This is a genomic window from Bacillus sp. FSL R7-0166 (assembly GCF_038008935.1).
In the GTDB taxonomy this organism is placed as follows: Bacteria; Bacillota; Bacilli; order Bacillales; family Bacillaceae; genus Bacillus; species Bacillus altitudinis.
In genome coordinates this window covers 1,265,727-1,496,412 of the sequence record NZ_JBBPAC010000001.1, presented here as the reverse complement: position 1 = coordinate 1,496,412, position 230,686 = coordinate 1,265,727, and the positions used below count along the sequence as shown (strand labels likewise).

Below are 230,686 nucleotides of genomic sequence, written 5' to 3'. Positions count from 1 at the left end.
CTCAATGAGATTTGCCATTTCATCACAAATGTCAGGGCTCACAATGGTTATGCTGCATGGCTCCATGCATAGCGCACTCGTCCTTCTAGCCGCAATCCTTCCACCGCCGGCAATCAGCACATGTTTATTGGTTAGATCAAGATGAACTGGAAGCATGGCTTTCTCCTTGAAAACGAAACGCATCCTCTTTGTTTAAGATGGTTTCCTGCACACGTTCAATATAAGCTGCTTTTACATGGGGATGAAACCCAATATATCGGCAGACACGGACATCTCGCAACCGCTCTCTCGCCTGATTCGCTTCACTCTCAATCTCTTTCATTAAAATGCCGGTAAATAAAAGATAAGGCACGAGATAGACAGGCGTATCGTCATCTACTGTTAACTGTGCTAAGACGTCACGATAATTCGGTTCACACGCTGTAATAAAACACGGAAAAACCTCTGCACAAGGCAACATGCTACGGACATCATCTGCAATGCCAAACACATCCCGCTTTACATCTGGATCAGAGCTTCCACGGCCAATTAAGAGAATTTTTGCACGCTCTCCCTTGTATCCAGCTTCTTCAATCCTTGCGATAACCGCTTTCGTGACTTCTTGGTTCACGCCTATAGGTCTTCCATATGTCACCTTCACTTGTGGGAAACGTTTTTGTACTTTCACAATCTCATCTGGAATATCTGATTTGGCATGCATGGCAGTTAAAAGGAGGAGCGGGACGATCGCAATGTGGGTTGCTCCTTTTTGCACACAAGTCTCAAACCCTTCTTCAATTGAAGGGTCCGTCAACTCTAAAAAACAAATTTCTTGGATATCTGCTTCCACTAACGGCATACAGCTTATCATAAAAGAAATGGCTTTATCCTGTGCTTCTTTTACCCTGCTTCCATGCCCGACATAAAGGACTGCTTGTTTCATTTTACTTTTGACTCCTCCTTGCAACCTTAGTTTTATTCAGACGAAAAGACACGATGTCTACACGTGTCTTTTCACCTTTGTTCTCATTTCTCAATCAGTGCTGGTTCAAACCAGTTCAACTTTTGATGAAAGTGAACGACATCTCCTACCACGATTAAACTTGGGTGCTCGATCCCTTCTTTTTCAACCGTTTCAGATAGTGTCGCCACCGTGCAGCAAGTCGTCTTTTGCCTCGTGGTCGTTCCCCAGTGAATAAACGCAGCTGGGGTTTCAGGATTCCGCCCATTTTTCAAAAGCAGCCGCTGAACTCTTTCCACGTTTTTGACGCCCATGTAAATGACAAGGGTATCAATCCCCGTCGCCAGCGCTTCCCACTTTTCTTCAAAATGTTCATCCTTTTGATAATGCCCTGTCACAAACGCAACATTCGAGCTGAATTCTCGGTGCGTGACTGGAATGCCTGCATAAGCAGCGGCTGCAATGCCAGAAGTAATCCCCGGGACAACTTCATATGGAATACCATGCTCAGCTAAGCATTCGATTTCTTCACCGCCACGGCCAAATACAAAGGGATCACCGCCTTTTAGACGAACGACTATGTTCCCTTCCTTCGCATGAGCAACAAGCGCTTCGTTAATCGCTTCCTGTCTCATCGTATGATGATTCGGCAGTTTGCCGCAATAGATCAACTCCGCCTCCGGTTTGGCATGGGCAAGAATCTCTTGATTGACAAGACGATCATATAAAATGACATCTGCCTGCTGTATTGCCTTATGGGCCTTTAGCGTAATTAAGTCTGGGTCACCCGGTCCGGCACCAACAATGTATACTTTCCCCATCTTGCTTTCTCCCCCTGCCATCAGGCGATTATTTCGTTTTATCCTTTACATAATCAACAAGGCGCTGTTTTGACTCCTCGCGTGATAATTCACCTGTATCTAGGACGAGCTCAGGCGCAGCTGGCTCTTCGTATGGTGAATCGATTCCCGTGAAAAATGGAATTTCGCCGTTTCTTGCTTTTTTATATAACCCCTTTGGATCACGCTCTTCACACACGTTCAGATCACATTTCACAAACACTTCGTGAAATTCTCCGTCTTCGACTAACTGTCTTACGATTTGGCGGTCTTCTTGAAATGGTGAAATAAAAGCAGTAATGACAATCGTTCCTTGCTCAACAAATAATTTCGCCACTTCACCGATGCGCCGAATGTTCTCTTTTCTGTCGTCATCTGAAAAGCCTAAATCTTTATTGAGTCCATGGCGTACGTTATCGCCGTCAAGGACTGTCACTTGGTACCCCTGTTCAAACAGCTCTCGAGCCGCTGCGTTGGCGATCGTCGATTTACCTGAACCGCTTAGACCTGTCAGCCAAATGATCCCGCTTGTATGGTTGTTTTTCTGTTGATATTCTTTTTTAGTAATAGATGAATCATGCCACACGATATGTTCGTTGCTCATGTCATATCCTCCTTTAAGATACCGTCGTTTTTAATCCTTCGATTAATGTTTCAATGACTTCTTTTCGGCTGAACGTGCTCGGTGGTAATTCACCATTTCTCAGCATCGTTCTGACCTTTGTACCTGAGAGAATGACATGTTCGCTTTTATCATGTGGGCATGTTTTTGGTGTTGCCATGGCTTCACATGTATTGCAGTAAAAGCTGTGCTCAAATTTTAATGGTGTGATTCCAATTTCTTCGCTTGTAAATTGTTCAAATAGCTCCTGCGCTTCGTATGTGCCGTAATAATCACCAACACCCGCATGATCTCTGCCGACAATAAAATGTGTACAGCCATAATTTTTACGCACAAGCGCATGAAAAATCGCTTCCTTTGGTCCAGCATAACGCATGGCAGCAGGAAAAACACCTAAAAAGACGCGGTCTTTTGGGTAATAACCGTTCAGTAACACTTGATAGCTTTTCATTCTTACATCTGCTGGAATATCATCAGATTTTGTTTCACCAACAAGTGGATTTAAAAATAGACCATCCACTGTTTCCAGTGCTGTCTTTTGAATGTATTCATGCGCACGATGGACTGGGTTTCTCGTTTGGAAACCGACAATTGTTTTCCAGCCGTTTTCTTTAAAATGTTTTCTTGTTTCTTCTGGCTCATACGTAAATTGCGGGAAAGGTTTTTCACTGCGTTTTGTCAGTGTAATTTTACCACCAATATACGTGTCACCGCGTTCAAATAATTTTTTCACGCCTGGGTGATTGCGGTCATCTGTTTTATACACATTCACTGCTTCTTTTTCCTTATCAGGTGTGTATTGATCTTCCACCTCAATGACCCCGTATACTGTTCCATTATACGATAAACGAACAATGTCACCTTGATTGATCTCCGCTGCTTGTTCCTTTGTGACAGGCAGAGTAATCGGAAGAGACCAAACGACACCACTTGCTAGTCGCATACTGCTGACAACTGCTTCATAATCAGCTTTCGTTAAAAACCCTTCAATTGGACTATACCCGCCAATTGCGATGAGTTCAAGGTCTGCAAAAGAGATGGCATCCAGCTCAATTTCTTTCGCAGCTGTGCTTAGATCAAATTCTTCATTTACTCGATTAATTAATACGCCACCATGTGGTGTTAAACTCATTTGTTCATCTTCCTCTCAATGTTCATATTTATTAGATGTTAATAGTCGGATTTATATTTAAATCCCGCCGCCCTGTTCATGAATCGAGCTGCTCTCATTTTTAACTGCCTTCATAAGACTCAGTGCACCTAGTGAAGCAAGCAGTACACTCATCATGATAAAGATAGAGTAATAGTCTCCTTTTAAGAAAAGGCTTACCAACAAATAAGATAGACTAAGTGATAAGAAAGGTGACACAACCCATACCTTCAGCATTTTTTTCACAACATGTTTATGAAAAATGTTCGGTCCACCCTTTGCCATACCAAGCCCAATAATGGACGAGGAGGTAATTTGAGTAAGGGGAACAGGGAGTCCGAATATAGAGCTGACGATGACAAGTCCTGCACCGGTGCTCGATAATAGAATGCCTTCACCCGTTTGATAGCGTGTAATTTTCTTTCCGTTTGTTTCTAGTACCCTTCTTCCTAGAAGCAGCGCCCCAATGGCCACAAAGATTCCGCCGTAAAGGGTTCCTTGCCCGACTGATAAAACACCTGACGCGACAAGCGGGCCGACCGCATTGGCGACATTGTTCATGCCGGCTGAAAATGCTTCTAAAAACCCACTGATAATCAAAACAACAGATAAGATCAATGTACCTTTTTTGGATAATGTCCGTTTAGGGAACAATCTGATGATTTTGACAACAGCAAAGGTAAAAACAAAGGCAACAATCGGAATAATCACCCAAAAAGAGACAATGACTAAGATCGATTTCACATATAGCACTTTATATGCGGCTGCCACACCGACCACAGCACCTACTGTGACCTCACTTGTGGATAAAGGAATGGCCAAGAGGTTCGCTATGAAAAGTGATAATGCGGCCGAGCCAATGATGATACACACAATTTCAAGTGTGATGACAGATTCCGGCATAATCCCGGAGCTGATCGTTTTGACGACCTCACCGCCGCCAATCACTGAACCTGCTAATATTCCAACCGCACAAACGCTGAGCGCGTATATTGGCTTTTTGATCGCACCTGAACCATATGCGATGCCCATCGAAGCGGCTGCTCCGCTTGCGCCAATATTTAAAGCAAAGAATAAGCTAAATAAAATTGCGGCGATTTCCATACATTATACTCCCTTACTCATGTAATCCGCACTCAGTCTTTGCTGTCCCTGACCATCTTCCAGAACGCAAATCATCAGCAGTAAATGCCGGCTGTGTACATGGTGCACACCCGATGCTTGGATATCCTTGGTCGTGCAGCGGATTATAAGTAAGATCCTCTCTAGACGCATATCTCCATATGTCCTTCCACGTCCAGTGAATGAGCGGACATACTTTGACTGATTGGAATTTTTCATCCTTATTTAAGAAGTTCGTACCTGCTCGTTTAGGCGACTGCTCTCTTCTTAAACCAGACAGCCATGCCGGATAGCCAGATAGTGCCTCTTGCAATGGAATGACCTTTCTCATATGGCAGCAGCTTTGAGGATTCGTTTCCCATAATTTATCACCATGCTGCTCATTCTGCTCTTCCACCGTCAGCTCAGGTGTTTTCAGCACGATGTCTAAACCAGGATATCTTTCCTTCACTGCATCAATGGTGTCGTATGTTTCCTTGAAATGCAGACCTGTATCTAAAAAGACAATTCTTGCATCTTTTTTTACTTTCGCAATTAGATCGATCAGGACAATGCCCTCAATGCCAAAACTGCATGCATAAACGAGCTGATCACCATAGTGGCCGTACGCCCATTTCAGCACAGATAGGGCCCCTTTATACAAATCGTCCTCTTGAAATGTAATGGACGGCTCTTGCCAATTTTCATAAGTTAACATTGTTTCTCCCCTTCCGGAGTACTGCTTCTATTGCTATTCTCCGCACTACTTTAATCTGATTTTTTCATTTTTTTCCACTTGAATCACTTGACCGTCCTGAACGATCAACGTAATTGAACCGAATTTCATATCCCCAATCAGCTCTTGCATATGCTTCACTAAGTCCTCATCCTGGTTTTGTTTCAGTTCCATCTCCTCTTCCTCCTCACCGTTAAAATAAAAAAACTTTCTTTCAGTCCGAAAGAAAGATGAGGAAGCTCACGATTTCCTTATCTTTCAAAATAGAATCATTTTGCAGGAAGTAGCACCTTGCAAATCGCAGGTTGCCGGGCTTCATCGGGCCAGTCCCTCCACCTCTCTGGATAAGAGTTTTAATTTGTATTAAATATTAACACAATTCAAACAAAAGTCAACCCGACTTTATTGATAGGATTAGTTTTTATTTAAATTTGAGTCTATTTTACTATTTTTAACCAAATAAAAAACTGTGCAGCGCAGCACAGCTTTTTTAAAAAAGGACAAGCTTTTTAGACCGTTTCTTCCATCCAAGATTCAGACGAAGGATCCTGTCTCCAGCGTTTTAGTTTATTCATAGCAGAGGGCTCAATTGCTTTTAGCTCAAGTGCCACTTCTGTCAGTGTGTCATAGTCTGTCAGCGTGACATAGGGAATGTTTTTCTCTTGAAAAGCCGCAGTTGCTTTTGGCAGTCCATAAGTGAAGATCGCAACAACTCCGAGTACGTCACAGCCTTCTTCTTCTAGAGCAGCCACAACTTCAAGAACGCTGCCTCCAGTTGAGATGAGGTCTTCTACGACAACCACCTTTTGTCCAGGTGATACGGCTCCTTCAATTTGATTTCCTTTTCCGTGTGCTTTTGGTTTACTTCTTACATAACACATCGGTACGTTCAGACGATCAGCTGCTAATGCCGCATGAGGAATGCCAGCTGTAGCTGTACCTGCGACAACTTCCGCTCCTTCAAAATGAGTGAGAATCAAGTCTTTTAAACCTTCCGCAATGTCTCCTCTGACCTCAGGATAAGACAAGGTGAGGCGATTGTCACAGTAAATCGGTGATTTGATACCGCTCGCCCATGTAAATGGTTCGTCTGGTTTTAAAGAGACAGCTTTGATTTGTAATAAATGCTTCGCGATTTTCGTTTTCATCCGGCAGTCACTCCCACTCTTTCAAAATTTGTTGATAAGCTTCCACTGGGTTTGTGGCTTTTGTGATCGATCTTCCCACAACAATCTGTGAAACACCCTGCTCTTTGGCAAAGGCAGGTGTCGCCACACGCTTTTGGTCATCCGTTTGATCATTTGGTAAGCGAATTCCTGGCGTCACAGTGAGAAAGGAAGGAGAGATTTGTTCATGAAGCTGTTTTGATTCATGAACAGAGCACACCACACCATCAAGTCCACTTTCATATGCCAATTGTCCATAATGAAGCACAGCCTCTTGCAACGGGCGGTTAATTAGTAATTCTTTTTTCATCATATCTTCTGACGTGCTTGTCAGCTGGGTCACTGCAATAATACCCGGGCGATTTTGGCCGGCAGGGGTTCCGCTTTCAAGCCCCTCTAAAGCCGCCTGCATCATCCTTTTCCCGCCGGCTGCATGCACATTCACCAAATCAACACCAAGTGCAGCAAGCCTGTTCATCGCTTTTTGCACAGTTGTTGGAATGTCATGAAGCTTCAGATCAAGGAAAATACGGCAATTTTTTTCTTTCAGTGCGTCAATAATGGCAGGACCTTCTTGGTAAAACAGCTCCATGCCGACCTTTACGAATAATGGAGTGCCTTCAAAACGATCTATAAAGGCGTGCGCCTCCTGTCCTGATGGAAAATCAAGCGCGATGATGGGCAAGTGCTTCATGTTTCCAGCTCCTTCCGATGCATTCCTCTACAGATGAATACCCATAAGCCGCTAACACATTCGGTAGTTCATCAATGATTTCCGGGCAAATAAATGGGTTCACAAAATTGGCTGTCCCAACAGCTACCGCACTTGCGCCAGCTAGTAAAAATTCAAGTACATCTTCAGCGCTTTGCACCCCGCCCATCCCAATAATCGGAATAGAAACGGCCTGACTGACCTCATGCACCATTCGGATGGCAACAGGTTTTACAGCAGGACCTGATAATCCGCCTGTTTTATTGGCAAGAATGGGTTTGCCTGTCTTTAAATCTAAACGCATCCCAATTAAGGTATTGATCATGGTGAGTCCATCCGCTCCAGCCGATTCAATCGCTTTAGCAATCTCAACGATATTGGCTACATTAGGTGACAGTTTCACATAAACAGGAACGGAGGAAACTTCCTTAACGGCTTTTGTCAATGTAGCCGCCATTTCTGGATCGGTCCCAAAGGCAATTCCACCTGTTTTCACATTCGGACACGAGATATTCAGTTCAAGGGCGTGAACATTACTTGCTTGACTAATTTGCTTCGCTACTTCAACATAATCATCAACTTGTGATCCAGCAACATTGGCAATAATAGGGGTATCGAACTGCTCAAGCCAAGGTAATTCATGTTCAAGCACGCCTTTTAGACCTGGATTTTGGAGACCAATCGCATTCAGCATACCGGCTCCTGTCTCAGCTACCCTCGGTGTCGGGTTGCCAAATCTCGGTTCAAGGGTCGTGGCTTTAATCATGATGCCGCCCAGCAAGGAAAGGTCATATAATGATGCGAATTCTTTTCCAAATCCAAAACAGCCTGATGCAGGAATGATTGGATTTTTTAGAGATAAGCCGGGTAATTCGATGTTTAGCATGATAGCGCCACCTCCTCCGCTTTAAAAACAGGTCCATCCAGACAAACTTTAACGTACGGTTTCTCGTGCTGATCGGTATGACAGACACAAGCAAAGCATGCACCGATTCCGCAGCCCATTCGTTCTTCCATTGAAATATAGACAGGCTTATCGGGATAAGAGTCTTTTAGTGCTTTTAACATAGGTGTCGGTCCGCAAGAAAGCAAGACATCAAAGTCCAGCTCATTCTCTTCAATGACATTTGTCACGAAACCTTTCGAACCATATGTCCCATCTACGGTTGCGATAAACGTATCTCCGAGTGCTTGAAACTTCTCCTCATAGAATACATCCTTTTTCGATTGAAAACCGAGAACATGCTTTACGATGACGCCTTTTTTCGTTAACCGCTTAGACAGTTCATATAGCGGAGGCACACCGATTCCTCCACCGGCTAATAATGCGGTCTGTCCGGCCTGAACGACTGAAGGGTCATAGCCGTTTCCAAGCGGACCTAACACATCGACTGCCTCTCCCGCCCGCTTTTGGGAAAGGAGCTTTGTGCCCTCTCCCTCTGCGCGGTAAATGATGGTTGCTTCTTGCTTTTCGGCATGAATGTTGGCAATACTGATCGGTCTTCTCAGCAGCGGTGTCATGGATTCACTGACCTTTATATGAAGAAACTGTCCAGCTGTTTGAAAGGATTCAACAAGATCACCCTTTAATGTCATTTCGTAAATATGATCAGCGATCTCTCGGTTTGAGACGACCGTCAAGTATGCTTTTTTCATATCGTTACTGTCACCTCAGCATTCGTTTTCACTTCTGGCATTTCATCTGCTCTAAATGTCATGCTCTCTAGCACTCTTAAAATCGCTTCTGCTGTATCTAGTGACGTTAAGCAAGCGACACCATTTTCAACAGATTCACGTCTAATTCTAAAGCCGTCTCTTGCCGGCTGTTTTCCTTTTGTTAAGGTGTTGATGACAAATTGGGCTTCACCATTTCGAATGACATCCAGCAGATTCTTTCCTTCTTCTCCTATTTTGCCGACAACACTTGATGGAATGGAAGCTTGTTTTAAGTAATTCGCTGTTCCTTCTGTTGCTAAAATATGATAGCCGATGGAATGGAATCTTCTTGCAATCTCAAGTCCTTCTTCTTTATCTTTATCAGCCACTGTCAGGAGAACCGTTCCGTCTTTTGGAATTTGAATGCCTGATGCAATCAATCCTTTGTAGAGGGCTTTTTCGATTGTGACATCTTTCCCCATGACTTCACCTGTTGATTTCATTTCAGGCCCTAGTGTAATATCTACTCTTCTTAGTTTTGCAAAAGAGAAGACTGGAACTTTAACATATACGCCTTCTTGCTCAACATGAAGCCCTTCTTGGTAGCCATAGTTTTTCAGTTTTTCTCCTAAAATAACCTTTGTAGCTAAGTTCGCCATTGGAATGCCTGTAATTTTACTTAAGAATGGGACAGTCCGGCTTGAGCGCGGATTCACTTCAAGTACGTACACTTCTCCTTTTGATAGAACAAATTGAATGTTCAAAAGCCCAATGATGTTAAGGCCTTTTGCGAGTTTAATCGTGTATTCTGCGATCTTCGCTTTGATGTCCTCTGACAAAGTTTGCGGCGGGTAGACCGCAATGGAGTCTCCAGAGTGAACGCCGGCTCTTTCAATGTGTTCCATAATGCCCGGTATGACAACCGTTTCTCCGTCAGACACAGCATCTACTTCAATTTCTTTTCCTGTCAAATACTTGTCAATGAGCACTGGGTGCTGCGGATTGACTTTCACCGCATTCTCCATGTAGTGAAGGAGCTCAGCTTCTTGATACACAATTTCCATTGCACGGCCGCCTAATACATAGGAAGGACGGACAAGCACGGGGTAACCGATTTGATTCGCAATCGCTACTGCCTCTTGCACAGACGTTGCTGTCTTACCTTTTGGCTGCGGCACGCCGAGAGTTTCTAATGTTTGTTCAAACTTGTCACGGTTTTCCGCGCGGTCAAGGTCTTCAAGCGATGTTCCAAGTATCTTAACCCCTCTATTTGATAATTCATCTGCTAAGTTAATCGCTGTTTGTCCGCCAAACTGAACAACGACACCTTCTGGTTGTTCAAGGTCGATGATGTGCATCACATCTTCTACAGTGAGTGGTTCAAAGTAGAGCTTATCTGAAATACTAAAGTCTGTTGAGACGGTTTCAGGGTTGTTGTTAATAATAATGGCTTCATAGCCTGCTTGTTTGATTGCCCACACTGAATGAACGGTCGCATAATCAAATTCAACCCCTTGTCCGATTCTGATTGGACCTGAGCCTAGCACGATGACACTTTTCTTATCTGTTCGTTCGGATTCATTTTCATCTTCATATGTGCTGTAGAAATACGGTGTTTCTGATTCAAATTCTGCCGCACATGTGTCCACCATCTTATACACAGGAACGATGCCTGCTTCTGTTCTTAGGTTATAGACATCTGCCTCATTCATATTCCATTCGCGGCTAATATAAATATCTGAGAAACCTTTTTCTTTCGCTTCTTTTAAAACGTCTACATTGCCTTTGTTTTCTTTTAGTGTCTTTTCAAATGCGATGATGCCTTCCAGCTTATGAAGGAAGAAATAATCAATTTTCGAGAATTCATGAATCTGTTCGACGGTATAGCCTCTTCTTAGCGCCTCAGCGATATAAAACAGACGCTCATCTCCTGCTTTGATAATCCGCTTTTCGAGCACTTCGTTCGTAATGTCCGCTTCGTCTTTTAATTCAATGTGATGCACATCCGCTTCAAGTGAACGAACAGCCTTTAAAAGAGACTCTTCTAATGTACGGCCGATCGCCATGACCTCACCCGTTGCTTTCATTTGTGTTCCAAGTCGTCTGTTGGCAGATTCAAATTTATCGAACGGCCAGCGCGGGATTTTTGAAACGATATAGTCGAGTGCTGGTTCGAACGCTGCATATGTTTTACCTGTGACTGGGTTCATCATTTCATCAAGTGTTAGGCCAACTGCGATTTTCGCTGCAAGTTTTGCAATTGGATATCCAGTTGCTTTAGACGCAAGAGCAGAAGAACGACTCACGCGCGGGTTTACTTCGATAATATAGTATTGGAAGCTGTCTGGATCAATCGCCAGCTGTACGTTACATCCGCCTTCAATGCCAAGTGCACGAATCAGCTTGAGTGACACATTACGAAGCAGCTGATATTCACGATCACTTAGCGTTTGACTTGGTGCCACAACGATACTGTCACCTGTGTGGATGCCGACAGGATCAAAGTTTTCCATGTTACAAACCACAATGGCATGATCTCCGCTGTCACGCATGACCTCATATTCAATTTCTTTAAAGCCTGCGATACTTTTTTCAAGCAAGCATTGTGTCACCGGACTTAACTTCAGTCCATTCTCGACGATTTCTTTTAATTCTTGCTCATTTGTACAAATTCCGCCGCCTGTTCCGCCTAGTGTATAGGCTGGTCTAACAATGACCGGGAAACCGATTTGATCTGTGAATGCCATCGCTTCTTCAAGGTTATGGATGATTTCACTTTCTGGTACAGGTTCATTTAATTCATTCATTAGATTACGGAATAAATCTCTGTCCTCTGCTTTTTGAATAGCTGACAGCTTGGTGCCTAGTACTTCAACACCGCATTCAGCGAGTACACCAAGATCTGATAACTCAACAGCAAGGTTCAATCCAGTTTGTCCGCCAAGTGTCGGCAGAATCGCATCAGGACGTTCTTTTCGAATGATTCGTGTTAAAAATTCTGGTGTCAGTGGTTCGATGTATACCTTATCGGCCATTTCTGTATCTGTCATGATCGTCGCCGGGTTAGAGTTCACAAGAACGACTTCATAGCCCTCTTCTTTTAGCGCTAAGCAAGCCTGTGTGCCTGCATAGTCAAACTCCGCTGCCTGACCGATGATGATTGGACCTGAACCGATCACTAAAATCTTTTTGATATCTACGCGTTTTGGCATACTTCTTCCCCTTCTTTCTCAGTTGTATGAATCATGTCCATGAACTCGTCGAATAAGTAGTTCGCATCTTCTGGACCCGGTGATGCTTCTGGGTGATACTGGACAGTGAATGCTGGTGCTTCTTTATGTTTTAATCCTTCAATGGTGTTGTCATTTAGCGCAATATGTGTGACTTCAAGCACGTCTTCATTAATGGCGCTAACCGTGTAGCCATGGTTTTGAGACGTCAAGGTTACCTTGCCAGTTGCTAGTTCTTTGACTGGATGGTTGGATCCTCTATGCCCAAATTTCATTTTTTCTGTACTTGCGCCGCACGCAAGCGCGAATAACTGGTGTCCTAGGCAGATACCAAAGAGTGGTACCTTTCCAATCAGCTGCTGAATCATTTCAACCGCTTCTGGCACATCGACTGGATCCCCAGGTCCGTTTGAAAGCATGATGCCATCTGGTTTTAACTGTAATACTTCATCTGCCGTGATATTGTATGGCACCACAATGACATCACAATCTCGCTTATTGAGTTCGCGCAAAATGCCGTGCTTCATGCCGAAATCGACAAGCACAATTCTTTTGCCTCTTCCTGGGCTTGGATACGCATTTTTCACAGATACTTGGCTTACTTGATCTGTTGGTAGCTGCATCGTTTGAAGGCGGCTCACAACGTCTTCTACTTGTTCATCCGGTCCTGCAAAAGCTCCTCTTAATGTGCCTGCACTTCGAATCATGCGCGTGAGCTTGCGTGTATCAATGCCGCTAAGACCCGGGATATTTTTCATTTTTAAATACTCATCAAGTGAGTATGAAGAGCGCCAGTTTGAAGGCTTTTCACAAAGCTCTTTCACGATCAGCCCTTTCACAAACGGTGTGATCGATTCAAAATCATCACGGTTAATGCCGTAGTTGCCGATCAGCGGGTAAGTGAGTGTGACAATTTGTCCGCAGTACGACGGGTCAGACAAAATCTCTTGATAGCCTGTCATCCCTGTGTTAAAGACGACTTCTCCGACTGACGGTTCTAAGCTGCCAAAGCCTGTTCCTTCGAATACTGTTCCGTTTTCTAGCACTAAGCGTCTCTTCATTTTACTAGTCTCCCCTCTTCATAAACGACTTTCCCAGATGCAAGTGTCATGACCGGCCATCCTGATACAGTCAATTTGTCAAACGGTGTATTTTGTCCTTTAGATAAGAAGCTTTTTTTGTCAATTGCCATTTCTTTGTTTAAATCAATCAGTGTGATATCAGCGATTTGACCTTCTTCCAGCTTTCCGTATGGAAGAGCAAAGGCTTCTGCTGGTTTGATGGTCATATAATCAACAAGTTCTTTTAATGTCCATTCCCCTGTTTTCACAAAACGTGTGTACAGAAGCGGGAACGCTGTTTCAAGTCCGACAATCCCAAAAGGTGCCCTCTGCATCGTTTCGTTCTTTTCTTCTTCTGTATGCGGTGCATGGTCTGTGGCGATAAAATCAATCGTGCCATCTAAAAGCCCCTCGATCAGTGCCTCGCGATCTTCTGCTCCTCTGAGCGGCGGATTCATTTTATAGTTTGTGTCAAGACCTGGAATGTCTGCATCACATAAGAGAAGGTGATGTGGAGAGACCTCAGCCGTCACACGAATGCCTGCTTTTTTTGCATCGCGTACCACTCGGACGGATTCCTTTGTGCTGATATGGCATACATGATAATGACAATTCGCTGCTTCTGCTAAGAGGACATCTCTTGCAATATGCACCGATTCACAAATTGACGGTATCCCGTTTAACCCATTTGCTTTTGAAAAGTCTCCTTCATGAACGCATCCTCCATAAATGAGTGAGTTATCTTCACAGTGCGCCACTATGGCTTGATCAAGGCTTGCTGCCTTTTTCATTGCTTCGTACATCATGCCTGCGGTTTGAATACCTACACCGTCATCCGTAAAGGCAAAAGCGCCCGCTTCTTTTAACGCTGCAAAGTCTGTCATCTCTTCGCCAATTTGTCTCGTCGTGATGGAAGCGTATGGCAGTACTCTTACAGAGGAGGTCTCTTTGATTCGATTCATCAGCCATTCCATTTGTTCTTTTGTATCTGGAACTGGTCGTGTATTTGGCATTGCTGCAATGGTCGTATACCCGCCTCTTGCTGCTGCCTTAGAACCTGTTTCAATGGTTTCTTTTTTCTCGCCGCCTGGCTCTCTTAAATGCACATGCAGATCAATCAAACCTGGTGATACAAATAGCCCTGCTGCATCAATGACTTCTTCTCCGTCTTCTCTTTCTAAGTGACCCATTGCTTGAATCACTTTTCCTTCTACCCTAATATCCTGCTGCACTCTTTCCCCTGTGCTTGTTAAGATAAAACCGTTTTTAATGAGATATGACATAGACAGAATCTCTCCCTTTTTGATGTAGTCTGCTATTTCGAAAAGCTCTTTTTAACACAGCCATTCGGATATACACACCATTTTCCATTTGTTTAAAAATCCTTGACTGCTTTGACTCTACTAATGAATCATCTATTTCAACACCTCTATTTACTGGTGCTGGATGCATAATAATCGCTCTTTCTTTCATTTTGCTTGCCCTGTCTACTGTTAATCCATAAGTCGATAAGTAACCCTCGTTGCCCATCTTTTCTGAGTGTCTTTCATGCTGAATTCTCAGCAGCATCACCACGTCAGACCGCTTCATGGCTTCGTCCACTTCGACATACATTCCATGAGGATTTTGTTCATCTTGGAAGGATGCTGGTCCTGAAAAGAGCACTGTCGCTCCTAGTCTTGCGAGGACTTCAGCATTGGACCTTGCCACCCTGCTATGTTTGATATCACCATGAATCGAGATGGTTAAGCCTTCAAAGCCGCCAAACTCTTCGAAGATCGTCATCAAATCCAGCAATGATTGTGTAGGGTGCTGTCCGCAGCCATCTCCCGCATTAATGATTGGAATCCCGACCTTCCCAATCAGCTCTTTGTAATATTCGTCGGTACTGTCTCTGATGACACATGCCTTGACTCCGATGGATTCAAGTGTTTTCACTGTATCGTAAAGGGTCTCTCCCTTTTGAACAGAGGTACTTGCTGCGTCTAGGTTCAGCACATTCATTCCAAGTTTCTTCTCTGCCACCTCAAAGCTAAAACGTGTTCTTGTACTTGGTTCAAAGAAGAGGTTCGCTACAAATTCACCTGCTAAACCATGTTCCTGTTTCCCTTTTTTCAATGCACATGCTTCTTCAATCAGCTGTAAAATTTCTTCCTTTGACAAGCTGCTCATTGTCGATAAATCATTCATTTTTTCTGCCCCCTCTAGTTTTTCATCACTTTCAGGTTCAAAAAAACCCTAAGCCTCGGCAGCTTAGGGTTCTCCAAAAGAAGCAGGGGTGCTTTCGCACGTTCTGCTCCGTTTAGAACCCTTGTCAGCCTCACTGGACTTCTTTTAAAAGGTTTTCGGTATTCGATTCATTTGACTCATCATCTTCTGCCTTTTGATGCGGCAGAATCAGGTTTAGCAGGACGCCAGTAATGGCAGCGAGTGCCATTCCTGACAGCGTCAGATTGATTTGTTTCACCTCAATGAATGCCCCGCCAATTCCAATGACTAAGATGACTGATGCGATAATGAGATTGCGCTTTTCTTCAAAATTCACTTTATGATCAATCAGGATTCGCAGTCCGCTTGAGGCTATGATTCCAAAGAGCAGGAACGAAACGCCCCCCATAACCGCGGATGGTACTGTACTGATTAATGCTGAAATTTTCCCAACAAAGCCGAAGCAGATCGCAAACACCGCTGCTCCGCCGATAACGAAGATACTGAACACTCTTGTGATCGCAAGGACACCAATGTTCTCTCCATAAGTCGTTGTTGGAGGTCCGCCGATGAGTGAAGCGAAGATTGTCGCCGCACTGTCTCCTAAAATGGAGCGATGAAGACCTGGTTTTTTAATAAAATCTTGTCCAACAACTTTGCTTAACACGACTTGATGGCCGATGTGCTCAGACATGGTCACAAAGGCAACTGGCACCATCACTGTGAGTATGCTTAAGGTCACAGCAGGAGTATAGTCGACAAATGGTACAACAAAGTCTGGTACAGCAAACCATTTTGCAGCAATGACCGGCTGGAAGTTCACAATGCCTTGTGTTAAGGCAAAGAGGTAGCCGCTGATAATGCCGATTAAGACTGGAATCAAGCTAAGGAATCCTCTTAGGAAGATCATACTAATAATGGTGACGGCGAGCGTGAAGCCTGCAACCATTAAGTGCTTCAGGCTGTAAACAAGCTCCTTTGCATTTGGATCCACGTACATCGCCATGTTAACAGCTGTTCCAGCGAGTCCGAGTCCGATGACCATAATGACGGGTCCTACAACGACAGGCGGCAGAAGCTTCATTAGCCAGCCTGTGCCGAGCCATTTGATAAATAATGCGATGAGTGCATATGCCACACCCGCCATAAAGGCACCTACCATTGCTGCTCCAGGGCCGCCGGTGGCTTTTACATTCAAGATAGGGGCGATAAAGGCAAAGGACGATCCAAGATACGCCGGAATCTGCCCTCTTGTGATGATTAAGTACACAATGGTTCCAACCCCGCTTGAGATGAGCGCAACGGCTGGGCTCATATCAATGATCTTTGGTACAAGAATGGTTGCACCAAACATGGCAAACAAGTGCTGCAGGCTGAGTGACAGCCATGTGAACGGTTTTGGGATATCTCGAATGCCTAAATTGGCTTTTTGCTGACTCATGATTTTCCTCCTAGATGTGTCCTTTTTCATTAAAAAGCCTCTTTGCGAGTATGCGCAAAGAGGCCTAGAAAAACCGTACACGTCACTTTAGTCGTGTGCTCGGTGTCTCTGTTATTGCCCTCTTTGCAAACTCTCTGGAATGCATTTAAAAAGGTTATTTTTCATATATAGCGACAAGGTCGTTTTGATCTACTTCATTGAGCTGAACCATGACTGTCTCTGCTTTTGATGTCGGGATGTTTTTCCCGATATAATCTGCCCGAATCGGCAGCTCCCGGTGTCCCCGGTCGACTAGAACAGCTAGCTGAATGGAAGATGGTCTTCCTACATCCACAAGCGCATCCATAGCTGCTCTCACCGTTCTACCTGTGAACAAAACATCATCTACGACAATCAGTGTTTTGTCATTAATGTCAGCTGGGATGTCTGCACCCTTAACAAGCGGGTCTTGGTTCTCTGTCTTTTTTGTCAGGTCATCACGGTATAGCGTAATATCCAGTTCACCCACAGTCACGGGGTTTCCTTCAATTTGCTCGATGCGCTCTGCAAGGCGCTTTGCAAGATGAATACCTCTTGTCTTGATCCCGGCCAGGATGACATCCTTCATCCCTTTGTTGCGCTCAATCATTTCATGTGCAATACGGGTAAGCGCTCGTCTTATCGCTTGTTCATCAAGAATGACTGCTTTTTGTTCCATCTTTTACACCTCTTTTTGACAAATAAAAAGCCCCTTCTGCAAAGGGCAGAGAGGGGCGCTCATTTGTGCATACTCGTGCACAAATTGATCCGTTATCCTTCTCAGCCTCTCTGGACTGTTTTAAAGAATCTCAATTTCTTCGTTTATATTATTTCAAAAAAAGAACGGCCTGTCAATCGTTATTTCTTAATGAATCGATAAAGCCCCGCATATCAGCTGGAATTGGAGCTGTAAACTCCATATATTCTCCTGTTCTAGGGTGATCAAATCCTAACACGCCTGCATGCAGCAGTTGTCCATTGAAATCAACCGTTTTTCTTGGGCCATATTTTGGATCTCCGGCAAGCGGATAGCCAATGTATTTCATATGAACACGAATTTGGTGGGTTCTCCCAGTTTCAAGGCGGCATTCTACAACGGTAAAGTCTTTAAAGCGCTCCATCACATCAAAATGAGTGACTGCCTGCTTTGCATTTTCTTTTGTGACCGTCATGCTTTGGCGATCTTTTTTGTCTCGACCTATTGGTGCATCAATCGTTCCAGTATCATGCTGAATGATACCATGAACAACGGCTGTGTATTTTCTAGTGACCGTTTTCGCCACCAGCTGATTAACGAGTGATTCATGCGCCATATCATTTTTTGCGACCATTAAAAGCCCTGACGTATCTTTATCAATACGGTGGACAATTCCTGGTCTCATCACACCATTAATGCCTGACAAATCATTGCAATGAGCCATGAGGCCATTGACAAGAGTACCTGTCACATGTCCTGGTGCTGGATGAACGACCATTCCTCTTGGTTTATTGACCACTAGTACATCTTCATCCTCATAATAAATATCAAGATCCATTGATTCCGCTTCTACATCTAGTGCTTCTGGATCTGGAATCTCTACTTTGATTTGATCTCCAGCTTGTACTTTATAATTGGCCTTCACTTGTTTTCCATTTACTTCGATGAGCCCATCTTTCACCCACTGCTGGACTTGGGTTCTTGACCATTCTGGTTCAGTTGTGCTTAAAAATTTATCAAGCCGTTCACTCGTTTGTTCTTCTGAAACGGCAATGTTTACTTGATTCATGTAGTTGACTCCTTATTTTTCTTTCCATCTAAAAGCATTTGAATAAAGAGCAGAATGACCCCCACACATAGAGAGGAATCTGCGATATTAAAGATTGGATAATGATAATCCCCAAATACGAAATGAGCAAAATCAACCACTTCTTGACGGAAAATACGGTCAATAAAGTTTCCAATCGCTCCGCCAAGCATTAAGGCAAGCGCTACGCCAAGTAGCTTGTCCTTTTGTCCATGTTTTTGCAAATAATAAACAATTCCTGCAATAACAACGAGTGTGATCACATAGAAAAACCACATTTGTCCTTGGAGAATCCCCCATGCGGCTCCTGAATTTCGGTGGGATGTGATGTAAAAGAAGCCATCAATCACAGGAATAGAATCACCGAGCATCATATGTTTGACAATGAGCCATTTTGTTAATTGATCTAAACAAATTATCACGAATGCGATTATGTAATAGAACACACACGTTCCTCCATCTTCATACTTTGGTCTTTAAGCATTTTATCAAGAAAACAGGATGGAGTAAAGAAACTTTAGTTGACAGACAAAAACCTCCCTACATGTGGAAGGCTTCAAAATGAGAATCATTTGATTCATAAGGATAAGGGGTGAATGCTTTTTTCTCGTATTGCTTATGATATAAAAAGTCGTCAGTCGTACGAGCAGTCGGAAGAATACTCATTTGTTCAATGGGCATTGTATGCCCAGTCGCCTCACATATGCCATAAGTTCCTTGTTCAATTTTTGCAATCGCGAGCGAAACATCTTGCAGTTCTTCTTTGATGTGATAAAGAAGCGTAGTCGTTTTTGCTTGATCGAAAGTGACATGTTCAGCGGGTGAACGCAATGATGCATATTCAAATAGTTTCGATTGCAGTTCTTCTCTCATTTGAAGGAGTTCCATGTAAATCGTCTCTAGATCGCCATTCATGTCGCTGTTTCAACTCCTGCCCTGTCGTGATAATCATATTGTTGCCCCGCCTGTTCACTTTAAAGCCATAAGATTTTTCCTTTCGTTCTAAACGCTGTCATTTTCTCTATATCAAAAACGCCCCGCTATATGCGGGGCGCTAGTTGGTGATATTGTGCTGTTAATTCTGGTAATATTTCTCCACAATTTCAGCATTTTTGAGCGACAATGTTGGGTATTTTGGATTTGCGCCAACATCTTTTGAAATAATGCGGGAGCGTTCGCACAGTTCGCCTTCTGCTTTTTGAACAACAATACGTCCTGATGTGTATTCAGGCGCTGATGCGTCTGCATGCTTCTCATCTTCTACTGTTAACTCAGAAATGATAAAGAGCTGCTTCACATCTTCTTTAATGGATGCAAGAAGGTTTTTCACTTCCTCTGTTGCATAAAGGGTCACACTTGCTTCAAGTGAACGGCCGATGACTTTCTCATTACGCGCAATTTCCAGTGCTTTTAGCACATCGTCACGTACTTCCATAAAGCGGTCAAACTTCACTTCTGTCGCTTCTGCTTGAGGAACAGCTACACCTTCTGGCATATCTGTTAACTGAACACTTGGCTCTTCAACAAAGCTTAAGTGGCTCCATAGTTCATCTGCTGTATGCGGAAGAATTGGTGCTGTCAGCTTCACTAACGCCATTAATGTTTCGTAGAAGACCGTTTGCATGCTGCGGCGGTCTGGATGATCCGCATGCTCAATGTATACCACATCTTTTGCAAAATCGAGATAGAAAGAGCTAAGCTCAATCGTACAGAAGTTGTGGATGGCATGATAGACAACCGCAAATTCGTAATCATCATAAGCTTTTTTCACTTTATCAATCAATTTGTTTAATTTGATTAAGATATATTGATCCACTTCGCGAAGCTCTTCGACCGGTACTGCATTGACTGCTGGATCAAAGTCAAACAGGTTACCATGCAAGAAGCGGAACGTGTTACGGATTTTACGATAAACTTCTGCGACTTGTTTTAAAATGTCGTCAGACACTGGATGATCGGCTTGATAGTTGACAGAAGAGACCCAAAGTCTAAGAATCTCCGCACCAAGCTGCTTCGCCACTTTCGTCGGATCGATCGTATTGCCTAATGATTTACTCATCTTGCGTCCTTCTTTATCAAGCGTAAAGCCATGGCTGAGAACACCTTTATATGGCGCTTTTCCTGTGACAGCAACCGCTGTAGATAAAGATGAGTTAAACCAGCCGCGATATTGATCAGAACCTTCAAGGTAAAGGTCTGCCGGACGAACAAGGTCATCTCGTTCTTCTAATACCGCTTGGTGAGAAGAACCAGAATCAAACCATACATCCATGATATCTTGCTCTTTTGTAAATTCACCGTTCGGGCTGCCTGGATGTGTAAAGCCTTCAGGCAATAATTCTTTTGCTTCTTTTTCAAACCAAATATTCGAGCCATGTTCTCTAAATAATTGAGAAACGTGCTGAATCGTTTCATCTGTGATGATTGGCTCACCATTTTCAGCATAGAAGACCGGGATTGGAACGCCCCATACACGCTGTCTTGAAATGCACCAGTCACCTCTGTCACGCACCATATTGAACAGGCGCGTTTCGCCCCAAGCTGGAACCCATTTCGTTTCTTTAATATTATCTAATAGTGCTTCTCTGAAATCTTTAATGGAAGCAAACCACTGAGCAGTTGCACGATAAATTGTTGGTTTTTTCGTTCTCCAGTCATGCGGATAGGAGTGCGTGATAAAGTCGAGCTTTTTCAATGCGCCTTTTGCTTCAAGCTGTTCTGTGATGGCTTTATTGGCATCCTCGTAGAATAGTCCTTCAAAACCAGGTGCTTCTTCTGTCATCACACCTTTTTCATCTACTGGACATAACACATCAAGACCGTACTTCATACTTACGATAAAGTCATCTTCCCCGTGACCTGGCGCTGTGTGAACACAGCCTGTTCCTGCATCTGTTGTGACGTGATCGCCAAGCATCACAAGAGAATCTCTATCGTAAATTGGATGTGCTGCAACGACCTTATCTAATTCTTTACCTTTTAACGTTTTCACAACTTCGTACTCTTCAAAGCCAAGTGTTTTTGCCACTTGTTCAACTAGTTCAGATGCGATGACATATCGCTCAGCACCCACTTGAAGCACGCTGTACTCTAGGTTTGGGTGAACACAAATGCCAAGGTTTGCAGGAAGTGTCCAAGGTGTTGTTGTCCAGATGATGAACTGCTCGCCGTTTTCAAGTACGCCTTTGCCATCTTTCACTTTAAATGATACGTAAATTGATGGTGAACGTTTGTCCTTGTATTCAATTTCTGCTTCAGCAAGTGCTGATTCACTTGATGGAGACCAGTTAACAGGCTTAAGACCTTTGTAAATATAGCCTCTTTTCGCCATTTCACCAAAGACAAGAATTTGCTGCGCTTCGTATTCAGGCTTTAATGTCACATATGGATTGTCCCAGTCTGCTCTTACGCCCAAACGTTTAAACTGATTGCGTTGACCTTCGATTTGTTTCCAAGCATACTCCTCACATAGTTTACGGAATTCTGCTGTCGACATTTCTTTGCGTTTGACTTTTTTATTTTTCGTAAGGGCTGTTTCAATCGGTAAGCCATGTGTATCCCAGCCCGGTACGTACGGTGCATGGAATCCATTCATTGATTTAAAACGGACAATAAAATCTTTGAGGATTTTATTGAGTGCGTGCCCCATATGAATGTCACCATTCGCATATGGAGGTCCATCATGCAAAATAAAGGTTGGGCGTCCTTTTGTCCGCTCTAAAACCATTTGATAGATGTCTTTTTCTGCCCACTCCTCTTGGATTTCAGGCTCTTTGTTCGGCAAGTTCCCTCTCATCGGGAATTCTGTTTTTGGCATTAATAAGGTGTCTTTGTAGTTCATACCTATTCCTCCACATGCAAATTCGTATTAAAAAACAATAAAAAAAGCCCTCTCATCCCATAAGGGACGAGAAGGCTTGTCTCGCGGTACCACCCTTTTAGACAAGCGCTTTGAAATTGCCGCTTATCCACTCTAAAATCGTAACGTGATCTGACGCCTTTTCTTACTCATTCATTTCAGAAAAGGAACTAAAGGGGTGATCTCGTTGCAGCGTTTCGTAATGTCAGGCTTCCACCGTCCCTGATTCGCTTTATTACGCATGTAACCGCTGCGAGTGTCCCTTTCAAACGTTTATCTCTTGTTAATTTATGATGGTATTATATGCAACATGAGCACGTCATGTCAAGGTGATGCACTTATTCTTTTTCGTCAAAGACAGCGTCAACTTCATATTCCAGCAAATGATCCCAATCATCATTTTTCAGAAGATCAAGCTGAGCTTCGATGAGCATTTGGAAACGAGTTCTAAAGACTTTCGACTGTTTCTTGAGCTCTTCGATTTCCATTGCAATCTTTCTTGATTTTGATAACGCTTCGTTGATAATACGGTCTGCATTTTTCTCAGCTTCACGAATGATCAATTTCGCTTCTTTATCAGAATGACGCTTCACGTCTTCTGCTGCTTCTTGCGCCACAAGAATGGATTTGTTTAATGTTTCTTCGATTGTTGCAAAATGGCCTAGTCTTTCATCAAGCTCGTTGACTTTGTCTTCAAGCTCGTTCTTTTTGCGAAGTACGATCTCGTAATCTTTACGTACTTGGCTTAAAAACTCATTTACTTCATCTTCGTCATAGCCGCGAAAACTTTTTGTGAACGTTTTATTATGAATATCATTAGGTGTTAATGGCAATCTTGCCACCTCCAGATTCAAATTCGTTATGTCAGAAGCTCAAATGTTACTTTGAATTTATCTTTTTTCGTCTTCCCATCAATTGTTTTTAAGCTAAAGCGGCCAAATCCCCTGACAGAGAGCTGATCACCTTCACCAATTGTAAAGGAAGGGTCTTCAGTGACTTTCCAGTTTACTTTGACAAGACCATTTTTGACCAAAAGCTGTGCTTTTTGCCGAGACTGACGGCTGACAGCAGCACATACAGCGTCAAGCCGCAGTGAAGAAATCGTATCTTCTTTGATATCGGTTTTGCTGATGACTGGCTGAAGATCTGCCTTGCTAATTTCCTCTAATGAAACAGATGCTCTGCCCACATGCGTCAGCTGAGCCCGAACAAAATCGGCAACATCGCTTGTACAAATAAATTGCACGTTGTCCTCTGAAAACAACAAATCACCGAATTTTTGACGCTTCAGGCCTGTCCCAATGAGCGAACCGAGAAGGTTGGGGTGTTCTATCGAAATAAACTTTTTCGCATAGTTCACCTGAAAATAAGTCAGTTCAAAATCCTGTATGGTCGGTGCTAAATAGTCAGGATAGATCAAAGCCCTTTTCCGCTCTGCTTCCTCATACCCGCCAAAAAACATGAGACCCAGTTCATCAGAATGCTGAATCACGGACTGGGTAATGAACTGCTCACGCGGATCAAGAAAGTCTGTTAATTTCATTCGATATTGATCGAGTGCGATGTTTTTCCAGCCTAATACTTGGTCGACAAATGGCTGTTCGTCTTTTCTAAAATGTTGATAAATATCGCTCATTTTGTTCCCCTTTTATGTAAAAGAGCCTGGCAGATGCCAAGCCCGGCAGCCTGTCTACATGAATCGTACAATCATATTATAAAGACCAGTTAGTCCATACAATGATGCGAAACGAATCACAAGCAATGCCACAATTGGCGAGATGTCAATCATGCCAATTGGCGGAATAATTTTACGGAATGGTTCTAAATACGGTTCGCAAATGTTTGTCAAGAAGCGGCCAATCGCTGTTTCTCTTGCAGATGGTACCCATGACATAAAGATGTAAATAATGATCGCGAATGAGTAAATCGTTAATACAGTCTGTAGAAACTGAAAAATGTAATATAGAATCACTTTGGTTTACCACCTCTGAGGTTCTTCCTCTGTCAATAGCTCTGATATTGTGCCAGATACATCCACATTATCAGGAGTGCAGAGGAATATATTCGAGCCAATACGCTGAATGTCTCCACCGATTGCATAAACCGTTCCGCTTAAGAAGTCGATGATTCGCTTTGCTTGATCGTGCTGAATGCGCTGCAAATTGACGACGACTGCACGCCGATTTTTAATATGATCTGCAATCTCTTGAGCCTCTGCATAAACACGTGGCTCACTTAACACCACTTTAGAGGATTTTTGCACGCTTTGCAAGCTGACGACATTTTGTTTTCCTGCCTGAGGACGCTCTTGAAATGCCGCTTTATCTTTTGTGTTTTTTTCTTCTTGTGCTGGTTCTCTTTCTTCATCAATATATTCGTACTCATACTCTTCATCATCGAGTGTGAAGAAGCTTTTAAACTTATTTTTTATGCTCATGTCACGCACCTCCTGTTTCATTTCCAACAAGTGAAGAGCCAATCCGAACAAATGTCGCACCTTCTTCAATTGCGATTTCAAAATCGTTTGACATGCCCATCGATAAATGCTGACAAGGTGCATTTACTTGGTTCAGTTGTTTTACCTCTTGTTGAAGGCTTTTTAATGTTTTAAAACAGTTTCGTATCACAGTATGATCATCTGTAAATGGAGCCATCGTCATGAGTCCAGCAATTTCAATATGTTTGAAATCAGCGAGCTGTTTGACAAATGGAATCACGTCTTCGCTTTGTAAGCCGTGTTTTGACTCCTCAAGTGATGTGTTCACCTGTACAAAACAGCGAACCGTGTGATCCGCTCTTTTTTCAATTTCATTCGCAAGGGACATTCTGTCTAGCGAATGTAAGTAGTCAATGGTCTGAATGACAGATTTCACTTTTCGCGTCTGTAAACTGCCGATGAAGTGCCAGCTAATGTTTTCATCGGTTATGGCTGCCTGTTTTTCAAGTAACCCTTGGTCACGATTTTCACCAAAGTGCAAAATGCCGGCATCCTTTGCTTCTAATGCTCGTTCAATCGAGACATATTTTGTGACAGCGACAACCGATACATCGTCTGGATGTCTACCTGCTCTTTTACATGCTTCGTTGATTTGTTCATTTATTTGTCTGAGATTCTCTCGTACATTCAATTGCACTTATGCCTCCTTAAACCCGACAAAAGACATCATACGTCCTGTTTTCCCTTGATCACGCCGGTGTGAGAAGAAATGCTGCTCATTGCAACTTGTGCACATCGAACTGACATGTATGTTTTCTTCTTTTAATCCTGCATGAAGTAATACGTTTTTGTTTAGTGTTTTTAAGTCAATTTTGTATTGTCCTTGTGACATCTCGGAATACACATCCTCTGTTGAAAAAGGAAGCTGTTTCACTTGATCTATGACAACATCATCTACTATGTAGCAGCAGCTGCCAATGGATGGTCCAATGACGACTTGTATATGATCGGCATCAGCGCCTTCTTGGCGAACCCATGCATCAACCATGTTGGCGCCAATTTGTTTAACGGTTCCTTTCCAGCCGGCATGAGCCGTTCCAATCAGCCCAGATTGCGGCGCTAGATAATAAAGCGGAACACAGTCAGCGAAACAAAGAGCGAGCATGATGTTTGGTTCAGAGGTGTATAAACCATCTGTTCTAGAGAGCGCTTCATCATACTGAAGACTTCCTCTTCCCTTTTGTTCCTTCGTGACTTTCATGATGCGATCCTCGTGTGTTTGGTCAGCAAACACCCAATTAGAGAGCGGCACAGCAGTAGCATCTGCAATGACTTGACGATTCATTTGGACACTAGAAGCATCATCTCCTACATGGAGTCCAGTGTTCAGTGATTGATATGGAGAAAGACTAAAGCCGCCATTTTTTGTCGTAAAACCGGCCAATATCTCTTTTCCAGAACATGTCATGTTCGTCCAATCATGAATCAGCATTGCATCAGGTGATTTCTGCTGAAAGGGGTCATATTTGTCTATCAAAGCTGCCTCCCACCTTTCATTCATCTCTCTTTATATCGCTCCTATTTTACCACAAGACCTGCTAAGACAGTTAGTGGGATTCATTAAATATTACACTCAAATGTGCCCTTTCTACAGGTTTTTTTTCAAATTGATATGAAAACGTAATCTTTTTACCCGAAAAAGACATTGATTGCTGAGAATGGAGAGCATGTTTTAAGGAAAATTTGATCTATTAGTTGAGGAATTTACACAAATTAAGAAGACAAACGGACAAGTATCACATCTTCGCCAATTTTTACTATATTTCGCCACGGGACAATCATTTCCTCTTCTTTTCCGAAAAATCCCATCATTTTACCTGTACCGCCTATGATAATCGCTTGTATTTTACCGCTCGTGACATTGATATCGATGTCTCCAATAGTACCTAATTTTTTTCCGCTGGACACATCGACGACATCTTTGATTTGGAATTCAGAAATACTGATCATCTGTCCTTCCCCGCCTTTCGTTTTCTACTATAATATGTATGATGGAAAAGCAGGGAAGCAGACCAATAGTTTCTCTTATCTACAATTTACTTAAGTGAGGACGGCCGTTTTGCCACATGACTTCGACTGGACATTCAAAGAAGGAAGAAAGCAAGTCACTTGTCATCATCTGCTTTGTCTCCCCTTTATGAAAAACAGTACCTTCTTTTAATAATAAGGTGTGCTGAAAAATCGGGAGAATCTCTTCTGCATGGTGGGTCGTATAGAGCAATGTGGGCGCATCTGGTTTTGATGCAATCAATGAGATCGTCTCTAGCACTTGTTCTCTTGCTAAAAAATCAAGACCCGTCACAGGTTCATCTAATATTAGGAGCTTCGGATCATTCATTAAAGCTCTTGCGATGAGCACTTTTTGTTTCTCCCCTTGCGAGAGGGTTTCATACGTGCGATTGGCATATTGAAACGATCCAAATGTTTTTAATAAATCAATCGCCTTCTCTCTTATCTCATCTGTAGGTGTTTCATAAAGTCCGATGGAAGCAAATGCCCCGCTCAAAACAATTTCAAATGCATTGTCATCTCTGTGCAGCTTCTTTTCAAGACCAGCAGAGATGAGACCAATTTTCTTCCTTAGTTTTTCACCAAGCGCTTCCTTGCCAAACACATGGCCTAACACCGTCATCTCACCTGACGTTGGAAAATAATATGAGCAAAGCATATTTAATAAAGCCGTTTTCCCAGCACCATTTAAACCATAAAGCACCCAGTGTTCCTGGTTTTTCACCTGCCAGTCAATAGAACGAAGCAGCCATTTTCCATTTCGTTTTAAAGAAACATCCTTCAAGTCAAGCGACACGATCTTTTCCCCCTGAATAAAAATTCTGAATATACAAATAATAACGTCTACAGCATATCGCAAATGTTTCAATCAGTAAACCTAACGCAAAAAAGCTGCTCCCTATTAAGGAACAGCTTTTTTGCATGGTTACGAAATTTCAATTCGTACGCCTTCTTTAATATCAGGAAACGTATGCGGGGATGCAAAGACAGCTCCCGGTAATACATCATCAAACGGCTCTTGGAAGTAGATCGAAATATGGCCGAGTTCCTTAAAGTTGTCATTTGCTTTATTGCCTAAAGCAGTAATGGTATACGTTTGGTCGCCCACTTGAATCGTTCCGCCTAATTTCAGCGGCTCTTCTTCTAAGTGTTCAAACTCATGAATGACAGACATATCTCTTAATTCCTGCGGCGCTGCTGGTCCAAATAAAACAATCAGCTTATCTTCTTTAAACTGCGGGACTAAGATCCCAATTTCTTTTACGACAGATTGTGTTACCATGTATCTCGATTCCTCCTTTAATACGTTTAATACATACCGAAGCTGGCAACGTATGCGATCACAACAGATAGAACGCCTGTAATGAGACGGCTATACAAAACAGCTGGTACCCCATATTGTACCGTTTCCGGCTTTGCTTCACCAAGTGATAGCCCAACCGGGATAAAGTCACACCCTACTTGACCGTTGATCGCAAACAGTGCTGGAAGTGCAAATTGAGGCGGAATATTTCCTAGTGCAATTTGACTACCAATCAGTACACCGATGACTTGTGCAATGACTGCCCCAGGTCCTAAGACAGGCGATAGGAACGGTAAGGTACAGACAACAACGAGCAGTAAGAGCCCCCATAAAGATCCTGCCAAAGGTGAAAGGAAATGGGCAATCAGATCACCGATTTTTGTATAATTGATAATTCCAATTAACATACTGACAAAGGCCATGAATGGAATAATGTTTTTAAGGAGCATATCAACAGAATCACGACCAGCTTGATAGAATGTGCCGGTTACTTTTCCGATTCCTCTTGAGAATCTCATGAGGAAATTCCCTTTTTCTTGACGTTCTATATTTTCCTCTTTCAATTTTGAATAGGTTTCTTTGAAATTCTCTTTGTCAATTGGGCCGCTGCTTTCTTGACCTTCTACATTCCCTTCACTATCAGATGCTTCCGCAAAGGAAATATCTTTTTCTGTGACACCTGATACGAAGATATCCTCTGTAATGTGTTTTGCAAGCGGTCCAGAAGGAGAGGATGCCAGCACATCGACAGTTGGAATACGTTTCATTGGATAAAGTCCGATTCGCGCTGTTCCTCCGCAGTCAATGACAACACACATCATTTCATCTTCTGGTATAGAATTTTTAAAACCATCACATGCTTCTGTCCCTGTCATTTCTGCAATTTTACGTGCAACTGGGTGAATGCCTCCTCCTGTAATGGAAACGACCTTTCTTCTTTTACCGGTTGGTTCAAGCTCTAATCCTTTTCCCCATCCGCCAGCACCTTTTGCAACAAATACTTTGTGGTTTGTCATGTCTAACCCTCCCCTATTGTGAATTCGCTTTCATTTTTCCTGCTAAGTACTTTGTGATCCATTCCGTAATGATTCCGCGAAGTAAAATGACAACGATCCCGACTAAGAAGTAACGAACAGCCAGCTCTGACATAGAGTATCCAGCTTCTTTAATCCCGTTCGCAATTCCTAAGTAGACAAACAGTTCTCCTGCGTTGGCATACGGGAACAGCGATGTCACCGGATGAACAAATGAAACAGCTGAATCATAGAATGCTGGTTTTTGTTTTTCAGGTAAGAAGCGGCCAAACGTATAAGCCATTGGGTTTGTCAAAATAAGAACGGATAAGATCGGCATTAACGTATAGCGCAAAATGGTATATTTCGCTGCAAACTGAATCGCTCTATTCACTCGCTCTTCTCCAATAAACTTCATGACAGCATAAGTGAAAGTAAGTAACACAACAAGCGTTGGAACGATACCTGTAACAAGACCCATGAATTGCTTTCCGCCGGCTTCAAACATCCCGATAAAGTGCTCTCCAAACCATTGAATCCATTCCATGTTTCATCTCCCCTTTCTTAGTTCACATTTGTTATATTTTTTTTAGAAATTGAGACAAGCGCCTGCTCCGCTGCCATGGAAAGTGCTTGCATGACAGCTGGTCCCCTTTTGCGCTTTTTCAATGTTTGTTTCATCATGTGATGCTCATCAAGCACAGCCCCCACATGTTTTCCTTCATAGGAAGGCAGTTCCTTAAATTTAGACAAAATCGAGACGCCACCCAGCACATGACACTTTTGAATGATGTATGATTCATCGACAATGATGAGCGCAATGGCTCCAGGACCAAATTTGCGCCGCTCCATTCCTGAAAACAAGTGATAGCCTTGTTTCCCTTTATAGTCGTCAATCAGTGAATCCATGCTTTTGCGGTAGTACTTGATTTGAATAAACGATAAACCATACTGCACAATTAGAATGATACAAAGTACGATTGCTAATTTTTCCATAGCCTCACGTCCTTATGATTGAAATAAGTGATCTTGTAATGAACGCAGCTTCCAGACCGTTGTGTTTGCATCAAGTTCTACATCATCATGAGATAAGAATTGCCCCAATTTGATATCTTTTTTCGCTACCACTTTTCCGCTGATTAAGCCAATTGGGATGTGGCCGTTCGCTTTCATGTCTTGATGTGTTTCAAGTACACCTCTTACGGAGTATCCGCCAATACCATCAAGTGTTTCTCCTGCTTTAATATCTCTTTTCGCCACAGCGACAGTTTCTGATACTGGTACACCAATTGGATGGATTGAAGAATCGTGTTGTAAGACTGCTTTTGCGATCGTCACTGGTGTTTCAAGACTTGCTAAGTGGAAAGGACGATACAGTGTGTAGTGAGGACCTTTTCCAACTTTTAAGTAGCGAAGTTCTTCATCTACTGGCTCAAGATCACTCTTGACGATGACAAAGACACCTGGTGCCAGTCCGTTTACATATTCAACGACTCCGAAGTTATCCAGTACGCCGCCTTGCTGTTTTTGATTTAATTTATCTGCTACATTTTCTAAATTCGCTTCTACTCCATGCATGCCGACTTTATCAGGCAAAAGTCCTGTTGCATTACTTAATAGGTTCATTTCTGCCATCGTTTTTGTTCCGTCTTGGAATGCTGCCAGCATGTGGGCACTCATATGTTTACTATCTGCTTCAGCTTTACACGTATCTGGGTTTGCTTCTGGGAAGAATGGGTTGTTCTTACCTTTCCCAGCAACCAATACTTCAAGACCCATTGTTTTTGCAAATTCGTATAGTTCTAGCGTTGCTGCTGGTTCATCTCCAGCTGACCCAGAGTAAACAAGTCCTGCATTCGTGAATAATTTATGCATGACCAAGCCGATCGTAATATCGACTTCTACATTTAAAAGAACGAGATGTTTTTTTGAATTAAGCGCTTCCAAAGAAATGTTTGCTCCGACCTCTGGAACACCTGTTGCATCCACAACGACTTCCACAGAATCTGATTGAATCACTTCTCTGTAATCATTTGTGACGACCATTTGATGTGGTTTCGCATGTTGCTTGTAAAAATTCGCTGCTTTCTCAGCTGCACTAAGATGAATATCACAAACACCTGCAACAATCATGCCTGGAATTTTAGAAATTTGTGAAATGAGTCCAAACCCCATTTGGCCTGCCCCGATAATCCCAACTTTGATTGGATCTCCGCTGCGTTCTCGTGCTAACAATTGTTGATAAATTGACATCTAAATCATCCTTTCAGGTTTTCTTGCTTCACAATAGATTGCTAGAAAAATAATCTGAAACTTTTAACAAATGTTATAAAAATTAACAAAAATCTGTCTCTTGTAACATTTGTTATTTTATTTATCATTTGTTATGAACTTAGTTTATATGATGTGTCAACTTTGTGTCAAGATAAAATCGATAAAATTCTCAATCTTTTTGAGTCTAAAGACTCAAAAAAACTACCTAATCGGCTTAGGTAGTTACTTTAATAGGGCATCTCCGGTTTGTTCATCTGTAATTAACACATGAATTAATCCACCTTCTAACGCTGCCCTGATCGCTTCAATTTTTTCTTCTCCTCCAGCGACACCAATCACAAGCGGGATCTCTTTCAGTTTTTGAGGACTGATCCCCATCACCCGGTCGTTCCACGGATGCGGATACACTTCACCTTTATGATCAATAAAGTTATAACAAATGTCACCCGCGACATCTTTCGCCTGCAGGATATCTTCCTCACCACTTGTCATATAGGATTTCACCATCGTTGAATGTTGAGGAACCCCGCCTATTCCTACGACTGCGATATTTGATGATTCTCCTAATTCAATGACTTTTTTGATCGACGGCTGTCTAATGAGTACATCTTTCGCTTCTTTCGTATCAAGCATGACAGGCACATGTAAAAACTCACATTTGGATTTGAGTGCTTCTGAGCATCTTCCAATAATATAGTTGGCATGAATATCAACATCTTCATTTCCGACGCCTCCGACAAGCGGAACAAATGTCACAGACGGAAAATGCTGAACAGACGTAAGCGCTTTCGCCATTTCATGCAAGGTTGTCCCTGATGAAAAACCGATGACTTGTCCATCCTTTATGACTTTTAATAAAAAGCCCGCAGCCGCAGCTCCTATTCGACTTTTTGTTGTTTCTTGACTGAGAGATTCCACACACACGACTTCTCGCAACCCGTATTTTCGCTCTATTTTTCTTTCTAACGAACCATATTGTTGATTCACTTCATCATGAATAATGATTTCCACGATTCCTGCTTCACGTGCTTTTGCCAAATATTTCGATATGAGCGAACGGCTAACCCCAACAGCTTCTGCAATTTTAGATTGAGTGGCGCCTTCTTCATAGTACATATGCGCAACCTTAATGAGCAGCCTTCTTTCATCATGGAATGTCATAATAACCCTTCTTTCCGCTTCTCTATTCCCTCACAAATGATATTTCAAATAACATTTGTTAAAAACAGATTAAATGAAAAAAATAACAGAGTCAATACTAGAGATGGGTTCTCTAAAAAGAATGAAAAAAGCCGCACATTAGCGGCGGCTTTAAAAAATATTTTTATTCATTTGTTTGATTGCTGCTTTTTCAAGCCTTGATACTTGTGCTTGAGAAATGCCGATTTCTTCTGCCACTTCCATTTGTGTTTTGCCTTGGAAGAAGCGTTTGCGAAGGATCATTTTTTCTCGATCATTCAATCTGCGCATTCCCTCTTTTAAGGCCAATTCTTCTACCCATTGTGTATCTTTGTTCCGTTCATCACTAATTTGATCCATCACATAAATCGGATCTCCTCCGTCATTATAAATCGGTTCAAACAAAGAAACAGGATCTTGAATGGCATCTAGGGCAAAAACAATTTCCTCATGAGGGACTTCTAACACTTTGGCAATGTCTTCTGCCGTTGGTTCCTTGCTTGTCTCACTAATCAGTCTCTCACGGACTTGAAGCGCCTTATAGGCAATATCTCTTAGTGAACGAGACACCCGGATAGGGTTGTTATCGCGCAAGTATCGACGGATTTCTCCTATGATCATAGGGACCGCATAAGTTGAAAATCTGACATTGTGGCTTAAATCAAAATTATCAATTGATTTCATTAATCCGATACAGCCTACTTGGAAGAGATCATCAACATACTCGCCTCTGTTGTTAAAACGCTGAATCACACTTAAAACCAACCGCAAATTGCCATTGACTAGCTTTTCTCTTGCTGTATCATCACCTTCATCTTGCAGCTGTCTGAATAATTTTCTCATCTCGTCGTTTTTCAGAACAGGCAGTTTGGAGGTGTCGACTCCGCAGATTTCCACTTTATTTCTGGACACTTTTTTCCCTCCCTACAGGAGCTGTTGTACAAAGTTCAGTATCTCCGTGGGATGGAAAAATATGCACGGTCTATGACGAGAAAGATGTGAAAAAATGGTGATCCCTTTGACAGTACAGGGATAAAGCTTTCAAAAAAATTTTTTTAGACCATCTTATTAAATTCTTTTTGCAATCGTTTAATAATTCTTTTTTCGAGCCTTGAAATATAGGACTGAGAAATACCAAGCATATCAGCAACATCTTTTTGGGTCTTTTCTTCACCACCAACTAAACCGAATCGTAGTTCCATAATTTGTTTTTCACGATCGTTTAATTGTTCTAACGCTTTTTTCAGTAATTTTTTATCGACATTTGCTTCAATATCCCGGGTGATAATATCATCATCTGTCCCAAGTACGTCTGATAAAAGCAATTCATTGCCGTCCCAGTCAATGTTAAGCGGCTCATCAAACGATACTTCTGAACGGATTTTATTATTTCGACGCAAATACATCAAAATCTCATTTTCAATACATCTAGACGCATATGTGGCCAGTTTGATCTTTTTTTCTGGATTAAACGTATTTACTGCCTTTATGAGGCCTATCGTTCCGATACTAATCAAATCCTCAATGTTAATGCCTGTGTTTTCAAATTTTCTTGCGATATAAACGACCAATCGCAAGTTTCTTTCGATCAAAATGGCTCGTGCTGTTTGATCACCTTTTGGTAATTTAACGAGCAATTCTTGTTCTTCATCCTTTGATAACGGCGGAGGCAGTGCCTCACTTCCACCAATATAATAAATCTCATCACTCTTTAGCCCTAGCTTCATGAGGAGTTTATACCAGTAGTAAGTGAGTTTAAATTTTAATTTTTTCATCTTCTTCTCCCTTCTAAATGTCCAGTTGACTTCGTAAGATAAAAGACATCACAAAAAAACTACGACACCCCTTGTATCATTTTTCCGTCTAACATCTCTGGATGAATGATGGATTGAAATTCCTGATCTGCTGATAATCCACTTAGACTCATCCCAACAAAACACTTCGCTGGCTGGATCATATGCGTTTTTGTATAAAGGACGACCGTATCTGGTTTAAAGCATAGTAGAAACCCGTGATCATGACCGACTGCGCGATATGGAACGAGTCTTAAACGATCAAGCAGCGGAAAATGGTCATCAAGCTTTTGCATCACTTCAACAGGATGAAACTGTTTCATTTTTTCTATAAATGGCTCTCCGAAAATAGATGTGAGCTGATCGAGCTGGACGATCATGACAGGTGTTTTCGTCAATGGATCATACAGCTGATTTCCAGAATCGACCAGACCATTTAAGCGGATCGTTTCTCCTTGAATGTGTATCTCCACAAGTACTTGTTCGTCATATTGTCTTTTTTTCGCACCAACCTCTCCTAATCGTTTCTTTGAAAACAGCCAAATGGCCGGAAAGCCAGTGAGAACAAAAAGCCAGCTAATGGGATCACCAAATCCATCATTTTGTGAAATAAGCAGTCCATCTTGAATGACTGTATTTGTCTGCAAAAACGAATGAACCCCGATCATGCCCCCTCCCATCAAAAATGTGACAAAGTAAAAAGCAAACAGGTTTTGAAAAAAGGAACGAAATCTTTGAAAGCCAAAGGTTCCAAGCACGATCAAGACAGAAAAAAGCAGTTTGCCTAAAGGGTGCGACACAATCATTGCAAATGGCGTAAAGAGCAAGAGAACAATGCTCGATCCAATGAGAGCTCCTAACATATATCGCCTTTTTTTCACTTGTCGTTTGAGAATAAATGCCGTGAGTAAGAGCAGCAATAGATCAAAACAAAAGTTTAACAGCCAAATCACATCTAAATAAATGACCACCTTCTGCTCCTTTCATCTGAAACAAAGAATCAAAAGCAGTACTTGCACTTGTTTGTACCAGTATAAAACAGTCATAGGATGGAAGTCTGTCAATTCTTGTAGGGGATGATAGAGAACTTTTGGTGGATTGTTATCGTTTTTGTCGACGTATGAAACAGAAAGAACATCAGGATGATTTGTTGGACAAGTGTCTCCTCTATCAATTGCACAAAAAAGACACGCTCCGAAGAGTCGTGTCTTTTTCGCTGTCATTCTTTCTCATTGATGGTGAGTGTTCCTTCTGCCTTCTGTCTTGTGACATTTCCATAATCATCTTTGACAATGACTTCAATCACTGCACCTTTTGCTTTTGCAATAGATGTCGCCGTCCAGTAGCCTTCATACGTTCCCGGTGCTACTTCACGAATCGGCAGTTCGGTTGTGTTTTGAAGTTTTGATCTAGCATTTGTCAGCGGCATATGAAGAACAAAGGTGGCATCTAGCTTTTCCCTGCTTTTAAATGAAATCTTAACCGATTCACCTGATGATAGATTCATATTGTCTTTTGGCGTTAATTCAGAAATGATAGGTGCATCATATTGTACATCGATGTCGACCTTTTTAGTCGTTTTGTTTCCAGCCGCATCTTTTGCTGTCACTTTGATTGTATTTTTCCCGTTCTCAAGCAGCACCCTTGCAGAATATGCCCCATCCTTTACGGTCGCTTTTTTTCCATTGACTGTGACTTGATCTAGATAATCATCCGCTACTTTCCCTTCCACCGTGAGTGATTCTCTATTAGACTTGTCGCCTTTTTTCGGTGTATCAATGGTCAATGTCGGTGCTGTTTGATCGATGATCACCTTGACTGGCTTGGAATGTTTTGTTGAGCCTTTATCCGTTACAGTCGCCGCCGTGAAGACATGCTCTCCACTTGGAACAGATACATTTTCTTTGAAAGTACCCGACTCATCTGATTTGACGTTGGCCACCTCTTCATCATTCTGATAAATGGCCACATCGAGTCCCGGAGAGGCTGTGCCTTCAATCGTCAATTCACCTTGATTTGTAATGGTTCCTTCCTTTGGAGAAGTGATTTCTGGTACATCTGCTTCATAGTTTACGAGCGCACGTATCATATAATTCCCCTCTTCTTTCGGAGAAGGAGAAAAAGCACCGCTCGTCAGCTGCCAGCTTCTTTCAGCATTAGGGCCATCTTCATCTGTGGCAAGTCCCGGAGATTCGGTATTCTTTTTCGTTTGAATATAAACAAGATAGAAATCGCCATCCACTGTAATGGCTTGATCTTCTAAATCTACTTTTGTCCATTCACCATTACGCAGCGCATTTGCTTTTAAAGGTCCTGCGATTTTCTCACCTGGTGCCCCACCCTTCCCAGAAGCATCATATACTTCAACAGCAAATTCATCGCCTCCAGGAGCTGGCCATTCTGATGTCCAAAACCGGAAAAGACCACCTGTGACTTGTGCTTGTTTCTTTCCTTTTTCTAATGAAAACTTCACAGCCCAGCCATTGCCAGGATCGTAGAAAGCCCGTGCATTTTCAGCCGTTCCATCATCGTAGCCAATCTCTCCCGGAAAACCGATAAAAGGCTCAAGTTTCACTGACTTTTCAAGCGGCTTTTCCGTCACATCCGCTGTAAACGTATAGCCTTTAAACCCCTTTGCAAAAATTTTGACTGTATAGACACCACTTAATGCCTCTAGAGAAAATTCACCGGATTCATCTGTTTTCACCGGCTCAATTTTTGCGTCCTCCACAAGATAAACAGTAGCATTCTTCACCTTTTCACCAGTTGTTTCATTGACGACCGTGCCGGAGATCGTTCGTTTCTCTAGCGGCTGTAAGGAGAAATTCGCTTCTGCTGTTTCTTTTGATGCCACTTTGACTTTTTGGGACCGTGATTCAAAGCCGTAAGCTTCCGCTTTCACTGTCCATTCTCCTGCTCCTTGAGACAGCTGATATTTCCCTGTCGCTTCATCGGAGGAAGTTGATTTTCCGCTTTCTAGAATACTGATTTGCGCTTTCATTGGAAGAGCTTGAATAGACGGAGCATTATGACTGTTTTGCTTTTGAATGTGTACATGTTTATTTTTTACTTTAGCAGGCTTTGCCTTTTTTGGATCAACTAATTTCTTATTCTGGCTTGTGGATTTTTCTTTTTTGATTACACCTAGCTGGTTCTTGGCTTGTTGAGACAAAGCCTCATCTGTGATTTTCACATCATCTAAATAAAAGCCATCTTTAGTGACACTGCCATCTGTTCTTATCTGAAACAGGACTCTCACTTTTTGACCTTTATAAGCAGATAAATCAACTTCGCCTGCTGTCCACGCATTTGTTTTCCCCGTATAAGCTGTCACTTGAACGGCGTCTTCACCCTCTGGCTGTACATAGACATGCACATAATCATAATTGGCTTCGAGATCATGCCAGTATTGATATTGCAGGTAGGAAGAACCTGAATCTGGTACAGCAATGAGCGGCATAGACAAATTGGCGTCCGTTTTATTTTCATAAGGACTGTCTAAATTGGTGGCATAGACATGTTCCCCGCTAAATGCTTGTTTTGGACCTGTGGACGGTTTTCCCCACTGCCACGGATCTTTTGTTCCACCACTGAACCATCCACTTGGCCATGCTTCAAAATCTTGTGAGTAGCCAGTGGTGATGGATGTTTTAATTGGAAGTGTATAAGAATCTGATGCCGCTTCATTTCCTCCAAAATCTTTCACAATCCATCGGTATGTCACGTTTTCCCCCTCAAGTTCAGGGAGCTGCACCGTATAGGTTCCTTTTAAATGATTTCCATCCGTGCGGTTGGCTTGCAATGTCTCCCATTCACCTTGATCTACTCGGTAAGTCAAAGAAACATTTGTCACTGCTATTCCATCTTCTGCAGTGATGGTTAATGGGGTTGGCGTTGCAGCAAAAATTTCATTCGGACCTTTATGTGAAAAAACAGGTGGTTCTGTATCTTCTCCTTCTTTTGTCACCTGACCTTCAATCGTACCGATTCCATTGGTTAAAGCAGTAATCGCCTCTCTTGCATCAACTAACCCTGCCCCATAACCGTTGTTAGGGGATTCAGGAAATTGCTGATCTGTCAGTGGTTTCGCTGTCTCAATGAGAATTTGCTGAATTTCATCCACAGAAAGGTCTGATTGCACTTGGCGAAGAAGAAGAACAACAGCTGAGACATGCGGACCTGCCATCGATGTACCATTCCACCCATCCTCATATCCTTTTCCCGGGATCGAAGAACGAATGTTTACTCCCGGAGCAGCAATATCTGGTTTCATTACGCCATATGGAGAAGGACCCTGAAGGGAGAAAGACCCTAACTTGTTGTCATGATCTGTTGCGCCCGTAGCAAAGGCTTCTTGATAGTTAGCAGGATTTGCAATCGAACCCGCGCCGCCTGGATTGAATAAATCGGTATTACCGGCTGAAAATTCTGGAAAGATGTCTGCTGCTCTCCAAGCATTCACTACATCTTTATACCAATCATCAAGACCTGGCCCACCGCCCCACGAATTATTCACAACATCAGGTGCCTTTTCTGGGTGAGGATTTCCGCTTTGATCTTTCGGTGCTAAAATCCACTCACCGGCATCTAACAGATCAGCATCTGTACCGCCATCTTCTGAAAAAGCTTTCACTGCAATCCATTCTGCTCCCGGTGCGACCCCAATTTGATTCTTTCCATCTGGCTCAGAACCAACCATTGTGCCTGTCACATGGGTCCCGTGCTCCAAGTCATCATAAGGGACTTCAGAGCCTGTCGTGGCATCATACCAATTCAGTTCATGAGATGGTTCGTTCGGACGAGCAGGATCAAACCCGCGGTATTTTTCTTTTAGCGCAGGATGATCCCATTCGACACCAGTATCAATACTTGCCACAACGGTTCCAGTCCCGTCATAGCCTAAATCCCACGCTTCTGGTGCATGCACCTGAGCAATATTCCATTCGACTCCATCTACTGCTTTGATTTGTTTGTTTGGCTTAGCATGCTTCAAATCAACAGGACGATGAAGTTGACGTGTTTCATTCGGCAGCACTTGAGCTACTTCTGGAAAAGAAGCAACCTTTTCCATCACTTCTTTTGTTGCCGTCACAGCTAGACCATTCACAATATAGTAGGAATGAATATCTTTCACTTGCTTATTCTTTTTTTCCTGTTGTAAATACGCTAGGAGCGCTTGCTGCGTTTCATCAGATGTTGCTCTCAGCTCAGATACAACGGCTGATCTTTTTGTGTACTGCGTTTTAGCCGCGGTTAATTTTTGTTTTTTTGCTTTTGATACAGCTTCTTTTGCTACTTTTTGTACATTCGTTTGTTCCTTCATTTTGACTAAGAAGGTCACCTTATCTTCCTTTTGAAACTGCTTCTTTAATCTCGAAGAAATCTTGGCTTTTGTTGTCTTAGAGGAAACGGCTTCCTCCTGATATGAGGTAGAAGTCGATTTTGCTTGAACCATCCCAAAGCTTGTCATCGTTAAAATACCAATCACCAAAAGACTTATGAAACGATAGACGGCGGTTTTGCGAAACTTCACTTTCAATAAAATCCCTCCTCCTCAAATGGTCAAACAGTGTGTATCCTGCCCCTCCCCCTTCTTTTTGATCATGACAAGTTTCTTGGTGTTCTCATTAATGTAGTCAAATAAAGTTCAACATTTTGTCGTTTTTTGTAAAGGAAATTAAAAATGATTCTTTTGACTTAAAAAACTCAAGCCAAAACACATACAATAGTTCCAAATAACACGAGGAAATAAGACTTTTATATCAATCAGGTTCAGGATCTTCTCACCATGCAGACATAAAAAAACCCCTTCCAAAGGAAGGGGTTGAATCGTGCTTGCTTATCGTTTATTGCGGTTACGTAAGAACGTTGGGATATCCAATGTATCATCACTTGACTGTGTATTTTGTCTTGGTTGTGATGATGTTTGCTGATGTTCCTCACGTTTTACTTCACGCTTTTGTGGAATGGATTGATTTTGCTTTAATCCTTGTCCTAATGGATTTCTTTGAGGTTTTGTCACTTCGGGCTCTTGCTCAATAAAACCGGTTGCGATGACTGTGACCACAATTTCATCCTTCAAGTTATCATTAATGACAGATCCAAAGATCATGTTGACATCTTCATCAGAGGCTGATGCAACAATATCCGCTGCTTCTTGTACCTCATAAAGACTAAGGTTCGTACCACCAGTAATATTCATGATAACACCTTGTGCTCCATCAATCGCTGTTTCAAGAAGTGGTGAAGAAATGGCTTTTTTCGCTGCTTCAGCAGCACGGTTTTCGCCTGTTGCGACACCAATTCCCATAAGAGCTGAACCTTTGTTAGACATGATCGTTTTCACGTCAGCAAAGTCAAGGTTAATTAAACCTGGTGTTGCAATGAGATCTGAGATCCCTTGAACACCTTGTCTTAACACGTTATCTGCTGCACGGAATGCTTCAAGCATTGGCGTGTTTTTATCGACAATTTCAAGCAGGCGATCGTTTGGAATCACGATTAACGTATCAACTGCTTCTTTCATAGAAGCAATCCCTTCAACTGCTTGAAGCTGACGCTTTCTTCCTTCAAATGTGAAAGGACGAGTCACAACTCCAACTGTCAAGGCTCCAGAATCTTTTGCGATTTTCGCAATGACAGGTGCAGCACCCGTACCAGTTCCACCGCCCATACCGGCTGTCACAAAGACCATGTCAGCGCCTTTTAGGACTTCTTCAATTTGTTCTTTGCTTTCTTCAGCAGCTTTTTTACCGACTTCAGGATTCGCACCTGCTCCAAGCCCTCTTGTCAGCTTAGCACCGATTTGCATTTTTGTTTCTGCTTTTGATAAGTTTAACGCCTGTGCATCTGTATTCACTGCAATAAAATCGACACCCTGTACGTCATTTTCAATCATTCGGTTGACAGCGTTATTTCCGCCGCCACCTACACCGATTACTTTAATTGATGCTAGGCCGTCTATATTTGTTTCAAACTCCAACATGCTGAATCCTCCTAATCCGTCGAAAATCTAGTTCTATTCCCAGAACATATTAAATAGTTTTTTCATTTTGCCCGGTTTTTTATTTGTCTCTTGTTGCGCTTTTTGTTTCACTTTCGGTCTTGGCTGAGCTTCTTTTACTTGTGGTGTAGAAGAAACCGGCTCCATGGACGCGCCTACTTCATGAAATGCTTCATCCGGCATTTGGAATCCAACCTGTCTGCCCTGAATCTTTGCATTGCGATAAGCAAAATGGATCAGGCCCACTCCTGTCATATATTGAGGTTCCCTGACCCCAATATAATTAGGACTTGCGATTCTTACATTGTTTTGTAAGACCGTTTGTGCCAGAGAAAGAATACCTGGTATAGCTGCCTGTCCACCTGTTAGAACGAATCCGCCAGGCAAATCATGGACACCCATATTGCGTAATTCCTCTGCCACAAAAAGCAGAATTTCTTCCAATCGTGCTTCGATGATATTGGCTGCTTCAAGTTGTGTATACGTCTGTTTTTGGTCCGTACCGATGACGGAAACTTCAAATGTCTCCTCAGACGATGCCTCATCATAGAATGCATGCCCAAATTGCTTTTTGATTCGTTCAGCTTCTTCAGTGGAAGTTCTAAGTCCTATAGACAAATCTTTTGTAATGTTCTCTCCGCCCAATGGGATACTGTGAGTAGAATAGAGATGCCCGTTTTCAAATACGGATATCGTAGTAGAGCCGCCGCCAATATCGACAAGAGCTACCCCTAGATTTTTTTCATCTTTCGATAACGCTGCTGAACCCGATGCGAGTGGCTGCAAGCAAATATCCATAATTTCAATACCAGCCCGCTCTACACATCGGAGCCAGTTATGTAGAATCGTTTTAGAACCAGTGATTAACGATCCATCCACTTCTAGCCGTACACCTAGCATTTTTTTCGGATCTGTGATCTCATCTCTTCCGTCGACGATAAATTGTCTCGGAATGACGTCTACTACGAGATGTTCTTGCGGAATAGATACTACCTGTGCAGCATCCAAGACACGTCTCACATCTTCAGCATGTATTTCTTTATTTTCACTAGACACTGCGACAACGCCGCTCGTATTCTGAATATGAATGTGGTTTCCGTTAATTCCGACTATCGCCTTTTGTAAAGGAAAACCTACCATTCTCTCAGCCTGTTCAAATGCTTGTCTAATAGAATGAACTGTTTCATCTATATCAACAATCGATCCTTTTTTTAACCCCTCTGAAGGGACATTTCCAACACCTATAATGTTAAGCGAATCATCCGCCATTTCTCCGACGATGACTTTTATATTGGATGTACCGATGTCAAGGCTGACGTAAATTTCATTGTTGTTCATTCTATGGCACCTCCTCACATATCAATACTTTCTATTCTATTATTTGCTGAACAACAATACAATGAATGTGTTTTTACAAGTGTGTAACAAAACTTAAAAAATCAACATTTTTTATTAGGATTACTGAAAATATTCGTTACATCATATGTATATCCTTTTTTATGACTCACTTTTTTTCTTTTTTTCTCTAGAAATTGTCCATTTTGTTAGTAGAATTCTTCGAATAACGGCGATATTTTGAAACAATCTAACACCGAATGCAAACATTCCGACTAAATACAAGTCTACACCAAGATGGACGCCCAGAAAAGCTAAACTTATTGCGAGTATAATATTAAAGAAGAAACCTGATACAAACACTAGTTCATCGTATGCCCCTTGCAGATGTGCTCTGATTCCACCAATCAATGTATCAAGCGCAGCAAGTACAGCGAGGGAAAGATAGTTAGAATACTCATTCGGTATCGTAAAATTCGTTAAGAAACCGATCGCAACTCCTATGATTAAACCAAGTACAGGAAGCCACATTAAGATTTTCCCTCCTTTACATCGTCAAGAGGCTTCAATTCATTTAATTGAATTGTACCGTCAAATGCTTTTAAATGAATTTTTTTCTTCGGCGGTCTAATACTCAAACTGAAATTTTCCTGAGCAAACAAATCACCAATATCTGATACATTTAAACGGCTGTATAATTTATCGGCCTGCTCGCTGACCATCTTAATCGTGACTGTATCACCATCTATGCTGTAACCATCCATTTTCGTCGTACCATTAATATCTCGAATAACACTGGTGTTAATCACCCGGTGTTCATTAATGGAAATATGTTTTGCCCCAAACATATTGGCTTCGTTGATTAATTTTTTCAGAAGATCAGGTGGTATATTTTTGACTTCTTCTCCAGTAAGTTCCTTAGAAAAAAGCTGAGTAATTTCTATTTCAACTCCTTCACCCGTTACCTCTGTAAAACCAGCCTTTTCTTTCAAATCCTTCAACGTTTTTGTTAATTGTGCTTCTTTGGATTGATCTTCTTGGTTGCCATACTTTTTTAGCATTTCATCATATTTATCAATTTCTTTCAACAAATCCAGTTCCTTACTTTTAGATGCAGATAAATCCTCTCTTAATTCCCAAACGTCTCGAGTATCGCGAACTTTAGGCTTTTGTAGAGAGTTAAACTGGATCGAGACCATGATGCCAAATATGACCATCAGGACTGTCAAACTAAGTAATGGCTTCTTTTTCCTCAACACCACTCACCTTTTCACATTTAATCTTTGTTTCTTAGAAGAGGATTCATACGAATATCCTTCTTTTCAATCGTCATGGAAATATGATCACTTGTCAGCTGATCAACCACCCCGCCTGCAATGTTTAATGCAGGAATTAAAACAGCTGGATCTCCAATAGCAGAAATGACAAATGGTGCTGGATGTTGAACACCATCAACCGTGACGACTGGACCGTTACAATGTATGTATGATTGGTGTGTGATTCTTTGTCCGTTTATAGCTACAGCAGATGCCCCTGATATAAATAGTTCGTTTATCACATGGAAAATGTGGCTCTCATGCACAATGTAATTATTGACATTTTGTCCACTCGGGATATAAGATGCATCTTCAAGAGATACTTTTACCCCTTTCCCTTTTACACCTATTTCTCCTGTAAACATTCTGTATTTCTCAACATCTTCCAAAACATTGAAATACTGCTCTTTTTCATTTTTCAAACCAAACTCTGTTTCTTGGACTTTTGATTGAAGACGATAAAGTTCTTTTTCAAGTTTTTGATTCGCCTTTTCTTGTTTTGTTAGCTGACTTTTCAAAGAATATTCTTTTTTCCATTGTTCGGTTCGATTGACATCTGCTTGATGCTGCTTCGTATATTGGTATGAAAAAGAAATCAGAAATCCAAGAACAAGCATTACAATTGAGAATATGACGGTTTTGCCTCTCAACGTTCATCTTCCTTTTTCTTAGATTTAAAAGCTTCAAAATACGTAGCTACTTCCATATGAATCGTACCTTTCTCAGAGGACGAAAGCTCTTTGACAATGGCAGGGTACGTCGTCATTTTATCTGCGAATGTTTTAATTGATGCAATAACGGTGTTTCCATCATTCATATAAAATTTAACGAGCCATTGATTGGAGCTAGTTGGTACGTAATATACTTCTGAGATTAGTTCCTGAATAGAAGCCGGCAGTTGATTCAGAGCTCTCACTGTTTGCTTCAATTTCTCTTTATTGTCCCAATCGACAAAAATAGGTCCTGCGTGACTTGGCGTTACTTCATCTGGCAAAGCCGTCCCGTTTTCAAGAAGCTCATAATAAAAATGTCCCTTTTGCAGATACGCAATATTTGCATACTCTTTGACAGCAATACTGACCTTATTAGGGAAATGTTTTTTGATACTGACACTTTTAATCAATTTATTTTGCTTTATATGGTCTGCTGTCATATCTTTATTTAAATTCCAAAACTCTGTCTCGCCTTCTTTAATTTGCGAAAGTTTAACGAGCTGTTTTGTTGGTACATGTTCATTACCGGTAATGGTTAAAGAAGAAATTTTACTGATTGGTGTTTGCAAATAGACAATAATTAAAACCATGATAAAAAACAGCAAAATAAAAGAGATTAATCTCCGATTCGCTTTCTGCTTCCGTTGTTCTTTAATTTTAGGGATTCGCTCTTCTATATTGACGATCTTTTCATTTTCATGATCAGGCCGCATATATACTCTTCACCTCATTCAAAGCTGCTTGTCCGCACCTTTGGATCATTCTTTATCTCATATTGATTAGAAAACAAACGGCATGAAAAAATGCCGTTTGTTTTCCTGTGATACCATCATTCATAAGTAGTAGCCTTTAATTTGCTTCACCAATAATTTCTACTTCTGTATGCATCTCTACATTGTAGTCATCTTTGATTTTCTTTTGAATGTACTGAATTAAGTCGAGCACATCTTGAGCCTTCGCCCCACCAGCGTTGACAATAAAGTTTCCGTGCATATCAGAAATTCTAGCGCCGCCAATCTGATATCCTTTTAAATTCGCCTTTTCTACAAGCTGTCCTGCATATTCAGGTAATGGATTTCGGAAAATACTGCCGGCGCATGGTTTATTATACGGTTGTGTTTCCTTGCGATAATCTTTATTTTGCTGCATTTTCTTTGTGATTTTCTCACGTTCGTCCTGTTTAAGCTTGAACACTGCTTCGAGAACAATTCCAGGGCGTTCCTTTTGAAGCACAGAAGTTCGATAGCTAAAGTTCATTTGCTCATTAGTTAACCACTCGATCGTTCCATCTTCAAATAAGACTCTCGCTTTCACAAGAATCTTGCTGATGTCAGATCCATGTGCTCCTGCGTTCATATAAACAGCGCCACCAATAGATCCTGGAATACCAGCTGCGAATTCCAATCCTGACAGCCCCTGCTTACTAAGAGACGTCGCGAGTCTTACAACTGAATAGCCTCCGCCAACTGTAATCTCTTCATCATTGACAGTTAAGTGATCAAGTCCAGCGCCCAGCTTTAAAACGACCCCGCGAATTCCTTTATCAAGGACAAGTAAATTGGACCCTCTCCCAATGACCGTCCATTGAGTATCATGTTTTTTCACCTGATCCATAATTGTTTTGACAGCATCGACATCTTTAGGGATGACTAATAGATCGGCCGGTCCGCCTATTTTCATTGTCGTATGATTTGCAAGCGGTTCATTTTCAAGTACTTTACCAACTTGCGCTTCTAATAATTCATTCTTCAAGTTCTCCATATTACCCTCCGCCTTACCTCATATCATTCATCATGAAGTCGTAATTTCTTTTAACACATTATATAAACGTGTGGCCGCATCTGGTACTCCGAGTTCTTTTGTTAAACGGCTCATTTGATGTAGTTTCTCGTCATTACCAGCAATTTCATCAATTGCATGAAGCAAGCGATCTCCAGAAAGCTCTGATTCTCTTAAAACGATCGCAGCATCATGTTTTTCAAGTGATCTAGCGTTAATTTCTTGATGATTTGCGGTCACGTATGGACTTGGAATGAAGATTGTCGGAATTCCAAGTGCCGTCACTTCAGCAATCGTTGTGGCTCCCGCTCTTGCAACAATGACATCAATTGATTTTAAATACTCCGGCATTTGATGCAAGAAAGGCTTTGTGATCATATTCGGTGCTTCACCTTTTTCTTTTAATTCGTTCAGCACTTTTTCATAATGAACCTCACCTGTAATATATAAAAGCTGATAGTTCTTTGTCTTTAATTCATCTTGCATGTCAATCACTGCTCGATTGATTGGAGCTGCACCTCTGCTCCCGCCAAAAATGAGAACCGTTTTTTTCTTCTCATCCAGTCCGAACTCTTTAAGAGATTTTCCCTCTTTAATAGAGACGACTTCAGAGGCCCTTGGGTTTCCCGTAAAAACAACCTTTTCTGAAGGAAAGTGTTCCTTTGCTTCTTCAAAACAGATGGCTACTTTATTCACATACCGTGCCAGAAACTTATTTGTGATGCCTGGTAGGCTATTTTGTTCGTGAATGATCGTTGGGATTTTTAGCTTAGACGCAGCATAAACAACTGGACCACACACATAACCACCTGTTCCAATAACAGCATCCGGCTTAAATTCTTTTAAATAAGATTTACTTTTTTGGACGCCCTTTAGAAACCTCATCACTGTTTTTACATTATCAAAGGAAAGCTTTCTTTTAAAACCTGAAATTTCAATTGATTTAAAAGGGATATTTTCTCTTTCTACAATTTTCTTTTCAAGCCCATTCTCAGTGCCAATATATAAAAATTCCACATCAGGATGCAGTCTTTTCACTTCTTTAATAAAAGCTAGAGCAGGATAAATATGCCCGCCTGTTCCGCCTCCACTAATAACTATACGCATTATACCATTTCCCCTCAATTTTTTTCTGCTCTGAACAAAGTATAAACCCTGTTTTAAACAACAGGGCTCCGTCAAAACCTGTAAAGAAGAGTCAATCATCATGTTTTCGAAACAGAAACTGCCATTTTCACTCTTCAAATCATTTTTTCATACTTTTGCAAAATAAAAGTCTATATGGTTTCATGAACTATCAGCACATTAATATCTAGCATACCTGCTTACATTCAAAAGTACGCCAATTGCCATCAGCATTAATGTCAGTGATGAACCGCCATAACTTAAGAATGGCAGTGTGATGCCCGTCACAGGGATGAGACCAGTGACAACTGCGATATTAATCATTACTTGAATGGCAACCATTGAGATGATACCCACTGCCAAGAAACTTCCATATAAATCTGGTGCCCCGAGGGCTATTCTAATGCCTCTCCACAATAGAACACTAAAGAGCAGCAAAATGAGTGATCCACCTATAAATCCAAGTTCTTCAGACAATATAGCAAAGATAAAGTCTGTTTGAGGCTCAGGCAAATAGAAGAATTTTTGTCTACTCTGACCTAGCCCCATTCCAAACAGACCGCCTGGACCGACAGCGTATAAGGATTGAATAATTTGAAACCCGCTGCCAAGTGGATCCTCCCAAGGATTTAAATAAGATGTAATTCGTTTTATTCGATAGGGTGCTGATAAGACAAGTGCGGCAAATCCGCTAAGCCCTAAAAGACCGAGAAAGATAAAGTGAGCGATTCTCGCACCTGAAACAAATATCATAATAATACAGGTTCCAACCATAACCGTTCCTGTACCTAGGTCCGGCTGCAGCATAATGATGGCAAATGCAGAAAACACAATGCCTAGTGCTGGGGCGAAACCTTTACGAAAGGATGTGATATTCTTTTGTTTTTCAGATAAGAATTTTGCAAGAAACGCAATCATCGCAAGCTTCATAAATTCAGAGGGCTGAATACTAAACGCACCGACACCAATCCAGCTTCTTGAACCATTTCTCTCCATACCGATACCAGGAATCAAGACAAGCACGAGGAGGAGAAAACACACTGCAATCAGTATCTTTGACCAAGTCCGCCACGTCCAATAATCGACCCGCATAATGAAAAACATTGCGATAACTCCGATTCCGGCAAACAAAAGCTGTCTTTTTGCAAAATAAAACGAATCATCAAATTTATACGATGCCCACACAGCACTTGCGCTGTACACCATAATTAAACCAATCGTCAATAAAAGTAACGTAATGACAACAAGCAAAAAATCCGGAGAAGTTTTCTTATTCGTCAAGAGACCGACACCCCAAGCATAATTTCATTTGGGCTGTCAGTCATATGAGAGACAAGCCCTTATTTAAGCATATGCACGGCGTTTACAAACATGTCTCCACGTTCTTCAAATGTTTTATGCTGATCCCAACTTGCACAAGCCGGAGACAATAAAATCACGTCTTCTTCTTCAGATATGCTAAACGCCGCAGGTACTGCTTGTTCAACATTATCGACATGTTTTACGTGATGTATTCCCAGCTCTTCACCAAGCTTCACAAACTTAGGCGCAGTCTCACCAAATGTAATCATTCCTTTTACATTCTTCATAAAAGGTTTTAATTCATCAAATTCATTGCCACGATCCAGTCCACCTGCTAGTAAAATGGTCGGCTGCTTGAAGGCAGACAAAGCTTTACTTGTTGCCAGTATATTGGTCGCTTTACTGTCATTATAAAATTTTCTATTTTGAATCGTCTCCACAAATTGCAAACGATGCTTCACTCCACTAAATGTAGTAAGAACTTGTGCAATCGCTTCGTTTGAGCAGCCTGCATTTTTTACAACACAAATAGCTGCTAGAATATTTTCTTGGTTATGCTCACCAGGAAGAACAACATCCTTTAGGTCAATGACATGTTCATTCATATAGTAGATGGCACCATCTTTAATAAACGCTCCATGTGCTACCGGCTCTTTAACTGAGAAAAACACTTTTTGCGCTTTCGAATCTTCTGCTAGTTTGACAACAGATGGATCATCTAGGTTAACCACAGCTATGTCATCTTCCAGTTGATGTGCATACACTTTCTGTTTTGCTTTTTCGTATTCTTCACGCGTGTGATGATAGTCTAAATGTGCGTCAAAAATATTTAATATTAAGCTGATTTTAGGTCTGAATTCAACGGTTCCCATTAACTGAAATGAAGAGAGCTCAGTTACGATCCATTCATCGCCCGCTGCACGCGCGGCAACTTCACTTGCGACCGTTCCGATATTACCTGCTACCAATGTTTTTTGGCTGTCTTTTTTCAACATTTCATAAATCAAAGTAGTCGTGGTCGTTTTTCCATTTGATCCGGTAATCCCAATAAAAGGAGATGAGGTCAAATGATACGCCAATTCTATTTCAGTCCAAACTGGAATTTTTCGGCGAAGCGCCTCTTGGACCATCACATTCTCATAAGGAATTCCAGGGTTCTTAATTAAAATCGTAATTTCTTTATCGTCGAACACACGAAGAGGATGACTGCCACAAATGACATCAATCCCCTTTTCAGAAAGTAACTGAGCAGGCTCGTTTTCTTCAAAAGCTTTTTGGTCATTGACCGTCACGTTTATTCCGTGCTCGTGAAGAATTGAGGCTGCCGCATATCCGCTTTTTGCAAGGCCTAGTACTAGTACATGTTCGTCTTTTAACATTTGCATCCTATTCAATTATAACCACACCTCGATGTAAATTCCTAAAACAGCAAGCAATAAACCAGCTGTCCAGAAGGTGACAACTACTCTCCACTCAGACCAGCCAACTAACTCATAGTGGTGGTGAAGCGGGCTCATCTTAAAGATTCTTTTTCCAGTTGTTTTGAAGGAGATGACTTGAAGGATAACGGATAACGTTTCAACAACAAATACTCCTCCAATAATGACGAGTAAAATCTCAAGTTTCGTTAAAATGGCAATGGCCACTATGGCACCGCCTAAAGCAAGCGATCCCGTATCACCCATAAATACTTTTGCAGGATGCGCATTAAAGACAAGGAACCCAAGGACAGCGCCTGCTACTGCTACCGAAAAGATCGCAACATCATACTGAGATTGATTCCAAGCCAATATAGCAAAAGCTCCGAATGCAATAGCAGCTGTTCCAGATAATAAACCATCAAGTCCATCCGTAAGGTTTACCGCATTAGAACCACCGACAAGCATGAAAACGACGAGGATAAAGTATGCCCATCCTAAGTCAAAGCTGACATCTGTTCCTGGAATGCGAATAGTCGTTGCAAACTCATAATAATGGAAGACTGCATAGAAAATCACAGCAATCACAATTTGCCCGATCAGTTTTTGTTTCGATGTTAAGCCAAGATTTCGCTTCATCGCTACTTTAATATAATCATCTAAAAATCCTAATAATCCGTAGCCAAGGGTGACAAATAACAATAAAAACATTTCTGGACTAATCTCAGAGAATTTGTTAATCATCACGATCGTTGTAATTGTAATAGAAAAGATAATCATAATTCCACCCATTGTTGGGGTACCAGATTTCTTTTGGTGAGACTGAGGTCCTTCTTCTCTAATACTTTGACCAAATTTAAGTCTTCTTAAAAACGGAATAAAAATCGGGGATAAAAGAACACTGATTAAAAATCCCATTATGATTGTAAACAATATCACCTGTTCAAGCATTGTTCTTTACTCCTTCCGAATTTCCAAAGCCGTTTTCCATTAGAAAATAGCATTCATTATTATGATATTCATTCGTGTCTTTCGTATGTTGTTTTTGTACAAAATGCTTCATTTCATTACACTCTTTTCATCATTTTTAAGATTTGTTTAGATCTAAAATAGCGTCCGCTGCCACCTTGGCATCATCAAAGTCATAGACTTGATCACCAATGATTTGGTACGTCTCATGCCCTTTTCCAGCTATTAAGACTGTATCGCCCTTTTTTGCATTGGCAATGGCAAAAAAGATGGCCTGTTTCCGGTTCACAAAGCTGTGATAATAGGCGTTTGGCACGCCATTTTCCATGTCTTTCAAAATGGCTGATGGATCTTCACTTCTTGGATTATCTGATGTAAAAACAGGCTCATCTGCATATTTCACAGCGATTTGGGCCATCTGAGGGCGCTTGGTTTTATCACGGTCGCCCCCGCAGCCAACTACACAGAAAATTCTACCTTCTGTTAATTCTCTGCACGTAGTCAGTACATTTTCTAAACTGTCAGGTGTGTGTGCATAATCAACGATGACTGGGAAGTCTTGATCAAAATTCACAAGTTCGAATCTTCCTTTGACTCCCTCAAGTTCTTCAATGGCACTAACGATCGTTTCAAACGTTAAGCCTGATACAATTCCTACTGATACAGCTGCTAGAATGTTATACACATTGAATTTTCCAATAAGGGCAACCGTCACGTTTTTTGTGCCGATTGGGGTAATCAAATCAAATTGTGTTCCCTTTGGTTTGATTTGAATGTTCTTTGCCATTACATCTGCTTCTTGCTCTAAGCCATACGTCATAATTTCAGCAGCTGTGACTTTTTCAAAATAACTAGACGCTTCATCATCTGCATTTAAAATGGCATGCTTCGGCTTATCGTGCTGAAAGGCACTTCCGAGCTGGGAAAAGAGCAAGCTTTTTGCATGTTTATATTCTTCCATTGTGTTGTGGTAGTCCAAATGATCTTGGGTAAGATTTGTAAAGACGGCAATATCATAATCACATCCATGAACACGCCCAAGATGCAAAGCATGTGATGATACTTCCATAATGGCCGTATCTACGTCTTGATCAAGCATCTGCTTAAAGGTCTTCTGAAGGGTGACACTCTCAGGTGTTGTGTTTTTCACTTCGAGAATTTCATCGTTTACCTTCATATACATCGTACCGATTAAACCTGTTTTTTTATCGGCTTTTCTCATGATTTGCTCAATCATGTGTGTTGTGGACGTTTTCCCGTTCGTTCCTGTAATACCAATTAGATTGAGTTGATGAGTTGGCTGTTCGTAAAAAGCATCTGCTATTCTTGCAAGTGCTCTTTGAGAGTGTTTTACAATAATGACTGGTACATCTGTTATGTGAAGTGGGTGTTCTGCTACAATCGCTGCAGCCCCGCTTTTCACTGCTTTTTCAGCGTAATCATGTCCATCTACTGTATAGCCTTTTATACAGACAAAAAGACTCCCTTTTTTCACTTCTCTTGAATCCATTTCAATGGAAGTAATCTCCGGATTTTCGTTTATCAGTTCATTGTTTTCACTTTTAAAGTATGTAAGGAGTTCTTGTAATTTCATTTCATATCAAACCTCTCAAATTCGTTCACGTGCATGTCTTGTGAAAAAAACACACAGTCTATATTTTATCGTAAAAAAAAGGATACATCCAGCGTATTCCTTAAGTTTCTCTTGGAAAAAGCACACTTTATGCTCTTTTTTTAAAGCGACCCTTCTCTTTCAACAAAAAGAGGCAGCCGAATGAGTGCGGCTACCCTCTGTTCATTCTTTATTATTCATCATTTAAGTATAATCGGATCGTGGAACCTTCTTTGACCTTTGTGCCGGCAGCAGGCGATTGCTTCACCACTTTGCTGCCAGTTCCTGAAGCATCAATCTTTAGATTAATCAGGAGTGATTCAAGGTCAGAAACAGATCCTCCTACAAGATTCGGTACCTCAATGGTTTTTGTGTCCAGCCATTGATACTTCTTTTCAATTTGTCCTTTTCTTTTTTTCACGCCCATTTCAGGCAGACTGTCTCGCATAATATGGCCCACAATAGGTGCTGCTACTGTCCCACCAAATTGAATCGTGCCTTTTGGGTTATCTACTGCTACATATACAACAATGCTTGGATCATCCGCAGGTGCAAACCCGATAAATGACACAATGTGGTTATTTTCCATGTACTTTCCGTCTTTTACTTTCTGTGCTGTTCCTGTTTTTCCGCCCACCCGATATCCTTCAACGAATGCATTCCGACCAGTTCCTTGAGCGACTACACTTTCAAGGGCATACCTGATTTCTTTAGACGTCTCCGCTGAAATGACTTTCTTCTTGGCAATTGGTGATTGCTTTTTCACTACCTCTTTTGTAATTGGATCGATCCATTCTTTTGCAATATACGGCGTGTAAAGCGTTCCTCCATTTACTGCGGCTGCCACTGCAGCTACTTGTTGAATCGGCGTAACAGATACACCTTGACCAAAGGCTGTTGTTGCCTGTTCTACAGGACCAACACGATCAAGCGGGAACAAAATTCCTCTACCTTCTCCTTGAAGGTCGATTCCTGTCTTTTGACCAAAGCCGAAATTTTTAATATAAGAAAATAGTTTATCTTTTCCAAGACGGTCGCCTAGCTCGACAAATCCTGGGTTACAAGAGTTTTGTACCACTTCTAGAAACGACTGTGATCCATGTCCTCCCTTTTTCCAGCATCTGAGCCTTGCGCCATCCACTGTCACAGATCCGCTGTCAAAAAAATGATCACGTTTTAAATTTACTTTATTTTCTTCCAGGGCAGCTGCCAGTGTAATGATTTTAAACGTCGATCCTGGCTCATATGTGCTCCACACCGGTAAGTTTCGGTTAAATACTTTTGAATCAACTGATTGATAGTCAGCCGGATCAAAGTCAGGTCTGCTCGACATTCCCAGAACCTCACCATTTTTCGGATTCATGGCAATGGCAATCATGCCATCTGGGTTATATTTTGCCTGAGCATTGTCTAGTTCTCGTTCGATGATGGTTTGCACTTTTGAATCAACGGTTAATTTCATATCAAGCCCATCTTTAGGCGGTGTATAATCATCTGCTTCATCTGGCATTTTCTGCCCTTTTGCATCAGAATAAAATTTCACAGAGCCTTTTTCACCTTTTAGGTCATCATCATAGTACGCTTCTAGCCCAAGTAAGCCTTGATTATCAATTCCAGCAAAACCTAATACATGAGATAAGAAACTTCCAAACGGGTAATGTCTGATGCTGTCCTCTGCTACATAGACTCCATCTAAATCAAGCTCTCTGACTTCTTTTGCTTTTTCATGAGATACTTTTCTCCCCTCTGGGGAAATTCGTTCTATAGACGTTTTCTTGGTGACATGCTTGTACGCTTTCTCCTCAGACATATTCAGCACTGCTGCTAATTTTTTGCTTGTTTCTGCTGGGTCTTTCACCTGCCGCGGCACGACTAAAATAGAGGGAGCACTTTTGTTCGTCGCCAGCTCCACTCCATTTCGATCCAAAATATCTCCTCGTTCTGGTTCAAATGGAAGGTTACGGCTCCATGAATCTTTCGCTAAACTTGTCAGCTTCTCGCCCATAATAAACTGCACATATCCTAATCTAGTATCTATGATGAAAAAAATGATCACCCCAAACAGCAGCACGAAAAGCAATCGTTTTCTCACTGTTACACTTGACACTCGCACGCCCGGTTCACTCCTTACATATGGCTTGTTTTCATCATATGCAGGCTCGTCTTTTTATAGAACGATCTCGTCCATCGCTCAAGCAAAAGAAAAAAACCTAGCAAATGATTTGCTAGGTTTTCAAGTTAATTTGGACTTTTGAAGGTCACTGTGACGACTTTATCTGAAATCTCCGCTCCACTTTTCACGCTTTGTTTGACAGCATATCCCTGTCCATTTGTTTCAATATGCACACCTGAAATAGACGCATATTGAAGAACTTCCCTTCTGGACCAGCCTGTCATATCAGGCATTTTAATGGTTTTCCCTGCTGTTTTCAAAAAGACTTTCTGGCTTTCAGAGAATTCAGAGCCCGCATTTGGCCATTGGCGTTTAATGGATAGACCGTCACCAATGACAACAGGTGATAACTTTTTGTTTTTTGCTTCTGTTTCTGCCTGTTTCACTTCTAAATCTAGGAATGACGGCATTGTTTCTTGTTTTATTTTCTGTTTGCCAGATTTTTTATCGTCTTTTTTTGTTGGTGCGATATTTAGATAGAGCAAACTATTTTTCATCACAGGGTTAAAGATTTCTGAAACAGGGGCAGAGCCTGTTTGTGTTTCAGATAGCTGAGGCTGTTGGACAGCGACATAAACGAGTAGCTTCGGATCATCTTTTGGTGCCATTCCCATGAATGAAAAGACGTAATCGTTTCTCCCTTGAAGGTAGCCGCCAGCACCGCCAATTTGTCCTGTACCTGTTTTCCCAGCGACATCAAAACCTTTGATTTGATATGGCTGTCCTGTGCCAATTTTTGAGGAAACGACCTCACCTAAAATGTCACGGACTTGCTTCGCTGTATCAGAAGAAATTGGTTTTCCTGCCACTGTTGGTTCGTGCTGTAAAATTGTTTTGTTTGTGTTCGGGTCTGTAATATGATCGATTACATATGGCTTCATCATCGTTCCACCGTTGGCAATGGCTGTCGCCGCTTCAATTTGCTGAATTGGGGTAATCGCGGACGCCTGACCATAAGCAGTCGATGCTTTGTCATATTCGTATCTGAAATTGATTTTACTAGACGCTTCGTTCGGCAAGTCTATACCTGTTTTGTCATAGAAATGGAATTTTTGCAAGTATTGTTCGTAGCGTGTGAAACCTAGCTTTTCTTTTGCCAGTTTCGCAAAAGCTACGTTTGAAGAACGTAGAACACCTTCATGAAAATCAATTTTTCCCCAGCCATTTCCGTTGTTATGGTCTCTTACAAGACCGCCACCTACTTTATAAGTACCAGACTGATACTTGTCACTGCCTTGGTACACTCCTTCTTGGATAGCAGCAGCGAGTGTGAAAATTTTCATCGTTGAACCTGGTTCAAATGCGTAAGAAATGACATCGTTGTTATAATTCGTAATGTCGAGTTCATTTAAATTAAAGCTTGGCCGCTGTCCCATTGCAAGAACTCTTCCAGTTTTCGGATCAACGACTGTCGCAATGATTTTCTTCGGCTTATATTTTTTAGCGACCTGCGTCATACTTTCTTCAAGAAATGCTTGAATTTTTTGATCGATGGTCAGTGTGACGTTTTTCCCGTCTTTCGGGGCAACGATGTCTTCTTTACTATTCGGAAGTGCCCATCCGCTTCTGTCGCTGTTATACGTTACATAGCCATCTTTTTCTTTTAAATATTTATTCAGAGCCTTTTCTAGACCCATTGCGCCTGACATATCCTTGGTGGCTTCATCTAATCTAGCATAACCGATTAAGTTCGAAGCAAACATGCCGTTTGGATAATACCTCTTTGTATCTTTTTCAAAGGCGATCCCAGGAAGTTTTAGCTTTTCAATTTTTTCCTTAGTTGAAAAACTAATATCCTTTCCAGCCTTACCAAACTCGACTTGGAATGCATCTTTTGTATTCAGACGCTTTAAAATTTCACTCTCACTCATATCAATGACCTTTGACAGCTCTTTTGCTGTCTTTTCTTTGTCAACGACATGCATCGGATGCTTTAGATCGACCGTCATTTTCTTGCTCATGATTGCAATCAGCTTATACACAGATGTATCTTCCGCAATCACATTTCCGTTTCTGTCTAAAATGGACCCTCTTTTGGCTTCAAGTGTTTTTTTCGATTGATATTGTTCATTGGCTTTTGCAGCTAACACTTGTCCATCAACGGTTCCCGTAATCTGAATATAAATAAAACGCGCAAGGATGATAAAGAAAAACAGGGCGAAGCAAATACTCGCAATTGCCGCGCCTCTGTTCATCATTTTATTCTTTTTAGGCATCGCCATGTTAATCGACCTTCTTAACATCTTTCGACATGCTTAAGCCTGCTTTTTTAGCGGCTTCAATGATTCTCTCTGGTTCACTTAGTAAATCTTTTTGCTTTTGCAGTTCAGTGATCTTTTTCGATTCTAAAGACACTTGCTGTTCTAGCTTCTGCACTTCGATATTTGCGTGATAAACAGCAAAGGCTTTCGAAATGATGAGGATCGAGCTGCACATGAGAGCCATGACAAACATGACAAGTAAGATTTTTTCACCAAGTGTAATAGAACCTCTTCTTCTAATCACAACCGATTGACCTTGTTGCTCGGTTTGATGTTGCTTTACTTCTCTTTGGTAAGCCAAATTACTCATAAGAAACCTCCTTTTTATCATCATCTATGGTGTCGTTTACTTTTTTTCTGCAATTCGGAGCTTCGCTGAACGGGCACGGTTGTTATATTCCAGCTCTTGTTCTGATGCAACGATTGGTTTTCTCGTGATCAGCTTCAGTTTTGGTTCAAGTCCTTCTGGAATCACTGGTAGTCCGTGCGGAAGTTCTGGAAGAGAAGACATTTCTTTAAATGTACTTTTACAAATCCGATCTTCAAGTGAATGGAATGTAATAACAGAAATTCTCCCCTTCGGATTGAGTAACTCTATTGCTTGTTCTAGTGCTTCTTCAAATACTTTCAATTCGTCATTTACGGCAATTCGGATCGCTTGAAACACTCTTTTCGCTGGATGTCCGCCTTTTCGTCTTGCAGGTGCGGGAATTCCTTCTTTAATAATGTCGACAAGCTCACCTGTTGTTTCAATTGGCGCTTTTTTTCTGGCTTCTTCAATTTTGCGTGCGATTTGCTTGCTGAATTTTTCTTCCCCATATTTGTAGAAAATCCGAACTAGATCTTCAAATGGCCATTCATTCACCACTTGTTTTGCCGACAATGCGGCTGTTTGATCCATTCGCATGTCAAGAGGTGCATCATGGTGATAACTAAAGCCTCTCTCTGGTGTGTCAAGCTGAGGTGATGAAACCCCAAGGTCAAAAATCACACCGTCTACGCTTGTAATACCTTGTTCATTCAGACGTTCTTTTAAATATCGGAAGTTGCTTTTTATGAAAAGAATGTTCGCTTTAGAATCCGCGAGCTTCTCTCGTGCATGATCCAGTGCAGCATCGTCTTGGTCAAACCCAATTAATGTACCTTTTTCTGATAATTGAGATAGTAAATATGAGCTATGACCTGCGCCGCCTAGCGTGCAGTCCACATATGTACCGTCTTCTTTGACGTTTAAACCGTCAACTGTTTCTTTTAATAATACTGTCTCATGTTGAAACATGATGATATGGTCCCACCTTTTTCAAATAGAAATGAATGTGTAGAAAGCTTGCTGCACAAGGGATTATTATATATCAAATCCAATCATGTTTTCAGCAATTTCAGCAAAAGAATCTTCTTGCTCTTCTGTATATTGTTCCCAGATCGACTTACTCCACAACTCAATTCGATTTGAAACGCCGATGACCACACATTCTTTTTCGAGTTTTGCATATTGGAGTAGGTTGGATGCGATGTTAATGCGCCCCTGCTTGTCCAGATCACATTCAACTGCGCCGGAGAAGAAGAACCGGGTAAACGCACGTGCATCTTTTTTCGTTAGCGGCAGTGCTTTGAGTTTCTCTTCAATTAGTTTCCACTCACTCATAGGGTAGCCAAATAAACATTGATCAAGCCCTCTCGTCAGCACAAACTGTTCTCCGAGACCGTCTCTAAATTTAGCAGGGATGATCATGCGCCCTTTTGTATCAATCGTATGTTGGTATTCACCCATGAACATGATCATCAGAGCCCCACTTTCTCACCTATACTCTCCACTATCCACCACTTCTCTCCACAAAACTTATTTTACACTGTTTCTACATAAAAAAAAACCCTGAACTAGTCAGGGTTCATTAAAACTTTATTTCAAAGTTTGACAATTTGTTGCTTGTTTTGAAATGAAAATGGCAGATTTTTGAACGTTTTGAAGAATTCTGGACCATATTTGTTTAAAAAGTACATGATATTCCAAATTCTTTCTTGTGGTGCTTCGAGTGGTTTTAAACTATTTTCAATCCGTTCAAAATCTCGAAGGATGTATCCTTCCTTCTCTTCCACACGCTTTGCAACCTTCTGATAAACAAATTGAAGCTGGTCTTCTATAAATTTGGCATTTTTATCTAATAGCTGTTCAAAGCTTGGTTCGATCTCTAGCGCTTCTTGTCTCATGGCCTCGTGAACATTCGCTAATTCACGTTTGGCATGTTGAACCGATTGAACGAAGCTGTCTGGAAGACTTTGCTGAAAGTGCGCATCCTTCTTTTCTTTCACGCCTTTTGTCAGCACTTCTTCAACTGACAATTCTCTTATCGGCAGCTTCTTATCAATATGCCTTTCAAGAATGGTGACGTGCAATCTTGGAAGAACGGGTGCCATTTTGACATTGAAGTACTCGAAGATGCCTTTCAGCTCACCCCAATAGTTCACTTCACCGTGTCCAGCCATAAAAGCAAGCGTTGGAAGAAGGGTTTCCTGCATCAATGGACGGGTCACCACATTATTGCTAAACCGCTCTGGGTGCTCCTCGACTTCCTGCAAAAGCTCATCTTTTGTCCAAGTAAGCCCCACTTCAGATATAGAAAATTGGCCATTCTCTTGTTCAATGAGGAAACGCTCATCATCATATTCGTAAAACAAGTTGGCTTGATGGTCACCAGCTTCAATAATCGGCTGATACCCCGCTTGTTCCATGGCAGCCTGCGTGTTATTTAAGTGAGCCACGATCGCATCACTCGACTCCACAATTTGCTTGAATAACGTACGTTCAAGTGGCTTCACGCCGAAGTCTCCTGAATTCAATAACAGCAGTCCATCTTCTTCAAATAGATCGCAAACAATCCACTCAAAGAAATCAGTAAACGTTTCTGATTTGCGTAAACATCGAAGAAGCTGATCAAACAAGTCATTTGTGTAAGCAGATTCCTCATAGGTTGAAAATACATCACGAAGCCATCTCTCTGTTTTCTCTTGGTGGAGAGGTGTTCTTTTCGCAGCTGTTTTTTTCACATGATGTAATGGAAGCTTTTGTTTGACTGGGCCTTTTTCGCCAGACGTGTACACAAAGTTAATTTCGTCTACGTCGTGATCTTCACCCGCTACCCAAAAGACCGGAATAACAGGAACGCCAAGCTCTGATTCTTTTTCTTTGGCAAACTGAATAATGGAAATGATTTTATGTATGGTATAAAGCGGACCTGTTAAGAGACCTGCCTGCTGTCCTCCAACCACCATGACGCTCCGTTCATCACGGATCTTCTCAATATTCTCACGCATCGCAGCCGAATCAAATTTTGCATGATATGCGCTCATATAATCCGCTAAAGCCTCGCGCGGGAAGCTCCTTTCCATGAGATCGTCGTATCTCTTTTTCCATGTGTGCTCAGAATGTATATCATAATCAAAAAAAGCAGTCATCTCTTTTTTTTCTTCTATATAATCACGTATGAATAAATTCTGACTTCGGATGGAAAGTTCAGTCAATTGCATGTTTAGAACTTCCTTTCTTCAATAAATAGTTAGTTTCCCGAAAAAAGTATAGCATGTAAATGAGCTCACTCAAAAGATTTTGTTTGCTTTTTTTCCAATACTTCCAAGCTTCTATTCAAGAAAGTGAGGAATGGCGGCGTCATCCCTTGACCTTGAGCTTTTTTTAAAAGGTAGCCAATGATTGCTTTTCTTTCAGTTTGGCGGCCTTTGACGATATCTTGCAGCATCGACGATTGATTGGCAGCCGTTTGATGGCAAATTGATTTCACATGAGCCCATAGACGATCTTTCTCAAGCAACCCTAGAATGGAAACCGCTTCTTCAAATGCACATGTCATCATATGTTCATATGATAGGTTCGATACCAATTCCCCATTATTCACATGTAATAAAGCCGTCAACGGATTAATACACACATTGACGAGCAGCTTTTCCTCCAGTACTTTCTTCCATTCATCTGTATAAACCATTTGAAAATCGCCCGTTGACAGTTCACTACTCATAGGTCCTTTTTCCTCATGCAGAAATGCTCCCCACTTGATGACACCAATTCCTGTATGGTTTACTGCGCGATCAGACACCTTCATTGCGCCATGCTCTACTACACCAATATATAACTGATGTGCCGTTTTCCAGTTCTTTAAATCGACGAGGTGGGCCATTCCGTTCTGCAAAAATAAGATCCGATGACGAGGCAGTCCCGATAATTCCTCTAGAACATCTTGCAGATGATGATACTTCACTGTCACAATCAGCAAATCAAATATTCCTTTGACCCCCGTATCGGCCCCAACAGCTGATTGAATGGTTTCCCCTCTTACCATTCGTTCAATGCCTAATGCTCGAATTTCTTCTGCCTGCTGTTTCCTTCTTGTAAAGACGGTGATGTCATGATGCTCTGATAAATAACTGGCACAAAGCAGACCAATCGCACCACCGCCAATGATTCCAATTTTCAATTGCCGCACTTCCCTTTTTCTGTTTACTTCATGTTATCAACTATTTTACCAGTTTCGTGCTACGATGCAAAAAGCAGATAACGCGCTATGATTGAATTTTTTTAATTAAAAAACTATAATAATAAGTGTAAAAACTTTTTTAGGCGGATGGGATGAAAACGCCTTCAATGACATCACTGTCGACATTATGTGTGTAAGGGGGAAGATCACATGACACAAGTAAAACGTCTTCTGATTAACTACAAAACATTAGAGGAATTTAAACAATTTAAGGAATATGGCATACAAGAACTTTCCATGCTTGAAGACCTAGAGAGTAATATGATTGAAAATGACAGCAACTCTCCATTTTATGGGATTTACTTTGGAGATAAGCTTGTGGCACGTATGAGTCTCTATCAAGTAGATGGCTCGACGACGACGTATTTTGACCATAATCATGATTATCTAGAGCTGTGGAAGCTAGAAGTGTTGCCAGGATATCAGCGTAAAGGATACGGCGAAGCACTTGTTGATTTCGCAAAATCTTTCGGCCTTCCAATTCGAACGAATCCACGCGTCAAATCTGCCGGTTTTTGGGATAAAATGGGCTTTGAAGCGGTGAAATATGATATGGAACGCGATAAAGGAGAAAACCCACTCATTTGGGAGCCTGCACATATTCAAAAGAACACTGGTGAGTCCGCTTAATCATTAATCATTAAGAAAACGCCCCTCTTTCCATCTGTGAGGGGCGTTTTCTTATTTTGCGTAATCTTTTAAGCTGATATTCTGTTTGACTCTTTCAACAATACCAATAAGTGCCCGGTAATCTTCTTCTGTCATTTTTAATTGACGTTTCAGCTGTTCATTTTCTTCGGTGAGTGATTTTAATTGATGCTGTGCATCTTTAAGCTCCTCCCGTAAATAAGCTGGACCAGATGGTTCTTTCTCAAGCTGCTCTAGAAACCGAATTACTTCTCGAAGCGTCAGTTCAGTCTGATCAGAAGATGCCTTCTCTTCTATGGTGAACGCATGCTGCGGTAAACCCGAAGAATGGATACCAATTTTTTTACGCAGTTCTTTTCGCTGTTTTTTGGCAAGCTCAATGCCTGCCTGATACTGCTTTCTGACGTAAGAATTCCACCTGAATCCACATGCTGCTGCTGTTCTTGACAATGCTTTTCCAACCTCTTCAAATGCTGAAAGCTGGGTACCTCCATCTCGGATATGCCTTAAGACAACTTCTGCTAAAAGTAAATCTTCATCTTGTGTCCATGCGTCCTGCCGTGTAATCGTCAACTCATCATCCCCCCTGAATCTGAATACCACATCATATGCGCTTACTAGAGTAGATAGACTATTTGCAGGAGAGAAACCTAAAAAATAGATCAATAAAAAAACGCAAGGGAAGATTCCCTCACGTTTTTTTATCAAGCATTAGTTGCTTTTTACGTCTTTGCCTTTGTATGTTCCGCAAGATTTGCAGACACGATGAGAAATTTTCATTTCACCGCATTCTGGGCAAGCTACCATACCAGGTACTTGTAGTTTGAAATGCGTACGACGCAATCTTTTTTTCATTTTAGAAGTTCTTCTAAAAGGTACAGCCATTATTCCCACCTCCTTAAAGAGTTAAGATTCATTATTTTCTTCTAAGAGCTTCTTCAAGCCTTCCAGACGAGGATCAATTCGGTTTTGATGTGCATCTTCCGAAATGACCGCCCAGTCATTCCCTTCCTGTGGTGCAGCACCTTTTACGTCAGCTTGGTCGCAAAAGATTTGCATGGGCACTTCAAGAAGAATTTCTTCCTTGACTATAGGCGTTAAGTCGATGATATCGTCTTCTACAACAGATACGTCTTCATCTTCTATATCGTCTGTCTTATGAAGTACAAATAGTTCTTTTGTTGAAATCGCAAATGGATAATTTACATCAACAAGCGTTCTTGAACAAGGCAATGTCATTTCACCTGTGATGGTTAAATCAAATGCGACTTGCTTTGATTCGATCACTCCAGTCCCTTTCACCTCTACTGGTGAAATACGACGTATATCTGAATGAAGGCTAGTAAGTTCATTTAAGTCAACCGTCTCATGAAAATCGAAGCTGTTTTTAGCTTTTTGATGTAACTGATAAACTGTCCATTTCAATTGTATCACCTCTAAGAGCAACAAACATGATTATAGCTTTCATCATGCTATTTGTCAATATTTTTTCTTTACAGTCCTTCATGACGTCAAAGGGCTGTTTGACATCAGTTCTCGGAATGCCTAAACTGAAAAAAATGGTCTTCATTTTTCCCTTATGCTACTGTAGCACAGACCATTTAACCATAGCAAGAAAGGCGGAACATCTATTGAAAGCAGTGGGAGTCGTTGTCGAGTACAATCCATTTCATTATGGGCATGCCTATCATGTGAATCAGGCGAAAAAACAAACCCCCTCAGATGTTGCCATTGCCGTCATGAGCGGTTCTTTCCTCCAGCGCGGGGAGCCTGCCATCGTCTCAAAATGGGCACGTACAAAAATGGCACTGCAAAACGGCGTAGACATTGTGTGTGAGCTTCCATACATATATGCCGTACAAAAGGCAGAAACCTTCGCCAATGGCGCTGTGTCCATCCTCGATGCATTAAAATGCCATTCTCTTTTTTTCGGCAGTGAGGATGGAGAGATCAACGCATTTGAGCGCACAGCACACGCTTGGCATGAAAAAAAGGCAGAGATTGATCTTTTAACAAAAGAAAAGGTGAAAGAAGGCCTTAGTTATCCCGCCGCCGCAGCAGGTGCGTTTCAAGAGGCCATTCATTCTGAACACTTACTGGATTTGTCCAAACCAAATAACATTTTAGGCTTTCATTATGTTAAAGCCATCTTAGAGAGAGCTCCTCACATGCAGCCTTTTACGTCTCAAAGAATTGCATCTGATTATCATGATGAAGAACTGCCTGACAACCAAAAAATCGCAAGCGCCACAAGTATCCGAAAAGCATTAAAAGAACAGAGCTCATTTCAAGCAGTCACGCCCTACCTCCCGGACGCTACTTTAAAGCAATTACACGACTATCATTCTTCATATGGTCTTTTACATACGCAAGAAGCCTATTTTCGCTTTCTGAAACATGTTTTTCATACAATGGATACGAGTGAACTAGAGGGCATCTATGAAATTGAAGAAGGCATTGAACACCGCATGCAAAAAGCCATGACACATGCGTCTTCCTACGAGGAGTATCTATCACTTGTCAAAACAAAACGATATACGTGGACAAGGTTACAGCGGATGAATACGCATCTATTAATGAACGTGAAGAAAAAGACGATGCACGAGCTGCTTGAAGAGAAAAAAGCGCCCTATATTCGTTTACTTGGAATGACAAGGAAAGGACAACAGTACTTGTCTCTTGTAAAAAAAGAGTTGGATGTACCACTTGTGAGTAAACTGTCTTCCTTTTCACATCCCGCCCTTGATCTTGATATTCGCGCTTCAAGGGTGTTCAGCCTTCCCATCTGTGAACCCATGCAAACAGAGTTAACAAAAGCAGAGTTTAAAACATCACCGATTCGATATGATGAAGAGAGCGGACTCTTTTCATCTCGATAGAAAAAAGCAGCCTGCAAGTCAGGCTGCTCTTTTTTATGATGCTTTCTCTTTTAATTTGTTTAAATAGTTTAGTGCGTCCTGCATGGTATCCACAGGAACGATTTTCATATCACTTTTAATATCTTTTGCTGTTTTGACTGCATTTTTATAGTCAGAGTTTGGGTCACCTTTATCATTCGGTGCAAAGAAGATGTCTTTTCCTGCTTTGTCTGCTGCAACAACCTTTTGATCAATTCCGCCAATCGGTCCGACTGTACCATCTGCATCAATCGTTCCAGTTCCTGCGATCGCATAGCCATGTGTTTCATCTTCTTTTGTCAGCTGATTGTAAATTTCAAGTGACATCATTAAACCAGCCGATGGGCCGCCGATGTTTTCAATATCCACTTTCACAGAAGGAGACACTTTCACATGACGGTCTGTAAATAGTGATACGCCAATTCCCACTCGTTTTGGCTCTTCTTTAAATGGTTTTAACGTCACGTTCTGCGTGATTTCTTTGCCATTACGTTCAAGTACAAAACGGACAGTCGTGCCTGCTTTTTTACTGCTGATATACGAAACCATTTTATCTGCTGACTCATATGTATGGCCGTCGACGCTTTTGATCTTATCGCCCACTTCAATCTTCCCATATGCAGGCATTCCTTTCATCACATAGCTCGCATATACCCCATTAAACGTATAATCTACTTTTTTCCCCGCTTTTGTATAAGCGGCAATCATCGCATTTTCTTGAGAACTTTTCATGAGCTGCAGCTGCCGTTTCATATAATCCTCATCAGACTCTCCGTCCGCTTTAATATTTTCTTCTGGAACGATTTCGTCATACTTGTTCATTTTTGCAAGCAAATACGTATATGGATTGGCTGGACCTACTTTAATGGTCATAAGAGAAAAGCTCCCCTTCTCGCCAAATCCTCCGTCTACTTGAATGTGTGGCGCAATTTCTGTTGCATCACCTGGCTTTGTGACGTAATAGGGCAGTTTCACAAAAGTTAAGCCAAATAAGACTAGAACAACAGCAAAAAAGCTGAGCCAGCGAATATTTAATTTTTTCATTCGATTAACACTCCCATTTATCAATGACATCTTTCAGTTTTTCTTTTAGTTGGTCGGCGGCGAGTTCACCTGCTCCAATCATTTCTTGAACCTGTGTAAACGCACTAGAGCTAAAGGTCTCGAGCTTCGGCCGAATCATGAGATCTGCATGAATGGTTTGGTGACGAACCAATTCATTTTGAAGGATGTCCAAACTTTGCATAATGACATCCGATAATCTCGTTGCCTTTTCTGTTTTTTTCACCCTTGATACATCAGAGGCGATAATGAGGTCTGCCCCCATTTCTTTCAGAACAGAGACTGGAATGCGGTCCACTACCGCTCCATCCACCAATTGCCTGCCGCCTATTTCATGCGGAACAAACACACCCGGAATGCTAATGCTTGCCCTGACTGCTTGTGAGACAGACCCTTCTTTGAACACAACCTTCTCCCCTGTCTGAAGGTCACAGGCGACAATCGCAAGCGGCACGCGCATTTCTTCAATATTCTTCCCATATGTAAACGTGTGAATCAGCTGCAAAATTCGATTTCCTTTTAACAGACCGATTTTTGGCAGTGTATAGTCAGCATAATACTTTCTTCTGAAGACAAGTGCAAGTTTTTTCATTTTTTCTACGTCTTGTCCTGCCGCATAAAAGCTCCCCACAAGAGCACCAATACTGCTTCCTGCGATCATATCCACCTGAATTCCTTGTTTCTCAAGACTAGATAAAACCCCGATATGCGCCATCCCTCTGGCACCCCCGGAGCCCAGCGCAAGCCCGATAATCGGTCGTTTCATGAATCCACCCTCCTCTTTCTATGCATATATACGAATCTATAGGTCTAAACATGCCCCTTCTCATCGTATAGTAATAGAAGACAGGCTCGGCTAGCATCTCTTTTTCTTTAATCACGAGCTCGCCAATAGATTATAACGGCAAGGGGCGACATCTCCATGAAAAAATGGAACACTCTGTTCATCGCTGCTTTTTTTATCTTTTTAACAGCCACTGTGATTACACATCCACAAGCCTCTTTGCAAGCATCGAAAAATGGACTTGCAATGTGGTGGGAAGTGGTTTTTCCATCGCTGCTACCTTTTTTTATTTTGTCCGAGCTATTAATCAGTTTCGGGATTGTTAGATTTGTCGGCGTATTATTAGAGCCATTTATGCGGCCTATCTTTCGGGTGCCTGGTGTCGGCGGATTTGTATTAGCGATGGGAATGGCCTCTGGTTTTCCTTCTGGCGCTAAATTGACGACAAGACTTCGGCAGGAAGGACAGCTGACAAGAATTGAAGCAGAACGCCTTGTGTCATTTACCAATTCTTCAAACCCTTTGTTCATTTTTGGAGCAGTGGCTGTAGGATTTTTTCATCACCCAGCTTTAGGCATTGTGTTAGCCTGTGCACATTATTTAGGAAATCTCGCGGTTGGGGTGACGATGCGCGGATATAAAGCACGTCATGATGCGCACCTCAGAAGCCGAAAAGGATTTTTATTGCCTCCAATTCGAGAAGCATTCAGCGCTCTTCATACGGCAAGACTCGCAGAAAAAAGACCACTTGGCCAAATATTAAGTGACGCTGTCATGTCATCTGTTCAAACGCTCTTTATGATTGGCGGCTTTATCATTTTATTTTCTGTCTTTAGTCAAATGCTCGCTGTCGTTCATGTAACAGATCTTCTCTCTATCGGGATCGGCTCTATACTGAAAACGATGCACCTTCCGCCGGAATTAGATCTAGCCATGATTGCGGGTCTATTTGAAATCACATTAGGAAGTCAGCTCACAGGATCACAAGAGGTTTCCCTGCTCGCTAAAACAATTGTGGTCAGCTTTATTTTAGGATTTAGCGGATTCTCCGTTCAAGCTCAGGTAGCCGGCATTTTGGCAGCAACCGATATACGCTTTAAACCGTTTTTCTTCGCCCGTTTGCTTCACGGTATTTACGCAGCCGTCTTTGCCTTTTTGTTATTCAAACCCCTTTACGTCTCTAAAGCAGACATGGCGCTTCCAGCAGGGGCATTTGAAGCAAGCGAGCAAGTCGTCGTGTTTAGCAGCGTGTTATGGAATCAGCTTGTATCTGCTGGTCCCCTCATCACCTTGTTCAGTCTGATCGTGTATATTGCGCTCTATTATCAGAAATTAAAAAATGGATGAGTGCACAGTGCACTCATCCATTAAATTTTTCTTTCAGCGCAGCTTCGACCTCTTGCGGTACAAGCTCTTTGACTGATCCATGATACTTCGCTACTTCTTTAACAATGCTTGAACTTAAGAAGGAGTATTGATTATTCGTCATCATAAAGAACGTTTCAATGTCATCATTCAACACTTTGTTCATTGATGTCCCTTGCATCTCGTATTCAAAGTCCGTCACCGCTCTAAGTCCGCGCAAAATGACTTTCGCCTCTTTTTGTTTCGCATAATCAACGAGCAGTCCATGAAAGGATTCCACTTTGATATTTGGTAGCTCCTTTGTTGCTTGACGAATGAGTTCACATCGCTCTTCAACAGTAAAAAGCGGCTTTTTTGACGAGTTATTAAGGACGCACACATATACTTCATCAAAAATCTTTGCCCCTCTTTTGATAATATCCAAATGGCCCAATGTGACTGGATCGAAGCTACCCGGACAAACGGCTATATTCCCCATGCTTTAATTTCCCCGCTTTCTATAGATCGTAATGCCAGTCATTCCGTACATTTCCTGCCTTGAGATATGTAGCTGTCCTGCTTCCTCTGGCAGTGTCACATCTTTATCGTGCTCACACACAATGACGCCATCATCTGCTAATAAGGAATGCTCATCAATCGTATCAAGAAGTGCTTTCAACTTTTGATCTTTATACGGCGGATCAAGGAAGATGGCTTGAAATGATTCTTCTCGCTTCACTACAGCAGCGAGTGCACGGTTTGCATCATTTCGAAACACTTCACTTTGATCCATCAGCGACAATTGATTCAAGTTGCCTTTAATCGTCTGAATCGCCTTCATATCTCGATCCACAAATATACAATGATCGAACCCTCTAGAAAGCGCTTCAATACCTAAACCACCACTTCCAGCAAATAAATCAAGGGCCCATCCCCCATCAAAATACGGTCCAATCATATTAAAAATGGATTCTTTTACTTTATCTGTTGTTGGTCTTGTTGATTGGCCGGGTACGGCTTTCAGCGTGCGGCCTTTTTTTGTTCCAGAAATCACTCTCATTTTTTCCACCACTTTTTCTGCTTGCATCTATTGAATATTGTTTGATGACAAAAAATTCAACATTATCTTACCATATCCACTCCACATGGGACAATGCACTGAATTCCATTCATTTTCTATGTATAGATCACAAAAGAGAGGGTCATACTACTGTTAACAGCATCTGATGTGGTGCTGTTGCCAACCGCGGAGAAGACTTACGTTTCCCCATAAGTTCTTCCTCCGGTTTCTCCTCTCCCTTTGCCTTCTCCTTAATGAATCATTAAGAATAGAAGGACCCCGCGGGTGATGCCGCGGGGGTTTTTTTGTGTCTTTAAAAGCCCACCTTATAATCATACTCTTTAGCTTTGTCCAATTTCGATTCGTACTCTAATTTAATAAAAGGTTTATAGGAAGGCTCAACACGTTTTACAAATGGCAATGAACTGAGCTTTGCCATGTGGCGCTCAAGATCATTCATATCACAATAAATCACTGCATATTTCATTTTCCTTGAAATATAGTGAACATTCCCAAATTTCCTTAGCGCTTTTGACTGCTTTAACGAATGCAGCCAAACGACCATCCCTTGACGTTTGGTATCCATCTTTTCACCTGCCGCTTTTCAATTCTTTCCGTTCATTATGTAAAAGACGAGACGTTCAAGTCTCGTCAAGATACTTTACAGCCACAGCTGCCTCCTGATCCACAGCCACCGCCGCATGATGATAGACCATCAAAATATGGGTTCCCTGTTGGAACTTTAATATATGCTGATACAGCTTGACCGATTTCAATACTAATCTCATCTAAGATGGATTGAATCGCTGTTTCTGCTTTTTTGAAATCAACCACTGTATCGTGAAGATCTAGCTTTCTTTTGACCTCACGCATTTCTTTTGAGATCGTTCTATAGTCCGGATGGTATTTGCCGAACCGCTGCACATCTTCATATTGCTCTTTTACTTTTGTAAAATGGGCAATAATTTGTTGGGCTTCTTCGTCTTGCTGGAGACGCTTAAAGCAGTTGCGGTAATGTTCAGCCTCCTCCGACTGAAGAATCATGGCAGCCAATTGATTTGCTTCCTCTTGGAGCTCCACAGATTCGATTGTCGCATACATAAATGTTGCACCTCCAATTCATAGTTTACCACGAAACCTATGGATCAGAAAATGCTTTTACGTGACAAATACATCCCATGTCTCTCTTTTCTGCTTATATTCAGGGTGACGAGAATTTAGCACAACGGTCATTTTATGCTTTCCTTTTGAAAGGTGCTTGACCACAAACGCCGCAGTATATTCGTTTCCTGCCCGTTTCCCATCTACATACACAGTAAAATACCCTGTCTTCTTATCCTTTTTCAGGGGTGAAGGTTCAAGGTGAAAATCTTGAAGTGTACTTTCTATATACACAACAGATCCCTGCACTTTGTATTTTAAAAAGCCTTGCTGCTTCATTTCACTTTGCGTCTGCTGCATGACTGGTACTGCTGGTTCTTGCCTAGTTACTTGCTCTTGATCATGTTGACTTTGACATCCGGTGAGAAGAAAAAGCAATGCGCATATTGACAGCATCCATTTCATGTTCTGATTCTCCTTTCGTCTACTTTCATAGGATGCTCATGAAATAGACATCTTAATCAACTCAAAAAAAGCCTCACCCGGCTCCATTTTGATTGCGCATTGCTTGGAACATCTGGATCATCATTTCAGCCATTTGGACACTATTGCTCAACTGGCTTACACGATGAGGAATGGTTTTTTCGTAAAAGTTCATTTTATCTAATTCAAACGAAGTGACATTTTCAGGATGCCGCGTTAACTGTCTATACCAGAGTGGGCGCTGCCTGATGAATTTGATTCGATCCTCTTCGGCCATGACAAACTCTTGTACTTCTCTCCGCACCAAAAGCATCCCCTTTCAATTAATCTTTCCTGAAGGAGAATGGGTGCTGGCTGCCTCCAGATGAACCCTTCTTTGAGCCATTTGATGAAAATTGACCGAGTAAGCTTTGTAAAGAGGAAATAGACTGGCTCATTTTATTAATTTGTTCATTCATTTGATCAGCGTCCATTTTTTTCACAGCAGAAACCATTTTAGACATAAAATCTGCTTTTCCCGGTTCACTTTGCTTAGCGGCTTTTTCTTCTTTTGCTTCTTCCTTTTGTGTTTGCTGGTAAGGAGACCACATATCATCTTCCTCACCAAACATGACCCAATTCTCGTATAAACTTTGCCAGCTTTTTTCTTGCGTCTGCACTTCTTGGATTAATTTCGGATGGCGTCTGACGAACTGTTTAAATTCATCAATGGATGTTTGCTTTTGCTTATTTGTCATATCCTCACCCCCCATACAAATGCCTACTATACTATATACATCTAGATCTATTTTGGTGAGCCCTTTTCATAAAAAAACAGCCGCCATCTGTGCGCAGCTGTTTAAAGGATTAAGACGTTTTCTTAATGAAGTTTTGTGTATAGTACTTTTCTTTCACACCAACGCCAAGGTGCGTGTAATCTTGATTTAACAATGCCTTCCGGTGACCTTCGCTATTCAGCCAGCCTTCTACAGCTGCAGGGCCATCAACATAATTATACGCAATGTTTTCCCCCGCAAGCTGAAATGCGACCTCGCCTCTTTCTAACCGGTCTTTCAGCGTGCCGTATTTTTTAGATTCATGGGAGAAATAATGATGATCTTTCATGTCCTCACTATGCATGAATGCCACTTCAGAGGTTTCATCGTCCCACTTTAAGGTCGGTAGTTTGTACTTATGGCGGATAATATTGGTCATATCAAAAATTTGTTTTTGACTCGACGCTTCAATATCCTTCCACTTTTCGCCTGATATCGCCTCAGGTTCAATTAATTGACCTCGATAAACGACTTCATACGGCTTTTGTTTGACAAATGTATCTGCGTTAAAGGCTCTAATGCTCGAAAGAGTGCTTTCAAACTTATCCATGTAGAGCTGGACATACACATCATCTCCCACTTTCACCGTCGGCCTGGTATTCATATCATCTTCTGAGAATTCAAAGCGATATGAATTTCCCTCGTCCTCTACATGAATGTAAGGAGCGATTTGTGTTTTTTTAAATACTTCACTTGTGGCTTGACCGATTTTAAATGGCTCAACATTCAGCCCATCCCCTGTCGCAAACAAGGTCACCACTTTACTGTCCTTTACCCCTACTTGAATATAGTGTTTCTTCGATTGATTGTATATCCACCAGTCATAATCATATGCGGAAGGATCAATGCGATCTGGTTCCCCTAGCTGTTTAAGCACTTCGTTTGAAGACTTCCCCATAAAGGACATGAGACCTTTTTTCGGAATGTTGATCGGCTTATCGCTAGATGTTTCTTCATTAGACACCTTCGGCTCATTGCTGTTTTCTTTTTCTGGTGAAGATCCATATTGAATAAACAGAACGTACGTTCCAGATATAATCAGGAGGATGAAGAGTGTTTTCAGCACAGTTTTCAAATAAACACCTCCGTTAAATTGGCAAGGTACAAAAAGTACCTTCTACTGTCATTTAAACAAAACTTGCTCCATTTATCAACGACAATACAGCCTATTTAACACGAATTTAAAATATGCCCCTCCTAATGAAGAAATCCTTGGCCATGATCCTGGTCTTGTTGAGAGATTTCCGTCAGAGCATCACCTGCACGATCGTTTGATAAATCTTCAACTGATAAATCCCCAAGGGCTACGATTCCTGTTAGTGCCCCGTTTTTGACAACCGGGATACGGCGGAGCTGATGTTCTGACATCAACCGGACAATTTCTTCTAGGGTTGCATCTTCTTCAGCTGTCAATACTTCCTTCGTCATGAGGACACCAACCTCTTGTGAGTTCGGCTTTTTCTCAGCAATACCTCTAAGTACAAGGTCGCGGTCTGTGACAATACCAACAAGCTGATCTCCGTCGACTACTGGAATGGCACCAATGTCAGCATCTTTCATTTTGACTGCCGCTTCATACGCATTGTCGTCCTTTCGCAACGTCACTACTTTTTTCGTCATGATATCTTTGATTTTTTTCGTTTTCACGTTGATTCCTCCATCCGTTATTTTCTTTATTACTGTAACCAGCTTATAAAAGAACATACCTTTCACAGTTGAAAGTTTAACGCTTTCATACTATGATTGTCAGTAAAGGGAATTTTTATAAGGAGGGGTTTTGGGTGAAGTTTGAAGGTACGGGGATTGAGAAGGTATCAGCTGACTTAAATAAATTAGATTTCATTATGGAAAGTGAAGGATTTGTACGAGCCGATCAATGGGATTATGAGCGTGTGACGTACGACAGGAAGTATAACATGGTAGAGGGGACGTTTTACTTACGGATCTCTGGCTACGCCACTGAAGGAGATGTTGGCTCCAAAAAAGCCCACATCCAGCTGCTGACACCTTTACTTGGAAAACACTATTATCCGCATGGTGTTGAATATGGAGAAGGCGAAGATTTCCCTAAATCTCTTATTCAATCAAGCAAAAAAACGCTGAACCAATTAAAAGAAAAACTAGAAGCGATAACTGCTGAAGCATAAAAAGCACAGCCCCTGCGGCTGTGCTTTTCATTTATTCATATTTCGGAATGAGCGCATCTGGTACGGCATCTTTCGCTCTTTCTTTTCTCGCCCAGTCAAAGAAGACAACAGCAAGAATCGATCCGTATACAATCTCTTGAATGATTTTCATCAAAATAGCACCTAGTTGCTGATCTTCTAGCAGCGGCAATGTATGAAACATGTCAGGACCCGTAAGTGCAAGACCAGCAAGCATATCACTCGGTACGCATAGGTGCAGTGCTTGTATCCATGCGCCGGCATCTGAATAAGTGGCATAGATAGGCGCTTCACTAAACATAATGAGTGCGCAGGCAGGTGTCATTAAAATCCCATCTGCCATAATATACCCAAGCTTTAAAATGCCTGTAATCTGCGGCTGACTTTGCACTTTATGGACAAGCGGCCACCACATGAAAAAGGCAGCGATAAAAATGACAACCGTCATCAATGCGTGATAAAACGGATCTGTTTTAACAAAATCGAACACAAGCGGAATATGATAAAGCGAAAACAACCCGTTAAATCCGAGCAAGGCAATCAACGGCTTAGAAAACAAGCGGAAAATCGGCTGAATACCCCGTGTTTGAATGATCCGCTCCCAAATCGCCGCAGGTAAACCTGTAATAAGAAGCGGCGGGATGACCAAATAGAGCACTGCCATTTGCGCCATATGCGCACTGAACATAATATGCCCCATTAAATCAATCGGGCTCCCCTTCACTGCGTAAAGCAACACAAGCCCCGTGAGAAATAGCGTTTTCTCTTTCACCGTCGCACGGTGCTTTCCCTTCGTCACGAGAAGCAGATAAAAAGCGGCTGCTGCTACAATACATGTCAAATAGTAAGGACTCCATAATGCACGAAATCCAAATATCTCTAAGTTTTCCATTGCTGCGCCTCCTTCAAGGGCAAAGCGAGCTTACCACCAAATAATGGTCAAAAAGGCTAAAACGGTAATAAACGCGACAAACACACCTGAGTAAAGAAACAACGCGGGTGTTTCATGCCCTTTTTGGTTCATGTGCATAAAATAATAAAGCTGAAAAGCTACCTGAATCACTGCAAGCAGTAAAATAAAAGGGACAGCGAACCAATTTCCGACATCTTCAGAGGCGATTGTTAAAAAGGCAACAAACGTTAAACCAATCATCAAGCCGAAAGAAATGAGCTGATGCTTCATTTCTTCGGCATTTTTCTTTTTCCGATAGACAAGATCGACTTTGGACTGATTTGTGTTTTTATTTCCCATTCTTATCCCACCATTCCCATTAAATATACAACGGTAAAGATGAAGACCCACACAACATCAATGAAGTGCCAATAAAGGCTCGCCACATAATATTTTGGTGCATTGTATAAATCGAGTCCGCGTCTCATATTCCGAATCATCAGAGCGGTGATCCAGCAAAGTCCAAATGCGACGTGAGCCCCGTGTGTTCCAACAAGCGTATAGAAGGAAGAGCCAAGTGCAGAGCTCGTAATGGTAAATTCATACGCATGCACATAATGATAAAACTCATAAATTTCTACCCCTAAAAATCCAGCACCTAAAAGAACGGTTACACCTAGCCAAAGCTGCATTTTTTTAAAGGCAAAGTTTTTCATATGATACATAGCATACACACTCGTTAAACTGCTCGTTAACAGAAGCATTGTGGCAATAAAGACAAGTGTGAGGTCAAACATTTCAGTTGTTGTTGCGCCGCCTGCATTTGAATTTTTCAGCGCCAAATAAGTGGCAAACAAAGATGCAAACAGGACCGTTTCTCCCCCAAGAAACAACCAGAACCCGACGAACTTATTCTTTCCTTCTAACGTGGCTTTCTCAGGAGAAGCCGGAAAGGTTTCCGCTGTCATTTTTTGTGGTTCCATTATGCTTTCACCCCTTTGTCATCGTCATCCGTCAAATCTTCTTTGTGAATATGGTATCCATGATCATCTTTAAGAGAGCGAACGAGCATGGTCGCAAACGTGATCCCAAGACCAATGAAGATCACCGGTAGACCCCAGCTGTGTTCTTGACGATACATAAAACCAAACGCTGACACAAATAGACCGAATGAGATAATGATAGGCAAGATGGAATTATTCGGCATGTGAATATCATCGAGCGGTTCAGATGCTGTCATTCCTTTTTTACCATCCATTTTCTCAATCCATAATGGATCAAGCCCCCGTACAAGAGGCAGCTGCTTAAAGTTATATTCTGGAGGAGGTGAAGATACTGCCCATTCAAGCGTTCTTCCATCTCCCCAAGGATCGCCCGATACACGCTCCCCTTTTGCTGTCGTCCAGATGATATTAATCAGCATGATGACAACTGCTACAAACATGAACAGTGCCCCAATCGTACTGACCAAGTTCCCAAGGTCTAGACCCTGACCTGGCAAGAATGTAAAGACTCGGCGCGGCATGCCCCAAAGACCGAGAAAATGCTGGATAAAGAACGTTAAATGGAAACCGACGAAAAACAGCACAAAGCCAATTTTCCCAAGCTTCTCATTCAGTATTTTCCCAAACATCTTCGGCCACCAATAATGCACACCTGCTAAAATACCGAAGACCACACCACCGATAATGACATAGTGGAAATGCGCCACAACGAAGTACGTGTCATGGAACTGATAATCCGCTGCTGCTGCTGCAAGCATGACGCCGGTTACACCGCCAAGTAAGAATGACGGAATGAACGCAACTGAATATAGCATCGGCGTTGTAAACTTCACATTACCGCCCCATATGGTGAGCAACCAGTTAAATACTTTAATTCCAGTTGGCACCGCAATCGCCATTGTGGCTACGGCAAAGATCGCATTGGCAATTGGACCAAGTCCTGTTGTGAACATGTGATGCGCCCACACCATGAATCCAAGGAAACCAATTAATACAGTCGCAAACACCATGGACGAATAACCAAACAATCTTTTTCTTGCAAACACCGGAATGATCTCAGAGAAAATCCCAAATGCCGGCAAAATCAAGATATACACTTCTGGGTGTCCGAAAATCCAGAACAAATGCTCCCAGATGATTGTATTTCCGCCGAGCTCTGGATTAAAAAAGCTCGTATCAAACATTCGATCAAGCATCAGCATCGCAAGTCCTGCTGTCAGCGGCGGGAATGCGAATAAAATTAGTGCAGATGCCACAAACGTCGTCCAGGTAAAGAGCGGCATTCTCATATACGTCATACCTGGCGCTCTCATATTAATAATCGTTGCAAGAAAGTTGATTCCGGCAATTAGCGTACCAATACCCGCTATCTGCAACCCTAAAATATAGAAATCCATGCCGTGCCCTTCTGAATTCAGCGTGAGCGACGCATAGGCAGTCCAGCCTGCATCAGGTGCTCCGCCCATAAACCATCCAAGGTTTAAGAAAATTCCTCCGAAAAAGAACAACCAAAAACCAAGTGAATTCACAAATGGAAACGCTACGTCACGTGCACCAATTTGAATGGGTACAACCGCGTTCATTAATGCAAATAAAAGCGGCATTGCTGCAAGGAAAATCATCGTTGTTCCATGCATCGTCATGACTTCATTGTAAAACCCTGCACTCACAAAATCATTTTCAGGGATGGCTAGCTGAATACGGATAATCATCGCTTCCAGGCCACCAATTAAAAAGAAAAATCCCCCTGCCACTAAATATAGTATGGCAATTTTTTTGTGGTCAACCGTCGTTAAGTAATCCCATAAGACAGCGCCAAACCCCCGCTTTTTAGCTATTGTACTCACCATGAAATCCCCCTCTTATCTCCCATTTGCCCCTTTTCATATCAATGTCTATCTTCACGTTCTAAAAACAGACTATATCTGACAGATGACTTATTCTTGGATGTAGAGACTTATTCGGGAGCTCTTAACAAAAACTTCACATAGATCGTATACCCTTTTGAATGTGCGCAACTTCAAGCTGCTCAAGGCATTTACTGTATTTTAAGACCTTTTAAATACTCGTAGAGTGCATCTGCTTCTGAATCATTTAGTTTAGGGTACGTCCCTGTCATCTTATTACCTGGTTTAAAGCTCTCTGGATCTTTCAGCCATGCTTTGACATTTTCTTTGTTCATGTCTTTAATTCCAGCTACTTTTGTCCGCTCTCCGAAGGTTGCAAGGTTTGGTGCAGTCCTTGCCGCCTCTGGTCGTTCATCTCCAGGCTCTACCGCGTGACAACTTAAACAGTTTTTCTCTTTAAAGAGTTTTTCACCCTCAAGGGCTAGATCTGACGTAGATGCAGGCTTTTTATAATCTGTCATCTTTTTCGTCCAGCCTAAAAACTCATCTTGAGAAAGCGTTTTAACTTTAAAGTCCATTAAAGCATGTGATGGACCACAAAGCTCTGCACATTTCCCATAGAAATATTCTCCAGCATCTTTCGTTCGTTTTGAGTCAAATGTTAAATAAAACTTGTTCTCGTTGTCTGTATTTGTATCAATTTTACCCCCAGCTGATGGAATCCAGAATGAGTGTTTCACATCAGATGCTTTCAGCTTAAAATAAACCTTTTGATCAGTTGGAACAATCAATTCCTGACTTGTCACAATCCCATAATCAGGGTATTCAAATTCCCACCAATATAAGCTGGCTCTTACATTCACAACAAGTGTTTTTTCAGGATCTCGTTTTTTCTTATCCATAGCGCTTGTATCCCCTAGCTCAAGCGTGTATGCCACAACAGGTACAACGAGAATAATGAGTAGAAGTATCGGAATCGCTGTCCACGTAATTTCGAGGTTACGGTTCCCTTCTACCTGTTTAGGAATCGTATCTTCTCCCACTTTAGAACGTTTGAATTTAATGATGACGTAAAAGAAAATGATCGATACAACAATAACGACAAGAACCATAATAAGTGTACTCAGTACCGTTAGGAAAAACTGTTTATCTGCTACTTCCCCAACTGGCTTGAGTGTTGATAAGTATGGTTCACCGCAGCCCGCCAAAACGAGCGTCAGTAAAAGAAACAGTGAATAAACACGCCATTTTCTTATCATAATTTGTCCCAACCCCTTTTGCTTGATCTCCTTTGCCTTTCGCTTTTACCTCTTATTTATAAAATCACCTTTCACCCATCCATAACCCCCGCCTCTTATAAAAGCACTTACATTTCCTCTTTTCATAAAAAAATGATGTTTTTACTCAAAATACCATCTATGTATAAACAGAAAGCCGCCTAAATAGAACTGAATATCAGGCGGCTTTCATAGTTGTAAGAAAATGTTGTGTTATAAGATATAGCCATTGTTTTGATGTGATCAAAGTGTATTTCACTCTAGAATAGTGTGATAATAATCATCGCAACGAAAAAGATCGTTAAGTAGTTTAATGAATAAACGAACATGAGTGTTGACCACTTCATGATATCTTTCATTTTAAAGCCCATAAGACCAATGACGAGCCATCCAATGTTCAGCAATGTGCCAAGTGCGACAATCGGCCATCCTAATCCACCTAAGAAAAATGGAAGCGGAAGAAGACATGCTGTCCAAATGATGATTTGGCGTTTTGTGACTTCAAAGCCGTAAACAACTGGCAGCATTGGAATACCTGCTTTGCGGTAATCTTCCGTTTTCTTAATCGCAAGTGATAAGAAATGTGGAATTTGCCAGATGAACATAATCATAAACAGGACCCAAGCCGTTGTGTCGATGGTGCCTGTAACAGCTGTCCAGCCAATTAATGGCGGAACCGCACCAGATACACTCCCAATGACTGTATTAATGGTGTAATGGCGTTTAGACCACATCGTGTATAGAACTGCATAAGTAAAGACACCGATAAATCCAATCACTGCTGATGTAACAGTTGTCATCAGAAGCATAATCAGTCCAAGTACAACAAGCAGAATACCAAATGCATACGCTTGACCTGGCTGAACTTTACCTGTCACCGTCGGTCTTGTTTTTGTTCTTTCCATTAGTATATCAATATCACGGTCAAACGCATTATTAATGGCGCATGAACCGGCAATAATAAGAGAAGAACCAATCATTGTTAACAGCACAATATCAAGATTCCCAAGGAAACTCATATCTGTAAAATAAAAAGCAAGCCACATTCCAGTAAATGTTGTAATGAAATTGGAATTGACGATGCCCATTTTAATAAGAGCAAGAAAATCTTTTAAAGCGGTTGTTTCTTCTATTTGTCCATGAATAGCTGCTTCCGCGGCTGTTTTGGAATTTGCCAATGTGTATAACCTCCCTTGCCCAAACCTTCAAACGAACGAATAAAACGTAAAATCGTTACAACTCTATCATACAAGATAAAGAGCTGTAAAAAAACATCCTATTAAATAATAAACGACAAACTTGAAGTTATTTGTGAACTTTTCGTGAATTTATTAGGATGTGCGTTTCAGAAGGCGGTGCAAAATGAAATATTCTCTCCTCTATTTCTATCAGACTGTCAAAGAAAGATCAAGCACTCTAAATCTGTAAACTTTGTGAACTAACATATCATTTTTTTGTGAACTTTGGTCATTATGAATTGCAACAGAACACGCATTTGGCTTAAACTTGAGAACATGTGAGGTTTTCATTTAGATCAGAAGTTATTTAGAGAAGGTGAAATCATTTGATGAAATTTGCTTTAAGGTTATTGAGCGTTGTCACAACATTTGTGATGCTGATCGTTCTGATTGGCGGTGCGCTTGTGACGAAAACTGGCTCCGGTCTTGGCTGCGGCAGACAGTGGCCCCTTTGCCACGGTCGTTTCTTTCCAGAAATGAACCCTGCTTCCATTATCGAATGGAGCCACCGCATGTCAACAGGAGTTTCCACCATTCTTGTATTGGCACTGGCGGTCTTATGCTGGAAAAAAATCAGTCCAGTATTCCGTGAAACCAAATTTTTGGTCATCATGTCCATTATATTCTTACTGCTTCAAGCGCTGTTAGGGGCACTCGCCGTTGTGTTTGGTTCTAACGCACTTGTCATGGCACTGCACTTCGGTATTTCACTGATTTCTTTTGCTTCCATTTTACTACTGGCACTGCTTGTGTTTGAAGCAACCAGATCTGAAACAAAGCTTGTGAAGCCGCTTCATATCGGCAAAAGAATGCAGTTCCATATTTATGGGTTGATCACATATACGTATATTGTGGTGTATACGGGCGCCTATGTGAGACATACAAAATCAAGTCTTGCATGCTCTGTCTTCCCATTTTGTTCAAAAGACGGCGCACTTCCAGCGTATTTTAATCAATGGGTTCAAATGTCTCACCGAGCAGCAGCCCTTCTTTTATTCGTTTGGATATTTGTTGCGATGTTCCATGCCCTTAAACATTATAAAGAACAAAAGCAGCTGTATTATGGATGGATCATTTCAGCCATTCTGATTACACTTCAAGCGATCTCTGGTGTCATGTCTGTTTATTCTCAGCTCGCACTCGGTTATGCGCTTGCTCATTCATTCTTTATTTCTTGTTTGTTTGGGGTACTATGCTACTTCTGCTTACTCATTGCCCGGTTTAAATATGAAAATAGAGAGCCTTTCAGATAAACATAAAAGAAATCCCCCTTTCATCCGAAAAGGGGGATTTCTTTTATGTTTGTTTCGCTTCTTCAAATGTCGAAATGGCTCTTTTTCGTCTTTCTTGATGATCGACTGTAGGCAGAGGATATATATCCCCCAGCACACACCCCGATTTCATCTGCTCATCTATCGGCATTTTACTCGGTTCATGAATCCATTTTTCATTCACATGCTTAAGTTCTGGCACATACCTTCTAATATATTCTCCGCTTGGATCAAATCGTTTCGACTGGGTCGTTGGGTTAAAAATACGGAAGTAAGGAACAGCATCCGTTCCGACGGAGGCTGCCCACTGAAATCCTCCAATATTCGAAGCCTCATCATAGTCGACAAGTTTTCTCGCAAAATACGCTTCGCCCATTCTCCAATCGATGAGATAATCTTTTGTCAGGAATGAAGCCGTCACCATTCTCAAACGGTTATGCATCCAGCCTTCTTCATTTAACTGTCTCATCCCAGCGTCAACGAGCGGGAAGCCTGTTTGTCCTTTACACCAAGCTTCAAAAAGTGTCTCATCATCATTCCATTTTATGTGTTGAAAGGAGGCGTTGATTTCTTTTTCTTTCATCTCTGGATAATGCGCAAAGATCATATGATAAAAATCACGCCATGCCAGCTCTTTGATAAATGTTTCCTTGCCCTCATCTTTAACAAGTTCTTCCTCATTGACCGCATGAAAGATTGTGCGAATAGAAATGGTCCCGGTTTTTAAGAACCGAGACAGCTTGCTCGTCCCAAAAACAGACGGAATATCTCGTTTCTCATGATAATGCGTCAATCTTTCTTGAATAAAGCCGCCTAGCGTGCTTCTCGCTTTGTCTGACCCAATCTGATCGAATTTTCTTGTACATTTCTTAATGATGTCCCTTAGTTCCGCATCTCCCTTTTCAGAAAGTGACTCATCACAAATCGTATGCTCACTGCTCAGAAATGATTTGTCAACTTTTATCACAGACTGCTTCTCCTGCTTCCGCCACGCTTGGTAGTATGGAGTAAACACTTGATAATGAGAACCATCCGCTTTTAAAATATCTCTCGCCCCATGCAGATGCGTATCTTGCCACTTTGACACATGAATGCCCTTTTCTTCTAAGAAACGGGTCACTTGCTCATCACGTGTTCGACCATTTCCTACTTCGTCCTCATTAAAAAAGACCGCATTGATGTCATAAGCATTCATGAGCTTTTGAAAAGCGGACAAAATATCATCATGAATGAGATGAACATACATGTGAGATTCTCTCGCTTCCTTGACGAAATTGGCCAAGTTTTGAAAGAAATGTTCGTTGTTCAAATCCAGTTCCATTTCTGTAAAAAACGGATCTAGATGATAAAAAGCAAATAATCGGTACTGATGTTTTTTTGCATATGTGATCGCTTTTGATAAGGCGATATGATCATCCAATCGCATATCTCGGCGAAACCAAATCACGACAATTTCCACTCTTTCTTCACCTCATTTTATAGTGTAATCACTCTAGCGGGCGGCTGCACATTTTAATGCGCTCAAAAAAAGACACATCCAAATGGATGTGTCTCACTCATTATTCAGGCTTTAAGACAATCAACAGATCTCCAGTTTGAATCCCTTCTCCATTCGTGACATGAATTTCATCCACGACTGCTGAGAACGGTGCTTGTACCGTCGTTTCCATCTTCATCGCTTCATTGATCATCAAGTGCTCACCTTGAGAAATTTTCTGTCCTTTTTCAACAAGCACTTTGATCACAGTGCCTGGCATCGATGCGGCAATGTGATTTGGATTTGAGCGATCTGCCTTCATTTTTTCTTGAACGGAGGATTTGATGCTTTCATCCTTAATGACCACTTCACGCGGCTGTCCATTCAGTTCAAAGTAAAGCACTCTTGTAGCGTCCGGATTCGGTTCTCCAATGGACACGAGTTTGACAATGAGGGTTTTCCCTTTTTCAATTTCTACCTCAATTTCTTCACCAAGTCTCATGCCGTAGAAGAAGGTTGGTGTGTCAAGAACAGAGATATCTCCATAGCTTTCTGCTGTTTGAACAAATTCAGAAAAGACTTTCGGGTATAAAGCATATGCAATGGCATCTTGTTCTGTCAACGTCAGATCATGTGATTCTTTGAACTGCTTTTTGATTTCTTCAAAGTCCACAGGCTTCAGTTTCTCACCTGGTCTGACAGTAAGCGGCTCCTCCCCTTTTAAAATCAGCTTTTGCAATTTTTCTGGGAACCCGCCATGAGGCTGTCCTAAATAGCCTTTAAACAATTCAACAACCGAATCTGGGAAATCCAGTGTTGCTCCTTTTTCATAAACATCCTCTTCTGTCAGATCGTTTTGCACCATATAAAGCGCCATATCTCCGACCACTTTAGAAGACGGTGTTACCTTCACGATATCACCAAACATGTCATTTACACGTCTGTACATTTCTTTTACTTCATTCCAGCGTTCGCCAAGGCCGACCCCTTTTGCCTGCTGTTGCAGGTTACTATACTGGCCACCAGGCATTTCATGCTCATAAATTTCTGTATGCGGTGAATTCATTCCGCTTTCAAACTCATGGTAATATTTTCTGACGGAATCCCAATATTGAGAAAGACGTTCAACCGCTTGAACATTCATTTCGGGCTTTCTTTCATGTCCGTCTAAAGCATAATATAATGAGCTCGCACTTGGTTGTGATGTGAGCCCCGCCATAGAGCTGACAGCAACATCAACAATATCAACACCTGCATCAATCGCTCTTGCATAGGTGAAGAGTCCATTTCCACTCGTATCGTGTGTATGAAGATGGATTGGAATCGTGAGCTCGTCTTTTAGAGCCGATACAAGTTCATAAGCCGCCTGCGGTTTTAATAATCCCGCCATATCTTTAATGCCTAAAATATGAGCGCCTGCGGATTCAAGCTCCTTCGCAAGAGAGACATAATATTTCAAATCATATTTCGGACGTGATGGATCAAGAATATCACCTGTATAACAAATCGCTGCCTCTGCCACTTTGCCGGATTCACGAACAGAATCAATGGCAAGCGTCATACCTTTGACCCAGTTTAGACTGTCGAAAATACGGAAGACGTCAATGCCTGCCTCTGCCGATTCCTTTACAAATGCTTTAATCACATTATCCGCATAGTTTGTATATCCGACAGCGTTTGATGATCTTAATAGCATTTGGAACAAAGTGTTTGGCACTTCTTGACGAAGCTCTTTCAATCTTTCCCAAGGATCTTCTTTCAAGAAACGATATGCCACATCAAAGGTAGCACCGCCCCACATTTCCATACTGAATAACTCTGGCCATAAGCCTGCTGTTGGCTGCGCAACTTTCTTTAAGTCGTGTGTTCTAAAGCGTGTTGCAAGCAGGGATTGATGTGCGTCTCTAAAGGTTGTATCCGTTAAAAGTACACCGCTTTGCTCTTTCACCCAATTGGCGAGCCCCTCAGGTCCATGCTTGTCTAACAATTGTTTTGTTCCAGAAGGAATCGTTTCATGGACAGCAAGTTTCGGCACATTTGGTTGATCAAAATGAGGCTTCTTATTTTCCGAAATACCAGGGAACCCATTAATGGTAACGTTACCAATATAAGTAAGCATTTTCGTTCCACGGTCTTTTTGCTTAGGGAAGTTAAATAGCTCAGGTGTTGAATCAATAAACGATGTATCATATTCCCCTCTTAGAAACTTCTCGTGCTTTGCGACGTTTTCAAGAAACGGGATATTTGTTTTAATGCCGCGAATCCTGAATTCTTGTAAATTTCGGACCATTTTAGCCGCAGCTTGATCAAATGTAAGTGCCCAAGTAGACAGCTTGACCAACAGTGAATCGTAATAAGGTGTAATCACCGCACCTTGGAAGCTGTTCCCTGTATCAAGACGTACACCAAAACCACCGCCTGAACGGTAAGCCATGATTTTTCCTGTATCTGGCATAAAATCATTCAAAGGATCTTCTGTTGTGACCCTTGATTGAATGGCAAATCCATGTGTAAAGATATCTTCTTGTTTTGGTATCCCGACTTCTTTGCTGTGGAGGTCATGTCCTTTTGCGACAAGAATTTGGGTTTGGACGATATCGACACCTGTGATCATTTCTGTGATCGTGTGTTCCACTTGAACCCTAGGATTGACTTCAATAAAATAAAACTCGCCATTTGCCACTAGGAATTCTACAGTCCCTGCATTGATATACGATACATTCTGCGCCAGCTGAACAGCCGCTTCACAGATGTCTTCACGCAATTGATTAGAAAGAGACACACTTGGTGCAACCTCAATGACTTTTTGATGACGCCTTTGAACAGAGCAGTCACGCTCATATAAATGAATGATATTGCCGTGATTGTCTCCAATCACCTGCACTTCAATATGTTTCGGATTTTCAATCAGCTTTTCAACGTATACTTCGTCATTTCCAAAAGCCGCTTTCGCCTCTGACTTTGCACGGTCGTAGGCTTCGTTCAGCTCCTCTTTTGATCTGACAATCCGCATACCTCGGCCGCCGCCTCCAAGTGAAGCTTTAATAATAAACGGGTAACCGTATTCTTCACCGAATTTTTCGACTTCTTTGACCGAATCAACTGGCCCGTCACTTCCTGGAATGACTGGAATTCCAGCTTTTTTCGCTTCATCTCTCGCTTTTACTTTATCTCCAAACATATCTAAATGTTGAGAAGTTGGGCCGATGAATTGGATGCCTTCCTCTTCGCATCGTCTTGCAAAATGAATGTTTTCAGATAAAAATCCGTATCCTGGATGAATCGCATCCACGTCATTTCGTTTTGCAATTTCGATGATCCCCTCGATATCAAGGTAGGCATCAATCGGCTTTTTCCCTTCTCCAACTAGATATGCTTCATCGGCTTTATAGCGATGATAAGAGCCCGAGTCTTCTTTGGAGTAAATGGCCACTGTACGTAAGTTGAGCTCCGTACAGGCCCTAAAGACTCTGATAGCGATTTCCCCTCTGTTTGCAACTAGAACCTTTTGAATTGTTCTCTGTGACATTCTCACTCCTCCATATCCCTTAAAATTTTATATGTACTCTATAATAAAGGAAGAAATGAAAACTGTACACTTTTGTTTTCTAAAGATTCAAAGTTTTCTGCAATCCATTTTTTTGAATCGATGGTTTGCTGATTGATTTTTTCTTTTTATAACGCTCTTTATATTCAGTGAACATGCTGATATTCAGCAATATTCCCATACATCCACTCAGTAAAATGATAGACGATCCCCCGTAGCTGATAAACGGAAGTGTGACCCCAGTGATCGGAATGAGACCTGAAACACCACCCAAATTAATACACGTTTGGATGGCAATCATTGAAGAAATTCCTATTGCAAGCAAACTTCCAAACGGATCTTCACACTTTCTCGCAATGTAAAAACCTTTCACGACAATAAAGCCAAGGAGAGCAAGGACAAAAAATACACCGAAAAAACCAAGCTCTTCCGAGATAATTGCCATGATAAAATCTGTATGCGGTTCTGGAAGGTATCCATACTTTTGTACACTCTCTCCAAGACCAAGCCCAAAAAAGCCGCCTGACCCAATCGCATAATATGAATTAATCAATTGATGCCCAGAAGCGCCTGCGTCTTTAAATGGATCTTGGAAACTCTCAAAACGTCCAAGACGATTCTGCGTGAAAATTTTATCCCAAAAAAGAATAATAAACGGTGTCACAACAACCATCACCGCACTAAATAAAGCGAGCAGCTTGGCCAGCGTTTTGCCGCTAAACCCTGAGCATAAAATCATCGCAAGGGCAATCATACCAATGATAAAAGCTGTCCCATAGTCTGGCTGTAAAATAATAAATCCGCATAGGATGGAGACAACCACAATTGGAGGTGTCACCCCTCTTAAAATATGGTCAATATAATGCTGCTTCTTTGCATAGACAGCAGCAAGATAAATGATGACAACGATCTTCACGAATTCCGCTGGCTGAAGACTAAAAGGTCCAAATTTGATCCAGCTTCTAGCATTCCCTGCAATGTGACCGCCAAAGTACACATAAATGAGAGAAAACACAGATAACAAAAGCATCACAATTTGGAATCTTTTATTTAAGAGCAGCTGATACGGAATGAGGGCTGTAAAAATCAAGATGACCGCCCCGACAATCATAAATAAAAGCTGTTTCTTGAAAAAATTATCTGGCGCAGCATCATATCTGATCACAGATGTAATCATACTTGAGCTATACACCATCACCAAGCCGAATGCGCTAATTAATATAATGGCGAACAATAATGAGTAGTCATACGATTTTAGCATTCTCTTTAACATATAATCCTCTTCCTAACGTCTATTTCTACTGCTTGACATTCTCTTCTCTTAGCTGTTCTTATTCTACTACATTTTCTCCGTTTGATCCCGTTTTACCTCTTTATATTGTTCGTCTTTCATGAGACAATCAAGTCCGTTTGGCATCAATCAAAATAAAAAGGCGGACAAAAAAACTCAAACTTATGTTGTGGAAGTTTGAGTTTTCAATCATTATTTTTTTGTGAACGCATCATGAAGTGCGGATAGTTCTCTCTCAAGTTTATCGAGTAGTTTTTTGCCTTCATGTTGATCAACTAATCCAAGCCGGACAGCGAAATCAATTTCTCTCGATAATCCGAACATTTGAGTATCTAAAACCTCTTCATAAAGAGGACATTGCGGCATCGTTAAGTTGTCCATTTGCACTTGGATCAATTTTAAAATTTTATCTGCATCCAATTTTAATAAAGCCAGTGCTTTTTGCCGATGATCGACTAAAATTTCTGACGCCAAAAGTATCCCTCCGTTCCCCAGGCGAGTACCTAATTCTTCTATTTATCATAAAGCGAAACGCCCAAAATTGCAAGCAGATTTGTACAGTTCGCTCTGTAAAAATAAAAAGAAGCCATTCGTTATTAAAAGATACTCATCTCATATTTTTCACTCATGAGCTCAAGCAGCTTAATACCCGCAATACTATTCCCTTTTTCATCCAAAGCAGGCCCGAATATACCTATCCCAAAGTCGTATGGCGCCGCCCCCATAATTCCGCCTGAAACACCACTTTTAGCAGGGATTCCGATATTGATCGCAAATTCCCCGCTCGCATTGTACATACCGCATGTGACCATAAACGTTTTACAAATTCTAGCGACATCTTTCGAAAGGATTTGCTTTCCTGTCTCTGGATGCCTGCCATCTAATGAAAAAACACACGCGATCTTCGCCAAATCCAGGCTGTTCATCATGACGGCGCACTGCTTCGTATAGACATCCATCACCTCTTCTACATTCCCTTTAATGATATGATATTGCTTCATATAATAGCACATTGCGCGGTTAATCATTGATGTTTCAAATTCGGATGCAGCGGTTTCTTTGCAATATGTAATGGTGGTGTCATTGGCAAGCTCTCTAATAAAACCAAGCAGCCGGTTCAGCTGATCTTGCGGCGTTGCCCCTCTTATTAAACTTGTAACGGCAAGCGCTCCTGCATTAATCATTGGGTTAAGCGGCTTATTTGGGCTTGCTGTCTCTAGTTTAATCATCGAATTAAACGGGTCGCCAGTCGGTTCTTGTCCAACATATTGAAACACTTTTTTCGGTCCTTCTTCTGAGAGCACGAGCGCCAGTGCTAATACTTTTGAAATACTTTGCAGGGTGAATCGTTTATCAACATTTCCTGCTGAGTGGCACGTATTACTCACATGATAAACAGCGACAGATAAATCCGATTGATCCGCTTTACCGAGTGCCGGAATATAGGATGCTACCTTTCCATTTTTGGCCACCTTTTTTGCCTCTTCTACAAATCGCTGAAGCTCTTCATTGTCACGACATGCCATGCCCAAAATCCTCCCTATTTTTCGTCTAATCGTAGTTTGTACAAGGAGGTGCATGTTTATGAAAGTGACAAAGCGGGCGAAAACTTCTATAATTTATGTTGGAAAGGGGTTGTCTTGAACATGAGCATTATTCAAATCAAAGGGAACGTACAATACAAGATCACCATTGATCCGAGTGTATGGATTTTTGATGACCGTAAATTTTTAATGGATTCATTTTTTGAGAAAAGTGCAGCAAACGAAGAGCAGCAGCTAGATCAGGAGCTTGATCAAGAGCGGGTCATAAGAGAAGGTCAAACACTTCCACCCACATTAAAAACAGAGAAAAAGTACGAAAAAGAAAGACTTGTCACAGGCAGCTTCGGGATGAAACTTGGCGACATGATAAAAAATGCAGAACCGCTCGAACAAGCGGAGACGTGTGAATTTGTCACAGAAACAGAAACAATTGCTGTTCCGCTCTCTAAGGCGATGGATAGCATTGCCCATTTCAGCCAAAATGGAAAACCTATAACAGAAGAAGGACCAATCCACGTTTATTTCGAGGATCAGTCCAACATCACTCAGCCGATTAAAGGCGTCAAAGAGTTAATCATTACATAAGATGGCGGGTCTGGACTATAATAAATCAGCTGCAAGCTGTGCAAGTCCAGACCTTTCTCCTTTGACAAGCTTGACATGTCCAGATATTTGCTGCCCTTTGAAACGCTCAATGACATATGTGAGCCCATTATTTAAGCTGTCTAAATAAGGGTGATCAATCTGCTCTGGGTCTCCCATCAGCACAATTTTACTTCCCTCACCAACCCGCGTTAATAATGTTTTTACTTCGTGTTTTGTTAAATTTTGCGCCTCATCGATAATGATAAATTGATCAGGGATACTTCTCCCGCGAATATACGTTAAAGCTTCCACTTGAATTGAACCGATGCCCGCTAGTATCGCATCGAGTTCACCGGGTTTTTTTGTGTTAAATAAAAATTCTAGGTTGTCATAGATCGGCTGCATCCACGGTCTGAGCTTCTCTTCTTTTTCGCCTGGCAAATACCCTAAGTCCTTACCAACAGGAACAATAGAGCGTGCCACGATGAGCTTTTTAAACATGCCGAGGTCCTCTGTCTGCATTAATCCAGCAGCAAGTGCAAGCAGTGTCTTGCCTGTTCCCGCTTTTCCGATAAGTGTCACAAGCGGAATATCGCGGCGTAAAAGTAACTCAAGCGCCATCGTTTGCTGGACATTTTTTGGGCGAATTCCCCAAATATGTTCTTGGTCATAAATAAGCCGTTTCACATGCTCTGCTTTTTGATCAAGCATCCCCAAAGCAGAACCACCCTCATTTCCCTTCATAATAACAAATTGATGAGGGTTTAATGGCGTTTGGGTGACGTCTTTTATTGGTAACTGATTTTGCTTATAAAATGTATTCAGCTGCTCAGTCGGAATATAGAGCTCGTGATAGCCGTTATCAATGTCTTCATTTTGCAGCACACGATCGCTTAAGAAATCCTCTGCTTGCAGACCAATGGCATCCGCCTTTACTCGCACTAGGACATCTTTGCTGACCAAAATGACAGGCCGGCCATCCGGTTTTGTTTCTTCCTCTAAGCTCAAATTCTTGGCAACAGCCAAAATCCGGTTATCGTTTGTTTTTTCGATGAAAATTTCTTGAAGTTCATGGAAAGAGCGATGATTCAGCTCAATACGAAGTGTTCCTTTTGACTCCAGCGTAATTTTTTCATGCAGTTTGCCTTTCGATCTCAAGCCGTCGATTAAACGTGAGACACGTCGTGCATTTTGCCCAACCTCGTCCATATATCTTTTTTTCGAGTCAACTTCTTCTAACACTACGGCCGGAATCACGACCTCGTTGTCTTCAAATGAAAAGATTGAATTCGGATCCTGTAATAACACATTTGTGTCTAATACATAAATTTTACTCAGGTCCTTCGCCTCCTGATCGGGGTTTCATTCATCCTTGTCTTTCCAAAAACGATTGTTAAAATATATGTTTTCATGAATAAAGTTAGAAGGTTAATTCAACAATAAAATAAATCATGCAGTTTGTGAAGGAGGGAATACACATGCGACTATTTTTGACGTTATTCATGGTTCAAACCATTCTTTTATTAGGTGCTTGCCAACATCAAGAGAAGCCTTTGGCACAAGAACATCAAGACGGAAACAAGCATTTAGTAAGAGTATCAGACTCATCCAAGAAAAACACTGACAAAGCCCGCCCAGCTACAGATGTGGCGCAGCACCTAGTGAATGTGACTGAGCATGTAGCAGATGTAAATGACGCAACAGCGATCGTCATCGGCAAGTATGCTGTCGTTGGCATTGATGTAAAAGATGATTTAGATAGAAGCAAAGTTGAAACCATTAAATATTCAGTCGCCAAAGCTCTGACAAATGACCCAGAAGGTGCGAATGCTGTTGTCGTCGCTGATCCAGATACAGTGAGCCGTTTAAAGGAAATGGGTAAAGAAATACAAGCAGGCAGGCCAGTAAGCGGAATTATGGATGAACTAGCAGCCATTGTGGGACGTGTTATGCCAGAAATGCCTCGAAATGAAATCGACCGTAACGAAACAGATCCGACAAATGATCCGAACCATCAGCTCAAACAACAAGATCAAAAGCAATTAGAAAAAAACCAAAACGATCAATCAAACCATCATATGAATCAGAAGAAATAATGAGAACGGCTTATATCTCTTGTGATATAAGCCTTTTTTATGCTGATTTTAAGTGGCTCAAAAAACATGCTATAATGAAGGCATGACCAAAGTGAGGTGAAAATGATGAGAGTGAAGTGCTCATTATGTGAAAAGCTTGAAACCATTAATGATGATACACTTGTTGCTAAACGGTTAAGAAATCGACCGATTCATACATATATGTGCGATGACTGCCAAGAAAGAATTAAAGTAAAGACAGAGGCACGCATCAAAACTGGCAGATTCTCTCTTTATCAAGATCCTGCGACGAAAGAGAAAAAGAAGAAAAAAGGAAAAAAAGAACAGAAGACATAAAAAAGACCTGAACTTGTGTCAGGTCTTTTTTACGTACTCACTGTTCCTTCTTTTTTCGCACGATGCAGTCGTATTTTATAAATAATCAAAATGACAGCTGCCACAACCAGGCCTTCTGCGACTGGCAAGAAGATACCTAGAAATGTGAGAAACGTGCAACCAAAAATCAAAAACAAATAAATGACAAGTGCTTTTAAAATCGGTAAACGTCTAGCAAATCCGAGTTTAAAAACAACAATCGCTAAAACAAGGATGGTGCCATATAGGAGCCACATCCCTGTTTGCGGATTTTCATCGACACGAAACAGCATCGCGAAAAAGGATAGATTCTCACTTACTTCCTGATCATTCAAAAAGATTCCCTCCCCTTATCTTTCAGGGTTCTATCTTTTTAATTCTTCATGGAATTAAGATAATCCTGCTAGCTTTTTCTTCTTCGCTGCTTTCTCACGTTCGTTTTTATCTAAAATTTTCTTTCTTAAACGGATCGATTCCGGTGTAACCTCACAGTATTCGTCTTCATTTAAGTACTCAAGAGATTCCTCAAGTGACATAATACGTGGTTTTTTCATACTAACTGTTTGATCTTTCGTCGCTGAACGCACGTTTGTTTGTTGTTTCATACGACTTACGTTGACAACAAGATCGTTTTCACGGTTATGCTCACCAACAATCATTCCTTGGTATACTTCAACACCCGGCTCAACGAAAATCACACCGCGCTCTTCAACGCCTTGGATTCCGTAAGCAGTTGCTTTACCTGTTTCCATTGAAACAAGTACACCTTGACGGCGTCCGCCAACTTGACCAGACTGCATCGGCTGGTAGCTGTCAAACGTATGGTTTAAAATACCAAAACCACGAGTTAATGAAAGAAATTCAGTTGTATATCCGATTAAACCACGTGATGGCACTGTAAAGATCAGGCGAACTTGACCGTTACCATTATTGATCATGTCAATCATTTCACCTTTTCTTGCGCCCATTGATTCCATGATAGAGCCAGTGTGCTCTTCAGGTACATCAATTTGAACGCGCTCAACAGGCTCACATCGAACACCGTCAACTTCTTTTACAATAACTTCTGGCTTCGATACTTGCAGTTCAAATCCTTCACGTCTCATATTCTCAATCAGAATGGATAAGTGAAGCTCACCGCGTCCTGATACGACCCAAGCATCAGGTGAATCCGTTGGATCTACACGAAGACTTACGTCTGTTTGAAGCTGCTGTTCTAAACGCTCTTCAATTTTACGTGATGTCACGTACTTTCCTTCACGGCCTGCAAATGGGCTGTTATTCACAACAAATGTCATTTGAAGTGTCGGCTCATCAATACGAAGGATCGGCAATGCCTCTTGGTGTTCTACCGGGCAGACTGTTTCTCCTACGTTGATGTCTTCCATACCAGATACTGCGACAAGATCTCCAGCTTTCGCTTCATTGATTTCCACTCGTTTTAACCCTTGGAAACCAAAAATCTTCGTCACGCGGAATTGTTTTACACTGCCATCCACTTTCATTAGAGCAACTTGCTGTCCTACTTGCATCGTTCCTCTAAATACACGGCCAATTCCAATTCTTCCAACATAATCATTGTAATCAAGTAGCGCCACTTGGAATTGAAGCGGCTCTTCATGGTTGTCGACTGGGCATGGGATATGGTTGACAATCGCTTCAAACAACGATTCCATGTTTTCATCTTGCTTACTAGCATCGTTACTTGCTGTACCATTGATTGCTGATGCATATACAACTGGGAATTCAAGCTGTTCTTCTGTTGCATCCAATTCAATGAACAAGTCAATGACTTCATCGACTACTTCAGCTGGACGAGCAAAGTCACGGTCAATTTTATTGACAACAACAATTGGTGTTAAGTTTTGCTCAAGTGCTTTTTTTAGCACGAATCGTGTTTGAGGCATACAACCTTCATATGCATCCACAACGAGAAGTACACCATCTACCATTTTCATGATACGCTCAACTTCACCACCGAAATCGGCGTGTCCTGGTGTATCTAAAATATTAATGCGTGTATCTTTATAATGGATCGCAGTATTTTTAGCTAAGATCGTAATACCGCGCTCTCGCTCTAAATCATTTGAATCCATGGCTCTCTCAGCGATATTTTCATTCGCACGGAAAGTACCAGCTTGATGGAGCAATTGGTCAACAAGCGTCGTTTTACCATGGTCAACGTGGGCAATAATTGCGATGTTGCGAAGGTCTTTTCGAAGTTTCACATTTTCATCTCCTAAAATAATTAGATAACTTTCATATTATATCACAATCCCCTTTAAATGCCGATCGTTTTTCTGTAAACTTATATTAACTCTAAAAAAAGGGATGGAGACAAATGAAACAAATCAAATGGCTTCTATTATTATGTGCATTACTTGCCGTCGTCAGTATGGCGTTTATTGGAGTGTCTGTTGCAGAAAAAAGCATACTGGGAACATGCTTAAGTATTGTGTTCGCCATGATTTTCATGGGTACAGGATTTACATTAAAACGAAAATTAAACGTACAATCATAAAATTTATGAAAAGCCTTTTACATTTTACATGTAGAAGGCTTTTATTTTGGGTAAAAACAAGACCAACCACCTATGTAATCCTAGTGATTCAACTAAAAAATTCATATAGTGTTGGCAAATCTAAGCAATCTGAACTCTTCCATTTTTCGACAAGAACTTTTATAGTTCTCCAAAATCAAACACAAAGTTACATTTTTCCTATTCTTCCACAAAGTTTCTCATGGTATGCTGTTCTTGCAACAAAATTTAACAGAAAAGGGAGAGAAAAGAAGCATGAAGAAGTTTTTGAGCAAATCGCTCAGCTCTGTTGTATTTTTCGCTTTAGCTATCATTTTTACTTTCACAACAGTAGCTCCTGGGCAAGCAAGTGCTGCAACTTTCAAAGGGATTCCTTTTGAGCAGCAACAAATTATTAAAGATTTATTGGAGAAAAACGAGCGTGTTATCAGCATTCTCATCAATTCATTTGTTGAGGAAGACAACAACTACACATTTGATGTGAAAAAAGCTGTTGAGCTCGGTTTGACTGAAGAAGAAGCGGCGACTGCTGAGAAATTCTTAGATCGCGCAGCTGTTCTTACAATCGTTTTCAGTGAAAGCATCACTAAAAACGAAAAAGGAAAATTAGTTTTTGATGCAGAAAAAGCTGTTGAACTTGGTCTTACTAAAGAAGAAGCAACTAAATTCGAAAAGCTTTTCAAATCAGTGATCAGAATTGCTGATCTTGCTGGTGATGCACTTGTTCTAGACAAAAAAGGAAACGTTGTAATTGATTCTAAAATCGCTAAAGGTCTTGGATTCAGCTCTACTGAATTACTTGTTTTCAACCAATTGCTTAAGAAAATTCCTCAAGAGCAATTAAAAACGTTCTATGATGCAGTTCAAATTGCTAAAGAAAAATTGAACTAAGCTCAAAAAACCCCCATCCGGTTCATCCAGATGGGGGTTCTTTCTTATATCCAATAGATCAAGAGCATGATGAGATAGACGATACTAAAAACGATACTTGCCCTTAATAACAGTTTTCCATAGTAGCGCTTTTCAAACTTTCTTTTTTCTTCTTTTTCATCTATGAACGGTATGAAATCTGTTGACTTTGCAATAGAGACTGGTTCTTTCATTTCTTCATATAGATGAAGGCATTTTTTGCATGAACGTAAGTGCTCATTCACTAATTGATTTGTTTCTTCACTCGTGTCCCCTTCTATATAAAGTGGTAATAGTTCTTCAATCAAATAACAGCTCATTTGTTGAACTCCTCACAATGTAGCTTTCGTTTCAGCTCTAATCTTGCTCGATGAAGGGTTGTCTTCACTTTAGACAAAGTCCAATTCAAAATTTCCGCTACTTCTTCATACGATAATTCCTGAATATCTCTTAAAATGAGGACTTCTCGGTAAGAATCCTTCAATTGATTGATATGGCTCCACAGCCTTTGAATATCAGCTTGAGTTTCTAAATGGTCTTCAGGTGTCATGAATATCTGTTGCTCTAAAAAATCAGCATTTTCTACATCCGTAAAAGTTCGTTTTATTTTTCGGCGATAGTCGTTGACAAATGTATGATAAGCAATGGTGTAAAGCCATGTTTTAATGCTTGAATGTCCTTTAAAAGAGGATAATCCATGCAGTGCCTTGATAAATACATCCTGCGCAAGGTCCTTGGCTGTTTCGACATTTCCCGTTCTGCGATATAAATATTTGGTGATTTCCTGAAAATATTCTTCATATATTTTTTCAATTTGATTGGTCGGTCTAGACATCAAAAATAAAACCACACAGTCATCCAAATTGATAAAACGATAAAAAAGAAGTATAACGAAGAAATAAACCACTTCATGCGTTTTAATTCTAGATAATCGTTCTGATCCTCAGTGTGGGCAGGAGCAAACTCATTTCCCTTAACAGAATGCTGAAACTGCTTTTCATGCGTCTTCATCCAGTTAGAAGCCTCTTCTCCAAGCTCCCCTTCCTGATACAATTCATATAAGTCTTGAAAGATGGCTTGTTTTTCTTTATCTGTCAAAACGTTGCACCTCTTTTGTTCGTTCATTTACTTCATATATTTTCCGCTCATTCGATCCGAAGGTTTGAATGATCACCAACCACGAAATGCCCATTTTTCCCTCTTTGTCGATCATTCTCACCGGCTTGATTTGTTTTTTATAGATGGTATAAGGTTCATACTTTTTGAGAACTTGCTGATAGACTTCATCACGTTCTTGATTCGATACCGTATGCGGTAAAGAAGAGTCTGATTGCCAATTCAACTCAATTCCATCGGCATCTCTCGTCACATGAAGTAAATTTGATGACCCGTGAAAAGTATATTGTTTGTGTTCACGAGTTCCTGTTTCTGTCTTCACGTCTTTTGACTGTTCCCCTATCATTTCAAACAAATCTTCGTCACTGATATTTCCTTTTTTCTGTTGAAGAATCGCTTTTGATAGCTGTATTTTCAGCAATTCTTTCGTTGAACCATTAAACAGAAATTCAGATTGATCGGCTGTCTTTACCGTCACTTCATGCTGCCATTCAAAATAAAAAGCATCAACGTCTGTGATCTGGTAAGCTGGTGGCTGTAAACTTAACTTTTTATAAATACGATTAATTTTCGTTTTCATTTCTTTGTTTGTTAAATTGATCCCGTCTATATCCTTTAATTGAAAGATGGCGTTCCCATATTGCGCTTGTCGAAGCGTCTCTTTTTTCCAGGTGGCAAACGCTAAGCTCTCATCTTTATTCTGAGACATTTTTGGCAAAAGAAGAACGCTTGTCTCCCCGTCTTCTTTTTCGACGACGATATGAATGCGGTCTAGATCAACGGATCGGCCGCTTCTTTCAAAAAATTCAATGGTTTTTTCCCTATATTCTTTATCGGTCAAATGCTGACCCTTTGCGCGACCATGATAAAAATAGCTGTTTAATTCACCTGTAAACGCAGAAACATTCACTTCATATTGATCGGCTGCAAACACATAGTTATAAGAGATCGGCTGTTTATAAGTCGTTGAATATAATGTAGTGTCCGATGGTACAAACTTTGAAGCGAATGCTTTTGCACTTGCTTCAGATAAAGGGCGATATTCTTCTGAGAAAGTATCTGTCAGTTCCGTTTTAGTAAATTGAAACATGATATGTGGGAGATTTAGGATTGGGTTCAGCATCAGCATAAAAAAGACGACAATCCCCCCAGCACCCCACTGTCTCAACTTTACCTTGTTTTGTATTAACGCACATAACAAATGTAATGTCATAAAGCTTCCTGCGGCCGCCACTAAAATCACTATGGACTTAAACGAAGATTGCAGCTCATGCTTCGAGATAGAAGGATAAAAAATATACAGCAGCGCAGCGAAAATCAGGCCATAGAAAAACAGCAATTCTTTCCACTTCTGATGCCAAAACAAACGAAAGAATAGGTGAAGTACCAAAGCGGCAAAGCCAATCATAAGCAAAATGATGATCAAATCTCTCCATACCAGCTCCGTATCACCGCTGAGAAAGAACTTTTTGCTTTCAACTAACACAATAAACACCGTTTGACATAAAGGCAGAAGTAACACAGATAAATCAAACGCAAAAAACATGCCTTTATTTTTTAAATAAGGAAGAGAAATCACATAGAAAAGTGATGCAAGCAAGACATATCCATAGATGAGAAATTGCATGAAATCTGTCAGCACTTCAAATGTTTCGATCGTATACTGTCTAGCTAGCACTTGGTGGATCATCTCAAGTGTCATACTCCCTAGCAGAACTACTCTTAATACGATTCCAGCATAAAATACATAATAACTACTCTTCTTTTCTTTCCATATGGGAAGTGTAATGAAAAGGACAAATAGTCCAAGCACACACCATTGAATCATGTGGATACTGTACTCATTTAAAATAAAAAACCTTTCAAAATGGAGGGATAAATCACTAAACAAATCAAACATCGCTACACAATCCTTTACTTCAAATTAAGGCCTCGTTCGTATAGACATTTGACTTGTTAAAAAGTTTCATCAAATACAAAAAATCACTTCATTCTCATGAAGTGATGTTGTTTATTGTTTATTTCCGCTTCCCTTTATGTAATCATGCAAGATTTTTTCACAGACGGATCGATTTCCAGCAACAATGCTATTTTTCTCTAGAAACGTCAAGCGTTCTCCGTGAATATTCGAGTAAACAGCGCCTACCTCATCAAGTAACACACATCCAGCCGCATAATCCCAAGGCGCTAGCCTTAACGTGACATATGCGTCGCTTCTTCCGCTTGCAATATAAGCTAGTTCAAGTGCAGCTGACCCAATCGTTCGTGTTCCTCTCACATCGCGTACGAGACGGGCAAACGGCTTAGCGTCAAAATGAGGGCTTTCAATCGCCCATGTTGGGTTAATGCCGACAATGGCTTTTTCAATGGCGACATCTTTTAAAGGCGGGAGTAAGATATCGTTCATATATGCCCCTTCTCCTTTGACTGCATGATAGAGCTCGTCATGGATGACGTCATAAATAAGACCGATTTTCCCCACACCATGTTCAAATATCCCAATTGAAATGGCAAAATTTCGTTTTTGATGGACAAAGTTCATGGTGCCATCAATTGGATCAATGATCCATACTATTCCGTCAAGAGAGATCACTTCTTCCCCTTGGCCCTCTTCTCCTAAAATATGATGATCTGAAAATGTCGACTGTATCTTTTCAATGAAGAAACGTTCTGTTTCTTTATCGATGTTTGTGACAAGATCATTTGGATTTGATTTTGTTTCAATTGATAGACCTTCCTGCATGGATGCTTTAATGCGGCTACCCGCTTCTTTTACCCAAAGCTTTGCAAGTCGGTCAATTTCCACCCAGTTTGTCATCGGACTGTAAACCTCTTTTCTATGTAGTACCTATTTGTATTAGCATACTGATATTATGTACGTAAAAGCAAGAAAAAAGCAGCTTCATACAAAAACGAACCGATGAATTGGTTCGTTTTTACCTCACCTTGTTTTACCCTTGAAGCTGCTCCCATTCTTTTCTTAGGCGCTCAAGCTTTCGTTTGCTGCGTTCTACTTGGATATCATCTTTTTGCTCGATGGCTTCATGAAGCGTAGAAAGCTCATAATCAACCTCTAATCTCCACACAGCGATGCGATTCTTCTTCTCTTGTCTATACCCATGCTTCACGATTTGCTTCATTGGTCAACGCCCCTTCCAGAGAATGATTCATTCCTTGTCAGTTTTCATTGATAAAAAATACAATCGATAAGAGAAATGGTTCTTGCTTATATCGTATGAAGCGATCGCATAACCGCAACGACATTCTGAAAATTGTGTTTTTACCTATTTGTTATGTACCACAAAATCGATGTTTTTAAACGCCGAACCAAGATCCCTGCTATCTTTCTCCTTAAAGTGCATCTTTTTTTGAGCTTGACCCAAGCTATGATAAAATATGATCAGCGAAAAGATACAGGAGGCATAACATGAGTGAAATGCGTTTTAGAGATGAAGATTTTGAAACATTCACAGTAGACGGTTTAGATGAACGTATGACCGTATTAAAAGAGAGAGTCCGTCCAAAGCTTGAAGCACTTGGTGAACATTTTGCACCGCTTCTTTCTTCTATTACAGGAGACGAAATGTTTGTCCACGTGGCAAAACATGCAAGAAGATCAGTCAACCCGCCAAATGACACTTGGGTGGCTTTCGCTAACAGTAAGCGTGGGTATAAAAAGCTCCCTCATTTTCAAATTGGGCTTTGGAAAACTCATGTATTTGTATGGTTTGCGCTTATTTATGAATCTCCAGTAAAAGGTGAATATGGGCAATTATTCGAAAAAGAGCTGGACACGATCCAAAAGAAAATACCGCAATACTTTGTTTGGTCTAAGGATCATATGAAACCGGACGTCCTCCGCCACAGCGAACTTGATGCTGAACAGCTGAGAACACTATTTGAACGTGTTCAAACAGTCAAAAAGGCCGAACTCCTTTGCGGCATCCAGCTTCCTAGAGAAGAAGTTGTTCAAATGAATAATGAAGAATTCTTATCAAAAATTGAAGATGCCTTCCGCACAGTAACTTATCTATACCGCTTTACACAAAAAGAATCTGTATAAAAAAACGAGCCTATATTGGCTCGTTTTTTACATCCGTATCATAGCTGTTTCTTCAGCCTCTCTTGCGCTTTTTACTGTGCGATAAGGGGAATACCCACTTCCCTTTTCAAACGCCGCACAATGCGTCTTTTCTTCTGCTTTTGATGGTACAACTTCTTTAAATCGTTTATAAGCCTCTAGTAACGCTTGTTTCGCAATTCCTGTTTCATAGGCTTTTTCAACGGCTTGAAAAAATGAAATGACCGCCATCTTTTCTTCAGTTGTCCAGTCGACGTCCATTGGATATTGATATTCCATTTACTTGTCCCTCACTTTAATCCACATTTCTTATTTGAACTTTTATTATAGCATCTGTTTGATCAGAATCCGATTGATTTTATGCTTTACATTCCGATCAGTTCATAATATAATTCTTTTGTTTTATGCAATGAAATCTGCTGTTATTGGGATAATAATAGCAGGTATTTCGATGAAGGTGGGAAAGCAATTGTCACAACATGATACACCCTTATACACTGGACTTAAAAAACACGCTTCAACCAATCCAGTCCAATTTCACATTCCAGGCCATAAAAAAGGAGCCGGAATGGACCCTGAATTTAGAGCATTTATTGGAGACAATGCATTAAGCATTGACCTTATTAATATAGAACCTCTTGATGATTTACATTCGCCTCGAGGAATGATCAAAGAAGCACAGGAGCTTGCAGCAGAAGCATTTGGTGCAGACCATACGTTTTTCTCTATACAAGGAACAAGCGGTGCGATCATGACAATGGTGATGACCGTCTGTGGCCCTGGAGACAAAATTATTGTTCCACGTAATGTCCATAAGTCGATTATGTCTGCTATTGTATTTTCTGGTGCAGTACCTGTTTTTATTCACCCGGAAATTGACAAAGAGCTTGGCATCTCACATGGCATCACGCCAGAGTCAGCTAAAAGAGCGCTGACTAAACATCCAGATGCGAAAGGGCTGCTTGTGATTAACCCAACGTATTTTGGTATTTCAGCTGATTTAAAAACCATTGTAGAGATTGCTCATTCATATGACGTACCTGTTCTTGTAGATGAGGCACATGGTGTGCATATTCATTTTCACGATGAGCTTCCATTGTCTGCGATGCAGGCGGGAGCTGATATGGCAGCAACAAGTGTGCATAAACTTGGTGGCTCTCTCACCCAAAGCTCGATTTTAAATATAAAAGAAGGGCTTGTTTCAAAGGATCGAGTACAATCTATTTTAAGCATGCTGACAACTACGTCTACTTCTTATTTGCTTTTAGCCTCCCTGGATGTCGCTAGAAAGCGATTAGCGACTGAAGGAAAGGCACTTGCAGATGAAGCCATTCGATTAGCTGAATCAGCAAGAACTCGTTTAAACGAAATTGAAGGTATTACTTGTATTGGTCAAGAAATTCTCGGTTCACCTTCTACTTACGATTATGACCCAACAAAATTAATCATCTCCATTAAAGACCTTGGACTGAATGGCCATGATGTGGAGAAATGGCTGAGAGAAAGCTACCGAATTGAAGTAGAGCTCTCTGACCTATACAACATTTTATGTATCGTGACGCCTGGCGATTGTGATGAGACGATTGATACGCTTGTAACGGCTATGAAGGAAATTGCGGCAACCTCTGCACGTCAAGGCGGCAAACAAGCCGTGACAGAAGTGTTACTGCCTGAGATCCCTTCGCTTGCGATGACGCCGCGTGACGCTTTTTACGCAACAACGGAAGTCATTCCATTTAAAGAAGCGGCTGGCCGTATCATTGCAGAATTTGTCATGGTTTATCCGCCTGGTATTCCTATTTTTATACCAGGAGAAATCATCACAGAAGAAAATATCTCCTATATCTTTAAAAATATCGAAATCGGTCTTCCTGTTCAAGGACCAGAAGATTCCACACTAGATATGATTCGTGTCATTAAAGAACAAAAAGCCATTTTATAAAAAAGAAACATGCAGCCCCCATTGGAGCTGCATGCTTTTTTATTTATTCAGAGGCTTCATCACAGCAATGACAGTGACCACATGTTCCATAAAGTGTTGTCACTTTTTCATTTTCAAATTGATCAATGGTTTCATTGCAATCTTGACAAATAATTGTACCCACAGTACATTCCCCTTTTCTTTACTCAAAGTTTGAAAGCGTTTAATCTATTTCATATCTCTATAATATGATGTCATATTTAAGTTGTCAACGGTTAATTGTATGACACATTTAATCATTTTTTATAAAAATATGTTTTTTTCTCATCATATTGAGGAAACGTTTCAAATGTATTTTGCTTCATATCAATTCTGTAACAATTGAGTAACAATCGAAAATTGTCAAAAAGGACGTGATACACTAGAGTGACTAACAGGGAACTGGCTCCTAAAAATGTTGGTACAACCCCAAAGGATTTTGAGGTGAATAGATTGAATTTTATGAGGACCCTTCTCATTATATTCCCTATGCTCTTTGTACTTAGTTCATGCTCATTTGCGTATATCATACCGAATCAGACAGACCAGGTCAGTCATATTCAAAAACCAAGAATTCTCTTTTTTACTGATGCAGAAAATCTTGATAAAGAAAGTCCTTATTATGACGCAGTGCTCGATTTAAAAAATGAATATCCGAAGGAAATGTCCAAGATGATTGTCAAAGAAGATCGTAAAGGCTGGAAAAATGAAGTAGACGAACTGCCGGCTATTTTACTTGTCAATAATGAAAAGGTCATTGTGAAGGTGGAAGGTAATGTCCGAAGTAAAGAGGATATCTTATCACCCATATGCCAAGCATTAGATCGAGTGAATACAAATTAACGGTTCGACTTTGCACTTATATATCCATATGAAAAAAGCCCTCAGCTCATGAGGGCTTTTCGTTTTCAGCGAGGTTTCACATACATAAAAAAACCCTCTCCGTGTGGAGAGGATTTCAACGTTCATTATTTTACGATATGGATTGGGCTTCCGATTGCTACTTCAGCCGTTTCCATTGTGATTTCACCTAAAGTTGGGTGAGCGTGAATTGTCATTGCGATATCTTCAGCTGTCACACCAGCTTCAATTGCAAGGCTAAGCTCTGAAATCATATCAGAAGCACCAACACCTGCGATTTGTGCACCGATCACAAGACCATCCTCTTTACGAGTGATCATTTTCATGAAGCCATCAGTTGCATCAAGAGAAAGTGCACGTCCGTTTGCTGCGAATGGGAATTTCGCTGCAACAATGTCGATTCCTTCTTCTTTTGCTTCTGCTTCAGTGTATCCAACAGTTGCAAGTTCTGGCTCAGAGAATACAACAGCAGGAATACCAAGGTAATCAATTTCAGCTGGCTCTCCAGCGATTGCTTCAGCAGCAATTTTACCTTCGTAAGAAGCTTTGTGTGCAAGTGGTGGTCCATCAACGATGTCACCAATTGCATAGATGTTTGAAACGCTTGTACGGCATTGTTTGTCAGTTTTGACAACTCCGCGGTCTGTCAATTCAACACCAACTTGCTCAAGACCAAGCTCATCTGTGTTTGGACGACGACCAACAGTCACAAGTACGTAGTCAGCATCGACAGTTTTTTCTTCACCTTTTACTTCGAAAGTAACAGTGACACCGTCAGATTTTTCTTCAACGCCTTTTGCAAGAGCGTTTGTGTGAATTTCAACGTTTCCTTTTTTCTTCAGGTTACGTTTCACTAATGAGCTCATTTGCTTTTCAAAACCTGGAAGGATTTCGTCTCCACCTTCAAGGATGACAACTTCTGTTCCAAAGTTCGCATAAGCAGTACCAAGCTCAGTACCGATGTATCCACCACCGATGACAACTAACTTTTTAGGTACTTCTTTAAGCGCTAAAGCACCAGTTGAGTTGATCACGCGGTCTGTGTATTTAAATGTAGGCAATTCGATTGGACGAGATCCAGTTGCAAGAATTGCATTTTTAAATGTATAAGTCTGCGCTGAATTTTCATCCATGACACGTACAGAGTTGCTGTCTACGAAATAAGCTTCACCTTTGACGATGTCTACTTTATTTCCTTTTAGAAGACCTTGAACTCCACCTGTTAATTTGTTTACAACAGAAGCTTTCCACTCTTGAACTTTTGTGAAATCAACTGTTACGTTTTCAGCTTTGATACCCATGTCTTCAGAATGCTTTGCATTCTCGAAACGATGTCCAGCATTGATCAATGCTTTTGAAGGGATACAGCCGACGTTTAGACATACGCCGCCAAGTGTTCCTTTTTCAACGATTGTTACTTTTTGTCCTAGCTGTGCAGCACGAATAGCAGCTACATATCCACCAGGACCTGCACCGATGACAAGAGTATCTGTTTCGATTGGGAAATCTCCTACTACCATGAATTTACGCCTCCATTAAAATTAATTGTGGATCATTCAATAAACGCTTGATGTGGTTAAGGGCATTTTGCGCAGTAGCTCCATCAATCATACGGTGGTCAAAGCTTAGGGAAAGAGCTAAGACTGGAGCTGCAACGATTTCGCCATCACGAACAACCGCTTTTTCAGCGATACGGCCAATACCAAGGATCGCTACTTCTGGGTGGTTGATGACTGGAGTAAACCATTGTCCACCAGCAGAACCGATGTTTGTGATTGTGCAAGATGCACCCTTCATTTCAGCTGGAGCCAATTTACCATCACGTGCTTTTGTTGCAAGCTCGTTGATTTCGTTAGATACTTCGAAAATCGCTTTGCGATCTGCATTTTTCACAACTGGAACAAGCAAGCCTTTTTCAGTATCAGCTGCAATTCCGATGTTGTAGTAATGCTTTTGAACAACTTCATCTGTTTTATCATCGATAGAAGTGTTAAGTACTGGGTACTTTTTCAAAGCAGAAGTTAGAGCTTTTACAACGTAAGGCAAGTAAGTTAACTTGATTCCTTGATCAGCTGCAACTTGTTTGAATTGTTTACGATGTGCAACAAGGTTTGTTACATCAACTTCATCCATTAATGTTACGTGAGGAGCTGTGTGCTTAGAGTTCACCATTGCTTTCGCGATCGCTTTGCGGATTCCGCTCATTTTCTCGCGAGTTTCTGGGAATTCTCCTTCTAGAACTGGAGCTGCTGCCGCTTTTGGAGCTGCTTCTTCTTTCGCACTTTCAGCTGCTTGAGGTGCTGCTTCTTGAGTTGCTGCAGAACCGCCATTAAGGAAGCTGTCGATATCTTCTTTTAGCACGCGGCCATTTTTACCAGTACCTGCAACTTTGTAAATTTCAACGCCTTTTTCACGCGCATATTTACGTACAGATGGCATAGCAATAACGCGTTTGTTAGGATCAGCATCTACTTGCTCTTGTGCGCCAGCACCAGTTGCTGCTGCCGCTTCTTCTTGAGCAACTTCTTTCTTTTCAGGCTCGTTACCAGCTTCAGCAGTACCTTGTACTTGAGCTTCAGTTTTCGCTTCGCCTTCTTCTTCGCTGCCTTTAAATTGAAGATTTTCGTAACCAGGTGCATCAAACGTAATGATTGTTTGTCCTACAGTTGCAACTGTTCCCTCTTCAACTTTTAATTCTAATACTTTTCCTTTAACAGGTGAAGGAATTTCTACAACTGCTTTATCATTTTGTACCTCTGCTAAAACGTCATCTTCATTGATTTCGTCGTTTGGTTTTACAAACCACTTAACGATCTCACCTTCGTGGATACCTTCTCCGATGTCCGGAAGTTTAAATTCAAATGCCACTGTTTTTCGCCTCCTAGATTATGTTAAACCCTTGTTCTGTCAATATTACACGGTCATGTAATTGATAAAGGGGAAGAGAAATAAATTCTTTTCCCCTCTGTCATTTAATTAAAATTCAAGAACTTTCTTAGCTGTTTCAAGCACGTCTTTATGGTTTGGAAGCCATACGCTCTCAGCTTGAGAGAAAGCAAATACAGTATCAGGTGCAGCTACACGAAGTACTGGTGCTTCAAGGCTAAGAATTGCTCTATCATTGATTTCAGCTACTACGTTTGCTGCAATACCAGCTTGTTTTTGTGCTTCTTGAACAACGATCGCACGACCTGTTTTTTCAACAGAAGCGATGATTGTTTCAATATCAAGCGGGCTCACTGTACGAAGGTCAACGACCTCAGCAGAAACGCCTTCTTTTTCAAGTTCTTCAGCAGCTTTAAGTGATTCGTGAACCATTGCACCGTAAGTGATGATTGAAAGGTCAGAACCTTCACGTTTCACGTCAGCTTTACCGATTTCAATTGTGTACTCTTCTTCAGGAACTTCCTGACGGAAAGAACGATAAAGTTTCATATGCTCAAGGAATACAACCGGATCGTTGTCACGGATTGCAGAAATTAATAGTCCTTTTGCATCGTAAGGTGTTGAAGGAATAACAACCTTGATACCAGGCTGTTGTGCAATAAGACCTTCTAAGCTATCAGCGTGAAGCTCAGGTGTGTGAACTCCTCCGCCAAATGGAGAACGGATTGTCACTGGAGAATGCCAGCGTCCACCAGAACGGTAACGCATACGAGCCATTTGTCCAGAAACAGAATCTAATACTTCGTAAACGAATCCGAAGAATTGAATTTCCATTACTGGGCGGAATTCTTGTAGTCCAAGGCCAATTGCAAGACCGCCAATACCAGATTCAGCAAGTGGAGTATCGAATACACGATCCTCACCAAACTCTTTTTGCAATCCTTCAGTCGCACGGAATACGCCGCCGTTTTTACCAACGTCTTCTCCGAAAACAAGAACGTTTTCGTCATTTTTCAGTTCTGTGCGTAACGCATCAGTGATCGCTTGAATCAATGTCATTTGCGCCATGGCTTACTTCGACTCCTTCTGTTTGTAGATTTCAAGCTGTTCAACCAAGTTAAATGGTTTCACATCGTACATGTTTTCAATCAAATCAGTGACTTTCTGCTTAGGCTGTTCGTCAGCTTCTTTGATTGCTTGTTTGATTTGTTCTTTTGCATCTTCGATGACTTTATTCTCTTCTTCTTCAGACCAAAGGCCTTTGTTTTCCAAGAATTTGCGGTAGCGTACCAATGGATCTTTTTGCTCCCACTCATTTTCATCTTCTTTTGTACGATATCTTGTTGGATCGTCACCAGCCATTGTATGTGGGCCGTAACGGAATGTAAGAGTTTCAATTAATGTTGGACCTTCACCATTTACAGCACGCTCACGAGCTTCAGCAGTCGCTGCGTATACAGCTAATGCATCCATACCGTCAACTTGTACGCCTACGATACCAGCTGCAGCTGCTTTTTGTGCAATCGTTTGTGCAGCAGATTGCTTTTCAACAGGTGTAGAGATCGCATATCTGTTGTTTTGGACAACAAAAATCGCTGGCGCTTTGTAAGCCCCTGCAAAGTTAATACCTTCGTAGAAATCACCTTGTGAAGCTCCACCATCACCAGTGTAAGTGATTGCAACAGCATTTTTACCGCGCTTTTTCAAACCAAGAGCTACACCAGCAGCTTGAATGATTTGTGCACCGATAATGATTTGCGGAGAAAGTGCATTCACATCTTCAGGCATTTGGTTTCCAACAAAGTGTCCACGAGAGAACAAGAATGCTTTTGTTAGTGGAAGACCATGCCAGATTAATTGTGGTACATCACGATATCCTGGAAGAATGAAATCTTCTTTCTCAAGTGCAAAGTGAGTTGCAAGCTGAGAAGCTTCTTGTCCAGCTGTTGGCGCATAGAAGCCAAGACGTCCTTGACGGTTCAATGAAATTGAACGTTGATCTAATACACGTGTAAACACCATACGGCGCATTAATTCTTTTAATTGGTCATCTGAAAGATCTGGCATTGCCGCTTCGTTTACGACTTCGCCTTTTTCGTTTAAAATTTGGAACGTTTCAAACTGCTTTTTGATGGCATCGAATTGCTTTTTGCTATCAACAATTGCTTTTTTTGTTTTTGCAGCCATTCTAAAGTCACCTCTTCCTTTCTTTTAACAGTCAATTTGTCGTGAATCCATTTATACATACAGATATAGGATAACCCAAAATGCTCATATGACTCCTGTATATAATAGCCACAAAGATCATTGTCGAAACATTGGATGATCGCTTGCTTTTGAGTTTTTCTAACTGTATTAACGATAGTTCACAAAAAACTAATACAACTTCTGTTAACAAGGAATAGTTTACAACAAGAAAAATAGTCCGTCAATTGATTTAACGGCTTTATTTAAATAAATGTATTCGCTTTACTTTTTATGGTGACCTGTATCAATCTGTTTAATCAACAGCACAAACTGTACTAGTATAGAGTGGGTCGCTGTACTACAATAGCAGATGTTTGTTTTTGTCGAAAAATAAAAAAAGAGCTATTTTTAGCTCTTTTGATCGTGATGGACAAGGGGCTAAAATGAACTTCATTTTAACCCTTTCTCTTCTTTTCAGTTTGACTTCTTGAAAAAACGAGTAACGACACGCAGGCACTTTGTGAGTAGCAGCGATAAACAGAACTAGAATATGCAAGTACTGTTTTTAACTGTTTTGTGATTCTTTCTGAGCTGTTTTGTATAAAGCTTGTTTATATTCGTTCAATTGATCTGTATATTGATTGAACTTCTTGCTTTCTTTTCTCACTTTACTATAGGAACGATTGACTGTTTTCAGTTTGGATTTCAGTTCAGCGTATCCTAAGTCTTTTCTTTTTAAAGATTCATACAAGTGCTTGTCTTGTTTCAGCGCCTTTTGATACTCACGGTAAAGCTGATCATACGATGCATATCTTTTTTCAATTGATTTGACTGTTTGTTCTGCTTTGTCTTTTACTTCCGCATCTTTTATCTGTTCAGCGAATTCCTTTACAGATTGAAATTCTTTTTTCGATTGATCCATGCTGTCTTTTTCTGTTTTTAAATGTTCTTCACGCTTTTCTGCCGATGCTAATGCTTGATCAGACAAGTTTGAGACTGTTTTTGTGTGGTCTTTTGTTGTTTGAATCATTTTTTTATACAACTGCTGCTCTTTTTTCTCATAGCTTTGCAGTGCACCTTGTTCTTTTTCAAAGGATGCTTCTTTTTCGCTCATTTTCGTCATGGCATCTTGCATCTCATAAAGCGGATTTTGACCTCCGCAGCCCGCAAGCAAGAGGGTACATATCCCCGCTAAAGCTGCACCTGCTTTTATTCTTCTTTTCATCTGTTTCAATTACAAGGTCCCCCTTTACATCTCCACATACCACTATAATTTTTCAGGGCGGTTGTGACAAGGAAAGAGGCTGGCTTTTTGAAGGGAAAGAAGATTTTTTTCATGCTCTAGGCTCATGACTATACAAATAGTGCATTCATACATAGTTTATATTACACGCTTCGCCTTCACTTATGAGAGGCCGAGTGTATTTCCAAAGGAGGTCAAAAGTATGTCTAATTATAGTCATGGAAGTATGTATGGTGGATACGGCGGTTACGGTTATGGATACGGCGGCGGTTGTTGCTATCCAAGTTATGGTGGTGGATACGGTTGCGGTTACGGTGGTGGACGTACATTCGCTTTAATCGTCGTCCTATTCATTCTATTGATCATTGTTGGCGCAGCATTCTTAGGTGGCGGTGGCTGCTGCTAATGGCTGAATAAGCCTCTGACCGGTCTCATACGACCGGTCTTCTTTATTTCATTGCATATGTCGTGTATCATTTTATATACTTTACATACAAAGGAAATAGGAGTGAAGTTTTGTGATTACCATGGATGATATCGTACGAGACGGGCATCCCGTCTTAAGACAAACAGCTGAAGCGGTCGAACTCCCGCCAACAGAAGAAGAAAAACAGCAATTAGCTGACATGATTGAATTTGTCAAAAACAGTCAGGATGCAGACATTGCTGAAAAATATGAACTTAGACCCGGTGTTGGCCTAGCAGCTCCGCAAATCAATATCAGTAAACGAATGATTGCTGTTCACTGTGAAGACGAGGGCGGAGAACTTTACAGCTATGCATTATTCAATCCTCGCATTGTTAGCCATTCAGTCAAAAGAGCTTATTTAGCTACTGGAGAAGGCTGTTTATCTGTTGATGAAGCCATCCCTGGATTCGTCCCGCGCTATGAAAAAATCAGGGTGAAAGGTACAACGCTTGAAGGTGAAGACATTGATATTCGCCTAAAAGGGTTTCCGGCCATCGTTTTTCAGCATGAAATTGACCACTTAAATGGCATTATGTTTTATGATCATATTCAAAAAGATCATCCATTCGCCGAGCCAGACAACGCGGTTGCGATCGGCAGATCATAATAAAAAAACAAGACCCGTCCATCAGCGGGTCTTGTTTTTTTATTCATCAATAAGGCCTAATTCAGTCACAGCGTGGAATATGCCATCCTCATCTACAGGTTTGGTGACAAAGTCAGCTAATGTTTTTAATTCATTGACTGCATTCCCCATCGCAACGCCTGTTCCAACAAACGAAATCATTTCTCGATCGTTCAGCCCGTCACCGAAGGCAATTGTGTCCTTTTGATCGTACGGGAGTCTTTCAATGACTCGTTTAATTCCTTCAGCCTTTGATCCACCTTTTGGCAGGACATCCGTAGACAGCTCATGCCACCTGACGAGATCAATTTCTTCACGGAACGCTTCATATAGATGTTCCTCTTCTGCTTTACAAAATAGCAGCATTTGATAAATGACGTTTTCTTTAAAGAATGACAAATCGTGCTCGGGATGCTCTGTTTTTAAAGTGCCAATCCCTTCATGGATAAATGGATGGTTCGGCACAGACGCCTTCATCGTCTTCTCTCCCATGAAAACAAGCGGATGATCATGTTGATCCGCTGTTTCATAAATTTTATCCATCAGCTCTTGCTTAAGCGGATTGCCATAAATGACTTCTCCTTCGTACATGACATACTGACCGTTATAAGCAATAAATGAGTCAAGCCCTATTTCTTCTAAAATAGGCTGGATAAGAAAAGGCGAACGGCCAGATGCAATGAAGAGATGATGCCCTTTTTCTTTTAATAAACGAACAGCTCGCTTCGTTGATTCAGGTATTTTTTTATCATGGTCATATAAAGTACCGTCGATATCAAAGAAGATGACTTTTTTATTCATATCTCGTCTCCTGTCTCTTGTTATGTATACCCTCTCCCCTTCATCATACAGAAAGATCTTCACTGACGAAACCACTTCCTCTTAAAACGCCCATTTCCCACATATAACCATGTAACATTAAGTGGAAACATCATATAATACAAGTATATAGAGAGAACGGAACAAATGGCTGAATGAACTCATACCGAAAGGAGGCGATCCGCGATGCTTCGTCGTCTGCGCAAGAAAATTCGAAGACAATGGAAGGACATGCTTCGTAAAAAATCGATTGCTTAAAAGGATCTTCCGCACATTTGCTGAAGGTCCTTTTTTCTCTGAGACTTTTCTTATGCGCGTTTTTTTAATATAATAGAATAAGCGAGTGTAACATACGGTATTTAAGGAGAGATTTGGATGATATATAAGGTATTTTTTCAGGCAAGTACGACTGAGGTACCTGTGAGAGAACACACAGATTCACTATACGTTGAAGCGGTTTCTGAAAGAGACGTACGCGATAAGTTGAAAAAACATAACTACAATATTGAATTCATTCAGCCTGTAGACGGTGCTTTTTTAGACTATGAACGAGAAAGTGAAAATTTTAAAGTATTGGAGCTATGAGAGGAATGAAATTTGTAAAAAACGATCAGGCGGCAGTTTTTGCGCTCGGCGGATTAGGCGAGATCGGTAAAAACACGTATGGCGTTCAATTTCAAGATGAAATCATTTTGATTGATGCTGGTATTAAGTTCCCTGAAGATGAACTTCTTGGAATTGATTACGTCATCCCTGACTATACGTATTTAGTTAAAAACGAAGATAAAATCAAAGGTCTTTTTATTACTCATGGACATGAAGACCACATCGGCGGTATCCCTTACCTTCTCAAGCAAGTGAACATTCCAGTTTACGGAGGCAAACTCGCAATCGGCCTACTTCGTAACAAATTGGAAGAGCATGGTCTATTAAGACAGACCAAACTTCACATCTTTGAAGAAGAGGATACGATCAAATTTAGAAAAACAGCTGTGTCTTTCTTTAGAACGACGCACAGTATCCCAGATTCTTATGGAATTGTCGTGAAGACACCTCCTGGTAACATCGTACATACAGGCGATTTCAAGTTTGACTTTACTCCTGTTGGCGAGCCTGCCAATTTAACGAAAATGGCTGAGATCGGGAAAGAAGGCGTTCTTTGTCTTCTATCTGACAGTACAAATAGTGAAATTCCAGAATTTACGATGTCCGAAAGACGTGTAGGTGAAAGCATTGATGACATCTTCAGAAAAGTAGATGGACGTATTATCTTTGCTACATTTGCATCTAACATTCACAGACTTCAGCAAGTGATCGAGTCAGCTGTTGCCAACGGCCGAAAAGTCGCTGTGTTTGGGCGTAGCATGGAGTCTGCCATTGATATTGGACAAGAGCTCGGATATATCAAATGTCCAAAAAACACGTTCATTGAACACAATGAAATCAACCGCCTTCCAGCAAACAAAGTAACCATTCTTTGTACTGGTAGTCAGGGCGAACCGATGGCCGCTCTTTCTCGTATTGCCAACGGTACGCACCGCCAGATTTCAATTAACCCTGGAGACACTGTTGTCTTCTCGTCTTCACCGATCCCAGGTAACAATATTAGCGTAAGCCGTACTATTAACCAGCTGTATCGTGCTGGTGCTGAAGTCATTCATGGCTCACTTAATAATATTCATACCTCTGGACACGGCGGGCAGGAAGAACAAAAGCTGATGCTCCGTTTAATTAAACCTAAATTCTTCATGCCGATCCACGGTGAGTACCGCATGCAAAAAACGCATATTAAACTTGCGAATGATTGCGGAATTCCTGAGGAAAACTGCTTTATCATGGATAACGGTGAAGTTCTTGCTCTGAAAGGTGACGAAGCAAGTGTCGCTGGCAAAATTCCATCAGGCAACGTGTATATCGACGGTAGCGGTATTGGTGATATCGGCAACATCGTGTTAAGAGACCGCCGCATTCTTTCAGAAGAAGGTCTTGTCATTGTTGTTGTCAGCATGGATATGAAAGAATTCAAAATTTCTGCAGGTCCTGATTTAATCTCAAGAGGTTTTGTCTACATGAGAGAATCTGGAGACCTCATTAATGACGCGCAAGATCTCATTTCAAAGCATCTTGAAAAAGTAATGGAACGTAAGACGACTCAATGGTCAGAAATTAAGAACGAGATTACTGACACTCTTGCTCCTTTCCTTTATGAAAAAACAAGACGCCGCCCAATGATCTTACCGATTATTATGGAAGTGTAAGGACGTACAGGGAGACATAGCCAATTGGCTGTGTCTCTTTTTTATGCGCAATAAAAAAAACCCGCATATCTGTACGATACGTGCGGGTTCAGTCATGGTCAGAAATTAAGAACGAGATTACTGACACTCTTGCTCCTTTCCTTTATGAAAAAACAAGACGCCGCCCAATGATCTTACCGATTATTATGGAAGTGTAAGGACGTACAGGGAGACATAGCCAATTGGCTGTGTCTCTTTTTTATGCGCAATAAAAAAAACCCGCATATCTGTACGATACGTGCGGGTTCAGTCATTGTTTTACGATTGAATCGGGAGATGCTGAAAACTTCTCACATCAAACAATCCTTGTGTTGTCATTTTCACATCAGGAATGACTGGCAGTGCTAAGAAGGATAATGTCAAAAACGGATTAAAGTCTAAGACAAAGCCTGTTTCCTTTAACGCTTCATGAAGTGCATGAAGGCTTTCATTGACCTTATGTGCAGGTTGATCTGATAATAAACCGGAAATCGGTAATGGAAGCGTATGAAGAACTTCTCCGTCTTTTACAACGGTCAAACCGCCCCCTGCTTCTTTTAACGTCTCAATGGCTTTGATCATATCAGCATCATTTGTTCCAACGGCAATTAAGTTATGCGAGTCATGGGCAACTGTTGTTGCAATTGCCCCCTCTTTTAAGCCGAATCCGCTGACAACCCCTATCCCAATTTCAGATAGACCTTTGTGGCGTTCGACAAGTACTATTTTTAATACATCTCGATCAATATCACTCGTAAATTGTCCATCGCTTCCAGATGGAGATATTTGTTCTAATTTCGTTTCAAGCTGATTCGGTATAATGCGAATGACATTCATCTTTTGATGATCTGTTATAGGCAGCGTTAAATCTTTCTCTTGAACGTCCACTGCATGTACCGATTGCATGAGCGAAGAACTTGGCGTGATCTTGTCGACACTTGGCAAATATTCTCCATGTTCAGAGACCAATTCTCCTGCGATAAAGACGCTTGTAATTCCTACCTCATGTAAGTCAGAAATGAGCATAAAGTCCGCGTCAAAGCCTGGTGCAATCGCTCCCTTTGTTTTGAGACCGAAGCACTCCGCTGCGTTTAAACTTCCCATTTGATATGCTAAAAAGGGGTCCAATCCTTCTTGTATCGACATCCGTACTTGTTCATCAATACTTCCTTGAGCCATTAAATCATCTAAATGTTTATCATCCGTACAAAAGAAAAAGCGTCTCGCATTCTTCTCATTGACAGCAGGTAATACGTTTTTCACGTTTTTAGCAACAGAGCCTTCTCTGAGCATGACATACATGCCTCTTTTGACACGTTCAAGGGCCTCTTGAGCTGTTGTCACCTCATGATCCGTTTGGACATTAGCTGTTCGGTACACATTAATTAATCGGTCCGTTAATCCTGCTAGATGGCCATCAATGAGTTTATGTTCATGTTGAGCATCAAGCAGTTTTTGAAGCATATCTTCTTCCGCTTGTTCAACCGCGACATAATCCATCACTTCGGCAAGACCAAGCACTTCTTTCTCCTGATAAAGAGGCTTTAAATCTTTTGCTTTTAGTGTAGCACCTGATCGTTCAAAGCTGACTGCCGGTACACAGGATGGCAGCATGAAATATATATTTAGAGCAGCTTTTCTCGCTTCTTCGAGCATAAAACGGATACCTGCAACACCGGATACATTGGCAATTTCATGCGGGTCTGTGACAACAGTTGTCACGCCGTGAGGAACGACAGCTTTGGAAAATTCAGCAGGAGTCACCATCGAGGATTCGATATGAACGTGGCCGTCAATGAAACCGGGAACAAGCATTTGACCTGTTGCATCCAGCTCCTGTTCTCCTTCATACTCCCCAATTCCTACTATTTTTCCATTTTCAACAGCGACATCAGCGTCTATCCATTCCTGGTTAAACACGTCCATAACCTTCGCATGTTTAATCACTAGGGCTGCTTTTTTTCTCTTTGCAGCTACCTCAATTTGATGTCTGAAAAGCTCCTTATCCAACGACACTGCCTCCTCCGAGTAAACAATATAATGTTTCTTATCGTAAACGAATCTGTTTGTCCAGTCAATGACATTTAGAGAAAATCAACCATATCAAAAGATTGATTTTTATTTCTGAATAGTGATAATTGGCTGAAAAATAACCATGTTCTATTTTGCTGTTCTTTTGGAAAGTAAACGGCTCATTTCCACTTTGTTCTCTCCCACAATGTCCGCCCCATACGTACACTTCTAAAGCAAAAAACACCCCTTCTCGGAGTGTTTAATAGTCGTTCTGCATTTCCCGTTTTTCAAAGCGCCCGATATCTGCCACTGCCCCAATGACAATGAGGATATCTTCTTTTTGAATCATTTCATCTGCGAGCGGTGAAACGATCACTTCTTTCCCGCGCTTAATTGCCACGATATTGATCCCGTACCTTGCACGAATGTCGAGATCTAACAAAGAGTGCCCGGCGAGTCTGCTGTTGGCGACGATTTCAATAAGGCTGTACTCATCTGACAGCTCTAAATAATCAAGCACGTTGTTAGAAATAATTTTATGTGCAATCCGTCTGCCCATGTCTCGTTCAGGATGGACAATACGGTCCGCACCAATTTTATTCAAAACCTTTTCATGGTAGTCATTTTGAGCTTTCACTGTGACCATTTTGACACCCAGCTCTTTCAGCATAATCGTTGTTAAAATACTCGCCTGAATGTTTTCACCTATCGCCACGATCACATGATCAAAATTGCGAATGCCTAGGTTTTTTAGGACAGATTCGTCCGTCGAATCACCAATCACGGCATGTGATGCAATTTTAGCATATTCGTTCACACGATCTTCATTCATATCCATGGCCATGACTTCAAGTCCTTCTTCGCTTAGCGCCTTGCAGATACTTCCGCCGAAGCGTCCAAGACCAATGACTGCATATTCCTTTTTCATGTTCAGACTCCTTTTATATCACTTACCATGCATTTTACTACGGTTTCATTAATGAATCCATATGTGACCGTATTTTTTTACGGAATGCTTCACTTAAGTAAAGGTCTGCTCCTTTTTCGATTTCACTGCGATAATGACCAGGAGGCGCAATTTCTTCGCTCTTTTTTAAAACGAGAAACGTTAAGCAGTCCTCATACACTTGATCACCTACTGTGACATCGACAAATGCTGGACGATAAGTCCCTTCATTTACACCTTCTCGTTTGTACAAATAACGAATGGCATCAAAAGGTACTTCATATAGAACACCCTCTGTTTCTCCGCCGTCTTCTACCATATCTGCTCTTGATCCATCAGGACGCACCAATGTAAACCTTGTGGTAAAACGATCAAGTGTGCCGCCGCCGATGATTTGTTTGAAATAATGATCCACTTTCGCAAGCTTAAACCTTGCATCATCCATGCAGGACCCATAGGCAAAATAATAGAAGGAAGACGGTTTGCGCTCCCATAATTGATATGACTTCCAGCAGCCGCTTTCAATCTCCTTTAGGCTCGAAGCCTTCTGCTTACATATTGTATAAGCAACGGCTGACCTTGGTCCCTGGTCTGTCATAACCTCTATTTCCTGCTGGTCATACCCTTCCTCTAGCTCATCTATCTTATGCAGCGTTTCATCACTGACCTCATACAATTCTCCATATACTGTGTTTTGTTCCGAGACAACACACACAGGGTAACCCTCACCTGTATCGTACAGTCTCCCCTTTATCCAAGCAGATGCTGCTAATGGACTGCTTTCTTTCATCATTGTCTCGTGATACTTTTCGTGCTTTAAAAGTGTCCCATACACAAATAACGTCTTTGTCTCCTTCGTCATCACACATCACGTCCTCTCACCTTGCTACTATCTGCTTTTTTGATACACAGGTAAGTAAATATCAAAAGCCGTCCCTTTGCTGAGCTCGCTCTTTACATCCATTCTTCCATGGTGATCTTTTAAGATCGTCGCACAGATCGTTAAACCAAGTCCTGTACCTTCTTTTTTAGTCGAAAAGAAAGGATCATATATTTTCAGAATGTCCTCTTCGGACATTCCTTTTCCTTCATCTTGAATCGTGATTTTCCATTCATTCATCACTTTTTCTGTTGATATGTATATATTGCCGCCTTCAGGCATCGCCTCGATCGCATTTTTGATTAAGTTAATGAACAGCTGCTTCATTTGATTGGCGTCTGCTAATATCGTGCCAGTATCCTGCTTTTTAAATGGCTGTTTGAGATCAATATTTGAAAGAACGGCATTTGTCTTTAATAAGGTAATCACCTGCTCTAGCAAATCATGGAGCTGTACTTCTTGAAATTGAACCGATTGAGGTTTTGCTAAGACAAGCAGTTCACTTAAAACAAAATCAATGCGTTTAATTTCAGAAAAGATGATATCAAAATAATCGGTTCTTTCAGGATATTGCGCTTTCATCAGCTGCAAAAATCCATTGACTGAGGTGAGCGGATTTCTGACTTCATGGGCAATGCCAGCGGCTATTTGTCCTGCAACAGCCAGCTTTTGTGCCTGCATTTGCAATTGCTGATTTGATCTTTCAAGTTCAAGCTTTGCCTGCTTTTGTTTCGTGATATCTGCAACCGTTCCAATACCTCCAGTAAACTGGTGCTGTTCATCGAAATAAAGCTTATAATGCACATCTCCCCATACCTTTTTTCCTTCTTTATGGAGAAGCTGCAGCTCCACCCGCCCCTCATCCTTATGCTCTTTGATCACAGACAACAAATGCTGAACGACATGCTCTTCTTGATCAAAGTACTGATTGTACATCGTACCTAGACACTCCTCTATGTCGTAACCCGTCATTTGTTTCCATGCTTGATTTAAAAAAATGATTTCACCTTTTTCATTGGTTTCAAAAACGATTTCTTGCAAGTTATCTGTGATTCGATTCAGCCGCTCTGTCAGTTCGTGTGCTTCTTTTTCTCGTTTATTTAAATCTGATACAAGCAAATTCAACCGGTCCACATAGCCTGAGATGCTCCAAATACCGGCCAAAACAACGACTGTAAAGGCTAGATCGAGCGGCCAATTAATGTGATAGCCGCTAAGATAATAAAAGAAATCCCAGCTCAAAATTAATATAAATGCAAGAACGGATAACAGGATCCGTACTTGATATGTTTTGTTCAAATAATTCCACCTGCCGCCCTGAGATTCTTTGTCAATTGTACCATTTTCCACTTATTTTTTGAGGAAGATGTGGCATTTTTAAGGAACTTTTTTAGAAAAAAAAGCCTGCTCTCAGCACAATGGGAGAGAACAGGCTATTTTTATTTACTGCTGAAGGGCTTCTTGAAGCTCTTTTAGCAGTAGTTCTGCGCCTTCAGCGCTTAATGTAATTTGACCATTTCCATACTCGTGGTTCTCAGAAGTAATCTCACCAGTCATCAGGCAGACGCCCTCTGGCTGATATTTTTTCAAGACGATTTTATCTCCATCTATAAAAAATTCCATACTGTCTTTAATAGCGATATCAAGTGCTCTTCTCAATTCGATTGGCATCACAATACGCCCTAGTTCATCTACTTTTCTTACAACTCCGATAGATTTCAATTTCGTTCCCTCTTTCTTTCATTAGCTCAAGATCAATCTGTTTTTCACCAATTGATATATCGTAGACGTAAGAGATTCTTAAAAGGTTTCTCCTGCATAAAAATTTTTTTCAAAATCGAAAAACCAAAGGGAAAATTTATTGTGAATGTCAAAATGAGACTTGAATTTTACAGATTCATTTCAAGATGATCACACACCCCCACAAATGACCTCAACCCTCTGAACTTTTAAATGTAAAATTGTTTAAAACAGCAAAAATAGAGATTGGGTGAAAACATGTTTCAAAATGCCGAAATTGGAATTGATTTAGGAACAGCTAACATATTGGTTTACAGTAAAAATAAAGGAATTATTCTCAATGAACCATCCGTTGTGGCAGTAGATACGGAAACAAAAACTGTCCTTGCAGTGGGGTCAGAAGCAAAAGAGATGATTGGGAAAACACCTGGAAAAATTGTAGCGATCCGTCCGATGAAAGATGGTGTCATCGCTGATTACGATATGACAACCGATTTACTTAAACAAATTATGAAAAAAGCAGGAAAAAATATTGGGTTTACCTTTAGAAAGCCGACTGTGGTTGTTTGTACACCTTCAGGTTCAACAGCTGTCGAACGCCGCGCGATCAGCGATGCTGTCAAAAATTGCGGGGCAAAGCATGTGCATTTAATTGAAGAACCCGTCGCAGCTGCAATCGGTGCTGATCTCCCGGTGGACGAGCCTGTTGCCAACGTCGTTGTAGATATTGGCGGAGGAACGACAGAGGTAGCGATCATTTCATTTGGCGGGGTTGTCTCTTGCCACTCGATCCGAATTGGCGGAGATCAACTGGATGAAGATATCATTACTTTTGTGAGAAAGAAATACAATTTACTGATCGGTGAACGGACAGCTGAACAGGTAAAAATGGAAATTGGTTATGGTCTCATTGAACACGAACCTGAGTCATTAGAAGTACGTGGACGCGACCTTGTCACAGGTCTTCCAAAAACAATTACACTTGAATCAACAGAAATTCAAGGTGCTATGCGAGAATCACTTCTTCATATTTTAGAGGCGATTCGGGCTACATTAGAAGACAGCCCTCCAGAACTGAGTGGTGATATCGTAGATCGCGGCGTCATTCTAACTGGCGGTGGTGCACTATTAAACGGCATTCAAGAATGGCTCTCTCAAGAAATTGTTGTCCCAGTTCATATCGCAGCAAACCCTCTTGAATCTGTCGCAATTGGAACAGGTCGTTCATTAGAAGTCATCGACAAATTGCAAAAAACATTAAAATAATCTTCATGTTCTACTTCTTTTTTCATCATTTCGATCATATCGTGATGAATGGATAAACGTGAAGGAGGAAGAACATGTTGCTTGATTTAGGTAAACGGGTCGTTGTCACAGTCATTTTAACCGGTATTATTTTAGGAGGAATGAGCCTGTCGTTTTCACATATGCCCCCTTCTAATGCACAGCCTGTGAAACAACTGAACCGCTAAAAAAGCCGCACGAAAGCGGCTTTTTTATTTTGCTTCGGGACGGCTCCCCATTTTCCTTTTCGGTCTTAAATCTGATATGATGAACATGACTAAAGGAGGGTTTTTTATGAGTTCATTCGAAAAACAACTAGATCAATATGCAAAAACCATCGTTGAAGTAGGTGTAAATGTTCAAAGTGGTCAAGAAGTGGTCGTATCTGCGTTCACTGAATCTGTAGACCTTGTCCGCCTTGTGGCAAAACACGCATATGAGCGCGGAGCGAAAAACGTACATATCCGCTGGAGTGATGGTGTTCTGACCCGTTTAAAATATGAACATGCCCCACAAGATGTGTTTGAGCAATTTCCAGAATGGGAAGCACAGATGATGGAAACCATCGCAAAACGTGGCGGTGCTTTTATTACGATCTTGTCAGAAAGCCCTGATCTTCTAAGTGGCATTGACTCGAAAAAAATTGCTTCACAGCAAAAAGCTGCAGGTTCAGCACTTCATACATATCGTCAATACGTTCAATCTGACAAAGTTGCATGGACAGTCGTCGGTGCTGCATCAAAAGATTGGGCGAAAAAGATTTTCCCTGAGCATGCAGATGAAGAAGCTGTTGCATTATTATGGGACCAAATCTTTAAAGTCGCCCGCGCTGATCAGCCAGATCCTGTTGAAGCGTGGAAAAAGCATGATGAATCACTAAATGAAAAAGTAAAAGTATTAAATGAACGTCATTACCACAAGCTGCACTATGAAGCACCAGGTACAGATTTAACGATTGAACTTCCAGAACAGCATATTTGGGTAGGTGCTGGCAGCGTGAGTGAACGCGGCGTATCATTCATGGCCAATATGCCGACAGAAGAGGTCTTTACCGTACCTAAAAAAGATGGTGTAAACGGGACTGTCTCAAGCACAAAACCACTTAGTTATGCAGGAAACATTATCGATGAATTTACGTTAACCTTTGAAAATGGGCTTATTGTAGATGTGAAAGCAAAAGAGGGCGAAGACATTTTAACCTCTCTCGTTGAAACAGATGAAGGCTCACATTATCTAGGTGAGGTTGCCCTTGTACCAGATGATTCACCAATTTCTAACTCAAATATCCTCTATTACAATACACTTTACGATGAAAATGCATCCAACCACCTTGCCATCGGCAGCGGTTATGCATTTAATATCGAAGGCGGTAAAGAGATGAAACGAGAGGAATTAGACGCAGCGGGTGTGAACAGCAGTATTACACACGTCGATTTCATGATTGGTTCAAAGGAAATGAATATTGATGGGATCACAAAAGATGGTAAACGTGAACCGATTTTCCGTAATGGAAATTGGGCTTTTTAAAGAAAAAAGACATCCACATGTGGATGTCTTTTCTTTATGTTTATGCATACAGCTCTTGTAGTCTTTTTTGAATCTCTTGATCTGATAAAAACTCATCATAAGTTGTTTGTTTATCAACGATGCCATTTGGCGTCACTTCGATAATACGGTTTGCAACTGTTTCAACAAACTGATGGTCATGAGATGAGAAGAGCATAGCCCCTTTAAAGCTCATTAGACCGTTATTTAGCGCTGTGATGGACTCTAGGTCTAAATGGTTCGTCGGCTCGTCTAACAGCAAAATATTCGCTCCAGACAGCATCATTTTTGATAACATACAACGAACCTTTTCTCCACCTGATAAGACGCTTGCTTTTTTCTTCACTTCTTCCCCAGAGAAAAGCATACGGCCTAAGAAACCACGCAGGAAGCTTTCACTTTGATCATTAGGAGAATATTGACGAAGCCAATCAACAAGATCTAAATCGCTTCCTTCAAAATATTCACTGTTGTCTTTAGGGAAAAAGGCTTGAGATGTTGTCACGCCCCATTTAAACGTGCCGCTGTCTGGCTCCATTTCACCAGCAAGGATTTTAAATAAAGTAGAGACAGCAAGCTCATTACGGCTTAAGAACGCAATTTTATCCTCACGATTCATAATAAAGCTGACGTTATCCAGTACTTTTACACCGTCAATCGTTTTTGATAGACCTTCTACTTGAAGGACATCATTTCCGATTTCACGCTCTGGCGCAAAATGAACATAAGGATATTTACGAGAAGATGGTTTAATGTCATCTAGCGAAATCTTATCAAGCAATTTCTTTCTTGATGTCGCTTGCTTCGATTTAGATGCGTTCGCACTGAACCGAGCAACGAATTCTTGAAGCTGCTTAATTTGTTCTTCTTTTTTCTTGTTGGCATCCTGGCTGAGTTTTAATGCCAGCTGGCTTGATTCATACCAGAAATCATAGTTTCCGACATACACTTGAATTTTTCCAAAGTCAAGGTCTGCAATATGCGTACATACTTTGTTTAAGAAATGACGATCATGCGATACGACGATGACGGTATTTTCAAAGTTAATGAGGAACTCTTCTAACCACTGAATGGCTTGTAAGTCCAAGTGGTTCGTTGGCTCATCGAGAAGTAGAACGTCAGGCTTACCGAATAAAGCTTGTGCTAAAAGCACTTTTACCTTTTCAGATCCGCCAAGCTCAGACATTTTCTTCGATTGCAGGCTCTCTGGAATACCAAGACCTTTTAATAGGATCGCAGCTTCACTTTCTGCTTCCCACCCGTTTAACTCAGCAAACTCACCTTCAAGCTCTGCTGCACGAATCCCGTCTTCATCTGAGAAATCAGGTTTCATATAAATCGCATCTTTTTCCTGCATCACATCATATAGACGTTTGTGACCCATGATGACGACTTTTAACACTTCAAACTCTTCGTATTCAAAGTGGTTCTGTTTTAAAATCGCTAAACGTTCACCAGGACTCATATGAACATCGCCCGTTTGAGCTTCAATTTCTCCAGAAAGAATCTTTAAGAACGTTGATTTACCAGCTCCATTGGCACCAATTAGTCCGTAGCAGTTGCCAGGAGTGAACTTAATATTTACTTCTTCAAATAATTTACGATCAGCAAATCGCAAACTAACATTATTCACTGCAATCATTTATTAATCCTCCATCACTCATTCATCAATATGAAGTATAACATGAATAACGATTGATAGAAACGTCTCTCGCTAAGAACAAAGGCTTTTTGTCCAATATGGTATAATAAGTGGGAATGTTTTTGTTGAAGGAGTTCGGGCGATTTGAGATTACTCACACTCATGGAATACTGTTTATTGATTTTCTTTATGGGCATTTATTTATCGGCGACTGGCTTTAATGCAAGAGACTTTGGCCTTTATATTGGGCTTGTCCTCATTTACACACTGGTCCATATCTTTTCAAAACGCTTTTTACAAAAGCGCGGAAAAGACAATGTGAAAATTGGATTATTCCGTTCTGTTTTGGCGATTACCGGGTCCGTTTTCGCTTCTGTTTTGGCCATTGTCATCATTGTCACGATGCTCACACCAAATTAAAAACGACCCTACATGAAGGGTCGTCCATTCAAGCACCTTTCTTACGCATTGAGAAAGGTGTATTTATTGTGTTTGTCGAATATCGCCAAATGGGAAGAAAACAAATTCTGATGTGCCGACAATCCGATCCTTTTCAATGAGTCCGAGTCCATTTCGACTGTCCATAGAATTCAGTCTGTTGTCACCCATAACAAAGTAATCGTTTTTCGGTACTTTCACTGGACCAAAATCTCCTGTTAAATGTACCTCATACTCTTTGGCATGTGCCTTGTTCTCTTTTAAATAAGGCTCATCTACTTTTTTACCATTAATGTAAAGCGTATCATCCTTCATTTCAATCGTGTCGCCTGGAAGGCCGATCAATCGTTTGACATAATGTATTTTCTGACCGTCTTTTCCATTAATAATCACGATGTCACCACGTTTGACTCCACCGAGATAGTTGATGGTTTTGTTGACAAACAGCTTTTCTCCATCATGAAGGGTTGGTTCCATTGACTCTCCTTCCACCACATACGGCTCAAAAATAAACGTACGGATGATGAGGACGAGGGCAAGTGCAATTAAAATGGCTTTGATCCATTCAAACAGAGAACTTTTCTTCTCTTTTTTGGCTTGTTTCTCATCAGATTGAATGTCATTTTCGTTTTGTTTGTTTTCTTCGTTCAAAATACTGCTTCCTCCTAAGACTTTCTGCTAAAAGACTTGAAACGTGAATTGAATAACTTTACTTTATCACATGTCATTTAAAAATTCACAAGACAACCATTCAATTAGATATTTTTTCCTAATTTGCTGATGATTAAACAAAAAGAAGCACCGCTCTTCACGATGCTTCTTTTCAAATTAAGCTTCTTGTCGGACTGGTTTTTTTAGAATTCCGAGAAGTAGCGCTGTAACAATGGCACCGATTAAGATGCTGATGATGTAAAGAACTGGATGGTTTGTTACCCAGAAAACGAATAGTCCGCCGTGCGGTGCAGGAAGCGTCACTCTAAAGAATTCTGTTAATCCACCTGCAACTGCTGCACCAATCACAGCTGAAGGAATGACGCGCAGAGGATCTGCCGCTGCAAACGGGATCGCCCCTTCCGTAATGAACGCAGCTCCCATGAAGTAGCATGTAATACCTGCTTCGCGGTCACGTTTAGAGAATTTGTTTCTAAAGATTGTTGTCGCTAGGGCAATTCCTAGCGGCGGCACCATTCCGCCTGCCATAATCGCAGCATGCGGTGCATAGTTGCCAGCAGCAATCATCGCAAGACCAAATGTGTAGGCCGCTTTGTTAATCGGACCACCCATATCAATGGCCATCATACCAGCTAAAATAATCCCCATTAATACAAGGTTTCCAGTACCAAGTGATTCAAGCCAGTGTGTTAATCCGTCCATGACCATTTTAACAGGCGTGTTGACGATGTAATGCATGATAATCCCTGTAAAGAAAATACCGAACAATGGATAGAGCAGAACTGGTTTAATACCATCGAGCGACTGTGGTACAAAAGTGAATACTTTTTTGAGCAGCACCACGATGTAACCAGCAAGGAAACCAGCAATCAATCCGCCTAAGAATCCAGCACCTGCTGCAGAGGCCATGAATCCGCCAACCATACCTGGTGCAAAACCTGGACGGTCTGCAATACTCATTGCGATAAATCCAGCTAATACAGCAACGATTAAGGCAAGTGCATTATCTCCGCCAATTCCTTTTAATACAGCTGCAAATGAATTGAAAGAAGGATCTTTAGGGTCAGCTGAATTAATTCCCCAGAAGAATGAAATCGCAACGAGGATACCGCCCCCAACAACAAACGGAAGCATGTTGCTTACACCGCTCATTAAGTGCTTATAGAATCCACTTCTTCCCTTACCTGACGATTCATTTTCATCTTTTGAAGAACTGCCGCCTGAACCTTTATAAATCGGCGCATCTTGGTTGATGGCTTTTTCGATCAATTCTTGCGGACGGCGAATTCCAGCTGTCACAGGTACTTCAATGACATGTTTGCCTTTAAAGCGTTCCATTTCAACTTGTTTATCAGCTGCCACAATAATAGCTGGCGCTTCTTCAATTTCTTTTGCTGTCAGGGCATGTTTAATTCCACTAGAGCCGTTTGTCTCAACTTTAATGTCAACGCCCATTTCTTTTGCTTTTTCTTTCAAAGCATCTGCGGCCATAAATGTATGCGCGATGCCTGTTGGACAAGCTGTCACCGCTAAAATTTTAGCAGGTTTTCCCGGTGCAGTCGGTTCCTCTTTGACTTCCTCTTCTTCTTCATCGTCTTTATCATGTGTATTGATAATTTCAATGATTTCATCTTCAGTAGCCGCTTCAAGAAGCTGCTTTCGGATCTCTTCACGCATGAGAAGTGTGGATAAACGAGAAAGTGCTTCTAAATGCGTGTTGTTTGCGCCTTCAGTTGCTGCAATCATAAAGACAAGATGACTTGGCTGTCCGTCTAATGATTCATAATCTACACCAGCTGTTGAACGACCAAATGCAATGGCAGGTTCTTTCACACTTGCTGTTTTCGCATGAGGAATCGCAATTCCTTCTCCGATTCCCGTAGAGCTTTGTTTTTCACGATTAACAACAGCTGCTTTGTAGCCTTCTTTATCATTTAATTTACCAGCTGTATCTAATACAGTGACCAGTTCTTCAATAACGGCTTCTTTTTGCTGGCTGTCTAATTGAAGCTTAATCGTATGCTTCGTGAGTAGTTCTGTAATTTTCATGATGACTCCTCCTTTAAATGCGTGTGACTTTTACTTGTGGCAATAATGTATCGACAAGCTCTTTTGTTCCAAGTTCCTCAGAAAATGCTGTAGCACTTCCTGATGTGACGCCAAGCTTAAATGATTCTTCTATGGAAAGGCCTTTAGAAACGCCAGCTAAGAATCCTGCAACGACTGAATCCCCTGCACCAACTGAGTTGATCAGCTTGCCTGTTGGAACATTAGATTGAAAGATCCCTTCCTTACTGAATAAGAGAGCCCCGTCTCCAGCCATAGATACAATGACATGTTCAGCACCTTGTTCCAACAGCTTTTTCCCATAAGGAATGGCTTCTTCTGCAGATGAAATACTGGTTTCAAACATTTCACCTAACTCATGATGGTTTGGTTTCATTAAGAATGGTTGCAGATCTGCTGCTTTTTTTAAGGCTTCTCCAGAAATATCAAGTACTACTCTTACCCCTTGCTTCGCACATACTTCAGCAATGCGCTCATATGTGTTATGAGGCAGTGAAGAAGGAATGCTGCCTGCTAATACAACGACATCGCCTTCTGTTAATGAAGTGAATTGGGATAAAAACGAATCGAACTGCGCTTCAGTAATACTTGGACCGAGCCCGTTGATTTCTGTTTCTTCGCCTGTTTTTAGTTTCACATTGATACGTGTATCTTCTGACACCTCATGAAAGGCTGTTTGTAATTGTTCGTTTTGTAAAAAGTCTTGAATATATTTGCCTGTAAAACCGCCAATGAATCCAAGTGCTTTTGATTCAACACCGTGCCGTTTTAAAAGCCTTGAGACATTGATTCCTTTACCACCTGGATATTTTTTGTCATAGGTTGAACGATTTAAACCACCGACCGCAAAATCCTCCACGTGTACGATGTAATCAACTGATGGGTTTAAAGTAACTGTATAAATCATGTTTTCACTACCTTTATAACCGTTTTTTCATGGTAATTATCGAATGAATCCTCTTTTGCGTCGTTTGTGATAATGGTGGCTTCCTGTAAACTAGCAAAGGTTGAAAACGATATTTCGCCAAACTTTGAGGCATCTGTTAAGATGTAGGTTTTTTTCGCCTGCTTCATGGCTCTTTTTTTAATGAGCGCTTCTTCTGGATCAGGTGTTGTAAACCCTGCCTCGGGATGAATGCCGTTCGTCCCAACAAAGCTTTTGTCAAAACGGTAATTTTCCATAGCTGTCAAAGCTGCGGCTCCCACCATGGCTCCTGTTCGATGTTTCACTGATCCGCCTATCAGGTAAAAAGAAATGCCTTTTCTCATGAGTGCTTCAATGTGCATGACACCATTTGTCACCACCACGATATCTTGATCTGGATCGATATAGTCAATCATTTGCTGTGTTGTCGTACCAGCATCTAAGTAAATACAATCGCCTTGTTTTAAAAGTGATGCAGCTGCCTCTGCAATCAATGACTTTTCATGAAGGTTTTTGGCAGATTTCTCAAACACATCTGGTTCAAGACGAATACTAGATATTTTAGCTGCTCCTCCGTGAACTCTTTTAAGAAAGCCTTTTTCTTCGAGGGCTGACAAATCTCTTCTAATTGTAGATTCAGACGCATCCGTCATAATCGTTAAGTCCTGTATTTTGATGACATCGTTTTCTTCTAAATAGTCGATAATGAGTTGATGTCTTTCTGGTGTTAGCATTGAAAACACCCCCTTTTGAAAACGTATTCATTTTGCGCGCACCTTTATTGTAATCGCTTTTTTCAACATTATCAATACAAAACAATCAAATACATTCAATAACTATCAAAATCTTTCACAATGGTCATCTTACCTTTATATGTACCATTTGTAAACTGAAAAATATGTGACATTGAGAAGAAAGTCATGATATTAGCATTTCTATCATTTTTCATTTCATTCAATTGAACGAAAAAAAGCCTTTATGCGTTTTGCATAAAAGCTTCAGGTGCGGAGCAGCAGGCAATATATCTCGTTCTACCTTCTTGTCAGCACCTCGTACGTTAACTTTAGGATTATTCATATCTAAGTGATTCAATCGGATCGAGCCTCGCTGCTTTATTGGCAGGAATCAGTCCAAAAATAATACCAATGAGCATACTAAATAGGACGCCTCCACATACGATTTGCCACGATACAAGAGAAGGCCATCCTGCAAACAGTGACACAAGTGAAGCACCTCCTAAGCCAAGAGCGATTCCAAGTAACCCACCGATCAGTGTCAGGACGACAGACTCAATTAAAAACTGAACGAGTATTTGAGCCCTAGTTGCCCCAAGTGCCTTTCGAATTCCGATTTCTCTTGTTCTTTCTGTGACAGATACGAGCATAATATTCATGACACCAATGCCGCCGACAAGTAATGAGATTCCAGCAATTGAGCCAATGATTGTTGTCATGACAGACGTAATCTGAACAATGCCTGCTGCAATCTCTTCCAGATTGATCATTTCGTAAGCATCTTCTGTATGGTGATTTTCATTTAAGCGTGCAGCCGCACTCTTTCCTACTTCTTTCATTTGATCAGCATGTGCGACTTGAATAGACAACTTATCATATTCTTTCACACCAAATGCAGTTGTCAGCATTGCAAAAGGGACATATATTTCATTCATATCAAATGAAAACAGCCCTTCCTGTTTTGCTAAAACTCCGATCACCTCAACCGGCTGTCCATTCATCCAAATCAACTCGCCTACTGCCTTCTCTCCATTAAATAATTCTTTTTGTATCCCTTCTGAAATAACAGCTGCCCTTCTGCCGCTCCTAAAATCGATTTCACGTAAGTCCTGTCCTTCTGATATATGTAATGAATGTACATTCGTGTAGCCTTCATTAATCCCATTGACCGTTGCATCTATTGTTGTATCTTGGAATCTTAATTGCATGCCTTGTGCAGTGGAGGAGGCAACCTGTTTAACCCCATTCAATGCTTGAACACTTTGAATGTCTTCTTCAGTAAATGTGGCTTCAAATAACGCATTAGGATTCGCATTTAACTCCTCATCAGAGGGTGTATAGGTCATATCAATGGTATTGTTTGGCCCTGAAATTGATTCTTTCAGCATTTGCTCTCCGCCTTGACCGATGGCAACGACTGCAATCACTGATCCAACCCCAATAATAATTCCAAGCATTGTTAAAATAGAACGCAATTTATGAGCTAGGACAGAATTCAGCGCTATTTTGATATTTTCAAAGAGTTTCATTCATTGCGTCTCCTTGTATCAATCTATCTTGAACGAGGCGTCCATCTCTTACAACGACTATCCGGTTTGTATACGCAGCTATTTCTTCTTCATGAGTAACTAGCACAACCGTTGTTCCTTCCTCATTGAGCTTTGTAAACTGTTCCATAATCGAGCCGCTCGTTTTTGAATCAAGAGCGCCTGTTGGTTCATCTGCCAAGATGAGCTTCGGCTCATTGACAATCGCACGTGCGATGGCTACTCTTTGCTTTTGACCCCCTGACAACTCGTTTGGCATATGCTTCATTCGATCTGCCAAACCAACCTTTTCAAGTGCCATTTCCGCACGTTCTTTTCTTTCCTTTTGACTGATACCAGCATAAATCATCGGAAGTTCAACATTTCGCCTCGCATTTAATCTAGGCAGTAAATAAAATTGTTGAAAAACAAAACCAATGGATCGATTTCGAATCACTGCCAGTTCTTGATCCTTTGCTGCCGACAGCTCCATACCTTGAAAATGGTACTGTCCGGAGGTCGGGTGGTCCAAACAGCCAATGATATTCATTAACGTTGATTTTCCAGAGCCGGACGGGCCCATAATGGACATATACTCGCCTTTACCTATGACAAGGTCCACATCACTTAATACATCAAATGTCTCCTCAGCGACTTCGTAGCTTTTTGTCACGTTTGAAAGCTGAATCATTCAGCATTCACTTCCATTCCGTCATACATATCATCTGATGGCTCTGCAATGATTTGATCTTCTTTTGTTAAACCTTTCGTCACTTCAAGATCTTGATCTGACGTTTCACCTAATGTCACTTTTACTTTCTTCAGTGCATTCTTTTCAACAACATAAACGTATGATCCATCTTTCTCTTTTTTTACGGCTGTTTCAGGAATTGTGAGCACTTGACGCTTGTCCGTTTCAATTTCCATGATCATTTTAAAGCCTGGTTTTGCATCCGGCTTTTTCCCTTTTATTTCAATTTCGACTGGATATTGTACGGTTTGATCACTAGCAGCTGTTTCTGCTGTTGACTGGGCAGGCACAGCGCCCACTTTTTTCACCACTCCTTGCCAGCTCTTTCCGCGAATGACATCAGACGTTACCTTTACTTTTTGTTTCTTTTTGACTTTCATGGCGTCATACTCAGTGATTAAGCCTCGTACGATCATTTTTTTCTCATTGCCAATATGGATCACCGGCTGTCTCTCTTCTAGCTTCCCTGCGCCAGCATCTTGCTCGATGGAGATGACTGTTCCTTCAATTTTGCTATGTATCGTTAAATCTTCTATTTGTGCCTTTATTTTTTCTTGGTTAAGCTCCGCTTGTTTTTGCTCTAATTCAGCGGCTTTGAGTTCGAGTTCAAGCTGATCTCGCTCGTTTTTCGAATCAGAGCCCGCCTTTTTCCCCTGATTTTCATCTAATGTATTGAGTCTATTTTGTAATTGTTCAAGCTTTAGTGTACTTGATTCAGCTGCAAGTGCTTGCTGCTGTTCTTCAAGCTCCAGTTCCTTATTTTCATATGTAAGGAGCGGTGTTCCAGCTTTCACCTTTTCTCCTTCTTTCACAGCGATATGATTCAGGCTTCCCTTCTCCTCTTCTGTATAAATGAATTGCTCCTCCGAGAATGAAAGTGTTCCAGGCGTCATCACCGTAGAAGTTATTTCTTTTGATGCAAGTTGGACTGTTTTAAATGATGCCGTAGAGGCAGGCTTTGATTGGTTTTTTGCAATATTAAATCCAATGAATAGACCAATCACAATAATGATAATGGATCCGATAATGATTTTCTTTCTCATAAAAACATTCTACCCCCAGCTTACTGCATGTTGATGGTGATCGTAGTTCCTAGATATTGAAAAATTAAAGATAATACATAAAAGACACTCACAATAATCCAAGATATTCTTGGCGAAATGCGGCCGACTTTGATCAATAAAAAGCCTGTTAAAACAAGATTCCAGATCACAAAAAGATCGATATTGGCTAACACGGCATGCCATGGACCAGACATTCGAATGAATGCGTTTAATGAGGTAACCGTGATATCTTTTGGCACATGAAAAAAAATGATCGCCAAATGAGAAATAATCGTACCAATGATCGTAATAGGCGTGATATACAGTACACCTGAAAACAGCTGATGAAATGTTGCATCACCTTTTGCTAAAAAGACGATGAACTTGTATACGGCAGTATTAATGACAATCCCAATGACCAGACCAATAAGCGTGATCACATAAACGAAAGGGATTGGTAAAATTAAATCTGCCCACAATCCTTCATTCACTAGCTGAGACAAATAAGTGACAACAACTGTTAATACAAGCACACATGATAAAGGCCACCAAACGAATGGCTGCTCCCACACTCTTTTTAAATGCTCTGATGGTCTTGTGCTTACGCCTATTATTGTGGGTTTTTGCGTTGTTTCTTTCATCAAATGTCATCCTCTCCATGTGCTGTAAGTATGGAATCGTTTTTTCATACTCTTGTTGTTTCTATTTTATCAAAAGATTGCCAATAAGTGATAGATCATTTGATTTTCTTATTTTCATAGTGATAGGATTGAATCTATTATTCTATTTTCATGAACGACATCTTTCAAATGATACCTTGATCCGACCATATTCATATGAAAAAATCATGATTTTACTGACTGAAAAACAGTTTATGAAGTAAACAACATGTCTTTCGGAATAAATATCCTTTTCCTTTGGATTCAGATGGTCTCAGTTAGACACAACAATTTTTTGTTAAAATATTCCTAGTAATTTCAATGAATCCCGGCTTTATAGGACTATGTTTAGCGCCTTTTATAGAACAGATGAGCCTTTAGTATCAATACTTTCATATTAAAAAAATAAAAATAAAAGGATTTTACTTGATCAAATGTTATTTTTTCATATAATGTAAAATAGAGGTAGGTTAAATGATAGTGGAAATGGAGTCAAGTGAATGTTAAGAGAAAAATTGAAAATGCAATTGATTTTACTTTATGAAAAGGAACAAGAAGCATGGCAATACTTTCGAAAGGAAAGAGAACTGATTTATCATGAGCTCAAATTACTTGATATGAAAGAGAGCAGACCTTCTAATGACAAAATATACTACGCAGCAAGGTGTGTAGATATTATTAAAGAAAAAAAGGGAAGCATCGTGAGCACAAAAGAACTAAAAGAACAGCTTCAAGCTCAAACAGATTTCAATGTGAGACGAATCAGCGAATTGTATGATCTCATTCAACAGCTCGATCCTCACATTTCTAAAGCACGCCGGGGATGTTTTATTTACGAAGATCATACCCAAGTACCTCTACAATCTTTTCACACATAAAAAAATTGGTTACAGCCGCTGGCCATAACCAAATCCTCTAATATCTATTATCCACCACTTACAGGAGGAATGAGTGCAACAGTGTCCCCGCTACGCACTTCAGCATTTCCCCTCGTATATATTTCGTTGACTGCAACCATCACGTTTTGTGCAGTATCAACTCCATATACCTCCTGTAATTCTATTTTAATTTCATCAACCGTTGTTTGATCTTTTTGAATGATGATTTGTTGTTTACCGGCCTTCTCAGCAAGGCCGGCGAACAATAATACGCTAATCATGCCGCTTCCCTTCTTTCTCGTTAAGTTGGAGAGTACTAGGTTTTCCTTCTGGGTATGAAACGATTTCAAGCTGATCACCTATCCAAGCCTCTCCATCTTCCCAGTATTCCTTTTTCCAAATAGGAACAATTTCCTTTATTCGTTCAATCGCATATTCATTGGCTTCGTATGCAGCTTTCCGATGAGGTGATGAAACAGCTATTGCCACTGCAATGTCACATATCTCAAGAGTGCCAATACGATGCACAATGGCAGCTTCTGTATCAGGCCAGCGTTTTTTAATTTCTTGTCCAATTTGACTCAACATATTTTCCGCCATTGGTATGTATGCTTCATATGTTAAACGCAGCGTTTTTTTGCCATTTGTCCATTCTCTTACCGTGCCTATGAATGTCGTAATGGCTCCCGCTTTGCGTCTTGTGACATGCTGAATCAATTCATTCACATCAATTGGCTCTTTTGTGATATTAAAAAGTTCATTCATACGAGACTTCCCCCTTCAATAAATTAAAAGCAAATGTGATTCCGCGCTTGTCAAATGCTGAAAACACAGGAAACGGGTATTTCTCAGTGAATTGTATTTCTTTATTGAAATAAATGGCTGCTTGTATATGAGAAAGTGTCGAAAGATCAATGAGTTCCTGTTCGTCTTTGACACACAGGATTTTGCGGTAAGGCGCCTGTTTGTATCCTTCGATCAAGACGGCATCTAAAGGAAGATGCTGACACATGTTGATTAGTTGTGTGAATGTCATGTGCCGTATGAAAAAGTGACATTCACCTTCTCCCTCCACACCTGCGGCAAATGCACCCGCTTGAACATATCGATCCGTATCTTTTTGTTTGAACAGACGGTCTGGTTTTCCGCCATGTCCGTGATGTTTGAAGCAGCCTAGCTGCATTTCTTCTTCATCCGCCAGCTGACATAATTTTTCGATCAGCGTCGTTTTACCACTATTTTGATAGCCCACGACTTGTAGAATGTTTAATTTGTCATCCAACATGGAGCACCGCCTTCGTGGTGAAATAGCAGAACGCTGACCTGGTCACCTGCACTAAACCCTCTTGTTCCTCCAGGCAAAACAATGAAACAATCAGCATGAGCAATAGATGTCACCGCACTAGATTTATCAAGACCTGTTGGCGTCACACTCAGCTGGCTGCCAGCGAAATCAAGTGATGCTCTAACAAATCGTGTGAATGGATTGGCTTTTGGAAAATCATGTGTCAGCTTCGCCTCAGCAAAAACGGGAAATGGATTTTCTTTCAAACACCATTTATAAATGATCGGTTTGACAAATAGTTCAAAGCCAACAAAACAGGCAGCCGGATTTCCTGACAGCCCATAAAGCAATTGACCATTTGACAACGCAGCAACGGTCGTCACACTTCCAGGTCTCATGGCGACTTTATTAAACAACACCTCTGCACCTAGTTTTTCATAAATAGCAGGTAAAAAGTCAAAATCACCTACCGATACACCACCTGTTGTGATGAGCATATCAACTTTGCTTAAGGCTGATTTTACGGCTTCATAGCTTTGATCAAAATCATCGGATACACCGCCTAAATCAAGCGGTTCTCCTCCAGCTTCAAGAACCTGAGCGTATACCATGCTTAGGTTACTATTTCTAATTTTACCGTCCACCATGGCATCACTTACTTGTAGGAGCTCGGTACCTGTTGAGATGATACCGATCACCGGTTTTTTGACGACTGGCACAACCGCATACCCGAACGTTGCCAATATCGCCGTCACGCCTGGGGTAACTTTTGAGCCTTTTTTGATCATGACGTTCCCTTTGAGGGTCTCTTCTCCTTGCCGAGAAATATTGTCCCCCTTTTTCAGCGGTCTTTTAAGTGACATCATTGATTTACCGTCTTTTTCAAACGTTTTCGTCAATTCGAGCATGATCACAACATTTGCTCCTTTTGGAATCTTCGCTCCTGTCATGATGCGAATCGCTTGAAAAGGACCGATCGTTTTTGCAGAAACAATACCTGCCCCTATATGATCAATGACCTCAAATTCAACCGGATGCTCGCTCGATGCATCCTTTGTATCTTCTGCTCGAAGTGCAAAACCATCATACGGAGAACGATCAAAGGCAGGAACATCATGGTCTGCTAAAATATCCTCTGCAATCCATCTTCCAAGGCTGTTCTTTAAAGGAACCCATTCGACTTGTCCATGTTTTTGAAATTGGTGGACTTTCTTTACTGCCTCTTCTACTGGAATTGGCTGTCGTCTTTCCATCACTTCTCACTCCTATATGCCTAGCAGTCTTGCTAGTAATGAATTGGCTACTCTTTCATCATTTGTCCCATGGATTAATACACGTCCTCCTTTAAAACAAACGATACGGTGTCTTTCATAGCGTATATGAATTAAAAAATCGTTCACTTCCACCTCACAAATAGATGACAGACGCTCTTTTACATGCTGAAATGAAAGGTTTTCTAAATCCTTCGATATGATCTGAATGGTGTCACGCCCGCAAAGAATCGCTGTTTTTTTTCGCTGTTCATCTAAATATGGATACGTTCTATTTATGCCGCAAGATGGACAGCTCTCCTGCTTCGTACGAGATACATCCATTTTAAACGAAGACGACTGCCACAAATCAAACGTGACAAACTTTCGCTCCATTTGCTCTTCATGCCCAGTTAAATATTTTAATGCCTCTGTTTGCTGATAAGCCGACACCATTTGGACAGCAGGAGAAATAATACCAGCTGTATCACATGTCAAACCCCCAATAGGCACTGAGGTAAACACACAGGATAAGCAAGGTGTTTTGCCCGGCAAAATGGTCATATACATTCCCTGACTGCTCACACAGGCACCGTAAATCCAAGGCGTATTTGTTTCTAAAGATAAGTCATTCATCACCATTCTTGTCTCAAAATTATCAGTCGCATCAATGACGATATTTGCTTTTCGGAATAAAGGTCTTAACAGCTCTACTCCTGCATCTTCAATAAGGGCGTGAATGGTCACTTCATGGTTGATCTCTTGGAGACGTTTTTTCGCCGCTGCCGCTTTTGGCACATGCATCTTTGCATCGTGTTCAGTGTACAGCTGCTGCCGTTGTAAATTTGAGAATTCGACATAATCACGATCTACAATCGTCAAAGTACCAATTCCAGATCGGACAAGCCCTTCAGCAGACGCTGTTCCAAGTGCACCAGCTCCAACAATAAGGACATGACTTTCGGCAAGCGCAGACTGCCCTTTTTCGCCTACCGGAGGGAACAAGATTTGCCTTGAATATCGCTCGTTCAATATTGTTCTCTCCTTCTCGTTTTTATGTATCATATCATACCGTTTTCAGGTAAATCGCTTCTTTTATTGATATTGTGAAATTCATTTGGTGCCACGTTCAGTTCGTCGGCTGGAACAACCTGAACGTGAAGTTTTTGTAATAAGTCTTTAATAGCTAATTGATTCTCTTTTAAGCACGCAGAAATAAACGGAAGACTGCGGCGGTGATAAAGCGCAAATAACGGCTGTAATCTTTCCTGCACCATCGGGACCACAGCATCTACATGCTCATGGCAATAGGAAGATAAAGCGACGGCTGTCTCTTTTCGTATGAATGGCATATCACATGCCGTCACTAAATACCACTCTGCTTCTTGCTTTTGCATAGCGGTATATATGCCTGCAAGCGGGCCATACCCACGCACCTGTTCATCATCTAACCAAACAGCTTGTTCCCCTCTTGCTTTGAAAAAAGGCAGAAGCTTCGGGTGACTGATGATGATGGTTTCCCCTTTCAAAAGTTGCTCTTTCACATGTTCATATAGTGGTTTCCCCTGATAGACATGACTTGCCTTTGGCTCTCCAAAACGCCTAGAAGCACCTCCGGCTAGTATCACATTCACTATTCTCATCATCTCATCCCCTTTGATATGGTTGTTCTAATCGCACTCATTTCGCATACTTTATTGATAACATGAATAAGGAGGGTCTACCTATGAACCGGCGCCATGCTTCTCCCCTATTCCATGATCTGTCTCAAGAAAACCTATTTTTAAAAGCTGAAACGGCCAAATATCAACAGATGATTTCAGATTTACAGTCCACGTATACGTATGCTAAAAACAAGAAGCTATCTCAAGAATATCATGAGATGAAAAAGGATTTCACTCAATTAAAACAACAATTGTATGAAATGACCATTGACCAAGACGAAGCATCATCTAAAATACAGGATCTCTCTTATAGCAAATCGGAATTATTACATAAAATCGTCCTTCTTCATGAAATGCTGCAAAAGGAAACCTATCATAGACGAAAAGAAACAGAGGAAAAGCACCGATTGCATTTGAAGGTTGTAAAATATAAGGAAATGTCTCAGCAACTACAGGAGCGATTACTAGACCAAGATAAACAGCTTGCAAAAGAGGAGAAAAAAGGAAATACTTTATCCGCTGTGATTGAAAAACTGCAGCAAACTCTAGGCGATAAAAACGCAGAGCTTCATTTATTACAAGAAGGCGTGCGGCATCTACAGGAGCGTTTTTATGAAACACAAGAGAAATTACTGCACATCGAAAAAGCAAAAGAAGCCATTTTTTATGAAACGCTCACGAGCTACCAAAAACAGTTAGCCGAAAGCGAGGAATGGATCGCTTCTCATTTTGCTGATATCGACCAGTCAGCCCAAACAAATGCCGAGCCGTTCTCACAAGACCCTATTTTGCAAACAACCGAAGAAATAGGACCGATTTTGAAGAAACTAAACGAACAAGTAGAAACGCTCCAGGCAAAAGTTGATGCGGTGCAGCGGAGTGGAGAGGTTATGACAGTGAAGATCGATGGATTTAAAAAACAGCGCGACAACATGCCCAAAGAACGAAAGATTGTCTATACAGTTGATCAAAAAAAGTAATCCATTCATCACGTACGCAAGAAAAAACTGCTGGCATTTACGCCCAGCAGTTTCTTTTTTATTTATTCGTCTTCTGTTTGAATGTCACCTTCTAAAATATACTGTCCGCGATAAGGTTTCTTCACTTCTGGGTACATTTTAATTAAGCTTTGCATAAACGTTGTCATATTTGGAATTTCAAGACCGCTCTCTTTTTCAATCTCTTTTTGAAGTTCAGAGCTTTTAATCGCCGCATTATGACGCTTTAATGTTTTAATTGCAGCTTCACGAAGCTTAGCTGCCTTTGATCCAGGTCTAGCTGTGCCTCTTCTGCGTCTTGTAGATCCTTCAGGAATACCTACAGGTGCACCATTTAGCTGACCTGTTCCTAAAGATGATGTAACGTTTGACTGCGTTTGCGCAGGCTGATTGTAGCTTCTCATTTCTTGTGCAGCCAGCTCAGCTAATACAGGCAGTGAATCTGTTTTTCTCTCTGTACGTACTTCTTTTTTTGTATCTGTGACGAGACCTGTACCTTGACGGTCTAATTCTCTTAGTTTTGCGTAAATCGCATCTCGTTCAATTTGATATTCACGGATGACCTTTACTTCTGCTTCATTTAATTGTTCCAATCGTAAACGTAACGCTTCCCTCTCATTAAACAATGGATTTCCCCCTCATCATATAAAAAATATTCTATAGTAAATATTAGATTAGAAAACTAATTTTATCAACTATTTTTTTATCATTTTACAGTTTGCTATCAGATAGGTATTTCCAACTAAAATTTTGCCAAAGAAGAAAAATCGGCACCCATTTCATTGCCACTATAGGCTTTTGACCACCTTTAAAATATTGTAAAAATTTTGAATAAATGCTTATACTACTTGATTTATATAGTTATTTACCAAACTGAAATTTCTTTTGTGCAAAAACGTTCTGAATAGTAAAAAGTTAAAATCTTTACATTTTCATTTCAAAATAAAAATGTAAATAGGTCATAATACCTTTTTATTTTAGGAAATTTTTTTAATGAAATCCCTCATTTTCTCTTTTCTTAGGCATTCCACCTACAATCATATTCATCCAGTGCAATATGTCTCCTATTTTTCCCCATGAAAAAACCCCCATTCATGGGGGGAAAGCCTATTCTGCAGCCTTTTCAGACTCAGAAAGAACTCGATTGACACGTTTTTCAAGCATTTTCATACCGCTTCCGCCAGCTTGGAAGTGGCGTAAAGCACCTGTTTTATCGAATACATAGTAAGCTGGTACATATTCGTTCTCAAATGCTTCTGTTAATTTATGGTCGCTGTCTACAAAGATTGGCTGAGTGATTTCATGCTCATTTGCAACCTCTTTGATTTTTTCTAGATCAAGGTCATCCTCTGAACGTGGCATGTGAACTGCGATCACGTTTAGTTGATCTTTGTATTCATCACGGAATTGGTTCACTTGCGGCATCGCCTCTTTACAAAGGTGACAGCTAACTGACCAGAAGTGGATCAATGTTGGTTTATCACCAATTAATTCTTCTCTTGTTACTTCTCCATTTAACCATATTTTTGCACCAGTTAGTTCTGGCATTGGTTGACGTAATTTCATTTTGAAGCGCCTCCATCCATTGTATGTCTCGAAACAAAAAAGTCTAACATCAGTTAGACCCCATGTAGACAAACCCTCGCATTCTTTTTCGGTCCTGCGTGCTGGTACTCACGAATGTCACATTCGCTTCGCGCCAGTACTCGTTCTTCCTAGACTTCAAAGGTTTTCTATCACGCTGAAAAGAAGACAAAGGGCTAAAATCAAGTTCATTTTAGCCCTTTGTCAACAATCTGAAGGTCTAACACCCGTTAGACTGTTTCTTCAACTATCAATTAAAGTGTTTTTTGACCAGGTTTCCAGTTCGCTGGGCAAAGTCCACCAGTTTGTAATGCTTGAAGAACACGTAGTGTCTCATCTACATCACGACCGATATTGTTGTGGAATACTGTTTGATATTGAAGTTCGCCTTCTGGATTAATGATGAATAGACCACGAAGTGCAATTCCTTCTTCTTCAATTAAAACACCGTATTCTCTAGATACTGTGTGGTTTGTGTCAGCAGCTAGTGGATATTTTAATTCACCAAGACCATTGTCTTTACGATCTGTGTTGATCCAAGCAAGATGCGTATGGATTGTATCAGTAGATACACCAATGATTTCTGCATCTAAATCTTCAAACTCATCATAACGATCGCTCATTGCTGTAATTTCAGTTGGACAAACAAAAGTGAAATCCATTGGATAGAAGAAAAGAACTGTCCATTTGTCATTCTTGATGTTTTCCTCTAAACTCACTTTACCAAATTCCTTATTAGCAAGTACTGCTTCCATTTCAAAACGTGGAGCTTGTTTTCCTACAAAACGCTCTGCCATATGTAAATCCCTCCAAAAATAATATCTTTATACAGACTTCTTAGCTGTATATAAAATGAGAATCAACAGGTTGAATTCTCATTTAGTTAATAACTTCACAAATATAATTATAATACTTAAGCGATTTTTAGTCAATATTAATTAATAATAAATTTAATTAACGATTTGTCACAATCTCTCGCTCCAACTATTAAAAGTTTAACATGACTTGCTTAAGGGAACAAATGATTAGCTTCTCATTTCGCACATACATAGAAAGGTTTTGAAGATCATGAAAGCACTTGAACAAGTAGATTGGGTTTTCATCATCATGAATATCAGTATGATTTTGCTAAAACTCATTGCTATTTTTGTGATTTATTTTATCATCAGAGCGATTGGAAATAAGATGATTAAGCGTGCCTATTCAGCATTCTCTGAGAAGCACGATGTCTCTTTATCACGAGCTCAAACGCTGCAAAGTCTTACCTTAAATATTTTCGCCTACTTACTGATTTTTATTCTAGTTGTGATGATCCTCGACTTATTTCATTATAACCCAACCGCCTTGCTGGCTGGCGCAGGTGTTGTAGGACTTGCCATTGGATTTGGCGCTCAGGGATTGGTGAGTGATATTGTGACAGGCTTCTTCATACTGCTGGAAAAACAATTTGATGTCGGCGAGTATATAACGGTTGCTGGTTTCGATGGGATCGTTGAACAAATTGGACTGAGAACAACACAGCTTCGAAGCTTTGATGGCACTCTTCATTTCATTCCGAACCGAAGTATACTGAATGTAAGCAATCATTCACGAGGGACGATGCAGGCACTCGTTGATATCGAATTATCCCCAGATGAAAATGTGGATCAGATGATCACCACTTTGCAAGCAGCCTGTGATGAAGTTCGTGAGAGCATGCCGCAAATCATTGAAGGTCCTCAAGTCGTTGGAGTGGAATCATTTGGCTCTTCATCCCTCGTCCTTCGTATCATTGCAAAAACTGAAACGATGGAGCAGTGGCGTGTCGAACGAATTCTACGCAAAAAAATGAAAGAAGCACTCGATCTAGCCAAAGAGCAAAAAGAACCAGGATCATAATATCCTGGTTCTTTTTTGTTAGTTTTATTGAACACGCTGTTCTACTTCTTGACAAATTTCATCAGCCGTCATACCTGACGCTGTAATGACAGATGCCTTTGTCGTTGTGTCTGAAATGCCAAGAACATTTGAATCTAGTCCTGTGACCACATAGCAGTCACACTGATCCATTTGCTGTTCATTTTGAATACGTACGACATCATACCCTTTTTGCTTCAAAAGCTCTTCTACATCGGATAAAGATGGTTCTACACCAATTCTTGTCATAATCAAGAACACCTCCTGTTCATAAGGTGTACAGGAGACCATTTGATTATTCATTCACCTGCTTGCTTTTTAAAATAAGCTGTCATGACGTTTACAGCTGTTTCAATCGCATTTTCGTCAGGCGTGAGTTTTGCATGGTGCAGACCATATTCTGAATCTACCCCTAGCCAAAACATGAACCCGGGATATTTTTTCAGCATGTAGCCGAAATCTTCTCCTGTCATCGCTTCTCTGCATTCAATGACGTTTGCAAGACCTTCTTCGGCTACATATGACATAAATTCCTCTGTCAAATCCTTTGAATTGTCCACTTCGTAATAAGATGAAGGGTATCGAACTGTCGCCTTGCATTCATAGCCAATTTCAATTCCCTTTGCAAGTGCTTCAATTCGTTTTCTCACCTTTTCCATAGACTCTGGCGAGAGCGTGCGAATGGTTCCATCAAGCTTTGCGTGCTGCGCAATGATATTTTGAGCAGTGCCACCTGTAATCGTGCCAACTGTAATAACGGCACTATCAAGAGGGTCCACATTTCGTGAAATCACCGATTGCAGCTGCCCTACTAGTGCACTTGCAGCCACCACCATATCATTTGCTAAATGAGGGTATGCGGCATGCCCGCCTTTTCCTTCAAGATCGATCACAAGCTCACTCGTATTAGCAAATAATAAGCCCGGCTTTGTTGCAATCGTGCCGACTGGATATTCAGGTGCAATATGCAGCGCTGTAATAAAGTCTGGCGTCCACTTTTTTAGAACATCACTTGCAAGCATTGGTTCAGCTCCGCCTGGCCCTTCTTCTGCCGGTTGGAAAATAAATAGCAGATCTTCTTTGATTGGCTGATGCACGAAATGATCAATGATACCAAGAGCAATGGTCATATGAAGATCATGTCCACATGCATGCATGTGGCCTTCATGTACCGATTGAAATGGATAGCCCGTTTCTTCAGGGATAGATAATCCGTCCATATCTGCACGATACGCAAAGACGCGCGTAGGATTTGTCCCTTTTACTTTCACAAAAAGTCCAGTCCGCCATGTTTCCATCTCGATTCGATCTGTTGGGTACGATTCGAGATGCTTGATGAGGTAAGCTTGTGTTTTAAATTCCTTAAAACCAAGCTCAGGAATTTGGTGCAAATCTCTTCGAATGGATATTAATTGCTCACGATTTAACAAGTGAACTCGCTTCCTTTCCTCTATACGAATAAGACGTGGATATATCATCCACGTCTATGTCTTCAGCTGCGAATTGTGTCAATTAAAGCTGACGCAGTTCTTGTTTGATTTCAGTTTTACCTTTTGTTTTTTCATCAATGTCTTTGATTTTCTTTGCAGGTGTACCTGCTACAACCGTGTAAGGCTCGACATCGTTCACAACGATCGCTCCAGCTGCTACAACTGCACCTTTTCCAATTGTCACACCTTCTAAAACAACAGCGTTTGCACCAATGACAACATCATCTTCTACTACAACTGGCTTAGCAGAAGGCGGCTCAATGACACCTGCAAGAACAGATCCCGCACCGATATGACAGTTCTTACCTACTGTCGCACGGCCGCCAAGAACAACGTTCATATCAATCATCGTACCTTCACCGATGACTGAACCGATATTAATAGAAGCACCCATCATGATGACTGCATTATCGCCAATTTCCACTTGATCACGAATGATTGCACCTGGCTCAATACGTGCTTTGATGTTTTTCAAATCCAACATAGGAATCGCAGAGTTACGACGGTCATTTTCCACGACAACATCTTCAATTTTGTCTTTGTTTGATGCTAGAGCTTCTTGAATTTCGCTCCACTCACCGAAGACAACACCAGTGTTACCTGTGATAAATGTTTTTGCATGTTCACCAAATTCAATACCTTCTAAGTCCCCTTTAATGTAGACTTTCACAGGTGTTGATTTTGTACTATTTTGAATAAATGAAATAATTTCATTAGCGTCCATTTGTTTCATGTATGTATGTCCTCCTCTTAATTTATACTTCATTACTGTACCAAAGGAGAGTTTTAATGACAAGTGAAAGAATCGTCTGCGCCTTGGCAAATAAAACAAGCGGGCCTCTTTATCCCGCTTCTTGCTGGTGAAGATGAACAAATTGTCTACCAAAAGAAATCAATTCCTCTTCCTCGTTTCCTTCTGGATTCAGCTCAATTTTGATGGATGGTAGGACGATATCACCGCCCAGTTCTTTCACTTTTTCTTCAATTAAATCCACAGCTCCGCAAAAATGTTCATAAGATGTATCTCCAGAACCGAATACAGCAAATGCTTTACCCGTCAAATCCAGCTCTTCCATTTCCTCATATAGATCAATAAAATCATCTGGAAGATCACCATCTCCCCAAGTATATGCACCTAACAGAATGTGCGAGTAATCATGAAGAAGTTCAGCATCAATATCCATCGCTTCATGCCGGTCCACGCTAGCCCCAGCTTCCTTTAACCCTTTTTCGATTAAATCAGCCATTGCTTCTGTATTTCCTGACATTGTGGCATACACCAATAAAACTTTTTTCGTCACTTTTTCTTCCTCCTTATTAATGAATCAGTGCAGGTTCCTCATAAGGCCTGACAAACTTACTTTCATATAAACCCGCACAGAAAAAATTCTCCTTTTGATTGGCGACACGAAAACCATGCCCTTTGATCGTATCAAACCACTTGAGCTCTTTTTGCTCTATATCAAGCTGATACACCTTAGAAAATCCATGCTCGTCCTGTGAGGTGGTCACGTACACAATGCCGTTATCCTCTGACACATCCAAAAATGATTCCTCTCGCGCAAAAGCTTGTGATTGAATATCATGCAGCATATTTGTATGTAAGTCTAAAATTTGAACAGATCCTCTTTTCCCTTTTTTAGAGCCCATCGCACAGACAAGGAGGTGTTCCCCGCAAAGCAACATAGAAGCAGTCATTCGGTGCTCTTCTCTGTTTAGGAGAAAAATCTGTTCACTTTGCAAGTCATACACCCATATTCCTCCATGCACCTCATGAATCTGTGTTCCAATATAAAGATAATCACCGGCTACACATAATGAGCGAATCACAGGGGGCTGATTTACATGAGCAAATGGCTTCATAATTTCCCAGGAAATTCCGAAATCGGTTGACACATAAATACTATGCTTTCCATGTGCGCATACAAACCCATCTTTGCGTCCTGTAATAGACCAAACAACTGCATTTGTCGGAAAAGATGATAGCGCCCATGTGTGGCCCTCATCTCCTGATCGTATGACAGTTCCATTTTCACCAACACCGAACAAATACGGACCAATATAACTGATAGCGTGGATTTTATGCTTAAGCTTAAAAAGCTGCTGCCATCCGCCCTCCACACTGTAATGAAAAATACCTTCTCGTTTGACAGCAACAAAATAGCCGCCACTTTTAGACGCAGCAACAGCTGTCGCACCTTTATGAAACATGATTTTCAACTCTTTTCTCAGACAATGATGCCCACGTTAAAAAGCTCGTTGCAAACTCCTCACAGCACGCCACATCTTCATCTGTATCTGGCGCAAGTTCCATTTTCAATGTTTCAGGAAATACGGATGCACCTGTCGATTTCAGCATGTCATGAAAGGTATGAACAGCCTCGCAAAACTTCGGATAACTGTAATCGCCTGATCCAAATACCGCCGCTTTGATGTGAGAAAGTTCAAGGGATGAGACCTCTTCATAAAAATCTTCAGCTTCATAAGGTAAATCACCGTCACCCCATGTGTAAGAGCCGATCATGACATAATCGTATGAAGAAAGATCTTCTGCACTTGTGTCGTCAAATTCCATCATCTCTGTCTCTATCCCTTTTCCTTCAAGCGTTTGTTTTAAGATCGCTGCCATATCTTCCGTATTGCCAGACATACTCGCAAATGCAATTAGTGCTTTCATCTATTGGTCACCTCATCTAAATGATAATCATTTTCAATTATTATATGTACACTTTAAATGATAATGATTTTCATTGTCAAATGTTTTATGAAAAGGTGCTGTTCAAAATACACATGACGTACATCAAAAAACCGCTCATTCCAATTGGAAGGCGGCTTTAATTGATCATCACTCTATCTCTTTGTGATGTACTCTTTTTTTATTTCTGAATAAAATATGGACCGCAATCGGTTTCGTGCGTCATCACAAATGTCCAATTTTCTTCCCAATCCATGACATACAGATCGCTATAGTCCATGTGTCCGTCTGTATATGGCAATTCCTTCACTGACAGGTCAGCGGCGTTTTCAAACAGATACGCTTCTTGAGCAAATTGATAAAAAAGAGTACATGTATGCTTTGATTGCTGATGAAAGGCGTTAATCGCTGCCTCTTTTTCAAGGCATTCAACTTTTCCCCAGCTACATAAGTGCCATAGGAAGCCATCCATCCCAATCTCTTTTTGTTCTTCTAAAGAAAGATGACTTGCAAAACGTCCACGCCATCTCTCGCGTAAATAAGTTCCCCACTTCGGTATATCCGTCTTCTTTTTTCGTTGATTTCTCATCATTTCTTCCAGCTTTCTGTTTTTTCAGTATGAAACAGGTAAATCTATTAGAAACCTAATCAAACTACTTATCCTAAAAAAGCACCTCCTCTTCCAGAAGTACTTACACTGCCTCACTTTCAAGCATTTCTTTCACCACACCAACAAATGCTTGAACTTGTTTTAACTGAAAAGAGGCTTCATATCCTAACAGCCACGTGTCACGTCCGATTTGCTCTCCATTTGCGTCTACGAGCGGGGTTTTGTGTACGCTTTTCTCATGATCATATAGGGTGACCGAAGGCAAAATGGCGTAGCCGATACCGTGATAGGCCATTTGTTTACATGTCTCAATCTGGTCCACAAGAATCGTCTGTTTTGGCGACACTTTAAACTTTTGATGCCACCAGTGCTGAATTTCTTGATAATAGGTGCTATCACTTTTAAATTGAATAAACGGGCGTTCTGTCTCAATTAACTCATCCACGTCCTTGATGACAGAATCGACTAAATATAAATGATCGGTCATTAAGTATTCCTTTGTGCCCTTCCAATCAGGATTCCCGCGAATGATGCCGATGTGGACATGGTCTTCATACAGACTTTTAAGCATCTCACTGCTCCAGCCTGTCACAAGAGATACTTTGGCATTTGGGTATTTCTCGACATACCGCTTCAACACCTTTGGCAGCCAGTGCTGACCAATAATGGACGCAACTGCAAGCTTGAGTGTACCGTGAATGTCTCCTTCAAGCTCGTCAATTCTCTCTCGCACTCGATCCTGCTCAGTCGTGACCTCTTTGGCGAATTGAATGATCTGTTCGCCAGCTGAAGTGACTGTCAAGCCTTTTTGTGAACGAAAAAAGATTTTGGTTCCCCACTCTTTTTCAATCGTTTGCAGCCTTTGAGATAAGGCAGGCTGAGAGACAAAGAGCCGCTCTGAAGCCTTTCTCATATTCAATTCCTCACTAAGTACAACAAGCATATGTAACTCTTGAAGCTGCATGGGCGCCCTCCTTCTCTCGATAAGTTTTTCTTATTTTATATAGTCATTATATAAATAATAGCTTATGAAGGCAAAAAAAATAAGCTGGGCTGCAGCTCATTTTTTTGCGGAATGAATGACTTCATTTAAGCGCTTTAATACAACACGCCGAGTGAAAATCCCTTCGAATACTTGCTCTTCATTTTCCACACAAACAAATCCATTATTCGTCACAGCGTGAACACCTTTTAAAACAGGATCGGTCGTTTTCAGTCTTGGAATATCTGATAGCATGACCTCTTCTACCTTCAATTGGTCGAGCTTTTCAAATTCAATTCGTTCTAAGCCAAAGATTTTATCCATAATCATATTTGTTCCAATTAACCCATGAAGGTGATAAGAAGCATCCAGAACAGGTATGGCTGTATATCCTGTTTTTGTCAGGACCAATAGGGCGTGTTCAAGATTATTTCCAATTTGAACGTGTGCCACTTTATCTGCATCAATCATATGCTCAGCTACTGTTGACTCAAGTAATTGAGCCGGTTCTATCTCTATCATGTTTCTTCGACCCCTTTTCTCTCAATCATCAATCATACATTCCCCTTTAACATTAAGCATAAACTAAAACGAATTTTGTCGAAAGATTTTTTTCTGCATAAAAAAGATACTCAGCGTAGAGTATCTAATAGAATGTTCAATCGATATTAATTCTCAAACCTTACTCTGTCATACAATGTGATCAATTTCTTATACGTATTGTCGTCGACATTTTTTGTTCCACATTCTATATCATTGATCTCACTGCTTAGTAATTCGACAGCATATTCCTGATTCAGTAATACGTTTAATAATAGCTTTTTCTCTTCTTCATTAAAACGATTTTCGATGACGCTCATTCAACATCAGGCCCCCTGTTTCATATATGCTTTTATATTGATTAGCAGGCGTTTGAATGTCTGCTTCCTCTCTATACAGCTAGAATAAGGAACTAGAATCGAATCGTCAACCGCACGTTTCGACAACGTTTGGAGAAAAATGACGGAATTTATTTTGTGTATCGATTGGCGTAGCAAAATGCTGCGTATGAGTCGGGTTTTATTTTTGCTTCAATTCCCATGGCTGTGATCATTCCGGTCATTTCCTGGATCAGCTCTTTTGTACTTCCTTTTTTGCCAATATCTAGATGGACTTCAAAACGAAGGTCTGCCCCTTCCTCAGCAAACGGAAGAAGCAAATCCATCAGTTCTGTTAAAGGTCCCTCAAGGATGTCTGCACATACCTTTTGGCTAAACGCTGTCTCTAATGAAATTTTTTCTCTAAGACTTTGTACAGGCCGATTCAACACTTGCTGCGTGAGACAGCCCCAAGCTCCTTTGCCGATCCGGTGAAGATGAATTGCAGTCATAAATGTTGTGACATTCTGATTGACCTGAGAGTCCGTACCAATTGATAGTACATAAACAGATCTCGGGTCTTTTTGAATAAAGTCTTTCATTCTCATGACAACATCAGAAAACGCTAAATGCTCTTCAGAAAGATTAAAGAAAAAAGAATCACTCACAGAAAGGAACTCCTTTTAAATGGTCTCTTATCCGAATATTGCACTGAATGATCATCTTCCTTTTGCTTATCACCTATGAAGTGTATGCTTCCGCAATCAACGAAGGAATTCTTAGAAAAAACATTTCATACGATTCAGCTTAGGATTGTAGAAGCTCAAAAATCTCAATCGAAATCATATCAATGTTGTCAAATGGGAAAGTGTTTGGCTTATCCCCTTGTTGAAAAACAGTCAATTCAAACGTTTGATTCTTTTCGAAATACTTAACACTACAGATTTTCTCACCGTTCACTTCGAAATAACGCTGTGCCGGCTCGTTTGCAGCTTCTGCTGTCTCTTGAAGACTTTGCAGCCTTGTAATGATACCCATTAATTGTGACATTCTAAAAAAAGACTCCTTTCAAAAAAACAACTCAAGATGAACCCGTATTGATTATACACAAGTCCTACAAAGCATCATACCATAAAGTGTTCTCAGATGATATTTTTCCTCTTGAATTCAAAAAAAGAAAAAGAATCTGTTTTTTTATTTTGAGTCTTTTTTCTTATCTCATGCATCTTGTTTTTTATAAACCGGCCGATCTCATCAGGCGTTTCGCAATTTCGTCAAAATCTTCTTTTGAAATACCTGGAGCAAACTCTTCCGGCAAATCTCTATAATCTGGCACGGGTGCACCTTTTGGCGTGCCCTCAATAACTGTCAGCGGCTTTCCATCAATCGGATGGTTTCCTTTCCAAATTTGATTGATATCCTTATAATCCGTGTCACTAAATGTATACAGCTTTGTATGAACATTTTGATCTTCAAACTTTCTTGCAGAATCAAAGTATTTATTGTCGAGATTTGGAATCGGCAGCATCTTCCCAACATCTACTCCTGTCGCTACCTCAAGGGCTTTTGCATACGCCACAACATGTACGCCGCCTCTGACAAGTAAATAACCGATCATTTCTCTTGCCGTAGGGTGATCCGTCATTTCATATACGCGCATTTTATGCGTACGAGCTCCGCACTCTAGGAAGAAGTTATGAAGAAGATCCAGAATCAGATTACCACTTGAGAACACATTCTCACCTGTCCACGGCTTTGCCATGGAGTCAAACGGATAGCCTGTTTGTGCCGTTTGGATAAAATGCTGCGTATTTCGTTTATCAACAGCCGCTTTCATCGGGGTCGTATCTGGATCGCCCCCATGGGTGGTTCCCGTAATCATGAGATTGACTGCAGTTGTCACAAGCTCTACATGACCGAATTCTTCAGCTGTAATACTTGATACAAGATCATAAAATGGTTTGAGCTTTCGTTTCCCTCTAAAGTTAAACGATTGAAACATGTAGTTATTTAATGTGGACATTTCACCAAATTTTCCGCCGAGTAATTCTTGCACAGCCGCTGCACCATTTGCATCTGGGTGATCAGGCATTGGTAAATCAATCAGCAGCCGCTTGTCACGTTTGATCATGACTTTTCCCTCCTACTGTCTAACTATCATCATTTAAGGTGTATGGATGAATTGGGATGTCCTATGCATGAAGGGAATGATTGGCGCACAAAAAAAACTTGGCGGGGGTAGCGCCAAGTTTTTTGGATCTTGATCTGATAGAGGGGTTGGGGAACAGAGAGTAGCTTCTCTCTATAACTAAATGATAATGATTATCAGTTTCATTGTCAACCATTTTTTCTATCTTTTTTCTAATAAAAAAAACAGCCTTGACGGCTGCTTTTAAATTAATCCTTCCTGCTCATATAGATAAGCATACGGAAGATCTACAAACAAATACACGTCTCCCTCTAACGGATAAGAAAACGTACGTATTCGTTCTCCAGTTTCTAAATCACTGTAGATATCGCTGAAAAATCCTTTTCCGCTAATTCTCATTTGAAGAATATTTGCTAGAAAATAAGGGCGCCAGCTCCAGTTTTTCTCTATATACTCTGGCTGAAACAGCCATTCTTTCTCTTTCTTAAACACATTTCCAGTGATTTGAAACCCTTCTTCATTACACATATAAATGCGAAAGCTGCAATCGGTTAGTTCATGTGCCAGTTTTTGTATAAGTTCATCATTTGTGCTGCATGATTTTTTTAACGTACTGACGGCTTGATGAATTCGTTTATAAAAGGTTTCAGAATGTTCATAGACAGCTTGGAGTTTCTTTTTCTCATGGGCAATGAATTGTTGAAATTCTTCTTTAAGCTGCTCTTTTCGTTTGTTACGGTCAATTAATTGTGCGGCAGGCTCGTGAAGGTAGAAGCCTTGAAAATATCTTCCGCCATTTCTCCATGCATATTGCAGCTGAAAATTCGCTTCAATGTCTTCATAGATTAAAGCCGCTCCTATTTTTCTTGCAAGAAGTGAAATGCTGTATAACACATATTCATAGGAAGGAGATGGAGACGAAGCTCTTAAAGCCTGTAGATCTATTTTTAATAGATCAGGTGAAAGCAGAGCAATCCGGTCAAGATTGCTGCTTTCTTTTCCTATATTAGATACGGCGATTTTGATCCCATATGTACGATAATACGTTAACGTATGGTAAAGCTGTTCAATGTCGCCGCTAAACGTATGTTCAGTAATTTCAATGACAAACCGGTTAAGCTGAATACCCCTTGCTTCATATTCTTTTAAAAGTTCTAAAAAACTTTCGCCATGATCAAGCATGATGACATTCGCATCATGATTAATAAAGATGAGCAAATCTTCATCTTCGGTTGTGAAGAGATCAAGCGCTTGACTTAATACTTTTTGATCTACTTCCAATTTATATTCGTCAGGAATAGATGAATCCGTAAAGAAGGAGCCTAGACTAACTGTTCCCGACTCAAGCTTCATTCTTCCAAGAATCTCATAGCCTATCACTTTTTGTTCCTCCGCACTGAAGATCGCTTGATAGTGCGGGAAAACATCTTCAATATTCGTTAAAATATCCAATGGATCGACCATTTTCATCACCTGCTTCTCTCTTTGTGTGATTATACCATATCAAAAGCAGGTCTTACACGGTCATTCAAAATGGTGATTGGTTGAGCCATTGCCCCCCATCCATCGTGATACAATCTCCATTAATATAAGATGCATGCTCAGATAATAAGAAACTCGCAAGTTCTGCAATTTCTTCTGGTGTGCCAAGTCTACCGAGCGGAACACTATCTAATGTTCTTTGGGCAGCCTCTTCAGATTCCCACAGTTTATCAGCACCACCTGTTCTTTCAATGGGCCCCGGCGCAATGGCATTTACGCGAATGCGATATTGCTTTCCCCATTCGACTGCAAGCGTTCGGGTAAGTGATAGTACGCCTGCTTTTGCGGCTGCTGAATGCGCTACACCAACACCAGCCCCCCATGCATATGTGGCGACCATGTTGATCATACTTCCGCTTTTCTTTTGACGAATCCAATAGTTGCCCACTGCATGGCTGCAAAAAAAGGTGCCATTTAGCACAATATCAATGACCGCTTTCCAGCCGTTAGGAGACAGTTTTTCTGCTGGAACTAAAAAGTTGCCTGCTGCGTTATTGATGAGTGCATCCACATCACCAAATGTATCTACTGCAAACTTCACCATTTGATCAGCATCTTCTGGATGTCGCACGTCCATTTGAAAATAAGCGATCGAACCACCTTGCTGTTTGATTTCATTTGCCGTTGTTTCAAGGGTCTCTTCTGTTCTTCCAGTAATCAAAACATTCCAGCCCCCGAGTGCCAAATGAGTCGCCATCGCCTTTCCCATTCCGCTTGATCCCCCTGTGACAATCACTGTTTGCTTCGTCATTTGTTCTCCTCCTTTGTGTGTTTTGAATGACTATTCATTCATTATCCATCTATCATATCATGATTTCCCCTCCATACACCATATGGGAGATTCATCAAAAATCATGCTATACTTAATTTTATTTTTAAAGGAGTCTTATATGAAGCAACTTTCCCGTAGGCAATTTTTAAAAGGAGCAGCTGGTGCGAGTATTCTCGGACTTTTGGCGACTACATCCGGTTATGGCTATGCTCGGTACATTGAACCGCGCATGATCGACACCGTATCACTCACTATTCATGATGCTCAGCTACCGGCTTCTTTTGACCAATTTAAAATTGCGCAATTTAGTGACGTTCATTTAAGTGATACATTTTCGGCAAAAGATTTAGAGACTGTTGTCCAAAAAATCAACGCTGCATCTCCCGATCTCATTGTGTTTACAGGTGATCTTGTTGATTTTGAATCATCGATTGAAGAACATGAAAAAGCCAAAGCCTCTTTGTCTAAGCTTGATGCTCCGTTTGGAAAGTTTGCCATATGCGGAAATCATGACTACGGACCTTTTGGCATCGATCTATATGAGGAAACGATGAAAGCTTGCGGTTTTACATTATGTAAAAATGAAGTGTTTCACTTAGAAAAAGAAGGCGGACGCATACAGATCGCTACACTGGATGACCTCATGATGAGTATGCCTGATTACCATTTCATCAAACGAGAAGTCTCTTCTGATCTCTTTACGTTATTGCTTGTGCATGAGCCTGATGCCGCACTAGAGCTTGAAACAATACCTATTAACTTGCAGCTTTCTGGGCATACGCATGGTGGTCAAATACAGCTTCCTTTCTATGGACCGATTCTCACAGCACCTTTTGGGCGTACATATGTCGAAGGCTTATACGGTAGCTATCAGCACCGTATCTATGTCAACCGCGGGCTTGGGACAACTAGACTGCCGCTTCGGTTTTTAGCCAAACCTGAAATCACTTTTTTCACCTTAACATCTCACGTGTAAAGAGAAGCCAAATCACCTTTTCCTGCATATGTATAAACAAAGATCATTCTCATGACAAATGTTAGGAGAAACCTTATCGGGCCTGATCCCGTCCATATAGTATATGTGAGGCGGGGATCATGGCTTCTTTTATTTGAGTAAAAGGAGTGTGCTTTCGTGCTGCGATACACGGTAAAAAGTGGAGAAACACTTGCTTCTATAGCACTTGATTTTCGAACAACGACAGATGCTTTAAAAGCTGCAAATCCGTCACTTCAAACCCGCGAGCCAGAACAAAATGAAGTCATCATCATCCCTGGGTTACCGGATCCTAACACGATCCCTTACCGCATATCTGTGTCAATTTCAGCGAAACGTCTCGTACTGTTTTCTGGATCACAGCTCTTGCGCTCATACCCGATCGCAACTGGCAGAATATTAAACATGACACCGACAGGTTCTTATTATATTGTCAACAGACAGCCAAACCCAGGAGGTCCCTTTGGCGCCTATTGGCTGAGCCTTTCAAAAGTTCATTACGGCATCCATGGAACGAATAACCCGTCTTCAATTGGTAAAGCTGTGTCTAGAGGGTGCATTCGCATGTACAATCAGAATGTCATCGAACTTGCTTCAATAGTTCCAAATGGAACACCTGTGACCATTAGCCAGTAGGAGAAATCAATTGTACGAATGGTTAAAATTTTATATGATAGAAAGTGGGATCTTCAGGTTAAGGAGCGTATTTATGGATATTTTTAAAAACAGAAATTTTGTTCGTCTCTTTTTTGCAGCACTTGCCTCGCAAATGGGGACAACAGTAGGCAATATGGCGTTTGCCTTTTATTTGCTCGATCATTTTAGTCATCAGCCCGCTTACGCCACTTTAGCAGAGCTAATGTATTCACTGCCTACGATCTTTGTCTTTTTTATGGTCGGTGTGGTCGCAGACCGTTTTGATCGTAAAAAAGTCGCAGAGAATTGTGATTGGATACGAGCTGGGCTGACGATCGTTTTATTTATCGTCATTTATTTTAATTCACTGCCGCTTATTTTCTTGATCTTGTTTATACGAAGTGCCATTACGAAGTTCTTCTATCCAGCTGAAGCCTCTCTCGTTCAGGCCATTTTAAATAAAGATCAATATGCAAAAGCTGCTGGTTTAAATCAGATGCTGTTTAGTTTGTTTATGGTATTTGGTGTTGGAATAGGTGCCATTATGTATAAAACGATTGGACTTCACGGTGCCATTACCATTGATTTGGTCAGTTTTATTATTTCCGGTATTCTCATTCGATCATGCAATATTCCAATTGAAGCACGACAGCCAAATGGACAAGCAGGCTGGAAAGGCATGACCGTTAAAACATCTCTAAAAGATTTTAAAGAAGGCATTCTCTATATTTTAAAAAATAAATTATTGGCTTCTTTAATTTTCGGCTTTTTTGTTTTTGGTCTTGTGAATGGCGCATTTGCCGTTCTTCCGATGTTTACAATGAAATACGGTCTTTCACCGGACCATTTTGAACTGCATACATCCTTTTTTACGATCGCAATCGGTGCCGGACTTCTAGTTGGAAGCTTACTTGGCTCTATTCTTGCGAAAAAGGTAAAGATGCAATATCTCATGTCGATTCCAATTCTAGTTGCAGGTATTTTAATTTTTGTCCTTGGTTCCACCCATACATTATGGTTATTTTATGTCACATCATTTGTCATTGGTACATGTATTGGTCCAGTCAACATTGTCATTGGAGGCTGGCTCCCAAGAATTGTTCACCCTCGTCTGATGGGACGCGTATCAGGGTGGGTTGATCCGCTCACCATGTTTGCACAATCAATGACGCTAGGTTTAATTGCCGTGTTATTTCCAAAGCTCATCACCAATGTTTCTTACATTTATTACGGAATGGGTATTATTATTTTACTCGTTTTCCTTTTTTACTTCATTACACTGCCAAAGTTCAGCAGAGAAGCTGCCGACTTAGATGTACAGCGTGAATTAAAAGGTCAGGGAGTACAATAGATGAAGCAAAAAGGGCTAAAATAATGTTTATTTTAGCCCTTTTTCTTCTTTTCAGCGTGATAGAAAACCTTTGCAGTCTAGGAAGGGCGAGTAATGGAGCGGAGCGAATTTCACATTCGTGAGCACCAGCACGCAGGACTGACAAAGATTGCGAGGGTTTGTCTACACGCTGAAAGGACTTTCTTCTATAGAAAGTCCTTTTTTCATGGGTGTAACATAAACGACGATTATTTTTTCTGCTCATGGAAATGATTCGAAGCAAAATGAACGATTCTATCGACTGTATAAATGCTAATAAATAAGATGAGAAAAAGAAGAAAAGGATGAATCGGCCGATCATCTATCACGTACACAATGCCTCCAACCACAAAAGCGACCAATAAAGGCGTTAAAATATCTTTCAATCTAAACCATCCTTTCTGTTCTCATTGACTTTGATCTTCATATTTTATAATATATTTTCCTTTTTATAAAATAAAAGGAATGTGCATAAAATTGCAACAATTTTAATAAAAAACCTTTACATTATTGGAAGTTTTATAGTAGGATAGTCAGGTTGGAGGTGAGGGGTATGCTAAAAAGCTATTATTTTATTCATTCAAAAAATGATCAAGGACAATATGTTGTACATACAGAAGACTGCGCATTTTTAGGTGATGCAGCAAGCCGTACATTGATTGGTCTGCACATGAACAGTGAAAGCGCCATGGATGAAGCCAAAAAAATGACGAGTGAAACTGATTTTAACGGCTGTTTTTACTGTGCTTATTCTAGCCATACAAAATAGTCCATGTTTTTAAGCCATATGTTCGACTTTGATTGTCTTGCATATGGTAGATTTTATCCGGCAATCCCGTTCTCATATAAGTCATTAACTACCCATTTATTTTAAAATAGGTAGTTATCTATGTTTAATAGTTCACTTTATATACATTTCACACATACAATTTACCTTATCATCTATCCAATGAACCCAATTTCTTCTTTTCCCCTCTTATTTTAGGCTGGTATAATGCCATGAATAATATCATGTATACAATACACGCTGTCCCTATCCACTGGAAAAGACCAAATGGCTCTTTTAACCAGAAAACAGTGGTTATCACTGCTGCAAGGGGTTCGACACTTCCAATTAAGCTTGAGTCCTTCGGAGATAAATACTTCAAACTTTCGATGTAAAACCAAAAAGCGACCATCGTTCCAAATACAATGACAAATAATAAATAGATATACGCTTCAAAAGGTAATTGAGACAGATTCACCTTCCATGGAGGATGGACCAAGCTAAGGGCAGCTCCCCCTATAAGCATCGCCCAGCCAACAACAACAAGTGAATCGAATTGTTTTAACAGGTTGATTGGATATAACGTATAAAAGGACAATGCCACGGCTGATAGTATTCCCCAAAATACCGCGACAGCTGGAACAGTTAATGTGGAAACGGAACCATTCGTCAATAAGAGAAACATGCCAACCAAAGCCAATACGACCGTCAACATATCTCTTTTTGTAAAAGTGGATTGCCGGCGAAATACTAGATACACGATAATCATGACAGGTGCTGTATACTGTAGCAATGTAGCCACCGCAGCATTCCCATGATGAATGGACACCATATAAGTATATTGAACAGCTAACATGCCCATTAGTCCAAATATCAGCACTTGAATGGCCGTACTCTTCATTTTCAACACGCCAATCAATTGCGTGCGTTCTTTCGTCATGTAATGAACAAATAAAAGCAACCCGCCTGAAATGAGCAGCCTGACAGTGACCAGCCAATGGACGTCAATTCCATATTGCTGAAACAATTTTTGTGAAACGGTTCCTCCTACTCCCCAACAGATAGCTCCTATCAGTACAAGAAAGATTCCCTTTCTCCTCTTCATTTTTATTCTCCTCAATTCTAAAAAAATCATGATAATATAGTTGATAGTAGTTCAATTTTTTACATATTGATATATCAATTGAACATAAAAATAAAAGAATATTGAGGAGAACCATGCACAATCATCATTTTCTTATTGACAACAATCTGAAAGAATTAACGGAGCATTCAACCACCACATGGCCTATTGCTCTATATCATACAAAGATTCGTGATCATATGAGCGGATATATCCCTCTTCATTGGCACGACGAATTTCAATTCGTCTTTATTTTGGAGGGAGAGGCTGAGTTTCACATTAACGAGAAGATATTGAACATTCAGCAAGGAGATGGTGTATTCATCAACAGTGGCTGCTTACACATGGCAAAGGATGCAAATGGGACGACATGTACTTATATTTGTTTAAACGTTTCACCTCACTTCATCACAGCCAATGAGTTATTCACCACGTTCGTTCATCCATATATGCATGCGAGTCAAACACCTTTTATTTTATTCAACCGAAAAGACGGATGGCCAAACCAAATCTATCAAGGTATACAAATCATTCAACGATTAATCGAACAAACTCCGGCATATTATGAACTCGAACTTAATATACAGCTCATCACGATTTGGAAATGCCTTTTACAAAATCGTTTTCAACTGACATATGATGCTCGTAAGCACGATAGAAATGAACGTATGAAACATATGCTGAATTGGATTCATGAACATTATCATGAAAAGGTTCTTCTTCAAGATATCGCTCGTGAAGGACAATTAAGCCGCTCTGAATGCTGTAGATATTTCAATGATATTTTAAAGAAATCTCCTATACATTATGTGAATGAATATCGAATTCAACAAAGCCTCATTTTGCTTCAAAAGACGGACTTAAACATAACAGAAATCGCCTACCAAGTTGGCTTCAGCAGCACTAGTTATTTTATTAGTATTTTTAAAAGAGTAAAAAATACAACACCTTTATCATATAGAAAATCAAAGGCATCGTTTACATCCAACTGAAACGCCTAGTTGGAAAGGATACCGGATAAATGATGGTGCTCTTGCTAAGAAGGATTCATTCATTGTTCTTCTTCACGTTTCAGAATCATCATGAATGGCTATTGTAAATAAGAGTGATGAAAATCTAATGGTTTTTACAATAAGTCTATTTGCAATTTACTAATAAAAACGTATAATTTATACTAAGCACAGGAAGACGAAAGACAAAGGAGAGAAAAAATGGACGATTATGCTCATACTAAAGACATAGAACCTACAGCAGAAAACATCGCAAAAGCCATTTATACTGTTAACCGCCATGCTAAAACCGCACCAAATCCCAAGTTTCTTTATCTTTTGAAAAAACGTGCGCTGCAAAAACTATTGCAAGAAGGTAAAGGAAGAAAAGTGGGCCTACATTTCTCTAACAATCCCAGATATAGTCAACAACAGTCCGACGTGCTGATTGAAATCGGAGATTATTATTTTCATCTGCCACCAACTAAAGAAGACTTCGAATTTTTGCCACACTTAGGAAATTTAAATCAATCATATCGCAATCCGAAAGCGAATATGTCATTAAATCGAGCAAAACAAATACTTCAAACGTATGTCGGTTTAAAAGAAAAACCTGCCGCCACAAAACAAAAATCACATTATACAAAACCCGTCTTCAAACGGCTCGGGGAAAGTTATTTTTAAACAGAAAAACCACTCAAAGAGAGTGGTTTTTTCTTTAGATAATAAAATGATCTACTTTTTCAATCAGCTGATGAATTTCTGGTTTACTAATTTGATCATCTGCACCGATGGTTTCCCCTTTATGACGCAGATCTTCCGTAATTAATGAAGAGAAAATGAGAATTGGAATGGACTGTGTTAAAGGATTGTCCTTCAGCAGTTTTGTTAATCGATGTCCATCCATTTTTGGCATTTCTATATCTGTAATAATCATATCAATTTCTTCTGTCACACTAATGCCTTTACTGACAAGATCCATGACATGGTCATATGCTTGTTTTCCATCTTCAAAGGTCACAATGTTTTTATAGCCTGCCTCGGTTAATTCATTTGTTAATAAGCGCATAAGAAGCGGAGAATCTTCAACAACATACAGCTTCTTCCCTGTTCTTCTCTCGTCTTTCTCACCGTCAAACATATGATATGTGTCTACACCAGATGCGGATTCAATATCATAGATGATTTTTTCGTAATCTGGAAGGAAAATCATTTTCTCGTCAAGCTTGATGATCCCTGTTAAATGACGGTCCATTCCTTGATTGAGTGCAGTTGGTTTTTCAATCTCTTCCCAGCTGACGCGGTGAATTTGTGATACCGTTCCTGTATGGAACACAAATTTCCGTTGGTTGAATTCAGTCACAATGTATTTCTCTTGTTCTGACTGATCTGACTCGACATTAAAAAAGGAAAATAGATTGATGACTGGTAAAATCTCGCCTCGTAAACTAATCATCCCTTCTACATCTTGGTGAGAGTGCGGTACAACTGTCACCTCAACTGGCTGAATAATTTCTCTTACTTTCATGACGTTAATGCCGAATTGATTTGAACCAATTTCAAACTTCACAATTTCCAATTCATTAGTACCAGAGTCAAGTAAAATTTCTTGTTTGTTTAAAGCCACGGAAATCCCTCTATTCTTCAATATAAGATTGTACTTTTTATATCGGCAGCATGGGTAAAAAGTTGACGTTTCTTTACGCTTTCTCTCGCACGAATTGATGAATCACAAGTCCTATGGCTGCAAGGATGAGCAAAGACCCTAATGCAAGACGGCTTGCGAGATTCCCATGTGCTGCAAATAGAAGTGTGACGGAGCCATAAATGATGGGACCGACGATTGAAGACACCTTTCCCGAAAACGCAAAGAGACCAAAAAATTGTCCTCGTTTTTCTTTAGGCGTCAGCTCAATAATGAGGATTCGTGATGATCCCCAGCTTGCGCCAAGTGAAATGCCGAATAGACTGCCTGCTACCCAGAAGACCCATTCAGTTGTCGCTGTCACAGCTAGAATGAGCGCCACAATTAAAATGACATACACGACTGTAATCGAGCGCTTTGCCCCGATGGCCTTTGTGACATATCCGAATAGAAACGAGCCAATGATACTTGAAATCGTGGACACAAGATACAGCAAAATAAATTGACCTGCCGTAAAACCAATGATAATTTTTGCATAAACCGCCATCATCGCAATCGCTGTCTGCAACGCATCATTCATAAAAAAGAAAGCGATCATAAAAATAAAGGCCGGTTTGTACTGCTTCATCTCTTTAAATGTACGAATAATCTCTTTATACCCGCTGAAAAAAGACGCCTTTTTCTCTTGCTGCGGGAGAGGTTGAGGATCTTTTATAATAAAGAGAAAGGGCAGAAAAAAGAGAAAGAATAAAAGGGCTGTCGGAATAAATGCTTCATGAAACTGGTCATTTCCTACAAGTAAATAAACAGAAAGGCCGACAAGTGTACCTAAATAGCCGACAGCAATACCGAATCCAGAAATGAGGGGGATTTCATCCTTTGTCCCAAGATCGGGCAAAATGGTGTCATAAAAAACAAGACTAGAGTGATAGAAAAATTTGGCGATGACGAACAAGGTAACCACCACAAATAAGGAGACAGGAAGACCAAACCATTCGCTTGAGAAATCAATCCCAGCAAAGATCCCCATCATAAAGGTACAGGCAATACAAATCAGGGTAAACACCGTGATATACCGCTTCTTTTTCCCTGTACGATCAATCAGCACACCATATAAAGGCGTAAAAATGACGAGGAAAAAGCTTGCAAGTGCGTTCGCATAAGAAATAAATGTACTGGCGATTTGATCCATCCTCGCACTGTCGCCTATCGTCTCCTGCAAGTAAAATGGGAAGAAAATGGTGATCATATTCGATGAAAATATCGTATTTGCAAAATCATACAATGCCCAGGCCAAAACAGGTGCTGTGAAAAAGAGCCCGAAGCTTGCCCCTTTTTTCTGAACGGTCATTTTCCCTCTTTTCAATAGATTGACTCCCTTCTCTGCTTTTATTTTCACTATCATTCTACTTTATGTGACGTTTCCCTCTTCCATACAAGCAATCTATACAAAAAGCACCCCTTACTATTTAGCAGAGGTGCTTCTTTTCATTATTTCTTTACGACAATGGTACTTGCAATCAAGTCGTGAAGTGCTTGTTTTTTTTCTGTGAAAAACGCAATGATGTAGCCAATGAATAAGATTGGAGACAAAAAGCCTTTTGCAAAAAAGCGGCCTGTCGCGCGCCCGAATGTTATTTTTCCACCCGTTACTTTTGTCACTTTGATGCCAAGAGCCATCTTGCCAAGAGTTCCTTGCAACTTTGATGATTCCATGATCGCATAATAAAGCCAAGTCACCGCGATACCGATTAAGGTCGTTACGCCATAGAAAAAGAGAAGGCCCACAATGACTGCCCATTCTTCATCCGTGATCACCGTTGAAGAATAGTAATAGCTATCATCATACATTAAAAATGCCGCCTCAGGGCTTGAGACAAAAAAGAGTGTTGCGAGAATAAATACAATGATTGAAAATGGTACACTAATAATGACACCGTCTAAAAGATGAGCAAGAAAACGATAACCTACTCCAGCTAGTTCAGGATGTTTTTCTTCTTGAATAGGTGCTTCTGACATGTTTGTTTCCATCCTATTTCTCCTTTATTATGTATGTTTTCTATAAATTTCTTATAATCATTCGTTATTATATCTTATGAATATCGCAAGATCAATGGAGCTTTACATTTTTACATGAATTTTAGATCATTTTTAAATGATGATTTATGTGAATAAATACTGAAAATTCACGAAAATTATGGCACATCTAGTTCTTTCAACGCCTGATTTTTTAACATTTTGTGATATTTTCCTCTCATTTCGATTCTTCTGTTGACAATCACGTTTCACATGGTACAATAGTCAAGGATTTTTTAAAGAAAGGTGTTCATGATGGGAACTGTCGTACTATTAAAGAACAACGAAATGACTGTGATTGAAGATATTTGCGAAGCTGATTTTTTAGATATGAAACATGGTTTATCAAATGAAGATGCTGCTTATATCTCTTGGTATGAAGATTACGATACTGCTTATGGATATTGATTTCATTTCATAGATGAAGCGTAAAAAAAGGCGATACAACCTTTAAAGAGGTGGTATCGCCTTTTTACGTTTGTGTGCTTCTTTCACTTTCAGGTTCTACATGAATAAAGATTTGTGCATGCGGAAACGCCTGCTGAATGTTCTCTTCAATTCGATCACATAATTGGTGAACATCTTCAATGGTTGTTTTTCCATGAACAATCAAATGGAAGTCAATATATTCTTCAGCACCAGATCGTCTTGTTCGAAAGTCATGATATTCGATAAACTCTTGACTGAATGTTTGAATGATGGCCTCTATCGCTTGTTCTTCTTCCGGGGTTAACCGGGCGTCGACAAGCGGCGGGAAGGCTTCCTTCATGAGTTTAAACGCTTCACGCATAATATAGAGCGCTAGCACCATTCCAATAATCGGATCGAGGAAATACCAGTCCGTTAATGCAACAAGCAATAAACTAATGGCAACCCCTAGTGACGTAAACACATCTGTTAAAAGATGCAGTGCATTCGATTTCATGGCAACAGAATGTACTCGCTCTGCCTCCTTGTTCACAACTCTCGACACAACAAAATTGATAAGTGCCCCGATCAGCATGACCACAATACCAAGTACCGGCAGTTTAACAGGCTCAGGATGCATTAATTTATGAACACACTCATAAATGATCCAAATCCCAGCAACAAAAATTAACAAAGTTTCAATCGTTCCAGAAATATTCTCAACTTTTCCATGTCCATAAGGATGTTTTGAATCTGCCGGCTTTCTTGAAATACGAACAGAGATAAATGCAATAAAAGAGGCCATTAAATCGAGAAAAGAGTGAATGGCTTCTGATAAAACCGCAACAGATCCAGTTAACACCCCTACAATGATTTTAAGGACCACAACAAACGTATTACTCATGACGGATAAAAAGGCTATTTTCGATGTCTTTGCTGATTGATCCATCTATTATCGTCCTCCTTCTGGAGATCGTATGCCTGTGAAAGCAATTCCCATGACTTGATTCTCTCGTTCTTTCAGTTTATACCGTTTTGCCTTATTCTAATCATCTTAAGCAGCGCTGTATTTTCCGAGCAGGTTACGCTATAATAAATGTTGCTCTTTCTTCATATATCACTCATGCTGTGATGGATAGGAGAATAGACTACATATAACGATATCCGAAGCCTTTCCGCAGGTGACATTTATGCAGTGAATGGTAAAATAGGATAAAAACATAAATTTTTAAGGTGATGAGAAATGGAGCATTTGCTGAATCCAAGAGTAAAGGATATTGAAATTTCAGGCATTCGAACATTTTCAAATCTCGTATCTTCATATGAGGATGTCGTTTCATTGACCATAGGTCAGCCCGATTTTTATACGCCGCATCATGTCAAAACAGCTGCCAAAACAGCCATTGACGAGAATTTCACCTCGTATACTCATAATGCTGGATTTTTAGAGCTAAGACAAGCGATCCAGCAGTACATCAAAAAGAAAGTCCATCTTGATTATGATGCAGAGACAGAAATCATTGTGACAACAGGTGCGAGTCAAGCAATTGATGCTGCGTTTCGAACCATTTTGACTGAAGGCGATGAGGTCATCCTGCCCGGCCCTGTGTACCCTGGCTATGAACCGATCATTCGGATGTGCGGTGCGGTGCCCGTGCATATTGACACAACAAATGCCGGTTTTAAATTAAACGCCAAGCTGATTGAAGATGCATTAACGGAAAAGACAAAGTGTGTTGTCCTTCCATACCCTTCAAATCCAACTGGGGTCACGCTATTAGAAGAAGAATTGAAAGAAATTGCACAGCTTCTTGAAGGAAAGGATATTTTTATTCTATCTGATGAAATTTATAGTGAGCTGACATTTGATCGTCCACATCATTCCATTGCTTCTTTCTTAAAGGAACAGACGATTGTCATCAATGGACTGTCAAAATCTCATAGCATGACCGGATGGAGAATCGGCTTTTTATTTGCTTCCGCTCCTATTGCTAAACATGTATTAAAAGTACATCAATATAACGTGTCTTGTGCCTCGGCTATCTCACAAAAGGCGGCACTTGAAGCAGTGACAAACGGTGTGGATGATGCACTAATTATGAGAGAGCAATATAAGAAAAGACTCGACTATGTATATGATCGACTCATTTCTATGGGGCTTCCGGTCATTAAACCTTCCGGCGCTTTTTATATTTTCCCTTCCATTGAATCGTTTGGGATGAGTTCATTTGATTTTTGCATGGAGTTGTTAGAAAGTACAAAACTTGCGGTCGTACCTGGTTCTGCTTTCTCTTCACTCGGAGAAGGATATGTGCGCCTTTCCTATGCATATTCACTTGAAACGTTAAAAGAAGGACTTGACCGTCTCGAACAATTTGTACTTGAAAAGCGTTCCATACAATCAATAGACGGATGAAACAACGGCTCTCTTGCCGTTGTTTTTATTTTGCGGGAAACATGATGTGAAACACAGTCCCTTTCTCTGGATGGCTATCTACCCGGATGGTTCCGTTGTGATTTTCTAAAATATTAAATGTCACCATGAGCCCAAGCCCTGTTCCCTTTTCTTTTGTCGTTAAAAAAGGTTCGCCGATCCGCTTCATGACCGATTCAGGAATACCAATTCCTTCATCTCTAATCGTGACAAGTATCCCTTCTTTTTCGGCTTTGGCGGTAATGTCTACCTTCCCTCCGTCCGGCATGGATTCGACGGCATTTTTGATTAAATTGATAAACACCTGCTTCAGCTGGTTTTGATCCCCATTCATCAGGAGATCCTCCTCAATATCACTTGTGTTCATCAAAATTCCATTTAAGTTGGCCTGTGTTTCTAGCAGAGCGGTGACTTCGCTAATGATTTTTTTCAAATCAAGCGTCTGCATGGATGCTGTTTGCTGCGGCTTCGCAAGCATTAGTAGCTCACTTAAGATGATTTCAATCCGGCTCAGCTCAGAGAAGACAATTTCAAAATATTGATCACGGTCTTTTGTTTTTGGTTTAATGAGCTGTAAAAAGCCCTTAATCGCCGTCAGTGGATTCCTTATTTCATGTGCAATGCCTGCTGCCAATTGACCTGCGATTGATAATTTTTCAGAGCGCAGCATGAGTTCTTCTGTTTGTTTTCGTTCAGATATATCTCTTAAAATAATTTGAACGGCTGTTTCACCAAAAAATGTGGTAGGGATACAAACCATTTCTGTATAAATCAACCGGTGTTTAAACGTATGGCAGCTCATCGTCACAATCTCAGAATCTGATGCTCTTTCGATAATACGTGATATGCTCTTTTTGACTTTTTGCTGATCACATGAATGGATTTGATGAAAGATATCTTTTCCGATTAATTTATCGTAATGTTCGGCTTCAAATAATTTAATACCTGATTCATTCATAAATACCCATTTATGATCGTGGATGACGGCGATGGTATCAATGGAATTTTGGATAAGCAGCTGATACCGCTCTCTACTTTTTTGAAGAACGGTTTGAAATTTTTTACGGGAAGAGATGTCCACTAATAGTAAAAGTTCTGCCCGTTGATTTTGATAAATTGCCGGAGATGACTTCACTTCAATATGAATCATGCTCCCGTCTTTCCTTTTCCATATTTGTTCAATCATTCCGACTGGAAGGCCTTGCTGCAGTCTGTTGATTCGGCTTCTCACAATGTCATGGTACTCCTCGGCAATAAAATCAAACGCAGACTTGCCGATCATTTCATCTTTTGTACATACACCCATTAATTGCAGCATCGCATCGTTGGCGTACACAATTTTCCCAAGCGCCGTAATACATAACGGATTTGGCAGCATGGCAATCAGATTTTCAGCTTCACTGACATCTTGGAAAGCCGGTAGACTGCCTAACGACTGTTCTGACACTTCTGTTGGTTGAAATGCTGCTTTTTGAGGCTCTGTATTCATTACCCTCATTTTCAGGATCATTTCTCTACTTAAATCGTTGTCTAACCCATCACAAGCAACAAAATCAATGCTTGCTTCTACCCATACAGCTGTAAGATCACTTCTAAGCAGTCTAAAGTGGCAAATCTCTAGCATATGCTGATTATAGAAATAACTTTCGACGAGAAATTGATCTTCGGTATGAACAAAGTCTTTCAAAAAACACCCTAGTAAATCCTTTTGTTCATAGAGCAAAAGCTGCTTACAATTGGAAGAAATGTAGAGAAAGCGGCCATTAGAAGAAAGAACGGCATGTAAATCAATATTCGAGTACAGCTGATTCGAATCTTTCATTTTTTGTTCCATCGTCGTCCGACCCTCCTTTAATTTTTTTAGGGCTGTCCTTAGTTTGATGTATAAAAAGGATTCGCTAGAAAAACCGTATTTTCCTCCCAATCTCGTGTGAAACGTCCATATTTTCAGCAAAAAGGGAGCACTTTCTCTTGCTGTGCTCCCTGCTGTTTATTGCTTTTCATATTTCTTTTGTAATTCAACGTACTTATCAACAATTTTACTTGGAATGGTTTTAATGACAGGATCTTTATCTGATACATACGGTGTGACGACACTAAATGCCACTTTCGGATTGGAAGAAGGATAATATCCTCCAAAGGTTAAGTTGTACGTGGCATTCCCCCACCAGCTCCGGTTGGCACCATAGTAGAAGGTTTGGGCTGTACCCGTTTTCCCTGCGACATCATGCTGACCGAACCGGCCAGCGGCAGTCCCGCCTGTTGATGTGACCATTTTTAGTCCCATTTTGACGCGGTCGATATCTGCTTTCGAGTTGTTAATGGTGTTTAGCACCTTCGGCTCATATTTCTTCACAACAGGACCTACTTCTTCCTTATTCGTTGGAAAGTGAACACTTTTCACCACTCTTGGCTGAATACGGTTACCTCCATTTGCGATGGTCGACATGTATTGTGCGACTTGAAGTGGTGTATACGTGTCATACTGACCAATCGCTTCATCAAGCAAGAGTCCGCCGACTGTCTGAGGATGCGTCTGCATTCCGCTTGATTCCTGCGGCAAGTCGATGCCTGTTTTCACGCCAAGACCGAATTGCGCATAGTAGTTTCTCATTTTTTGTAAGTGTTCAGGTCTTGCCCGTAACGGGCCATCTTTTTGATAGGTGATCCCTGCCATTCTCATCGCCACTTGGAACATGTAAACGTTGGAACTTTTTTGGAGTGCCTGAAGGTCGTTAACCCATCCAAGAACTTTGTAAGACTGTTTAGGCTTTCCTCCACTTCCCGCAAAATACAGCGGTGTATCCAAATAGGATTGATTGTGTGACATGCCATCTTGATAACCAGAGAGGACAGTAGCTCCTTTGACAACAGAGCCCATTTCATACTGTGTCGTAAATGTTCCGATCGCATAATCTGTGACGTCCCTGCCGTCCATTTTCTTCCCTGACATCGCGAGAACATCACCTGTGTTAGGGTCCATCATCACAACAAAGGCACGGTCCATCATATAGTTTCTTGCACTAGCGGATCTTAGCTCTGATTCAACGATTTTGTCGACTTCCTTTTGCAGCTCCATATCAAATGTGAGTGCAAGGTCAAGTCCTCTTCGACCTTCTGTCCGCTTGATTTCATCAAGCAGTTTGCCGCCGACCTGTGTATATTGAACAGTTGCTTTTTCTGGATTGAGAAAATCCTCATATTGATATTCTAAATAACTTTTTCCTACTCGGTCATTTCGCGAGTAACCTCTTGCCATATAGTAATCTTCACGCTCTTTTATAATGCCTTGCTCTGGGGTGGTGACACCGCCAAGGACATTATAGAGGGTTTTTTCATACGGATATTTCCTTGTCCAGTCATTGATGACATTTACACCAGGCAGTTCATCAAGATGCTCTGATACAAGTGAGATCTCTTCGTATGTCAAACTTACGGATGATGTCTGTTTTGATTCTTTTGTTTCATCAAGCAGCGCAACTTTTTCGTCCCCTTTTTTCTCTTCGTTCGGGTCCATCGCTTTCACGATTTGAGGTTCAAAGGCATATCCGCCTGTAAACCTGCGATAGATCGCTGCAACTGCTTTTTCCTCTGCATCTTTTTCGATCGCCTTGACTTCTTTCTTAGGCACACGCTCTACTTGAAGAGGATAGACATCTTTTGCTTTAAGATTCTTTTGCTCTGCTTTTGAAATGAGCTTATCCGCTTCTTTCGGATGGCTTGCCAGCCAAAAATCTCGAATGTCACGCTCTCTCAAAAAATCTGTATCCATTTTTATATAAGTCGCAAGTTTTCTTGCTACTTTAATCTTATCCTCCGCTTTCACACCGCTTTCTGATGTATAAACGATGGCAGGTACACTTTCGTTATCAACAACGACTCTTCCTCTCGCGTCATACATTTTTCCTCTTGGAGACGGGTATGATGCTGTTTTGACCTCAGTTCGGTTGGCTTGCTTTTTATAATCCTCACCATTGACGATTTGCAGCACACCGAGCTTGATGACAAGTCCAGCAAATAAACTAAATACAGCGAAGAAAAAGAGATTAATTCTCCAGGCGTTCCGGCGCTTCATTTTTTTCTGCTCGGCAGCACCTTGATGCTGTTTCTCTCCCACTTATGTAGCTCCTCTCATCCTTTCAATCTTTTACAATTACCACTCATTATTGTAACACTTTTGTAATAGTTGTTACAGCGAAACAAGTGAAAAAAAGCTGTCAATCCCTATTCTGCAAAAAAATATACTAACACTTTAAAATATTGGTATGTTTATGTCGTTTTCTTTAAATAGAAAGATTCTCCATTCATTGATATGAAGAGACTCTTTCTATGACTTTAACAAAAATGACAAACGGGCGTTGTCAATGGAGGATGCTGGTACGTTTATAACAAAAAGTCCATGTTATGATTTTCTGTGAGAAAACAAAACAAAGATTTTAGGAGGAGTTACAAAATGAAAAAGAAATCATTCATTTTTTCAGCGCTGACAGCTGCTGCATTGATCACGTTCACTGGAGGGCATTCAGCTGATGCGAAAGAGCTTAACCTGAAACAAGTCATAAACGTACAGCATCAAGCCATTGATCTTCATACATTAGCTGCAAAATTACATATCTCTTCAGATGTAAACAAGCTAAGCACTTCAAATCAAAAAGAGATCGAAGCTCTATTAAACAAGCTGATCAAAAGTGGTCAACCTGTTACTGGTACAAAAGTGGTGAAAGAAGTTAATAAAGCAAAAAATGAGCAAAAACAAGAATCAGTGAAAAAACCAGCTGCTTCTAAACCAAGCACACCAGCAAAACAAAACACAACGAACAACAGCTCAAAATCTGATCAAAAAGACACAACTGCAACAAAAGCAGACAGCAGCTTAAATGCATTTGAACAAGAAGTGGTTGAACTGACAAATAAAGAGCGTGCAAAACAAGGCTTAAAAGCTCTTTCTGTTGATTCTAAATTAAGCAAATCTGCTCGCGCTAAATCACAAGATATGAAAGATAAAAACTATTTCTCTCATACAAGCCCAACTTACGGATCTCCATTTGATCAAATGAAGCAATTTGGTATCACGTACAAAACAGCAGGTGAAAACATTGCTCAAGGTCAAAGATCACCTCAAGAAGTAGTAACAGCTTGGATGAACAGTGAAGGTCACAGAGCGAACATTTTAAACAAAAACTATACACATATCGGTGTAGGTTATGTGAAATCTGGTAACTACTGGACGCAGCAATTCATCGGAAAATAAGATCAAAAAAACCTGTCTCTTTTCGGGACAGGTTTTTAGTTTGTTTTCTTTTTTCAGCCATGTGAGGGCTTGTTTACACGCTACAAACTGTTCCACCTAGGCGGGGCAGTTTTTTTATTTCACCCATAATTTATAGATGCTTTGTGTTCCGCTGTTTTCTTCGCCCTGTTCACTGAGCTTTTCATATAATGACTTCGCTAGTGAAAGGCCTGGCATCTCTTCTCCCATCAGCTCTGCTTCTTCAAGTGCAATGCCCATATCCTTAATAAAATGCTTCACATAAAATCCTGGCTCGAAATCACCTTTCAGCATTCTTGGTGCAAGGTTTGACAAAGACCAACTGCCAGCTGCTCCTGTTGTGATGCTTTTAAGTACCTGCTCTGGATCAAGTCCTGATTTTTCCGCATAAGCCATTGCCTCTGCCACACCTACCATCCCTGCTGCGATAGCGATTTGGTTACACATTTTTGTATGCTGACCACTTCCTGCAGGTCCTTGATATTGTATATTTTCTCCCATTTGCTGAAATAGCGGCAGGCACGCTTCATAGGCTGCTTTTTCTCCACCAATCATAATGGCCAGCGTGCCATTTTGGGCTCCAACGTCTCCGCCAGAGACCGGCGCATCTAATGCAAATAGTCCTTTTTCCTTCGCTTTCGCTTCAATTTCTTTTGCCAGCTGAGGTTTCGATGTGGTCATATCAATGAGGTGTGTACCAGGCGCAGCATGTGCCACGAGTCCATCTTCTCCTAAATAGACTTCTTCTACATCTGATGGATACCCGACCATTGTGATGACGGCATCTGCCTCCTTTGCGATCTCCTTTACGGTCGATTTCCAAAGAGCACCTTTTTGAATCAATGTGTCTGCCTTTGCTTTTGTTCTTGTATAAACGAGAACTTCGTAGCCAGCATTCATTAAATGCCCTGCCATACTACGCCCCATTACACCGATTCCAATAAAACCAACTGTTTTGATTTGTGCCATCAAGAATTCCTCCTTATAGAGACTTTGTCAATCCACCATCAATGATGAGGGTTTGACCTGTCATATATGTATTGGCTTCAGATAAAAGAAAAGCCGCATATGCTGCAAATTCCTCTGGCTGCCCGTAACGGCCCAGCGGAATCATACGTTCAGCTTGTGCTTTGATCTCTTCAACCGATTGTTGCTCCTCTTGTGCACGGTGTTTGTCTAACTGTTTCACGCGCTCTGTTTCAATTTTCCCAGGGGCTAAGGTATTGATCAAAATGCCATCTTTGGCAAGCTCCTGAGCAGCTGTTTTTGTCCAGCCGGTAATGGCCGGTCTAAATGTATTCGACAGCATCAAGCCTGGGATCGGTTCTTTGACCGACATAGATGCAATATTTAACACGCGTGCACCTTGTTTTTTTAAATACGGCAAGGCTTCTTTTAATAACCGAATATAGCTGAGTAAATGAAGCTGAAATGATTCCATCCAATCTTCATCTGTTAAGGTTTCAAGTGTTCCTGTTTGAGGACCGCCTGTATTGTTCACGAGTATATCAAGACGTTTTTCATCACCTGCTGCTGCGACGACAAGCGCTTTAATTTGCTCGGCGTCAGATACATCACATACTTGATACGTCAGCTTCCCTTTTACAAGCGGGGATAATTCTTTGACCGCTTCTTGCAGCGTTTGCTCATGTCTTCCCGAGAGCATCACATCTGCTCCCTCTTTTGCAAGATGAAAGGCAATGGCTTTACCGATACCTTGACTGCTTGCTGCGACCAATGCTTTTTTGCCAGATAGATTAACATGCATGTTGGCACCCTCCTCTGTTCATATTTTATCATACAAAAAGAACCTTGCTCACATGGCAAGGTTCTTTTCTGCAAGATTATAGTTTAAACCGATTGACTGCCTGACGCAGTGCCTGACTTGATTCGTTCAACATTTCTGTTGATGTTTTCGTTCTTTCTAAAGCTTGTACTTGTTCGTCTGTGGAAGCATGTACTTCCTCAGCTGAAGCGGCGGATTCTTGTGAAATGGCCGCAATACTTTGAATGGAATCATTCATTTTCTGCTGTTCTTCAGTCATTTCATTGATTTGTGTATGAATGCTGTCAATGGAGCCGACAAGTGCCTGCATTTCCATTGTGATACTGCTGAGTGCCTCTCCTGTTGAATTGATGGCATCACCTTGTTCTTCATTCATTTTGCTTGCTGCTGTCATCGCTTCAGCTGCCTTTTTCGATTCATCTTGAATGAGTTTTACGGTTTCACTAATATGTTTCGTTGATTCCGCAGATTGTTCAGCCAGCTTTCTGACTTCTTCTGCAACAACAGCAAATCCTCTTCCGCTTTCTCCTGCTCTCGCTGCTTCAATACTTGCATTCAGTGCGAGTAAATTCGTTTGATCTGAGATTTCAGAAATCGCTGTTACGACGTTTTCAATATTTTTTGTTTTATGCTCAAGGTCAAGCAGCATTTGCTCTACCTTCTTCGATTCTTCATTCGCTTGTGTTGATTTTTGGACGAGCAGACCAAGAGCATCAAGTCCTCTATAGCTTGCATCTTCCGATGATTTTGAATTGGTTTGCATTTGCGTGGCAAGCTCACCCATATGACGAACTTTTTCATACAAATGCTCTGATTTTTCATTAATGGTTTCCGCTTCTGATGCTTGTTTCGTCGCTCCTACAGCGACCTCTTGAATAGCCGTTGCAATCTGTTCACTAGACAGCAATGTCTCGTTTGAAATTTGGGTCACTTCATCCGTTGATTTCACAACCTGATCTGAAGACTCTTTCACTTTTTCAATTAAGTCCCTGATACCTTCAGTCATTTGATTAAAGCTTTTCGTCAGGAAACCTATCTCATCCTGAGACTTCGACTCAAGCGAGCTGGTTAAATCGCCTTCAGACACTTTACGAACATGCTCGATGAGGCGTTTAATTGGTGTTGTAATGCTTCTAGCCAATAAGTAGCTTAGAATCATGGCAAGTATAATGGCAATGACAGAAATAATGATACTTGTCTGATTCATTTGTTCAGTGATCCAAAGAAGTTTCTTTTTCTCGAAGCTCACACCGATCGTCCAGTTTGCCTCTTTAATTTTTGAGATGACGGTCAGCTGTTTGTCATTATCAATACCCGAGTTATCGATCGCTTTTTTCACAGAAGCGACTTTTGAGATATTTTTTCCTTGCTCTGTTGGATGTGCCAAAATGGTCCCTGTGCCGTCAACTAAGAAAGCCGTTCCCATGTAAGGAATCTTTTGTTCATTTATAAAGGACTGAATGGAAGCCAGTTTCAAGTCAAGTCCAGCGACACCGACTACTTTCCCATTTCGTACGATCGCCTTCGTGGCTGAAACGACCATTTCACTTGTTGCTTTATCAATGTACGGATCTGTCCATAGGACTTCGTCAGGCTTTTCAGCCGCTTGAATATACCAGTCTCGTTTAGACGGATCATACCCTTCACCAAAATCGGACTCCGGGAAAGCAAACATTTTACCATCACTTGTTCCTATATAGGCAAGCGAGATGAGTTCATCCTGCTCCTGCAATCCTTTTAATTCATCGTTTTCAAATGCCAATGTCTGCTTTGTTTGTTTCTGTGCAAATTCTTCAGTAAGTGTACTTGTTGCCAATTGGTTAATCGTATCACCGTAATTCTCAAGCTTTAGTGCTATGATGTCTCTCATGCTTTCTGCCGTTGCTGATGTCGTTGTTTTCGCATCTCGTTCAATCAGTGGTCTTAATACTAAATTGGAACCCACTTGAACTGCGACAACGGTTAAAATTAAAATAACTGAGATGAAAACAGCTATTCTCACTTGAAGTTTCTTAAACATCTCATCACCCCTACATCCTACTTTCGCATCTTAATGTGTATATCGGCAAAATTGGTACCGCATTCAATAGTTGTAAGAAAATTTAAATAGAAAAAACAAGCCATAATGACTTGTTTTAAGTAAAATATTCAATTTTTGCAGACGGAAAGTACTGTTCGATATATGATTCTAATGTCTGTCTAAGTTCTTGTTCTTCATCTTTTTGATAGATATATTTTCCAATTCCATATCTACCCCACTTATATCTTCTCTTTTCTTCATCTAGTTCTAGTTTTGTTTTTGGATAGTTTTTTTGGATGACACGCTTCGCCGGTTTTGTAAAACGGTGCTGAATCATTTCAAAGGTGATATCTTGTCTCACTTCTTCAGGGAGAGCTGCATCAAGTTTTTCAAATAGGACTTTATAGCCCTCTTGCCACCCTTCATGAATGTAAATAGGGGCAATAATAAAGCCCAGTGGATAGCCTGCTTTTGCTACCTTTACAGCCGCTTCAATCCGCTGATCGAGTGGTGATGTTCCAGGTTCGAAATATTTAATGACATAATCGGCATTGATACTAAAGCGGAATCTTGTTCGCCCATTGTGTTTTGCGTCTAACAAATGGTCTACATGATGAAATTTCGTAACAAAGCGTAGTTTGCCAAGATCGGTTTGACCAAAGTATTCAATCGCTCGTTTGAGTGTGTGAGTCAAATGGTCAATTCCTACGATATCAGATGTACACGAAGCTTCAAATCGCGTGATATCAGGTGCACGCTCGTTCATGTACTGTTCAGCCTGATCTAAGATCTCTTCTACATTGACATATGTGCGAATGTACGGCTTACTCCCCATCGTCGTTTGCAGGTAGCAATAATGGCAATGCCCCATGCATCCTGTCGCAAACGGAATGGCATACTCTGCAGATGGTTTAGATGTATCAAATTTCAAGGTTTTTCTCACGCCGATAACGAGCGTCGATTTTGCATTACGGTACTTTTGTAAATCATTTTTCCCCGGAATATTTCTCACTTGGTTGTGTGAGGTTGTTTCTCTAATTTCAATTCCCATACCTTCAAATTTTTCTTTCAGCTCTTGTCCTAATGGGTACTCTAGCGCCCGAGGTTCAATATACACAAGCTGAGGAACGAACGGTTTGATCATATTTAGCACATCCTTACCTTATAGGTTCATACCGTTACTTTAACCTCTCAGGATGGCTTCTATTCTTTCTAAAATCTCCCTTATTCAAACAGATCTTGATAAAGAGCTTCTGCTTCTTCGTATGTTGGAAATACGGCATCATCAGGGGCTAATGGGTGATATGTTTCAAGTAGAAATAGCGCAAGCTCTTGTTCATTGTAAGGGTGTGAAACGATTTCCGCTTCTTTAATTTGTGCGACATTGGCTGCATGTGGATTTCGATAAATGACATATACTTGATCACCTGGCTTATAGTTAGAGAAAGACAAACTGGTCACCTCCATTTTTTATGTTAGGATGCCCTTCTCTGCAAGCGATATGACTGATTATGATAAAATTCGACAAAAAAACCAGACAGTTTGACCTGTCTGGTTTACATCACCTAGTTATGTTGAAACGTTTTTTTCACGAAATCAACCACTTCTTCAGTTGTACTCAGTGATAAAATATGCTCTTTAAATGATGCAGCTTCTTCCTTAGAAAGCTTGCTTAACTGCGTTCTTGCTGGAAGAATCGATGTTGCGCTCATTGAAAATTCATCTAATCCTAGTCCAAGTAGGAGCGGGATTGCGATTTCATCTCCTGCCATCTCACCGCACATGCCAACCCATTTACCTTCTTTATGCGCTGCTTCAATCACAAGCGTTATGAGGCGTAAAATAGCTGGATTGTATGGCTGGTAAAGATAAGACACTCGTTCGTTCATTCGATCAGCAGCCATTGTGTATTGAATCAAATCATTTGTTCCAATACTGAAGAAATCTACTTCTTTTGCAAATTGATCTGCGATAACAGCTGTTGATGGAATTTCTACCATCATTCCGATTTCAATGGAATCAGATACTTCTGTACCAGCAGCAACCAATGCTTCTTTTTCTTCAAGTAAAATAGCTTTTGCTTCTCTAAATTCTGATAACGTCGCGATCATAGGGAACATGATTTTCAAGTTTCCATATGTACTTGCACGAAGTAACGCGCGTAGCTGTGTTCTAAAAATCTCCTGCTCTTCAAGGCAAAGGCGGATCGCTCTATAGCCAAGGAACGGGTTCATTTCTTTTGGAAGCTGCAAGTAAGGAAGTTCTTTATCGCCACCAATATCTAGTGTGCGGACAACCACAGCCTTGCCTTCCATTTTCTCTAAAACGGTTTTATACGCATCGAACTGCTCTTCTTCTGTTGGGAGCTGATCTCTGCCCATGTATAAAAATTCTGTACGGTACAATCCAACTGCTTCGCCGCCATTTTCAAGTACACCTTTCACATCTTCAGGTGTTCCAATATTCGCAGCTAACTCTACGTGAACGCCGTCTTTTGTGACCGTTGGCTGGTCAACAAGTTTCGCCCATTCCGCTTTTTGAGCTAAGTAGTCTTCATGCTTTTTTTGATACGCTTTCACTTCATCTTCAGAAGGCTGAATGATGACGTCTCCGCTAATACCATCAACAATAATCAGATCATTGTTTTTCACCGTTTTTGTTGCTTCTTTTGTTCCAACAACTGCTGGGATTTCCATTGATCTAGCCATAATCGCTGAGTGAGAAGTACGACCACCGATATCTGTCGCAAAACCTTTGACAAATTGTCTGTTCAGCTGAGCTGTATCAGAAGGTGTTAAATCTTCAGCAATGATAATGACTTCTTCAGAAATCATACTTGGGTTTGGAATGTCAACGCCTAGCAAATGACCAGTGACACGTTTTGTAACGTCGCGAATATCCGCTGCACGTTCTTTCATGTATTCATTGTCCATTGCTTCAAACATTGTAACAAACATTGTTGCTGTTTCTTTTAAAGCAAATTCAGCATTTACTTTATCCGATGTGATTTTATCCTTCACTGGGTTGAGCAGCTCTGGATCACTTAACACAAGAAGGTGTGCAGAAAAAATATCCGCTTTATCTTGGCCAAGTTCTTTTAGCGCATGTTCTTTAATTGCTTCAAGTTCTTGCTTTGAAACATGAATTGCTTCTTCAAAGCGTTTCACTTCTGTCTCTGGATCATTGATGTCTTTTTGGTGAACTGTTAAATCTGGTTCTTCTAGACGATATGCTTTTGCAATCGCAACGCCTGCTGAAGCACCGATTCCTTTCAGTTGTTGCATTACTCGCCTAGGCCTTCACTTTTCATTGTGTCTTTTAGCGCAGCAAGTGCATCATTTTCATCAGAACCAGAAGCAGAGATTGTGATTGTAGCACCTTTCGCAATTCCTAGAGACATTACACCCATAATAGATTTCAGGTTCACTGTTTTACCATTATATTCTAAGTTGATATCAGCATCATATTTACTAGCAGTTTGTACAAGAACTGTTGCAGGACGTGCGTGAATTCCAGAATCTGCAGTTACTTTGAATGTTTGTTGAGCCATTTTTATCAATCTCCTTTTTATACATTTCATACATCCACAATATTATATCATACTGCCGAGCTTGTCATCTAACAAGAACGGCAGTTATGAAAATTATTTTGAAATTTTCATGATGTTTTCTTGGCCAGCTTTGATTTCACCGGATTCTTGAAGGTCAATAAATTGTCCTTCACTTAAGTTTGTAAATACAATTGGTGTCATTAAAGATGGTACTTCTGACTTAATTTTATCAATATCAACCTCTAAAAGTTTTTGACCGATTTCTACTTGATCTCCCTCTTGTACAAATGCTTCAAATCCTTCTCCTTTGAGGCTGACTGTATCAATCCCGAAGTGAATCAAGATTTCAAGTCCACCATCAGACTGGAGGCCGATGGCGTGTTTTGTTGGGAACACATTTAAGATTTTTCCTCTTACTGGTGAAACCACTGTTCCCTCTTTTGGCAAGATAGCAAAACCGTCACCCATCATTTTCCCTGAGAATACTTGATCTGGCACATCTGTAATTGGATGCAGCTCCCCTGTAATTGGTGAAGCAAACGTTTCTTCCCCTTGTTCGTTTTGAAGCGGTTTTGCAATGACTTCTTCAACCTGCTGGCTAACTTCTTCTTTTGCAGAAGGGTCTTTCGCTGGTCGAGGTGTGCGCCCTGCAATAATGTCTTGCATTTGTGTTTTTAAATTATCAGAGCGTGGACCAAAGATGGCCTGGATGTTATTCCCTACTTCAAGGACACCTGAAGCGCCAAGCTTTTTCAAGCGGTCTTTATCCACTTTTTTCTGATCATTTACAGTGACACGTAAACGCGTAATACAAGCATCTAGGTGTTTAATGTTTTCTTGGTCACCCATTGCTTCAAGAATTTCATAAGGTAAGTCATCGCCTTTTCCAGATTGAGCGTTGCTTGCACCGTCAGCTGCTTCATCTTCGCGTCCTGGCGTTTTCAGATTAAACTTGCGAATCGCAAATCTGAATCCGAAGTAGTAAATGACAGCTAGTACGAGACCGACTGGAATGACAAGCCACCAAGCGGTTCTATTCGGCAGGATACCAAAAAGGAAGAAGTCGATTAACCCTCCTGAGAAGGTCATCCCGATTTTCACGTTTAGAATATCCATTATCATAAAGGATAATCCAGCAAATACACAGTGAATCGCAAATAATATCGGTGCAACAAACAAGAATGAGAATTCAAGCGGTTCAGTGATCCCTGTTAGGAAAGAAGTAAGGGCCGCTGATCCCATAATTCCTGCTACAAGCTTTTTATTCTTAGGTTTGGCTTCATGGTAAATCGCAAGTGCTGCTGCTGGAAGTCCAAACATCATGAACGGATATTTCCCTGTCATGAATGTCCCGGCTGTCAGCTGAACACCATCTTTGATTTGCGCCATGAAAATACGCTGGTCACCACGGATAATATCTCCTGATAAGCTCTTATAGCTAAAAAATTCATACCAGAATGGTGCGTAGAATATGTGGTGCAGACCAAACGGAATTAATGAGCGTTCAATGACACCAAATACAAAGGCAGCTAGCGGCTCATTCGCTGCAAGCAGTCCAGTTGAAAATGAGTTCAATGCACCTTGGATTGGCGGCCAAATGACGAGCATCAAAAGCCCTAAAATAAGTGCTGAAATCGACGTAACGATTGGAACAAAACGCTTACCAGCAAAGAAGCCAAGATATTGCGGGAGCTCAATTTTGTAAAATTTATTAAACATATAAGCCGCTAATACCCCGACAATAATCCCGCCAAACACGCCGGTAGACAAGGTCGGTATGCCGAGCATATTCACATACGCTGGATGACTTTCCTTAAAGAACTTAGCCAATTTGATTGAATCGGATGGAATGGAACCGTTGGCCATTAATACGGCACTCATCGTCACGTTCATGACAAGGTAACCGATGATCGCGGCAATCCCTGCCACACCGTCTCCATTGGCAAGACCGATGGCAACCCCTACAGCAAATAGGAGCGGAAGATTCGAGAAGACAATATTCCCCGCATTCTCCATAACACTAGCAACAAGCTGAATTGTATCATTGCTTAAAAATTGAGCGACATCAATCAGCTGCGGATTTTGCATCGCATTTCCGAGTGCTAGTAAAATACCAGCAGCAGGAAGGATCGCAACTGGAAGCATAAGTGCTCGTCCAATTTTTTGCAACACACCAAAAAGTGATTTAAACACTGGTTGAACCTCCTTTTGTTTTCGCTTACAACATACATTTCAATCACATATTGACGTACATTTCATAATTAACCGTTTACATTTCACTTTCAGAACACAAAAAAGGCATGGTGATATAAGGTTGCGCAAATAACAGGATCTTATCCTGTATTTACCTTAAGTCACTCATGCCTGATCGAATCAGTTACACGTTTCAAGGAAACTATGAAATTTTATTCGTCAATCTGTACAGGTGAAGTGTCAAATAGACAGCTTCGGCATCTTGTACAGGCTTTTTCAATGCATGTTGCAAAATTTTGATCATTTTCCAAGCAGTATTGTAGCATAAAGGATATTCATTTTTCAATAGATGAAGCAACTTTTCTGGCTCCTCTAATGATTCTTCCCGTTTAATACGCTCAATCGAAAACGTAATATGGCGCAGTAAGCGTAAATAATGAATACTTTCTCTATCTACTTTCATATGAAATGCATCTTCTATAACTTGGACCATTTGTGTCATAAGCTGCGAATGACGGTTGACCTCGGATAAAGGCCGGTTCGTTAAAGCAGAGTGAATGTGGAGCGCAATAAAGCCAATCTCTCCTTCGGGCAGCTTTGTTTCAACATCTGGCCGCGCATTTATCAGTTCCACGACTTCCTTTGCGACCTCGTATTCTTTCGGGTATAAGGATTTCGTTTCAAGCATAAAAGGATTGGTGATATCATAGCCTTGCTTAACTCGCTTAAAACTAAAGGCAATATGATCTGTCAGTGCAATATGAATATGCTCATTTAAACGATGCCCCATTTTTTCTCGTATATGATAAATGACGTCATTGGCAAGCTCAATCATGTCCTCATTTATGTGGTGCAGCAATTGTTTGTATTCTGTTTGCTCTTTTGTGTTCTTTAACACAAACATTTTCTCAAATGCCGCTTGATCGAGAACGTCACCCGATTTTTTCCCAAAGCCGATCCCTTTATCAATCAGGACCACTTCGCCTAAAGAAGGGTGTTTTGCGATGATGACATTATTATTTAACGCTTTATCAACGGTGAAGGATTCCATGAACATCCCCACCTCCTTCTTATTCAATCCTTCTTATCGTACAAAACAGATGAAACGTGCGTCAACGATTGTTTTTCAAAATAGTCGTTGTGCGCTCAACGAGTCGATATGACAGCACTCTTTTTTCTGGTGCCTCACCTTGTAATGCTTGCTTGAACAAGTCAAATGCTTCCTGCCCCATTTGTTTGAGGGGAATGTCTATACTAGAAATCCCCAATGCTTCACTCAATTGATCGTTTTGAAAGCCAAGTATGGCTGGTGATTCTCCAACGTTTATTTGGTGACGCTGTGCTTCTAGTAAAAAACCTGCTGATACATCATCGTTCGTAATCAGTAAGGCTGTCGGACGATTTTTCATCTCTTTCCATTCTGTAAATAATTGCTTGCCATCAAAAATGGTCAGTTTTCCTTCAATGACCCATTCATCATCAATGTCCTGCCCAAGCGACCGCATCATTTCTTGATAAGTCTGAATGCGAACTTGGCTATTCTCCCCTTCTGTTCTAGCAAGAACGATTGCGATTCGCTCATGACCGCATGCCGCTAAGTGTTCAAGCGCTTCCTTAAAAGCCTGATCATGCGCAATCGATACCGATGAACATGGATCATGCGGAGTAGGATGACAAAAGATAATAGGACCAGATTCCTGCCACTTTAAAATGTCTCGATCACTTAACGCATTTGAGCAAAAGATTAAACCATCCACACGCTGCTCTTTTAAGCTCATTAATGCTTCTTTTTCCTTTAATGGGTCATATCCTGTTTGAAACAAGGCAAAATGCATTCCGCACTCCTGTGCTTTCTCTGCAATCCCTGTGACAATTCCGCTGAAATAGGAGTGATCAATTGTCGGAAGTACAATTCCAAGCATATTGGAATAGCCCTTTGCTAAATGCACTGCCTGAATATTCCGTGTATATTTGAGCTCTTTCATCGCACTAAGTACGCGCTCTCGCTTTTCTTCTTTGACATAAGGATGATCATTCATCACTCGTGATACAGTGGTAACAGATACACCCGCCCTTTTCGCAATATCCCTTATGTTAGGCATTTTTTCTCCTACTTTCTCTTGATATGGTAAGCGTTTCATACTTTAAGATGTATGTGAGCTGAACAAATCACTGGGTGGAAAGGGGAATTCAAGATGGGTATTATCATATGGATCATATTATGTTTGACTATTTTGTTTTCTGCTCGATTCGCACTACATCCTTTAGGAAAAGAACATAAAATCAAGCCGTTTCAATCAATTGATGATTTTTTTGTTGATAAGGATCGCAAAGAGTGACAAAAAAATCACGATGACGCTCCCAATACTTGGACGTTCATCGTGATTTTTTTCATTACTTGATGATCGTCAACTCTTTTGGATAATTGGTTAAGGTGACTGGGCCATCTTTTGTAATGAGAACATCGTCTTCAATTCTAACCCCGCCGACTCCTGGTACATAAATACCCGGCTCGATTGTATAGACCATCCCTTCTTTTAGAAGGTCATCATTTGCTTGACTCATAGAAGGGAACTCGTGAACAGAAACCCCGAGTCCATGCCCTAGACGGTGAGGGAAGTATTCGCCATACCCTGCTTCTGCGATCAGCCCTCTTGCTTTTAAGTCAAGGTCACCAATTCTCACACCCGGCTGGCTCATATCAAGTGCTGCCAATTCGGCTTTCAAGACAGTGTTGTAAATATCCTTTTGTTGTTCAGTCGCTTCTTGATAGATGAAGGTTCTTGTAATATCTGAACAATAGCCATCCACAATCACGCCGAGGTCAAATAAAACAAAATCACCTTTTTTCAAGGCTGCCTGCCCCGGATTTCCATGAGGTTCTCCTGATTTTTCTCCGAATAGTACCATGGTTGAAAAGGACATGCCCTGAATGCCTTTTTTCTTCAGTTCATATTCGATGACAGCAAGAACTTCGGTTTCCGTCACCCCTTCTTTTAGGGCATGAACCCCAATTTTGACGCCTTCGTCTGCCAGTTGAGCTGCTTTTTTCAATGTTTCAATTTCAGCTTCGTCTTTTATTAGTCTTAGCTGATTGAGCACATCTTCTGCCCGGACGAATGTTTCTGCCCCAGTGACAGCTTGAAGCTGCTCTGCTCTTTGCAAAGGAATGGATTCTTTTTCAATCGCTAGGCGAGTCGCTTTTACTCCTCGTTTTCCTAGTGCCTTTTGTATGAAATCAAAGGGGTTTTCATGGTCTTCATATCCAATGAGATCTCCAGCCCATCCCGCATTTTTTGCTTGCTCAACTTCCATCTTAGGCAAAATGAAAAATGGATCTGCTTCCTGAAAAACAAACAGCCCCATCACTCTTTCATGCGGCTCTGTGAAGTATCCAGATAGATAGAATACATTCTCCTTTGTATGTATAAATGCACCTTGAATGTCTTTTTTCTTAAGCCAAGAAGACAAGTTTTTCATTCGATTCATCGTGATCCTCCTCACACGTTTGACTACTGATCTATTGTATCAGTTTTCACTGTATTTCGCACAAAAGCGCACTGACCTAAAGCCAGTGCGCTTTTGTGATTTGCTTAAGAAGCACGAAGCAAACGAAGTCCGTTTAAAATAACCAAAATCGTACTGCCTTCATGCCCAATGACACCAAAAGGTAAATCAAGAACTTGTAAGAAATTCGCACAGATTAACAAACAAATAACTGTTAATGAAAAGATGATGTTTTGTTTAATGATTCGGTTCATCTTTCTTGAAAGACGGATCATCTTTGTCAGGTTGTTTAAGTTATTTTTCATTAAAATGAGATCTGCTGTTTCTAAAGCAACATCTGTCCCTCCGCCCATTGCGACGCCAACATCCGCTGTGGCGAGTGCAGGTGCATCATTGATTCCATCTCCGACCATAATGATCGAATCACCTTGTTTTTTCAATTGATTGACTTCATGTACCTTTTCATCTGGAAGACATTCAGCGACAACGGTTTGGATGCCTGCTTCCTCTGCAATCGCTTCAGCTGTTTTTTGCTGATCCCCTGTGAGCATGACGGTTTGGATGCCTAAATCATTCAGCTCCTGAATCATTTTTTTGGCTTCAGGTCTGATTTGATCTTTCAAACCGAGACAGCCGACGACTTCTTGATTTTTTTGAACATAGACAACTGTATAGCCTTTGGATGAAAGAACATCACCATTCTCTTCAATGTCACGATCCATTGAAGCTTTTCCGGCAAAATCTTTCTTCCCAATCCGCCATGTGTCCTCATTTAATTGTGCTTCCACACCAAAACCTGATGTTTCTTCAATGGTTACGTGGGCTGCCCGCTCTGTATGATGCTCTTTTGCCATATCAGAAATGGCTTTAGCTAATGGATGGTTTGACTGACTTTCAATTTGATAGAGCGCTTGATAAAAGGTCGATTCATCTTGCCCTTTTGCCAAAACTACTTTTTCAACAGCTGGTTTTCCACTTGTAATCGTACCCGTTTTATCAAATGCAATCATCGTACTTGTGCCCAGTTTTTCTAAAAAGACACTTCCTTTTACAAGCATACCGTTTCTTGCACCGTTTGAGATGAGTGAAAGAGCTGCTGGCATAATTGAGGCAACAAGTGCACAAGGCGAAGCAACCACCATAAACACCATCGCACGGTAAAACGTTTCACTCATGCTCCAGCCAAGTACAAAATGAGGCAGGAACATTAAAATCGCCACAGTGATGAGTACACCTTTTACATATGCACCTTCAAATTTTTCAATAAATGCTTGGCTTGGCGATACACTTTCTTGTGCAGATTCCACAAGCTTAATGATTTTATGAAAAAGTGTTTCTTCATTATGTTTTGTTACTTCTACTGTTAATGAACCATTTAAATTCACTGTTCCTGCAAACACATCTTCCCCTTGCCCTTTTTCCTGAGGCACCGATTCACCCGTTAAGGCAGATTCGTCTACACTTGTTCTTCCGCTCATGATCACACCATCTGCTGCAATTCGTTCGCCCGCTTTGATTAAAATACGGTCGCCTGGCGTAAGTGAAGAAGCAGCGATTTGGATGGTGCTGCCATCTTCTTCAATTAAAGTGGCTTCATCTGGAGCGATACTCATTAAAGCCGTTAAGTCTTTTTTACTTTTATTTGACGTATACGTTTCTAGCGCACCGCTCAAAGAAAAAATAAAAATTAAAATGGCGCCCTCTGCCCAGTAGCCAATGATCGCTGAGCCTATCGCAGCAAATATCATTAGAAGTTCTACATTTAATGTCTTGGATGAAATGGTTTCTTCAATTCCTTCCTTTGCCTTTGCAAAACCACCAATAACAAAAGCAAGAATAAAAAGAGGAATACTCCACATCGTTTCATCCTTTAGAAACCATCCAATCAAGATGAGAATCCCCGAAATTCCTGCTGCGATTAATTCTCCGTGCTGTGCCCATTTATGAAAGAGCGAGTTGGATCCCTTTTGATCTGTCGTTTGATAAAGTGCTGTATTCTCATTCATGATTACTTTCTCCTCTCTAATTGATAATGATTTTCACATTATCAATCGTTGCCCGTTCCGTTTATCATCTATATTTTCTGCTATTTCAAGCTTTTTATAGGTCTGTAACTCATTATAACAGGTTCTGATCAATTTTCAATTAATAATTATTATAATTTCTTTTTGATAATAATTATCATTATTAGCACCCGACATTTCTTCCTCTTTCTGAGCACATTTTATTCATCTGAAAGGTAATTGAACACAAAAAAGAACCAACGGATCGACCATTGGTTCTTACAGAAAGCTTGTGTTCTACGAATTTGTCCACTCTTTGATTTGTTTTTTCGTCAGCGGACCTACATGGTTTTTGACTACTTCACCCTTTTCATTGATGAAAAAAGTCGTCGGGATCGTCATGATTTGGTATTTCTTCATCATTTCGCCGTGCTCATCGAGAACGATCGGAAATGTGAACTTTCTGTCTTTCACAAATTGGGCAACTGCCTGCTTGCTTTGCTCAGCACCAAGTAAATTCACAGTCAGTATGTCTACATCACTTTGATTTTCTTTCACAATCTGTTCAAAGGCTGGAAGCTCCATTTTGCAGGATGGGCACCACGTTGTCCAAAAATGCAGAATGGTCCGCTTCCCTTTCACCGGGATCACCTGCGTTTCACCTGTTAATGTAGGAGCTTCTATCCTCGGCGCCATGACAGGCTCTTTTGCTTCAGCCTCTATGTTCATCAGAAATAAAAGAAGGGTCATCATGAGAAGACTGGCGGGTAGATATTTACGATTCATCAGCATCTTCCTTCCTGATTTTCCTATAGCTTGCCCGCTAGCTGCACATGACATTCAAGCTTTTTTCAATGTAAGAAACATGGAGACGCCGAGTTCCTTGCAAATCGTCGCATAATGCAAAGCCGTTAATAGCAGCATCCCCGTGTTCATTCCTAAGATAACGCCCATCATATTTAAGGATTCGATGGATCCTAGAAAATACACCATAGAGAACGACACCACGTGCACCCATATATTATGTAGGAACACATCTTTAATGAGACCCATACCAATTAAGCACGCTTGAAACGGCATCACGAACAAGTGGCATAAGAAGTAAGGCCATAGCAGCTGCAAGTAGACGGCTGCTTGAGGTGAGTCAAAAAAGAGCTGCGTGAGCGGATAAGCGAAATAATACATGATCATCACCGCTGGCACCCCGTATCCAAACGTAATGAGAATCGCTTGTCTGACACGTTTTTTCACGAGATCATACTGCCCCAAGGCATAGGCTTCTGATACATTCGGAATCATCACAATCATAATGGAATGAGCGATAAACGCCGGAAAAAAACCGATCGACATCGCTACGCCAGCAAGCATTCCGTAATGATCAACAGCAAGCGTACCAGAAATGCCCGCTGCAACGAGGGCTCCTTTGATTAAAAACGGTTCAATCGCATTGGCAATGGCATGAAAGATACGCATACCTGTTGTCGGAATGGAGACTGCTAACAAACGTTTTCTGACGTCAATCCCTCTTAACTCAACCGATCTGACATTCACAGCATTTTTTGCCATGACGTATTGGGAATATAAATAGATAAAGACGACGAGATCACTTGCAACAATCACGCCAATCGCGATAAGCACAGCTGTTTCAATATCAAACGAATACCAATGAAAAAACAAAAACAAACAGATAAGCTGGATCGTTTTTTTCAGCATATTGGCTAGAGCAATTCTGCCCATTTGCTGCTTGCCCATAAAATAGCCGCGTGCAATGGACGTAAATGCGATGATTGGAATGAGTGACAGAACCAAGCCCTTCATCAGCGGATGATACGATTGAAATACAGGAATGAAAGGCAGTACAATGGCTGCTATTGCCGTTGTGGTGCATGTCACCACAAGCGTCATTTTAAATGCATGGCGAAGCATACTTTTATGAAGCCGCTCATGCGATTCTGCAATGAATTTAGAAATGGAGACTGGCAGCTCTAAGCTGGCGATCACAAGCACAAGCATGATGATGGGAAGGATGCTCATATATAAACCCATTCCATGTTCTCCAAGCTCTCTCGCTAAAATCATATTGACTAAAAACTCGATACACTCAGCAATGAAAGCTGCGACAGATAGCAGAATGACCCCTTTTACAAATCGATTCATGTAGCCTCCCCTTGTCTAAAAGCAAATTCTTTTCACATTCTATGAGACAAGTCCTGAAAATATTTTAATAATTGAAGACAAAAAAACAGCGACTGATTGATCGCTGCTTTTCTTTACACTGCAAACACATGACGGCCAATGCGTTCTACAATTTTACGAGAACGAATCCAGTTATCTGTCGCCGTTTTTGGATTATAAAAATAAATCGCCTTTGTTGTTCTGTCATCTTCTTTGACAACCTGCTTCACAGCTTTTACGGAATCCTGGTCTGCCTTATCATTGATACTTCCATTTGATACGGGCTGGAAGGCATTTCGCTGATAAATCACGCCTCTGACACTGTCAGGAAAAGAGCGGTGTTCTACGCGGTTTAAGACGACGCTTGCTACCGCTTTTTTCCCGGCGTAAGATTCACCTTTTGCTTCGGCATGTACCAACCGAGAAAGCAAGTCCATTTCTTCATTAGAATAGTGTGATTGATTTCTTGAGCTTGCTGGCTTTGCCGTTTCCTTTTTCTTCGGCTTCGGCTTCGGTTTTGATGCCTTTTCCTCTGTTGACGTGCTTAGCATTTTCACTTTAGGCTGATGTTTCTCCTCTGAAAACGCTGGGATCACGGTATGCTTTTCATCTTGATCTATATATGAAAGCTGATGCTTTACAGGTGCTTGTCCAAGTTTCTGACTTAATGTGCCTTCTTGCTCTTGTATATTGTCCATCTTGATCGCTGAGATGAGCATAAGGATGGCAAAAAGAGCTGTATGAATTTTGATCATTCGCCTCATTCCTCCTTTAATCAATGTAGGCCGTAAGATACTTGTCCACTCTAACAAGAGCTTCTTCTATTTTCACGCACAAAGATTTGCATGCCTGTCCAAATTCCGTCATTAAATGGCATGTCCTAGTTGAAATACGCATGAACTGGTAATGTAAGCGTTTAATATAGTCTCTTTTTAGCCTATAATCATCCTTATGCTCCTGATTATGGGTTATTACATTTTCTTTTCATATGTATCAGGCTGGTTTGAAGTGTGACAAAAGAACCAAAATAAAAAGCTTTTTCTCATGAATGAGAAAAAGCTTTAGCTTCTTGCTTCTTTAAGATATTCAAAAATAACATCTCCACCATGCTTGGCGATTCCGCGAAAATGTTTAAAATCATCTTGATTGACCAATACAGAACGAAATGTTAAAAAATCATCCTTTTGAATGGTCACTTGTTTTTCAGTTCCATTCCGTAATGATTCTAGTATTGTGTTGATGTGTTCTTCAGTCAAAAAAACCGCTCCTTTTCAGACTTGATCAAATATTAAATATACCATTCGTTTTCAAAGCGTACAACGAAAACGAAAGAAAAACGTCTTTATCCTTTACATTGGTATGAAAATATTGCAAAATACTTTTTAATAGGGAATGAAATCTGTTTTTAAAGGAGAGGGATCGGTTGAAGATTGCAAAAATTGGGAATGTGATCGAATTTAGAAATGGTTTAACAGGTGTAGTTGAAAAAGTGAATGAAAACTCTGTTATTGTGGATGTCACCATTATGGACAACTATAGAGATTTAGAACTGGATTCACTAACAGTCGTTAATCATAAAAACTATAAAATCATCAAAGACTCCGTACATTAATTTGCAATCCTCAATTCAGCCTACCGTTACATAAGGATATACGAAGCAGAGCTGATCACAATACCTTACTTTTTATGTTTTATGTAAAAAAAGTGATCTGATGCAATATTAGCTCTAGATAGGAGAAACTAATATGCAACATTCAAATGATATCATTGTACGTTTTGGAAAAATAGAAGATGCTGAAACTACTTTAGAAATTCAAAAATCAGTGATTGCTGAGTCAGATTATTTACTGACAACGCCGGAAGAATACAAAAAAACCTTGTTAGAACACAAGGAATGGATACAGAAAAGAATAGAAAACGAAAATGAGACGTACATAGTTGCCCAAACTGGCGATCAAGTCATTGGATGGATAGCCTTTGAACAATCATCAAATAGAAAAAGAACTTCTCACGTTGGTTCTTTCGGCTTGATGGTTGATAAGAGCTATAGAGGTTTAGGCATAGGGGAAATGTTACTAACAGCATTATTAAATTGGGCAGAAAAGAACCCTTCAATTGAAAAGGTTAGTTTAGCCGTTTTCTCCACAAACCAAAAAGCTATTTCTTTGTATAAAAAGATGGGCTTTTTAGAAGAAGGGCGTAAAATCAATGAATTTAAAATAAATGATCATGAATACTGGGATGATGTATTAATGTATAAGCTCGTTTAATACGATGAAAAAGAATTGCAGAAATAAAGACATAATAAATTGAATCATCAATTTATTATGTCTTTTTCTTATTTTCTCTTACATCATTTGATGAAGGCGTCAGTCTTTTTGCGCGTGAAAGGTTTGCATTTCCGCTTTTGTTTTGTACATATCAACTTCTTCAGGTGTTATCACGCCTTTATCAATTAAAAGGGCGATCACTCCAAGTAATGTGGAGGCACTCCATTTATATCGTTCTTTGTTTTGATGTTCAAGCATCTGAAGCTCTTCCCTTAATTCCATCAGCAGCTTCTCTGTTTTGTCTTCTTTGTTTGCCAACACAAACGCCCCCATTTTCATTCGCTCGTTTCAATTTTATCTTAAAGTAAATATATGAAGAATAAAAGCATGATACACCTTTACAAACATACGTTCTATCGTGTATACTATACATACGAGCTGGTAGCCCCCAGCCGTCCTAGCAAGTTCTATTCCTATTGGTATGAGAAGAGTGACATGACTCTTCTCTTTTTTTATATGCCATCATAATCTACTCCATAAAAAAAGACATGTCATCCGCATATCTTTTTTTATTTATTAGCGATTATCAATCGTTTCTGGATACATATCGTGATTCATCATACGATACGATGCCATCTCTTCATACTTTGTCCCAGGTTTTCCGTAGTTCGTATACGGATCAATTGAAATACCGCCTCTTGGTGTAAATTTGCCCCATACTTCGATATATCTTGGGTCCATTAATTCAATGAGGTCGTTCATGATAATATTCATACAATCCTCATGGAAGTCACCGTGGTTACGGAAGCTGAACAAATATAATTTTAATGATTTACTTTCGACCATGATTTCATTTGGGATGTAGCTGATATACACGGTCGCAAAATCTGGCTGCCCTGTTTGCGGGCAAAGTGATGTGAATTCTGGGCAGTTGAATTTCACAAAATAATCTCTATTCGTATGTTTATTCGGGAACGTTTCAAGCACTTGTGGTGCATAGTCAAACAAGTAATTGGTCCCCTGGTTTCCTAGTAAAGTGACACCTTCTAATTCTTCTGGTTTTCTTGTCGTCATTTTGTCTCTCTTCCTTTCTATACGCCTCGTTTATTTCCCCACAATAGCGTGTGCAGTTGTGGTAAGACTCTCACACGATTCAAATCAGGGTCTTGCGCTACTTGATCTACAAGCATTTCGTATTTCTTTAATAAGTGCGTCAATAGGTACGCATCATCAGCTGTTGTTGTATCATCATTTCCCACCTGCAAATAAAAAGGAAGTTCTGGGTATTTCGCATGGACATCCTTTGCATAGGCTAGATCAAAATCATCAAAGATGACGACCTTCAGGCTTGCATGATGTAATCTGTTTCCATTTTTCAATTCATCTATGATACGCGTTAGTTTCGTAAAATCTGTTTTCATATTTGAACTTGGTGGTTTTGGAGAAATGGTTAAATCATCTATCTTCAAAAACCAATCTTGATACATCGTTCCCTGCGTTTCAAGCGCCGTATCAATTCCTTCTTCATGCAATAAATCAATAAGTGATTCCATTTGTTTCAAAAGCGCAGGATTCCCACCTGAAATGGTGACATGAGAAAATGCCTTTCCACCTATTCTCTTCAGCTCTTTTACAATGTCCTCTGCCTGAAGCCACTGAATATCATGCTTAGCTGATCCATCCCATGTAAAAGATGAATCACACCAGCTGCAAGAGTAGTCACAGCCAGCCGTTCTGACAAACATGGTTTTTTGGCCAATGACCATTCCTTCTCCTTGAATGGTTGGACCAAAGATTTCTAAGACAGGAATCGCTTTAGTCATTGAGCTCAACTCGTTTCGGACGGTAAATGCAGTAGCTTGTTGGTGTCTCTCTGACAAAAACTTGAACACATACTGGTTTGTTCGCTAAAGTCGTTAAATATGCGGCCACTTTATCATACACAGTCTTTGCGACAACCTCAGTGGTTGGCATCGCGTATGGATCATTTGATGAGAATTCTTCATGGTCATTGAGCAGTGTATGGTCGTACTGTCCATGAATGAGTTTTTTTAGCGTGCTAAAATTCACAAGGAAACCTGAATCATCTAGATGATCTCCTGCAATCGTAATGTTAATCGTATACGTATGACCATGTACACGGCTACAAGCGCCAGCATCTTCTCTCGGGATAAAGTGGGCTGCCGATACATGCATATCTTTATTTAATTCAAACGAAAATGGATGATTCGTCTGTGGATAGATTTGAGAAAGCATTTAGTTCGCCTCCTTCATGTCCATATAAGTGTCATAGCCATTTTTCCGAAGCTTACATGCAGGACATTCCCCGCAGCCATCAGAAATGATGCCATTATAGCAAGTGAGCGTTTCATTTTTCACAAAATCTAGCGCATTCAGTTCATCAGCCAGCTTCCACGTTTCAGCTTTATTCAGCCACATGAGCGGCGTATGGATGACAAATGGTTTTTCCATTGCCAAATTCACCGTGACGTTACAAGATTTCACAAACTCATCTCGGCAATCTGGGTAGCCGCTAAAGTCTGTCTCGCACACACCCGTGATAATATGACGTGCTCCGATTTGATACGCAAGAATGGATGCAAAGGATAAGAAAACTAAGTTTCTCCCCGGAACAAATGTGGAAGGCAGTTCTCCTTCTTTTTCTTCAATATCAATGTCATCTCTTGTTAAGGCATTGGGTGCAAGCTGATTTAAAAGAGACATATCTAATAGATGATTTTTCACACCTAGCTTGTCAGCAATTCTTTTGGCGACATCAATTTCTTCTTGATGACGCTGATTATAATGAAAGGTTACCGTTTCAACCTCTTTAAATTGTTGAAGTGCCCATAGTAAACATGTCGTACTGTCCTGTCCCCCGCTAAAGACAACGACCGCTTTTTCATTTTTCATTTTTCCTTTTCCTCCTTTTGCAGACCCGTACCTCCGCACAAAGCTGCATCTGAAAGGTTCATGAAAACCCCTATTTTCTCAAAAGAAAAGACACCTTTACATGTGTATGAGGTGTCCCAGCCATAAAAAATAAAAAATGCCACATCCAAGGATACGGCAAGTCCTTAGTTTTTTATAGAGGGTTTTGCTAGAACCTCTCCCGTTTTCACGGATTTTTGTTCAATTTTCACAGAGGATAGTGTACCACATAATTGGTGTACAAGCTATCCCTTCTTTACTTATCACCTGATGCAGGCACTTTTTTCAGACAAAGGAAGAGGATAAAAAAGATACTGACATAGCCAAAAACAGGGTAAACCGTTGAAATGAGTGTGCCGTATCCAATTTTACTGATCACATAACAGCAAAGAAGAATAAAGGATATCGTATACGTACTGTTCAATCGGATATACACCCTCACTTGTCTTTCGAGACCGTATAAATTCCCTATAACGGATGTAAAGACTTCACCGAAGATCACGAATAAATAGATGAGATGAATGGAGTTTGCGACTTGATACACCACTTGAGCCATCGGGATATCATACGCCTCCAGCATTTCTAATGAAGAAAGGGATAAAAAGCAGGCGAGCAGAATGAGTGTCAACATCAGACCTCCAAGCACCGCTCCCTTTTTTATAACGGCTTCGGATGTCATTTCGTTTGCGACCGGCACTAATACGGCTTGAGACAGCGCTAAATTAAATGCACCATATGAAATCGCAGACAACATCCATTCGCCCTCTCCCATTTGCAGCCCCAGAACGTGGCTTTCACCGCTACTAAACACAAATGAGTCTAGAAACACAATCAGCGAAAAGAAAATCAGCATTGGAACGACAAGTACATTGACACCAAATAACCCTTTTGAACCCTTAAAAAGGACAATGACACTTAAAATAATCGTTAAACAAATACCATATTCTTTTGAGATGCCAAGTTGTTCTTCAAAAATAGCGCCTGCTCCAGAAATCATCACTGACGTAACACCTAGTAGTATAAAAAACATGACGATGTTAATATATCGACTCGCAGCAGATCCAAATAAAAACCGATTCATATCTTGATAAGACTCCGCTTTAATTCGTTTGGAAATCAGCATCATTTTTGCGCCAAGGCCGGTAAAAATAACACCGCTCATCAAAATCCCGATCAATCCAATCCAGCCAAAACGAACAAAAAATTCTACGATTTCTTTTCCTGTCGCAAACCCAGCTCCAACCACTGTTCCTACATATACAAAGGCAAGCTGAAAAGCGGATTCATTTGAACGTTTCATATGACCCCTCCGCACCCATCACTTTCGATTGTCTCTTTTTTATCCTATGAGACAAGTTCCTTGAAAAGAAGGACAAACCATGATTAAATGCAAAAAAGGATTTTTCATTCAGCTATGAGCAAAACAGTTGAAAGTCAAAATAGGTCAGAGTATACTATAGTCAAAGATGGTCAAACAACAGACCATTTTATTTAACATTCATTGGTCAAATAAAGTCAAACTTTATTTTAAGGAGGTCATGGCTCATGCGTTGTCAACATTGTCAAGTAAATGAAGCAACGATTCGCCTGAATATGCAAGTAAATTCGTCCCGTAGCCAAATGGTTTTATGTGAAGACTGCTATACCTCTTTGATGGAACAGTCAAAAATGAAAATGGGTCCTAACCTTTTCGGAGGCGGTTCATTCTTCTCTGAGCAAGCAGGACATGCGACGAGCCAAGAGCGGCCTAAACAAAAAGGCTTACTCGATGAGCTTGGCCGGAACTTAACGGATGGCGCACATGCTGGTTTAATCGATCCTGTCATTGGCCGTGATGAAGAAGTCACAAGAGTCATTGAGATTTTAAATAGAAGAAATAAAAACAATCCTGTCCTCATTGGTGAACCTGGTGTTGGTAAAACGGCCATAGCCGAAGGACTAGCTCTAAAAATTGCAAATGGAGATGTACCAAATAAATTAAAGAACAAACAAGTTTATTTATTAGATGTCTCTTCACTTGTGGCAAACACAGGTGTACGTGGTCAATTTGAGGAACGGATGAAGCAATTAATCAAAGAATTGCAAAGCCGTAAAAATATCATCTTATTCGTTGATGAAATTCATCTTCTTGTAGGCGCAGGCTCTGCTGAAGGGTCAATGGATGCCGGAAACATTTTGAAACCAGCTCTAGCTCGAGGGGAACTGCAGCTAGTAGGTGCGACAACATTAAAAGAATATCGTCAGATTGAAAAAGATGCTGCCCTTGAACGCAGATTCCAACCCGTCATCGTTGATGAGCCAACACAGGATGAAGCATTCGAGATATTAAAAGGCATTCAAGATAAATATGAAGCGTATCATGGCGTCACCTATTCTGACGAAGCCATTAAAGCGTGTGTTCAATTATCTTCGCGGTATATTCAAGACCGCCACTTGCCAGATAAAGCCATTGATTTAATGGATGAAGCAGGTTCAAAAGCGAATCTCTCCATTGATGCAGCAAGTGAAGATGAATTAACAAACCGTCTTGCGCAAATCGCCGCTGAAAAACAAGCTGCTTTAAATGAAGAACGATATGAAAAAGCAGCGAAGCTTCGAGACGAAGAAGAAGCGATTGAAGCGAGATTGCAAAACAAAACAAATGACAAAGAACATGTCGTCACAGCTGAGGACATTCAGTCGATTGTAGAACAAAAAACAGGTATCCCTGTCGGCAAACTGCAAGCAGACGAACAAACAAAAATGAAAGAAATTGATGTCCGCTTAAAAGCCCGCGTCATTGGTCAGGAACATGCGGTTGAAAAAGTGGCGAAAGCCGTAAAAAGAAGCAGAGCCGGCTTAAAATCAAAACACAGACCAACTGGCTCCTTCCTTTTCGTTGGGCCAACAGGCGTCGGGAAAACCGAATTGTCTAAAACATTAGCGGAAGAATTATTTGGCTCAAAAGAAGCGATCATTCGTTTAGATATGAGTGAGTACATGGAGAAACATTCCGTGTCCAAAATCATCGGTTCTCCTCCTGGTTACGTTGGACATGATGAAGCCGGACAGCTCACGGAAAAGGTTCGCAGAAAACCATACAGCATCATTTTGCTCGATGAAATCGAAAAAGCGCACCCTGATGTCCAGCATATGTTCCTTCAAATCATGGAAGATGGCCGTCTAACAGACAGTCAAGGCAGAACCGTCAGCTTTAAAGACACAGTTATCATTATGACAAGTAACGCTGGCAGCACAGATAAAAAAGCAGTCAAAGTCGGATTCCAGTCTGAACAAGAAGAAGCCATCGAAGAACAATCATTGATTGATTCACTGAGCGCTTATTTCAAACCGGAATTCTTGAACCGTTTTGACAGCATCATTCAGTTTGATTCATTAGATAAAGACGATTTAGTCAAAATTGTGGATCTTCTGCTCAAAGATTTGTCAGAGCAGTTAAAAGAACAAAATCTAACTGTTCACGTCACAAACGAAGCGAAAGAAAAAATCGCTGAACTTGGTTACCATCCAGCATTTGGGGCTCGTCCGTTACGAAGAACGATTCAAGAGCATGTTGAAGATCAAATGACGGACATCTTGCTTGAAGAAGAAAAACTTACTGGATTTACAGTCGATGTTGAACATGACGAAATTGTTGTGAAAAAGAGCTAAGTACATCCTAAGGAGGATCTTCAGCTCCATCATGTGGCAGTGTCTAAATTCCATCTGAGCGCCGACGCTCCCCCGCCTCTTTTCCTTTACGATAAAAGAAAAAGAGGTGGATCACATGGATCACATGATCAATTGGAACTACGATTTGATCAAAATCATACATGAAGAAAAATTAAAAGAATTGCTCTTAGATGAAACAGCTCAAAAAAGATGAAGTTTCCAGATTGTTGACAAAGAGCTAAAATGAACTTGATTTTAGCCCTTTGTTTTCTTTTCAGCGTGATAGAAAACCTTTGCAGCCCTAGGAAGGACGAGTACTGGCGCGGAGCGAATGTAACATTCGTGAGCACCAGCACGCAAGACTGACAAAGAATGCGAGGGTTTGCCTACACGCTGAAAACTCCCTTTTATATGAGGGAGTTTTCTTTTTTTACGGCTTCCAGAAAGCGCTTTTGTCAAAATTTCTTCACATAAACTGTCTTAATTTTATATTCTGACTAAAACCCTTCTAGAAGACACCGATATTAACTATAGAAAAAGATAGTTAAAGGATTTGGTGAGATAATGGACAAAACATCGTTAATTGGTATTATTTTAGCATTTATTGCACTGAGTGTCGGTATGGTTTTGAAAGGTGTGAGTCTAACCGCTCTTATCAACCCGGCGGCTATATTGATCATTGTGGTTGGGACAATTTCAGCTGTTGTCATTGCCTTCCCATCTAGTGAAATTAAGAAAACACCAAAATTATTCGGCAAAATTTTCAAAGATAGCAAGCTTCCAACGATACAAGAAATGATTCCTCTATTTTCAAACTGGGCACAAATTGCTCGTCGTGAAGGTCTTTTGGCATTAGAGGCAAATCTTGAGGAAGTCGATGACGATTTTCTAAAGAACGGCTTAAGCATGGCAGTTGACGGTCAAAGTGCTGAATTTATTCGCGACGTCTTAACAGAAGAAGTCGATGCCATGTCGGAGAGACATCAGTCAGGCGCATTAATCTTTACACAAGCTGGTACATACGCTCCGACTCTAGGGGTACTTGGTGCCGTTGTCGGACTTATTGCCGCACTTGCAAACATGGGAGACATTGAAGCACTTGGACATGCGATTAGTGCTGCCTTCGTCGCCACACTGCTTGGGATTTTTACAGGGTATGTGTTGTGGCATCCATTTGCCAACAAGCTGAAGCGTAAATCAAAGGAAGAAGTAAAGCTTCGTCTCATTATGATTGAAGGGATTCTTTCTGTCCTTGAAGGCCAGTCTCCAAAGGTCATTGAGCAAAAACTTCTGATGTACTTACCAGCAAAAGAACGTGCAAATCTTGTCATTGAAGAAGGAGAAAAACAGAATGGCTAGGAAACGTAAAAAACATGATCATGAAGACCATGTAGATGAGTCTTGGCTGATCCCTTACGCCGATCTTCTTACGCTTCTTCTCGCCCTCTTCATTGTGCTGTTTGCATCTAGCTCCATTGATGCGGCAAAATATGAACAGATGGCTAAATCGTTTAATGTTGTCTTTACTGGCGGCACTGGCGTAATGGACCAATCAAGCATGCAGAGCACCGAAGAAACAGAAAACAGCAATCAAACCAAAAAATCAGCAGAAGATGAAGAAGAAGAAGCAAAAGCGAAAGCTCGTGACCAAGCGGTATTAACAAAGGTTAAAAAGCAAGTAGATTCATTCATTGCGGATAAAAAACTTGGTTCGAAGCTTGAAACAAAACTGACGGATGAAGGTCTGCTTATTACAATTGAAGACAGCATCTTCTTTGATTCTGGGCGAGCGGTGATCCGCTCGCAGGATGTTCCGTTAGCCAAAGAAATATCAAAGCTGCTCGTCATTAACCCTGCTCGTGATATCGTCATTGGCGGACATACAGATAACGTTCCGATTCGGAATTCTGAATTTGAATCCAACTGGTATTTAAGCGCCATTCGTGCGGTCAACTTTTTAAATATTCTCCTTGAAAACAGCAACCTAGACCAAGAGAACTTTAGCACAAAAGGTTACGGTGAATTTAAACCGATTGCCTCTAACGATACCGCAGAAGGCAGAAGTAAAAACAGACGCGTCGAAGTTCTTATTTTGCCAATTGAGAAAAAAGCAAAATAAATAGGAAGCCAGCAGCTTCCTTTCAGATCATGACAAAGGGCTAAAATGATGTTTATTTTAGTCCTTTGTCTTTTTTACGAGCGCGATTGAAAGCGCTTGGCGTTTATCGGTGCGCAGGACTGACACCATATGCGAGGATTAGTCTACATACTAAAAAGGAAGCCAACGGCTTCCTTTTTTATGTGTTTATTCTTTATGATCATATAAATGCTTGGCACGCAGTCCTACATGTTTGAGCATATCGATGCAGGCATCCTTCTCCTCTTCACTAAGCACACTGATCATCTCGTGAATCTCTTTTGCATGATCTGGGAAGATGTCATCAAGTAAAGCTCTTCCCTGCTCCGTAATATGTGCAAATGTCACCCTGCGGTCTTCTGCACAAGCTTTCCGGCTAAGGAGTTCTTTTTTCTCCAATTTATCAACCACATACGTGATGCTTCCGCTTGCGAGTAAGATCTTATCACCTATTTGCTGAAGCGGCTGATCACCTTTATGATACAGCAATTCTAATACAGCAAATTCAGTCGGATTCAGACCGTGCTTCACAATATGTTTGTTCATGTGGTGATTAATGGAGCGATAGGCACGTGATAGTACAATAAATAATTTCAAAGATTTCTCAACATTATGATTTTCCATTTTTTATCATCCTTTATGAAATGCAACCCACTAATGTGACATTAATAAACAATAAGTAAAATGTCAACATGTTGAACCATTTTTAGCATGAAAAAGAGACCAGAACGAATCACCTAATTTTTTAAAAATCTCACAAGTCATCGTAATAAAGATAGGTTCAATGCTATAATAAGTCTATTAGGTAATACGTTGGAGCGATGAATCATGAGTATACTGAAAGGGTTTTGGAAGAAGATCAAGCTTTACCTTATTTTGGTCGTGATTCCAACCCTCATCATTAGTTATTTTATCTACGAAAAAGAAACTGAGAAAATTGATGTAAAAAACAAACAAACCGCTACACTTATGTTAAATATTCACAAAAACCAAATGAATTATTTAATCAGTGAAACAGAAGCAAGATTAACTTCCCTTGCCATGGGATTTGACCAGCCGCTTGAAGCGAAAAGAGTACAAAACATCCTAGAGAAAATCTATAAACAAGAACCTCGTTTTTCAGGCCTGTATCTCCTAGACCAAAAAGGAAATGTCACAGCCAGCACCACACCATTAAAGGAAAAAATCAACCTGTCATTTAGAGATTACTTTAAACGTATTCAAGTCACAAAACAGACCGTCATCACAGATAACTATGTAAGCCGCATTACTAAGCAGCGGATTCTCTCCATTTGTGTCCCTGTTTTGAATGAGAACGACGAAGTCACAGATGTGCTAGTCGCTGCGATTCAAATTGATTATTTAAGAAATATTATGAATGTATTAAACCCAGAGCTTCATTTTAAGATGCTGAATCAAAATGGAGACGTTGTGTTTACAAGTGGTCCACAGCCAGCATCTGAAAGTGATAGCACCGTGTCTACATATTTAGATGAAAACAGCTGGAAGCTGGAGGTTTTTCCGCAGCGTGCGACAACAAGTGAAGTCCTGTCTGTGATGCTGTTTCCTTTATCCAGTGCGTTTATTCTCTTAAATATCTTATTCACACTCGTCCAATATATCATTTTAAGACGACAAACCCAGCAGGAACGCCACCAAAATGAAGCACAAAAACTTGAACTCATTGGAACACTTGCGGCAAGTACAGCGCATGAAATTCGCAATCCATTAACAGGCATTAGCGGGTTTATTCAACTTTTGCAAAAGAAGTATCGTTCAGAAGAGGATCAGCTTTATTTTTCTGTCATCGAGGAAGAAATTAAACGGATTAACCAAATCGTCAGTGAGTTTCTTGTGCTAGGAAAACCAACGGCTGAAAAGTGGCAAAATAATTCTGTGAAAGAAATTGTGAGTGAGATCATGCCCATTGTATTTTCTGAGGCGAACCTTTATAATGTCGAGGTTGATTTGCAAATCAATACCATTCAAGATGTTGGCGTGTATTGCACGAAGGATCACATTAAACAAGTGGTATTGAATGTAGCGAAAAACTCGTTAGAAGCGATGCCAAATGGCGGTCATTTGAAGATTGTCATTGAGGCTGAAAAAGAACAGGTCATCATAAAAGTGAAAGATACAGGTGAAGGTATACCAGAAGAGATGCTGAAACATATCTTCCTCCCTTTTATTACGTCGAAAGAAAAAGGAACAGGTCTTGGGCTTGTTGTATGTAAACGAATCATTTCGATGTATGGGGGGACAATCGATATCGAGAGCGAAGTGAATAAAGGAACAACCGTGATCATCATGCTCCCTTCTGCACACTAATAGCTGAAGCATTCATCCGGTTTTGCTAATGGCAAGACCGGTTTTTTGATGTCAATAAGAAGGACGATTGACAGAAAGGAGACTCATTTGTGATACAAGATCATGAAAGGAAGCAACAGATTGTTGTTCATGAAAAAGAAGAGACTGATACTCATTCATCAGGTTGTCCAGTTCTTGACTATATTTAATTGTCGTCTCACCTGTATAGCCTTCTACTTGAGCAGCTTCTACCATTTGTCTTCTCTTTTCATCAATTGACATTAATAGCTGTTCTTTCCGTACATAAATATTCATGATCTCAGCTCCCGCTCTGAATTCGTCTGTCTACGCTCTAAATGATCCGACACCAAAATTATACTTTATTTGTAAATTAAATTAAATATGCTTATTTTATTTAATTTTTTACAGCCTAAAGACCTTTTACCCAATGAATTCTGGGGGTAAACTTCAAAATTGGACAGGACTGACACATTGATTAAACAGAATTTTATCCTATGCAGAAGACCAAAATCAACTATTTTCTCTCTCATTTTATGTCTATTTTCCTAAAAAAAAGCTGATCTTCCGCCTCATGCGAAATGATCAGCTCCCACTATTAAACCGTTTCTTCTTCGTAAATTGGCACCCAGCCCTCAGTTGTGACAAATATGCGAACGGCGACGACTTGACGATCTTCTTGAAGTGTAAAGTAGTGACGAATATTCGGAGGCACAGAAATTAAATCACCTGGATTCAGTCTCACATCAAAAAAGACGCCGTCTTTGCCTTGAATGGCAAAGATTCCATGACCGCTCACGATAAATCTGACTTCATCATCCGTATGATGATGCTCACGTTTAAAGTTTTGAAGCAGTTCATCCAGGTTAGGAGTCGCATCTGATAATGAAATCACATCCTGCGCTTTGTATCCTCTTCGCTCGGAAATACTCTTTATTTCCTCTTGAAACACAGTTAAAATTTCTTCCTTTTCATCATCTGTTAAATCGTACTTTTCTGATAACTGTTTTGGTAGTTTTTCAATATCCCAATGTTCATAAATGACCCCTTGCTGTTCTAAATACGCCTGAACCTCTTGTTCGTTCTCAAGTAACGTGTTCTCTTCATTATGAATGTAAATGGTCGCCATGTGTGTTTCCTCCTTTTTATTTAACAAGCTGCTTTTGATAAAGCGCTACTTTCAAATGATAGGTAAATAAAAATTCATAAGCCTCTAAGACTCGTTTGGCTTCAAATGCGCTTTTCCCCCAAACGGTGATGCCATGATTACGAATGAGTACAGCACCAGCATCGTCCGTCAGGTGCACTGCAAATTGCTCTGCAAGGTGCGGAATATGAGCTGGGTTTTCAATAATAGGAACAGCAACTTCTGCATCCTCTTCCCAATAACCAAGCGCTTTAATGATTTCATTACCTTTAAAACGAATTTCTCCTTTATCGCCATACAGCTCAGAAATGACATTGTTATCGATCGTGTGGACGTGAAGACAACATCCTGCTTTCGTCCGCTCATAAACGTATGTGTGAAGCAGTGTTTCAGCTGATGGCCTGAGCGGCTCATTCGGATGAACCGGCTGACCTGCTGCATCAACAAGAACAAAATCTTCATCGGTTTCTTTTCTTTTATCTTTGCCGCTTGCCGTCACCAAAAACGTGATGGGATCATCCGACACTTTTATCGATAAATTGCCGCTCGTTCCGTAAAACCAGTCTCTTTGTGCCAATTCACGTTTGATGTCTGCTAGTTCCTTCCAGCGTTTACTCTTCTCGTCTGCCATTCCTTCACTTCCTTTATTTGATCAAATTGCGCTTTTAGATCAACAAATGTTTCATACTCTTTATGTACGAGCCCTAGCTCTTTACATTCGTTCAGTAAATAATCACGCGCAAACGTGAGATCCGCATGTTTCGCTGCCTCAATATCAGTCACTGAATCACCAATCATGATAATAAAATCATCTTCCTGCGTCAGCTCTCGAATAATGGAAGGCTTGCAGCAGCCACAGCCATTTTGGCATTCTGAATCACAGGCATGCGGCCATTCAATTTGAATATGATCTTCTTTAAATGATGCATGGTTACAATAAATATTCTCTTGTTCGACAATCCCTTCAAGGATAGGATAGACAAAAAAGTCCATACCGCCGCTGAGTACATAGAAAGGAATGTCTGCTTTTTTGACATCATCGACAAACTGTTCAAATCCTTCACGAATCTCTGTATCCTCTAAAATAAATGATCGAATGGCTTCTTTCTGATCACTCGTCAGTAACTGAAACATCTGCCCGACGCCTTCTTGGATCGTGATCTCTTTTGCTAGAACACCATCCTTCCATTTCGTCCATTCTTTCGGAGCAAACTGCTTCATGATGCGAATGATATTATCATTTTTCGTAATCGTGCCATCAAAATCACAACATACAATTGGTTTTTTCATTTATTCTGCTACCCTTCCCCAAAGATCAAGTGCTGCTTGTAAGTCTTGACAAGTTGATGCTTTTTCTTCGATAGACTCTTTTTTGACCACCGCATCAATGATCGAACGAAAGGCTTTCCCTCCTCCAATTGCTCCCCGCGGATGTCCGTGAATTCCCCCGCCTGCATTAATGACATGATCAAGTCCAAAATCTTTGATTAAGATCGGCACCATTCCCGGGTGAATGCCTGCTGAAGGGACAGGAAATGTTTGTTGAACTGTATCCTCTTTCACACATGCTTCGAAAATGCCAATGGCATCTTTTTTCGGAAGGGCGACTGATCCATAAGGAGAGGGAAAAAGACTTAAATCAGCACCAGCATATCGATTTAATTTGCCTAAAAGAAGAGAATGCGAGAATCCATAGTCTGGAGATGATGTCATTGCACCGCTCACTGCCGGATGTGCCATGATCGGCAATGGGATCTCTGGATCTTCAGCCAAGCTTTGCATGACATCAAGTCCATACGCAAAAACGTTGAATAAAAGCGCATCAGCCCCGAGTTCGGCTGCCTTTCTTGCTCGATCTTTCAAATCAAAAGTTCTACCAGTTAAATTAACAGCATAAAGCGTGCGATGTCCTGTCTCTTCATATGTTTCTTTTAATATCTTTTTTCCTTCCTTGATTCGATCTTCAAAAGGGGCTAATGGGCTTTCAAATAAAATCTCATCATCTTTGATGAAGTCTACTCCACCTAAAGCCTGTAAGCGGAGCTGTTCTTTTAAATCCTCCATATCACGACCGATCACGCCTTTAAATATACTCATCAATAGCGGCCGATCAAACACGCCTACTTTCTTTCGTATCCCCTCAATGCCAAATACCGGTCCTGGCAGACAGCTTTTAAACCTTTCCGAAAATTCGATATCGACGAGCTTTACTTTCCCATCCAGTGAAAGCTTTCCAAAAATCGTCGTCAACACCGCTGGTATATCAGCTGAAAAGTTCGCCTCAGGATAAGCAATGGTCACCTCTGTTTGATACAGACCACCATTTGCGGGAGACTGTTCTTTTACGCTCACCACACGGCCTTTATGTTTTTTCAGCTGCTCCTTTTTGAGCTGCGGCAAGTCCGTCCATGACCCGACCGTTAACCCAAGTGCGATCTGCTCTGCTTTTCGGTCTATTTGTTCATCCTCTAGATGTGTTAGTACGTATGTTGCCAGTAGTTCACTCACTAGGAATCCCCTTTCGATTGCGTCCTGTATATGGTCAATAAAAAAACCTCTTTAAGTGCTTGATCAGCGCGTTAAAGAGGTTTCGTCTCATTCATCCGAATCTTATCTCTCAGCGCTTGCTGCAAGAATTAGCACCGTGCTTCATGGAAGTCGGTTGCCGGGCTTCATTGGGCTAGTCCCTCTGCCTACTCTTGATAAGAATATTCAATTTTCTTAAATATTGCCTGAATTATCGCACCATTTTTTTACGTTGTCAATGGCTTTTTTTCAAATAACTGCAAGGCAGCGATACGATCAGCGGCTTCCTTTAGCCGCTCCTCACTTGTTAAAAGTCCGACTCTGACGTAGCCTTCACCGTGAGCACCAAAGCCATTCCCGGGTGCAACAACAACATGTGCTTTTTCTAATAATACATCAGAAAAAGTTTCCGATGTATACCCTTCAGGCACCTTTAACCAAGCAAAAAACGAGCCCTTTGGCGCACTGACGTCCCAGCCAATCTCTTTGCATGCAGCAATCCAAGTGTTTCGTCTTTTTTCGTACCGATCATTTTGTACTTGTACGCACGTTTGATCGCTTAAAAGTGCTTCTGCTGCTGCATCTTGAGTTGCTTTAAACAGTGACACAAACAGGTGATCCTGATAAAGCTCAATGGCTTCGATAACAGAGGCATTCCCTGCTGCAAAACCGACTCTCCAACCAGCCATATTATACGTTTTGGACAATGTATAGATTTCAATACCTGTCTCTTTTGCTCCGTCTATTTCCAGGAAACTAAGGGGCTTTTCGCCGTCAAATCCTATGCCGCCATATGCAAAATCATGGACTACACACATCTTATTTTCATTCGCAAACGCAACAGTATCTTCAAAAAATGTCCGGGTTGCAGTCGCACCAGTCGGATTATTTGGGTAATTTAAGTACATCAACTTTGCTTGATTCTTATCCTGTTCTGACAATTGGTGGTAGTCAGGTAAAAAATCATTTTGTTCAAGAAGAGGCATTGTGACCATGCGAGCTCCGGCAAGCACAGCGCCTGACCAGTAATCAGGATAGCCCGGATCTGGAACAAGCAGCGTATCACCTGGATTCAGTAAGCATTGCGGCAATTCGACTAGTCCCGCTTTCCCTCCAAATAAGATGGCAATCTCTGTCTTTGGGTCAAGCGTGACGCCATATTCTCTTTCATAAAAAGCAGCTGCAGCTTTTTTTAGTTTCGCTGTCCCGCGGAATGAGGAGTATTGATGATTTTCAGGTTTTGCTACCGCTTCCTGCATCGCTTTCACAATATGTGGAGGAGTGGGCTGATCAGGATTTCCTTGACCTAAATTAATCACATCTGCCCCTTCCTGCACTTTTTTCTGTACTTTTTGTACAAGCGACGCAAAAAATTGTTTCGGTAAATGTTTCAATACATCCGATTGCTGGAATTCCATTTTTTCACCTTCTATTCAAGTTACATGACAATACAATCACTGTAATGGATTGTTTTATGAATTGTAAAGCAATTTTGAAAAAAGATTGACATGTGAACTGCAGCTCTGATAATATCTAGAATTAAGAAATGCAAGTAGACATGAAACAATTACATATTGATTTCTCTTATCGAGAGTTGGGCGAGGGATTTGGCCTTTTGACCCCAACAGCAACCGACCGTTAATACCACTGTGAAGTGGGGCGCAGCAAGAACAGCGCCAAGACAATTTATTGTCTTATAGGGCACGGTGCTAATTCCATCAGACGTATGTGCTGAGAGATAAGAGAGGCTTCGAGCATACACGCCATCAAGCCTCTTTCTCTCAGGAGAAAGAGGCTTTTTTATATGATTTGGAGGGGAAGCAATTGGTTACACTTACGGCATCATATGAAGAATTAACAGAGAGTTCGGCAGTTGCATTAGCCATTAGACTTGGATTGATTCAAGAGAGCAGTCATTTGACCTGTACTGAAATTGGCGACGGAAATTTAAATTACGTCTTTCATATTTATGATCACAAACAAGCAAAAGGACTGATTATCAAGCAGGCCCTTCCTTACGCAAAAGTCGTTGGAGAAAGCTGGCCGCTGACATTAGACCGCGCAAGAATTGAAAGTGCAGCACTCATCAAGCAATCAGAGTATGCACCACATCTCGTACCAGCCGTCTATTATTCGGATACAGCTCTTGCAGTGACGGCAATGGAAGATCTATCACACCTTGAAATCGTCAGAAAAGGGCTAATTGCCGGAAAACAATACCCGTACTTATCAGATCATGTCGGAGAATTTTTAGGCAAAACACTATTTTACACATCTGACTTTGCCACGAATCCTAAAATCAAAAAGCAATTCGTGAAGCAGTTTACGAACCCTGATCTTTGTGACATTACAGAGAAACTCGTCTTCACAGATCCTTTCTTTGACAGCGAAACGAATGACTTCGAAGAGGAATTAAGAGAAGAGGCACAAGCACTATGGGCTGATCTTGAACTGCAAGCAAAAGCAGCCGAATTGAAACGGATCTTCTTAACCTCTGCTGAAACACTGGTACATGGAGATCTTCATACAGGCAGTATTTTTGCAAACGAAACGGAAACGAAAATCATTGATCCAGAGTTCGCTTTTTACGGTCCTTTCGGATTCGATATCGGTCACTTTATTGCCAATCTGTTCATCAATGCTTTATCTCATGAGAATGAGCAGGATCAGCAGCACCTTTTTGATCATGTCGTCAATGTATGGGCAACATTCAAAGAAGTGTTCACAAAAGCATGGAAAGAAGACAGTATTGAAGCGTTTAGTGTATCGGACAGCTTTTTAGAAACAACGTTTGACCGTATTTTAAAAGAAGCCACCGGCTTTGCTGGCTGTGAGCTTGTTCGCCGAACCATCGGTCTTGCGCATGCGGCTGATCTCGATGCGATTCCATCACATTCTAGAAGGCTTCAGCAGAAAAAAGCAGCACTTACACTAGGAAAAACATTCATCAAACAATATCAAGCAGTGGAAACAGCGTCTGACCTCGTCGCATTATTCCAGCAAACTGTAAAGGAGTGACGAGTTTTGTCTAAAGAATTTGAAGTTCCCCGTTCCGTCGAATGGGAAGAAAACCGTATCAACATTTTGAATCAGCAAAAATTACCCGCTGAAACCGTGTTTGAGCATTTATATACAAAAGAAGATGTGTATGATGCCATTGTGACGCTAAAAGTACGCGGAGCACCTGCTATTGGCATTACAGCGGCTTTTGGGCTCGCACTCAGTGCACAAGAGATTGATACAGAAGACATTAATCTCTTTAAGCGAGAAGTCGCTCGCCTGAAAGAATATTTAAACAGTGCTCGTCCAACCGCTGTGAATCTTGCCTGGGCATTAGACCGGCTTTATCAGCGCACTCAGCGTGCTGCTTCGGTGAATGCAGCCAAAACTGATCTTGTCCATGAAGCCATTCAAATTCAAATCGAAGATGAAGAAACATGCCGGCAAATCGGTCAAAATGCTCTTCAGCTCTTTAAATCTGGTGATCGAATTATGACCATTTGTAACGCAGGCTCCATTGCCACAAGCCGCTACGGAACAGCGCTTGCACCCTTTTATTTAGCGAAAAAGAAAAACCTCGATCTTCACATTTACGCATGTGAAACACGTCCTGTCCTTCAAGGCGCTCGTCTGACGACATGGGAATTGATGCAGGGCGGCGTAGATGTGACGCTTATCACGGATAATATGGCAGCCCATACGATGAAAGAAAAACAAATTTCTGCCGTTATTGTTGGTGCAGATCGAATCGCTAGAAACGGTGATACAGCAAATAAAATTGGAACGTTAAGTCTGGCTATTTTGGCTAAACACTTTCAAATTCCATTTTTTGTGGCAGCGCCTCTTTCGACCTTTGATGTGTCAACTCAGGATGGGTCAGATATTCCGATTGAAGAACGCGACCCGCAGGAAGTAAAGGAATTAAACGGCATCCAAATAGCGCCTCCTGACGTGCAGGTATTTAACCCTGCCTTTGATGTCACTCCTCACCATCTCATTTCCGGGATCATTACAGAAAAAGGCATTATCACTTCCAACTATACAGAAGAGATTGATGCACTATTTACTGAAAGCGTGTCACTTTAATCAAACAAAAGCGCGGGATTCTTATCATTTAAGAGCACCGCGCTTTTTTGTTTCGTTTGTTTTTGCTAATATTTCTTTTTTCTGTTCTTCTGTCAACACGTTCATTTTGACACATAGTGATGTGACGGCGTACATTTTATCTTTTTTGCCCCATAACATGTTAGCAGCCTCCTTTTTCCCCAGACCAACTTTTTTAGCTTAATAAAAGGATATGTCGCTCACTAAACATTTGGAACAGGTCAATTCATTTATTTTTGAACAAATGGGATGCCTTCTAATTCTAACAGGATCGCTTTCATCCCTGTCTTCGTCCCTGCATAACCAGTCAGAGTCCTGTCTTTTCCAATGACCCGGTGACACGGGATAAAAATAGGCAATGCATTGCGTCTATTAGCTTGTCCAATGGCTCTGACAGCCTTTGGATTACTGATCGCTTCTGCAATATCAGCATAGCTCTTTGATTCACCATACGGAATAGTAGAAAGTGCCTCCCACACTTGCTCTTGAAACGGAGAGCCTGCTTGCTTGAGCGGGAGATCGAACACTTTCCGATCGCCCTTAAAATATTCATCCAGCTGTTTTTTCGCTTCTTTTAATACAGGCGTGTCTTCTTGTTTAAAATGGTCTCTCTGTTCTTTGACCAAAAACGATTCATCATCAAACTTCACTTCAATGATGGCACCATCTTTCTCTAGTATATATAATGCCCCGATTGGTGCGGTATAGACTGTATAATACACATTAAAGCTCCCCTTCTTGTTTCTGCTGCCGGAGTGGAAGCGTGAGATGGAACACTGTTCCGACCCCTTCTTCACTCTCTACTTCAATGGTTCCTTGATGCTCTTCAATAATTTTATAACTAACCATTAACCCAAGTCCAGTGCCTCTTTCTTTTGTTGTATAAAATGGTTCTCCGAGACGCTTTAGTTTATCCTCTGTCATGCCGCAGCCTTCATCACGAAGAGAAATCACAATGTGCTCCTCCCCCTTCCTTTGAATGCTCACGTATACATTTCCTTTCTGAGGCATTACTTCAATCGCATTTTTTAAAATGTTAATAAAGACTTGCTTCAATTGATTTTGTTCACAGTAGATGAGCGGAATATCATCCAGCACATCTAAATGCATTTGTACATTGCCAAGATTGGCCTGTGCGTGAAGAAGGTCCATCGTGTCTTTGACAATTTGCACGACATTTTTTTCTTCATAGATGATGGCCTGCGGTTTCGCTAAAATCAAAAATTCTGTAATGATGGATTCGATTCTTTTTAGCTCTGATGTGATGACATTAAAATAGAGCGAATACTCCCCTTCAATGTTTCCTTTGAGCAGCTGAATGAAGCCTTTTAAAGCCGTCATTGGATTTCTAATTTCATGAGCAATTCCTGCGGCAAGCTCTCCGACAACATGAAGCGTATCCGATTTTCTTACCCGCTCCTCTAATTCCTTGCGTTCAGTCACATCTCTAAAGATGGCCAAATTCATGTTATGAATAATATTTCGTTTAAAAGAAAACTCCAAAATACGTTGATCTGGATGGTTCAGCACAAAGGGAACTTCATTGTCCATCTCGTCTAATGACATCGCCTGAGCTGGCTGCGCCAAATTTTCAATTTGATATGGCGCAAGGATATGAAAAAGGTTCATTTCCGTTAAGTGATCATCTTTGAGGCCAAGCAGTTCACTTGCAGAAGGATTCACATCTATAATCCGGTATTGATTATCGAAAAGAACAATGCCATCCATAGAGCCATTAAATACTTTACGGAATTTGAGCTCACTTTCTCGCAGCTCCTCTTCCATTCGCTTTCTGTCACTGACATTCCGTAAAATGGTTAAGTGCTGTCCTTCTAATACCGCATGCTTAGAGGTGAACTCAAGCTCTTTGAATTGGCCATTCGCCATTCTAAAGAGGAGTTCTTCTCTGATTTCAAGATTCCTGATATACCGTCTTCTTGTCGGCCGGTATCTGCGATCAGATTTGACTAGAAAATCCATGAGTTTCTTGCCAATCAGCTGATGCATCGGTAATTCGAAAATTCGGCAGGCTGATTCATTTGCCCTGACAATTTCTCCATCATCCGCCCAAATGATGATGGCATCCATCGCATTTTCGAATATTTCTCTAAAACGTTCTTCACTTTTTAGCAGCTTTTCTTCCATTAATCTTTTTTCTGTAATATCACGCATGATGGACATGTAAAAACCACTCATCACATTGGATGTGATGGTCAGTTCGAATAATTTGTGCTGCCCAGATTGAAGGGTAACAGGAAGTTCTCCCTTTGCTTTCCCTGTTTCTTTCAATGAAGTTAAGAGCTGCTGGAGCGCTGGAAGATTTTCTTCTTCAACAAATTCATTTAAGTAGCGGTCTGTTAAATCTGTTTTTTGAAGTTCAAAGCTCTGGCAAAAAGAGTGATTGGCGTCAATCATACAACCATCCTGATCAAAAATGACCATACCGTCAATCGCTCGATCAAATAAATCTTTAAACAGCTGCTCATTCATCGAGCGTTCTCGCTCTAATATTTTCTTTGAAGAAATATCACGCATGACGACAATATATTGTTGATTCACCACGTCGTGCTCTGCTGCAAATTCAATATATTTTGTCTCTCCATTTTCAAGTTGAATGGAGATCTCTCTTTTTAACGTTCCTTTTCGAAAAAAAATCTCAAGTGAGCAGTCAATTTTGTTTTTCGGAATGCCGTATAGGAAATCTAGAACGGATTTATTGAGGAGGTCTTCTTTCGGTGTTTGGACAAGCCTGCATGTCGCTTCATTGGCTTGGATAATGTTGAGGTGCTGATCAAATATAAAAATGGCATCTAACGTCTTATTTAACAGCATTTTGTGCTGTATCAATTCATTTCGCAAATATTCGTTTTCTTTTTCTAATTTTCTGATATTTTTCGCACCATCGAGCGTTTCAGTCATTCTCTTACACTCCTTTTCCAGCCTCATTCCTCTACAATATTTCTACAAGATTTTCATTGTTCCTTCATTCGACTCATAAAAAAAGAGAACTTTTTACACGAGGCTTGCTTCATTTGTTTCATTTGGATGACACGATTGTATAACGATTCTCTTTTCTTACGCTTCTTTTACAACCGCTCTACAATTTCACATCAAATAGCGAAATGAGCCAATTTGTATTTTAAAATGGGGCAAATGAGGGAACAGTGCACTTAGAACGTTTATGTTCGAAATGAAGCAGGAAAGGTGATGTTATGACATCAACGAGAGACAGTTATTTTGATAATGCAAAATTTCTTCTGATTTTTCTAGTTGTTTTTGGTCATTTGTTACGGTCATTCATACATGATAATGACTGGATACTCTACTTATATAAATTTATTTATACATTCCATATGCCCGCTTTTATATTGGTGTCTGGCTTCTTTGCCAAAGGTTTTAGAAAACCAGGTTTTATGAAAAAAGTCGCTGTTAAGCTGATCATCCCATATTTGATTTTTCAGGTCATCTATTCTGTGTATTATTATTTCTTACAGGATCAAAGCATCTCTAACTTAAATCCGATTGATCCGCAATGGTCTTTATGGTTTTTAATCAGTTTATTCTTTTGGAACTTACTACTTATTCCTTTTTCAAAACTGCCATTCCACTGGGCAATGATCGTCAGTTTATCGATGGCGTTACTTGTCGGTTACGTGGACAGCATTAGCGATACACTCAGCCTATCTCGTACATTTGTCTTTTTGCCGATGTTTTTAGCTGGCTTTTATTTAAAAAAGCAGCACTTTGAATTTATCCGAACAAGCAAAGGGAAACTGACTGCACTTCTTGTACTGATGGCCGTGTTCATGTTTTGCTATTTTTATGAATTCGATTATTCCTTTTTATTTGGGTCACAGTCTTACGCTTCTCTTGGAGATGAAGGACTCATTGCAGCGATGAAACGAATGGTATGGTATTTACTTGCATTTGCTGCTACCTTTAGTTTCTTTGCATTAGTCCCTACACGCCGGTTCTTCTTTACCAAATGGGGCACAAGAACGTTATATGTCTATTTACTTCATGGCTTTGTGATTAAGCTTTTAAGAACGACTTGGTTTGATGATTGGGCTCTAAATACGGCAAGTGTATTGATTCTATTGCTACTTACGGTCCTCTTAACCTTTACCCTATCTAGTACATTTGTTAAAACTGTTGCACAACCAGTCATCGAGCTCAAAATGACCAGCCTGATGAGAACCATTACTGGCAGACAAAACAGTTATATTAAATAGAAAAAACGATCTCTCTGGATCGTTTTTTTCTATTTATTTTTTGTTTTTCTGTTCAGTGTGACATTCATCGTTTTTTTTAGGCTTCATTAAGGTATCAATCCATTTACTGCTGTTTATATCTCCCAGCTCGCTGCCAAATTCCTCTTCCAAGATATCGGGGTTCATCGGTTTTTTATGGTCTTTCATATCTTTACTTTTCACATGTTTTTTAGTCACGAGACGCTCCCCCCTGTTTCCCTTGATGAGAATTTCGGTTCGCCTGGCGGTCTTCTGATTGCTCGTCAAATTGTGTTTGTCCTTGATCGTGTGCCATGCTTTCTGTAGGCGTCATATTATTCGTGAGTGCTTCATTTTTTGCTGCTTTTCTTTTCACTTGTCATCATTCCTTTTTAACATGTTTAGTTCTTCGCTCAATTGATCAAACAGCTCTTTCATTTGTTTGACTGTCACTGGTTTTTCCTCAGGCTTTAACTCATATCCAATTTGCCCATTCGCTTCTAGCGTTGCTTTTTTGAGACTGCTGATGTCTGTGATGCCCTGCTGCTTTAAGCGCATTTTGAATTGGTCCCTTGTCAGCCGCGTTTTTTTTAGCTTGTGATCAAGCATTTCTCCATCCTCTAAAATCACCACAGACTTCCCTGAAACCAATTTTTCAAAAAAATCAAATTGGATCGACAGCTTTTCCATAATCACAAGCGCCACAATAAAAATGGCGGCCGCATAAATGGTTTCAAGTAAATTATGCTCAATAAAGGGTTGGATAATAATCGATCCAATTGAAATCATGATGACTGTCTGTTGAACCGTCAATTGACTAATGGATTTAGGTCCTGCTATTCTCAGCAGCAAGGTACCAACGAGCAGCATTACAATTGCTTTCCATAACACATCCAGCACGTCTCTTTCACCTCTTACCTATAGATTGCGAACATCCCTTGTGATTTAGCCAGTTATATAATGGAAATAAAAAAACCCAGCATTCAGTAGGAATGCTGGTCTGATTGTTGATAAAGAGTTAAAATGATCTTTATTTTAGCTCTTCTTCTTTTCAGCGTGATAGAAAACCTTTGCAGTCTAGAAAAGTCGAGCACCGGCGGAGCGGAGCGAATTTGACATTCGTGAGCACCGGAGCACAGATTTGACAACGAATGCGAGGGTTTGTCTACACGCTGAAACCAGCATTCAGTAGGAATGCTGGTTAGCCGATGATCACACGCTCTTTCGGATAATGATAATTCGCTTCACTTTCCCGGCGGCCAATTAAATACAAGAAGCTTGGAATTCCAATCCGTCCTATAAACATGACGACCATAATAATACACTTACCAAATACGGACAAGTCAGACGTAATTCCGAGCGACAGTCCCGTTGTTCCGAAGGCAGAACAAACTTCAAATAAAGTTTCAAGAAGTGTATGATGGTCTGATAAAGTTAACAGAAACGTAGCACCAAACACTAAAATAAAGGCCATCATCGTCACCATGAGGGATTTATTAATGTCCGCTTGATGAAGCTCTCTTTTAAAGATTTTAATGGACTTATTTCCTCTCGCAAAATGAAACAAAGCAAGTAAATTAAGGGCAAACGTGGTTGTCCGAATTCCGCCCCCTACCGAGCTTGGAGATGCCCCGATAAACATCAGCAAACATAAAAATAACAGTGTCGGCTCTGTCAATTGCGTAATATCTAATGTCGAAAGCCCGCCACTTCTGGTAGCTGTTGATTGAAACAAAGAATAAAACAAGATTTCATGCCAGCTCTTCCCTAGAAAAGTAAACCGGGCTTCAAGTGCATAAATCCCAATTGCCCCAACGACAACAAGCAGGCCAAACGTGATTGTTGTAATTTTCGTAAACAATGAAAACGATGCATGTTTTCGGTCTTGATTGAATAAATAATCCTTTACTTCGACAAGTACCGGAAAGCCAATAGCGCCAAAAATGATGAGAAGCATCGTAATAAATTGGACGAAATAGTCATCTTTATAAGGAATTAACGAATTTCCAGTAATATCAAATCCTCCATTGGTTGTGGCACTGATACTAGAGAAAAATCCGTGTAAAAAAGCACCTTGCACATCGTAATACTTTAGAAAATACATACTTAAAATCAGACCGCCTACAAACTCAATCAGTAAGATTAAATATAAGACCTGCTTCATGAGTTTTACAATTCCTGATAAGTTGCTCTGGTTTTGGTCTGCCATAATTAATTTTCTTTCTTTAATGCCGATCCTTTTTCGCATAACCAGCCAGACGAATGTACCAAGGGTCATAATGCCGATACCCCCGATTTGCAAAACAAATGCAAGGATCCACATCCCGGTCACACTAAATGTTTGTGACGTATCGACAACAGTCAGACCCGTGACACTGACTGCACTCACAGCTGTAAACAGCGCATCAATAAATGTCCATTTGACTCCTTCTTGGTGAGCCACTGGCAGACTGAGTAGAATGAACGACACGGTCACAGCAAGAAAATAATAAAGGGCAATCAACTGAAAAGCCGACAGCCGGTCGATTAGTTTTTTCATTGGATTCATGGTTATTCCTTCTTTTATCTTTCTTTTCGAATACTATATCATTTTAATGAAAAGAAAGAAGATTTTAAAGGTATTTTGTGCTTTATTTACTTTTTCATCAAAAAGAAAAAGACATCCTTACGCAGAATGTCTTTTGATCTTTCTTATTTTGCTTCGAGTCTTCTAATTCTTTCGTTTAAATCAGGGTGTGTTGAGAAAAGAGAAGCTTTTCTTTTACCACTGATTTTCAGTGTAGCAACAGCTGTTTGATCATCATCTTTAATTCTTGATGTATACGCCTCTAGTGAACGGAGCGCATGAATCATTTTATCTTTTCCTGCAAGGTCCGCACCGCCGCGGTCTGCATGGAATTCGCGATGTCTAGAGTAAGCAAATACGACAAGGCTTCCTAAGATAGAGAAAATAATTTGGAAGACGATCACAGCGATAAAGTGAACAATCGGCACAAGCTCTTCACGTGGAACGAAACGGCTTGCGATCCATGCCGCAATTCTTGAAAGGAAGACAACAAACGTGTTGACGATTCCTTGAAGTAACGTCATTGTAACCATGTCACCGTTCGCTACGTGAGCGACTTCGTGAGCGATAACCCCTTCAACTGCTGCATCATCCATTTCATGAAGCAATCCAGTTGATACGGCAACAAGCGATCTTCTTTTAGAAGGACCTGTCGCAAATGCATTTACTTCAGATGATTGGTAAATACCGACCTCAGGCATTTTAGAAAGGCCTGCTGCTCTTGATAGTCTGTGAACGCGGTCAACAAGCTGCTGCTCATCATATGTTAAAGAATCCTTTTCTGGATTTAACACACGCACACCCATCATCATTTTTGCCATCCAGCGAGACATCGCTAGTGACATAAACGAGCCTACAAAACCAACAACTGCACTGAATACAAGAAGATAAAGGATATTAAGTCTTCCGTCTGCTCCTATATAAGAACCAACACCAGTTGCTGCACTAATAACCGATAGGACAATACCAATCGTAGTGATAACAAGAATGTTCGTTAATATAAACAGAAATATTCTTTTACCCATACATAACCTCCGCTGTCATATTAAGTTCATTTGAACTTATTAATAAAATTATAAAAATAAACGTCTCAAATTGCAAGGAAAAAGGAATCGTTTTCTATGTTTATCATACTGGCTCAAACCTCGTCATTTCAATGATTACGCTACTTGCATCCGCTAAAAAGTGAACAAATTGTGACGCAGCGGTCCTATTTTAGTTTATTTTGCATTTTCATTAAAAAGAGATTATGATGTTGAATTAGATCAATAATCACGTTTTTGACGTACAAATGAGGTGGAACATGGTGACTTTTAAATTAACGAGAATTGACATGACGAGACTTCTGTATTCTCTAAAAGGCGAGGGAGATCTGACTCCGCTTCAGCTTTTGAATTTATCTGTAAAAAGCGATAAGGAACATGAATATGATGAATTAAAAATCCCTTCGTTTTTTGAAAAACTCGAACGGCGGAAGCAAAAATCAGAGCACGGGCTTTCAACGAACGAAATCGTTGAGCTTGGCAACTTGTGTGAGCTGACTTCTCTTAAATCGACAGCCATTCAAAACTGGATCAAGCGCGATATTAAAGATATGATCGGCCATCCAGAGCTTGGCAAGAAGTACTCCATTGATCAGGTCGTTATTTTATTAATTGTCCGGGATTTAAAATCAGTATTTGATTTTGATTCTATTCGTATGATCTTATCTGCCTTATTTAATACGATCACAGATCGAACGGATGATATTATCAGCCCCATCCGTTTTTATGAAGCATATGCGCACGTCCTTGATTTTATTTATCACCATACACATTTTCCATTAAAGGAAACGAATTTACGAGAAATGACAGAAGAGCAGACGGACAAGCTCCACGAAGAGTTTACAGAATTGACGAAGCCGCAATGGCATTTGATTAAAGGCATTATCAGTTCTACCGTTTTCTCCGTTTTCACTTCTCACTTGCAAAGCACAGCGCAAGAAATGATGTTTAATACGCTTCAGCTGAAAAAGGCTTAAAACAGAGCCCGAGGTGACCTTCATCACCTCGGCTTTTTTGTGCAGCAATTGCCAGCATAATTGCAGGCTGTTTTTTTCAAAATAAGAAGGCGCAACAAACATGAGGTGAAAGGAGGAATCTGTGATGGCAAATCGAAATCAACTTCTTGTTCCTGGAGTAGAACAAGCATTAGATCAATTTAAATACGAGATCGCTCAAGAATTTGGCGTGACTCTCGGTTCAGATACAGTCGCACGTTCAAACGGTTCTGTTGGCGGCGAGATGACAAAAAGACTCGTACAGCAGGCGCAATCTCAAATGGGCCATTCAACTAAATAAAGACATGGTGAAATACGCCGGATCTATTCTGGCGTTTTTTTACTGTTCATATGTAGGCTCATCCCGGTTTTCACGGTATGAAGGCGGTGTATTTTTCCCTTTTTGTTTGACGTCATTTCTGTTACGTTCGACGTACGGACGATTCTGACCACTGTCGTTTTTTTTTACATGCTTTTCAGCATCACCACGTGATGTGCCATTTGGATGTCTTTTTTCATCAGGATCAGTCGAGTGATTTTTTTTTTGCTCTTTGTCTTTTTCAAAAGGGCGGTCCTTTTCTTCTTTTCCCTTTTTCTCTTTATTTTCATGATTAGGGCTTGTTTGGTGAGGCTTTTGAACAGCTCCTTGCTCTTCCCTCTCAACTTCCTTCTGCTCTTTGTCTTCGCCTTCTGGAGCCTCTTTATCCGGCTGCATCTCATCGCTACCGTCTATCTTTATATCTTCTTTTTTGTCTTCGTCTTTTTGATCTTCATCAGCATTTTTCGGCTCTTCTTCTTTGACAGCCTCGTCATCTGCTGGATCTTCATCTTCTTTTTTAACGTCCTCTTGTTCGTTGTCTTGCATTTCTTGATTTCTAATATAAGTTCCTGTTGAAATGCCTGCTTTTTGTGCCTTTTCTCTTGTTTCCAGGTCACCTTCTACAGTTTCCAGCTTATAATTGCGCTTTTGATATTCCCCCGAGATGGTGCTGATTTTACTTTTTACGTTTGTTTTGTATGTATGATCCTGCTTGTTTTCATAAACAGTTGAAATATAAATGCTTTTAGAGTGGTTCACGTATCCTTTTTTATCACAATCATCGATGATTTCCTGCACGACTTTGGTCATGTCGTTTTTTTCTAAATCTTTCATACTGGCCAGTACTTGCTTCGCATCTTTATTCAGCGGAGTGACACCGATCACTTGATAATTGTGATCGAGTTTCAGCTCAAAACTTGGGTTAATGTCAATCGTCATATATGCATATGCTTTTTGACTTGAGAAAGATGGCATCATAGTGAAGATCACGACAATAATTGCTGCAATTGATAGAATTCCTGCATTTAACGGACGTAAACGAAGCAGGTCAAAAAAACCGGCTCTTTTTCTTTCGAGACGTGATTCATTCGGAAACGTCACTTCTTGACCGATTTCATAGTCTTGCTGTTCATACTTTGTCCGCAGAAATTGTCCATCAGGGGTCAGCAGTGTGACATATTTTTTGTTTTTCTCTACTATAATGCCTCTTCTCATGAATTAAGCACCCCTTTAAGGTAATCTTTCAAATACACATAATCACCTGTCATAATGATCGCCATCGCAATAATATATTTTCTATTTCTCTCAATCGTTTTGCGGCTGACTTCCACTAGCTTTTCCAGCTGTTTGACTGGCAATTGTTTTTTCTGAAATAAAATGGTTCTCAGTTCATCGTGCTTAACGAGTGTATGGGCCACTTTAATGGCATTTTGTCTCGCATCCGCATGCTTTGGTGAATGCTCAAGCAGTTCTTGAAACGTAAGACCATATACTTTCAATCGTTCTTTAAAATGTTCAATCTCTTCTCTTCTATGTTCTTGTTCAATTAAACGCCTATATTCATTTGCAGAAAGCTCTGCTTCAATCATGCTTTGCGAGTACTCGCCATTCTCACTTTCTTGAAGGTCCATTTGAACCGTTGGCGCGTTTCTTGCTTCTTTTCGAATATAGTCGATTACTTTTCTTTTAATAATTAACTCCGCAAATGCAAGGAGTGAGTTGCCTTTTTCGGCAGAGTATTTTTCTATCGCTTCATTAAAGGCAATTAAGCCTACGCTGAATTCATCATCTTTTTCATCTATATATCGTTTACAAACGGATGAAACCGTCTTAGCGACAAATGGTTTGTATTGCTCGATTAATGCATTTTGCAGCTCGGTATCACCCTGTTGGATGTTGATTGCCGACTGCTCTAATGTTTGCTTTTTCTTTCCCTTTTTAAACAAAAGGCTAAGCAATGGTTTCACCTCAGTTCTCCCTATATTACTCATTTATGATAGCTAATTTATGAGGGAAGCGCAAAGGAAGAAATGAGGAATTCATTTCCTGTTACTCAATTGTGACATGTATTTCTTTATCTACTTTACAACGTTTCGTTTAAAAGCAAAGAAATAAGGGGGTATCCCCCCCTTTTTTGTAATATACGTGTTATGAAAATGAAATGATATTTCTTTCAAAAAACCTACTCTTCCAGCCGCATCTCTTGTTTTTCCTCGTTTTGCTGGCCGCCTTTTCTTGATGGACTTGATAAAAACCAACCAAATGCTGCAATTGCGAGAAGAACCGTCCAGAAAATGATTTTCCATAATGTTGAATGAATGAAATGAGAGGACACGACCCCAATGGCTGGATGAGAAAGTGTATAGAGCGTCAGCTTCACGCCAACCCATCCGACAATGACAAATGCTGCTGTTTCTAGGCTTGGTCTCGTTTTAAGCAGTTTCACAAATACAGTCGCCGCAAACCTCATGATCACTAGACCAATGATACCGCCCAATAGAATGACAATAAATTGACCGCCATCAAGCCCGCCAATTTGTGGAAGGTTTGTTGCTGGCAGAGTCACAGCTAATGCAACAGCTGCTAAAATAGAATCTACTGCAAATGCAATGTCAGCAAGCTCAACTTTTACGACGGTTGCCCAAAAGCCGCTTTGTTTCATGTTTGTGTCTGCTTCCTTTTTCTTAAATACGTGCGATTTTAAAATATGGTGAATCGAAATATATAGAAGATAAATTGCGCCAATGGCTTGAACTTGCCACACATCTACTAAAAACGAAATAAGAAAAAGAGAACCAAATCGCATGACAAATGCTCCCGCAAGTCCGTAAAACAATGCCTTTTTTCTTTGTTTTTCAGGAAGGTGTTTGACCATCACAGCCATAACCAGCGCATTATCAGCTGCTAAAATCCCTTCTAACCCAATCAATACGAGAAGAACCCACCCGTACTCTAAAATAATTGCTGCATCCATCATCATTCCTCCTTATTTTTTATCTATTGTCCCACAACAGACAAAGGCTTATGAATGCAAAAAAGACCTTTGCCTGTAATGGCAAAGGTCTTGCTAGACATGTGATATGTAAATCATGCCAACAAAGCCGATGGAATGAGGTTCCATGTAATGACGACTTTGTTTCCGGTAAAAACCGGACGCTACTCCCCTTTGGTGGGATTAAGAATATTTAGATTACTTATATCATAATCAACAGACCCCGTATTGTCAACAGGTGACTTTTTATCCCCACCCATTGATTAAGCAGTTGGTGTTTCTGTTTTTCTTTTTCTTCGTTTCAGCCACACGTAGAGAACAAACAATAAGAGCATACCAATTCCAATCGGCAATACATATGGTTCTAAAATGGTTCCAACCTCTTGCCAGTTCTCCCCAAGGACAAATCCTAGATACACATATACAAATGTAATTGGCGTAATCGCCAAAAACGTATACAGGCAAAAAACCCACACATTCATCTTCGCAATCCCGCACGGAATGGAAATAAGGGTTCTGACCCCTGGAATAAACCGGCCGCTAAACGCAACAAATCCGCCATGCTTTTCAAAAAAGGCATCCGATTTATCAAGTGACTCAGGTTTCACAAAGAAATACTTCCCATATTTATTTAAAAAGGGTCTCCCTCCATAACGCCCTAACCAGTACAAGGTCAAGGGGCCTGCCACACCGCCAATAGAACCGGCAGCCACAACACCGATGAAGGCCATGTCCCCTTTTGAAACCCAGTAACCTGCAAGAGGCAACACCACTTCAGCAGGAACAAATTCAATGCATAATGCAAGAAAGATGCCGAAGTACGACAAATTCTTAAAGGCATCAGCTAATGAAATAATAAAATCTTCGATGTTTATCAATCCCTTTCACACATAATCAGTTTGACAGGCTATGCTTGCAAATCGTACCGTGCCACCTATTAAACGAATAAAAAAACAAAAATGATTCACTTTTCTTCGTTTTTTTACATTAAATTTGATTTTACTATAAAAAATGTTCAAAAAAAATGCTAAATGCCCTTTTTAAGTAAAGGAAAAGTGAACACAGGCGCCACTTGATCCGATATATTAAGTATATGTCTGTTTTTAGATACAGGAGGTTTTCTTACATGACACATTTAACAGGAAGCTACAACGGATGGCTTGTCTTTCTGTCAGTCGCTGTCGCCGCTGTCGCCTCCTACTCAGCTCTTCAATTAGCCAGCCGGGTGATCCAGTCGAGCGGCGCAAAGAAAAGAGTATGGTTGATCATTGGTGCGATGATCATGGGGATGGGAATATGGTCAATGCATTTTATTGGCATGATGGCGTTTCACCTACGCTCTGGTATCACATATGAAACACCCTTACTCATTTTATCGATTTTGGCCTCTTTTATCGGTTCTTTCATTGCATTTTCAATATGTATTCAGCAGCAACTTTCTACAAGACGACTTTTGATTAGTTCGATCACGATGGGCTCAGCTATTTGCAGCATGCACTACCTCGGATTGGAATCAATGGCGAATGTCACCATCAGCTATGACCCTGTTCTCTTTTTTCTTTCGTTTTTTATTGGTGCGCTCGCTTCATTCTTTTCATTACACCTTTTTTTCCGGCTCCATCGCTCTGAGAAAAGGCGGGGAGATCAGCTGTTAAAAATAGCGGGTGCACTGATGATGGGCGGTGCTGTTGCGGGCATGCATTACACTGGCATGGCGTCTTCGACGATGTTTTTTCATTCAGATGGTCATGCCGCTGCGGGTGGTTCTCTTGAAATGTCACCATTTAGCCTGTCCATTTTCATCGGTCTGATGACGCTTATCGTCCAATCACTTATGATTTTCGGCGCCTATATTGATCACCGGATTATGTCACAATCCGATCAGCTAAAAGAAAATGAACAGCGGTTCCAATCACTGATCAAGCATAATATAGATGGGATTATCGTGTTATCTGTTGATCGAAAAGTGATATCTGCGAATGACCCAGGCAAACACATTTTGAAAATGTGCAATTCCTGGATTGGTGATGATGTGAGTCAATATGTCATGCCGACTGAGATGTGGGAAGACTTTATTGATCAATCTAAAAAAGCAATTACGCGTGAAGCAGAACTGAAAGCAGCAGATCGTTTTTATTATTATCATGTTACATACATACCCGTACACGTCAACCATACACTTGACAGCATTTATCTCGTTTTAAAGGATTTAACCCAGCAGAAGATTGCTGAAAAAGAAATTCATGTGATGGCACATTATGATGCATTAACTGAACTTCCGAACCGTCGTCACGGAATTAATCATTTAAATGATGTTTTATCCGCTCAAGAAGAGACAAAAACGTCAACGGCAGTTCTTTTTCTTGATTTAAATCGGTTTAAAATTATTAATGATGCCCTTGGTCATAACATAGGCGATCTGCTGTTGAAAGCCGCCGCAAACAGATTAACCAAATGTTTGCCTGACAATGGCTTTATTGCAAGAATTGGCGGGGATGAATTTTTAATGATCTTTCCTCACCTGGAGCATGGTACACATAAAATTGAACAGCTTTCGAAAAACATCATTCGCCAATTTGAACGACCTTTTTTCATTCAAAACCATCAGCTCATTACATCCATTAGTATTGGAATCGCCATCTCTCCGCAAAACGGAAAGAATGGCATGGAATTGATGAGAAAAGCAGATATGGCCATGTATTTATCAAAGAAACATAAACAAAGCCGCTATGAATTCTTTACTGAATCTATGGAGAGATTGAGTGAGGACAGACTCAATCGCGAACTAGAGCTACGAGATGCCATTCAAAGAAAGCAGTTTGTGCTTCATTATCAGCCGCAAATCAGCGCCAAAACAAGACAGATGACAGGTGTTGAAGCCCTTTTAAGAATGAAAGCACCAGACGGTTCTCTAAAATCACCAGAGGCTTTCATTGAACTTGCTGAAGAATCGGGCCTGATTATCGATATTGGAAGGTGGGTCATTGACACGGCATGTAAGCAGGCAAAATTGTGGTATGACAAGCAATTGAAAATCCCTGTAGCAGTCAATTTATCTGCTAAGCAGTTTAACTCTGAAGACTTAATTGATTTGATCAAACTAACGCTAAAAAAATACGACCTTCAACCATCACTTCTTGAGCTTGAAGTGACAGAAAGCATGACAATGGACAACATCAAGCAGTCAAAACAAGTACTGACGTCTTTAAAACAACTTGGCGTCCGCATTAGTATTGATGATTTTGGTACAGGCCACAGCTCTTTAAGCTATTTGAAGGATTTGCCGATTCACCGTCTGAAAATTGATAAATCATTTATCGAGGATATTTTGAGTGATTCAAAGTCTGAGCAAATCACAGGGGCTATTATTGCAATGGGGCACCAGCTATCTCTAGAAGTCATTGCTGAAGGTGTTGAAACTTTTGCACAAGCACAACTTTTATCTGCGCAGGGCTGTGACGATCTACAAGGCTTTTATTATGCCAAGCCACTTCCAGCTAGTGATATTGAAAAATTTATCGCCTATCCTGCTCATCAGCTGGATACATAAAAAAGGTGCCAACCATGGCACCTTTTCGTTTTATCTAAATAACAAATGCTGACTGTGAATACCTGCTTTTTTCAGCAGACTAATTAATTGCTCCTGTTCTTCACGCGAAAGACCAGAAAACGCCCGCGCAATTCGAAGAGAATGGATTGGATAAATTTTATCCAGATAACTGCGCCCTTTATCCGTTAAATGGGCATAAACTGACCGCTTATCCTTTGGGTCCTGTTCTCTTTCAATGAAACCATTTCGTTCTAACTTGTCAATTACGTACGTCACATTCCCGCTGACAAGCAGGAGTCTTGAGCCGATTTGCTGAAGTTTTTGAGCACCTCTCGTATACAGTAATTCGAGAACGGCAAATTCAGTTGGATTAAATCCATGCTCCTTGCTGTCTCTAATACTGTGTTCGGAAACGCTTTTAAATGCCCTTGCAAAAACTTTGTAAAGCGTCATTGAACGTTCTACTTCTTCTTCATTAAACGATAGTCTCATCACATATCTACCTCTTATAATATTTTTTTAACTTCAAGGCTTTCTTGCGGTGCAGTTGGAGCCTTTCGTAAAAAATAGAAGTACGTTTTTGAAAACCCTTTCAACCACATAAGTGACTCCATTCGTGTTATGTATAAGATTTCGATATAAACTTTTAAAATCCTTCTTATTTTTCACAATCATCTCGAAAAAAAGCTTTTCCAGCAAACCATCATGTTACGACAAATTTTAACATAATCTGTAAAGGCTCTATATTTCCTTACATTTGATTCGTCAAATTTCTACAAAATTCAATATTGCTATAATATTAAACACACAAAAAAAGAACCCTTCATGTGACAACGCACATGATAAGGGATGTTAAAGATAGCGATCTGTTTTGTTGAAAAAGAAATGATACTCTTTTTTTAAGTCACTAATTGTCATGTTCTTGGTCATATCAGGGCTATACACCCCAAGTGAGCAAAGCTGCTTCGTATAATAATGTCTTTCTTTCGCTAAAGCTTCTTTTAATATACGCCGCACGACATCTCCCCTCCTATCAATGGATATGGATCGGGTGCTTATGAGGACTTTTTATACAAATCATTTTGTACGGCTCTAAGAAGAGCATGTGCATTCTGACCCGCAGCCTGCATGAACTGCTCCAGCAGTTCATCCCTCTTCACATCTAATGCGATGATTTCTTTTGCCATACGGATGATCTGTGTTTTCTCCATCAAGTGCGCCTCCTCCTCATTTTTTCTTTTTATTATCATATGTTCACGTGATATGATTTGCACGTTATATGTTAATTTTCCTTCCATTGTTTTTCACTTTTTTCATTTTTGTGTTATATTATCTAACAAACGTTAGGTTTTTTTACTGACTTTTCGATATAATATGAAGAAAAGACTTGCAGGGGTGAGGATATGACGCAGGAAGATGTATCTTATAAAGATAAAAAAGTCATTTCAATCGGGATTGTCAGTGAATTAACAGGGCTTTCCGTCAGGCAAATCCGATATTATGAGGAACGGAAACTCATCTACCCCCAGCGCTCAACAAGAGGCACACGAAAATATTCTTTTTCTGATGTAGAACGTTTAATGGATATCGCCAATAAACGGGAAGATGGTGTGCAGACAGCGGAAATTTTAAAAGACATGAAGAAAAAAGAACAGGCATTAAAAAGCGGACAATATAAGAAAAAGATGCTGGAAGGTCAAATTAACGCGCACTTCCGGTACAAGAATCGATGAACTAAATAACAATCGCTTACTCAGCAAAATAGACTTAGTATCTGATCGTCCTGAATATGAAACGATGAAAGCACAAACCGATTCTTGCTGAAGAGTTTATTTCAGGTAGTGAAAGCAAATGCGTTACAGCTCATCTGAATCATTGAAGCAACAAAACGAGGCAGCAATTGCAGCCTCGTTATTAGCTAAAACAACCATTCAACTATTTATCACCTAAGATACTTGATCTTTAACGATTTAGTTTTTCAAATTTGTTCAGGAATCGAAACAGTTCGTTCATTGAGCACATTCCCCGTGTTTAGCGTCGTTTTGGGTTCAATTAAGAGCAAGTGAACTTCTTCTTCAGCAATTGGCTGATGTTCAACTCCTTTTGGAATCACAAGAAATTCTCCTTCATTAAGCGTTATTTCCCTATCCCTAAAACGGATGACTAGGTTGCCTTTCCACACAAAGAACATTTCATCCTCATCATCATGGTGATGCCAAATGAATTCACCCTTAATTTTCACCATTTTCATGTATGAGTCATTCAACTCTCCACCTATTCTAGGATTCCAATAATCATTTATTTGCGAAAATTTTTCTTCGATATTTACCTTTGAAATCAATCGATTCCCCTCCTTATTAAATGGAAACGTTTAATTGCCACAGCTAAGAAAATCTCATTTTCTCCTCTCAATCAGATAAAAGGGACGCAATGAGCATCAACCTCTTCTATCATTTAGTTTACATACTTCATTGGATCACGTAAAATCAAAAAACAGCATATAGATCATCACAATTTGTGATGCAAAAAAGGAGAGTTAGTTTGGATATTAAATCTTTGGAAGTATTTAAAGCCGTTGCCATTGAACAAAGCATCACAAAAGCTGCTCAAAAATTAAATTATGTGCAGTCCAATGTCACCGCAAGAATCCAACGTCTTGAACAAGAGTTAGGTGTACCTCTTCTCTATCGATATCATAAGAAAATATCTTTAACGCCTGCAGGACGTGAACTGCTGCCCTATGTAAATAAATTGCTATATGATTACGAAGAAGCGATAGAAGCAGTAAAGCTTTCCTCTACTCCGCGGGGATCTTTACACATTGGATCTATAGAGTCCACCGCATCTACAAGATTGCCCAGCATTTTCACAGAATATCACAAAACATTTCCACAAGTAGAATTGAGCTTGTATATGGCACCTACAGTCGACCAAGTTAGCGCTATCCTCAACTACAAAGTAGACGGGGCCTTGGTAGATGGGCCAATTCTTCATCCAGAAATCATCGAGTATCCTGTATTGGAAGAATCCCTCGTTCTCATTACAAGCTACTCCACGGAGCAATTCCAGGTAGAATCTATTTTACATGAGCCGTTGCTCTCGTCATTCGCCCATTGTATTTATTTAGGACGATGGCAAAAGTGGCTAGAGAACAACGGCTATCCTCCTATGAAGGTCATGGAATATGGTACGTTAGAGGGCGTCCTTAAATGTGTTGAAAGCGGGCTGGGAGTGACTATATTACCAAAATCTATGGTTGAATCTCGGGGGGAAGGCAAATTCACCTGTCATCCGTTACCAGAACCACATCGAATCGTACCCACTGTGTTGATCAGGCGACGTGATTCGTACATGACCAGTGCTCTGTCACAATTTATGGAGTTAATAGGCATTACGAATATGTGATCTGAGACAGATCATTGTTTTCATTAATAAGAACATGTGTGATAAAAAAGAGGATAGATAGAGCGACATTCTTTCAGCTCTTCTATCCTTTTACATTATCTCAACTTATGCCAAGCATATGAACGATTCTTTTTATTTAGATGAAGCGTCAGTTCCTTCAACAACCCCTACAAAGTCAATTCGTACGCCGCCTTTTTCAGGATCTTCTTTCACCCGAAAGGCAAGCGCCTTTTTTTCTCCAGTGTTTGCATCTTTATAATTTGCATGAAAGACGTGGATGCTGGCTTCTTCCATTTGAAAATCTTCATAAGAAAGCGTCTCAATTCCCCATTCCTTTTTCGATTTAAGAATGTCATTTGGGCTTGGGACTGCGCCTTCGACATAGACATTGTCCATTTTTCGTTTATTTCCTTCAGTTATCGCTTCAAGCATATGCTCTGATGCCACCAGTCTTCTGTCTTTCCCCTCGTCTTCTCTTGAACATGCACTTAGCAAAACAATGCACATGAAAATGAATAAAAACTTCTTCATTTTTCTCTCCCACCTTCTCCTTAAAATGTAAAGGATGGAAGCGCTATATGCAATCTTTATTCAAAAAAGACTGTAAAACGTTACATTTTACAGTCTTTTGACTACATCAGTGTATGAAGAAATGCTGTTGCAATTCCAAAATAGATGAGTAAGGATAAAATATCATTCAATGTTGTGATCAGTGGTCCAGATGCAATGGCTGGGTCCACGTTTAATCTGTGTAAAATAATCGGCACGACCGTACCTGCCATTGTCCCAATAATCAGTGTTGCAAGAAGCGAGGAACCAACAACAAAACCTAAAATCATATTGCCCTGCCATACCATGGCAACGACCGTAATAATGATTGAACAAACAATCCCAATATAAATACTTGTTCTCAGCTCTCTGAAAATCAAGCGCATAATGGTTTTTTTCGTTAATTCTTCTTTTGACAATCCTCTAATGACAACCGCTAGAGACTGTGTCCCTGTATTCCCTGTCATACCTGCAATCATCGGCATGAAGAATGCTAAAGCAACGACTTGCTGCAGGGTATCTTCAAAATAATTTAAGATACTGCCTGAAATCAGCCCAATGAATAAGAGCAAAATAAGCCACGGAAGACGGC

The 230,686-nt window shown here is 40.7% G+C and carries 241 protein-coding genes, 1 pseudogene, 5 riboswitches and 1 other annotated feature (2 of these 248 only partly in view); of the genes and pseudogenes, 48 read left to right on the top strand and 194 right to left on the bottom strand.

Features of this window, described 5'->3' with window-relative positions:
• The 59 genes from NST01_RS07670 to NST01_RS07380 all read right to left on the bottom strand — a co-directional run.
• Positions 1 to 156 carry the 5' end (the start) of a precorrin-2 dehydrogenase/sirohydrochlorin ferrochelatase family protein gene (locus NST01_RS07670; protein ID WP_341041736.1) on the bottom strand. It extends 348 nt beyond the left edge of the window, so only the first 156 of its 504 coding nucleotides appear in the window; it begins with the start codon at positions 154 to 156; its stop codon lies off the left edge, out of view.
• On the bottom strand, positions 137 to 922 hold the full coding sequence (locus NST01_RS07665) for a sirohydrochlorin chelatase (protein ID WP_326110333.1): 786 nt from the start codon (positions 920 to 922) through the stop codon (positions 137 to 139). The genes NST01_RS07670 and NST01_RS07665 overlap by 20 nt, the downstream gene beginning before the upstream one ends.
• Before the next feature lie 83 nt (positions 923 to 1,005).
• Positions 1,006 to 1,761, bottom strand: coding sequence for a uroporphyrinogen-III C-methyltransferase (gene cobA, locus NST01_RS07660; RefSeq protein WP_035700704.1), 756 nt, complete (start codon positions 1,759 to 1,761; stop codon positions 1,006 to 1,008).
• Positions 1,762 to 1,789: 28 nt separating this feature from the next.
• Positions 1,790 to 2,383, bottom strand: a complete 594-nt coding sequence (gene cysC, locus NST01_RS07655) for an adenylyl-sulfate kinase (protein ID WP_008344911.1) — start codon at positions 2,381 to 2,383, stop codon at positions 1,790 to 1,792.
• A gap of 13 nt (positions 2,384 to 2,396) precedes the next feature.
• Positions 2,397 to 3,533, bottom strand: a complete 1,137-nt coding sequence (gene sat, locus NST01_RS07650) for a sulfate adenylyltransferase (RefSeq protein WP_046527256.1) — start codon at positions 3,531 to 3,533, stop codon at positions 2,397 to 2,399.
• A gap of 57 nt (positions 3,534 to 3,590) precedes the next feature.
• Positions 3,591 to 4,655: an inorganic phosphate transporter gene (locus tag NST01_RS07645; RefSeq protein ID WP_008344915.1), complete on the bottom strand. Its 1,065-nt coding sequence runs from the start codon at positions 4,653 to 4,655 to the stop codon at positions 3,591 to 3,593.
• Between the two features lie 13 nt (positions 4,656 to 4,668).
• On the bottom strand, positions 4,669 to 5,370 hold the full coding sequence (locus NST01_RS07640; RefSeq protein ID WP_008344917.1) for a phosphoadenylyl-sulfate reductase: 702 nt from the start codon (positions 5,368 to 5,370) through the stop codon (positions 4,669 to 4,671).
• Between the two features lie 45 nt (positions 5,371 to 5,415).
• Positions 5,416 to 5,562 carry a YezD family protein gene (locus NST01_RS07635; RefSeq protein ID WP_008344920.1) on the bottom strand — a complete coding sequence of 49 codons (147 nt, stop codon included), beginning with the start codon at positions 5,560 to 5,562 and terminating at the stop codon, positions 5,416 to 5,418.
• Positions 5,563 to 5,636: 74 nt separating this feature from the next.
• A riboswitch (SAM riboswitch) is annotated at positions 5,637 to 5,739 on the bottom strand.
• A 158-nt stretch (positions 5,740 to 5,897) separates the two neighbouring features.
• Positions 5,898 to 6,536 (bottom strand): orotate phosphoribosyltransferase, encoded by a 639-nt coding sequence (gene pyrE / locus NST01_RS07630; protein ID WP_035700698.1) that lies wholly within the window; start codon positions 6,534 to 6,536, stop codon positions 5,898 to 5,900.
• Between the two features lie 7 nt (positions 6,537 to 6,543).
• Positions 6,544 to 7,248 carry an orotidine-5'-phosphate decarboxylase gene (gene pyrF / locus NST01_RS07625; RefSeq protein ID WP_007499705.1) on the bottom strand — a complete coding sequence of 235 codons (705 nt, stop codon included), beginning with the start codon at positions 7,246 to 7,248 and terminating at the stop codon, positions 6,544 to 6,546.
• Complete coding sequence (locus NST01_RS07620) at positions 7,220 to 8,152, bottom strand: dihydroorotate dehydrogenase (RefSeq protein WP_017359348.1); 933 nt, start codon at positions 8,150 to 8,152, stop codon at positions 7,220 to 7,222. Before NST01_RS07620 ends, pyrF begins: the two co-directional genes overlap by 29 nt.
• Complete coding sequence (locus tag NST01_RS07615) at positions 8,146 to 8,922, bottom strand: dihydroorotate dehydrogenase electron transfer subunit (protein WP_017367210.1); 777 nt, start codon at positions 8,920 to 8,922, stop codon at positions 8,146 to 8,148. The genes NST01_RS07620 and NST01_RS07615 overlap by 7 nt, the downstream gene beginning before the upstream one ends.
• Positions 8,919 to 12,134 (bottom strand): carbamoyl-phosphate synthase (glutamine-hydrolyzing) large subunit, encoded by a 3,216-nt coding sequence (carB, locus tag NST01_RS07610; protein ID WP_050827245.1) that lies wholly within the window; start codon positions 12,132 to 12,134, stop codon positions 8,919 to 8,921. The genes NST01_RS07615 and carB overlap by 4 nt, the downstream gene beginning before the upstream one ends.
• On the bottom strand, positions 12,119 to 13,213 hold the full coding sequence (locus NST01_RS07605; protein ID WP_019743288.1) for a carbamoyl phosphate synthase small subunit: 1,095 nt from the start codon (positions 13,211 to 13,213) through the stop codon (positions 12,119 to 12,121). The genes carB and NST01_RS07605 overlap by 16 nt, the downstream gene beginning before the upstream one ends.
• Positions 13,210 to 14,496 (bottom strand): dihydroorotase, encoded by a 1,287-nt coding sequence (locus tag NST01_RS07600; RefSeq protein WP_035392124.1) that lies wholly within the window; start codon positions 14,494 to 14,496, stop codon positions 13,210 to 13,212. The genes NST01_RS07605 and NST01_RS07600 overlap by 4 nt, the downstream gene beginning before the upstream one ends.
• Positions 14,480 to 15,403: an aspartate carbamoyltransferase catalytic subunit gene (locus tag NST01_RS07595; RefSeq protein WP_326114416.1), complete on the bottom strand. Its 924-nt coding sequence runs from the start codon at positions 15,401 to 15,403 to the stop codon at positions 14,480 to 14,482. The genes NST01_RS07600 and NST01_RS07595 overlap by 17 nt, the downstream gene beginning before the upstream one ends.
• A gap of 130 nt (positions 15,404 to 15,533) precedes the next feature.
• Positions 15,534 to 16,862, bottom strand: coding sequence for a solute carrier family 23 protein (locus NST01_RS07590; RefSeq protein WP_017359351.1), 1,329 nt, complete (start codon positions 16,860 to 16,862; stop codon positions 15,534 to 15,536).
• Between the two features lie 154 nt (positions 16,863 to 17,016).
• Complete coding sequence (gene pyrR / locus NST01_RS07585; RefSeq protein ID WP_007499718.1) at positions 17,017 to 17,559, bottom strand: bifunctional pyr operon transcriptional regulator/uracil phosphoribosyltransferase PyrR; 543 nt, start codon at positions 17,557 to 17,559, stop codon at positions 17,017 to 17,019.
• A 172-nt stretch (positions 17,560 to 17,731) separates the two neighbouring features.
• Positions 17,732 to 18,646: an RluA family pseudouridine synthase gene (locus tag NST01_RS07580; RefSeq protein WP_007499719.1), complete on the bottom strand. Its 915-nt coding sequence runs from the start codon at positions 18,644 to 18,646 to the stop codon at positions 17,732 to 17,734.
• Positions 18,643 to 19,110 (bottom strand): signal peptidase II, encoded by a 468-nt coding sequence (gene lspA / locus NST01_RS07575; RefSeq protein WP_008344942.1) that lies wholly within the window; start codon positions 19,108 to 19,110, stop codon positions 18,643 to 18,645. Before lspA ends, NST01_RS07580 begins: the two co-directional genes overlap by 4 nt.
• 94 nt (positions 19,111 to 19,204) lie before the next feature.
• Entirely contained in the window at positions 19,205 to 19,579 is a 375-nt protein-coding gene (locus tag NST01_RS07570) for a TraR/DksA family transcriptional regulator (protein WP_008344944.1), read from the bottom strand.
• 160 nt (positions 19,580 to 19,739) lie between these two features.
• Positions 19,740 to 22,505: an isoleucine--tRNA ligase gene (gene ileS / locus NST01_RS07565; protein ID WP_008344945.1), complete on the bottom strand. Its 2,766-nt coding sequence runs from the start codon at positions 22,503 to 22,505 to the stop codon at positions 19,740 to 19,742.
• Positions 22,506 to 22,564: 59 nt separating this feature from the next.
• Positions 22,565 to 22,802: a binding site (T-box leader), on the bottom strand.
• 59 nt (positions 22,803 to 22,861) lie between these two features.
• The gene (locus NST01_RS07560; RefSeq protein ID WP_008344947.1) at positions 22,862 to 23,356 is read right to left on the bottom strand and encodes a DivIVA domain-containing protein; all 495 of its coding nucleotides are present in this window, start codon (positions 23,354 to 23,356) and stop codon (positions 22,862 to 22,864) included.
• Between the two features lie 26 nt (positions 23,357 to 23,382).
• A complete protein-coding gene (locus tag NST01_RS07555) occupies positions 23,383 to 24,159 on the bottom strand; it encodes a YlmH family RNA-binding protein (RefSeq protein ID WP_017367204.1) in 777 nt (258 codons plus the stop codon).
• Between the two features lie 54 nt (positions 24,160 to 24,213).
• Entirely contained in the window at positions 24,214 to 24,495 is a 282-nt protein-coding gene (locus tag NST01_RS07550; RefSeq protein ID WP_017367203.1) for a YggT family protein, read from the bottom strand.
• A 6-nt stretch (positions 24,496 to 24,501) separates the two neighbouring features.
• Positions 24,502 to 24,960 carry a cell division protein SepF gene (gene sepF / locus NST01_RS07545; protein ID WP_017359354.1) on the bottom strand — a complete coding sequence of 153 codons (459 nt, stop codon included), beginning with the start codon at positions 24,958 to 24,960 and terminating at the stop codon, positions 24,502 to 24,504.
• Position 24,961: 1 nt separating this feature from the next.
• Positions 24,962 to 25,651 carry a YggS family pyridoxal phosphate-dependent enzyme gene (locus NST01_RS07540; RefSeq protein ID WP_026050091.1) on the bottom strand — a complete coding sequence of 230 codons (690 nt, stop codon included), beginning with the start codon at positions 25,649 to 25,651 and terminating at the stop codon, positions 24,962 to 24,964.
• Between the two features lie 6 nt (positions 25,652 to 25,657).
• Positions 25,658 to 26,521 carry a peptidoglycan editing factor PgeF gene (gene pgeF / locus NST01_RS07535; RefSeq protein ID WP_129548273.1) on the bottom strand — a complete coding sequence of 288 codons (864 nt, stop codon included), beginning with the start codon at positions 26,519 to 26,521 and terminating at the stop codon, positions 25,658 to 25,660.
• A gap of 212 nt (positions 26,522 to 26,733) precedes the next feature.
• Positions 26,734 to 26,970: a YlmC/YmxH family sporulation protein gene (locus tag NST01_RS07530; protein ID WP_008344958.1), complete on the bottom strand. Its 237-nt coding sequence runs from the start codon at positions 26,968 to 26,970 to the stop codon at positions 26,734 to 26,736.
• 79 nt (positions 26,971 to 27,049) lie between these two features.
• Positions 27,050 to 27,826 carry an ABC transporter ATP-binding protein gene (locus tag NST01_RS07525; RefSeq protein WP_019743283.1) on the bottom strand — a complete coding sequence of 259 codons (777 nt, stop codon included), beginning with the start codon at positions 27,824 to 27,826 and terminating at the stop codon, positions 27,050 to 27,052.
• 129 nt (positions 27,827 to 27,955) lie between these two features.
• A complete protein-coding gene (locus NST01_RS07520) occupies positions 27,956 to 28,312 on the bottom strand; it encodes a PTS glucitol/sorbitol transporter subunit IIA (RefSeq protein ID WP_007499733.1) in 357 nt (118 codons plus the stop codon).
• 26 nt (positions 28,313 to 28,338) lie between these two features.
• The gene (gene srlE / locus NST01_RS07515; RefSeq protein ID WP_024720315.1) at positions 28,339 to 29,349 is read right to left on the bottom strand and encodes a PTS glucitol/sorbitol transporter subunit IIB; all 1,011 of its coding nucleotides are present in this window, start codon (positions 29,347 to 29,349) and stop codon (positions 28,339 to 28,341) included.
• A gap of 13 nt (positions 29,350 to 29,362) precedes the next feature.
• Complete coding sequence (gene srlA, locus NST01_RS07510) at positions 29,363 to 29,893, bottom strand: PTS glucitol/sorbitol transporter subunit IIC (protein WP_003210918.1); 531 nt, start codon at positions 29,891 to 29,893, stop codon at positions 29,363 to 29,365.
• Between the two features lie 17 nt (positions 29,894 to 29,910).
• Positions 29,911 to 30,342 (bottom strand): transcriptional regulator GutM, encoded by a 432-nt coding sequence (locus tag NST01_RS07505; RefSeq protein ID WP_008354650.1) that lies wholly within the window; start codon positions 30,340 to 30,342, stop codon positions 29,911 to 29,913.
• A gap of 12 nt (positions 30,343 to 30,354) precedes the next feature.
• Positions 30,355 to 31,599 (bottom strand): NAD(P)H-dependent oxidoreductase, encoded by a 1,245-nt coding sequence (locus NST01_RS07500; RefSeq protein WP_025207299.1) that lies wholly within the window; start codon positions 31,597 to 31,599, stop codon positions 30,355 to 30,357.
• A 243-nt stretch (positions 31,600 to 31,842) separates the two neighbouring features.
• Positions 31,843 to 32,781: a sugar-binding transcriptional regulator gene (locus NST01_RS07495; protein ID WP_282900354.1), complete on the bottom strand. Its 939-nt coding sequence runs from the start codon at positions 32,779 to 32,781 to the stop codon at positions 31,843 to 31,845.
• A 150-nt stretch (positions 32,782 to 32,931) separates the two neighbouring features.
• Positions 32,932 to 33,711, bottom strand: a complete 780-nt coding sequence (gene sigG, locus NST01_RS07490) for an RNA polymerase sporulation sigma factor SigG (RefSeq protein WP_003211879.1) — start codon at positions 33,709 to 33,711, stop codon at positions 32,932 to 32,934.
• A 143-nt stretch (positions 33,712 to 33,854) separates the two neighbouring features.
• The gene (sigE, locus tag NST01_RS07485; protein ID WP_007499746.1) at positions 33,855 to 34,574 is read right to left on the bottom strand and encodes an RNA polymerase sporulation sigma factor SigE; all 720 of its coding nucleotides are present in this window, start codon (positions 34,572 to 34,574) and stop codon (positions 33,855 to 33,857) included.
• 59 nt (positions 34,575 to 34,633) lie between these two features.
• Positions 34,634 to 35,563, bottom strand: coding sequence for a sigma-E processing peptidase SpoIIGA (gene spoIIGA / locus NST01_RS07480; protein ID WP_017367198.1), 930 nt, complete (start codon positions 35,561 to 35,563; stop codon positions 34,634 to 34,636).
• A 248-nt stretch (positions 35,564 to 35,811) separates the two neighbouring features.
• On the bottom strand, positions 35,812 to 40,131 hold the full coding sequence (locus NST01_RS07475; protein ID WP_411801824.1) for a S8 family serine peptidase: 4,320 nt from the start codon (positions 40,129 to 40,131) through the stop codon (positions 35,812 to 35,814).
• A gap of 300 nt (positions 40,132 to 40,431) precedes the next feature.
• Complete coding sequence (ftsZ, locus tag NST01_RS07470) at positions 40,432 to 41,577, bottom strand: cell division protein FtsZ (protein WP_007499752.1); 1,146 nt, start codon at positions 41,575 to 41,577, stop codon at positions 40,432 to 40,434.
• 33 nt (positions 41,578 to 41,610) lie between these two features.
• On the bottom strand, positions 41,611 to 42,933 hold the full coding sequence (gene ftsA / locus NST01_RS07465; RefSeq protein WP_007499754.1) for a cell division protein FtsA: 1,323 nt from the start codon (positions 42,931 to 42,933) through the stop codon (positions 41,611 to 41,613).
• A 159-nt stretch (positions 42,934 to 43,092) separates the two neighbouring features.
• Entirely contained in the window at positions 43,093 to 43,461 is a 369-nt protein-coding gene (locus NST01_RS07460) for a small basic family protein (protein WP_003210988.1), read from the bottom strand.
• Positions 43,461 to 44,186: a DUF881 domain-containing protein gene (locus tag NST01_RS07455; protein ID WP_007499758.1), complete on the bottom strand. Its 726-nt coding sequence runs from the start codon at positions 44,184 to 44,186 to the stop codon at positions 43,461 to 43,463. Before NST01_RS07455 ends, NST01_RS07460 begins: the two co-directional genes overlap by 1 nt.
• 20 nt (positions 44,187 to 44,206) lie before the next feature.
• Entirely contained in the window at positions 44,207 to 44,896 is a 690-nt protein-coding gene (locus tag NST01_RS07450) for a DUF881 domain-containing protein (RefSeq protein WP_035392136.1), read from the bottom strand.
• A complete protein-coding gene (locus tag NST01_RS07445) occupies positions 44,893 to 45,672 on the bottom strand; it encodes a cell division protein FtsQ/DivIB (protein ID WP_017359362.1) in 780 nt (259 codons plus the stop codon). Before NST01_RS07445 ends, NST01_RS07450 begins: the two co-directional genes overlap by 4 nt.
• A gap of 136 nt (positions 45,673 to 45,808) precedes the next feature.
• Positions 45,809 to 46,720 (bottom strand): UDP-N-acetylmuramate dehydrogenase, encoded by a 912-nt coding sequence (gene murB / locus NST01_RS07440; RefSeq protein ID WP_007499764.1) that lies wholly within the window; start codon positions 46,718 to 46,720, stop codon positions 45,809 to 45,811.
• A gap of 30 nt (positions 46,721 to 46,750) precedes the next feature.
• Positions 46,751 to 47,845 (bottom strand): undecaprenyldiphospho-muramoylpentapeptide beta-N-acetylglucosaminyltransferase, encoded by a 1,095-nt coding sequence (gene murG / locus NST01_RS07435; protein ID WP_017359363.1) that lies wholly within the window; start codon positions 47,843 to 47,845, stop codon positions 46,751 to 46,753.
• 198 nt (positions 47,846 to 48,043) lie between these two features.
• Positions 48,044 to 49,144, bottom strand: coding sequence for a stage V sporulation protein E (gene spoVE / locus NST01_RS07430; protein ID WP_007499768.1), 1,101 nt, complete (start codon positions 49,142 to 49,144; stop codon positions 48,044 to 48,046).
• A gap of 59 nt (positions 49,145 to 49,203) precedes the next feature.
• Positions 49,204 to 50,550, bottom strand: coding sequence for a UDP-N-acetylmuramoyl-L-alanine--D-glutamate ligase (murD, locus tag NST01_RS07425; RefSeq protein ID WP_370648319.1), 1,347 nt, complete (start codon positions 50,548 to 50,550; stop codon positions 49,204 to 49,206).
• A 9-nt stretch (positions 50,551 to 50,559) separates the two neighbouring features.
• Positions 50,560 to 51,534, bottom strand: coding sequence for a phospho-N-acetylmuramoyl-pentapeptide-transferase (gene mraY / locus NST01_RS07420; RefSeq protein ID WP_007499771.1), 975 nt, complete (start codon positions 51,532 to 51,534; stop codon positions 50,560 to 50,562).
• Positions 51,535 to 51,670: 136 nt separating this feature from the next.
• On the bottom strand, positions 51,671 to 53,146 hold the full coding sequence (locus NST01_RS07415; RefSeq protein WP_007499773.1) for a UDP-N-acetylmuramoyl-L-alanyl-D-glutamate--2,6-diaminopimelate ligase: 1,476 nt from the start codon (positions 53,144 to 53,146) through the stop codon (positions 51,671 to 51,673).
• A 211-nt stretch (positions 53,147 to 53,357) separates the two neighbouring features.
• A complete protein-coding gene (locus NST01_RS07410; RefSeq protein WP_017359366.1) occupies positions 53,358 to 55,277 on the bottom strand; it encodes a stage V sporulation protein D in 1,920 nt (639 codons plus the stop codon).
• Positions 55,278 to 55,402: 125 nt separating this feature from the next.
• Positions 55,403 to 57,553: a penicillin-binding protein gene (locus NST01_RS07405; protein WP_212338887.1), complete on the bottom strand. Its 2,151-nt coding sequence runs from the start codon at positions 57,551 to 57,553 to the stop codon at positions 55,403 to 55,405.
• 7 nt (positions 57,554 to 57,560) lie between these two features.
• Positions 57,561 to 57,908 (bottom strand): cell division protein FtsL, encoded by a 348-nt coding sequence (gene ftsL, locus NST01_RS07400; RefSeq protein ID WP_025207292.1) that lies wholly within the window; start codon positions 57,906 to 57,908, stop codon positions 57,561 to 57,563.
• Positions 57,909 to 57,944: 36 nt separating this feature from the next.
• Positions 57,945 to 58,877 (bottom strand): 16S rRNA (cytosine(1402)-N(4))-methyltransferase RsmH, encoded by a 933-nt coding sequence (gene rsmH, locus NST01_RS07395; RefSeq protein WP_125588912.1) that lies wholly within the window; start codon positions 58,875 to 58,877, stop codon positions 57,945 to 57,947.
• Between the two features lie 66 nt (positions 58,878 to 58,943).
• Positions 58,944 to 59,375, bottom strand: coding sequence for a division/cell wall cluster transcriptional repressor MraZ (mraZ, locus tag NST01_RS07390; RefSeq protein WP_003211163.1), 432 nt, complete (start codon positions 59,373 to 59,375; stop codon positions 58,944 to 58,946).
• 128 nt (positions 59,376 to 59,503) lie between these two features.
• A complete protein-coding gene (gene bshC, locus NST01_RS07385) occupies positions 59,504 to 61,123 on the bottom strand; it encodes a bacillithiol biosynthesis cysteine-adding enzyme BshC (RefSeq protein WP_341041729.1) in 1,620 nt (539 codons plus the stop codon).
• Between the two features lie 65 nt (positions 61,124 to 61,188).
• Positions 61,189 to 62,082 (bottom strand): 2-dehydropantoate 2-reductase, encoded by an 894-nt coding sequence (locus tag NST01_RS07380; protein ID WP_338155808.1) that lies wholly within the window; start codon positions 62,080 to 62,082, stop codon positions 61,189 to 61,191.
• 210 nt (positions 62,083 to 62,292) lie between these two features.
• Between NST01_RS07380 and NST01_RS07375 the strand changes: the two genes are divergently transcribed.
• Positions 62,293 to 62,772: an N-acetyltransferase gene (locus tag NST01_RS07375; RefSeq protein ID WP_007499784.1), complete on the top strand. Its 480-nt coding sequence runs from the start codon at positions 62,293 to 62,295 to the stop codon at positions 62,770 to 62,772.
• Positions 62,773 to 62,823: 51 nt separating this feature from the next.
• Here NST01_RS07375 and gerR read toward each other — a convergent pair whose 3' ends face one another.
• The 3 genes from gerR to NST01_RS07360 form a co-directional block, all read right to left on the bottom strand.
• The gene (gene gerR, locus NST01_RS07370) at positions 62,824 to 63,363 is read right to left on the bottom strand and encodes a sporulation-specific transcriptional regulator GerR (protein ID WP_017359370.1); all 540 of its coding nucleotides are present in this window, start codon (positions 63,361 to 63,363) and stop codon (positions 62,824 to 62,826) included.
• 138 nt (positions 63,364 to 63,501) lie between these two features.
• A complete protein-coding gene (gene rpmF / locus NST01_RS07365) occupies positions 63,502 to 63,675 on the bottom strand; it encodes a 50S ribosomal protein L32 (RefSeq protein ID WP_008354700.1) in 174 nt (57 codons plus the stop codon).
• A 21-nt stretch (positions 63,676 to 63,696) separates the two neighbouring features.
• Positions 63,697 to 64,215: a YceD family protein gene (locus NST01_RS07360; protein WP_008345010.1), complete on the bottom strand. Its 519-nt coding sequence runs from the start codon at positions 64,213 to 64,215 to the stop codon at positions 63,697 to 63,699.
• Between the two features lie 206 nt (positions 64,216 to 64,421).
• Between NST01_RS07360 and NST01_RS07355 the strand changes: the two genes are divergently transcribed.
• A complete protein-coding gene (locus NST01_RS07355) occupies positions 64,422 to 65,669 on the top strand; it encodes a nucleotidyltransferase (protein ID WP_347342895.1) in 1,248 nt (415 codons plus the stop codon).
• A gap of 33 nt (positions 65,670 to 65,702) precedes the next feature.
• On the opposite strand, the gene NST01_RS07350 is transcribed toward NST01_RS07355, so the two are convergent.
• Both NST01_RS07350 and NST01_RS07345 read right to left on the bottom strand, forming a co-directional pair.
• Positions 65,703 to 66,731 (bottom strand): SepM family pheromone-processing serine protease, encoded by a 1,029-nt coding sequence (locus NST01_RS07350; protein WP_108611207.1) that lies wholly within the window; start codon positions 66,729 to 66,731, stop codon positions 65,703 to 65,705.
• Between the two features lie 4 nt (positions 66,732 to 66,735).
• The gene (locus NST01_RS07345) at positions 66,736 to 67,515 is read right to left on the bottom strand and encodes a patatin-like phospholipase family protein (RefSeq protein ID WP_108611208.1); all 780 of its coding nucleotides are present in this window, start codon (positions 67,513 to 67,515) and stop codon (positions 66,736 to 66,738) included.
• Positions 67,516 to 67,671: 156 nt separating this feature from the next.
• Between NST01_RS07345 and ylbJ the strand changes: the two genes are divergently transcribed.
• Positions 67,672 to 68,880 carry a sporulation integral membrane protein YlbJ gene (ylbJ, locus tag NST01_RS07340; RefSeq protein ID WP_249118904.1) on the top strand — a complete coding sequence of 403 codons (1,209 nt, stop codon included), beginning with the start codon at positions 67,672 to 67,674 and terminating at the stop codon, positions 68,878 to 68,880.
• Positions 68,881 to 68,893: 13 nt separating this feature from the next.
• Here ylbJ and coaD read toward each other — a convergent pair whose 3' ends face one another.
• From coaD to NST01_RS07295, 9 genes are all read right to left on the bottom strand, one after another.
• On the bottom strand, positions 68,894 to 69,376 hold the full coding sequence (gene coaD / locus NST01_RS07335; RefSeq protein WP_007499803.1) for a pantetheine-phosphate adenylyltransferase: 483 nt from the start codon (positions 69,374 to 69,376) through the stop codon (positions 68,894 to 68,896).
• Positions 69,377 to 69,379: 3 nt separating this feature from the next.
• Positions 69,380 to 69,937, bottom strand: a complete 558-nt coding sequence (rsmD, locus tag NST01_RS07330; RefSeq protein WP_007499805.1) for a 16S rRNA (guanine(966)-N(2))-methyltransferase RsmD — start codon at positions 69,935 to 69,937, stop codon at positions 69,380 to 69,382.
• Between the two features lie 313 nt (positions 69,938 to 70,250).
• A complete protein-coding gene (locus NST01_RS07325; protein ID WP_008345023.1) occupies positions 70,251 to 70,523 on the bottom strand; it encodes a YlbG family protein in 273 nt (90 codons plus the stop codon).
• 65 nt (positions 70,524 to 70,588) lie between these two features.
• On the bottom strand, positions 70,589 to 71,038 hold the full coding sequence (locus tag NST01_RS07320; RefSeq protein ID WP_007499807.1) for a YlbF family regulator: 450 nt from the start codon (positions 71,036 to 71,038) through the stop codon (positions 70,589 to 70,591).
• A 57-nt stretch (positions 71,039 to 71,095) separates the two neighbouring features.
• Positions 71,096 to 71,503, bottom strand: coding sequence for a hypothetical protein (locus NST01_RS07315; RefSeq protein WP_025207286.1), 408 nt, complete (start codon positions 71,501 to 71,503; stop codon positions 71,096 to 71,098).
• 73 nt (positions 71,504 to 71,576) lie between these two features.
• Positions 71,577 to 71,825 (bottom strand): YlbE-like family protein, encoded by a 249-nt coding sequence (locus tag NST01_RS07310; protein ID WP_017359376.1) that lies wholly within the window; start codon positions 71,823 to 71,825, stop codon positions 71,577 to 71,579.
• Positions 71,826 to 71,844: 19 nt separating this feature from the next.
• The gene (locus NST01_RS07305; RefSeq protein ID WP_326114394.1) at positions 71,845 to 72,258 is read right to left on the bottom strand and encodes a YlbD family protein; all 414 of its coding nucleotides are present in this window, start codon (positions 72,256 to 72,258) and stop codon (positions 71,845 to 71,847) included.
• Positions 72,259 to 72,367: 109 nt separating this feature from the next.
• Positions 72,368 to 73,411, bottom strand: a complete 1,044-nt coding sequence (locus NST01_RS07300) for a CAP domain-containing protein (protein ID WP_008345031.1) — start codon at positions 73,409 to 73,411, stop codon at positions 72,368 to 72,370.
• 122 nt (positions 73,412 to 73,533) lie between these two features.
• The gene (locus tag NST01_RS07295) at positions 73,534 to 73,956 is read right to left on the bottom strand and encodes a CBS domain-containing protein (RefSeq protein WP_035392645.1); all 423 of its coding nucleotides are present in this window, start codon (positions 73,954 to 73,956) and stop codon (positions 73,534 to 73,536) included.
• A 161-nt stretch (positions 73,957 to 74,117) separates the two neighbouring features.
• Between NST01_RS07295 and NST01_RS07290 the strand changes: the two genes are divergently transcribed.
• Positions 74,118 to 74,483, top strand: coding sequence for a YugN family protein (locus NST01_RS07290; RefSeq protein ID WP_008345035.1), 366 nt, complete (start codon positions 74,118 to 74,120; stop codon positions 74,481 to 74,483).
• A gap of 31 nt (positions 74,484 to 74,514) precedes the next feature.
• Here NST01_RS07290 and ctaG read toward each other — a convergent pair whose 3' ends face one another.
• The 6 genes from ctaG to cyoE all read right to left on the bottom strand — a co-directional run bounded on the left by ctaG (position 74,515) and on the right by cyoE (position 80,699).
• Positions 74,515 to 75,393 carry a cytochrome c oxidase assembly factor CtaG gene (gene ctaG / locus NST01_RS07285; RefSeq protein WP_017367183.1) on the bottom strand — a complete coding sequence of 293 codons (879 nt, stop codon included), beginning with the start codon at positions 75,391 to 75,393 and terminating at the stop codon, positions 74,515 to 74,517.
• A gap of 30 nt (positions 75,394 to 75,423) precedes the next feature.
• Positions 75,424 to 75,753, bottom strand: coding sequence for a cytochrome c oxidase subunit IVB (gene ctaF / locus NST01_RS07280; protein ID WP_003211520.1), 330 nt, complete (start codon positions 75,751 to 75,753; stop codon positions 75,424 to 75,426).
• A 2-nt stretch (positions 75,754 to 75,755) separates the two neighbouring features.
• Entirely contained in the window at positions 75,756 to 76,376 is a 621-nt protein-coding gene (gene ctaE / locus NST01_RS07275) for a cytochrome c oxidase subunit III (RefSeq protein WP_007499822.1), read from the bottom strand.
• Positions 76,376 to 78,247 carry a cytochrome c oxidase subunit I gene (ctaD, locus tag NST01_RS07270; RefSeq protein ID WP_007499823.1) on the bottom strand — a complete coding sequence of 624 codons (1,872 nt, stop codon included), beginning with the start codon at positions 78,245 to 78,247 and terminating at the stop codon, positions 76,376 to 76,378. The genes ctaE and ctaD overlap by 1 nt, the downstream gene beginning before the upstream one ends.
• 188 nt (positions 78,248 to 78,435) lie before the next feature.
• A complete protein-coding gene (gene coxB / locus NST01_RS07265; protein WP_039168612.1) occupies positions 78,436 to 79,503 on the bottom strand; it encodes a cytochrome c oxidase subunit II in 1,068 nt (355 codons plus the stop codon).
• A gap of 278 nt (positions 79,504 to 79,781) precedes the next feature.
• Positions 79,782 to 80,699: a heme o synthase gene (gene cyoE / locus NST01_RS07260; RefSeq protein ID WP_007499825.1), complete on the bottom strand. Its 918-nt coding sequence runs from the start codon at positions 80,697 to 80,699 to the stop codon at positions 79,782 to 79,784.
• Positions 80,700 to 81,088: 389 nt separating this feature from the next.
• Here cyoE and NST01_RS07255 point away from each other — a divergent pair, with 389 nt between their 5' ends.
• Complete coding sequence (locus tag NST01_RS07255) at positions 81,089 to 82,012, top strand: COX15/CtaA family protein (RefSeq protein WP_008345045.1); 924 nt, start codon at positions 81,089 to 81,091, stop codon at positions 82,010 to 82,012.
• A gap of 43 nt (positions 82,013 to 82,055) precedes the next feature.
• Here NST01_RS07255 and NST01_RS07250 read toward each other — a convergent pair whose 3' ends face one another.
• From NST01_RS07250 to glsA, 5 genes are all read right to left on the bottom strand, one after another.
• Complete coding sequence (locus NST01_RS07250) at positions 82,056 to 83,489, bottom strand: cryptochrome/photolyase family protein (RefSeq protein ID WP_213406604.1); 1,434 nt, start codon at positions 83,487 to 83,489, stop codon at positions 82,056 to 82,058.
• 100 nt (positions 83,490 to 83,589) lie between these two features.
• The gene (pyc, locus tag NST01_RS07245; RefSeq protein WP_041092203.1) at positions 83,590 to 87,036 is read right to left on the bottom strand and encodes a pyruvate carboxylase; all 3,447 of its coding nucleotides are present in this window, start codon (positions 87,034 to 87,036) and stop codon (positions 83,590 to 83,592) included.
• Between the two features lie 79 nt (positions 87,037 to 87,115).
• A complete protein-coding gene (gene ftsW, locus NST01_RS07240) occupies positions 87,116 to 88,327 on the bottom strand; it encodes a putative lipid II flippase FtsW (RefSeq protein WP_008345051.1) in 1,212 nt (403 codons plus the stop codon).
• 210 nt (positions 88,328 to 88,537) lie between these two features.
• Entirely contained in the window at positions 88,538 to 88,819 is a 282-nt protein-coding gene (locus tag NST01_RS07235; RefSeq protein WP_003212509.1) for a YlaN family protein, read from the bottom strand.
• Positions 88,820 to 88,941: 122 nt separating this feature from the next.
• The gene (gene glsA / locus NST01_RS07230; protein ID WP_035392166.1) at positions 88,942 to 89,871 is read right to left on the bottom strand and encodes a glutaminase A; all 930 of its coding nucleotides are present in this window, start codon (positions 89,869 to 89,871) and stop codon (positions 88,942 to 88,944) included.
• A 120-nt stretch (positions 89,872 to 89,991) separates the two neighbouring features.
• On the opposite strand from glsA, the gene NST01_RS07225 reads away from it, so the two are divergent.
• Positions 89,992 to 90,474, top strand: a complete 483-nt coding sequence (locus NST01_RS07225) for a hypothetical protein (RefSeq protein WP_008345056.1) — start codon at positions 89,992 to 89,994, stop codon at positions 90,472 to 90,474.
• A gap of 15 nt (positions 90,475 to 90,489) precedes the next feature.
• Here the strand turns inward: NST01_RS07225 and NST01_RS07220 are convergent, their stop codons facing one another.
• Positions 90,490 to 91,812 (bottom strand): PhoH family protein, encoded by a 1,323-nt coding sequence (locus NST01_RS07220; protein WP_025207279.1) that lies wholly within the window; start codon positions 91,810 to 91,812, stop codon positions 90,490 to 90,492.
• 140 nt (positions 91,813 to 91,952) lie between these two features.
• Here NST01_RS07220 and NST01_RS07215 point away from each other — a divergent pair, with 140 nt between their 5' ends.
• A complete protein-coding gene (locus tag NST01_RS07215; RefSeq protein WP_048002864.1) occupies positions 91,953 to 92,570 on the top strand; it encodes a YhcN/YlaJ family sporulation lipoprotein in 618 nt (205 codons plus the stop codon).
• 105 nt (positions 92,571 to 92,675) lie between these two features.
• Positions 92,676 to 92,906, top strand: a complete 231-nt coding sequence (locus tag NST01_RS07210; RefSeq protein WP_008345063.1) for a YlaI family protein — start codon at positions 92,676 to 92,678, stop codon at positions 92,904 to 92,906.
• A 29-nt stretch (positions 92,907 to 92,935) separates the two neighbouring features.
• Here the strand turns inward: NST01_RS07210 and NST01_RS07205 are convergent, their stop codons facing one another.
• Positions 92,936 to 93,217, bottom strand: coding sequence for a YlaH-like family protein (locus NST01_RS07205; protein ID WP_048002867.1), 282 nt, complete (start codon positions 93,215 to 93,217; stop codon positions 92,936 to 92,938).
• Positions 93,218 to 93,313: 96 nt separating this feature from the next.
• Positions 93,314 to 95,152 carry a translational GTPase TypA gene (gene typA, locus NST01_RS07200; RefSeq protein WP_012009833.1) on the bottom strand — a complete coding sequence of 613 codons (1,839 nt, stop codon included), beginning with the start codon at positions 95,150 to 95,152 and terminating at the stop codon, positions 93,314 to 93,316.
• A gap of 113 nt (positions 95,153 to 95,265) precedes the next feature.
• On the opposite strand from typA, the gene NST01_RS07195 reads away from it, so the two are divergent.
• Complete coding sequence (locus NST01_RS07195) at positions 95,266 to 95,445, top strand: DUF5325 family protein (RefSeq protein WP_008345070.1); 180 nt, start codon at positions 95,266 to 95,268, stop codon at positions 95,443 to 95,445.
• A 273-nt stretch (positions 95,446 to 95,718) separates the two neighbouring features.
• Complete coding sequence (locus tag NST01_RS07190; RefSeq protein ID WP_017359387.1) at positions 95,719 to 96,354, top strand: hypothetical protein; 636 nt, start codon at positions 95,719 to 95,721, stop codon at positions 96,352 to 96,354.
• Positions 96,355 to 96,398: 44 nt separating this feature from the next.
• On the opposite strand, the gene NST01_RS07185 is transcribed toward NST01_RS07190, so the two are convergent.
• From NST01_RS07185 to NST01_RS07160, 6 genes are all read right to left on the bottom strand, one after another.
• Positions 96,399 to 96,692 (bottom strand): anti-sigma factor family protein, encoded by a 294-nt coding sequence (locus tag NST01_RS07185; RefSeq protein WP_008345075.1) that lies wholly within the window; start codon positions 96,690 to 96,692, stop codon positions 96,399 to 96,401.
• On the bottom strand, positions 96,689 to 97,207 hold the full coding sequence (locus tag NST01_RS07180) for a sigma-70 family RNA polymerase sigma factor (RefSeq protein ID WP_326114564.1): 519 nt from the start codon (positions 97,205 to 97,207) through the stop codon (positions 96,689 to 96,691). The genes NST01_RS07185 and NST01_RS07180 overlap by 4 nt, the downstream gene beginning before the upstream one ends.
• Positions 97,207 to 97,470: a hypothetical protein gene (locus tag NST01_RS07175; protein WP_008345079.1), complete on the bottom strand. Its 264-nt coding sequence runs from the start codon at positions 97,468 to 97,470 to the stop codon at positions 97,207 to 97,209. Before NST01_RS07175 ends, NST01_RS07180 begins: the two co-directional genes overlap by 1 nt.
• On the bottom strand, positions 97,460 to 99,316 hold the full coding sequence (locus NST01_RS07170; RefSeq protein WP_249476611.1) for a hypothetical protein: 1,857 nt from the start codon (positions 99,314 to 99,316) through the stop codon (positions 97,460 to 97,462). The genes NST01_RS07175 and NST01_RS07170 overlap by 11 nt, the downstream gene beginning before the upstream one ends.
• Before the next feature lie 183 nt (positions 99,317 to 99,499).
• On the bottom strand, positions 99,500 to 100,306 hold the full coding sequence (locus NST01_RS07165; RefSeq protein WP_060781040.1) for an inositol monophosphatase family protein: 807 nt from the start codon (positions 100,304 to 100,306) through the stop codon (positions 99,500 to 99,502).
• Positions 100,307 to 100,439: 133 nt separating this feature from the next.
• Positions 100,440 to 100,628 (bottom strand): hypothetical protein, encoded by a 189-nt coding sequence (locus NST01_RS07160; RefSeq protein ID WP_008345085.1) that lies wholly within the window; start codon positions 100,626 to 100,628, stop codon positions 100,440 to 100,442.
• Between the two features lie 287 nt (positions 100,629 to 100,915).
• Between NST01_RS07160 and NST01_RS07155 the strand changes: the two genes are divergently transcribed.
• The gene (locus NST01_RS07155) at positions 100,916 to 101,551 is read left to right on the top strand and encodes a DUF1054 domain-containing protein (protein WP_017359393.1); all 636 of its coding nucleotides are present in this window, start codon (positions 100,916 to 100,918) and stop codon (positions 101,549 to 101,551) included.
• A gap of 27 nt (positions 101,552 to 101,578) precedes the next feature.
• On the opposite strand, the gene NST01_RS07150 is transcribed toward NST01_RS07155, so the two are convergent.
• Positions 101,579 to 101,848, bottom strand: a complete 270-nt coding sequence (locus NST01_RS07150; protein WP_008345089.1) for a UPF0223 family protein — start codon at positions 101,846 to 101,848, stop codon at positions 101,579 to 101,581.
• Positions 101,849 to 102,038: 190 nt separating this feature from the next.
• On the opposite strand from NST01_RS07150, the gene NST01_RS07145 reads away from it, so the two are divergent.
• On the top strand, positions 102,039 to 103,511 hold the full coding sequence (locus tag NST01_RS07145) for an aminotransferase class I/II-fold pyridoxal phosphate-dependent enzyme (protein ID WP_017359394.1): 1,473 nt from the start codon (positions 102,039 to 102,041) through the stop codon (positions 103,509 to 103,511).
• A 43-nt stretch (positions 103,512 to 103,554) separates the two neighbouring features.
• Here the strand turns inward: NST01_RS07145 and NST01_RS07140 are convergent, their stop codons facing one another.
• Positions 103,555 to 103,674, bottom strand: a complete 120-nt coding sequence (locus NST01_RS07140; protein WP_003212464.1) for a GapA-binding peptide SR1P — start codon at positions 103,672 to 103,674, stop codon at positions 103,555 to 103,557.
• 317 nt (positions 103,675 to 103,991) lie between these two features.
• Here NST01_RS07140 and NST01_RS07135 point away from each other — a divergent pair, with 317 nt between their 5' ends.
• Positions 103,992 to 104,372, top strand: a complete 381-nt coding sequence (locus tag NST01_RS07135; RefSeq protein WP_223255627.1) for a hypothetical protein — start codon at positions 103,992 to 103,994, stop codon at positions 104,370 to 104,372.
• A 125-nt stretch (positions 104,373 to 104,497) separates the two neighbouring features.
• On the opposite strand, the gene lpdA is transcribed toward NST01_RS07135, so the two are convergent.
• The 5 genes from lpdA to NST01_RS07110 form a co-directional block, all read right to left on the bottom strand.
• Positions 104,498 to 105,910 carry a dihydrolipoyl dehydrogenase gene (gene lpdA / locus NST01_RS07130; protein WP_003211097.1) on the bottom strand — a complete coding sequence of 471 codons (1,413 nt, stop codon included), beginning with the start codon at positions 105,908 to 105,910 and terminating at the stop codon, positions 104,498 to 104,500.
• Positions 105,911 to 105,914: 4 nt separating this feature from the next.
• Positions 105,915 to 107,258 (bottom strand): dihydrolipoamide acetyltransferase family protein, encoded by a 1,344-nt coding sequence (locus NST01_RS07125; RefSeq protein ID WP_008345100.1) that lies wholly within the window; start codon positions 107,256 to 107,258, stop codon positions 105,915 to 105,917.
• A gap of 108 nt (positions 107,259 to 107,366) precedes the next feature.
• Complete coding sequence (gene pdhB, locus NST01_RS07120; protein WP_007498597.1) at positions 107,367 to 108,344, bottom strand: pyruvate dehydrogenase complex E1 component subunit beta; 978 nt, start codon at positions 108,342 to 108,344, stop codon at positions 107,367 to 107,369.
• Between the two features lie 3 nt (positions 108,345 to 108,347).
• Positions 108,348 to 109,463 carry a pyruvate dehydrogenase (acetyl-transferring) E1 component subunit alpha gene (gene pdhA, locus NST01_RS07115; RefSeq protein ID WP_007498599.1) on the bottom strand — a complete coding sequence of 372 codons (1,116 nt, stop codon included), beginning with the start codon at positions 109,461 to 109,463 and terminating at the stop codon, positions 108,348 to 108,350.
• A gap of 565 nt (positions 109,464 to 110,028) precedes the next feature.
• Positions 110,029 to 110,697 (bottom strand): YkyA family protein, encoded by a 669-nt coding sequence (locus NST01_RS07110; protein ID WP_017359395.1) that lies wholly within the window; start codon positions 110,695 to 110,697, stop codon positions 110,029 to 110,031.
• A gap of 235 nt (positions 110,698 to 110,932) precedes the next feature.
• Between NST01_RS07110 and NST01_RS07105 the strand changes: the two genes are divergently transcribed.
• Positions 110,933 to 111,112: a YjcZ family sporulation protein gene (locus NST01_RS07105; protein ID WP_026050085.1), complete on the top strand. Its 180-nt coding sequence runs from the start codon at positions 110,933 to 110,935 to the stop codon at positions 111,110 to 111,112.
• Positions 111,113 to 111,224: 112 nt separating this feature from the next.
• Complete coding sequence (gene def / locus NST01_RS07100) at positions 111,225 to 111,782, top strand: peptide deformylase (RefSeq protein ID WP_008345111.1); 558 nt, start codon at positions 111,225 to 111,227, stop codon at positions 111,780 to 111,782.
• A 39-nt stretch (positions 111,783 to 111,821) separates the two neighbouring features.
• Here the strand turns inward: def and NST01_RS07095 are convergent, their stop codons facing one another.
• The gene (locus tag NST01_RS07095; RefSeq protein WP_024719544.1) at positions 111,822 to 112,601 is read right to left on the bottom strand and encodes a Cof-type HAD-IIB family hydrolase; all 780 of its coding nucleotides are present in this window, start codon (positions 112,599 to 112,601) and stop codon (positions 111,822 to 111,824) included.
• Positions 112,602 to 112,994: 393 nt separating this feature from the next.
• On the opposite strand from NST01_RS07095, the gene NST01_RS07090 reads away from it, so the two are divergent.
• From NST01_RS07090 to NST01_RS07080, 3 genes and pseudogenes are all read left to right on the top strand, one after another.
• Complete coding sequence (locus NST01_RS07090; protein WP_008345114.1) at positions 112,995 to 113,204, top strand: DNA-dependent RNA polymerase subunit epsilon; 210 nt, start codon at positions 112,995 to 112,997, stop codon at positions 113,202 to 113,204.
• Between the two features lie 5 nt (positions 113,205 to 113,209).
• Positions 113,210 to 114,877 carry a ribonuclease J1 gene (gene rnjA / locus NST01_RS07085; RefSeq protein WP_008345116.1) on the top strand — a complete coding sequence of 556 codons (1,668 nt, stop codon included), beginning with the start codon at positions 113,210 to 113,212 and terminating at the stop codon, positions 114,875 to 114,877.
• 83 nt (positions 114,878 to 114,960) lie between these two features.
• A pseudogene (locus NST01_RS07080) lies at positions 114,961 to 115,074 on the top strand (hypothetical protein); the annotation flags it as partial.
• Between the two features lie 100 nt (positions 115,075 to 115,174).
• Here the strand turns inward: NST01_RS07080 and ade are convergent.
• The 5 genes from ade to NST01_RS07055 form a co-directional block, all read right to left on the bottom strand.
• Positions 115,175 to 116,905: an adenine deaminase gene (gene ade / locus NST01_RS07075; protein WP_076821774.1), complete on the bottom strand. Its 1,731-nt coding sequence runs from the start codon at positions 116,903 to 116,905 to the stop codon at positions 115,175 to 115,177.
• 262 nt (positions 116,906 to 117,167) lie between these two features.
• The gene (locus NST01_RS07070; protein WP_008345123.1) at positions 117,168 to 117,836 is read right to left on the bottom strand and encodes a potassium channel family protein; all 669 of its coding nucleotides are present in this window, start codon (positions 117,834 to 117,836) and stop codon (positions 117,168 to 117,170) included.
• 37 nt (positions 117,837 to 117,873) lie between these two features.
• Complete coding sequence (locus NST01_RS07065; protein WP_099497014.1) at positions 117,874 to 118,716, bottom strand: gamma-glutamylcyclotransferase; 843 nt, start codon at positions 118,714 to 118,716, stop codon at positions 117,874 to 117,876.
• 27 nt (positions 118,717 to 118,743) lie between these two features.
• Positions 118,744 to 120,033 carry an ATP-binding protein gene (locus NST01_RS07060; protein ID WP_052320854.1) on the bottom strand — a complete coding sequence of 430 codons (1,290 nt, stop codon included), beginning with the start codon at positions 120,031 to 120,033 and terminating at the stop codon, positions 118,744 to 118,746.
• Positions 120,034 to 120,177: 144 nt separating this feature from the next.
• Positions 120,178 to 120,456, bottom strand: a complete 279-nt coding sequence (locus NST01_RS07055) for an AbrB/MazE/SpoVT family DNA-binding domain-containing protein (RefSeq protein ID WP_017359400.1) — start codon at positions 120,454 to 120,456, stop codon at positions 120,178 to 120,180.
• A gap of 276 nt (positions 120,457 to 120,732) precedes the next feature.
• Here NST01_RS07055 and mreBH point away from each other — a divergent pair, with 276 nt between their 5' ends.
• The 3 genes from mreBH (at position 120,733) to NST01_RS07040 (ending at position 123,285) form a co-directional block, all read left to right on the top strand.
• Positions 120,733 to 121,740, top strand: coding sequence for a rod-share determining protein MreBH (mreBH, locus tag NST01_RS07050; RefSeq protein ID WP_017359401.1), 1,008 nt, complete (start codon positions 120,733 to 120,735; stop codon positions 121,738 to 121,740).
• 74 nt (positions 121,741 to 121,814) lie between these two features.
• Positions 121,815 to 121,946 (top strand): protein YkpC, encoded by a 132-nt coding sequence (locus NST01_RS07045; RefSeq protein WP_003210922.1) that lies wholly within the window; start codon positions 121,815 to 121,817, stop codon positions 121,944 to 121,946.
• A 106-nt stretch (positions 121,947 to 122,052) separates the two neighbouring features.
• Positions 122,053 to 123,285: an aminopeptidase gene (locus NST01_RS07040; RefSeq protein WP_326114381.1), complete on the top strand. Its 1,233-nt coding sequence runs from the start codon at positions 122,053 to 122,055 to the stop codon at positions 123,283 to 123,285.
• Positions 123,286 to 123,325: 40 nt separating this feature from the next.
• Here NST01_RS07040 and NST01_RS07035 read toward each other — a convergent pair whose 3' ends face one another.
• Positions 123,326 to 124,945 carry an ABC-F family ATP-binding cassette domain-containing protein gene (locus tag NST01_RS07035; RefSeq protein ID WP_007498620.1) on the bottom strand — a complete coding sequence of 540 codons (1,620 nt, stop codon included), beginning with the start codon at positions 124,943 to 124,945 and terminating at the stop codon, positions 123,326 to 123,328.
• 144 nt (positions 124,946 to 125,089) lie between these two features.
• Here NST01_RS07035 and NST01_RS07030 point away from each other — a divergent pair, with 144 nt between their 5' ends.
• Positions 125,090 to 125,365 (top strand): hypothetical protein, encoded by a 276-nt coding sequence (locus NST01_RS07030; RefSeq protein WP_008345136.1) that lies wholly within the window; start codon positions 125,090 to 125,092, stop codon positions 125,363 to 125,365.
• 63 nt (positions 125,366 to 125,428) lie between these two features.
• On the opposite strand, the gene lepB is transcribed toward NST01_RS07030, so the two are convergent.
• The 8 genes from lepB to NST01_RS06990 all read right to left on the bottom strand — a co-directional run bounded on the left by lepB (position 125,429) and on the right by NST01_RS06990 (position 133,742).
• On the bottom strand, positions 125,429 to 126,001 hold the full coding sequence (lepB, locus tag NST01_RS07025) for a signal peptidase I (RefSeq protein WP_035392647.1): 573 nt from the start codon (positions 125,999 to 126,001) through the stop codon (positions 125,429 to 125,431).
• A gap of 210 nt (positions 126,002 to 126,211) precedes the next feature.
• Positions 126,212 to 128,104 carry a PTS fructose transporter subunit IIABC gene (locus NST01_RS07020; protein ID WP_060781033.1) on the bottom strand — a complete coding sequence of 631 codons (1,893 nt, stop codon included), beginning with the start codon at positions 128,102 to 128,104 and terminating at the stop codon, positions 126,212 to 126,214.
• A gap of 13 nt (positions 128,105 to 128,117) precedes the next feature.
• Entirely contained in the window at positions 128,118 to 129,029 is a 912-nt protein-coding gene (pfkB, locus tag NST01_RS07015) for a 1-phosphofructokinase (RefSeq protein ID WP_076821776.1), read from the bottom strand.
• Positions 129,026 to 129,781: a DeoR/GlpR family DNA-binding transcription regulator gene (locus tag NST01_RS07010; protein WP_076821778.1), complete on the bottom strand. Its 756-nt coding sequence runs from the start codon at positions 129,779 to 129,781 to the stop codon at positions 129,026 to 129,028. Before NST01_RS07010 ends, pfkB begins: the two co-directional genes overlap by 4 nt.
• A gap of 335 nt (positions 129,782 to 130,116) precedes the next feature.
• Positions 130,117 to 131,310 (bottom strand): ABC transporter permease, encoded by a 1,194-nt coding sequence (locus tag NST01_RS07005; RefSeq protein WP_326114378.1) that lies wholly within the window; start codon positions 131,308 to 131,310, stop codon positions 130,117 to 130,119.
• The gene (locus NST01_RS07000) at positions 131,297 to 131,998 is read right to left on the bottom strand and encodes an ABC transporter ATP-binding protein (RefSeq protein WP_017367165.1); all 702 of its coding nucleotides are present in this window, start codon (positions 131,996 to 131,998) and stop codon (positions 131,297 to 131,299) included. Before NST01_RS07000 ends, NST01_RS07005 begins: the two co-directional genes overlap by 14 nt.
• Positions 131,995 to 133,101, bottom strand: coding sequence for an efflux RND transporter periplasmic adaptor subunit (locus NST01_RS06995; RefSeq protein WP_326114375.1), 1,107 nt, complete (start codon positions 133,099 to 133,101; stop codon positions 131,995 to 131,997). Before NST01_RS06995 ends, NST01_RS07000 begins: the two co-directional genes overlap by 4 nt.
• Positions 133,102 to 133,121: 20 nt before the next feature.
• Positions 133,122 to 133,742: a YIP1 family protein gene (locus tag NST01_RS06990; protein ID WP_035392187.1), complete on the bottom strand. Its 621-nt coding sequence runs from the start codon at positions 133,740 to 133,742 to the stop codon at positions 133,122 to 133,124.
• A 518-nt stretch (positions 133,743 to 134,260) separates the two neighbouring features.
• Here NST01_RS06990 and NST01_RS06985 point away from each other — a divergent pair.
• Positions 134,261 to 134,638, top strand: a complete 378-nt coding sequence (locus NST01_RS06985; RefSeq protein WP_008345156.1) for a Rok-like winged helix domain-containing protein — start codon at positions 134,261 to 134,263, stop codon at positions 134,636 to 134,638.
• A gap of 47 nt (positions 134,639 to 134,685) precedes the next feature.
• Here NST01_RS06985 and moaD read toward each other — a convergent pair whose 3' ends face one another.
• The 6 genes from moaD to NST01_RS06955 are packed head-to-tail and all read right to left on the bottom strand — an operon-like array spanning position 134,686 to position 138,816.
• Positions 134,686 to 134,919, bottom strand: a complete 234-nt coding sequence (gene moaD, locus NST01_RS06980; protein WP_008345159.1) for a molybdopterin converting factor subunit 1 — start codon at positions 134,917 to 134,919, stop codon at positions 134,686 to 134,688.
• On the bottom strand, positions 134,912 to 135,403 hold the full coding sequence (locus NST01_RS06975; RefSeq protein ID WP_326114373.1) for a molybdenum cofactor biosynthesis protein MoaE: 492 nt from the start codon (positions 135,401 to 135,403) through the stop codon (positions 134,912 to 134,914). Before NST01_RS06975 ends, moaD begins: the two co-directional genes overlap by 8 nt.
• Positions 135,396 to 135,923 (bottom strand): molybdopterin-guanine dinucleotide biosynthesis protein B, encoded by a 528-nt coding sequence (mobB, locus tag NST01_RS06970; RefSeq protein ID WP_326114371.1) that lies wholly within the window; start codon positions 135,921 to 135,923, stop codon positions 135,396 to 135,398. Before mobB ends, NST01_RS06975 begins: the two co-directional genes overlap by 8 nt.
• Positions 135,905 to 137,179 (bottom strand): molybdopterin molybdotransferase MoeA, encoded by a 1,275-nt coding sequence (locus tag NST01_RS06965; protein WP_326114369.1) that lies wholly within the window; start codon positions 137,177 to 137,179, stop codon positions 135,905 to 135,907. The genes mobB and NST01_RS06965 overlap by 19 nt, the downstream gene beginning before the upstream one ends.
• Before the next feature lie 9 nt (positions 137,180 to 137,188).
• Positions 137,189 to 138,205, bottom strand: coding sequence for a MoeB/ThiF family adenylyltransferase (locus NST01_RS06960; RefSeq protein ID WP_041092414.1), 1,017 nt, complete (start codon positions 138,203 to 138,205; stop codon positions 137,189 to 137,191).
• A 29-nt stretch (positions 138,206 to 138,234) separates the two neighbouring features.
• A complete protein-coding gene (locus tag NST01_RS06955; protein ID WP_019743805.1) occupies positions 138,235 to 138,816 on the bottom strand; it encodes a molybdenum cofactor guanylyltransferase in 582 nt (193 codons plus the stop codon).
• 83 nt (positions 138,817 to 138,899) lie between these two features.
• On the opposite strand from NST01_RS06955, the gene NST01_RS06950 reads away from it, so the two are divergent.
• Positions 138,900 to 139,817 (top strand): sigmaE regulated sporulation protein, encoded by a 918-nt coding sequence (locus NST01_RS06950; RefSeq protein ID WP_326114366.1) that lies wholly within the window; start codon positions 138,900 to 138,902, stop codon positions 139,815 to 139,817.
• 62 nt (positions 139,818 to 139,879) lie between these two features.
• Here NST01_RS06950 and NST01_RS06945 read toward each other — a convergent pair whose 3' ends face one another.
• The 3 genes from NST01_RS06945 to ahpA form a co-directional block, all read right to left on the bottom strand.
• Positions 139,880 to 140,461 (bottom strand): Rok-like winged helix domain-containing protein, encoded by a 582-nt coding sequence (locus NST01_RS06945; RefSeq protein WP_007498648.1) that lies wholly within the window; start codon positions 140,459 to 140,461, stop codon positions 139,880 to 139,882.
• Positions 140,462 to 140,942: 481 nt separating this feature from the next.
• Positions 140,943 to 141,401, bottom strand: a complete 459-nt coding sequence (locus tag NST01_RS06940; protein WP_048003189.1) for a TlpA disulfide reductase family protein — start codon at positions 141,399 to 141,401, stop codon at positions 140,943 to 140,945.
• A gap of 272 nt (positions 141,402 to 141,673) precedes the next feature.
• On the bottom strand, positions 141,674 to 142,216 hold the full coding sequence (gene ahpA / locus NST01_RS06935; protein WP_007498654.1) for a biofilm-specific peroxidase AhpA: 543 nt from the start codon (positions 142,214 to 142,216) through the stop codon (positions 141,674 to 141,676).
• Between the two features lie 271 nt (positions 142,217 to 142,487).
• Here ahpA and NST01_RS06930 point away from each other — a divergent pair, with 271 nt between their 5' ends.
• Complete coding sequence (locus tag NST01_RS06930) at positions 142,488 to 143,297, top strand: mechanosensitive ion channel family protein (protein WP_326114363.1); 810 nt, start codon at positions 142,488 to 142,490, stop codon at positions 143,295 to 143,297.
• Positions 143,298 to 143,321: 24 nt separating this feature from the next.
• Here the strand turns inward: NST01_RS06930 and NST01_RS06925 are convergent, their stop codons facing one another.
• The 15 genes from NST01_RS06925 to fadH all read right to left on the bottom strand — a co-directional run bounded on the left by NST01_RS06925 (position 143,322) and on the right by fadH (position 154,391).
• Positions 143,322 to 143,564, bottom strand: a complete 243-nt coding sequence (locus tag NST01_RS06925; protein ID WP_003211408.1) for a YkuS family protein — start codon at positions 143,562 to 143,564, stop codon at positions 143,322 to 143,324.
• Between the two features lie 50 nt (positions 143,565 to 143,614).
• Entirely contained in the window at positions 143,615 to 144,793 is a 1,179-nt protein-coding gene (locus tag NST01_RS06920; protein WP_048001606.1) for an N-acetyldiaminopimelate deacetylase, read from the bottom strand.
• A 34-nt stretch (positions 144,794 to 144,827) separates the two neighbouring features.
• Positions 144,828 to 145,538: a 2,3,4,5-tetrahydropyridine-2,6-dicarboxylate N-acetyltransferase gene (gene dapD / locus NST01_RS06915; protein ID WP_008347987.1), complete on the bottom strand. Its 711-nt coding sequence runs from the start codon at positions 145,536 to 145,538 to the stop codon at positions 144,828 to 144,830.
• Positions 145,539 to 145,647: 109 nt separating this feature from the next.
• Positions 145,648 to 146,106 (bottom strand): flavodoxin, encoded by a 459-nt coding sequence (locus NST01_RS06910; protein ID WP_008347989.1) that lies wholly within the window; start codon positions 146,104 to 146,106, stop codon positions 145,648 to 145,650.
• A gap of 16 nt (positions 146,107 to 146,122) precedes the next feature.
• Positions 146,123 to 147,016 carry a WD40/YVTN/BNR-like repeat-containing protein gene (locus NST01_RS06905; protein ID WP_008347991.1) on the bottom strand — a complete coding sequence of 298 codons (894 nt, stop codon included), beginning with the start codon at positions 147,014 to 147,016 and terminating at the stop codon, positions 146,123 to 146,125.
• The gene (locus tag NST01_RS06900) at positions 147,006 to 147,482 is read right to left on the bottom strand and encodes a flavodoxin (RefSeq protein ID WP_017367153.1); all 477 of its coding nucleotides are present in this window, start codon (positions 147,480 to 147,482) and stop codon (positions 147,006 to 147,008) included. The genes NST01_RS06905 and NST01_RS06900 overlap by 11 nt, the downstream gene beginning before the upstream one ends.
• A 199-nt stretch (positions 147,483 to 147,681) precedes the next feature.
• Complete coding sequence (locus NST01_RS06895) at positions 147,682 to 148,089, bottom strand: DUF4275 family protein (protein WP_048003188.1); 408 nt, start codon at positions 148,087 to 148,089, stop codon at positions 147,682 to 147,684.
• A 103-nt stretch (positions 148,090 to 148,192) separates the two neighbouring features.
• The gene (locus tag NST01_RS06890) at positions 148,193 to 149,074 is read right to left on the bottom strand and encodes a LysR family transcriptional regulator (protein ID WP_007498669.1); all 882 of its coding nucleotides are present in this window, start codon (positions 149,072 to 149,074) and stop codon (positions 148,193 to 148,195) included.
• Between the two features lie 96 nt (positions 149,075 to 149,170).
• Positions 149,171 to 149,614: a cyclic-di-AMP-binding protein CbpB gene (gene cbpB / locus NST01_RS06885; RefSeq protein ID WP_007498671.1), complete on the bottom strand. Its 444-nt coding sequence runs from the start codon at positions 149,612 to 149,614 to the stop codon at positions 149,171 to 149,173.
• Positions 149,615 to 149,760: 146 nt separating this feature from the next.
• On the bottom strand, positions 149,761 to 149,952 hold the full coding sequence (gene abbA, locus NST01_RS06880; RefSeq protein ID WP_008347999.1) for an antirepressor AbbA: 192 nt from the start codon (positions 149,950 to 149,952) through the stop codon (positions 149,761 to 149,763).
• A gap of 149 nt (positions 149,953 to 150,101) precedes the next feature.
• The gene (locus tag NST01_RS06875; RefSeq protein ID WP_008348001.1) at positions 150,102 to 150,617 is read right to left on the bottom strand and encodes a ribonuclease H-like YkuK family protein; all 516 of its coding nucleotides are present in this window, start codon (positions 150,615 to 150,617) and stop codon (positions 150,102 to 150,104) included.
• A 139-nt stretch (positions 150,618 to 150,756) separates the two neighbouring features.
• Positions 150,757 to 150,999: a YkuJ family protein gene (locus tag NST01_RS06870; RefSeq protein ID WP_003212254.1), complete on the bottom strand. Its 243-nt coding sequence runs from the start codon at positions 150,997 to 150,999 to the stop codon at positions 150,757 to 150,759.
• 184 nt (positions 151,000 to 151,183) lie between these two features.
• Positions 151,184 to 152,080 (bottom strand): manganese catalase family protein, encoded by an 897-nt coding sequence (locus NST01_RS06865; protein WP_007498675.1) that lies wholly within the window; start codon positions 152,078 to 152,080, stop codon positions 151,184 to 151,186.
• Positions 152,081 to 152,341: 261 nt separating this feature from the next.
• On the bottom strand, positions 152,342 to 153,562 hold the full coding sequence (locus NST01_RS06860) for an EAL domain-containing protein (protein WP_272754350.1): 1,221 nt from the start codon (positions 153,560 to 153,562) through the stop codon (positions 152,342 to 152,344).
• Positions 153,563 to 153,626: 64 nt separating this feature from the next.
• Positions 153,627 to 154,391: a 2,4-dienoyl-CoA reductase gene (gene fadH / locus NST01_RS06855; RefSeq protein ID WP_007498678.1), complete on the bottom strand. Its 765-nt coding sequence runs from the start codon at positions 154,389 to 154,391 to the stop codon at positions 153,627 to 153,629.
• A gap of 139 nt (positions 154,392 to 154,530) precedes the next feature.
• Between fadH and NST01_RS06850 the strand changes: the two genes are divergently transcribed.
• From NST01_RS06850 to NST01_RS06840, 3 genes are all read left to right on the top strand, one after another.
• A complete protein-coding gene (locus NST01_RS06850) occupies positions 154,531 to 155,388 on the top strand; it encodes a metallophosphoesterase (RefSeq protein ID WP_019743905.1) in 858 nt (285 codons plus the stop codon).
• 156 nt (positions 155,389 to 155,544) lie between these two features.
• Positions 155,545 to 156,042, top strand: a complete 498-nt coding sequence (locus NST01_RS06845; RefSeq protein WP_019743906.1) for a L,D-transpeptidase family protein — start codon at positions 155,545 to 155,547, stop codon at positions 156,040 to 156,042.
• A 73-nt stretch (positions 156,043 to 156,115) separates the two neighbouring features.
• A complete protein-coding gene (locus NST01_RS06840; protein ID WP_008348012.1) occupies positions 156,116 to 157,393 on the top strand; it encodes an MFS transporter in 1,278 nt (425 codons plus the stop codon).
• 227 nt (positions 157,394 to 157,620) lie between these two features.
• Here NST01_RS06840 and NST01_RS06835 read toward each other — a convergent pair whose 3' ends face one another.
• Positions 157,621 to 157,797, bottom strand: coding sequence for a hypothetical protein (locus tag NST01_RS06835; RefSeq protein WP_008348014.1), 177 nt, complete (start codon positions 157,795 to 157,797; stop codon positions 157,621 to 157,623).
• Between the two features lie 167 nt (positions 157,798 to 157,964).
• Between NST01_RS06835 and NST01_RS06830 the strand changes: the two genes are divergently transcribed.
• Positions 157,965 to 158,180 (top strand): hypothetical protein, encoded by a 216-nt coding sequence (locus NST01_RS06830; RefSeq protein WP_048001613.1) that lies wholly within the window; start codon positions 157,965 to 157,967, stop codon positions 158,178 to 158,180.
• Positions 158,181 to 158,349: 169 nt separating this feature from the next.
• On the opposite strand, the gene NST01_RS06825 is transcribed toward NST01_RS06830, so the two are convergent.
• Positions 158,350 to 159,282, bottom strand: a complete 933-nt coding sequence (locus NST01_RS06825; protein WP_048003067.1) for a DMT family transporter — start codon at positions 159,280 to 159,282, stop codon at positions 158,350 to 158,352.
• A gap of 113 nt (positions 159,283 to 159,395) precedes the next feature.
• Between NST01_RS06825 and NST01_RS06820 the strand changes: the two genes are divergently transcribed.
• Positions 159,396 to 160,292 carry an AraC family transcriptional regulator gene (locus tag NST01_RS06820; RefSeq protein WP_048003068.1) on the top strand — a complete coding sequence of 299 codons (897 nt, stop codon included), beginning with the start codon at positions 159,396 to 159,398 and terminating at the stop codon, positions 160,290 to 160,292.
• Between the two features lie 219 nt (positions 160,293 to 160,511).
• Positions 160,512 to 160,973 (top strand): YkyB family protein, encoded by a 462-nt coding sequence (locus tag NST01_RS06815; RefSeq protein WP_007498684.1) that lies wholly within the window; start codon positions 160,512 to 160,514, stop codon positions 160,971 to 160,973.
• Positions 160,974 to 161,007: 34 nt separating this feature from the next.
• Here the strand turns inward: NST01_RS06815 and NST01_RS06810 are convergent, their stop codons facing one another.
• From NST01_RS06810 to NST01_RS06800, 3 genes are all read right to left on the bottom strand, one after another.
• Positions 161,008 to 161,916 (bottom strand): chemotaxis protein, encoded by a 909-nt coding sequence (locus tag NST01_RS06810; RefSeq protein WP_212356430.1) that lies wholly within the window; start codon positions 161,914 to 161,916, stop codon positions 161,008 to 161,010.
• A gap of 73 nt (positions 161,917 to 161,989) precedes the next feature.
• Positions 161,990 to 163,300 (bottom strand): MFS transporter, encoded by a 1,311-nt coding sequence (locus NST01_RS06805; protein ID WP_186365670.1) that lies wholly within the window; start codon positions 163,298 to 163,300, stop codon positions 161,990 to 161,992.
• A 125-nt stretch (positions 163,301 to 163,425) separates the two neighbouring features.
• Positions 163,426 to 163,965, bottom strand: a complete 540-nt coding sequence (locus tag NST01_RS06800; RefSeq protein WP_007498690.1) for an RDD family protein — start codon at positions 163,963 to 163,965, stop codon at positions 163,426 to 163,428.
• 300 nt (positions 163,966 to 164,265) lie between these two features.
• On the opposite strand from NST01_RS06800, the gene NST01_RS06795 reads away from it, so the two are divergent.
• Entirely contained in the window at positions 164,266 to 164,418 is a 153-nt protein-coding gene (locus NST01_RS06795; RefSeq protein WP_017367142.1) for a hypothetical protein, read from the top strand.
• 64 nt (positions 164,419 to 164,482) lie between these two features.
• Here the strand turns inward: NST01_RS06795 and NST01_RS06790 are convergent, their stop codons facing one another.
• Positions 164,483 to 165,367 carry a cation diffusion facilitator family transporter gene (locus NST01_RS06790; protein ID WP_017359428.1) on the bottom strand — a complete coding sequence of 295 codons (885 nt, stop codon included), beginning with the start codon at positions 165,365 to 165,367 and terminating at the stop codon, positions 164,483 to 164,485.
• A gap of 294 nt (positions 165,368 to 165,661) precedes the next feature.
• On the opposite strand from NST01_RS06790, the gene NST01_RS06785 reads away from it, so the two are divergent.
• Entirely contained in the window at positions 165,662 to 166,834 is a 1,173-nt protein-coding gene (locus NST01_RS06785) for an aminotransferase A (RefSeq protein WP_017359429.1), read from the top strand.
• A gap of 25 nt (positions 166,835 to 166,859) precedes the next feature.
• On the opposite strand, the gene NST01_RS06780 is transcribed toward NST01_RS06785, so the two are convergent.
• Entirely contained in the window at positions 166,860 to 168,686 is a 1,827-nt protein-coding gene (locus tag NST01_RS06780) for a PAS domain-containing sensor histidine kinase (protein WP_048003500.1), read from the bottom strand.
• 156 nt (positions 168,687 to 168,842) lie between these two features.
• The gene (locus NST01_RS06775; RefSeq protein WP_046343408.1) at positions 168,843 to 170,969 is read right to left on the bottom strand and encodes a peptidoglycan D,D-transpeptidase FtsI family protein; all 2,127 of its coding nucleotides are present in this window, start codon (positions 170,967 to 170,969) and stop codon (positions 168,843 to 168,845) included.
• A gap of 336 nt (positions 170,970 to 171,305) precedes the next feature.
• On the opposite strand from NST01_RS06775, the gene NST01_RS06770 reads away from it, so the two are divergent.
• A complete protein-coding gene (locus NST01_RS06770) occupies positions 171,306 to 172,103 on the top strand; it encodes a CAP domain-containing protein (protein WP_048003071.1) in 798 nt (265 codons plus the stop codon).
• 114 nt (positions 172,104 to 172,217) lie between these two features.
• Here the strand turns inward: NST01_RS06770 and NST01_RS06765 are convergent, their stop codons facing one another.
• The 16 genes from NST01_RS06765 to NST01_RS06690 form a co-directional block, all read right to left on the bottom strand.
• Positions 172,218 to 173,090 carry an NAD(P)-dependent oxidoreductase gene (locus NST01_RS06765; protein ID WP_008348050.1) on the bottom strand — a complete coding sequence of 291 codons (873 nt, stop codon included), beginning with the start codon at positions 173,088 to 173,090 and terminating at the stop codon, positions 172,218 to 172,220.
• A 13-nt stretch (positions 173,091 to 173,103) separates the two neighbouring features.
• On the bottom strand, positions 173,104 to 173,889 hold the full coding sequence (locus tag NST01_RS06760; protein ID WP_007498705.1) for an SDR family oxidoreductase: 786 nt from the start codon (positions 173,887 to 173,889) through the stop codon (positions 173,104 to 173,106).
• A gap of 76 nt (positions 173,890 to 173,965) precedes the next feature.
• The gene (locus NST01_RS06755; RefSeq protein ID WP_008348053.1) at positions 173,966 to 175,927 is read right to left on the bottom strand and encodes a methyl-accepting chemotaxis protein; all 1,962 of its coding nucleotides are present in this window, start codon (positions 175,925 to 175,927) and stop codon (positions 173,966 to 173,968) included.
• 115 nt (positions 175,928 to 176,042) lie between these two features.
• On the bottom strand, positions 176,043 to 177,071 hold the full coding sequence (splB, locus tag NST01_RS06750) for a spore photoproduct lyase (protein WP_007498710.1): 1,029 nt from the start codon (positions 177,069 to 177,071) through the stop codon (positions 176,043 to 176,045).
• Positions 177,072 to 177,151: 80 nt separating this feature from the next.
• Entirely contained in the window at positions 177,152 to 177,394 is a 243-nt protein-coding gene (locus tag NST01_RS06745) for a transcriptional regulator SplA domain-containing protein (protein ID WP_034646394.1), read from the bottom strand.
• 98 nt (positions 177,395 to 177,492) lie between these two features.
• Positions 177,493 to 179,211 carry a phosphoenolpyruvate--protein phosphotransferase gene (gene ptsP / locus NST01_RS06740; protein WP_008348058.1) on the bottom strand — a complete coding sequence of 573 codons (1,719 nt, stop codon included), beginning with the start codon at positions 179,209 to 179,211 and terminating at the stop codon, positions 177,493 to 177,495.
• Positions 179,211 to 179,477 carry a phosphocarrier protein HPr gene (locus NST01_RS06735; RefSeq protein ID WP_003211078.1) on the bottom strand — a complete coding sequence of 89 codons (267 nt, stop codon included), beginning with the start codon at positions 179,475 to 179,477 and terminating at the stop codon, positions 179,211 to 179,213. The genes ptsP and NST01_RS06735 overlap by 1 nt, the downstream gene beginning before the upstream one ends.
• 93 nt (positions 179,478 to 179,570) lie before the next feature.
• On the bottom strand, positions 179,571 to 181,670 hold the full coding sequence (gene ptsG, locus NST01_RS06730) for a glucose-specific PTS transporter subunit IIBC (RefSeq protein WP_046527708.1): 2,100 nt from the start codon (positions 181,668 to 181,670) through the stop codon (positions 179,571 to 179,573).
• 202 nt (positions 181,671 to 181,872) lie between these two features.
• Positions 181,873 to 182,727, bottom strand: a complete 855-nt coding sequence (glcT, locus tag NST01_RS06725) for a glucose PTS transporter transcription antiterminator GlcT (protein ID WP_017359435.1) — start codon at positions 182,725 to 182,727, stop codon at positions 181,873 to 181,875.
• Positions 182,728 to 182,782: 55 nt separating this feature from the next.
• A complete protein-coding gene (locus NST01_RS06720) occupies positions 182,783 to 183,772 on the bottom strand; it encodes a LacI family DNA-binding transcriptional regulator (RefSeq protein ID WP_025207250.1) in 990 nt (329 codons plus the stop codon).
• Positions 183,773 to 184,064: 292 nt separating this feature from the next.
• Positions 184,065 to 185,159, bottom strand: a complete 1,095-nt coding sequence (locus NST01_RS06715; RefSeq protein ID WP_025207249.1) for a M24 family metallopeptidase — start codon at positions 185,157 to 185,159, stop codon at positions 184,065 to 184,067.
• A gap of 104 nt (positions 185,160 to 185,263) precedes the next feature.
• Complete coding sequence (locus NST01_RS06710) at positions 185,264 to 187,183, bottom strand: heavy metal translocating P-type ATPase (RefSeq protein WP_025207248.1); 1,920 nt, start codon at positions 187,181 to 187,183, stop codon at positions 185,264 to 185,266.
• A 294-nt stretch (positions 187,184 to 187,477) separates the two neighbouring features.
• Positions 187,478 to 187,966: an endospore biogenesis thiol-disulfide oxidoreductase StoA gene (gene stoA / locus NST01_RS06705; RefSeq protein WP_025207247.1), complete on the bottom strand. Its 489-nt coding sequence runs from the start codon at positions 187,964 to 187,966 to the stop codon at positions 187,478 to 187,480.
• A 54-nt stretch (positions 187,967 to 188,020) separates the two neighbouring features.
• On the bottom strand, positions 188,021 to 189,337 hold the full coding sequence (locus NST01_RS06700; RefSeq protein WP_017359440.1) for a polysaccharide biosynthesis protein: 1,317 nt from the start codon (positions 189,335 to 189,337) through the stop codon (positions 188,021 to 188,023).
• A gap of 113 nt (positions 189,338 to 189,450) precedes the next feature.
• Positions 189,451 to 190,110: a cell wall hydrolase gene (locus tag NST01_RS06695; RefSeq protein ID WP_074042066.1), complete on the bottom strand. Its 660-nt coding sequence runs from the start codon at positions 190,108 to 190,110 to the stop codon at positions 189,451 to 189,453.
• 306 nt (positions 190,111 to 190,416) lie between these two features.
• Positions 190,417 to 190,611 (bottom strand): hypothetical protein, encoded by a 195-nt coding sequence (locus NST01_RS06690; protein WP_008348081.1) that lies wholly within the window; start codon positions 190,609 to 190,611, stop codon positions 190,417 to 190,419.
• A gap of 167 nt (positions 190,612 to 190,778) precedes the next feature.
• Here NST01_RS06690 and NST01_RS06685 point away from each other — a divergent pair, with 167 nt between their 5' ends.
• Together NST01_RS06685 and NST01_RS06680 are read left to right on the top strand one after the other, a co-directional pair.
• Positions 190,779 to 190,967 (top strand): YkvS family protein, encoded by a 189-nt coding sequence (locus tag NST01_RS06685; RefSeq protein WP_003211747.1) that lies wholly within the window; start codon positions 190,779 to 190,781, stop codon positions 190,965 to 190,967.
• 133 nt (positions 190,968 to 191,100) lie between these two features.
• The gene (locus tag NST01_RS06680; RefSeq protein WP_035392243.1) at positions 191,101 to 191,625 is read left to right on the top strand and encodes a GNAT family N-acetyltransferase; all 525 of its coding nucleotides are present in this window, start codon (positions 191,101 to 191,103) and stop codon (positions 191,623 to 191,625) included.
• A gap of 99 nt (positions 191,626 to 191,724) precedes the next feature.
• On the opposite strand, the gene NST01_RS06675 is transcribed toward NST01_RS06680, so the two are convergent.
• The 6 genes from NST01_RS06675 to NST01_RS06650 form a co-directional block, all read right to left on the bottom strand.
• Positions 191,725 to 191,943: a hypothetical protein gene (locus tag NST01_RS06675; RefSeq protein ID WP_017367128.1), complete on the bottom strand. Its 219-nt coding sequence runs from the start codon at positions 191,941 to 191,943 to the stop codon at positions 191,725 to 191,727.
• 258 nt (positions 191,944 to 192,201) lie between these two features.
• Entirely contained in the window at positions 192,202 to 192,699 is a 498-nt protein-coding gene (queF, locus tag NST01_RS06670) for a preQ(1) synthase (protein ID WP_003211403.1), read from the bottom strand.
• Between the two features lie 17 nt (positions 192,700 to 192,716).
• A complete protein-coding gene (queE, locus tag NST01_RS06665) occupies positions 192,717 to 193,448 on the bottom strand; it encodes a 7-carboxy-7-deazaguanine synthase QueE (RefSeq protein ID WP_035392248.1) in 732 nt (243 codons plus the stop codon).
• On the bottom strand, positions 193,441 to 193,881 hold the full coding sequence (gene queD, locus NST01_RS06660; RefSeq protein ID WP_024719651.1) for a 6-carboxytetrahydropterin synthase QueD: 441 nt from the start codon (positions 193,879 to 193,881) through the stop codon (positions 193,441 to 193,443). Before queD ends, queE begins: the two co-directional genes overlap by 8 nt.
• Entirely contained in the window at positions 193,882 to 194,538 is a 657-nt protein-coding gene (gene queC / locus NST01_RS06655) for a 7-cyano-7-deazaguanine synthase QueC (RefSeq protein ID WP_008348090.1), read from the bottom strand.
• 158 nt (positions 194,539 to 194,696) lie between these two features.
• A riboswitch (PreQ1 riboswitch) is annotated at positions 194,697 to 194,741 on the bottom strand.
• Between the two features lie 71 nt (positions 194,742 to 194,812).
• Positions 194,813 to 195,856 (bottom strand): YkvI family membrane protein, encoded by a 1,044-nt coding sequence (locus NST01_RS06650; protein WP_206116159.1) that lies wholly within the window; start codon positions 195,854 to 195,856, stop codon positions 194,813 to 194,815.
• Positions 195,857 to 196,101: 245 nt separating this feature from the next.
• Here NST01_RS06650 and NST01_RS06645 point away from each other — a divergent pair, with 245 nt between their 5' ends.
• The 3 genes from NST01_RS06645 to motB all read left to right on the top strand — a co-directional run bounded on the left by NST01_RS06645 (position 196,102) and on the right by motB (position 200,326).
• A complete protein-coding gene (locus NST01_RS06645) occupies positions 196,102 to 198,207 on the top strand; it encodes an ATP-dependent Clp protease ATP-binding subunit (protein ID WP_206116158.1) in 2,106 nt (701 codons plus the stop codon).
• A gap of 564 nt (positions 198,208 to 198,771) precedes the next feature.
• The gene (gene motA / locus NST01_RS06640; protein WP_008346088.1) at positions 198,772 to 199,566 is read left to right on the top strand and encodes a flagellar motor stator protein MotA; all 795 of its coding nucleotides are present in this window, start codon (positions 198,772 to 198,774) and stop codon (positions 199,564 to 199,566) included.
• Positions 199,559 to 200,326, top strand: coding sequence for a flagellar motor protein MotB (gene motB, locus NST01_RS06635; RefSeq protein WP_341041690.1), 768 nt, complete (start codon positions 199,559 to 199,561; stop codon positions 200,324 to 200,326). The genes motA and motB overlap by 8 nt, the downstream gene beginning before the upstream one ends.
• Before the next feature lie 186 nt (positions 200,327 to 200,512).
• On the opposite strand, the gene NST01_RS06630 is transcribed toward motB, so the two are convergent.
• Entirely contained in the window at positions 200,513 to 200,968 is a 456-nt protein-coding gene (locus NST01_RS06630; protein ID WP_003211701.1) for a MarR family winged helix-turn-helix transcriptional regulator, read from the bottom strand.
• 204 nt (positions 200,969 to 201,172) lie between these two features.
• On the opposite strand from NST01_RS06630, the gene NST01_RS06625 reads away from it, so the two are divergent.
• Positions 201,173 to 202,672 (top strand): ATP-binding protein, encoded by a 1,500-nt coding sequence (locus tag NST01_RS06625; protein WP_007498739.1) that lies wholly within the window; start codon positions 201,173 to 201,175, stop codon positions 202,670 to 202,672.
• 51 nt (positions 202,673 to 202,723) lie between these two features.
• On the opposite strand, the gene NST01_RS06620 is transcribed toward NST01_RS06625, so the two are convergent.
• The 6 genes from NST01_RS06620 to NST01_RS06595 form a co-directional block, all read right to left on the bottom strand.
• Positions 202,724 to 202,966: an aspartyl-phosphate phosphatase Spo0E family protein gene (locus tag NST01_RS06620; protein WP_024719647.1), complete on the bottom strand. Its 243-nt coding sequence runs from the start codon at positions 202,964 to 202,966 to the stop codon at positions 202,724 to 202,726.
• A gap of 301 nt (positions 202,967 to 203,267) precedes the next feature.
• Complete coding sequence (locus tag NST01_RS06615) at positions 203,268 to 203,798, bottom strand: 1,2-dihydroxy-3-keto-5-methylthiopentene dioxygenase (RefSeq protein WP_024719646.1); 531 nt, start codon at positions 203,796 to 203,798, stop codon at positions 203,268 to 203,270.
• Between the two features lie 16 nt (positions 203,799 to 203,814).
• On the bottom strand, positions 203,815 to 204,447 hold the full coding sequence (locus NST01_RS06610; RefSeq protein WP_249476616.1) for a methylthioribulose 1-phosphate dehydratase: 633 nt from the start codon (positions 204,445 to 204,447) through the stop codon (positions 203,815 to 203,817).
• Positions 204,411 to 205,106 carry a 2-hydroxy-3-keto-5-methylthiopentenyl-1-phosphate phosphatase gene (locus NST01_RS06605; RefSeq protein ID WP_017367123.1) on the bottom strand — a complete coding sequence of 232 codons (696 nt, stop codon included), beginning with the start codon at positions 205,104 to 205,106 and terminating at the stop codon, positions 204,411 to 204,413. The genes NST01_RS06610 and NST01_RS06605 overlap by 37 nt, the downstream gene beginning before the upstream one ends.
• Positions 205,107 to 206,324 carry a 2,3-diketo-5-methylthiopentyl-1-phosphate enolase gene (mtnW, locus tag NST01_RS06600; RefSeq protein ID WP_203144283.1) on the bottom strand — a complete coding sequence of 406 codons (1,218 nt, stop codon included), beginning with the start codon at positions 206,322 to 206,324 and terminating at the stop codon, positions 205,107 to 205,109. It lies immediately after the preceding gene.
• Positions 206,325 to 206,423: 99 nt separating this feature from the next.
• Positions 206,424 to 206,525, bottom strand: a riboswitch (SAM riboswitch).
• 44 nt (positions 206,526 to 206,569) lie between these two features.
• Entirely contained in the window at positions 206,570 to 207,760 is a 1,191-nt protein-coding gene (locus tag NST01_RS06595) for a pyridoxal phosphate-dependent aminotransferase (protein WP_243825186.1), read from the bottom strand.
• Positions 207,761 to 207,926: 166 nt separating this feature from the next.
• Positions 207,927 to 208,084, top strand: a riboswitch (SAM riboswitch).
• 82 nt (positions 208,085 to 208,166) lie between these two features.
• On the opposite strand from NST01_RS06595, the gene mtnK reads away from it, so the two are divergent.
• Together mtnK and mtnA are read left to right on the top strand one after the other, a co-directional pair.
• Positions 208,167 to 209,360, top strand: a complete 1,194-nt coding sequence (gene mtnK / locus NST01_RS06590; RefSeq protein WP_326114341.1) for an S-methyl-5-thioribose kinase — start codon at positions 208,167 to 208,169, stop codon at positions 209,358 to 209,360.
• Positions 209,361 to 209,366: 6 nt separating this feature from the next.
• The gene (gene mtnA / locus NST01_RS06585; protein WP_046527611.1) at positions 209,367 to 210,428 is read left to right on the top strand and encodes an S-methyl-5-thioribose-1-phosphate isomerase; all 1,062 of its coding nucleotides are present in this window, start codon (positions 209,367 to 209,369) and stop codon (positions 210,426 to 210,428) included.
• A 24-nt stretch (positions 210,429 to 210,452) separates the two neighbouring features.
• Here the strand turns inward: mtnA and NST01_RS06580 are convergent, their stop codons facing one another.
• The 3 genes from NST01_RS06580 to NST01_RS06570 form a co-directional block, all read right to left on the bottom strand.
• Positions 210,453 to 210,587 carry a hypothetical protein gene (locus tag NST01_RS06580; protein ID WP_017359454.1) on the bottom strand — a complete coding sequence of 45 codons (135 nt, stop codon included), beginning with the start codon at positions 210,585 to 210,587 and terminating at the stop codon, positions 210,453 to 210,455.
• A gap of 89 nt (positions 210,588 to 210,676) precedes the next feature.
• Complete coding sequence (locus NST01_RS06575; protein ID WP_255836014.1) at positions 210,677 to 211,168, bottom strand: methylated-DNA--[protein]-cysteine S-methyltransferase; 492 nt, start codon at positions 211,166 to 211,168, stop codon at positions 210,677 to 210,679.
• A 1-nt stretch (position 211,169) separates the two neighbouring features.
• Positions 211,170 to 213,365, bottom strand: a complete 2,196-nt coding sequence (locus NST01_RS06570) for a PAS domain-containing sensor histidine kinase (RefSeq protein WP_008346118.1) — start codon at positions 213,363 to 213,365, stop codon at positions 211,170 to 211,172.
• A gap of 293 nt (positions 213,366 to 213,658) precedes the next feature.
• On the opposite strand from NST01_RS06570, the gene NST01_RS06565 reads away from it, so the two are divergent.
• Entirely contained in the window at positions 213,659 to 214,678 is a 1,020-nt protein-coding gene (locus NST01_RS06565) for an acyltransferase family protein (RefSeq protein WP_017367116.1), read from the top strand.
• A gap of 33 nt (positions 214,679 to 214,711) precedes the next feature.
• On the opposite strand, the gene NST01_RS06560 is transcribed toward NST01_RS06565, so the two are convergent.
• The 5 genes from NST01_RS06560 to htpX form a co-directional block, all read right to left on the bottom strand.
• Positions 214,712 to 214,894 carry a hypothetical protein gene (locus NST01_RS06560; RefSeq protein ID WP_008346122.1) on the bottom strand — a complete coding sequence of 61 codons (183 nt, stop codon included), beginning with the start codon at positions 214,892 to 214,894 and terminating at the stop codon, positions 214,712 to 214,714.
• Positions 214,887 to 215,051 (bottom strand): hypothetical protein, encoded by a 165-nt coding sequence (locus tag NST01_RS06555; RefSeq protein ID WP_017367114.1) that lies wholly within the window; start codon positions 215,049 to 215,051, stop codon positions 214,887 to 214,889. The genes NST01_RS06560 and NST01_RS06555 overlap by 8 nt, the downstream gene beginning before the upstream one ends.
• Positions 215,048 to 215,575, bottom strand: coding sequence for a DUF421 domain-containing protein (locus NST01_RS06550; protein WP_017359458.1), 528 nt, complete (start codon positions 215,573 to 215,575; stop codon positions 215,048 to 215,050). The genes NST01_RS06555 and NST01_RS06550 overlap by 4 nt, the downstream gene beginning before the upstream one ends.
• Before the next feature lie 301 nt (positions 215,576 to 215,876).
• Positions 215,877 to 217,223 (bottom strand): TrkH family potassium uptake protein, encoded by a 1,347-nt coding sequence (locus NST01_RS06545; RefSeq protein ID WP_007498761.1) that lies wholly within the window; start codon positions 217,221 to 217,223, stop codon positions 215,877 to 215,879.
• A gap of 143 nt (positions 217,224 to 217,366) precedes the next feature.
• Positions 217,367 to 218,266 (bottom strand): protease HtpX, encoded by a 900-nt coding sequence (gene htpX / locus NST01_RS06540; RefSeq protein ID WP_007498762.1) that lies wholly within the window; start codon positions 218,264 to 218,266, stop codon positions 217,367 to 217,369.
• A gap of 278 nt (positions 218,267 to 218,544) precedes the next feature.
• Between htpX and NST01_RS06535 the strand changes: the two genes are divergently transcribed.
• Together NST01_RS06535 and NST01_RS06530 are read left to right on the top strand one after the other, a co-directional pair.
• A complete protein-coding gene (locus tag NST01_RS06535; protein ID WP_236810407.1) occupies positions 218,545 to 219,261 on the top strand; it encodes a DUF1836 domain-containing protein in 717 nt (238 codons plus the stop codon).
• Positions 219,262 to 219,385: 124 nt separating this feature from the next.
• Complete coding sequence (locus tag NST01_RS06530; protein ID WP_017367112.1) at positions 219,386 to 219,580, top strand: alpha/beta-type small acid-soluble spore protein; 195 nt, start codon at positions 219,386 to 219,388, stop codon at positions 219,578 to 219,580.
• Between the two features lie 39 nt (positions 219,581 to 219,619).
• On the opposite strand, the gene NST01_RS06525 is transcribed toward NST01_RS06530, so the two are convergent.
• The 4 genes from NST01_RS06525 to NST01_RS06510 form a co-directional block, all read right to left on the bottom strand.
• Positions 219,620 to 220,813, bottom strand: a complete 1,194-nt coding sequence (locus tag NST01_RS06525; protein WP_236810406.1) for an anti-sigma factor domain-containing protein — start codon at positions 220,811 to 220,813, stop codon at positions 219,620 to 219,622.
• Complete coding sequence (gene sigI, locus NST01_RS06520) at positions 220,810 to 221,565, bottom strand: RNA polymerase sigma factor SigI (RefSeq protein WP_008346139.1); 756 nt, start codon at positions 221,563 to 221,565, stop codon at positions 220,810 to 220,812. The genes NST01_RS06525 and sigI overlap by 4 nt, the downstream gene beginning before the upstream one ends.
• 215 nt (positions 221,566 to 221,780) lie before the next feature.
• Positions 221,781 to 222,572: a TerC family protein gene (locus tag NST01_RS06515; RefSeq protein WP_017367110.1), complete on the bottom strand. Its 792-nt coding sequence runs from the start codon at positions 222,570 to 222,572 to the stop codon at positions 221,781 to 221,783.
• A 32-nt stretch (positions 222,573 to 222,604) separates the two neighbouring features.
• Positions 222,605 to 222,775: riboswitch (yybP-ykoY riboswitch) on the bottom strand.
• 78 nt (positions 222,776 to 222,853) lie between these two features.
• Positions 222,854 to 223,468, bottom strand: a complete 615-nt coding sequence (locus NST01_RS06510) for a DedA family protein (protein WP_007498772.1) — start codon at positions 223,466 to 223,468, stop codon at positions 222,854 to 222,856.
• A 248-nt stretch (positions 223,469 to 223,716) separates the two neighbouring features.
• Here NST01_RS06510 and NST01_RS06505 point away from each other — a divergent pair, with 248 nt between their 5' ends.
• The gene (locus NST01_RS06505; protein WP_282900343.1) at positions 223,717 to 226,140 is read left to right on the top strand and encodes a bifunctional diguanylate cyclase/phosphodiesterase; all 2,424 of its coding nucleotides are present in this window, start codon (positions 223,717 to 223,719) and stop codon (positions 226,138 to 226,140) included.
• A gap of 30 nt (positions 226,141 to 226,170) precedes the next feature.
• On the opposite strand, the gene NST01_RS06500 is transcribed toward NST01_RS06505, so the two are convergent.
• From NST01_RS06500 to NST01_RS06490, 3 genes are all read right to left on the bottom strand, one after another.
• The gene (locus NST01_RS06500) at positions 226,171 to 226,635 is read right to left on the bottom strand and encodes a MarR family winged helix-turn-helix transcriptional regulator (protein ID WP_088004396.1); all 465 of its coding nucleotides are present in this window, start codon (positions 226,633 to 226,635) and stop codon (positions 226,171 to 226,173) included.
• A 357-nt stretch (positions 226,636 to 226,992) separates the two neighbouring features.
• Positions 226,993 to 227,157 (bottom strand): hypothetical protein, encoded by a 165-nt coding sequence (locus NST01_RS06495; RefSeq protein ID WP_008346148.1) that lies wholly within the window; start codon positions 227,155 to 227,157, stop codon positions 226,993 to 226,995.
• 38 nt (positions 227,158 to 227,195) lie between these two features.
• The gene (locus NST01_RS06490; protein ID WP_008346151.1) at positions 227,196 to 227,351 is read right to left on the bottom strand and encodes a hypothetical protein; all 156 of its coding nucleotides are present in this window, start codon (positions 227,349 to 227,351) and stop codon (positions 227,196 to 227,198) included.
• Between the two features lie 192 nt (positions 227,352 to 227,543).
• On the opposite strand from NST01_RS06490, the gene NST01_RS06485 reads away from it, so the two are divergent.
• Positions 227,544 to 227,873, top strand: a complete 330-nt coding sequence (locus tag NST01_RS06485) for a MerR family transcriptional regulator (protein ID WP_007498778.1) — start codon at positions 227,544 to 227,546, stop codon at positions 227,871 to 227,873.
• A gap of 245 nt (positions 227,874 to 228,118) precedes the next feature.
• On the opposite strand, the gene NST01_RS06480 is transcribed toward NST01_RS06485, so the two are convergent.
• On the bottom strand, positions 228,119 to 228,481 hold the full coding sequence (locus NST01_RS06480) for a cupin domain-containing protein (RefSeq protein ID WP_007498780.1): 363 nt from the start codon (positions 228,479 to 228,481) through the stop codon (positions 228,119 to 228,121).
• A gap of 200 nt (positions 228,482 to 228,681) precedes the next feature.
• Between NST01_RS06480 and NST01_RS06475 the strand changes: the two genes are divergently transcribed.
• Positions 228,682 to 229,545: a LysR family transcriptional regulator gene (locus tag NST01_RS06475; protein ID WP_046343363.1), complete on the top strand. Its 864-nt coding sequence runs from the start codon at positions 228,682 to 228,684 to the stop codon at positions 229,543 to 229,545.
• Between the two features lie 132 nt (positions 229,546 to 229,677).
• On the opposite strand, the gene NST01_RS06470 is transcribed toward NST01_RS06475, so the two are convergent.
• Positions 229,678 to 230,076 carry a hypothetical protein gene (locus NST01_RS06470; protein WP_017367106.1) on the bottom strand — a complete coding sequence of 133 codons (399 nt, stop codon included), beginning with the start codon at positions 230,074 to 230,076 and terminating at the stop codon, positions 229,678 to 229,680.
• A gap of 101 nt (positions 230,077 to 230,177) precedes the next feature.
• Positions 230,178 to 230,686 carry the 3' portion of a magnesium transporter gene (gene mgtE, locus NST01_RS06465; RefSeq protein ID WP_007498785.1) on the bottom strand. The gene runs 850 nt beyond the window's last position, so 509 of the gene's 1,359 nt are visible here — the last part of the coding sequence; the start codon falls outside the window, past its right edge — the gene reads right to left on this strand; the stop codon is at positions 230,178 to 230,180.

What these genes read in the sequence shown, in the direction of transcription:
- NST01_RS07665 (WP_326110333.1), bottom strand. Translation starts at nt 922, where the DNA reads ATGAAACAAGCAGTCCTTTATGTCGGGCATGGAAGCAGGGTAAAAGAA.
- cobA (WP_035700704.1), bottom strand. Translation starts at nt 1,761, where the DNA reads ATGGGGAAAGTATACATTGTTGGTGCCGGACCGGGTGACCCAGACTTA.
- cysC (WP_008344911.1), bottom strand. Translation starts at nt 2,383, where the DNA reads ATGAGCAACGAACATATCGTGTGGCATGATTCATCTATTACTAAAAAA.
- sat (WP_046527256.1), bottom strand. Translation starts at nt 3,533, where the DNA reads ATGAGTTTAACACCACATGGTGGCGTATTAATTAATCGAGTAAATGAA.
- NST01_RS07645 (WP_008344915.1), bottom strand. Translation starts at nt 4,655, where the DNA reads ATGGAAATCGCCGCAATTTTATTTAGCTTATTCTTTGCTTTAAATATT.
- NST01_RS07640 (WP_008344917.1), bottom strand. Translation starts at nt 5,370, where the DNA reads ATGTTAACTTATGAAAATTGGCAAGAGCCGTCCATTACATTTCAAGAG.
- NST01_RS07635 (WP_008344920.1), bottom strand. Translation starts at nt 5,562, where the DNA reads ATGGAACTGAAACAAAACCAGGATGAGGACTTAGTGAAGCATATGCAA.
- pyrE (WP_035700698.1), bottom strand. Translation starts at nt 6,536, where the DNA reads ATGAAAACGAAAATCGCGAAGCATTTATTACAAATCAAAGCTGTCTCT.
- pyrF (WP_007499705.1), bottom strand. Translation starts at nt 7,248, where the DNA reads ATGAAGCACTTGCCCATCATCGCGCTTGATTTTCCATCAGGACAGGAG.
- NST01_RS07620 (WP_017359348.1), bottom strand. Translation starts at nt 8,152, where the DNA reads ATGCTAAACATCGAATTACCCGGCTTATCTCTAAAAAATCCAATCATT.
- NST01_RS07615 (WP_017367210.1), bottom strand. Translation starts at nt 8,922, where the DNA reads ATGAAAAAAGCATACTTGACGGTCGTCTCAAACCGAGAGATCGCTGAT.
- carB (WP_050827245.1), bottom strand. Translation starts at nt 12,134, where the DNA reads ATGCCAAAACGCGTAGATATCAAAAAGATTTTAGTGATCGGTTCAGGT.
- NST01_RS07605 (WP_019743288.1), bottom strand. Translation starts at nt 13,213, where the DNA reads ATGAAGAGACGCTTAGTGCTAGAAAACGGAACAGTATTCGAAGGAACA.
- NST01_RS07600 (WP_035392124.1), bottom strand. Translation starts at nt 14,496, where the DNA reads ATGTCATATCTCATTAAAAACGGTTTTATCTTAACAAGCACAGGGGAA.
- NST01_RS07595 (WP_326114416.1), bottom strand. Translation starts at nt 15,403, where the DNA reads ATGAATGATTTATCGACAATGAGCAGCTTGTCAAAGGAAGAAATTTTA.
- NST01_RS07590 (WP_017359351.1), bottom strand. Translation starts at nt 16,862, where the DNA reads ATGAGTCAGCAAAAAGCCAATTTAGGCATTCGAGATATCCCAAAACCG.
- pyrR (WP_007499718.1), bottom strand. Translation starts at nt 17,559, where the DNA reads ATGGAACAAAAAGCAGTCATTCTTGATGAACAAGCGATAAGACGAGCG.
- NST01_RS07580 (WP_007499719.1), bottom strand. Translation starts at nt 18,646, where the DNA reads ATGAATCAAGTAAACATTGCCGTTTCAGAAGAACAAACGAGTGAACGG.
- NST01_RS07570 (WP_008344944.1), bottom strand. Translation starts at nt 19,579, where the DNA reads ATGAATGGCGATCTAGAGACGATTTACATGGAACTCCTTCAAATGAGA.
- ileS (WP_008344945.1), bottom strand. Translation starts at nt 22,505, where the DNA reads ATGAACTACAAAGACACCTTATTAATGCCAAAAACAGAATTCCCGATG.
- NST01_RS07555 (WP_017367204.1), bottom strand. Translation starts at nt 24,159, where the DNA reads ATGAGCGATATTTATCAACATTTTAGAAAAGACGAACAGCCATTTGTC.
- sepF (WP_017359354.1), bottom strand. Translation starts at nt 24,960, where the DNA reads ATGAGCATAAAAAATAAGTTTAAAAGCTTCTTCACACTCGATGATGAA.
- pgeF (WP_129548273.1), bottom strand. Translation starts at nt 26,521, where the DNA reads ATGAATGAAAGGTGGGAGGCAGCTTTGATAGACAAATATGACCCCTTT.
- NST01_RS07530 (WP_008344958.1), bottom strand. Translation starts at nt 26,970, where the DNA reads ATGATCAGTATTTCTGAATTCCAAATCAAAGATGTCGTCGATGTGTCC.
- NST01_RS07520 (WP_007499733.1), bottom strand. Translation starts at nt 28,312, where the DNA reads ATGGTAACACAATCTGTCGTAAAAGAAATTGGGATCTTAGTCCCGCAG.
- srlE (WP_024720315.1), bottom strand. Translation starts at nt 29,349, where the DNA reads ATGACAAACCACAAAGTATTTGTTGCAAAAGGTGCTGGCGGATGGGGA.
- srlA (WP_003210918.1), bottom strand. Translation starts at nt 29,893, where the DNA reads ATGGAATGGATTCAATGGTTTGGAGAGCACTTTATCGGGATGTTTGAA.
- NST01_RS07505 (WP_008354650.1), bottom strand. Translation starts at nt 30,342, where the DNA reads ATGGAAAAATTAGCAATCGTACTTTGTATCATTCTAATTGTGCAGTAT.
- NST01_RS07500 (WP_025207299.1), bottom strand. Translation starts at nt 31,599, where the DNA reads ATGTCAATTTATCAACAATTGTTAGCACGAGAACGCAGCGGAGATCCA.
- NST01_RS07495 (WP_282900354.1), bottom strand. Translation starts at nt 32,781, where the DNA reads ATGACATTCCATGATGAAAGAAGGCTGCTCATTAAGGTTGCGCATATG.
- sigE (WP_007499746.1), bottom strand. Translation starts at nt 34,574, where the DNA reads ATGAAAAAATTAAAATTTAAACTCACTTACTACTGGTATAAACTCCTC.
- ftsZ (WP_007499752.1), bottom strand. Translation starts at nt 41,577, where the DNA reads ATGTTGGAGTTTGAAACAAATATAGACGGCCTAGCATCAATTAAAGTA.
- ftsA (WP_007499754.1), bottom strand. Translation starts at nt 42,933, where the DNA reads ATGAACAACAATGAAATTTACGTCAGCCTTGACATCGGTACATCCAAT.
- NST01_RS07460 (WP_003210988.1), bottom strand. Translation starts at nt 43,461, where the DNA reads ATGTGGCTTCCTGTACTTGGTTTAATCATAGGAGTTGCGATCGGTTTC.
- NST01_RS07445 (WP_017359362.1), bottom strand. Translation starts at nt 45,672, where the DNA reads ATGCGGCCTGATCATGAAAATGAAAAGATCGTCAATATAGAAGAGCGA.
- murB (WP_007499764.1), bottom strand. Translation starts at nt 46,720, where the DNA reads ATGGAGAACTTGAAGAATGAATTATTAGAAGCGCAAGTTGGTAAAGTA.
- murG (WP_017359363.1), bottom strand. Translation starts at nt 47,845, where the DNA reads ATGCGTATAGTTATTAGTGGAGGCGGAACAGGCGGGCATATTTATCCT.
- murD (WP_370648319.1), bottom strand. Translation starts at nt 50,550, where the DNA reads ATGCAAATGTTAAAAGACGAACATGTACTAGTACTAGGCCTTGCAAAA.
- mraY (WP_007499771.1), bottom strand. Translation starts at nt 51,534, where the DNA reads ATGCTTGAACAGGTGATATTGTTTACAATCATAATGGGATTTTTAATC.
- NST01_RS07415 (WP_007499773.1), bottom strand. Translation starts at nt 53,146, where the DNA reads ATGAAATTACAAGAACTCCTTACATACTTTAAAAGTGAAAACAATGAA.
- NST01_RS07405 (WP_212338887.1), bottom strand. Translation starts at nt 57,553, where the DNA reads ATGCCTAAAAAGAATAAAATGATGAACAGAGGCGCGGCAATTGCGAGT.
- ftsL (WP_025207292.1), bottom strand. Translation starts at nt 57,908, where the DNA reads ATGAGTAATTTGGCTTACCAAAGAGAAGTAAAGCAACATCAAACCGAG.
- rsmH (WP_125588912.1), bottom strand. Translation starts at nt 58,877, where the DNA reads ATGTTTCAACATGAGACAGTATTATTAAAAGAAACAGTTGACGGTTTA.
- mraZ (WP_003211163.1), bottom strand. Translation starts at nt 59,375, where the DNA reads ATGTTCATGGGTGAATACCAACATACGATTGATACAAAAGGGCGCATG.
- bshC (WP_341041729.1), bottom strand. Translation starts at nt 61,123, where the DNA reads ATGCAATTGACTGAACTTTCCATCCGAAGTCAGAATTTATTCATACGT.
- NST01_RS07375 (WP_007499784.1), top strand. Translation starts at nt 62,293, where the DNA reads ATGACACAAGTAAAACGTCTTCTGATTAACTACAAAACATTAGAGGAA.
- rpmF (WP_008354700.1), bottom strand. Translation starts at nt 63,675, where the DNA reads ATGGCTGTACCTTTTAGAAGAACTTCTAAAATGAAAAAAAGATTGCGT.
- NST01_RS07350 (WP_108611207.1), bottom strand. Translation starts at nt 66,731, where the DNA reads ATGAAAAAATTAAATATTCGCTGGCTCAGCTTTTTTGCTGTTGTTCTA.
- NST01_RS07345 (WP_108611208.1), bottom strand. Translation starts at nt 67,515, where the DNA reads ATGAAACGACCGATTATCGGGCTTGCGCTGGGCTCCGGGGGTGCCAGA.
- ylbJ (WP_249118904.1), top strand. Translation starts at nt 67,672, where the DNA reads ATGAAAAAATGGAACACTCTGTTCATCGCTGCTTTTTTTATCTTTTTA.
- coaD (WP_007499803.1), bottom strand. Translation starts at nt 69,376, where the DNA reads ATGGGGAATATAGCCGTTTGTCCGGGTAGCTTCGATCCAGTCACATTG.
- rsmD (WP_007499805.1), bottom strand. Translation starts at nt 69,937, where the DNA reads ATGAGAGTGATTTCTGGAACAAAAAAAGGCCGCACGCTGAAAGCCGTA.
- NST01_RS07325 (WP_008345023.1), bottom strand. Translation starts at nt 70,523, where the DNA reads ATGGATACCAAACGTCAAGGGATGGTCGTTTGGCTGCATTCGTTAAAG.
- NST01_RS07320 (WP_007499807.1), bottom strand. Translation starts at nt 71,038, where the DNA reads ATGTATGCGACAATCGAATCTGTGGAGCTCCAAGAGGAAGCAAATCAA.
- NST01_RS07315 (WP_025207286.1), bottom strand. Translation starts at nt 71,503, where the DNA reads ATGAAATGGATGCTGTCAATATGCGCATTGCTTTTTCTTCTCACCGGA.
- NST01_RS07305 (WP_326114394.1), bottom strand. Translation starts at nt 72,258, where the DNA reads ATGACAAATAAGCAAAAGCAAACATCCATTGATGAATTTAAACAGTTC.
- NST01_RS07295 (WP_035392645.1), bottom strand. Translation starts at nt 73,956, where the DNA reads ATGACGAAAAAAGTAGTGACGTTGCGAAAGGACGACAATGCGTATGAA.
- ctaG (WP_017367183.1), bottom strand. Translation starts at nt 75,393, where the DNA reads ATGGAAAACTTAGAGATATTTGGATTTCGTGCATTATGGAGTCCTTAC.
- ctaF (WP_003211520.1), bottom strand. Translation starts at nt 75,753, where the DNA reads ATGGGAAATAAAAACACAAATCAGTCCAAAGTCGATCTTGTCTATCGG.
- ctaE (WP_007499822.1), bottom strand. Translation starts at nt 76,376, where the DNA reads ATGGAACCACAAAAAATGACAGCGGAAACCTTTCCGGCTTCTCCTGAG.
- ctaD (WP_007499823.1), bottom strand. Translation starts at nt 78,247, where the DNA reads ATGGTGAGTACAATAGCTAAAAAGCGGGGGTTTGGCGCTGTCTTATGG.
- coxB (WP_039168612.1), bottom strand. Translation starts at nt 79,503, where the DNA reads ATGATAAGAAAATGGCGTGTTTATTCACTGTTTCTTTTACTGACGCTC.
- NST01_RS07255 (WP_008345045.1), top strand. Translation starts at nt 81,089, where the DNA reads ATGAAATTTGCTTTAAGGTTATTGAGCGTTGTCACAACATTTGTGATG.
- pyc (WP_041092203.1), bottom strand. Translation starts at nt 87,036, where the DNA reads ATGTCACAGAGAACAATTCAAAAGGTTCTAGTTGCAAACAGAGGGGAA.
- ftsW (WP_008345051.1), bottom strand. Translation starts at nt 88,327, where the DNA reads ATGTTAAAGAGAATGCTAAAATCGTATGACTACTCATTATTGTTCGCC.
- glsA (WP_035392166.1), bottom strand. Translation starts at nt 89,871, where the DNA reads ATGGCATGTCGTGACAATGAAGAGCTTCAGCGATTTGTAGAAGAGGCA.
- NST01_RS07225 (WP_008345056.1), top strand. Translation starts at nt 89,992, where the DNA reads ATGAGCATTATTCAAATCAAAGGGAACGTACAATACAAGATCACCATT.
- NST01_RS07215 (WP_048002864.1), top strand. Translation starts at nt 91,953, where the DNA reads ATGCGACTATTTTTGACGTTATTCATGGTTCAAACCATTCTTTTATTA.
- NST01_RS07210 (WP_008345063.1), top strand. Translation starts at nt 92,676, where the DNA reads ATGAGAGTGAAGTGCTCATTATGTGAAAAGCTTGAAACCATTAATGAT.
- NST01_RS07205 (WP_048002867.1), bottom strand. Translation starts at nt 93,217, where the DNA reads ATGCTGTTTCGTGTCGATGAAAATCCGCAAACAGGGATGTGGCTCCTA.
- NST01_RS07195 (WP_008345070.1), top strand. Translation starts at nt 95,266, where the DNA reads ATGAAACAAATCAAATGGCTTCTATTATTATGTGCATTACTTGCCGTC.
- NST01_RS07190 (WP_017359387.1), top strand. Translation starts at nt 95,719, where the DNA reads ATGAAGAAGTTTTTGAGCAAATCGCTCAGCTCTGTTGTATTTTTCGCT.
- NST01_RS07185 (WP_008345075.1), bottom strand. Translation starts at nt 96,692, where the DNA reads ATGAGCTGTTATTTGATTGAAGAACTATTACCACTTTATATAGAAGGG.
- NST01_RS07180 (WP_326114564.1), bottom strand. Translation starts at nt 97,207, where the DNA reads ATGTCTAGACCGACCAATCAAATTGAAAAAATATATGAAGAATATTTT.
- NST01_RS07170 (WP_249476611.1), bottom strand. Translation starts at nt 99,316, where the DNA reads ATGATTCAATGGTGTGTGCTTGGACTATTTGTCCTTTTCATTACACTT.
- NST01_RS07165 (WP_060781040.1), bottom strand. Translation starts at nt 100,306, where the DNA reads ATGACAAACTGGGTGGAAATTGACCGACTTGCAAAGCTTTGGGTAAAA.
- NST01_RS07160 (WP_008345085.1), bottom strand. Translation starts at nt 100,628, where the DNA reads ATGAAGCAAATCGTGAAGCATGGGTATAGACAAGAGAAGAAGAATCGC.
- NST01_RS07155 (WP_017359393.1), top strand. Translation starts at nt 100,916, where the DNA reads ATGAGTGAAATGCGTTTTAGAGATGAAGATTTTGAAACATTCACAGTA.
- NST01_RS07150 (WP_008345089.1), bottom strand. Translation starts at nt 101,848, where the DNA reads ATGGAATATCAATATCCAATGGACGTCGACTGGACAACTGAAGAAAAG.
- NST01_RS07135 (WP_223255627.1), top strand. Translation starts at nt 103,992, where the DNA reads ATGAGGACCCTTCTCATTATATTCCCTATGCTCTTTGTACTTAGTTCA.
- lpdA (WP_003211097.1), bottom strand. Translation starts at nt 105,910, where the DNA reads ATGGTAGTAGGAGATTTCCCAATCGAAACAGATACTCTTGTCATCGGT.
- pdhB (WP_007498597.1), bottom strand. Translation starts at nt 108,344, where the DNA reads ATGGCGCAAATGACATTGATTCAAGCGATCACTGATGCGTTACGCACA.
- pdhA (WP_007498599.1), bottom strand. Translation starts at nt 109,463, where the DNA reads ATGGCTGCAAAAACAAAAAAAGCAATTGTTGATAGCAAAAAGCAATTC.
- NST01_RS07105 (WP_026050085.1), top strand. Translation starts at nt 110,933, where the DNA reads ATGTATGGTGGATACGGCGGTTACGGTTATGGATACGGCGGCGGTTGT.
- NST01_RS07095 (WP_024719544.1), bottom strand. Translation starts at nt 112,601, where the DNA reads ATGAATAAAAAAGTCATCTTCTTTGATATCGACGGTACTTTATATGAC.
- NST01_RS07090 (WP_008345114.1), top strand. Translation starts at nt 112,995, where the DNA reads ATGATATATAAGGTATTTTTTCAGGCAAGTACGACTGAGGTACCTGTG.
- rnjA (WP_008345116.1), top strand. Translation starts at nt 113,210, where the DNA reads ATGAAATTTGTAAAAAACGATCAGGCGGCAGTTTTTGCGCTCGGCGGA.
- NST01_RS07070 (WP_008345123.1), bottom strand. Translation starts at nt 117,836, where the DNA reads ATGAAAAAGGAATATGCAGTCATTGGTCTTGGACGCTTCGGCGGAAGT.
- NST01_RS07065 (WP_099497014.1), bottom strand. Translation starts at nt 118,716, where the DNA reads ATGACGAAGGAGACAAAGACGTTATTTGTGTATGGGACACTTTTAAAG.
- mreBH (WP_017359401.1), top strand. Translation starts at nt 120,733, where the DNA reads ATGTTTCAAAATGCCGAAATTGGAATTGATTTAGGAACAGCTAACATA.
- NST01_RS07045 (WP_003210922.1), top strand. Translation starts at nt 121,815, where the DNA reads ATGTTGCTTGATTTAGGTAAACGGGTCGTTGTCACAGTCATTTTAACC.
- NST01_RS07040 (WP_326114381.1), top strand. Translation starts at nt 122,053, where the DNA reads ATGAGTTCATTCGAAAAACAACTAGATCAATATGCAAAAACCATCGTT.
- NST01_RS07035 (WP_007498620.1), bottom strand. Translation starts at nt 124,945, where the DNA reads ATGATTGCAGTGAATAATGTTAGTTTGCGATTTGCTGATCGTAAATTA.
- NST01_RS07020 (WP_060781033.1), bottom strand. Translation starts at nt 128,104, where the DNA reads ATGAAAATTACAGAACTACTCACGAAGCATACGATTAAGCTTCAATTA.
- pfkB (WP_076821776.1), bottom strand. Translation starts at nt 129,029, where the DNA reads ATGATTTATACAGTTACTTTAAACCCATCAGTTGATTACATCGTACAC.
- NST01_RS07010 (WP_076821778.1), bottom strand. Translation starts at nt 129,781, where the DNA reads ATGCTAACACCAGAAAGACATCAACTCATTATCGACTATTTAGAAGAA.
- NST01_RS07005 (WP_326114378.1), bottom strand. Translation starts at nt 131,310, where the DNA reads ATGAAACTCTTTGAAAATATCAAAATAGCGCTGAATTCTGTCCTAGCT.
- NST01_RS07000 (WP_017367165.1), bottom strand. Translation starts at nt 131,998, where the DNA reads ATGATTCAGCTTTCAAACGTGACAAAAAGCTACGAAGTCGCTGAGGAG.
- NST01_RS06995 (WP_326114375.1), bottom strand. Translation starts at nt 133,101, where the DNA reads ATGAGAAAGAAAATCATTATCGGATCCATTATCATTATTGTGATTGGT.
- NST01_RS06990 (WP_035392187.1), bottom strand. Translation starts at nt 133,742, where the DNA reads ATGAAAGAAACAACGCAAAAACCCACAATAATAGGCGTAAGCACAAGA.
- NST01_RS06985 (WP_008345156.1), top strand. Translation starts at nt 134,261, where the DNA reads ATGTTAAGAGAAAAATTGAAAATGCAATTGATTTTACTTTATGAAAAG.
- moaD (WP_008345159.1), bottom strand. Translation starts at nt 134,919, where the DNA reads ATGATTAGCGTATTATTGTTCGCCGGCCTTGCTGAGAAGGCCGGTAAA.
- NST01_RS06975 (WP_326114373.1), bottom strand. Translation starts at nt 135,403, where the DNA reads ATGAATGAACTTTTTAATATCACAAAAGAGCCAATTGATGTGAATGAA.
- mobB (WP_326114371.1), bottom strand. Translation starts at nt 135,923, where the DNA reads ATGTTGGATGACAAATTAAACATTCTACAAGTCGTGGGCTATCAAAAT.
- NST01_RS06955 (WP_019743805.1), bottom strand. Translation starts at nt 138,816, where the DNA reads ATGAGAATAGTGAATGTGATACTAGCCGGAGGTGCTTCTAGGCGTTTT.
- NST01_RS06950 (WP_326114366.1), top strand. Translation starts at nt 138,900, where the DNA reads ATGAACCGGCGCCATGCTTCTCCCCTATTCCATGATCTGTCTCAAGAA.
- NST01_RS06940 (WP_048003189.1), bottom strand. Translation starts at nt 141,401, where the DNA reads ATGAAATTACGTCAACCAATGCCAGAACTAACTGGTGCAAAAATATGG.
- ahpA (WP_007498654.1), bottom strand. Translation starts at nt 142,216, where the DNA reads ATGGCAGAGCGTTTTGTAGGAAAACAAGCTCCACGTTTTGAAATGGAA.
- NST01_RS06930 (WP_326114363.1), top strand. Translation starts at nt 142,488, where the DNA reads ATGAAAGCACTTGAACAAGTAGATTGGGTTTTCATCATCATGAATATC.
- NST01_RS06925 (WP_003211408.1), bottom strand. Translation starts at nt 143,564, where the DNA reads ATGACAAGAATTGGTGTAGAACCATCTTTATCCGATGTAGAAGAGCTT.
- NST01_RS06920 (WP_048001606.1), bottom strand. Translation starts at nt 144,793, where the DNA reads ATGATATATCCACGTCTTATTCGTATAGAGGAAAGGAAGCGAGTTCAC.
- dapD (WP_008347987.1), bottom strand. Translation starts at nt 145,538, where the DNA reads ATGAAACAAATGGACGCTAATGAAATTATTTCATTTATTCAAAATAGT.
- NST01_RS06905 (WP_008347991.1), bottom strand. Translation starts at nt 147,016, where the DNA reads ATGTTTCATAAAGGTGCGACAGCTGTTGCTGCGTCTAAAAGTGGCGGC.
- NST01_RS06900 (WP_017367153.1), bottom strand. Translation starts at nt 147,482, where the DNA reads ATGAAAGCACTAATTGCATTTGCGAGTATGTCTGGCAATACGGAAGAT.
- NST01_RS06895 (WP_048003188.1), bottom strand. Translation starts at nt 148,089, where the DNA reads ATGAGAAATCAACGAAAAAAGAAGACGGATATACCGAAGTGGGGAACT.
- NST01_RS06890 (WP_007498669.1), bottom strand. Translation starts at nt 149,074, where the DNA reads ATGCAGCTTCAAGAGTTACATATGCTTGTTGTACTTAGTGAGGAATTG.
- cbpB (WP_007498671.1), bottom strand. Translation starts at nt 149,614, where the DNA reads ATGATAGAGATAGAACCGGCTCAATTACTTGAGTCAACAGTAGCTGAG.
- abbA (WP_008347999.1), bottom strand. Translation starts at nt 149,952, where the DNA reads ATGAGCGTCATCGAAAATCGTTTTAATGAAGAAGAGAAAAAGCTATTA.
- NST01_RS06870 (WP_003212254.1), bottom strand. Translation starts at nt 150,999, where the DNA reads ATGTCACAATTAATGGGTATCATTACAAGGCTGCAAAGTCTTCAAGAG.
- NST01_RS06865 (WP_007498675.1), bottom strand. Translation starts at nt 152,080, where the DNA reads ATGATCAAACGTGACAAGCGGCTGCTGATTGATTTACCAATGCCTGAT.
- NST01_RS06860 (WP_272754350.1), bottom strand. Translation starts at nt 153,562, where the DNA reads ATGGTCGATCCATTGGATATTTTAACGAATATTGAAGATGTTTTCCCG.
- fadH (WP_007498678.1), bottom strand. Translation starts at nt 154,391, where the DNA reads ATGACGAAGCAAACAGTGATTGTCACAGGGGGATCAAGCGGAATGGGA.
- NST01_RS06850 (WP_019743905.1), top strand. Translation starts at nt 154,531, where the DNA reads ATGAAGCAACTTTCCCGTAGGCAATTTTTAAAAGGAGCAGCTGGTGCG.
- NST01_RS06840 (WP_008348012.1), top strand. Translation starts at nt 156,116, where the DNA reads ATGGATATTTTTAAAAACAGAAATTTTGTTCGTCTCTTTTTTGCAGCA.
- NST01_RS06830 (WP_048001613.1), top strand. Translation starts at nt 157,965, where the DNA reads ATGCTAAAAAGCTATTATTTTATTCATTCAAAAAATGATCAAGGACAA.
- NST01_RS06825 (WP_048003067.1), bottom strand. Translation starts at nt 159,282, where the DNA reads ATGAAGAGGAGAAAGGGAATCTTTCTTGTACTGATAGGAGCTATCTGT.
- NST01_RS06820 (WP_048003068.1), top strand. Translation starts at nt 159,396, where the DNA reads ATGCACAATCATCATTTTCTTATTGACAACAATCTGAAAGAATTAACG.
- NST01_RS06815 (WP_007498684.1), top strand. Translation starts at nt 160,512, where the DNA reads ATGGACGATTATGCTCATACTAAAGACATAGAACCTACAGCAGAAAAC.
- NST01_RS06800 (WP_007498690.1), bottom strand. Translation starts at nt 163,965, where the DNA reads ATGGAAACAAACATGTCAGAAGCACCTATTCAAGAAGAAAAACATCCT.
- NST01_RS06795 (WP_017367142.1), top strand. Translation starts at nt 164,266, where the DNA reads ATGGGAACTGTCGTACTATTAAAGAACAACGAAATGACTGTGATTGAA.
- NST01_RS06790 (WP_017359428.1), bottom strand. Translation starts at nt 165,367, where the DNA reads ATGGATCAATCAGCAAAGACATCGAAAATAGCCTTTTTATCCGTCATG.
- NST01_RS06785 (WP_017359429.1), top strand. Translation starts at nt 165,662, where the DNA reads ATGGAGCATTTGCTGAATCCAAGAGTAAAGGATATTGAAATTTCAGGC.
- NST01_RS06780 (WP_048003500.1), bottom strand. Translation starts at nt 168,686, where the DNA reads ATGGAACAAAAAATGAAAGATTCGAATCAGCTGTACTCGAATATTGAT.
- NST01_RS06770 (WP_048003071.1), top strand. Translation starts at nt 171,306, where the DNA reads ATGAAAAAGAAATCATTCATTTTTTCAGCGCTGACAGCTGCTGCATTG.
- NST01_RS06765 (WP_008348050.1), bottom strand. Translation starts at nt 173,090, where the DNA reads ATGGCACAAATCAAAACAGTTGGTTTTATTGGAATCGGTGTAATGGGG.
- NST01_RS06760 (WP_007498705.1), bottom strand. Translation starts at nt 173,889, where the DNA reads ATGCATGTTAATCTATCTGGCAAAAAAGCATTGGTCGCAGCAAGCAGT.
- NST01_RS06755 (WP_008348053.1), bottom strand. Translation starts at nt 175,927, where the DNA reads ATGTTTAAGAAACTTCAAGTGAGAATAGCTGTTTTCATCTCAGTTATT.
- splB (WP_007498710.1), bottom strand. Translation starts at nt 177,071, where the DNA reads ATGATCAAACCGTTCGTTCCTCAGCTTGTGTATATTGAACCTCGGGCG.
- NST01_RS06745 (WP_034646394.1), bottom strand. Translation starts at nt 177,394, where the DNA reads ATGGAGGTGACCAGTTTGTCTTTCTCTAACTATAAGCCAGGTGATCAA.
- ptsP (WP_008348058.1), bottom strand. Translation starts at nt 179,211, where the DNA reads ATGCAACAACTGAAAGGAATCGGTGCTTCAGCAGGCGTTGCGATTGCA.
- NST01_RS06735 (WP_003211078.1), bottom strand. Translation starts at nt 179,477, where the DNA reads ATGGCTCAACAAACATTCAAAGTAACTGCAGATTCTGGAATTCACGCA.
- glcT (WP_017359435.1), bottom strand. Translation starts at nt 182,727, where the DNA reads ATGTTCATGGAATCCTTCACCGTTGATAAAGCGTTAAATAATAATGTC.
- NST01_RS06720 (WP_025207250.1), bottom strand. Translation starts at nt 183,772, where the DNA reads ATGCCTAACATAAGGGATATTGCGAAAAGGGCGGGTGTATCTGTTACC.
- NST01_RS06715 (WP_025207249.1), bottom strand. Translation starts at nt 185,159, where the DNA reads ATGAATCGAATGAAAAACTTGTCTTCTTGGCTTAAGAAAAAAGACATT.
- NST01_RS06710 (WP_025207248.1), bottom strand. Translation starts at nt 187,183, where the DNA reads ATGAATGAGAATACAGCACTTTATCAAACGACAGATCAAAAGGGATCC.
- stoA (WP_025207247.1), bottom strand. Translation starts at nt 187,966, where the DNA reads ATGAATCGTAAATATCTACCCGCCAGTCTTCTCATGATGACCCTTCTT.
- NST01_RS06700 (WP_017359440.1), bottom strand. Translation starts at nt 189,337, where the DNA reads ATGAATCGATTTGTAAAAGGGGTCATTCTGCTATCTGTCGCAGCTTTC.
- NST01_RS06695 (WP_074042066.1), bottom strand. Translation starts at nt 190,110, where the DNA reads ATGATCAAAATTCATACAGCTCTTTTTGCCATCCTTATGCTCATCTCA.
- NST01_RS06680 (WP_035392243.1), top strand. Translation starts at nt 191,101, where the DNA reads ATGCAACATTCAAATGATATCATTGTACGTTTTGGAAAAATAGAAGAT.
- queF (WP_003211403.1), bottom strand. Translation starts at nt 192,699, where the DNA reads ATGACGACAAGAAAACCAGAAGAATTAGAAGGTGTCACTTTACTAGGA.
- queE (WP_035392248.1), bottom strand. Translation starts at nt 193,448, where the DNA reads ATGACTAAAGCGATTCCTGTCTTAGAAATCTTTGGTCCAACCATTCAA.
- queD (WP_024719651.1), bottom strand. Translation starts at nt 193,881, where the DNA reads ATGCTTTCTCAAATCTATCCACAGACGAATCATCCATTTTCGTTTGAA.
- queC (WP_008348090.1), bottom strand. Translation starts at nt 194,538, where the DNA reads ATGAAAAATGAAAAAGCGGTCGTTGTCTTTAGCGGGGGACAGGACAGT.
- NST01_RS06650 (WP_206116159.1), bottom strand. Translation starts at nt 195,856, where the DNA reads ATGAAACGTTCAAATGAATCCGCTTTTCAGCTTGCCTTTGTATATGTA.
- NST01_RS06645 (WP_206116158.1), top strand. Translation starts at nt 196,102, where the DNA reads ATGCGTTGTCAACATTGTCAAGTAAATGAAGCAACGATTCGCCTGAAT.
- motA (WP_008346088.1), top strand. Translation starts at nt 198,772, where the DNA reads ATGGACAAAACATCGTTAATTGGTATTATTTTAGCATTTATTGCACTG.
- motB (WP_341041690.1), top strand. Translation starts at nt 199,559, where the DNA reads ATGGCTAGGAAACGTAAAAAACATGATCATGAAGACCATGTAGATGAG.
- NST01_RS06630 (WP_003211701.1), bottom strand. Translation starts at nt 200,968, where the DNA reads ATGGAAAATCATAATGTTGAGAAATCTTTGAAATTATTTATTGTACTA.
- NST01_RS06625 (WP_007498739.1), top strand. Translation starts at nt 201,173, where the DNA reads ATGAGTATACTGAAAGGGTTTTGGAAGAAGATCAAGCTTTACCTTATT.
- NST01_RS06620 (WP_024719647.1), bottom strand. Translation starts at nt 202,966, where the DNA reads ATGAATATTTATGTACGGAAAGAACAGCTATTAATGTCAATTGATGAA.
- NST01_RS06615 (WP_024719646.1), bottom strand. Translation starts at nt 203,798, where the DNA reads ATGGCGACCATTTACATTCATAATGAAGAGAACACGTTACTTGAGAAC.
- NST01_RS06610 (WP_249476616.1), bottom strand. Translation starts at nt 204,447, where the DNA reads ATGGCAGACGAGAAGAGTAAACGCTGGAAGGAACTAGCAGACATCAAA.
- NST01_RS06605 (WP_017367123.1), bottom strand. Translation starts at nt 205,106, where the DNA reads ATGAAAAAACCAATTGTATGTTGTGATTTTGATGGCACGATTACGAAA.
- NST01_RS06595 (WP_243825186.1), bottom strand. Translation starts at nt 207,760, where the DNA reads ATGGAATTCCAGCAATCGGATGTATTGAAACATTTACCGAAACAATTT.
- NST01_RS06580 (WP_017359454.1), bottom strand. Translation starts at nt 210,587, where the DNA reads ATGTTATGGGGCAAAAAAGATAAAATGTACGCCGTCACATCACTATGT.
- NST01_RS06570 (WP_008346118.1), bottom strand. Translation starts at nt 213,365, where the DNA reads ATGACTGAAACGCTCGATGGTGCGAAAAATATCAGAAAATTAGAAAAA.
- NST01_RS06565 (WP_017367116.1), top strand. Translation starts at nt 213,659, where the DNA reads ATGACATCAACGAGAGACAGTTATTTTGATAATGCAAAATTTCTTCTG.
- NST01_RS06545 (WP_007498761.1), bottom strand. Translation starts at nt 217,223, where the DNA reads ATGAATCCAATGAAAAAACTAATCGACCGGCTGTCGGCTTTTCAGTTG.
- htpX (WP_007498762.1), bottom strand. Translation starts at nt 218,266, where the DNA reads ATGGGTAAAAGAATATTTCTGTTTATATTAACGAACATTCTTGTTATC.
- NST01_RS06535 (WP_236810407.1), top strand. Translation starts at nt 218,545, where the DNA reads ATGGTGACTTTTAAATTAACGAGAATTGACATGACGAGACTTCTGTAT.
- NST01_RS06530 (WP_017367112.1), top strand. Translation starts at nt 219,386, where the DNA reads ATGGCAAATCGAAATCAACTTCTTGTTCCTGGAGTAGAACAAGCATTA.
- NST01_RS06525 (WP_236810406.1), bottom strand. Translation starts at nt 220,813, where the DNA reads ATGAGAAGAGGCATTATAGTAGAGAAAAACAAAAAATATGTCACACTG.
- NST01_RS06515 (WP_017367110.1), bottom strand. Translation starts at nt 222,572, where the DNA reads ATGGATGCAGCAATTATTTTAGAGTACGGGTGGGTTCTTCTCGTATTG.
- NST01_RS06505 (WP_282900343.1), top strand. Translation starts at nt 223,717, where the DNA reads ATGACACATTTAACAGGAAGCTACAACGGATGGCTTGTCTTTCTGTCA.
- NST01_RS06490 (WP_008346151.1), bottom strand. Translation starts at nt 227,351, where the DNA reads ATGGAGAAAACACAGATCATCCGTATGGCAAAAGAAATCATCGCATTA.
- NST01_RS06485 (WP_007498778.1), top strand. Translation starts at nt 227,544, where the DNA reads ATGACGCAGGAAGATGTATCTTATAAAGATAAAAAAGTCATTTCAATC.
- NST01_RS06470 (WP_017367106.1), bottom strand. Translation starts at nt 230,076, where the DNA reads ATGAAGAAGTTTTTATTCATTTTCATGTGCATTGTTTTGCTAAGTGCA.